This window comes from Sutcliffiella horikoshii (assembly GCF_019931755.1).
Lineage (GTDB): Bacteria > Bacillota > Bacilli > Bacillales > Bacillaceae_I > Sutcliffiella_A > Sutcliffiella_A horikoshii_E.
Genome location: NZ_CP082918.1, coordinates 1,896,059 through 2,126,744 on the forward strand (window position 1 = coordinate 1,896,059; position 230,686 = coordinate 2,126,744).

232 protein-coding genes, 1 tRNA gene, 1 other RNA gene and 1 pseudogene (2 of these 235 cut by a window edge) are annotated in these 230,686 nt (G+C 39.6%); 163 read left to right on the top strand and 72 right to left on the bottom strand.

The window, feature by feature from the left end; genetic code table 11:
* The 80 genes from K7887_RS09655 to spoVK all read left to right on the top strand — a co-directional run.
* Nucleotides 1-663, top strand: the 3' portion of a protein-coding gene (locus K7887_RS09655) for a flagellar hook-basal body complex protein (protein ID WP_223493328.1). It extends 819 nt beyond the left edge of the window; only the last 663 of its 1,482 coding nucleotides appear in the window; its start codon lies beyond the left edge, outside the window; its stop codon occupies nt 661-663.
* Nucleotides 664-703: 40 nt separating this feature from the next.
* Complete coding sequence (locus K7887_RS09660; protein ID WP_223493329.1) at nt 704-922, top strand: flagellar FlbD family protein; 219 nt, start codon at nt 704-706, stop codon at nt 920-922.
* Nucleotides 909-1,340 carry a flagellar basal body-associated protein FliL gene (gene fliL, locus K7887_RS09665; RefSeq protein WP_223493330.1) on the top strand — a complete coding sequence of 144 codons (432 nt, stop codon included), beginning with the start codon at nt 909-911 and terminating at the stop codon, nt 1,338-1,340. The genes K7887_RS09660 and fliL overlap by 14 nt, the downstream gene beginning before the upstream one ends.
* A gap of 38 nt (nt 1,341-1,378) precedes the next feature.
* Complete coding sequence (fliM, locus tag K7887_RS09670) at nt 1,379-2,377, top strand: flagellar motor switch protein FliM (protein ID WP_010193371.1); 999 nt, start codon at nt 1,379-1,381, stop codon at nt 2,375-2,377.
* Nucleotides 2,367-3,599: a flagellar motor switch phosphatase FliY gene (gene fliY, locus K7887_RS09675; protein WP_223493331.1), complete on the top strand. Its 1,233-nt coding sequence runs from the start codon at nt 2,367-2,369 to the stop codon at nt 3,597-3,599. The genes fliM and fliY overlap by 11 nt, the downstream gene beginning before the upstream one ends.
* An 18-nt stretch (nt 3,600-3,617) precedes the next feature.
* Entirely contained in the window at nt 3,618-3,980 is a 363-nt protein-coding gene (locus K7887_RS09680; RefSeq protein ID WP_010193369.1) for a response regulator, read from the top strand.
* Between the two features lie 11 nt (nt 3,981-3,991).
* Entirely contained in the window at nt 3,992-4,663 is a 672-nt protein-coding gene (locus K7887_RS09685; RefSeq protein WP_223493332.1) for a flagellar biosynthetic protein FliO, read from the top strand.
* Nucleotides 4,660-5,325, top strand: a complete 666-nt coding sequence (gene fliP / locus K7887_RS09690; protein WP_148986495.1) for a flagellar type III secretion system pore protein FliP — start codon at nt 4,660-4,662, stop codon at nt 5,323-5,325. Before K7887_RS09685 ends, fliP begins: the two co-directional genes overlap by 4 nt.
* Before the next feature lie 13 nt (nt 5,326-5,338).
* Complete coding sequence (gene fliQ / locus K7887_RS09695; protein ID WP_010193366.1) at nt 5,339-5,608, top strand: flagellar biosynthesis protein FliQ; 270 nt, start codon at nt 5,339-5,341, stop codon at nt 5,606-5,608.
* A gap of 4 nt (nt 5,609-5,612) precedes the next feature.
* Nucleotides 5,613-6,389 carry a flagellar biosynthetic protein FliR gene (gene fliR, locus K7887_RS09700; RefSeq protein WP_223493333.1) on the top strand — a complete coding sequence of 259 codons (777 nt, stop codon included), beginning with the start codon at nt 5,613-5,615 and terminating at the stop codon, nt 6,387-6,389.
* The gene (gene flhB, locus K7887_RS09705) at nt 6,390-7,478 is read left to right on the top strand and encodes a flagellar biosynthesis protein FlhB (protein WP_223493334.1); all 1,089 of its coding nucleotides are present in this window, start codon (nt 6,390-6,392) and stop codon (nt 7,476-7,478) included.
* Between the two features lie 30 nt (nt 7,479-7,508).
* On the top strand, nt 7,509-9,548 hold the full coding sequence (gene flhA / locus K7887_RS09710; RefSeq protein WP_223493335.1) for a flagellar biosynthesis protein FlhA: 2,040 nt from the start codon (nt 7,509-7,511) through the stop codon (nt 9,546-9,548).
* Nucleotides 9,549-9,550: 2 nt separating this feature from the next.
* Complete coding sequence (flhF, locus tag K7887_RS09715) at nt 9,551-10,690, top strand: flagellar biosynthesis GTPase FlhF (protein ID WP_263290344.1); 1,140 nt, start codon at nt 9,551-9,553, stop codon at nt 10,688-10,690.
* Nucleotides 10,687-11,568 (top strand): MinD/ParA family protein, encoded by an 882-nt coding sequence (locus K7887_RS09720; RefSeq protein ID WP_223493337.1) that lies wholly within the window; start codon nt 10,687-10,689, stop codon nt 11,566-11,568. The genes flhF and K7887_RS09720 overlap by 4 nt, the downstream gene beginning before the upstream one ends.
* Nucleotides 11,569-11,593: 25 nt before the next feature.
* The gene (locus K7887_RS09725; protein WP_223493338.1) at nt 11,594-12,676 is read left to right on the top strand and encodes a protein-glutamate methylesterase/protein-glutamine glutaminase; all 1,083 of its coding nucleotides are present in this window, start codon (nt 11,594-11,596) and stop codon (nt 12,674-12,676) included.
* A gap of 11 nt (nt 12,677-12,687) precedes the next feature.
* Nucleotides 12,688-14,721 (top strand): chemotaxis protein CheA, encoded by a 2,034-nt coding sequence (locus K7887_RS09730; protein WP_223493339.1) that lies wholly within the window; start codon nt 12,688-12,690, stop codon nt 14,719-14,721.
* Between the two features lie 241 nt (nt 14,722-14,962).
* A complete protein-coding gene (locus K7887_RS09735; RefSeq protein WP_223493340.1) occupies nt 14,963-15,412 on the top strand; it encodes a chemotaxis protein CheW in 450 nt (149 codons plus the stop codon).
* Between the two features lie 10 nt (nt 15,413-15,422).
* Entirely contained in the window at nt 15,423-16,049 is a 627-nt protein-coding gene (locus tag K7887_RS09740) for a chemotaxis protein CheC (protein WP_223493341.1), read from the top strand.
* The gene (locus tag K7887_RS09745; protein WP_223493342.1) at nt 16,049-16,549 is read left to right on the top strand and encodes a chemotaxis protein CheD; all 501 of its coding nucleotides are present in this window, start codon (nt 16,049-16,051) and stop codon (nt 16,547-16,549) included. Before K7887_RS09740 ends, K7887_RS09745 begins: the two co-directional genes overlap by 1 nt.
* A 37-nt stretch (nt 16,550-16,586) precedes the next feature.
* On the top strand, nt 16,587-17,351 hold the full coding sequence (locus K7887_RS09750; RefSeq protein ID WP_223493343.1) for a FliA/WhiG family RNA polymerase sigma factor: 765 nt from the start codon (nt 16,587-16,589) through the stop codon (nt 17,349-17,351).
* Nucleotides 17,352-17,417: 66 nt separating this feature from the next.
* Nucleotides 17,418-17,894, top strand: coding sequence for a hypothetical protein (locus K7887_RS09755; RefSeq protein WP_223493344.1), 477 nt, complete (start codon nt 17,418-17,420; stop codon nt 17,892-17,894).
* A gap of 158 nt (nt 17,895-18,052) precedes the next feature.
* Nucleotides 18,053-18,760, top strand: a complete 708-nt coding sequence (gene rpsB, locus K7887_RS09760; protein WP_223493345.1) for a 30S ribosomal protein S2 — start codon at nt 18,053-18,055, stop codon at nt 18,758-18,760.
* Between the two features lie 110 nt (nt 18,761-18,870).
* Complete coding sequence (tsf, locus tag K7887_RS09765; RefSeq protein WP_223493346.1) at nt 18,871-19,752, top strand: translation elongation factor Ts; 882 nt, start codon at nt 18,871-18,873, stop codon at nt 19,750-19,752.
* 284 nt (nt 19,753-20,036) lie between these two features.
* The gene (pyrH, locus tag K7887_RS09770) at nt 20,037-20,759 is read left to right on the top strand and encodes a UMP kinase (RefSeq protein WP_169292319.1); all 723 of its coding nucleotides are present in this window, start codon (nt 20,037-20,039) and stop codon (nt 20,757-20,759) included.
* A gap of 2 nt (nt 20,760-20,761) precedes the next feature.
* Nucleotides 20,762-21,319, top strand: a complete 558-nt coding sequence (gene frr / locus K7887_RS09775; RefSeq protein ID WP_223493347.1) for a ribosome recycling factor — start codon at nt 20,762-20,764, stop codon at nt 21,317-21,319.
* A 130-nt stretch (nt 21,320-21,449) separates the two neighbouring features.
* Nucleotides 21,450-22,223 (top strand): undecaprenyl pyrophosphate synthase, encoded by a 774-nt coding sequence (locus K7887_RS09780; protein ID WP_223493348.1) that lies wholly within the window; start codon nt 21,450-21,452, stop codon nt 22,221-22,223.
* Between the two features lie 18 nt (nt 22,224-22,241).
* Nucleotides 22,242-23,033 (top strand): phosphatidate cytidylyltransferase, encoded by a 792-nt coding sequence (locus K7887_RS09785; protein WP_223493349.1) that lies wholly within the window; start codon nt 22,242-22,244, stop codon nt 23,031-23,033.
* A 40-nt stretch (nt 23,034-23,073) separates the two neighbouring features.
* The gene (gene dxr, locus K7887_RS09790) at nt 23,074-24,225 is read left to right on the top strand and encodes a 1-deoxy-D-xylulose-5-phosphate reductoisomerase (protein ID WP_223493350.1); all 1,152 of its coding nucleotides are present in this window, start codon (nt 23,074-23,076) and stop codon (nt 24,223-24,225) included.
* Nucleotides 24,226-24,238: 13 nt separating this feature from the next.
* Nucleotides 24,239-25,498: an RIP metalloprotease RseP gene (rseP, locus tag K7887_RS09795; RefSeq protein ID WP_223493351.1), complete on the top strand. Its 1,260-nt coding sequence runs from the start codon at nt 24,239-24,241 to the stop codon at nt 25,496-25,498.
* Between the two features lie 261 nt (nt 25,499-25,759).
* Nucleotides 25,760-27,445, top strand: coding sequence for a proline--tRNA ligase (locus K7887_RS09800; protein ID WP_223493352.1), 1,686 nt, complete (start codon nt 25,760-25,762; stop codon nt 27,443-27,445).
* A gap of 132 nt (nt 27,446-27,577) precedes the next feature.
* On the top strand, nt 27,578-31,879 hold the full coding sequence (locus K7887_RS09805; RefSeq protein WP_223493622.1) for a PolC-type DNA polymerase III: 4,302 nt from the start codon (nt 27,578-27,580) through the stop codon (nt 31,877-31,879).
* Between the two features lie 478 nt (nt 31,880-32,357).
* Nucleotides 32,358-32,828, top strand: a complete 471-nt coding sequence (gene rimP, locus K7887_RS09810) for a ribosome maturation factor RimP (protein WP_010193320.1) — start codon at nt 32,358-32,360, stop codon at nt 32,826-32,828.
* 86 nt (nt 32,829-32,914) lie between these two features.
* Nucleotides 32,915-34,039, top strand: a complete 1,125-nt coding sequence (gene nusA, locus K7887_RS09815; RefSeq protein ID WP_223493353.1) for a transcription termination factor NusA — start codon at nt 32,915-32,917, stop codon at nt 34,037-34,039.
* A 22-nt stretch (nt 34,040-34,061) separates the two neighbouring features.
* Nucleotides 34,062-34,349 carry an RNase P modulator RnpM gene (gene rnpM / locus K7887_RS09820; protein ID WP_223493354.1) on the top strand — a complete coding sequence of 96 codons (288 nt, stop codon included), beginning with the start codon at nt 34,062-34,064 and terminating at the stop codon, nt 34,347-34,349.
* Nucleotides 34,342-34,641, top strand: coding sequence for a YlxQ family RNA-binding protein (locus tag K7887_RS09825; protein WP_223493355.1), 300 nt, complete (start codon nt 34,342-34,344; stop codon nt 34,639-34,641). Before rnpM ends, K7887_RS09825 begins: the two co-directional genes overlap by 8 nt.
* Nucleotides 34,642-34,658: 17 nt before the next feature.
* Entirely contained in the window at nt 34,659-36,815 is a 2,157-nt protein-coding gene (gene infB, locus K7887_RS09830) for a translation initiation factor IF-2 (protein WP_223493356.1), read from the top strand.
* Nucleotides 36,812-37,090 carry a DUF503 domain-containing protein gene (locus K7887_RS09835; RefSeq protein ID WP_223493357.1) on the top strand — a complete coding sequence of 93 codons (279 nt, stop codon included), beginning with the start codon at nt 36,812-36,814 and terminating at the stop codon, nt 37,088-37,090. Before infB ends, K7887_RS09835 begins: the two co-directional genes overlap by 4 nt.
* Before the next feature lie 13 nt (nt 37,091-37,103).
* Nucleotides 37,104-37,469: a 30S ribosome-binding factor RbfA gene (gene rbfA, locus K7887_RS09840; RefSeq protein WP_223493358.1), complete on the top strand. Its 366-nt coding sequence runs from the start codon at nt 37,104-37,106 to the stop codon at nt 37,467-37,469.
* A gap of 227 nt (nt 37,470-37,696) precedes the next feature.
* Nucleotides 37,697-38,608 carry a tRNA pseudouridine(55) synthase TruB gene (truB, locus tag K7887_RS09845; protein WP_223493359.1) on the top strand — a complete coding sequence of 304 codons (912 nt, stop codon included), beginning with the start codon at nt 37,697-37,699 and terminating at the stop codon, nt 38,606-38,608.
* A gap of 49 nt (nt 38,609-38,657) precedes the next feature.
* A complete protein-coding gene (ribF, locus tag K7887_RS09850; RefSeq protein WP_223493623.1) occupies nt 38,658-39,629 on the top strand; it encodes a bifunctional riboflavin kinase/FAD synthetase in 972 nt (323 codons plus the stop codon).
* Nucleotides 39,630-39,731: 102 nt separating this feature from the next.
* A complete protein-coding gene (gene rpsO / locus K7887_RS09855) occupies nt 39,732-40,001 on the top strand; it encodes a 30S ribosomal protein S15 (protein ID WP_010193305.1) in 270 nt (89 codons plus the stop codon).
* A 277-nt stretch (nt 40,002-40,278) separates the two neighbouring features.
* A complete protein-coding gene (pnp, locus tag K7887_RS09860; RefSeq protein ID WP_223493624.1) occupies nt 40,279-42,396 on the top strand; it encodes a polyribonucleotide nucleotidyltransferase in 2,118 nt (705 codons plus the stop codon).
* Nucleotides 42,397-42,539: 143 nt separating this feature from the next.
* Nucleotides 42,540-43,505, top strand: coding sequence for a polysaccharide deacetylase family protein (locus K7887_RS09865; protein ID WP_223493360.1), 966 nt, complete (start codon nt 42,540-42,542; stop codon nt 43,503-43,505).
* Between the two features lie 30 nt (nt 43,506-43,535).
* The gene (locus tag K7887_RS09870; RefSeq protein WP_223493361.1) at nt 43,536-44,780 is read left to right on the top strand and encodes a M16 family metallopeptidase; all 1,245 of its coding nucleotides are present in this window, start codon (nt 43,536-43,538) and stop codon (nt 44,778-44,780) included.
* 78 nt (nt 44,781-44,858) lie between these two features.
* Complete coding sequence (locus K7887_RS09875; protein WP_223493362.1) at nt 44,859-45,104, top strand: YlmC/YmxH family sporulation protein; 246 nt, start codon at nt 44,859-44,861, stop codon at nt 45,102-45,104.
* A 571-nt stretch (nt 45,105-45,675) separates the two neighbouring features.
* On the top strand, nt 45,676-46,572 hold the full coding sequence (dpaA, locus tag K7887_RS09880; RefSeq protein WP_223493363.1) for a dipicolinic acid synthetase subunit A: 897 nt from the start codon (nt 45,676-45,678) through the stop codon (nt 46,570-46,572).
* Nucleotides 46,573-46,574: 2 nt separating this feature from the next.
* Complete coding sequence (locus K7887_RS09885) at nt 46,575-47,174, top strand: dipicolinate synthase subunit B (RefSeq protein ID WP_010193296.1); 600 nt, start codon at nt 46,575-46,577, stop codon at nt 47,172-47,174.
* A 151-nt stretch (nt 47,175-47,325) separates the two neighbouring features.
* The gene (gene asd, locus K7887_RS09890) at nt 47,326-48,369 is read left to right on the top strand and encodes an aspartate-semialdehyde dehydrogenase (protein WP_223493364.1); all 1,044 of its coding nucleotides are present in this window, start codon (nt 47,326-47,328) and stop codon (nt 48,367-48,369) included.
* Between the two features lie 165 nt (nt 48,370-48,534).
* Complete coding sequence (dapG, locus tag K7887_RS09895; protein ID WP_223493365.1) at nt 48,535-49,806, top strand: aspartate kinase; 1,272 nt, start codon at nt 48,535-48,537, stop codon at nt 49,804-49,806.
* Complete coding sequence (dapA, locus tag K7887_RS09900; protein WP_223493366.1) at nt 49,799-50,671, top strand: 4-hydroxy-tetrahydrodipicolinate synthase; 873 nt, start codon at nt 49,799-49,801, stop codon at nt 50,669-50,671. Before dapG ends, dapA begins: the two co-directional genes overlap by 8 nt.
* A gap of 575 nt (nt 50,672-51,246) precedes the next feature.
* The gene (locus tag K7887_RS09905) at nt 51,247-52,911 is read left to right on the top strand and encodes a ribonuclease J (protein ID WP_223493367.1); all 1,665 of its coding nucleotides are present in this window, start codon (nt 51,247-51,249) and stop codon (nt 52,909-52,911) included.
* 140 nt (nt 52,912-53,051) lie between these two features.
* Entirely contained in the window at nt 53,052-53,810 is a 759-nt protein-coding gene (locus K7887_RS09910) for a ClpP family protease (protein WP_223493368.1), read from the top strand.
* Nucleotides 53,807-54,019 carry a YlzJ-like family protein gene (locus K7887_RS09915; protein WP_223493369.1) on the top strand — a complete coding sequence of 71 codons (213 nt, stop codon included), beginning with the start codon at nt 53,807-53,809 and terminating at the stop codon, nt 54,017-54,019. The genes K7887_RS09910 and K7887_RS09915 overlap by 4 nt, the downstream gene beginning before the upstream one ends.
* A 112-nt stretch (nt 54,020-54,131) precedes the next feature.
* The gene (locus K7887_RS09920) at nt 54,132-56,477 is read left to right on the top strand and encodes a DNA translocase FtsK (RefSeq protein ID WP_223493370.1); all 2,346 of its coding nucleotides are present in this window, start codon (nt 54,132-54,134) and stop codon (nt 56,475-56,477) included.
* A 190-nt stretch (nt 56,478-56,667) separates the two neighbouring features.
* A complete protein-coding gene (locus K7887_RS09925; protein WP_223493371.1) occupies nt 56,668-57,393 on the top strand; it encodes a GntR family transcriptional regulator in 726 nt (241 codons plus the stop codon).
* Between the two features lie 208 nt (nt 57,394-57,601).
* Entirely contained in the window at nt 57,602-58,882 is a 1,281-nt protein-coding gene (yfmF, locus tag K7887_RS09930) for an EF-P 5-aminopentanol modification-associated protein YfmF (protein ID WP_223493372.1), read from the top strand.
* 3 nt (nt 58,883-58,885) lie between these two features.
* Nucleotides 58,886-60,169, top strand: a complete 1,284-nt coding sequence (gene yfmH / locus K7887_RS09935) for an EF-P 5-aminopentanol modification-associated protein YfmH (protein ID WP_223493373.1) — start codon at nt 58,886-58,888, stop codon at nt 60,167-60,169.
* A 63-nt stretch (nt 60,170-60,232) separates the two neighbouring features.
* On the top strand, nt 60,233-60,949 hold the full coding sequence (gene ymfI / locus K7887_RS09940) for an elongation factor P 5-aminopentanone reductase (RefSeq protein ID WP_223493374.1): 717 nt from the start codon (nt 60,233-60,235) through the stop codon (nt 60,947-60,949).
* Between the two features lie 70 nt (nt 60,950-61,019).
* Nucleotides 61,020-61,277 carry a DUF3243 domain-containing protein gene (locus K7887_RS09945; RefSeq protein ID WP_010193278.1) on the top strand — a complete coding sequence of 86 codons (258 nt, stop codon included), beginning with the start codon at nt 61,020-61,022 and terminating at the stop codon, nt 61,275-61,277.
* 139 nt (nt 61,278-61,416) lie between these two features.
* The gene (locus K7887_RS09950) at nt 61,417-62,208 is read left to right on the top strand and encodes a DUF3388 domain-containing protein (protein ID WP_010193276.1); all 792 of its coding nucleotides are present in this window, start codon (nt 61,417-61,419) and stop codon (nt 62,206-62,208) included.
* 21 nt (nt 62,209-62,229) lie between these two features.
* Nucleotides 62,230-63,132 (top strand): helix-turn-helix domain-containing protein, encoded by a 903-nt coding sequence (locus K7887_RS09955; protein ID WP_223493375.1) that lies wholly within the window; start codon nt 62,230-62,232, stop codon nt 63,130-63,132.
* A gap of 147 nt (nt 63,133-63,279) precedes the next feature.
* A complete protein-coding gene (pgsA, locus tag K7887_RS09960; RefSeq protein ID WP_223493376.1) occupies nt 63,280-63,864 on the top strand; it encodes a CDP-diacylglycerol--glycerol-3-phosphate 3-phosphatidyltransferase in 585 nt (194 codons plus the stop codon).
* A 24-nt stretch (nt 63,865-63,888) separates the two neighbouring features.
* Nucleotides 63,889-65,133 (top strand): competence/damage-inducible protein A, encoded by a 1,245-nt coding sequence (locus K7887_RS09965; protein ID WP_223493377.1) that lies wholly within the window; start codon nt 63,889-63,891, stop codon nt 65,131-65,133.
* Nucleotides 65,134-65,446: 313 nt separating this feature from the next.
* The gene (gene recA, locus K7887_RS09970; RefSeq protein ID WP_223493378.1) at nt 65,447-66,487 is read left to right on the top strand and encodes a recombinase RecA; all 1,041 of its coding nucleotides are present in this window, start codon (nt 65,447-65,449) and stop codon (nt 66,485-66,487) included.
* Between the two features lie 303 nt (nt 66,488-66,790).
* Nucleotides 66,791-68,353, top strand: a complete 1,563-nt coding sequence (gene rny, locus K7887_RS09975) for a ribonuclease Y (RefSeq protein WP_317849253.1) — start codon at nt 66,791-66,793, stop codon at nt 68,351-68,353.
* Nucleotides 68,354-68,455: 102 nt separating this feature from the next.
* Nucleotides 68,456-69,250 (top strand): TIGR00282 family metallophosphoesterase, encoded by a 795-nt coding sequence (locus K7887_RS09980; protein ID WP_223493625.1) that lies wholly within the window; start codon nt 68,456-68,458, stop codon nt 69,248-69,250.
* A gap of 147 nt (nt 69,251-69,397) precedes the next feature.
* A complete protein-coding gene (gene spoVS / locus K7887_RS09985; RefSeq protein ID WP_010193268.1) occupies nt 69,398-69,658 on the top strand; it encodes a stage V sporulation protein SpoVS in 261 nt (86 codons plus the stop codon).
* Between the two features lie 92 nt (nt 69,659-69,750).
* Entirely contained in the window at nt 69,751-70,689 is a 939-nt protein-coding gene (locus tag K7887_RS09990) for a dipeptidase (RefSeq protein WP_223493626.1), read from the top strand.
* A gap of 255 nt (nt 70,690-70,944) precedes the next feature.
* The gene (locus K7887_RS09995; protein WP_317849246.1) at nt 70,945-72,681 is read left to right on the top strand and encodes a 2-oxoacid:acceptor oxidoreductase subunit alpha; all 1,737 of its coding nucleotides are present in this window, start codon (nt 70,945-70,947) and stop codon (nt 72,679-72,681) included.
* Nucleotides 72,682-73,548 (top strand): 2-oxoacid:ferredoxin oxidoreductase subunit beta, encoded by an 867-nt coding sequence (locus tag K7887_RS10000; RefSeq protein ID WP_223493380.1) that lies wholly within the window; start codon nt 72,682-72,684, stop codon nt 73,546-73,548.
* A 212-nt stretch (nt 73,549-73,760) separates the two neighbouring features.
* A complete protein-coding gene (gene tdh, locus K7887_RS10005; protein ID WP_223493381.1) occupies nt 73,761-74,801 on the top strand; it encodes an L-threonine 3-dehydrogenase in 1,041 nt (346 codons plus the stop codon).
* 21 nt (nt 74,802-74,822) lie between these two features.
* Nucleotides 74,823-76,001 (top strand): glycine C-acetyltransferase, encoded by a 1,179-nt coding sequence (locus tag K7887_RS10010; protein ID WP_223493382.1) that lies wholly within the window; start codon nt 74,823-74,825, stop codon nt 75,999-76,001.
* A 191-nt stretch (nt 76,002-76,192) separates the two neighbouring features.
* Nucleotides 76,193-77,737 (top strand): tRNA (N6-isopentenyl adenosine(37)-C2)-methylthiotransferase MiaB, encoded by a 1,545-nt coding sequence (gene miaB / locus K7887_RS10015; protein ID WP_223493383.1) that lies wholly within the window; start codon nt 76,193-76,195, stop codon nt 77,735-77,737.
* A 3-nt stretch (nt 77,738-77,740) separates the two neighbouring features.
* A complete protein-coding gene (locus tag K7887_RS10020) occupies nt 77,741-78,178 on the top strand; it encodes a YlbF/YmcA family competence regulator (protein WP_088018149.1) in 438 nt (145 codons plus the stop codon).
* 229 nt (nt 78,179-78,407) lie between these two features.
* Nucleotides 78,408-78,947 carry an outer spore coat protein CotE gene (gene cotE, locus K7887_RS10025; RefSeq protein ID WP_148978891.1) on the top strand — a complete coding sequence of 180 codons (540 nt, stop codon included), beginning with the start codon at nt 78,408-78,410 and terminating at the stop codon, nt 78,945-78,947.
* 145 nt (nt 78,948-79,092) lie between these two features.
* Entirely contained in the window at nt 79,093-81,702 is a 2,610-nt protein-coding gene (gene mutS / locus K7887_RS10030) for a DNA mismatch repair protein MutS (RefSeq protein ID WP_223493384.1), read from the top strand.
* 18 nt (nt 81,703-81,720) lie between these two features.
* Nucleotides 81,721-83,610: a DNA mismatch repair endonuclease MutL gene (mutL, locus tag K7887_RS10035; RefSeq protein ID WP_223493385.1), complete on the top strand. Its 1,890-nt coding sequence runs from the start codon at nt 81,721-81,723 to the stop codon at nt 83,608-83,610.
* 94 nt (nt 83,611-83,704) lie between these two features.
* Nucleotides 83,705-84,655 (top strand): tRNA (adenosine(37)-N6)-dimethylallyltransferase MiaA, encoded by a 951-nt coding sequence (miaA, locus tag K7887_RS10040; RefSeq protein WP_223493386.1) that lies wholly within the window; start codon nt 83,705-83,707, stop codon nt 84,653-84,655.
* Between the two features lie 30 nt (nt 84,656-84,685).
* On the top strand, nt 84,686-84,913 hold the full coding sequence (gene hfq, locus K7887_RS10045) for an RNA chaperone Hfq (protein WP_010193436.1): 228 nt from the start codon (nt 84,686-84,688) through the stop codon (nt 84,911-84,913).
* 307 nt (nt 84,914-85,220) lie between these two features.
* A complete protein-coding gene (spoVK, locus tag K7887_RS10050) occupies nt 85,221-86,153 on the top strand; it encodes a stage V sporulation protein K (protein ID WP_223493387.1) in 933 nt (310 codons plus the stop codon).
* A gap of 35 nt (nt 86,154-86,188) precedes the next feature.
* On the opposite strand, the gene K7887_RS10055 is transcribed toward spoVK, so the two are convergent.
* Nucleotides 86,189-87,694, bottom strand: coding sequence for a phytoene desaturase family protein (locus K7887_RS10055; protein ID WP_223493388.1), 1,506 nt, complete (start codon nt 87,692-87,694; stop codon nt 86,189-86,191).
* Nucleotides 87,695-87,834: 140 nt separating this feature from the next.
* Between K7887_RS10055 and K7887_RS10060 the strand changes: the two genes are divergently transcribed.
* Nucleotides 87,835-88,908 (top strand): glycosyltransferase family 2 protein, encoded by a 1,074-nt coding sequence (locus K7887_RS10060; RefSeq protein WP_223493389.1) that lies wholly within the window; start codon nt 87,835-87,837, stop codon nt 88,906-88,908.
* A 63-nt stretch (nt 88,909-88,971) separates the two neighbouring features.
* On the opposite strand, the gene K7887_RS10065 is transcribed toward K7887_RS10060, so the two are convergent.
* Nucleotides 88,972-89,580, bottom strand: a complete 609-nt coding sequence (locus K7887_RS10065; RefSeq protein WP_148978897.1) for a trimeric intracellular cation channel family protein — start codon at nt 89,578-89,580, stop codon at nt 88,972-88,974.
* A 177-nt stretch (nt 89,581-89,757) separates the two neighbouring features.
* Between K7887_RS10065 and hflX the strand changes: the two genes are divergently transcribed.
* The 8 genes from hflX to K7887_RS10105 all read left to right on the top strand — a co-directional run bounded on the left by hflX (nt 89,758) and on the right by K7887_RS10105 (nt 97,137).
* Nucleotides 89,758-91,026, top strand: a complete 1,269-nt coding sequence (hflX, locus tag K7887_RS10070; protein ID WP_223493390.1) for a GTPase HflX — start codon at nt 89,758-89,760, stop codon at nt 91,024-91,026.
* A gap of 12 nt (nt 91,027-91,038) precedes the next feature.
* Complete coding sequence (locus K7887_RS10075) at nt 91,039-92,307, top strand: methionine gamma-lyase family protein (RefSeq protein ID WP_223493391.1); 1,269 nt, start codon at nt 91,039-91,041, stop codon at nt 92,305-92,307.
* A gap of 501 nt (nt 92,308-92,808) precedes the next feature.
* The gene (locus tag K7887_RS10080; RefSeq protein ID WP_223493392.1) at nt 92,809-93,213 is read left to right on the top strand and encodes a MerR family transcriptional regulator; all 405 of its coding nucleotides are present in this window, start codon (nt 92,809-92,811) and stop codon (nt 93,211-93,213) included.
* A 69-nt stretch (nt 93,214-93,282) separates the two neighbouring features.
* Nucleotides 93,283-94,617 (top strand): type I glutamate--ammonia ligase, encoded by a 1,335-nt coding sequence (gene glnA / locus K7887_RS10085; RefSeq protein ID WP_223493393.1) that lies wholly within the window; start codon nt 93,283-93,285, stop codon nt 94,615-94,617.
* A 125-nt stretch (nt 94,618-94,742) separates the two neighbouring features.
* Nucleotides 94,743-95,144, top strand: a complete 402-nt coding sequence (locus tag K7887_RS10090; RefSeq protein ID WP_223493394.1) for a hypothetical protein — start codon at nt 94,743-94,745, stop codon at nt 95,142-95,144.
* A gap of 19 nt (nt 95,145-95,163) precedes the next feature.
* Nucleotides 95,164-95,397 (top strand): phage holin, encoded by a 234-nt coding sequence (locus K7887_RS10095; RefSeq protein WP_223493395.1) that lies wholly within the window; start codon nt 95,164-95,166, stop codon nt 95,395-95,397.
* A 77-nt stretch (nt 95,398-95,474) separates the two neighbouring features.
* The gene (locus K7887_RS10100; protein ID WP_223493396.1) at nt 95,475-96,413 is read left to right on the top strand and encodes a nucleoside hydrolase; all 939 of its coding nucleotides are present in this window, start codon (nt 95,475-95,477) and stop codon (nt 96,411-96,413) included.
* Between the two features lie 100 nt (nt 96,414-96,513).
* Nucleotides 96,514-97,137 carry a DUF421 domain-containing protein gene (locus K7887_RS10105; RefSeq protein ID WP_223493397.1) on the top strand — a complete coding sequence of 208 codons (624 nt, stop codon included), beginning with the start codon at nt 96,514-96,516 and terminating at the stop codon, nt 97,135-97,137.
* Nucleotides 97,138-97,170: 33 nt separating this feature from the next.
* On the opposite strand, the gene lexA is transcribed toward K7887_RS10105, so the two are convergent.
* Nucleotides 97,171-97,782 (bottom strand): transcriptional repressor LexA, encoded by a 612-nt coding sequence (gene lexA / locus K7887_RS10110; protein WP_060666501.1) that lies wholly within the window; start codon nt 97,780-97,782, stop codon nt 97,171-97,173.
* A gap of 138 nt (nt 97,783-97,920) precedes the next feature.
* Here lexA and K7887_RS10115 point away from each other — a divergent pair, with 138 nt between their 5' ends.
* The 8 genes from K7887_RS10115 to K7887_RS10150 all read left to right on the top strand — a co-directional run bounded on the left by K7887_RS10115 (nt 97,921) and on the right by K7887_RS10150 (nt 106,507).
* Nucleotides 97,921-98,595 (top strand): YneB family resolvase-like protein, encoded by a 675-nt coding sequence (locus K7887_RS10115; protein ID WP_223493398.1) that lies wholly within the window; start codon nt 97,921-97,923, stop codon nt 98,593-98,595.
* A 45-nt stretch (nt 98,596-98,640) separates the two neighbouring features.
* Nucleotides 98,641-98,871 (top strand): DUF896 domain-containing protein, encoded by a 231-nt coding sequence (locus K7887_RS10120; protein WP_223493399.1) that lies wholly within the window; start codon nt 98,641-98,643, stop codon nt 98,869-98,871.
* A gap of 91 nt (nt 98,872-98,962) precedes the next feature.
* Complete coding sequence (gene tkt / locus K7887_RS10125; RefSeq protein ID WP_223493400.1) at nt 98,963-100,969, top strand: transketolase; 2,007 nt, start codon at nt 98,963-98,965, stop codon at nt 100,967-100,969.
* Nucleotides 100,970-101,133: 164 nt separating this feature from the next.
* A complete protein-coding gene (gene sirA, locus K7887_RS10130) occupies nt 101,134-101,565 on the top strand; it encodes a sporulation inhibitor of replication protein SirA (RefSeq protein ID WP_223493401.1) in 432 nt (143 codons plus the stop codon).
* Between the two features lie 92 nt (nt 101,566-101,657).
* Nucleotides 101,658-101,876: a YneF family protein gene (locus K7887_RS10135; protein WP_010193468.1), complete on the top strand. Its 219-nt coding sequence runs from the start codon at nt 101,658-101,660 to the stop codon at nt 101,874-101,876.
* Nucleotides 101,877-102,006: 130 nt separating this feature from the next.
* Complete coding sequence (locus K7887_RS10140; RefSeq protein WP_223493402.1) at nt 102,007-103,755, top strand: ABC transporter transmembrane domain-containing protein; 1,749 nt, start codon at nt 102,007-102,009, stop codon at nt 103,753-103,755.
* A 3-nt stretch (nt 103,756-103,758) separates the two neighbouring features.
* Nucleotides 103,759-105,558, top strand: a complete 1,800-nt coding sequence (locus K7887_RS10145; RefSeq protein ID WP_223493627.1) for an ABC transporter ATP-binding protein — start codon at nt 103,759-103,761, stop codon at nt 105,556-105,558.
* Between the two features lie 70 nt (nt 105,559-105,628).
* Complete coding sequence (locus K7887_RS10150) at nt 105,629-106,507, top strand: alpha/beta hydrolase (RefSeq protein ID WP_223493403.1); 879 nt, start codon at nt 105,629-105,631, stop codon at nt 106,505-106,507.
* An 83-nt stretch (nt 106,508-106,590) separates the two neighbouring features.
* Here K7887_RS10150 and K7887_RS10155 read toward each other — a convergent pair whose 3' ends face one another.
* On the bottom strand, nt 106,591-106,752 hold the full coding sequence (locus K7887_RS10155) for an aspartyl-phosphate phosphatase Spo0E family protein (RefSeq protein ID WP_223493404.1): 162 nt from the start codon (nt 106,750-106,752) through the stop codon (nt 106,591-106,593).
* A gap of 227 nt (nt 106,753-106,979) precedes the next feature.
* Between K7887_RS10155 and K7887_RS10160 the strand changes: the two genes are divergently transcribed.
* From K7887_RS10160 to K7887_RS10170, 3 genes are all read left to right on the top strand, one after another.
* Nucleotides 106,980-107,690 carry a cytochrome c biogenesis protein CcdA gene (locus K7887_RS10160; protein ID WP_223493405.1) on the top strand — a complete coding sequence of 237 codons (711 nt, stop codon included), beginning with the start codon at nt 106,980-106,982 and terminating at the stop codon, nt 107,688-107,690.
* A gap of 105 nt (nt 107,691-107,795) precedes the next feature.
* On the top strand, nt 107,796-108,155 hold the full coding sequence (locus K7887_RS10165) for a response regulator (RefSeq protein ID WP_223493406.1): 360 nt from the start codon (nt 107,796-107,798) through the stop codon (nt 108,153-108,155).
* Nucleotides 108,156-108,306: 151 nt separating this feature from the next.
* Nucleotides 108,307-108,801, top strand: a complete 495-nt coding sequence (locus tag K7887_RS10170) for a CcdC family protein (RefSeq protein WP_223493407.1) — start codon at nt 108,307-108,309, stop codon at nt 108,799-108,801.
* A 17-nt stretch (nt 108,802-108,818) separates the two neighbouring features.
* Here the strand turns inward: K7887_RS10170 and K7887_RS10175 are convergent, their stop codons facing one another.
* Complete coding sequence (locus tag K7887_RS10175) at nt 108,819-109,244, bottom strand: DUF2621 domain-containing protein (protein ID WP_223493408.1); 426 nt, start codon at nt 109,242-109,244, stop codon at nt 108,819-108,821.
* Between the two features lie 133 nt (nt 109,245-109,377).
* Between K7887_RS10175 and K7887_RS10180 the strand changes: the two genes are divergently transcribed.
* From K7887_RS10180 to K7887_RS10220, 9 genes are all read left to right on the top strand, one after another.
* Nucleotides 109,378-110,169 carry an ATP-binding protein gene (locus K7887_RS10180; RefSeq protein WP_223493409.1) on the top strand — a complete coding sequence of 264 codons (792 nt, stop codon included), beginning with the start codon at nt 109,378-109,380 and terminating at the stop codon, nt 110,167-110,169.
* Nucleotides 110,170-110,316: 147 nt separating this feature from the next.
* Nucleotides 110,317-111,252 carry an AAA family ATPase gene (locus K7887_RS10185; protein WP_223493410.1) on the top strand — a complete coding sequence of 312 codons (936 nt, stop codon included), beginning with the start codon at nt 110,317-110,319 and terminating at the stop codon, nt 111,250-111,252.
* Between the two features lie 2 nt (nt 111,253-111,254).
* On the top strand, nt 111,255-112,427 hold the full coding sequence (locus tag K7887_RS10190; RefSeq protein WP_223493411.1) for a DUF58 domain-containing protein: 1,173 nt from the start codon (nt 111,255-111,257) through the stop codon (nt 112,425-112,427).
* Complete coding sequence (locus K7887_RS10195) at nt 112,420-113,631, top strand: hypothetical protein (protein WP_223493412.1); 1,212 nt, start codon at nt 112,420-112,422, stop codon at nt 113,629-113,631. The genes K7887_RS10190 and K7887_RS10195 overlap by 8 nt, the downstream gene beginning before the upstream one ends.
* Before the next feature lie 304 nt (nt 113,632-113,935).
* Nucleotides 113,936-114,778: a pyrroline-5-carboxylate reductase gene (gene proC / locus K7887_RS10200; protein WP_223493413.1), complete on the top strand. Its 843-nt coding sequence runs from the start codon at nt 113,936-113,938 to the stop codon at nt 114,776-114,778.
* Nucleotides 114,779-114,812: 34 nt separating this feature from the next.
* A complete protein-coding gene (gene proB, locus K7887_RS10205; protein WP_223493414.1) occupies nt 114,813-115,931 on the top strand; it encodes a glutamate 5-kinase in 1,119 nt (372 codons plus the stop codon).
* Nucleotides 115,932-115,977: 46 nt separating this feature from the next.
* Nucleotides 115,978-117,237 carry a glutamate-5-semialdehyde dehydrogenase gene (locus K7887_RS10210; RefSeq protein ID WP_223493415.1) on the top strand — a complete coding sequence of 420 codons (1,260 nt, stop codon included), beginning with the start codon at nt 115,978-115,980 and terminating at the stop codon, nt 117,235-117,237.
* Nucleotides 117,238-117,360: 123 nt separating this feature from the next.
* Nucleotides 117,361-117,849 carry a hypothetical protein gene (locus K7887_RS10215; protein ID WP_223493416.1) on the top strand — a complete coding sequence of 163 codons (489 nt, stop codon included), beginning with the start codon at nt 117,361-117,363 and terminating at the stop codon, nt 117,847-117,849.
* A gap of 150 nt (nt 117,850-117,999) precedes the next feature.
* On the top strand, nt 118,000-118,359 hold the full coding sequence (locus K7887_RS10220) for a hypothetical protein (RefSeq protein WP_223493417.1): 360 nt from the start codon (nt 118,000-118,002) through the stop codon (nt 118,357-118,359).
* Between the two features lie 51 nt (nt 118,360-118,410).
* On the opposite strand, the gene K7887_RS10225 is transcribed toward K7887_RS10220, so the two are convergent.
* From K7887_RS10225 to K7887_RS10235, 3 genes are all read right to left on the bottom strand, one after another.
* Complete coding sequence (locus K7887_RS10225; RefSeq protein WP_317849254.1) at nt 118,411-119,499, bottom strand: M14 family metallopeptidase; 1,089 nt, start codon at nt 119,497-119,499, stop codon at nt 118,411-118,413.
* Complete coding sequence (locus K7887_RS10230; protein WP_223493418.1) at nt 119,481-119,648, bottom strand: hypothetical protein; 168 nt, start codon at nt 119,646-119,648, stop codon at nt 119,481-119,483. Before K7887_RS10230 ends, K7887_RS10225 begins: the two co-directional genes overlap by 19 nt.
* A gap of 94 nt (nt 119,649-119,742) precedes the next feature.
* A tRNA-Sec gene (locus K7887_RS10235) sits at nt 119,743-119,839 on the bottom strand.
* A 129-nt stretch (nt 119,840-119,968) separates the two neighbouring features.
* Here K7887_RS10235 and K7887_RS10240 point away from each other — a divergent pair.
* From K7887_RS10240 to K7887_RS10275, 8 genes are all read left to right on the top strand, one after another.
* On the top strand, nt 119,969-120,730 hold the full coding sequence (locus K7887_RS10240; protein WP_223493419.1) for an AAA family ATPase: 762 nt from the start codon (nt 119,969-119,971) through the stop codon (nt 120,728-120,730).
* 20 nt (nt 120,731-120,750) lie between these two features.
* Nucleotides 120,751-121,410 (top strand): DUF429 domain-containing protein, encoded by a 660-nt coding sequence (locus K7887_RS10245; RefSeq protein ID WP_223493420.1) that lies wholly within the window; start codon nt 120,751-120,753, stop codon nt 121,408-121,410.
* Nucleotides 121,411-121,490: 80 nt separating this feature from the next.
* The gene (locus tag K7887_RS10250) at nt 121,491-121,967 is read left to right on the top strand and encodes a GyrI-like domain-containing protein (protein ID WP_223493421.1); all 477 of its coding nucleotides are present in this window, start codon (nt 121,491-121,493) and stop codon (nt 121,965-121,967) included.
* Nucleotides 121,968-121,978: 11 nt separating this feature from the next.
* Nucleotides 121,979-122,470, top strand: a complete 492-nt coding sequence (locus K7887_RS10255; RefSeq protein WP_223493422.1) for a GyrI-like domain-containing protein — start codon at nt 121,979-121,981, stop codon at nt 122,468-122,470.
* A gap of 133 nt (nt 122,471-122,603) precedes the next feature.
* A complete protein-coding gene (locus K7887_RS10260) occupies nt 122,604-122,984 on the top strand; it encodes a GntR family transcriptional regulator (RefSeq protein WP_088018188.1) in 381 nt (126 codons plus the stop codon).
* Nucleotides 122,985-122,987: 3 nt separating this feature from the next.
* Nucleotides 122,988-123,884 carry an ATP-binding cassette domain-containing protein gene (locus K7887_RS10265; RefSeq protein ID WP_223493423.1) on the top strand — a complete coding sequence of 299 codons (897 nt, stop codon included), beginning with the start codon at nt 122,988-122,990 and terminating at the stop codon, nt 123,882-123,884.
* Nucleotides 123,868-124,623, top strand: coding sequence for a hypothetical protein (locus tag K7887_RS10270; RefSeq protein WP_223493424.1), 756 nt, complete (start codon nt 123,868-123,870; stop codon nt 124,621-124,623). The genes K7887_RS10265 and K7887_RS10270 overlap by 17 nt, the downstream gene beginning before the upstream one ends.
* Nucleotides 124,620-125,312: a hypothetical protein gene (locus tag K7887_RS10275; protein ID WP_223493425.1), complete on the top strand. Its 693-nt coding sequence runs from the start codon at nt 124,620-124,622 to the stop codon at nt 125,310-125,312. Before K7887_RS10270 ends, K7887_RS10275 begins: the two co-directional genes overlap by 4 nt.
* A gap of 48 nt (nt 125,313-125,360) precedes the next feature.
* Here the strand turns inward: K7887_RS10275 and K7887_RS10280 are convergent, their stop codons facing one another.
* On the bottom strand, nt 125,361-125,531 hold the full coding sequence (locus K7887_RS10280) for a hypothetical protein (protein WP_010193515.1): 171 nt from the start codon (nt 125,529-125,531) through the stop codon (nt 125,361-125,363).
* Nucleotides 125,532-125,744: 213 nt separating this feature from the next.
* Here K7887_RS10280 and K7887_RS10285 point away from each other — a divergent pair, with 213 nt between their 5' ends.
* The 6 genes from K7887_RS10285 to selB all read left to right on the top strand — a co-directional run bounded on the left by K7887_RS10285 (nt 125,745) and on the right by selB (nt 130,558).
* The gene (locus tag K7887_RS10285) at nt 125,745-126,578 is read left to right on the top strand and encodes a hypothetical protein (protein ID WP_223493426.1); all 834 of its coding nucleotides are present in this window, start codon (nt 125,745-125,747) and stop codon (nt 126,576-126,578) included.
* A gap of 44 nt (nt 126,579-126,622) precedes the next feature.
* Entirely contained in the window at nt 126,623-127,423 is an 801-nt protein-coding gene (locus K7887_RS10290) for a hypothetical protein (RefSeq protein ID WP_223493427.1), read from the top strand.
* Between the two features lie 168 nt (nt 127,424-127,591).
* A complete protein-coding gene (locus K7887_RS10295) occupies nt 127,592-127,741 on the top strand; it encodes a hypothetical protein (RefSeq protein ID WP_223493428.1) in 150 nt (49 codons plus the stop codon).
* A gap of 164 nt (nt 127,742-127,905) precedes the next feature.
* Entirely contained in the window at nt 127,906-128,397 is a 492-nt protein-coding gene (locus K7887_RS10300; RefSeq protein WP_223493429.1) for a hypothetical protein, read from the top strand.
* Nucleotides 128,398-128,457: 60 nt separating this feature from the next.
* Nucleotides 128,458-128,685 (top strand): spore germination protein, encoded by a 228-nt coding sequence (locus tag K7887_RS10305; RefSeq protein ID WP_223493430.1) that lies wholly within the window; start codon nt 128,458-128,460, stop codon nt 128,683-128,685.
* Nucleotides 128,669-130,558, top strand: a complete 1,890-nt coding sequence (gene selB / locus K7887_RS10310) for a selenocysteine-specific translation elongation factor (protein ID WP_223493431.1) — start codon at nt 128,669-128,671, stop codon at nt 130,556-130,558. Before K7887_RS10305 ends, selB begins: the two co-directional genes overlap by 17 nt.
* A 24-nt stretch (nt 130,559-130,582) precedes the next feature.
* On the opposite strand, the gene selD is transcribed toward selB, so the two are convergent.
* Nucleotides 130,583-131,647, bottom strand: a complete 1,065-nt coding sequence (gene selD / locus K7887_RS10315; protein ID WP_223493432.1) for a selenide, water dikinase SelD — start codon at nt 131,645-131,647, stop codon at nt 130,583-130,585.
* A 219-nt stretch (nt 131,648-131,866) separates the two neighbouring features.
* Between selD and K7887_RS10320 the strand changes: the two are divergent.
* Nucleotides 131,867-132,052: pseudogene (locus tag K7887_RS10320) on the top strand (Rdx family protein); the annotation flags it as partial.
* Nucleotides 132,053-132,130: 78 nt separating this feature from the next.
* Nucleotides 132,131-133,528: an L-seryl-tRNA(Sec) selenium transferase gene (gene selA, locus K7887_RS10325; protein ID WP_223493433.1), complete on the top strand. Its 1,398-nt coding sequence runs from the start codon at nt 132,131-132,133 to the stop codon at nt 133,526-133,528.
* On the opposite strand, the gene K7887_RS10330 is transcribed toward selA, so the two are convergent.
* Nucleotides 133,512-133,655, bottom strand: coding sequence for a small acid-soluble spore protein P (locus tag K7887_RS10330; RefSeq protein ID WP_010193529.1), 144 nt, complete (start codon nt 133,653-133,655; stop codon nt 133,512-133,514). The two genes, selA and K7887_RS10330, sit on opposite strands and share 17 nt — an antisense overlap.
* Before the next feature lie 135 nt (nt 133,656-133,790).
* On the opposite strand from K7887_RS10330, the gene K7887_RS10335 reads away from it, so the two are divergent.
* On the top strand, nt 133,791-134,057 hold the full coding sequence (locus K7887_RS10335) for a hypothetical protein (RefSeq protein WP_223493434.1): 267 nt from the start codon (nt 133,791-133,793) through the stop codon (nt 134,055-134,057).
* Nucleotides 134,058-134,195: 138 nt separating this feature from the next.
* Here the strand turns inward: K7887_RS10335 and sspO are convergent, their stop codons facing one another.
* Nucleotides 134,196-134,345, bottom strand: coding sequence for a small acid-soluble spore protein SspO (gene sspO, locus K7887_RS10340; RefSeq protein ID WP_223493435.1), 150 nt, complete (start codon nt 134,343-134,345; stop codon nt 134,196-134,198).
* 296 nt (nt 134,346-134,641) lie between these two features.
* Here sspO and acnA point away from each other — a divergent pair, with 296 nt between their 5' ends.
* The 3 genes from acnA (at nt 134,642) to K7887_RS10355 (ending at nt 138,415) form a co-directional block, all read left to right on the top strand.
* Nucleotides 134,642-137,347: an aconitate hydratase AcnA gene (gene acnA / locus K7887_RS10345; RefSeq protein WP_223493436.1), complete on the top strand. Its 2,706-nt coding sequence runs from the start codon at nt 134,642-134,644 to the stop codon at nt 137,345-137,347.
* Nucleotides 137,348-137,486: 139 nt separating this feature from the next.
* Nucleotides 137,487-137,891: a hypothetical protein gene (locus tag K7887_RS10350; RefSeq protein WP_223493437.1), complete on the top strand. Its 405-nt coding sequence runs from the start codon at nt 137,487-137,489 to the stop codon at nt 137,889-137,891.
* A 14-nt stretch (nt 137,892-137,905) separates the two neighbouring features.
* Nucleotides 137,906-138,415: a TlpA family protein disulfide reductase gene (locus K7887_RS10355; protein ID WP_223493438.1), complete on the top strand. Its 510-nt coding sequence runs from the start codon at nt 137,906-137,908 to the stop codon at nt 138,413-138,415.
* 50 nt (nt 138,416-138,465) lie between these two features.
* Here the strand turns inward: K7887_RS10355 and K7887_RS10360 are convergent, their stop codons facing one another.
* Nucleotides 138,466-139,161 (bottom strand): DUF1287 domain-containing protein, encoded by a 696-nt coding sequence (locus K7887_RS10360; RefSeq protein WP_223493439.1) that lies wholly within the window; start codon nt 139,159-139,161, stop codon nt 138,466-138,468.
* A gap of 16 nt (nt 139,162-139,177) precedes the next feature.
* Complete coding sequence (locus tag K7887_RS10365; RefSeq protein ID WP_223493440.1) at nt 139,178-139,636, bottom strand: DinB family protein; 459 nt, start codon at nt 139,634-139,636, stop codon at nt 139,178-139,180.
* Nucleotides 139,637-139,911: 275 nt separating this feature from the next.
* Between K7887_RS10365 and K7887_RS10370 the strand changes: the two genes are divergently transcribed.
* From K7887_RS10370 to K7887_RS10390, 5 genes are all read left to right on the top strand, one after another.
* Nucleotides 139,912-140,046 carry an FbpB family small basic protein gene (locus tag K7887_RS10370; protein WP_082153446.1) on the top strand — a complete coding sequence of 45 codons (135 nt, stop codon included), beginning with the start codon at nt 139,912-139,914 and terminating at the stop codon, nt 140,044-140,046.
* 67 nt (nt 140,047-140,113) lie between these two features.
* Nucleotides 140,114-140,257 (top strand): acid-soluble spore protein N, encoded by a 144-nt coding sequence (locus K7887_RS10375; RefSeq protein WP_010193544.1) that lies wholly within the window; start codon nt 140,114-140,116, stop codon nt 140,255-140,257.
* A 92-nt stretch (nt 140,258-140,349) separates the two neighbouring features.
* Entirely contained in the window at nt 140,350-140,592 is a 243-nt protein-coding gene (gene tlp / locus K7887_RS10380; protein WP_223493441.1) for a small acid-soluble spore protein Tlp, read from the top strand.
* A 113-nt stretch (nt 140,593-140,705) separates the two neighbouring features.
* Nucleotides 140,706-141,131 (top strand): acyl-CoA thioesterase, encoded by a 426-nt coding sequence (locus K7887_RS10385; RefSeq protein ID WP_223493442.1) that lies wholly within the window; start codon nt 140,706-140,708, stop codon nt 141,129-141,131.
* Nucleotides 141,132-141,135: 4 nt separating this feature from the next.
* The gene (locus tag K7887_RS10390) at nt 141,136-141,441 is read left to right on the top strand and encodes a hypothetical protein (protein WP_223493443.1); all 306 of its coding nucleotides are present in this window, start codon (nt 141,136-141,138) and stop codon (nt 141,439-141,441) included.
* A gap of 37 nt (nt 141,442-141,478) precedes the next feature.
* Here the strand turns inward: K7887_RS10390 and K7887_RS10395 are convergent, their stop codons facing one another.
* Complete coding sequence (locus tag K7887_RS10395) at nt 141,479-141,766, bottom strand: HesB/YadR/YfhF family protein (protein ID WP_223493444.1); 288 nt, start codon at nt 141,764-141,766, stop codon at nt 141,479-141,481.
* Nucleotides 141,767-141,952: 186 nt separating this feature from the next.
* Nucleotides 141,953-143,143: a CapA family protein gene (locus K7887_RS10400; protein WP_223493445.1), complete on the bottom strand. Its 1,191-nt coding sequence runs from the start codon at nt 143,141-143,143 to the stop codon at nt 141,953-141,955.
* Between the two features lie 153 nt (nt 143,144-143,296).
* On the opposite strand from K7887_RS10400, the gene K7887_RS10405 reads away from it, so the two are divergent.
* The 6 genes from K7887_RS10405 (at nt 143,297) to K7887_RS10430 (ending at nt 151,098) form a co-directional block, all read left to right on the top strand.
* On the top strand, nt 143,297-145,075 hold the full coding sequence (locus K7887_RS10405; RefSeq protein ID WP_223493446.1) for a S9 family peptidase: 1,779 nt from the start codon (nt 143,297-143,299) through the stop codon (nt 145,073-145,075).
* 209 nt (nt 145,076-145,284) lie between these two features.
* Entirely contained in the window at nt 145,285-148,338 is a 3,054-nt protein-coding gene (locus K7887_RS10410) for an efflux RND transporter permease subunit (RefSeq protein ID WP_223493447.1), read from the top strand.
* 101 nt (nt 148,339-148,439) lie between these two features.
* Entirely contained in the window at nt 148,440-149,027 is a 588-nt protein-coding gene (locus K7887_RS10415; RefSeq protein WP_223493448.1) for a GDSL-type esterase/lipase family protein, read from the top strand.
* Nucleotides 149,020-149,697, top strand: a complete 678-nt coding sequence (locus tag K7887_RS10420; protein ID WP_223493630.1) for an HAD family hydrolase — start codon at nt 149,020-149,022, stop codon at nt 149,695-149,697. Before K7887_RS10415 ends, K7887_RS10420 begins: the two co-directional genes overlap by 8 nt.
* A 1-nt stretch (nt 149,698) precedes the next feature.
* Nucleotides 149,699-150,550, top strand: a complete 852-nt coding sequence (locus tag K7887_RS10425) for a DUF2785 domain-containing protein (RefSeq protein WP_223493449.1) — start codon at nt 149,699-149,701, stop codon at nt 150,548-150,550.
* 11 nt (nt 150,551-150,561) lie between these two features.
* Entirely contained in the window at nt 150,562-151,098 is a 537-nt protein-coding gene (locus K7887_RS10430) for a GNAT family N-acetyltransferase (protein WP_223493450.1), read from the top strand.
* A gap of 50 nt (nt 151,099-151,148) precedes the next feature.
* Here K7887_RS10430 and K7887_RS10435 read toward each other — a convergent pair whose 3' ends face one another.
* Entirely contained in the window at nt 151,149-151,406 is a 258-nt protein-coding gene (locus K7887_RS10435; RefSeq protein WP_223493451.1) for a hypothetical protein, read from the bottom strand.
* A 168-nt stretch (nt 151,407-151,574) separates the two neighbouring features.
* Between K7887_RS10435 and K7887_RS10440 the strand changes: the two genes are divergently transcribed.
* From K7887_RS10440 to K7887_RS10465, 7 genes are all read left to right on the top strand, one after another.
* Nucleotides 151,575-152,345: a sporulation protein gene (locus K7887_RS10440; RefSeq protein WP_223493452.1), complete on the top strand. Its 771-nt coding sequence runs from the start codon at nt 151,575-151,577 to the stop codon at nt 152,343-152,345.
* A 125-nt stretch (nt 152,346-152,470) separates the two neighbouring features.
* A complete protein-coding gene (locus tag K7887_RS10445) occupies nt 152,471-153,052 on the top strand; it encodes a histidine phosphatase family protein (RefSeq protein ID WP_223493453.1) in 582 nt (193 codons plus the stop codon).
* A gap of 3 nt (nt 153,053-153,055) precedes the next feature.
* Nucleotides 153,056-153,655, top strand: a complete 600-nt coding sequence (locus K7887_RS10450) for a zinc dependent phospholipase C family protein (protein ID WP_223493454.1) — start codon at nt 153,056-153,058, stop codon at nt 153,653-153,655.
* A 131-nt stretch (nt 153,656-153,786) separates the two neighbouring features.
* Nucleotides 153,787-154,317: a nucleotidyltransferase family protein gene (locus tag K7887_RS10455; RefSeq protein WP_223493631.1), complete on the top strand. Its 531-nt coding sequence runs from the start codon at nt 153,787-153,789 to the stop codon at nt 154,315-154,317.
* Nucleotides 154,311-154,706, top strand: a complete 396-nt coding sequence (locus K7887_RS10460; RefSeq protein WP_223493632.1) for a VOC family protein — start codon at nt 154,311-154,313, stop codon at nt 154,704-154,706. The genes K7887_RS10455 and K7887_RS10460 overlap by 7 nt, the downstream gene beginning before the upstream one ends.
* Before the next feature lie 28 nt (nt 154,707-154,734).
* Nucleotides 154,735-154,866 (top strand): hypothetical protein, encoded by a 132-nt coding sequence (locus tag K7887_RS22960; RefSeq protein WP_263290346.1) that lies wholly within the window; start codon nt 154,735-154,737, stop codon nt 154,864-154,866.
* Between the two features lies 1 nt (nt 154,867).
* The gene (locus tag K7887_RS10465; protein ID WP_223493455.1) at nt 154,868-155,335 is read left to right on the top strand and encodes an NUDIX domain-containing protein; all 468 of its coding nucleotides are present in this window, start codon (nt 154,868-154,870) and stop codon (nt 155,333-155,335) included.
* 37 nt (nt 155,336-155,372) lie between these two features.
* Here K7887_RS10465 and plsY read toward each other — a convergent pair whose 3' ends face one another.
* Nucleotides 155,373-155,978, bottom strand: coding sequence for a glycerol-3-phosphate 1-O-acyltransferase PlsY (gene plsY, locus K7887_RS10470; RefSeq protein ID WP_223493456.1), 606 nt, complete (start codon nt 155,976-155,978; stop codon nt 155,373-155,375).
* Nucleotides 155,979-156,176: 198 nt separating this feature from the next.
* Here plsY and K7887_RS10475 point away from each other — a divergent pair, with 198 nt between their 5' ends.
* The 4 genes from K7887_RS10475 to K7887_RS10490 all read left to right on the top strand — a co-directional run bounded on the left by K7887_RS10475 (nt 156,177) and on the right by K7887_RS10490 (nt 162,260).
* Entirely contained in the window at nt 156,177-156,590 is a 414-nt protein-coding gene (locus K7887_RS10475) for a CoA-binding protein (RefSeq protein ID WP_223493457.1), read from the top strand.
* A gap of 234 nt (nt 156,591-156,824) precedes the next feature.
* Complete coding sequence (gene parE, locus K7887_RS10480) at nt 156,825-158,801, top strand: DNA topoisomerase IV subunit B (RefSeq protein WP_223493458.1); 1,977 nt, start codon at nt 156,825-156,827, stop codon at nt 158,799-158,801.
* Between the two features lie 3 nt (nt 158,802-158,804).
* Nucleotides 158,805-161,249, top strand: a complete 2,445-nt coding sequence (gene parC, locus K7887_RS10485; protein WP_223493459.1) for a DNA topoisomerase IV subunit A — start codon at nt 158,805-158,807, stop codon at nt 161,247-161,249.
* 444 nt (nt 161,250-161,693) lie between these two features.
* Nucleotides 161,694-162,260 carry a cysteine hydrolase family protein gene (locus tag K7887_RS10490; RefSeq protein ID WP_223493460.1) on the top strand — a complete coding sequence of 189 codons (567 nt, stop codon included), beginning with the start codon at nt 161,694-161,696 and terminating at the stop codon, nt 162,258-162,260.
* Between the two features lie 35 nt (nt 162,261-162,295).
* On the opposite strand, the gene K7887_RS10495 is transcribed toward K7887_RS10490, so the two are convergent.
* The 3 genes from K7887_RS10495 to K7887_RS10505 all read right to left on the bottom strand — a co-directional run bounded on the left by K7887_RS10495 (nt 162,296) and on the right by K7887_RS10505 (nt 165,481).
* A complete protein-coding gene (locus K7887_RS10495; RefSeq protein ID WP_223493461.1) occupies nt 162,296-162,805 on the bottom strand; it encodes a nucleoside deaminase in 510 nt (169 codons plus the stop codon).
* A 460-nt stretch (nt 162,806-163,265) separates the two neighbouring features.
* On the bottom strand, nt 163,266-164,216 hold the full coding sequence (locus K7887_RS10500) for a helix-turn-helix domain-containing protein (RefSeq protein WP_223493462.1): 951 nt from the start codon (nt 164,214-164,216) through the stop codon (nt 163,266-163,268).
* A 113-nt stretch (nt 164,217-164,329) separates the two neighbouring features.
* Nucleotides 164,330-165,481 (bottom strand): MFS transporter, encoded by a 1,152-nt coding sequence (locus K7887_RS10505; RefSeq protein ID WP_223493463.1) that lies wholly within the window; start codon nt 165,479-165,481, stop codon nt 164,330-164,332.
* A gap of 261 nt (nt 165,482-165,742) precedes the next feature.
* Between K7887_RS10505 and K7887_RS10510 the strand changes: the two genes are divergently transcribed.
* Nucleotides 165,743-166,078, top strand: coding sequence for a winged helix-turn-helix transcriptional regulator (locus tag K7887_RS10510; RefSeq protein WP_168865801.1), 336 nt, complete (start codon nt 165,743-165,745; stop codon nt 166,076-166,078).
* 78 nt (nt 166,079-166,156) lie between these two features.
* On the opposite strand, the gene K7887_RS10515 is transcribed toward K7887_RS10510, so the two are convergent.
* The 3 genes from K7887_RS10515 to K7887_RS10525 form a co-directional block, all read right to left on the bottom strand.
* Nucleotides 166,157-166,606: a DUF2512 family protein gene (locus tag K7887_RS10515; protein WP_223493464.1), complete on the bottom strand. Its 450-nt coding sequence runs from the start codon at nt 166,604-166,606 to the stop codon at nt 166,157-166,159.
* Nucleotides 166,607-166,700: 94 nt separating this feature from the next.
* Complete coding sequence (locus tag K7887_RS10520) at nt 166,701-168,305, bottom strand: ABC transporter permease (protein WP_223493465.1); 1,605 nt, start codon at nt 168,303-168,305, stop codon at nt 166,701-166,703.
* On the bottom strand, nt 168,305-169,219 hold the full coding sequence (locus K7887_RS10525) for an ABC transporter ATP-binding protein (RefSeq protein WP_223493466.1): 915 nt from the start codon (nt 169,217-169,219) through the stop codon (nt 168,305-168,307). The genes K7887_RS10520 and K7887_RS10525 overlap by 1 nt, the downstream gene beginning before the upstream one ends.
* 172 nt (nt 169,220-169,391) lie before the next feature.
* Here K7887_RS10525 and K7887_RS10530 point away from each other — a divergent pair, with 172 nt between their 5' ends.
* Entirely contained in the window at nt 169,392-169,976 is a 585-nt protein-coding gene (locus tag K7887_RS10530; protein ID WP_223493633.1) for a TetR/AcrR family transcriptional regulator, read from the top strand.
* Between the two features lie 39 nt (nt 169,977-170,015).
* Here the strand turns inward: K7887_RS10530 and clpP are convergent, their stop codons facing one another.
* Together clpP and K7887_RS10540 are read right to left on the bottom strand one after the other, a co-directional pair.
* Entirely contained in the window at nt 170,016-170,597 is a 582-nt protein-coding gene (clpP, locus tag K7887_RS10535) for an ATP-dependent Clp endopeptidase proteolytic subunit ClpP (protein ID WP_223493467.1), read from the bottom strand.
* 17 nt (nt 170,598-170,614) lie between these two features.
* The gene (locus K7887_RS10540; protein ID WP_223493468.1) at nt 170,615-171,295 is read right to left on the bottom strand and encodes a sigma factor-like helix-turn-helix DNA-binding protein; all 681 of its coding nucleotides are present in this window, start codon (nt 171,293-171,295) and stop codon (nt 170,615-170,617) included.
* A 199-nt stretch (nt 171,296-171,494) separates the two neighbouring features.
* Here K7887_RS10540 and K7887_RS10545 point away from each other — a divergent pair, with 199 nt between their 5' ends.
* Nucleotides 171,495-171,818 carry a hypothetical protein gene (locus tag K7887_RS10545; RefSeq protein ID WP_223493469.1) on the top strand — a complete coding sequence of 108 codons (324 nt, stop codon included), beginning with the start codon at nt 171,495-171,497 and terminating at the stop codon, nt 171,816-171,818.
* Between the two features lie 58 nt (nt 171,819-171,876).
* Here K7887_RS10545 and fumC read toward each other — a convergent pair whose 3' ends face one another.
* Nucleotides 171,877-173,262, bottom strand: coding sequence for a class II fumarate hydratase (gene fumC / locus K7887_RS10550; protein WP_223493470.1), 1,386 nt, complete (start codon nt 173,260-173,262; stop codon nt 171,877-171,879).
* A gap of 141 nt (nt 173,263-173,403) precedes the next feature.
* Nucleotides 173,404-174,363: an oxygen-dependent tRNA uridine(34) hydroxylase TrhO gene (gene trhO, locus K7887_RS10555; RefSeq protein ID WP_223493634.1), complete on the bottom strand. Its 960-nt coding sequence runs from the start codon at nt 174,361-174,363 to the stop codon at nt 173,404-173,406.
* Nucleotides 174,364-174,640: 277 nt separating this feature from the next.
* Between trhO and K7887_RS10560 the strand changes: the two genes are divergently transcribed.
* Complete coding sequence (locus tag K7887_RS10560) at nt 174,641-175,996, top strand: glucoamylase family protein (protein WP_223493471.1); 1,356 nt, start codon at nt 174,641-174,643, stop codon at nt 175,994-175,996.
* A gap of 48 nt (nt 175,997-176,044) precedes the next feature.
* On the opposite strand, the gene K7887_RS10565 is transcribed toward K7887_RS10560, so the two are convergent.
* The 10 genes from K7887_RS10565 to K7887_RS10610 all read right to left on the bottom strand — a co-directional run bounded on the left by K7887_RS10565 (nt 176,045) and on the right by K7887_RS10610 (nt 185,086).
* On the bottom strand, nt 176,045-177,091 hold the full coding sequence (locus K7887_RS10565) for an ATP synthase beta subunit C-terminal domain-containing protein (protein WP_223493472.1): 1,047 nt from the start codon (nt 177,089-177,091) through the stop codon (nt 176,045-176,047).
* A 278-nt stretch (nt 177,092-177,369) separates the two neighbouring features.
* The gene (locus K7887_RS10570) at nt 177,370-178,764 is read right to left on the bottom strand and encodes an L-cystine transporter (RefSeq protein WP_223493473.1); all 1,395 of its coding nucleotides are present in this window, start codon (nt 178,762-178,764) and stop codon (nt 177,370-177,372) included.
* A gap of 191 nt (nt 178,765-178,955) precedes the next feature.
* A complete protein-coding gene (locus K7887_RS10575) occupies nt 178,956-179,225 on the bottom strand; it encodes a DUF1292 domain-containing protein (protein WP_223493474.1) in 270 nt (89 codons plus the stop codon).
* Nucleotides 179,226-179,410: 185 nt separating this feature from the next.
* Nucleotides 179,411-179,599, bottom strand: a non-coding RNA gene (gene ssrS / locus K7887_RS10580) — 6S RNA.
* 44 nt (nt 179,600-179,643) lie between these two features.
* Nucleotides 179,644-179,937, bottom strand: a complete 294-nt coding sequence (locus tag K7887_RS10585; protein WP_317849249.1) for a DUF6509 family protein — start codon at nt 179,935-179,937, stop codon at nt 179,644-179,646.
* 12 nt (nt 179,938-179,949) lie between these two features.
* Entirely contained in the window at nt 179,950-181,176 is a 1,227-nt protein-coding gene (locus K7887_RS10590) for a DEAD/DEAH box helicase (protein WP_223493475.1), read from the bottom strand.
* Between the two features lie 127 nt (nt 181,177-181,303).
* Nucleotides 181,304-181,903, bottom strand: a complete 600-nt coding sequence (locus tag K7887_RS10595; RefSeq protein WP_223493476.1) for a response regulator transcription factor — start codon at nt 181,901-181,903, stop codon at nt 181,304-181,306.
* On the bottom strand, nt 181,900-183,036 hold the full coding sequence (locus K7887_RS10600) for a sensor histidine kinase (RefSeq protein ID WP_223493477.1): 1,137 nt from the start codon (nt 183,034-183,036) through the stop codon (nt 181,900-181,902). The genes K7887_RS10595 and K7887_RS10600 overlap by 4 nt, the downstream gene beginning before the upstream one ends.
* Nucleotides 183,037-183,209: 173 nt before the next feature.
* Entirely contained in the window at nt 183,210-183,704 is a 495-nt protein-coding gene (locus K7887_RS10605; protein WP_399209616.1) for a site-2 protease family protein, read from the bottom strand.
* Between the two features lie 161 nt (nt 183,705-183,865).
* Nucleotides 183,866-185,086, bottom strand: a complete 1,221-nt coding sequence (locus K7887_RS10610) for a tetratricopeptide repeat protein (RefSeq protein ID WP_223493479.1) — start codon at nt 185,084-185,086, stop codon at nt 183,866-183,868.
* A gap of 364 nt (nt 185,087-185,450) precedes the next feature.
* Here K7887_RS10610 and K7887_RS10615 point away from each other — a divergent pair, with 364 nt between their 5' ends.
* The 3 genes from K7887_RS10615 to cydS are packed head-to-tail and all read left to right on the top strand — an operon-like array spanning nt 185,451 to nt 187,923.
* Complete coding sequence (locus tag K7887_RS10615; protein ID WP_223493636.1) at nt 185,451-186,782, top strand: cytochrome ubiquinol oxidase subunit I; 1,332 nt, start codon at nt 185,451-185,453, stop codon at nt 186,780-186,782.
* Between the two features lie 12 nt (nt 186,783-186,794).
* Entirely contained in the window at nt 186,795-187,808 is a 1,014-nt protein-coding gene (locus K7887_RS10620; protein ID WP_223493480.1) for a cytochrome d ubiquinol oxidase subunit II, read from the top strand.
* A 13-nt stretch (nt 187,809-187,821) separates the two neighbouring features.
* Entirely contained in the window at nt 187,822-187,923 is a 102-nt protein-coding gene (gene cydS, locus K7887_RS23070) for a cytochrome bd oxidase small subunit CydS family protein (protein ID WP_399209621.1), read from the top strand.
* Between the two features lie 43 nt (nt 187,924-187,966).
* Here the strand turns inward: cydS and K7887_RS10625 are convergent, their stop codons facing one another.
* From K7887_RS10625 to K7887_RS10655, 7 genes are all read right to left on the bottom strand, one after another.
* Entirely contained in the window at nt 187,967-189,475 is a 1,509-nt protein-coding gene (locus tag K7887_RS10625) for a tripartite tricarboxylate transporter permease (RefSeq protein WP_223493481.1), read from the bottom strand.
* A 12-nt stretch (nt 189,476-189,487) separates the two neighbouring features.
* The gene (locus tag K7887_RS10630; RefSeq protein WP_223493482.1) at nt 189,488-189,949 is read right to left on the bottom strand and encodes a tripartite tricarboxylate transporter TctB family protein; all 462 of its coding nucleotides are present in this window, start codon (nt 189,947-189,949) and stop codon (nt 189,488-189,490) included.
* 68 nt (nt 189,950-190,017) lie between these two features.
* Nucleotides 190,018-191,031: a tripartite tricarboxylate transporter substrate binding protein gene (locus K7887_RS10635; protein ID WP_223493483.1), complete on the bottom strand. Its 1,014-nt coding sequence runs from the start codon at nt 191,029-191,031 to the stop codon at nt 190,018-190,020.
* A gap of 201 nt (nt 191,032-191,232) precedes the next feature.
* Complete coding sequence (locus K7887_RS10640; protein ID WP_223493484.1) at nt 191,233-191,850, bottom strand: NUDIX hydrolase; 618 nt, start codon at nt 191,848-191,850, stop codon at nt 191,233-191,235.
* Nucleotides 191,851-191,854: 4 nt separating this feature from the next.
* A complete protein-coding gene (locus tag K7887_RS10645) occupies nt 191,855-192,544 on the bottom strand; it encodes a response regulator (RefSeq protein ID WP_223493485.1) in 690 nt (229 codons plus the stop codon).
* A complete protein-coding gene (locus K7887_RS10650; protein WP_223493486.1) occupies nt 192,516-194,156 on the bottom strand; it encodes an ATP-binding protein in 1,641 nt (546 codons plus the stop codon). Before K7887_RS10650 ends, K7887_RS10645 begins: the two co-directional genes overlap by 29 nt.
* A 260-nt stretch (nt 194,157-194,416) precedes the next feature.
* Entirely contained in the window at nt 194,417-195,673 is a 1,257-nt protein-coding gene (locus K7887_RS10655; RefSeq protein ID WP_223493487.1) for a YeeE/YedE family protein, read from the bottom strand.
* 232 nt (nt 195,674-195,905) lie between these two features.
* Between K7887_RS10655 and K7887_RS10660 the strand changes: the two genes are divergently transcribed.
* The 3 genes from K7887_RS10660 to K7887_RS10670 all read left to right on the top strand — a co-directional run bounded on the left by K7887_RS10660 (nt 195,906) and on the right by K7887_RS10670 (nt 197,789).
* Nucleotides 195,906-196,652, top strand: a complete 747-nt coding sequence (locus tag K7887_RS10660) for a helix-turn-helix domain-containing protein (RefSeq protein ID WP_223493488.1) — start codon at nt 195,906-195,908, stop codon at nt 196,650-196,652.
* Between the two features lie 25 nt (nt 196,653-196,677).
* Nucleotides 196,678-197,550, top strand: coding sequence for a DUF3307 domain-containing protein (locus K7887_RS10665; protein ID WP_223493489.1), 873 nt, complete (start codon nt 196,678-196,680; stop codon nt 197,548-197,550).
* Between the two features lie 98 nt (nt 197,551-197,648).
* Nucleotides 197,649-197,789: a hypothetical protein gene (locus K7887_RS10670; protein ID WP_223493490.1), complete on the top strand. Its 141-nt coding sequence runs from the start codon at nt 197,649-197,651 to the stop codon at nt 197,787-197,789.
* Between the two features lie 73 nt (nt 197,790-197,862).
* Here the strand turns inward: K7887_RS10670 and K7887_RS10675 are convergent, their stop codons facing one another.
* The 4 genes from K7887_RS10675 to K7887_RS10690 form a co-directional block, all read right to left on the bottom strand.
* On the bottom strand, nt 197,863-198,651 hold the full coding sequence (locus tag K7887_RS10675) for a cupin domain-containing protein (protein WP_223493491.1): 789 nt from the start codon (nt 198,649-198,651) through the stop codon (nt 197,863-197,865).
* Between the two features lie 133 nt (nt 198,652-198,784).
* Nucleotides 198,785-199,762: a ring-cleaving dioxygenase gene (locus K7887_RS10680; protein WP_399209692.1), complete on the bottom strand. Its 978-nt coding sequence runs from the start codon at nt 199,760-199,762 to the stop codon at nt 198,785-198,787.
* 41 nt (nt 199,763-199,803) lie between these two features.
* The gene (locus tag K7887_RS10685; protein WP_223493493.1) at nt 199,804-200,820 is read right to left on the bottom strand and encodes a nuclease-related domain-containing protein; all 1,017 of its coding nucleotides are present in this window, start codon (nt 200,818-200,820) and stop codon (nt 199,804-199,806) included.
* Between the two features lie 364 nt (nt 200,821-201,184).
* Nucleotides 201,185-201,988 (bottom strand): RDD family protein, encoded by an 804-nt coding sequence (locus tag K7887_RS10690; RefSeq protein ID WP_223493494.1) that lies wholly within the window; start codon nt 201,986-201,988, stop codon nt 201,185-201,187.
* A 108-nt stretch (nt 201,989-202,096) separates the two neighbouring features.
* Here K7887_RS10690 and K7887_RS10695 point away from each other — a divergent pair, with 108 nt between their 5' ends.
* Nucleotides 202,097-203,059 (top strand): stage II sporulation protein M, encoded by a 963-nt coding sequence (locus K7887_RS10695; RefSeq protein ID WP_223493495.1) that lies wholly within the window; start codon nt 202,097-202,099, stop codon nt 203,057-203,059.
* On the opposite strand, the gene K7887_RS10700 is transcribed toward K7887_RS10695, so the two are convergent.
* The 21 genes from K7887_RS10700 to K7887_RS10800 form a co-directional block, all read right to left on the bottom strand.
* Nucleotides 203,051-204,412, bottom strand: a complete 1,362-nt coding sequence (locus K7887_RS10700; protein ID WP_223493496.1) for a DUF58 domain-containing protein — start codon at nt 204,410-204,412, stop codon at nt 203,051-203,053. The genes K7887_RS10695 and K7887_RS10700 overlap by 9 nt on opposite strands.
* Nucleotides 204,363-205,292: an AAA family ATPase gene (locus tag K7887_RS10705; protein ID WP_223493497.1), complete on the bottom strand. Its 930-nt coding sequence runs from the start codon at nt 205,290-205,292 to the stop codon at nt 204,363-204,365. The genes K7887_RS10700 and K7887_RS10705 overlap by 50 nt, the downstream gene beginning before the upstream one ends.
* Nucleotides 205,289-206,428 (bottom strand): DUF4350 domain-containing protein, encoded by a 1,140-nt coding sequence (locus K7887_RS10710; RefSeq protein ID WP_223493498.1) that lies wholly within the window; start codon nt 206,426-206,428, stop codon nt 205,289-205,291. Before K7887_RS10710 ends, K7887_RS10705 begins: the two co-directional genes overlap by 4 nt.
* Nucleotides 206,429-206,446: 18 nt before the next feature.
* Nucleotides 206,447-207,082: a DUF4129 domain-containing protein gene (locus K7887_RS10715; RefSeq protein ID WP_223493499.1), complete on the bottom strand. Its 636-nt coding sequence runs from the start codon at nt 207,080-207,082 to the stop codon at nt 206,447-206,449.
* 36 nt (nt 207,083-207,118) lie between these two features.
* Nucleotides 207,119-208,033 (bottom strand): VIT1/CCC1 transporter family protein, encoded by a 915-nt coding sequence (locus K7887_RS10720; RefSeq protein ID WP_223493500.1) that lies wholly within the window; start codon nt 208,031-208,033, stop codon nt 207,119-207,121.
* Nucleotides 208,034-208,190: 157 nt separating this feature from the next.
* Nucleotides 208,191-208,565 (bottom strand): nucleotide excision repair endonuclease, encoded by a 375-nt coding sequence (locus tag K7887_RS10725; protein WP_223493501.1) that lies wholly within the window; start codon nt 208,563-208,565, stop codon nt 208,191-208,193.
* A 71-nt stretch (nt 208,566-208,636) separates the two neighbouring features.
* Nucleotides 208,637-209,761, bottom strand: coding sequence for an NAD(P)/FAD-dependent oxidoreductase (locus K7887_RS10730; RefSeq protein ID WP_223493502.1), 1,125 nt, complete (start codon nt 209,759-209,761; stop codon nt 208,637-208,639).
* A 119-nt stretch (nt 209,762-209,880) separates the two neighbouring features.
* Complete coding sequence (locus K7887_RS10735; RefSeq protein ID WP_223493503.1) at nt 209,881-211,218, bottom strand: alkaline phosphatase; 1,338 nt, start codon at nt 211,216-211,218, stop codon at nt 209,881-209,883.
* 224 nt (nt 211,219-211,442) lie between these two features.
* Nucleotides 211,443-212,279 carry a sugar phosphate isomerase/epimerase family protein gene (locus K7887_RS10740; RefSeq protein ID WP_223493504.1) on the bottom strand — a complete coding sequence of 279 codons (837 nt, stop codon included), beginning with the start codon at nt 212,277-212,279 and terminating at the stop codon, nt 211,443-211,445.
* Nucleotides 212,280-212,294: 15 nt separating this feature from the next.
* Nucleotides 212,295-213,266 (bottom strand): DUF6005 family protein, encoded by a 972-nt coding sequence (locus K7887_RS10745; RefSeq protein WP_223493505.1) that lies wholly within the window; start codon nt 213,264-213,266, stop codon nt 212,295-212,297.
* Nucleotides 213,263-213,520, bottom strand: coding sequence for a petrobactin biosynthesis protein AsbD (gene asbD, locus K7887_RS10750; RefSeq protein WP_223493506.1), 258 nt, complete (start codon nt 213,518-213,520; stop codon nt 213,263-213,265). The genes K7887_RS10745 and asbD overlap by 4 nt, the downstream gene beginning before the upstream one ends.
* Complete coding sequence (locus K7887_RS10755; RefSeq protein ID WP_223493507.1) at nt 213,517-214,755, bottom strand: AMP-binding protein; 1,239 nt, start codon at nt 214,753-214,755, stop codon at nt 213,517-213,519. The genes asbD and K7887_RS10755 overlap by 4 nt, the downstream gene beginning before the upstream one ends.
* A 3-nt stretch (nt 214,756-214,758) precedes the next feature.
* Nucleotides 214,759-216,471 (bottom strand): IucA/IucC family protein, encoded by a 1,713-nt coding sequence (locus K7887_RS10760; protein WP_223493508.1) that lies wholly within the window; start codon nt 216,469-216,471, stop codon nt 214,759-214,761.
* Nucleotides 216,449-218,263 carry an IucA/IucC family protein gene (locus K7887_RS10765; RefSeq protein ID WP_223493509.1) on the bottom strand — a complete coding sequence of 605 codons (1,815 nt, stop codon included), beginning with the start codon at nt 218,261-218,263 and terminating at the stop codon, nt 216,449-216,451. Before K7887_RS10765 ends, K7887_RS10760 begins: the two co-directional genes overlap by 23 nt.
* A 162-nt stretch (nt 218,264-218,425) precedes the next feature.
* Nucleotides 218,426-219,928, bottom strand: coding sequence for an AraC family transcriptional regulator (locus K7887_RS10770; protein WP_223493510.1), 1,503 nt, complete (start codon nt 219,926-219,928; stop codon nt 218,426-218,428).
* A 109-nt stretch (nt 219,929-220,037) separates the two neighbouring features.
* On the bottom strand, nt 220,038-220,472 hold the full coding sequence (locus K7887_RS10775) for a YrvL family regulatory protein (RefSeq protein ID WP_223493511.1): 435 nt from the start codon (nt 220,470-220,472) through the stop codon (nt 220,038-220,040).
* A gap of 119 nt (nt 220,473-220,591) precedes the next feature.
* Nucleotides 220,592-221,389, bottom strand: a complete 798-nt coding sequence (gene speD, locus K7887_RS10780; protein ID WP_223493637.1) for an adenosylmethionine decarboxylase — start codon at nt 221,387-221,389, stop codon at nt 220,592-220,594.
* An 87-nt stretch (nt 221,390-221,476) separates the two neighbouring features.
* Nucleotides 221,477-222,388 carry a CBASS cGAMP-activated phospholipase gene (locus K7887_RS10785; protein WP_223493512.1) on the bottom strand — a complete coding sequence of 304 codons (912 nt, stop codon included), beginning with the start codon at nt 222,386-222,388 and terminating at the stop codon, nt 221,477-221,479.
* An 86-nt stretch (nt 222,389-222,474) separates the two neighbouring features.
* A complete protein-coding gene (locus K7887_RS10790) occupies nt 222,475-223,428 on the bottom strand; it encodes an ArsA family ATPase (RefSeq protein WP_223493513.1) in 954 nt (317 codons plus the stop codon).
* 11 nt (nt 223,429-223,439) lie between these two features.
* Nucleotides 223,440-223,703, bottom strand: coding sequence for a cory-CC-star protein (locus K7887_RS10795; protein WP_223493514.1), 264 nt, complete (start codon nt 223,701-223,703; stop codon nt 223,440-223,442).
* A gap of 78 nt (nt 223,704-223,781) precedes the next feature.
* Complete coding sequence (locus K7887_RS10800; RefSeq protein ID WP_223493515.1) at nt 223,782-225,524, bottom strand: carbon starvation CstA family protein; 1,743 nt, start codon at nt 225,522-225,524, stop codon at nt 223,782-223,784.
* A 266-nt stretch (nt 225,525-225,790) separates the two neighbouring features.
* On the opposite strand from K7887_RS10800, the gene K7887_RS10805 reads away from it, so the two are divergent.
* The gene (locus K7887_RS10805) at nt 225,791-227,386 is read left to right on the top strand and encodes a GDSL-type esterase/lipase family protein (protein ID WP_223493516.1); all 1,596 of its coding nucleotides are present in this window, start codon (nt 225,791-225,793) and stop codon (nt 227,384-227,386) included.
* Between the two features lie 335 nt (nt 227,387-227,721).
* Here the strand turns inward: K7887_RS10805 and K7887_RS10810 are convergent, their stop codons facing one another.
* Entirely contained in the window at nt 227,722-229,194 is a 1,473-nt protein-coding gene (locus K7887_RS10810) for a hypothetical protein (protein WP_223493517.1), read from the bottom strand.
* Between the two features lie 116 nt (nt 229,195-229,310).
* On the bottom strand, nt 229,311-230,686 hold the 3' portion of the coding sequence (locus K7887_RS10815) for a DEAD/DEAH box helicase (RefSeq protein ID WP_223493518.1). 1,213 nt of this gene lie beyond the right edge of the window; the window shows 1,376 of its 2,589 coding nt (coding positions 1,214-2,589); its start codon lies off the right edge, out of view — the gene reads right to left on this strand; the stop codon is at nt 229,311-229,313.

Genomic DNA, 230,686 nt, shown 5'->3' on the forward strand with positions numbered 1-230,686 from the left:
ATGAACAACGGCATTGATAGTTTTATAGGTGAAACTGGTGAAATAGCTTACAGAATGATTGACCCTGTTGTCCAGGCCCCTACTATCCCGATACCTAACGGAGCAACAGCCAATGTCAACGACCTTTCAAATCTCGTAAGCTATGCTCAATCTGTAAAGACAAGCCTAGACACAGCATTTAAAACTTTCGAAAACTTCATCGCCAAAGCTGAAATGGTCCAACAACCTACATGGACAGATTCGTTAAGCGGCAGTCCTGGTCTAATTCAGATTCCGCCTAACGCAAGAAGCTTCAGTATCTCAGGTGATGGTAAAGTGAACTTTATCGATCAATTTGGGGAGTTAAAAGTTGCTGGGCAGTTAATGTTAGCAAAGTTCCCGAATGATGCTGGTCTAGAAAGAATTGGAGAAAATTTATTCCAGCAATCCAACAACTCAGGGACAATGGATAAAAACGGAGATGGTATTCAACTCGAGGAGATGTTCAGACCTGGTGACGACGGCGCTGCATCTATTATTTCCGGCACACTCGAAATGTCCAATGTGGACTTATCTGAGGAATTTACGGAGATGATCACGGCTCAAAGAGGGTTCCAAGCGAACACGAGAATCATCACGACATCAGATGAAATTCTTCAAGAGCTTGTCAATCTGAAGCGATAAAGGGGGAAGGGCTGAGTTGAAATAACTTAGCCCGACTGAAATGATAAAGCTAACAAAGCTCAATGGAAGGCCTTTTGCGCTCAATGTTTGGTTGATTGAGCAGGTAGAGGAAACACCTGATACGATGATTACCTTAAATAATGGTAAAAAGGTGTTAGTCAAAGAAAGAATGGAAGAAGTGGTCCTGCATTGCAAAGAGTTCTTCGCTCATATGCATCATGGAACACATTTGGAGGGTAAAAAAGATGTTTGGCAATAAGTTACTTAATATCATGATCATTATCCTTCTTGGAATATCACTTATAGGAGTAATCGCATTGGTTACTGTGGATAAATTCTATGCGGATGAATCAACTGATGAGCCCACCATTGATGAAATCATAAAATACTCCGTTGATTTTGATGAAATGACAACGAACCTGCAAAGCGGGGGCTATGTACGTTTAAAGATGAAAGTCCAAACAGATAGTAAAAAAGCGACGGAAGAACTATTGAAAAGAGATTTCCAGGTTCAAAACATCGTGATACACCAAATTGCCAGCAAGACTGCTTCTGATTTTGAAGGTGGAAAAGGTCTGACGCAACTTGAAGAGGAAATTCAACAAAAAATCAATGAAGTGATGCAGGACGGAGAAATCGTGAAAGTCTATACAACCTCCTTTCTTCTTCAAAATTAATCACCCAAGAGATCCATGTAAATTAGGAGGTGGTGGATATGTCGACAGAAGTGATGTCACAAAGTGAAATCGATGCGCTTCTTTCTGCCCTATCGACAGGGGAAATGAACGCCGAGGAGCTAAAGAAGGAAAATCAGGAGAAAAAAGTTAAAGTTTATGACTTTAAAAGGGCGCTTCGGTTTTCCAAAGATCAAATCAGAAATTTAACAAGAATACATGAAAACTTTGCTAGATTGTTAACGACCTATTTTTCTGCTCAACTGCGTACCTACATACAAATCAGTGTTGCATCTGTAGATCAACTGCCATATGAAGAATTCATTCGTTCGATACCTAAAATGACCATTCTGAATGTATTTGAAGTGGCACCGCTTGAAGGAAGGGTAGTTCTTGAAATAAACCCAACGATTGCGTATGCAATGCTTGACAGGCAACTTGGAGGCAAGGGAACGGGCGTTAATAAAGTGGACAGCTTAACAGAAATAGAAACAAAGCTTATGACAACGCTTTTTGAGGGAGCCATTGAGAATTTCGGCGAAGCATGGGATACGATAGCGGACATTCAACCGTTTCTTTCAGATTTAGAAGTGAACCCGCAGTTTCTTCAATTAGTTTCTCCGAATGAAACAGTAATAGTCATTTCCATGAATATTACCATTGGGGAAGTAACAGGGATGATCAATATATGTATTCCGCATGTGGTTTTAGAACCGGTCATTCCAAAATTATCTGCTCACTATTGGATGGAAGAGAAAAACAAAGTGAGGCAGGATCATGAGATAGCAACTCTTGAAAAAGCAATCCGGGCAACTGCATTAACGGTTACGACTGAATTGGGGCACTCAGAAATATCTTTTTCAGATCTGTTGAATATAACGATTGGCGATGTCCTTCCATTACAACAGAAAATAGATGAGCCCATAATTGTCAAAGTGGATAATAAACCTAGTTTTTATGGACAGGTCGGTCAGGTAAAGAAAAATATGGCCGTACAGATTTTAGAAAAAATCAAGGAGGGATACGAGGATGATGAGTGATGGAATGTTATCTCAAGACGAGATAGATGCGTTGCTTCGAGGTACAGATAACAACAATGAAGAACCCCTCTTTGTTGATCTTAATATTGAAGAATATCTATCTACAATGGAGCAGGATGCGCTTGGCGAAATTGGCAATATATCGTTTGGCAGTTCCGCAACCGCTTTATCCACTTTATTGAATCAAAAAGTTCAAATTACAACACCAAAGGTCACTTTGGTAGAGAAAAGCAGGCTGGAAAGTGAATTTCCAGATCCTTATGTAGCAATAAGAGTGAGTTACACAGAAGGTTTTTCTGGTTCTAACATACTAGTAGTCGAACAAAAGGATGCTGCCATCATTGCAAATCTGATGCTTGGAGGAACAGGGGAAAGCCCTCAAAGTGAATTTGATGAAATTCACCTGAGTGCCGTCCATGAAGCAATGAATCAGATGATGGGTTCTGCCGCTACCTCGATGTCGACTGTGTTCGCAAAAAAGATTGATATTTCACCACCTTCTGTTATGTTAATCGATTTTAAAGCAGGAGATGGAACGGTGGAAATGCCGGAAGATGAACTACTGATCAAGGTGGCATTTTCCATTAAAATCGGAAAATTGATTGACTCATCCATCATGCAAATACTTCCCTATCCCTTTGCAAAGAAATTAGTGGAGGAGCTTCTGCACCGCGATGATGAAACCAGTCAAGCTTCAGAAGTTATCCAAGAAACAGAAACACCAACAAGTCAAGTAAGTGAACCTTCCTATGAACAACGGAATCAAGCACAAACGGCTTCCACTGCAGATTATTATCATAGGGAAGAAGAGCGTTCGATGACAGAAACTCCAATAAGAGAACATGCTTATGCAGGCGGGCATGAAAGGCCTAGCAATCCTGCACCAAGACCGCAGCAAGCAGTTAATGTGCAACCTGCAGTGTTCTCAAGTTTTGAGACAACAACGGTGGAAGAATCTGAACCTAATAACTTAAATATGCTCTTGGATATACCTCTTCAGGTTACGGTGGAACTAGGAAGAACGAAGCGTTCTGTCAAAGACATCCTTGAATTGTCAACGGGCTCCATTATTGAACTGGATAAGCTTGCAGGGGAACCGGTGGATATTCTTGTCAATAATAAACTTATCGCTCAAGGTGAAGTGGTAGTGATAGATGAGAGTTTTGGAGTAAGAGTAACAGATATTGTAAGTCAAACAGATAGAATCAGAAAACTTCGATAGATCCTAGGAGGAAATAACATGAGTAAAAGAATTTTAATTGTTGATGACGCGGCATTTATGAGAATGATGATAAAGGATATCCTGACGAAAAACGGCTATGACGTTGTTGGTGAAGCAGCGGATGGCGTGCAAGCGGTGGAAAAATACAAAGAACACCACCCAGATCTAGTTACAATGGATATCACCATGCCTGAAATGGACGGAATCACTGCCCTTAAAGAAATCAAAGCGATCAATCCGAATGCAAAAGTCATCATGTGTTCTGCAATGGGGCAGCAAGCAATGGTTATTGATGCAATCCAGGCGGGTGCGAAAGACTTCATCGTAAAACCTTTCCAGGCGGATCGAGTGATTGAAGCTATCCACAAAACTCTTTCATAGAGGTGTCTGTTTTGTATGCCAACAAGATTTTACGTAGTTTACTAGTTGTGGCTTTTCTTTTTTTGCTGCCGATAACAGGCTTTGCAAATGAGAAAGAAGGTCTGAAAAACAGTGTATATAACCAAATACAAGACCAAAAGCCACAAACTGATCAATCAGAAGGAGACTTGAACGCTCCTTCTTTAGATGAACAGGAAATGCTGGAGCAAAAGCCGCCATCTGTTTCTATATTTGATTTTATTAAGATGATATTCGCCCTGCTCTTTGTATTGGCTTTGCTTTATGGAGCCTTAAAACTAATCAATAGCAGAAACAAGTTTGATAGCGGACGTTCGGTTGAAAATATTGGTGGGACGAACCTCGGAAACAACAAATCTCTTCAACTTGTGAAAGTTGGAAACAGTGTGTTGGTTGTTGGGGTGGGAGACTCCATCAATCTGCTGAAAGAAATAACAGATGAACAAGAACGTGAACAACTGATTCAGTCCTACAGGGACCGTTCAGAGAATATGACAATCAATTCCGATAAGCTGTCAAGTATGGTGGAAAAGGTCAAAGGAATGAAGAAAACAAAAAGCAAATCAAGCTTTTCATCTCTTTTACAAGATCAATTAGGTCAATTATCTAAAGATCGGAAAAAGAAGTTGACTGAAATGGATGATAAAAAGGAGTATGGGCAATGACGGAATTCATGGAACTGTTTAGTGGAAATGAAGCGTCGACTGTCTCCACATCCGTACAGCTATTATTATTACTTACTGTTTTCTCTTTAGCACCGGCGATACTTATTTTGATGACAAGTTTTACGAGGATAATTATTGTATTATCGTTTGTCCGGACATCACTTGCCACCCAATCGATGCCGCCAAACCAAGTACTTATCGGCCTTGCATTGTTTTTAACTTTTTTTATTATGGCACCAACATTTTCACAAGTGAACGATCAGGCATTACAGCCTCTTTTCAATGAAGAAATTACCCTTGATGAGGCATATGAAAAAGCGAGCATCCCTTTAAAGGAATTCATGAGCAAACATACGAGGCAAAAGGACCTGGCTTTATTTATCGATTATGCAGGAATGGAAAGACCTGAAAGTATTGAAGATATACCTCTTACCGTTCTTGTCCCGGCGTTTGCCATCAGTGAATTGAAAACCGCCTTTCAGATTGGTTTTATGATCTTTATTCCCTTCCTTGTCATTGACATGGTTGTTGCAAGTGTTTTGATGAGTATGGGGATGATGATGTTGCCGCCTGTTATGATTTCCTTGCCGTTCAAGATTTTATTGTTCGTCCTTGTGGATGGTTGGTATTTAATTGTGAAATCTTTATTGCAAACATTTTGAATGAGGTGTAAAAATGAGCCCGGAATTTGTAATATCTATGGCAGAACGAGGAGTATATACTATTCTATTAATTAGCGCACCTCTTCTGATATTGGCTTTGGTCGTGGGCTTAATTGTAAGTATCTTTCAAGCAACCACCCAGATCCAAGAGCAAACCCTGGCATTTATACCGAAAATTGTAGCGGTATTGGTGGGATTGGTTGTTTTTGGTCCGTGGATGCTGTCCAACATGCTTTCCTATGCTTTGGAAATCTTCAATAATATTCACCGGTATGTGAGTTAGTCCCATGCTAGAATGGGTGAACTATTTTCCAGCATTTTTATTGGTTTTGACAAGAGTGACTGCATTTTTTGTTACCCTGCCACTCTTTTCTTATCGGAATGTACCTTCCACTTTTAAAGTGGGTCTTGGTTTTTTCTTTGCACTTGTTATGTCCTTTTCGTTGGACCTCCCGATCATAGGGATTGATGGCACATATATTTTGTTGGTCATAAAAGAGTTAATGGTAGGGTTGCTGATAGGTCTAGTCGCATATATGGTTTTAACTGCCATTCAAATAGCAGGCGGATTCATTGACTTTCAAATGGGCTTTGCGATTGCCAATGTCATTGATCCGCAAACAGGCATACAGAGTCCCATCATGGGCCAATTCTTCTATACATTCGCCTTACTGCTTCTTTTAGCTGTTAACGGGCACCACTTAATGATGGATGGTATTTTTTACAGCTACGAACTGATAGCGGTCACTCAAGCTTGGATACCACTTGGGGAAGCACAAGTATTTGAGTTTGTGCTAAGGACAATCAACACCATGTTTGTCATAGCACTGCAACTTGCCATCCCGATAGTCGGGGTACTATTTTTAGTTGATGTGGCATTGGGGATCGTCGCTAGGACGGTTCCGCAGCTTAATGTTTTTGTGGTTGGTCTTCCATTGAAGATAGGGGTTAGTTTTATTACGATCATATTTTCTCTCACCATCCTTTTCACACTGTTTTATAAACTCTTTGAACTCATGCTTTATACCATGAGAGGCTTAATGGAATTGCTTGGAGGTATCTAGATGACAAATTGGGTTAGGTTAGACCTGCAGTATTTCAGTGGTGAAAAGACGGAGAAAGCTACACCGAAAAAGAAGCAGGATACAAGGAAAAAAGGACAGGTTGCCAAAAGCGCAGATGTGAACACTTCCTTTGTATTAATTGCAGTTTTCTTATGTCTGTTTGCTATCGGCCCTTGGATGAAGGTAGAGATCTTAAAGCTGTTTGAGCATTCCTTCCGCGTTTATCTGCTCGAGGAAGTGACTGTCCAAAAAGTTCATATGATATTTCTGGAGTTGATCATGCAATTGATCTGGATCGTCGGACCAATTATGCTTGCTGCTGTCCTTGGAGCAGTCATAGCAAATTATCTCCAAGTAGGTCCATTATTCTCGACAGAAGCGATACATATGAAACTCAATAAGCTAGATCCAATACAAGGATTCAAACGGATTTATTCCGTTCGAGCCATAGTCGAATTTGTTAAGTCCATGCTTAAAATTGTTTTTGTAGGGGTTATCACTTTTTCTATTTTGTGGATGAGTTTAGAGGAAGTGCTGATTCTATCGCAAAAGAATTTACATGAAGCGTTTGCCTTCTTAGGGACCTTGACAGTGAGAATGGGGCTATTTGCAGGAGGAGCATTACTGTTTTTATCCATTTTCGATTATTTATATCAAAAGTATGATTATGAAAAAAACATCCGAATGTCCAAGCATGATGTAAAGGATGAGTACAAGAAAGCGGAAGGTGATCCGCTGATTAAATCAAAAATCAAGCAAAAACAAAGGGAAATGGCGATGCAGAGGATGATGCAGGACGTTCCTCAGGCAGATGTCATCATTACAAATCCAACCCATTATGCGATTGCATTGAAATACGATGAATCAAAAGGTGATGCGCCGATCGTGCTTGCTAAAGGCGTGGATTATGTCGCTAAGAAGATTAAAGAGAAAGCAAAAGAGCATAACATTGTTACAGTGGAAAATAAACCGCTGGCAAGGTCTCTTTATAGCCAGGCCGAAATAGGAGATGCCATTCCCGAAGAGTTCTTTCAAGCGGTTGCGGAGATTCTGGCATATGTTTACCGGTTACAAAATCAAGTGAAATGATGGTCGAAAGAAAAGGAGAGATAGAAGTCTATGTCAGCTAGAGATTTATCCGTATTACTTAGTGTCATTCTGATTATTGCCATGTTAATTATTCCTTTTTACCCATGGATGCTAAGTATTTTTATCATTATTAATATCTCCCTTGCTCTGATCGTTCTATTAACAACCATGAATATACAAGAGCCTTTGCAATTCTCCATATTTCCGTCCTTGCTTTTATTACTAACACTGTACAGGTTAGGTCTAAACGTTTCTACGACAAGATCCATTCTGAGTGAAGGTACTGCGGGTACTGTTGTAGAAACGTTTGGAACATTTGTGGTAGGTGGCAATGTGGTCGTTGGACTTGTTGTATTTATCATTTTGGTGGTTATACAGTTTGTTGTTATTACGAAAGGTGCAGAACGTGTCTCAGAGGTGGCTGCACGTTTTACATTGGATGCAATGCCAGGGAAACAAATGAGTATTGATGCAGACTTAAACGCAGGAATGATTTCTGAACAGGTTGCAAAAGAGAGACGTGAAAAAATAGCAAAAGAAGCGGACTTTTACGGAGCGATGGACGGAGCCAGTAAGTTTGTGAAAGGTGACGCCATAGCAGGGATTATCATCGTGTTCATCAATGTTATCTTCGGTATTGTTATCGGGATGGCACAAATGGGATTGAGTTTTGCTGAATCTGCTCAGAAGTTTACGCTTCTAACGGTTGGGGATGGAATTGTATCGCAGATTCCTGCTCTGCTGATAGCAACTGCTACAGGTATCGTTGTTACAAGGGCGGCATCAGAGGGGAATCTTGGTGGAGATATTACGAGACAGTTGTTTGCCTATCCGCAGATGCTTTATGTGGCTGGAATTACCATTCTACTTCTTGGAATTGCCACTCCGATTGGTCCATTGTTAACGGCACCAATTGCATCTCTTATCATTGTAGGTGGATATATGATAAGCAAAAAGCAAAAAGCAGACATTGTCGTGGAAGAGGAAACGGAAGAGGAAGTAGTGACAGATGAATTAAGGAGTCCAGACAGTGTGGTCAACCTTTTATCTGTCGACCCGGTTGAATTTGAATTCGGCTATGGACTGATTCCATTGGCAGACTCCAAGCAAGGGGGAGACTTGCTGGATAGGATAGTCATGATAAGACGCCAACTAGCACTTGAACTTGGATTAGTCATACCAGTTGTTCGCATCAGGGATAATATTCAGCTGCAACCCAACGAATACCGTTTGAAAATAAAAGGAAATGAAGTCGCAAAAGGCGAGCTGTTGCTTGATCATTATCTTGCAATGAGCCCGGGAATGGATGAGGACAGCATTGAAGGTATTGATACGATAGAACCTTCCTTTGGTCTTCCTGCAAAATGGATAAGCGAGGATATGAAGGATGAAGCAGAAATGTATGGCTATACCGTTGTAGATCCTCCTTCTGTTGTGTCAACACATATTACAGAAAAAATGAAACAACATGCCTACGAGCTTCTTGGTAGGCAAGAAACAAAACAGCTTGTCGATCATTTGAAAGAAAGCACGCCGATATTAGTGGAAGAGGTAACACCATCGCCACTTTCCATTGGGGATGTTCAAAAAGTCCTTGCCAAACTTCTAAAAGAAAACGTGTCGATTAGGAATCTGCCTATTATTTTTGAAACATTGGCAGACTACGGGAAGATGTCAGCAGACACCGACCTTCTGACAGAGTATGTAAGACAAGCACTAAGTAAACAGATAACCAATCAATATGCAGTTGGAAATGAGACGTTTAAGGTCGTTACATTGGCAGGCAGGGTGGAAAAACTGATTGCTGATCACATTCAACAAACAGAACATGGAAACTTTTTATCCCTTGATCCAAATGTATCGATGGAAATTGTCCAAAAAGTGGGCGAGCAGATGGAACAGTTTTCTGTTTACGAGCAATCACCGATCCTTTTATGCTCCCCGGCTGTCAGGATGTATGTGAAACAAATGTTAGATCGATATTTACCGCAAGTACCTGTTCTTTCTTATAACGAATTGGAAGCAAGCATTGAAGTACAAAGTATCGGGGTGGTGAATGTGGAAGGATGAAAGTGAAAAAATATAAGGCCGAGAATATGCAACAGGCTATGCAACTGGTCCGACTTGAATTGGGAGATGATGCGGTCATCCTTAATTCCAAAGCAGTTAAAACATCAAGATTTTTCGGACTCCTTTCCAAAAAGGGAGTGGAAGTGATAGCAGCAGTGGATGAAGACCCGTCTAACCAAACGCTGAAAACAAAAAATCCCCCTATTCAACCTGAGGGGATTGAAGATTTCAAGCAAACACTCTCTACTCCAGCAGTATCAAGGGTAGAGAAAGATAAACTTTTTGACAGTATACAAGAAATGAAGAAAATGATGAAAAGCCTAACGCAAGAAAAGCAGAGGGACCCATTGCTGCCGGATTTCTTCTTCCATTTGGAAGAAAGGCTCTTACAAAGTGAAATTAGCTCCCTCCATGTGGAAGAATTGATGGAAACCATTTATGAAAAATGGTTGGAAAACAAAACAATGACCGATAAATCTTTGTTGAAGCTTTTGGAAACGGAAGTGCTTCAGTCTTTGGAAGAGGTATCTTTTGATCAAGATCCTTACAAAAAAAAGTTTATCTGTCTAGTAGGCCCAACAGGAGTCGGTAAAACAACAACATTGGCCAAGCTTGCTGCCAATGCCTCCCTTAAAAAAGGCAAATCTATCGGTTTCATTACTACAGATACTTATCGTATCGCAGCAATTGAACAATTAAAAACATACGCTAGCATTCTAGAAGCGCCCATTGAGGTGTGTTATTCTGCCGAGGACTTTTTAGCAGCTAAAACCAAGCTATCCCATTTGGATGTCGTCTTCATCGATACAGCTGGAAGAAATTTTTTAAACGAGCGTTTTGTCGAAGAATTGAAAGAAGTACTGGATTTTAAAGAAGAAATGACGACATTCTTGGTTTTATCCCTTACTTCCAAAATGTCTGATATGAAGAAAATAGCGGATCAGTTTTGGAATGTGGGGATCCATCAATTTATTTTTACTAAAAAAGATGAAACAACCTCGATTAGTTCGATGTATGAGATATCCAGAACATATCAAAAAGGTGCTGCGTTTGTAACAGATGGCCAAAATGTTCCTGAGGACCTTATCCCGTTCACGAAAGAACTGATGGTTCGCACGATCATGGAGGAAATTGGGGAATGAATGATCAGGCAAGAGCTTTAAGGGAACAAGTGAAAAAATCAAAGGAAAGTTCGCAAGAAGACGCCACTTTAAGACAAGAAGCAAGGGCCGTTGCGGTGATGAGCGGAAAAGGTGGGGTCGGCAAGTCGAATTTCTCATTGAACTTCTCCTTATCCCTGCAAAAAAAAGGCTATAATGTTTTACTTTTTGATATGGATATAGGGATGGCCAATATTGACATTCTACTGGGAGTTACTCAAAGATACAGCATTCTGCACCTTTTTGAACGGAACTTATCTTTAGAAGAGATTGTTCAAAAAGGTCCAGAAGGATTATCTTATATTGCCGGCGGTTCCGGCTTAAAAGATATTTTTCATTTTGATGAACAAAAAAGAAATCATTTTCTCTCTCAGCTTCAACGGTTGTCCATTCAATATGATTACATTATTTTTGATATGGGAGCAGGCATTACAAGTGAAAGTTTACAATTGATTTTATCCTGTAACGAAATAATCCTGATTTCAACATGCGAACCTACCGCCATGACAGATGCTTACTCTGCCATGAAATTTATCCACAACCACGATCAAAAAATACCTTTTCAATTGGTTGTCAATCGTGCAATAAGTGCAAAACATGCCATGAATACTGCTGTAAGGCTACAATCTGTTTCTCAAAAATTCTTGAACAGAAGCCTTTCTCACTTGGGGTCGTTGCCTGACGATAAGAATGTGACGTTAGCTGTAATGGAACAAACTCCATTTGTTTTAAGGTTTCCCAACAGTCATGTAAGTCGTGCTGTCCAAGACATTGCTTCAAACTATTTACTTGGACATGACACTACCGCCACCAAGAAAACGAACTCATTTATACATAAGCTTCGACGACTGTTCGGTTAGCATTATGGGAAGGAAGGCTTGTGCCATGAACAAAGTGAAAGTACTTATTACGGATGACTCCATTTTTATGCGAAAGCTGTTATCCGACCTATTGGAAAAACATCCTGAGATAGAGGTAATTGCCACTGCTAAAAACGGAAAAGAAGCTATTGAGAAAATAAAAGAATACTCTCCTGATGTTGTCACTTTGGATGTAGAGATGCCACAAATGAATGGCTTGCAGGCACTAGAGGTCATTATGAGGGAACATCCGGTTCCTACTATTATGCTATCAAGTACAACAACAGAGGGTTCCTTAAATACTATCATTGCAATGGAACAAGGCGCAGTAGATTTTGTTGCCAAACCCTCAGGTGCCATTTCACTTGACATACATAAGGTGAAAGAGGAACTAATCACCAAAATTCTGCTTGCATCCAGATCAAACATCAATCTTTTCAAGCAACCTATTAAAAAAGAGAAGGAAATACTTTCCTCTCAGACTTTTTATAGTAAAATAGACCTATTGGAAAAGCAGGGTAAGCATGTGGATGCATTGGTTTGTATCGGAACATCCACTGGAGGACCGCGTGCGTTGCAAACACTCCTTTCGGCGCTTCCTAAATCTTTTCCTGCACCACTATTTATTGTTCAGCATATGCCAAAACATTTTACCAAATCACTTGCAGATAGACTTAACTCCATTTGCGATATAACAGTACTAGAGGCTGTCCATAATCAAAAAGTGGAAAAGGGGACCGCATATATCGCACCGGGGGATTTTCATATGGAAGTGATTAAGCGTGCAGGAAGCCTCTTTATCCATCTTCATGAAGCTCCTCCAATAAGAGGCCACCGTCCTTCTGTAGACACATTATTCCGTTCTATTGGGAATCTTGAAACCTATCAAAAAATCGCTGTGATCCTAACAGGAATGGGGAATGATGGAACAGACGGATTAAAGCATTTAAAGGGAAAAGGAAAAACGAAAACAGTGGCACTTGCTGAGTCAGAAGAATCATGCATCGTGTATGGCATGCCAAGGGCCGCCATACACTCAGGTTTGGTAGATGAAGTACATCATCTAAAAGATATGTCAAAGAGAATTAACCAATACATTTTGTCTTAGGGGTGCAATGAATGGACTTAAACCAATATTTAGATATTTTTCTTGAAGAGAGCAAAGAACATTTGCAAACGATCAATAATCAGCTATTAGAGTTGGAGAAACACCCTGCCAACATTGAGATTGTTAACGAGATTTTCCGGTCTGCGCACACCCTCAAAGGTATGTCTGCCACAATGGGGTATGAAGATCTGGCCAGCCTTACTCATCAGATGGAAAACGTTCTTGATCTTATTCGCAACGAAAAATTAAATGTTACCACCAACCTGTTAGATATTGTATTTCGTTCTGTGGAATACCTGGAAGAAATGGTGCTTTCTATTTCAGAAGGTGGAGATGGAAAGAAAGACGTCAAAGAAGTGGTTTCCCTGCTTATTAAAATTGAGAAGGGGGAGGAATATTCCTTGCCCACAAACTCTGAGGAACAAAAATCTCCGGAGCATACATATGATTCCTATGAGATTACGATATTGCAACAATCAGAGGAACAGGGATATACACCGTATGAAGTAAATATCACACTTAGACAAGACTGTCTTTTAAAAGCAGCAAGAGTGTTTATGGTATTTGAAGTGGTAGAGGGGATGGGAGAAGTAATTAAATCAAACCCGTCTGTTGATCTACTAGAAGAAGAGAAGTTTGATAATAGTTTCCAAATTACGATGGTTTCAAAAGAAGATGTAAGTAGTATCAAAGAAAAGATAATGAAGGTATCTGAGCTTGAAAAGGTAAGTGTTAATAAGCTGGATACACAACTTCTTGCAGATTTTCAGGGTGAAAGTTCCGTAGAGGTAGCTGTAGAAGAAATAACTGCAGCACAAGTAGAAGCAGCTCCAACAACGGCAGTATTGGAAAAAAACGAAGAGAAAACAACTCCGGTCAAAGGGACGCCGGGATCCAATAAAACGATCCGGGTCAGCATTGATCGATTAGACGGATTAATGAACTTGTTTGAAGAGCTAGTAATAGACAGAGGCAGATTAGAACAAATCTCTAAGGATTTGAATGAGCCGGAATTAATTGAAACGGTGGAAAGAATGTCCCGAATCTCTAATGATTTACAAAATATAATCTTAAACATGCGTATGGTCCCAATTGAAACAGTCTTTAACCGCTTCCCTAGAATGGTAAGGCAATTGGCCAGAGACCTTGGGAAAAAGGTGGACATTGAAATTATCGGGGCGGAAACAGAGCTTGATAGAACCGTGATGGATGAAATAGGAGATCCACTTGTTCATTTATTGCGCAACGCCATAGACCATGGCATTGAAATCCCAGAGATTAGAAGTCGTAATGGAAAGCCGGAAGAAGGCAAAATAACGCTAAAAGCTTATCATAGCGGAAATCATGTTTTTATTGAGATCATGGATAATGGTGCCGGTATCTCGAAAGAAAAGGTTCTTAACAAAGCCATCAGTAAGGGTGTCATTTCTCAACAAGAAGGGGAAAGATTAAGTGAACAAGAAGTGTATCAACTTATCCTTTCTTCCGGTTTTTCCACTGCAGAAGTAATTTCTGATATATCCGGCCGCGGCGTTGGACTTGATGTGGTGAAAAACACTATAGAGTCACTGGGCGGAAAAATCACGATTGATTCTCTAGAAGGAGCAGGTACAACATTTTCCATCCAGCTACCGTTGACACTTTCCATCATCTCCGTTTTATTAACGGAAATAGAGAACGAAAAATACGCGATACCTTTATCTTCTATTATAGAGACTGCCATTATTAAAAAAGAGGAAATCCTGACAGCACATAACCAGGAAGTCATTGATTTCAGGGGGAAAATCGTACCTGTAGTCTACTTGGAAAAAGTATTCGATGTGCAAAAGCAACAAGTAGAACCGCCAGACTTTTATTCCCTTGTCTTGGTGAAAAAAGGTGAAAAAATTGCCGCACTAGTGGTAGATTCCTTCATAGGACAACAAGAAGTAGTACTGAAGGGGCTTGGACAATACCTGAACTCTACCTTTGCAATCAGCGGAGCAACCATCCTCGGAGACGGCCAAGTAGCCCTAATCGTAGACTGTAACGCTTTAATTAAATAAAGACCCTAGCTGTTGATTGGAGCAAAAGGCGAAGACTCCTCGAAAATGCTACGCATTTTCTTCGTGCGATGTTTCGCTGCCGAAGCCTTCCTTGTCCTGAGGGAGATAGCGCTAGGTGGAGACCCCGCAGGCGTAGCCGAGGAGGCTCCAGCAGCGCCCCTAGGAAAGCGAAGCTATTTGCGGAAATCAACAGCGGTATCAAACGATACCATTTATTAAATATGAACAGGAGGTAACATTTATGGAGGCAACAGAAAAGAAATTAAAGCTAATAGTATTCGAACTTCAAAAAGAAGAATACGCGATACCAGTCCAACAAGTACGTTCCATAGAAAAACTACTGCCGATCACACGTGTTCCCAATGTCCCTCCCCATATAAAAGGAGTCATCAACCTAAGAGGAGTCATCACTCCAATCGTGGACTTGCGAACAAGATTCAACCTTGAAGAAAAAGTAAAAACAGACGCTTCCCGTATCATCATCACCGTAGTGGACGAACAGGAAGTAGGTTTTATTGTAGATGCTGCCAATGACGTCGTCGATATCACAGAGGACCAAATAGAACCTGCTCCGGAAGTTGTAGGCTCTGTAGAGAATAAATATGTCCAAGGTGTAGTGAAAATCGACAAAAGGCTTTTCGTATGTCTAGACCTAAATGAAATCCTGCAGCTAGATCAATCCAAAGATTGAGGCCGTACAGATGAATAATGAAGATAAATTAAACGAGTTAGATCTATTAAAAGAGTTGGGAAACATAGGGGCTGGCAATGCAGCAACCGCATTATCCCAGCTTCTTAATAAAGAGATACACATGAATGTTCCGTTAGCCAAGATTGTGTCTTTTAACGAGATGATGGACTTGATGGGAGGCTCAGACAGACCTGTCGCAGCTGTTTTTCTTAGAATGGAGGGCGAATTATCCGGAAGCTTATTCTTTGTCCTATCACTGGATGATGCAACGAAGCTGATTAACCAACTCATTCCTGATAAGAAAATAAGTGTAGAGGAACTTCCTTCACATGAACTAGGACTTTCCGCTTTACAAGAGCTGGGAAATATAATTTCTGCACACTATTTAACAGCACTATCTGAATGTATAGGACTTGCGGTGACACCTTCTGTACCGCAAGTCACCATTGATATGGTTGGTGCGATAGTCGTAACAGGACTTTTGGAAATCTGCCAAGTAAGCGATCACTCCATTTTCATCGACACAGAATTGACAGAAACAACTGATAACCAGATAGAGAAGACGAAAGGCCATTTTTTCCTGATCCCCTATCCAGATTCATTTGAAAAAATATTGGCAGCGTTGGGTGAAAAATAATGACGAGTGTAGAATCAGTCGTTAAAGTCGGTATTGCGGAAATGGGTATAGTGAAATCTCCTCAACTGATTCGAACTGCCGGGCTTGGTTCATGTGTAGGGGTTGTTATTTATGACACTTCTACCAAGATTGCCGGAATGGTCCATATTATGCTTCCAGATTCGAATCTGACGAGACAGGCTCCTGTCAATGCAGATAAATATGCAGATACAGGAATTCTGCATCTAGTTGACAATCTTCTTTTAAAAGGAATCAAGTCATACAGCATGAAAGCCAAAATTGCCGGCGGAGCGCAGATGTTTCAGTTCAGCAGTTCTGGAACTGACATGATGAGGATCGGACCAAGAAATGTAGAAGCGGTAAAGGAGAAGCTTGCCGCCTTACATATTCCATTGATCAGTGAGGACTGTGGAGGAAACAATGGAAGAACCATTGAATTTAATCCTGAAAACGGGAAATTAATGATAAAAACCGTTAATAAAGGAGTATGTTACATTTAACCGCTTTCGGTCTTAGGAGTATATAAGGAGGAAAGCCATGACTACTTCAACTTCAAACAAAGATTCCGCCTATTGGGATCTCTGGAAAACAAAAAAAGATCCTGACGCTGGGGACTTTCTAGTAAAAAAATATATGCCTCTAGTACATTACCATGTCCAGCGAATTGCAACCGGCCTGCCTAAAAGTGTGAAAAGGGAAGAATTGAAAAGCCTGGCATTTGTGGGACTGTTTGATGCAATTGAAAAATTTGACCCGTCACGGGATTTGAAGTTTGATACATATGCTTCTTTCAGAATAAGAGGGTCAATTATAGATGGGTTGCGAAAAGAGGACTGGCTCCCAAGAAGTGTAAGAGAAAAGGCAAAGAGAATCGAGTCCACTTTAGAAAAATTAGAACAGAAACTGATGAGGAATGCTACCCTGGAGGAAGTTGCAGCACACCTTGATATGCCGGAGGATGAAGTCTCCACCGTCATGCATGAAGTCTTTTATTCAAACATACTGTCCATGGATGAGATGCCAAAAGAAAATGATGAACAATCGCATGGTGCATATGTTCTTAAAGATGAAAAGGTTATTTCTCCAGAAGAAGAATTAGTAAAGTCAGAACTCATTCAACTTCTAGGTGAACAGATTGAGAATCTGACGGAAAACGAACAAATTGTTATCAGCTTGTTTTATAAAGAGGAGCTTACTTTGACAGAGATTGGGCAAGTATTGGGACTTACAACATCCCGCATTTCCCAAATACATTCCAAAGCTATTTTCAAACTAAGAAAACAATTAAATCCTATGCTGTAACACGCTTGTATGGCCGCCTGCTTTCCAACCTGGACAGCAGGCAAATGATAAAAGGGTTGTGAAGACATGTTAATAATTTTTACTATTATAAATTTCGCACTCATTCTTCTTGCGATTTTTTTTATTATTTTACTTTTCATCAAACTTTCCAAAGTTCAACAACTGGAACAAGAATATCGTACTTTGATTCAAGAAGCAGAGGATACCATCACAAGCTATGTATTGGAACTAAAAGAAGAAAACAGTTCCTTTTTGCAAAAACTGTCCAATGCAAATCCTGGCATCGCTCATTTAGACAAACAAGAAAGCTTTGATACAAGGGAAGAGGAGCTTACAGAGGCAGATCTAAAGGACTTATTAATGCAAGAAAACGTCAGGGAAGATCACATAGAAACGGTGATTGCAGAGAAACCATTTGAGGAATGGAATATCAAAGATCAGGTAATGCATCTAAGTGAAAAGGGGCTTACTTCTTCTGAAATTGCCAAAAAACTTAACAAAGGTAAAACAGAAATAGAATTGCTGTTGAAATTTCGACAATGAAACCTATTTAAAACTTGATTGTCAAAAGTGATTATGATATATTTATTTTCGGTGTTATAAATTCACACGTTTGCCGATCTGAGCATTGGTGCTGATTCGTCAGTTTTGCTTGGAAATGACGTTGACGGAGGAAAAAAAACCATTAGGAGGAATATAACATGTCAGTAATTTCTATGAAACAATTATTAGAAGCTGGTGTACACTTCGGTCACCAAACTCGTCGCTGGAACCCAAAAATGAAGAGATACATCTTCACTGAGCGTAACGGCATCTACATCATCGACCTTCAAAAAACTGTTAAAAAGGTTGAAGAAGCTTACAACTTCGTTAAAGAACTTGCAGGTAACGGCGGAACAGTATTATTCGTTGGTACTAAAAAGCAAGCTCAAGATTCTGTGAAGGAAGAAGCAGAACGTTCTGGAATGTACTATGTTAACCAACGTTGGTTAGGGGGAACTTTAACTAACTTTGAAACAATCCAAAAGCGTATTACTCGTCTTAAAGCTATTGAAAAAATGCAAGAAGACGGTACTTTCGAAGTACTTCCTAAGAAAGAAGTTGTAATGTTGAAGAAAGAGCTTGATCGTCTTGAGAAATTCTTAGGCGGAATCAAGGACATGAAAGGTCTTCCTGATGCATTGTTCATCATCGACCCACGCAAAGAGCGTATCGCTGTCGCAGAAGCAAGAAAATTAAACATCCCTATCGTTGGTATCGTTGACACTAACTGTGATCCAGACGAAATCGATGTTGTAATCCCTGCAAACGATGATGCTATTCGCGCGGTTAAACTATTAACTGGTAAAATGGCAGACGCTATCTTAGAAGCTAAACAAGGCGAAGAGACAGCTACAACTACTGCATAATTTGATTTAAGAAAAAGGTGATAAGAGGGGAAAGCCTTTTATCACTTTTTTTTGGAAAATATGACATTCTTAATAAAAAATACTTACATATCCTAAGGAGGAAATGAACAATGGCTGTAACTGCTCAAATGGTAAAAGAATTACGTGAAAAAACTGGCGCTGGCATGATGGATTGCAAAAAAGCGTTAACGGAAACAAACGGAGACATGGAAAAAGCAATCGATTTCTTGCGTGAAAAAGGGATCGCTAAAGCTGCAAAGAAAACAGATCGTATCGCTGCTGAAGGTCTAACTGCTATCGTAACTAAAGGAAACGAAGCGGTTATCCTTGAAGTGAACTCCGAGACTGACTTCGTTGCTAAAAACGAAGGCTTCAAAACGCTTGTAAACGAATTAGGTGAATTCCTTATCTCCAACAAGCCTGAGTCTGTAGAAGCTGCTCTTGAAGCAAAAATGGACAACGGTGTTGCAGTTTCTGAGCACATCAACTCTGCAATTGCTAAAATCGGTGAGAAATTGACTCTTCGTCGCTACACAATCGTTACTAAAACTGACGCAGACGCATTCGGTGCATACTTGCACATGGGCGGACGCATTGGAGTACTAACTCTTCTTGAAGGTACTACAGATGAAGCTACTGCAAAAGACGTTGCTATGCACATCGCTGCAATCAACCCTAAATACATCTCTCGTGACGAAGTTTCTCAAGAAGAAGCAGACCGCGAGCGTAAAGTACTTACTGAACAAGCTCTAAACGAAGGCAAGCCAGAAAACATCGTAGCTAAAATGGTAGAAGGCCGTCTTGGAAAATACTTTGAAGATATCTGCCTACTAGACCAAACTTTCGTTAAGAACCCTGACATGAAAGTACGTCAATTCGTAGAAAGCAAAGGCGCTACTGTAAAATCCTTCATCCGTTACGAAGTTGGAGAAGGAATCGAAAAACGCCAAGACAACTTTGCTGAAGAAGTAATGAGCCAAGTTAAAAAATAAGAGGAACAACATATATAAGAGGGGAACACAATTTGTGTTCCTCTTTTTAGGAAAAATATTTTATAATGATTCTGTTAAAGTTTATGTATTATCTTTTTAAATATCCTAGCTGTTGATTGGAGCAAAAGGCGAAGACTCCTGAGGGAGATAGCGTTAGGTGGAGACCCCGCAGGCATAGCCGAGGAGGCTCCAGCAACGCCCCTAGGAAAGCGAAGCCGTTTGCGGAAATCAACAGCGGAGTTTAACAGATTCGCAATCAAACCCTTTTATTAATGGAGGTTACTATGGCTCAAGCTAAATATCAACGTATCGTACTAAAACTAAGCGGAGAAGCACTTGCAGGTGAACAAGGCTTCGGAATCAACCCAACTGTCATCAAATCCGTATCTCAACAAGTAAAAGAACTAACCGAACTAGGCGTAGAAGTAGCAGTTGTCGTAGGCGGCGGAAACATCTGGAGAGGTAAAGTCGGCAGTGAAATGGGTATGGACCGTGCATCAGCAGATTACATGGGCATGCTTGCAACTGTCATGAACTCCTTAGCACTTCAAGACAGCTTGGAAAATTCCGGTGTTCAAACACGAGTTCAAACATCTATTGAAATGCGTCAGGTTGCTGAACCTTACATTAGAAGAAAAGCGATTCGCCACTTAGAGAAAAAACGTGTAGTCATCTTCGCAGCAGGAACAGGAAACCCATACTTCTCCACAGATACTACTGCAGCATTGCGTGCAGCGGAAATCGAAGCAGACGTCATCTTGATGGCAAAGAACAATGTGGATGGAGTTTACAGTGCAGATCCAACTATCGATGCTACTGCAACTAAGTATGATACATTATCTTATCTAGATGTATTGCGTGAAGGACTAGCTGTTATGGACTCTACTGCGTCTTCATTATGTATGGACAATGATATTCCTATCATCGTCTTCTCCATCATGGAAGAAGGGAACATTAAGCGAGTAGTATTAGGTGAAAATATCGGAACGATTGTGAGGGGGAAATAATTATGGCAAATCAAGTTATTACTCAAACAAAAGACAGAATGGAAAAAGCTGTACAAGCTTACTCCCGTGAATTGGCAACAATTCGTGCTGGACGTGCAAGTGCGGCATTACTAGATAAAGTAACAGTTGACTACTACGGGGCACCGACTCCAGTCAATCAATTGGCTTCTTTAAATGTACCTGAAGCAAGACTTCTTGTGGTACAACCTTATGATAAAACATCATTAGGTGATATTGAAAAAGCGATCATCAAAGCAGACCTCGGATTAAACCCATCCAATGATGGTACAGTAATCCGTATTTCTATCCCTGCATTGACAGAAGAGCGCCGTAAAGATCTAGTAAAACAAATCAAGAAAATTTCTGAAGAAGCGAAAGTGGGTATCCGCAATATTCGCCGTGATGGAAATGATGATTTGAAGAAACTAGAAAAGAACGGAGAAATCACGGAAGACGAGTTGCGCGGCTATACTGATGACATTCAGAAGCAGACTGATTCGTTCATCGCGAAGGTTGATTCCGTTACAAAAGAAAAAGAAAAAGAAATCATGGAAGTATAAGCGATTTACATGTAAAATAGAAAGATGGAAAGACCCTCTAATGTTTACAGGGGGTTTTTTTGTTAATACTGTTACTATAAATGGATAGACCCCTATAGGTACGTCTGTTTATTTTTAATGGAGGATTTTTATGCTGAAGAAAATACAAGAGTGGAGAGGCAAAGAAACCTCTAAATCGCTTAGCTTAAAAGAAGAAATAATGAATCATCCCATCCCAGAGCATATCGCCATCATCATGGATGGTAATGGAAGATGGGCCAAAAAGCGTGCAATGCCGAGAATAGCCGGACATCATGAAGGAATGAAAACGGTAAGAAAAATCACCAAGGCTGCCAATAGCCTGGGAGTAAAAGTTCTGACGATGTATGCTTTCTCAACAGAAAATTGGAAAAGACCGAAACTGGAAGTCGATTTCCTGATGAAATTGCCAGAAGAGTTCCTCGGTACATTTCTCCCTGAATTAATGGAAGAGAATGTACAAGTTCGCCTTATGGGGAATAAGTCTGATCTACCAGAACATACACTTAGAGCTGTTAACAATGCAATGGAGAAGACGAAGGATAACACTGGACTTATTCTTAACTTTGCATTAAATTATGGGGGGCGCGATGAAATCCTCCGTGCTGTAAAGAATGTAGCTGCCGATATCAAGGAAAACGCACTTACAACCGATCAATTAACAGAAGAGATGTTCTCAGAATATCTTTTCAGCAATTTATTACCAGATCCAGATCTTTTAATACGTACAAGCGGTGAAATACGATTAAGCAATTTTATGCTGTGGCAATTGGCGTATGCAGAATTTTATTTTACAGATGTACTATGGCCTGACTTTGAAGAAAACGATTTATATGAGGCTATCAATAGTTTTCAAATGCGCGGGAGAAGATTTGGTGGTATATAAGAAGGTGTTGGACATACAATGAAACAAAGAATTATAACAGCTGTTATTGCAGCCGCAGTTTTTTTACCAATCGTTATTTACGGAAAGCTCCCATTTGTTGCCTTTATCTATTTTCTGGCAACAGTCGGACTATTTGAAGCTATGAGAATGAAGCGAATGTCTATGGCAAGTGTACCTGGGGTGTTGTCATTGTTACTTCTATGGTTTTTGATGATACCTTCAAACATGTTTGAGGCAGATTCGCTGATACTCTCAAAAATGGATTTCATCCTGCTTATCGCCCTTTTGCTATTATCGTACACGGTTCTTTCTAAGAATAGGTTCACATTCGATGATGTCGGATTTTTATTAATTTCAACCATCTATGTTGGATTAGGCTTTTATTATTTCATTGAAATTAGAGAACTGGCACTGGCGTTCGTGTTTTTTGCATTATTCGTAATTTGGACGACAGATTCCGGAGCATATTTTATTGGAAAATCAATGGGCAAAACCAAATTGTGGCCAGAGATCAGTCCTAATAAAACAGTGGAAGGATCACTTGGTGGGGTTATTTGTGCAATTGTTGTGGCATTAATTTTCCACTTTGTTGTTGATTTCGACCACTCGCTTTTCATCACCATTATTATTGCCAGCCTTTTATCCGTTTTTGGACAAATTGGCGATTTGGTGGAATCTGCTCTGAAAAGACATTACAAAATTAAAGATTCAGGTTCAATTTTACCTGGACATGGTGGGATATTAGATCGCTTTGACAGCCTTCTTTTTGTATTACCGCTATTGCATTTTATACATATCTTTCTTTTCTGACACATTGTAGTAGGAGAAGGTTTTGGAGAGGTGAGTGTTGGTGAGGAAAATAAGTTTATTGGGAGCATCAGGCTCAATAGGAATACAGACGATAGAAGTAATAAGACAGCATAGTGATCAATTTCAGTTACTGGCTTTTAGTGTAGGCGGTAATGTCAAAGTCGCACAAGAATTGATTCAAGAATTCTCACCGCTTGTCGTTTCCGTACAAACAAAAGAAGATTGTGAAACGCTGAAGAGTCAATTCGCTTCGACAGATATCCGCTTTGTTTATGGAGAAGAAGGCTTGATTGAAGTGGCAACCCTCCACGAAGCAGATGTGTTGGTTAATGCAGTGATGGGAAGCGTTGGGCTTGTTCCCACCTTGCATGCCATCGAACATAAAAAGGTGATTGCACTCGCTAACAAGGAAACCCTTGTGACAGCTGGTCATATCGTGATGGAGGCAGCCAGAAAACATCAAGTGCCTATCCTTCCTGTCGACAGTGAGCATTCTGCGATCTACCAGTGTCTTCAAGGAGAAAAGGAAAAAAACATCGAAACCATCATTCTCACAGCATCAGGAGGAAGCTTTCGCGACCGTACGAGACAACAGCTAGAAGGTGTAACAAGGGAAGATGCACTCAATCATCCAAACTGGTCCATGGGTGCAAAAATAACCATTGATTCTGCTACCATGATGAACAAAGGATTGGAAGTAATTGAAGCTCATTGGCTGTTTGATATACCTTATGAAGATATACAAGTGGTTTTGCACAGGGAAAGTGTCATCCATTCGATGGTGGAGTTTCATGATACCAGTATCATTGCTCAGCTTGGAACACCAGATATGAGGGTTCCCATCCAGTATGCACTAACCTATCCGGATAGATTGCCACATCCAACAGGTAAAAGATTGAACTTTATGGAAATGGGTAAGCTGCATTTTGAAAAAATGGATTTTGACCGTTTCCGCTGTTTACAGTATGCCTTTGATGCAGGAAAAGCAGGAGGTACCATGCCAACTGTGTTAAACGCAGCAAATGAGATTGCTGTCGATGCTTTTCTTAACGGCAAAATAGAATTCCTTGCAATTGAAACATTTATTGAAAAGGCTATGTCCAAGCATTCCATACAGTTAAATCCTGATCTAGAGACGATCAGGGAAGTGGATTTGGAAACTAGAAACTATGTTCGTTCACTAATAGATTAGAGGTGGAAATCTAGTGAATACTGTTATCGCGTTTATTATCATTTTTGGAGTACTTGTTTTTGTCCATGAACTTGGGCATCTAGTATTCGCCAAAAGAGCCGGTATACTTTGTAGAGAATTTGCAATTGGGTTTGGTCCGAAAGTGTTTTCTTTCAAGAAAAATGAAACAGTCTATACGATAAGGCTTCTTCCTATTGGCGGTTTTGTACGTATGGCCGGGGAAGATCCTGAAACCATTGAAATCAAACCAGGCTATCATATTGGCCTCCTGTTCAACGCTAAAGGAGAAGTCAACAAAGTAGTAGTCAATAATAAAGACAAACACCCTGATGCAAAAGTTATCGAGGTTGAATATGCAGACCTTGAGAAGGAACTTGTCATCAGAGGATATGAATTGAATGAAGAGGAAGTCTTAAAGGAATATAAGGTAAGCGAGGAATCCTATTTTGTCATGGATGGGCAGGAAGTTCAAAACGCCCCTTATAACAGACAATTTGGATCAAAGACATTAGGTCAACGTACGATGGCAATATTTGCTGGACCTATGATGAACTTTGTCCTGGCCTTTTTCATCTTCACATTCCTTGGGATGGTACAAGGTTATCCTATCAACGAATCTGTTATCGGTGAATTGACTCCAGATGGAGCTGCACAGGCTGCCGGTCTGCAACAAGGTGACAAAGTGGTAGCAATTAATGATACAGATGTTTCGACCTGGGAAGAGGTAGTGAAAATCATTCAGGTAAACCCTGGCGAGGAACTTGATTTCTTGATTGAAAGAAACGGGCAATCCGAAACGATCGCAATTACGCCTAAAGCAGAAACCATTGAAGGTGAAACTCGCGGAATTATCGGAGTGTACATGCCGATGGAACAGTCCTTCTGGGGTTCTTTCCCTAAGGCTGCCTCTGAAACCTATAACTGGTCAAAAGAGATAGTGGTAGGGTTAGGTAAATTGATCACAGGTCAATTCTCTCTAGACATGCTATCTGGTCCTGTCGGGATTTATAAATCAACGGAAGTCGTCGCTGAATCCGGCGTATTCCTATTGATGAGATGGGCTGCGGTCCTTAGTATCAACTTAGGTATTATCAACCTTCTGCCAATTCCGGCACTGGACGGTGGAAGACTGATGTTCTTCGCAGCAGAAGCAGTCAGAGGAAAACCTGTTGACCGTCATAAAGAAGGGCTTGTCCACTTTATCGGCTTTGCGTTGTTAATGCTGTTGATGCTTGTTGTAACATGGAATGACATTCAGAAATTCTTCCTGTAAAATAGAAACATAAGCACATGGACTTGCATCATGAAATGTGGTGCAAGTTTTCTTTCTTTTTAAGTGACTCAATAATGTAATTAGAGTTTACCCTGTTGACTGGAGTGCAAGGTGAGAGACTCCTGCGGGTGATAACGGTTGGTTGAGACCCCGCAACGAAGTGAGGAGGCTCAAGCATCGTCCCGCGGAAAGCGAACACCTGGAACGGAAGGAAACGGGGAGTTTAATGTAAATACATAGAAATGGTTATGGGGTGTAGAAATGAAACAAAGTAACATGCTAATTCCAACACTAAGAGAAGTACCGGCAGACGCTGAAGTCAAAAGCCACCAACTACTGCTAAGAGCAGGATATATCCGCCAAAACACAAGCGGCATCTACAGCTTTCTGCCACTAGGTAAAAAAGTGTTAAAGAAAGTAGAAGACGTTGTAAGAGAAGAAATGGAAAACGCAGGTGCAGTGGAACTGCTTATGCCAGCAATGCAGGCTGCCGAACTATGGCAAGAATCCGGAAGATGGTACTCCTACGGTCCAGAACTAATGAGACTGAAAGACCGTCATAACCGCGAATTCGCACTAGGTGCAACACATGAGGAAGTAATCACCACGCTTGTAAGAGACGAAGTAAAGTCTTATAAAAAACTTCCATTATCTCTTTATCAAATTCAAACTAAATTCCGTGACGAAAAACGCCCGCGCTTTGGTCTATTAAGAGGTCGCGAGTTCCTTATGAAGGACGCATATTCGTTCCATGCAAATGCAGAATCATTAGATGAGACCTACGAAAAGATGTTCACAGCCTATTCCAACATTTTTACAAGGCTTGGACTGAACTTCCGTGCGGTAATTGCAGATTCAGGAGCAATGGGCGGTAAGGATACACATGAGTTCATGGTTCTATCTGAAATCGGTGAAGACACCATTGCTTATTCTACTGAATCTTCCTTTGCAGCGAATATAGAAATGGCACCGGTAGTTGCTAATTATGAAAAGAAAGCGGAAGCGGCACGTGACAAGGAAAAGGTTAATACACCTGACCAGAAGACAATGGATGAAGTGGCAAGCTTCTTGCAAATGGAGAAATCCGACTTGATCAAATCCATCGTCTTTAAAGTAGATGATAAATACGTACTTGTTTTGGCAAGAGGGGATCACGAAATAAATGATGTAAAAGTCAAGAACTTTTACCAGGCTTCTGTCGTTGAGACTGCAACAGCTGAAGAAGTTCAAAAGGTGATGGGCTGTTCAGTTGGCTCTCTAGGTCCAATAGGAGTACCAGATTCTGTTGAAATCATTGCAGATACAGCTGTTGAGTATTTAGTCAATGCTGTTACAGGTGCTAATGAGGAAGGCGTTCATAACATCAATGTCAATCCATCCCGAGACTTTAACGCGCAATACACTGACTTGCGATTCATAGAGGAAGGGGATCTTTCTCCTGATGGACAAGGTGTCATTAAGTTTGCAAAAGGTATTGAGGTAGGTCATATCTTCAAACTTGGTACACGTTATAGTGAAGCAATGGGAGCAAACTTCCTTGATGAGAATGGAAGAAACCAGCCGATGATCATGGGTTGTTATGGAATTGGTGTTTCCCGTGTACTTGCTGCAATCGTGGAACAATATCATGATGAAAACGGAATTGTCTGGCCAAAAGCGGTAACCCCTTTTGATGTTCACGTAATTCCTGTAAATATGAAAAATGAAGCACAAGCCTCCTTGGCAGAAGAAATCTACGCTGAGCTGAAAAATTCCGGAATGGCTGTTCTGATGGATGATCGTCATGAACGTCCAGGTGTAAAATTTGCTGACGCTGATTTAATTGGACTTCCTGTACGAGTAACAGTTGGTAAAAAAGCCGAGGAAAGAATCGTTGAAGTTAAGTGGAGAGAAACAGGTGACATGGAAGAAATATCTGTGGAAGAATTAATACAAAAACTCCGTTAAAATATAGTACAATAGAAATGCATATTAAAAGAAGGTACCCCATCATGGCGGTACCTTCCATTATGTCGAAAATAGATTAAACATCGATGATCAACTATGCAAGGGAAAGGGGACAGAACTTTGCTTGACCAGATGTCTCAAGAAAAAAAAGATAGATTGCGGTTATTGCTTCAACAGCTTGAATTGACAAGTGATGATATTTTTCCTTACTTTGCAGAAGCTGGAATTGAAAAACTCACAGTTGAAAAAACAACAAAACGATGGCACTTTCATTTTGTTTTGGAAAAAATCCTCCCAGCAAAAGTGTATATGCTCTTTTATGAAAAACTGACTAAAAGCTTTGCACACATCGCAAATGTATCCTTCACTGTAGCGGTTCAGAACCGTTCATTTGAAGATTCCTATATTGCCGACTATTGGCCGATCTGCTTAAAGGAGTTACAAGGTGGTTCTCCACCGCTCATGATGCTGCTAAACGGGCAAACACCTTCCCTGCAGGGTAATAAGCTTATGCTTAAAGCAAGAAATGAAGCGGAAGCCATTGCTGTTAAGAAAAAGTTGAGTACAACCATTTGCTCTATTTATGAAGGTTTTGGCTTTCCTACCTTCATCTTAGACACAACCCTTTCTCATTCTGAGGAAGAATATCAGCAGTTTGTGGAACAAAAACAACAAGAGGATAAACAAAAAGCATTGGCTGCTGTAACAGAAATGCAGAAAAAAGAATCCTCTAAAGATGAAGGTTCCGTAAGTGGGCCGGTGATGATCGGTTATACCATTAAAGACGATGCAGAAATTAAAACCTTGGCGGAAATCGTGGAAGAGGAAAGACGTGTTGCCGTTCAAGGCTATGTATTCGATGCGGAGACAAAAGAGCTGCGCAGTGGAAGAACATTATTGACTTTTAAAATTACTGACTACACTAATTCCATCATGGTGAAGATGTTCTCCCGTGATAAAGAAGATGTACCTCTATTACAAGCAGTCAAAAAAGGTATGTGGCTGAAAGTAAGAGGAAGCATCCAGAATGATACATTTGTACGTGACCTTGTCATGATGGCTAATGATATCAATGAATTTCATGGAAAAGAAGTGCTGGATACCGCACCAGAAGGGGAAAAAAGGGTGGAATTACACCTGCATACCCCGATGAGTACGATGGATGCCGTAAGTTCCATTTCCTCTTTAGTGGCGCAAGCGAAAAAATGGGGGCATGAAGCCATCGCAGTTACAGACCACGCTGTTGCCCAAGCATATCCGGAAGCATATGCAGCAGGTAAAAAGAACGGTGTGAAAATTTTGTACGGGCTTGAAGTCAACCTTGTGGACGATGGTGTGCCAATTGCCTATAACCCTACACATCGAAACCTTGCAGAAGAAACCTACGTGGTGTTTGACGTGGAAACTACAGGGTTGTCTGCTATGTATGATACGATAATCGAGCTTGCGGCAGTGAAGGTGAGGGGCGGCGAGATTATTGATAGATTTGAATCTTTTGCCAATCCGCACCACGCACTCTCTGCTACTACTATCAATTTGACAGGCATTACCGATGATATGGTACAGGACGCACCTGAAGTTGGAGATGTGTTGAAACGATTTTCCGATTGGATGCAGGATGATATTTTAGTAGCACATAATGCAAGCTTTGATATGGGCTTTTTGAATATCGGTTTCCAGCGCATAGGGTTAGGAAAGGCAAAGAATCCTGTCATTGATACATTGGAATTGGGTCGTCTCCTATTTCCAACGTTAAAAAATCACCGTTTAAATACATTATGTAAGAAGTTTGATATTGAATTAACACAGCATCACCGTGCAATATATGATGCAGAGGCAACAGGTTATTTACTGGTAAAGATGCTAAAAGATGCATTGGAAAAAGGGATAACATTTCATGACGAATTAAATGAGCATTCCGGTACAACGGATGCTTATAAACGGGCGAGACCTTCTCATGTCACACTGCTAGCCGTTAATGAAATAGGTTTGAAAAACATCTTTAAAATAGTTTCCATTTCACATATGAATTACTTCTTCCGTGTTCCCCGTATCCCAAGATCACAGTTGCAAAAGCTGCGTGAAGGCATAATTGTCGGGACAGCTTGTGACAAGGGCGAAGTTTTTGAGGGTATGATGCAAAAATCCCCAGATGAAGTGGAAGGGATTGCCGAATTCTATGACTATATCGAGGTTCAGCCACCAAGCAACTATGCACATTTGTTGGAGCTGGAATTAGTCCGAGATGAAAAAGCGCTAAAAGAGATTATCACCAACATTGTCAAACTTGGTGAAAAACTTGAAAAACCTGTGGTGGCAACAGGTAATGTACATTATTTAAAAGAAACTGATAAAATTCACCGAGAGATTTTGGTTCGTTCTCAATCAGGTGCCAATCCGTTGAACAGGCATCAATTGCCGGATGTTCACTTTAAAACAACAGATGAAATGCTTGCGGCCTTCTCTTTCCTTGGAGAAGAAAAAGCAAAAGAAATCGTTGTATCCAACACCCAAAAGGTTGCAGGAATGATTGAAGAAATCAAACCAATCAAAGATGACCTTTATACTCCGAAAATCGAAGGTGCAGATGAAGAAATCCGGGAGATGAGTTATTCCAGGGCAAGAAGCATCTACGGCGACGACCTACCAGAGATTGTTGAGAAGCGGATTGAAAAGGAATTAAAAAGTATTATCGGTCACGGCTTTGCAGTTATCTACTTGATTTCCCAAAAGCTTGTGAAAAAGTCATTGGATGATGGATACCTCGTAGGTTCACGTGGTTCTGTTGGATCGTCCTTTGTGGCAACCATGACAGAAATCACTGAGGTAAACCCATTGCCTCCTCACTATGTGTGCCCAAGTTGTAAAAAATCAGAGTTCTTTGATGACGGATCAGTAGGCTCTGGATTTGACCTGCCAGACAAAGATTGCCCGGATTGCGGCGAGGCATTCACGAAGGACGGCCATGATATCCCATTCGAAACTTTCCTTGGTTTTAAAGGGGATAAGGTACCAGATATCGATTTGAACTTCTCAGGTGAATATCAGCCGAGAGCCCACAACTATACAAAGGTGCTGTTTGGAGAAGATTATGTATTCAGGGCGGGAACCATTGGTACAGTTGCTGACAAAACCGCTTATGGTTATGTAAAAGGATATGCAAATGACCGCAATTTAATATTGCGTGGAGCTGAAGTGGACAGACTTTCAGCAGGATGTACAGGGGTAAGAAGATCGACTGGACAGCATCCAGGCGGAATTATCGTTGTTCCGGATTATATGGATATTTTTGATTTCTCCCCGATCCAGTATCCAGCAGATGATCAGTCATCAGAATGGAAAACGACACATTTTGACTTCCATTCTATTCACGATAACTTGCTTAAGCTTGATATCCTTGGACACGATGACCCGACCGTAATCAGGATGCTTCAGGACCTTAGTGGGATTGACCCAAAGACCATTCCTACAGATGATCCGTATGTGATGAAGATCTTCAGCGGAACGGAATCGCTTGGCGTTACAGAAGAACAAATCATGTGTAAAACAGGAACTCTCGGGATTCCTGAGTTTGGTACTAGGTTTGTTAGACAGATGCTTGAAGATACAAAACCGTCGACATTCTCTGAATTAGTGCAAATATCCGGATTATCTCATGGTACCGATGTTTGGCTTGGCAATGCACAAGAGCTTATCCACAATAAGACTTGTACATTAAGTGAAGTTATCGGTTGCCGTGATGACATCATGGTATATCTAATCTATAAAGGACTTGACCCTTCCATGGCCTTTAAGATCATGGAATCGGTTCGTAAAGGAAAAGGTCTATCCGATGAGTTTAAAGAGGAAATGATCAAAAACGATGTGCCGGCATGGTATATCGACTCCTGTTTGAAAATAAAATACATGTTCCCGAAAGCCCATGCAGCAGCATATGTGCTTATGGCAGTTCGTATTGCATATTTCAAAGTGCACTTCCCATTAATGTACTATGCAGCGTATTTTACCGTTCGCGCCGATGACTTTGATATCGATACAATGGTTAAAGGTTCTGCAGCCATCCGTAAAGTTGTAGAAGAAATCAATGCAAAAGGCTTGGAAGCCTCACCAAAAGAAAAATCCTTACTTACAGTAATGGAACTTGCATTAGAAATGAGTGAACGAGGGTTCTCTTTCAAAAAGGTGGACTTATACAAATCCAGCGCAACTGATTTCTTAATCGAAGGCGATTCCCTGATTCCGCCATTCAATTCCATTCCGGGACTTGGAACAAACGCAGCGATCAACATCGTGAACTCAAGAGCCGATGGAGAGTTCTTGTCCAAAGAAGACTTACAACAAAGAGGCAGAATCTCCAAAACAATCTTGGAATACCTCGACAACCACGGCTGCCTAACAGGCCTGCCAGACCAAAACCAACTATCACTATTCTAATGTTTATGGGACACGACTGGTTTATTCAATCCACCCTGTTGACTGAAGTGGAAGATGTGAGACTCCTGAGGGAGATAGCGGTAGCTTGAGACCCCGCAGCGCAGCGAGGAGGCTCAAGCACCGCCCCTAGGAAAGCGAACATCTGCAACGAAAGGAAACAGGGAGTATTTCTGGATCTAAAAAGCCGTGAACCCCTGAAAACACTAGAAAGATTTGCATATTTCATACGGATATGATATATTTACATTGGAAATGCTATATACAGGTAATTAGCAGAGAGTGGGGAAACCCACTCTTTCGTATTGTATTCCCATTTTTTCTGGCAACCTTGTTTTTTCATGACAATGAGAAAAAAGGGAACGTTAGATTTTCGTATCAGCTTTACATAAGCTTGCTTGTTTATGATTCCCTGCTTATTGGCAGGGTCTTTTGTTCAGATTTTAAACACATCGTCTCGCGCTTGCGAAGGAGGAAAATGATGAGCAAAAATGTTACAGAAACGGTGGAAGAACTAGCTCTTCCAATCGTAAAAGAAATGAATGTAGAATTAGTGGATATTGAATATGTAAAAGAAGGGTCCTCTTGGTTTTTACGTGTATTCGTCGATAAAGAAGGCGGTATCGACATCGAGGATTGCGGGACAGTAAGTGAAAAGTTAAGTGAAAAGCTTGATGAACTAGATCCGATTCCTCATAACTATTTCCTGGAAGTTTCCTCTCCTGGTGCTGAGCGCCCTCTAAAGAAGAAGGAAGACATCGAGAAATCGGTCGGTAAATATGTCAACATTAAAACGTATGAACCTATCGACGGCTTGAAGTCCTTTGAAGGTGATCTTCTGGATTTCGATGGAGAAACAATCAAACTCTCCATGACTATAAAAACACGTAAAAAGGAAGTTTCCATTCCATATCCAAAAGTAGCGAAAGCACGTTTGGCTGTCAGGTTCTAAAACGAACCAGACAAATCAATTACACTTTGTTTAAGTAATTGGTAAAAAATTATGAATCATAGGTATTTTAAGGGGGACATGGTTGTATGAGCAGCGAGTTATTTGATGCTTTAACCCTGATGGAAAAGGAAAAGGGCATTAGCAAAGATGTAATTATTGAAGCGATAGAGGCTGCACTTATATCTGCTTACAAAAGAAACTTTAATCAAGCACAAAATGTACGAGTGGATATGAACCTGGAAACAGGTACAATGCGTGTATTTGCAAGAAAAGACGTAGTAGACGAGGTATTTGATTCCCGTCTGGAAATCTCCATTCAGGAAGCACGTCAAATCGATCCGAACTATCAAGAAAATGATGTGGTTGAGATTGAAGTCACACCAAAGGACTTCGGTCGTATTGCAGCGCAAACAGCAAAACAAGTAGTAACTCAGAGAGTAAGAGAAGCAGAACGAGGAGTCATCTACTCTGAATATATCGAACGTGAAGAAGATATTATGACAGGGATCGTTCAACGTTTAGACTCTAAATTCATTTATGTGAGCCTTGGTAAAATTGAGGCATTGTTGCCAGTTAATGAGCAAATGCCTAATGAACATTACAAGCCTCATGATAGAATTAAAGTGTTCCTTACAAAAGTGGAAAAAACCACAAAAGGCCCACAAATTTTTGTTTCGCGTTCTCATCCAGGACTTTTAAAGCGCCTTTTTGAACTTGAAGTTCCAGAAATTTATGATGGCACCGTTGAAATTAAGTCCGTTGCGCGTGAAGCTGGAGACCGTTCAAAGATTTCCGTTCACTGTGACAATCCTGAAGTAGATCCGGTAGGAGCTTGTGTTGGACCAAAAGGCCAAAGGGTGCAAGCAATTGTTAATGAATTAAAAGGAGAGAAAATTGACATCGTTCGATGGTCAAAAGATCCTGTTGAGTTCGTTGCAAATGCATTAAGTCCTTCTAAAGTACTGGAAGTTCAAGTTAATGAAGAAGAAAAGGCAACAACAGTCATCGTACCTGATTATCAACTTTCTTTAGCAATTGGTAAACGTGGACAAAATGCGAGACTAGCTGCTAAGTTAACAGGTTGGAAAATTGACATCAAGAGTGAATCTGAAGCAGAAGAACTAGGGATTTACCCAAGTCTTTCTCTATCCAAAAACGATACAGAAGATTTGGATGATGAATTCTACGATGACGACAATTTTGAAGACTGATTTTTAAAAGAAGGTGAATCAGGTGAACAATCGCAAAAAGGTCCCAATGCGCAAATGTGTGGCAAGTCAAGAACTGAAGCCGAAAAAGGAATTGATTCGTATCGTCCGTTCTAAAGAAGGCGAAGTTTCGATTGACCCTACAGGGAAAAAGTCAGGACGAGGGGCATATCTTGCAAGTAACAAGGAGAGCATCCTCCTTGCAAAAAAGAAAAACATCTTAGCCCGTCACCTGGAAGTAGCGATTGATGATTCATTGTATGATGAATTACTTCAGCTGGTAGAAACGGAGAATAACTCAACACATGAATAATCAATGGCTATCCATTGTCGGTCTTGCTACAAGAGCAAGAAAGACCATAACAGGGGAAGAACTTGTCATTAAAGAAGTGAGAGCAGGAAAGGCGAAGTTGGTGCTATTGGCAAGCGACGCTTCTGCTAACACGATGAAAAAATTACAAGATAAATGTACGTACTATAACGTGCCGATCAGAACGGTTGACGATCGGTATGAGTTAGGTCGAGCGATAGGAAAAGATGCGAGAGTTTCGGTCGCCATTCTTGATGAAGGGTTCGCCAAAAAACTACTCACCATGCTCGATTAATCTTTGGGGGTGAATGTATGACGAAATTACGCGTGTACGAATACGCAAAGCAAAAGAACGTATCAAGTAAAGATGTCATTACAAAACTAAAAGAAATGAATATTGAGGTATCAAACCATATGGCAACATTAGACGACGACACGATCCAAAAATTGAACGGCACAAATAAAACAGAAGCACCAAAGAAAGCAGCGCCACAAAACACTGCTTCTGCACCTAAGAAACAAAATAATAATCAATCTCAAGGTGGCGGCCAAGGCGGAAAAGGTAAAAACACTTCTTCACCTAAAAAGCCATTTAATAATAACAACAGCAATAACAATCATTCCTCTAAAGGGAAAAAGAAACAAAACAATAAACAAAACCAAAACCGCGGACAACAACAAGCTCCGCCACAACCTGTGAAGAAAAAAGAAACTCCTTCTAAAATCACATTCACTGGTTCCCTGACAGTTGGTGAATTGGCAAACAAGCTAAACAAAGAGCCTTCTGAAATCATCAAAAAGCTCTTGATGCTTGGTGTCATGGCGACTATCAACCAGGATCTTGATAAAGATTCCATCGAGTTGATCGCTGGCGAGTACAACGTGGAAGTGGAAGAGGAAATTATCTTCGAAGTAACCGATTTTGAAGGATACGATTCCGAAGATACAGAAGAAGTAATGGAAGAGCGTCCACCAGTTGTTACAATCATGGGTCACGTTGACCACGGTAAAACAACACTTCTTGACTCTATCCGTAACACAAAGGTTACTGCAGGTGAAGCTGGTGGTATCACACAGCATATCGGTGCGTACCAAGTAGAAGTGGATCAAGGCAAGAAAATCACTTTTCTTGATACTCCTGGACATGCTGCGTTTACAACGATGCGTTCCCGCGGAGCACAAGTTACAGACATTACCATTCTTGTTGTTGCAGCAGATGACGGTGTTATGCCTCAAACAGTGGAAGCAATCAACCATGCCAAAGCTGCAGAAGTACCAATCATTGTTGCGGTAAACAAAATGGATAAAGAAGGTGCCAATCCTGACCGTGTTATGCAAGAATTAACAGAACACGGATTAGTGTCAGAAGCTTGGGGTGGAGATACTATCTTTGTACCAATTTCTGCAATCAATGGAGAAGGCATCGATACACTTCTTGAAATGATCCTACTTGTATCTGAAGTGGAAGAATACAAAGCGAACTCTAAACGTGCGGCATCAGGTACGGTTATTGAGGCCCAGCTTGATAAAGGCAGAGGTTCCGTTGCGACCCTTCTGGTACAAAAAGGGACGCTTCGTGTTGGAGACCCAATCGTAGTTGGTAACACATTCGGTCGTGTTCGTGCAATGGTCAACGATCTTGGACGCCGCGTGAAAGAAGCTGGTCCATCCACACCAGTTGAAATAACTGGTCTAAATGAAGTGCCACAAGCTGGAGACAACTTCATGGTATTCTCTGATGAGAAAACGGCTCGTAACGTCGGAGAAGCCCGTGCTCAAAAGCAACTTCAAGAACAACGCAGTGAAAAAACACGTGTAACGCTTGATGACTTGTTCGAACAAATCAAGCAGGGTGAAATGAAAGAAATCAACCTTATTGTGAAAGCAGACGTTCAAGGTTCTGTAGAAGCGATGGCTGCTTCCCTTCAGAAAATTGATGTTGAAGGCGCGAAAGTGAAAATCATTCACACTGGCGTTGGGGCTATCACAGAATCTGATATTATCCTTGCTTCTGCATCCAATGCGATTGTTATTGGTTTCAACGTTCGCCCAGATGCTGGTGCGAAACGTACAGCAGATGTTGAAAATGTTGATATTCGCCTTCACCGTATCATCTATAAAGCGATTGAAGAAATTGAAGCGGCAATGAAAGGTATGCTTGACCCTGAATTTGAAGAAAAAGTAATCGGTCAAGTAGAAGTTCGCCAGACATTCAAAGTTTCTAAAGTTGGTACCATTGCAGGTGCATACGTAACAGAAGGGAAAATCACTCGTGATTCCAGCATTCGTCTAATTCGTGACGGAATCGTTATTTTTGAAGGAGAACTTGATACACTCAAGCGTTTCAAAGATGATGTAAAAGAAGTGGCGACAAACTACGAATGTGGTGTAACAATCAAGAACTTTAACGATATTAAAGAAGGCGACATCATCGAAGCTTACGTAATGCAAGAAATCGAAAGAAAATGATCGGATATTTAGAGTGTGACTGTATGATCTATGATGCTCAATCTTTGAAGGAAAAAAGGGCAGTTCTTCAGCGCGTTATTACAAGGCTGAAACAGAGGTTCAATATTTCCATCTCAGAGATTGATCATCAAGACGTATGGCAACGGACGAAGATTGGAATTGTATCCATCTCTTCATCCAAATCCATCACCGAGAAAGAATTGCAAAAAGTGCTCGACTATCTGGATTCCTTTCCAGAGATAGAGCGGGCAGAAACTTCGCTTGATTGGCTTTAAAGGGGTGAAAGGTATGACACTCAGATCAAACAGAGTTGGAGAGCAAATGAAAAAAGAGCTTTCCGATATCATTGGTCGTAAAATCAAAGACCCTCGTGTAGGCTTTGTAACAGTAACGGATGTACAGGTTACTGGAGATCTTCAACAAGCCAAGGTTTTCATCTCTGTGCTTGGAGACGATGAGAAAAGACAAGACACTTTGATTGGTTTGGCAAAAGCTAAAGGCTTCATCCGCAGTGAAATTGGACGAAGAATTCGCTTAAGAAAAACTCCAGAGCTTTTCTTTGAATTTGACGAATCCATCGCTTACGGTAATCACATCGAGAGCCTGATTCATGAATTGAATAAAAAAGACTCTGATTCTGATGATGAAGAGTAAAAGAAAAGGATAGGCAGCACTTGTCTATCCTTTTTGTTGACTCTAATGATTGCTCGCATTAACTCCCTGTTGATTTGCGTTCCAGGCGTTCGCTTTCCGCGGGACGATGCTTGAGCCTCCTCACTTCGTTGCGGGGTCTCAACCAACCGTTACCCCCCGCAGGAGTCTCACACCTTGCACTCCAATCTACAGGGGAATACTTATTAATAATGAAAGGGGTGGCCTAAATGGATGGCATTCTTATTTTAAACAAACCAAAAGGCTTCACTTCACATGACTGCGTATTTAAAGTGAGAAAAATACTAAAAACAAAAAAAGTCGGCCACACCGGGACACTAGATCCAGAAGTAACCGGAGTCCTTCCTATCTGCATCGGCAGAGCTACAAAAGTCGTAGAATTCCTCACAGCAGAACAAAAAACATACGTGGCTGAAGTCACCATCGGCACCGCAACCACGACAGAAGATCAAACAGGGGAAGTAGTAGAAGAAAAACGGGTGGACAACCCCATAGCAAAAGAAAAAATACTTTCCGTCCTTCAAGAGCTTACAGGAGAAATTGACCAAACGCCGCCAATGTACTCCGCTGTTAAAATTAAAGGGAAAAAGCTTTATGAATACGCAAGAGAAGGGAAGGTAATCGACAGACCTTCAAGAAAAGTGACCATCCATGATATTTTCCTAACAAGTGATATTACATATGAAGAACAAAAAGGCCAAGTCAAATTTTCCTTTCAAGTAAACTGCAGTAAAGGTACATATGTAAGAACCCTTGCTGTACAAATAGGCGAATTGCTTGGTTATCCTGCCCACATGTCCTATTTGACCAGAATTTCCTCTGGAGACTTTACCATCGATCAAGCAATCACTTTAGAACAATTAAGTGAGCTTGCAGAACAAGGCGGGGTCGAAGAGAAACTATTGCCGATGGAAAAAGCACTAAGTTCATTGCCTAAGTTGGAGATTAGTGATAAAGTAGCAGAGAAAGTGTATAATGGTGCGGTTTTGCCGTACCCGGAAAATATTGAAGAATCTATTGAATACTTTAGTGTATTCCATAATGATAAATGCTTGGCCATCTATATGAAACATCCATCAAAGCCAGGCCTCATGAAACCAAAGAAAGTTTTTCATGAATAATTGGTGTGTGAAGGACCTGCATGATTAATTAAGATTTAGGTGATAAATGATGAAAGTTGTGTATTTGGAGCATCCGCATTCCCTTACAAAAGAAGAATGTATCCCTGCTGCAGTGGCTCTCGGTTTTTTCGATGGCATCCATTTGGGGCATCAAAAAGTGATTAAAAGTGCACTGTCTAAGGCGAAAGACCTTGGGGTGGCAAGTGCCGTAATGACATTGGATCCGCATCCTTCCGTCGTATTGAGAAAGACTGTTCAACATGTCCGCTACATAACTCCACTTTCCGAAAAGATAAGGCTGCTTTCATCTTTAGGGGTGGACATTCTTTATGTGGTCAAGTTTGACATGTCTTTTGCGTCGCTTGTACCCCAGGACTTTGTGGATCAATATATCATTGGACTGAATATCCAACATGTAGTAGCTGGATTCGATTATTCCTATGGCAGTCTCGGCAAAGGGACAATGGAGACACTGCCATTTCATTCTAGACAGCAATTTGATCAGACTGTTGTGGAGAAATACACGACAAATGATCTTAAAGTAAGTTCGACTTTCATTAGAGAGCAGCTGAAAGATGGTAAAGTTTCCGAACTGCCGAATACTTTGGGCCGTTATTATCAAATACGGGGAAAAGTCGGGCATGGAGAAAAGAGGGGCCGTACAATCGGATTTCCCACCGCCAATGTGGTGCTTGGCGATGACTATGTGATTCCTAAAACTGGTGTCTACACGGTACGTATGCACGTGAATGACAGATGGATCAATGGAGTATGCAATGTCGGCTATAAACCGACTTTCCACAAGCAGGATAAAGAAAACTTACCGTCCATAGAAGTACACCTTTTGGATTTTGATCAGCAAATCTATGGAGCTGAGGTAATAATAGAATGGCATAATTGTATAAGGGAAGAAAAGAAGTTTTCGGGTATTGATGCGCTTGTTGCTCAGATTAGAAAAGACAAGGGAATTGCGGAAGACTATTTTCAAAAAAACCTGCACGATACTTGCTTTTTGACGTAAAAAGAGGTATGCTATTAAACGTACTAAAACCATTGCTTGGCAAGTCGAATCACCAACGCTTGCTCGGTAATAGGGGTTTTTACTATTAAGGAGGTGAATAGGATGGCTATTACACAAGAGCGTAAACAAGAACTTATCAACGAGTTCAGAACTCACGAATCTGACACTGGATCTCCAGAAGTTCAGATCGCTGTCCTAACAGAACAGATCAACAACCTGAACGAGCATTTACGTACTCACAAGAAAGATCACCACTCACGTCGTGGTCTATTGAAAATGGTTGGTAAGCGTCGTAACTTACTTACTTACCTACGTAACAAAGATGTAACTCGTTACCGTGAACTAATCAATAAATTAGGTTTACGTCGATAAGTTTGTCAGAAAAAGCGGGAGAATTCCCGCTTTTTTATTAGTATTTTAGAAGTTATTTTTCAAAAATTGCTTATAGAACACCAAAAAAGCGATTTTTTTCCTATACATGCTGGAATTCTATTGATATGTAGTAGTTATTTCGTTCATACTATACATAATACTAAAACTTATTTTCACATAGACTGTTCTACTAATTAAGCTGCAGTCCGTTGATCGGATGCAGGCATTGAGAAGAAGGTCAATACATATGAAAGCTAGAGAGGGGTTAAACGAACTCATGGGACAAGATAAACAAGTCTTTTCTATCGACTGGGCTGGAAGAAACCTGACGGTAGAAGTAGGACAATTAGCGAAGCAAGCAAACGGAGCTGTTATGGTCCGCTACGGAGATACGGCTGTGCTCAGCACTGCAACCGCTTCAAAAGAACCGAAGAAATTAGATTTCTTCCCATTAACAGTTAACTATGAAGAAAGATTATACGCAGTAGGTAAAATTCCAGGTGGATTCATTAAGAGAGAAGGACGTCCAAGTGAGAAGGCTGTATTGGCTAGCCGCTTGATTGACCGTCCAATCCGTCCACTATTTGCTGATGGTTTCCGTAACGAAGTACAAGTTATCAGCATCGTGATGAGTGTGGATCAAAACTGTTCATCTGAGATGGCAGCGATGTTCGGTTCTTCATTGGCGCTTTCTGTTTCCGATATTCCTTTCCAAGGACCAATCGCAGGTGTAACAGTAGGAAGAATTAACGACGAGTTCGTTATTAATCCTAATGTTGAACAGCTTGAAAAGAGTGATATCAACTTGGTTGTAGCTGGAACAAAGGATGCAATCAACATGGTTGAAGCTGGTGCTGATGAAGTTCCGGAAGAAATAATGTTAGAAGCAATCATGTTTGGTCATAACGAAATCAAACGTTTAATTGCTTTCCAAGAAGAAATTGTCCAAGCAGTAGGTAAAGAGAAAACAGAAGTTACTCTTTATGAAGTAGACAAAAACCTTGAACATGAAATCCGTGCACTTGCTGAAGAGAAAATGACAAAAGCTGTTCAAGTCTTTGAAAAGCACGCTCGTGAAGCTGCTATCAAAGAAGTGAAGACAGAGGTTCTTGCGCGCTATGAAGAGCAAGAAGTAGAAGCTGATGTGTTGAAGCAAGTCAACGAAATTTTAAGCATGCTAGTGAAAGAAGAAGTAAGACGCCTCATTACAGAAGATAAAGTACGCCCTGATGGACGTAAGAGTGACGAGATTCGTCCGCTGGCTTCTGAAGTCGGCCTATTGCCTCGTACTCACGGTTCCGGTCTGTTTACACGTGGACAAACTCAAGCATTAAGCATCTGTACTTTAGGTGCACTGGGTGACGTACAGATCCTTGACGGATTAGGTATTGAAGAAGAAAAACGTTTCATGCATCACTATAACTTCCCATTATTCAGTGTTGGGGAAACTGGTCCGATGAGAGGTCCTGGACGTCGCGAAATCGGACATGGTGCTCTTGGAGAGCGTGCCCTTGATCCGGTTATTCCTTCCGAGAAAGACTTCCCATACACAGTTCGTCTAGTATCAGAAGTTCTAGAGTCCAACGGTTCCACTTCCCAAGCAAGTATCTGTGCAAGCACACTTGCCATGATGGATGCGGGTGTACCTATTAAAGCTCCTGTAGCAGGTATTGCAATGGGATTAATTAAAAAGGGCGAGCATTATACAGTTCTTTCCGATATCCAAGGAATGGAAGATCACCTTGGAGATATGGACTTTAAAGTTGCTGGTACAGCCAAAGGTGTTACAGCACTTCAAATGGATATAAAAATTGAAGGTCTTTCCCGTGCTATCTTAGAAGAAGCACTTCAACAGGCTAAAATTGGACGTATGCATATTCTTGATTCTATGCTTGCTACAATTGATGAGTCTCGTAAAGAGCTATCTCCTTATGCACCGAAGATCTTGATGATGAGCATCAACCCTGATAAGATCCGTGATGTAATTGGACCTAGCGGTAAACAAATCAATAAGATTATTGAAGAAACCGGAGTTAAAATTGACATCGAACAAGATGGAACGGTATTTATTTCTTCCATTAATATGGAGATGAATGACAAAGCGAAGAAAATCATCGAAGATATCGTACGTGAAGTCCAAGTGGGCGAAATTTACATGGGTAAAGTAAAACGTATTGAAAAGTTCGGTGCATTTGTTGAGCTATTCAGTGGTAAAGACGGACTTGTCCATATTTCTGAACTTGCAGAAGAACGCGTGAAACAAGTGGAAGATGTTGTGAAACTTGGAGAAGAAGTTCTTGTAAAAGTAATGGAAATCGACAAGCAAGGAAGAGTGAATCTTTCTAGAAAAGTACTACTTAAAGAGAAAAAAGAAAAAAACGAACAAATGTCCTAATATAGGAGCCTGGTTTGACCGCCGGGCTTTTTGCGGTACCTCCCCATAGAAAATGGCCTTGTGGGGTGGTGTCTTTCCGCTTTATTCTTTGTTCTACCTTGTCCACTTCCTACATAAATTTTAAGTAGGAAGGAGTGGGTGGAATGAAAAGAAGTACGTTTCAGTTGTTGGCATTTGTTATTATTGCATTTTTTACATATAACACGGTGAGTCATCCATTTCAGGGAGATATAGCAGCTATACTTTCTAAAGATATAGCAGAAGTGGCCCAGAAAAAGGATGCACTTTATGTGGAGATTGAACAAAAGGCGACTGCTTATGAAGTGGCACCTCAAGACGCGAAGATAGATAAAGTCTGGAAGGCTCAGCCGGGTCTTAATGGTTTGAAAGTGGATCTTGAAGCTTCTTATAAAAATATGAAGAAGAGCGGTGAATTTGACGAGAAAAAGCTTGTAATGGAGCAAATATCGCCTAAGATTCATCTTTCTGACTTGCCACCTTCACCAATTTACCGCGGGCACCCTGAAAAGCCAATGGTATCGTTTTTGATAAATGTGGCATGGGGAAATGAGCATATTCCAGGGATGTTAGAAACATTGAAAAATCATGGAGTGCAAGCAACCTTTTTTCTTGAAGGAAGATGGGTTAAAGAAAACCCTTCGATGGCTAAAATGATAATAGATGCAGGACATGAAGTGGGGAATCATTCTTACACACACCCTAATATGAAAACATTGGGAAGTACTGCGGTCAGGGAACAGCTTTTAAAGACAAATGAAGTCATTGAGGCAATCTCCGGCAGTAAAGTCACCTGGTTTGCCCCTCCAAGCGGTAGCTACCGTGACGAGGTCGTAAACATCGCCCACGAAATGAAATTAGGGACGATTATGTGGAGTGTTGATACCATTGATTGGCAGAAGCCGTCACCTGATGTTCTTGTTAATAGAGTAATGGGGAAGATTCATCCTGGTGCAATGGTTCTTATGCATCCTACGCCATCAACAGCTAACAGTTTGGAAACTCTTATTACATCCATTAAAGATAAAGGGCTCGAACTAGGAACGGTTTCTTCTCTTTTAAGTGAAGAAAGGATCGTTCATCACAACTAGATTTGGCAAACTTGAATAGGAGGATTATCGTTGCTTACTAAACATACATGTTCAAACGGAGTAAGAATCGTATTAGAAAATATTCCACATGTCCGCTCGGTTGCGATTGGCGTATGGATTGGAACAGGTTCACGAAATGAAGATAATCTCAATAATGGAGTATCTCATTTCCTTGAGCATATGTTCTTCAAAGGAACAGAAACAAAAAATGCACGTGAAATTGCCGAGGCTTTCGATTCTATCGGAGGGCAGGTAAATGCATTCACTTCTAAGGAATACACTTGTTATTATGCAAAAGTTATGGATGAACACTCTTCCTATGCACTTGGAGTATTAGCAGATATGTTTTTCCACTCAATCTTCGATGAAGAAGAATTGAAAAAGGAAAAAAATGTTGTATACGAGGAAATCAAAATGTATGAAGATGCTCCAGACGATATCGTCCATGACGTTTTGGCAAGAGCATCCTATGGTAACCATCCTTTAGGTTATCCGATACTGGGAACAGAAGAAACTTTATCTGCTTTTAACGGTAATACATTGCGTGAATATATGAAGGAAACTTATACTCCTGACAATGTGGTTATCTCCGTAGCTGGTAATATTGATGAGTCATTTGTGAAAGAGATTGAAAACCTATTTGGAAGTTATGAAACTGGTCACTCAAAGCGTGAGTATGTAAAACCTTCCTTTGAAACTGGACGAATTGCAAAAAAGAAAACGACCGAACAGGCTCATCTCTGCATAGGTTACGACGGGCTTCAAATCGGCGACAAAGATATTTACAACCTGATTGTATTGAATAATGTGCTTGGCGGCAGCATGAGCAGTCGTCTATTCCAGGATGTCAGAGAGGAACGCGGACTGGCGTATTCAGTCTATTCCTATCACTCCACCTTCCAAGATAACGGTATGCTTACCATTTATGGTGGAACTGGCAGCAACCAATTAGATCTTCTGTTTGAAACCATTCAACAGACGCTTAACACACTGAAGCGCGACGGAATAACTAAAAAAGAGCTTGTCAACAGTAAGGAGCAAATAAAGGGTAGCCTTATGTTGAGTCTTGAGAGCACAAACAGTCGTATGAGCAGAAACGGAAAGAACGAGCTTCTTCTCGGAAGACATCGCTCCCTTGATGATATTTTAGAAAGAATCAATAGTATCACAGAGGAATCTGTAAATAACCTGGCAACCAAGATTTTTACAGATGAATATTCGGTTGCTTTAATCAGTCCAAGCGGTGAGATGCCTAAATCAATTCAAGAAAAATAATAACATGCCTGCCATTTTCTAATGGCAGGTTTTTTTTTGGACGCCTTCTAATATAGATAATATAGGAGGTGATTTCTTATGAGATTAAGTGAAATGAGCGGAAAGGAAATTGTTGATGTGAAACGGGCAGAACGGCTCGGCATACTTGGTCATACAGATCTTGAAATCAACGAAAGTACAGGTGAGATACGTTCACTTATCATTCCTTCCTTGAAATGGTTTGGGTTGAAGAAGGAAGGCAGCGACATTCGTGTACCGTGGAATCATATTAAAAAGATTGGAACAGATATGATTATTATTGACATACCGGAAGAGGAAGAATGACTCAGCGCTAGCTGGGTCTTTTTTTGTCTATAAGGCTCTATATGCCCGAACGGAAGGGATTACATGGCTTTCGGTAGTATAGAAGTGCTCTATATGCCCGAACGGCAGGGATCACACGGCCTTCGGTAGTATAGAAGCGCTCTATATGCCCGAACGGAAGGGATCACTCAGGTTTCGGTAGTATAGAAGCGCTCTATATGCCCGAACGGAAGGGATCACTCAGGTTTCGGTAGTATAGAAGCGTTCTATATGCCCGAACTGTAGAGATCACAGAACCTTCGGTAGTATAGAACCGCTCTATACGCCCGAACGGCAGAGATCACAAGACCTTCGGTAGTATAGAAGCCTTCTATATGCCCGGAAGATAGAAATCATCCAGTCTTCGGGCTAAAAGTTCAAAAACCTTTCATTCAAACTATCTAAATACTTTTAAATATCATCCACTTGCAAACTCTTCCCTTTCTCCTTTGATTCAAGCACAGATTTTCCATAGGTTACATAAGATGTGGAAGTAAGAAAAACTTGAGCCAGATTTACAAACTTTCACGAAGTAGAAGAAGGTGAACGATATATGCTGACCGGTTTGCACATAGCTGTCATTGGCGGTGATGCAAGGCAGCTGGAAGTGATACGTAAGCTTATTGAGCTAGACGCGAAGCTTTCGCTTGTAGGATTTGACCAATTAGATCACGGCTTTACAGGTGCTTCAAAGGAGCAGATGAATGAAGTAGATTTTACGACTGTCAATGCCATTATCCTTCCTGTTCCCGGCACTAATTTAGAGGGGCAGGTTGATACTATTTTCTCAAATGAAAAAATTGTCTTAACAGAGGAAATAGTCAAGAACACACCAGACCACTGTACCATTTATTCAGGTATCACTAACCCCTATTTGAATCAATTGGTGGCAAGTACAAACAGGAAGTTAGTTCAATTGTTTGATCGTGATGATGTTGCCATCTATAATGCAATTCCGACGGTGGAAGGTACCATTATGATGGTTATTCAACATACAGATATTACGATCCATAACTCCAAAGTAGCGGTTCTAGGTTTAGGAAGAGTCGGTATGAGTGTAGCACGTACTTTTGCCGCACTCGGTGCAAATGTGCGTGTAGGCGCCAGAAAATCAGAACATATTGCCCGTATCTTTGAGATGGGCGTAACTCCATTTCATCTAAACGAATTGGCTGAGAATGTTGCAGACGTAGATGTCTGTATCAATACTATTCCACACCTTATCGTAACATCGGATGTAATCTCCAAAATGCCTGCTCATACTCTCATTATTGATCTGGCATCAAAACCAGGGGGAACTGATTTCCGATATGCCGAAAAAAGAGGAATTAAAGCATTATTAGCTCCAGGACTTCCAGGAATTGTTGCTCCAAAAACTGCGGGGCAGATAGTGGCAAATGTCTTGGCACAATTACTTAAAGAAGAAATGGAAGGGAGAAAGGGGAATTAACCATGCAATTAAAAGGTAAACGGCTAGGTTTTGGTTTAACGGGATCTCATTGTACGTATGATGCAGTTATTCCTGAAATACAAAAGCTACTTGATGCTGGTGCAGAAGTGAGGCCAGTAGTTACTTCGACCGTTCAACATACAAATACCAGATTCGGTCAAGGGGAAGATTGGATTAAACTGATTGAAGATATGACAGGGTTTAAAGTGATAGATTCCATTGTAAAAGCAGAGCCGCTTGGGCCGAAAATTCCATTGGATTGTATGATCATTGCCCCTTTAACTGGGAACTCCATGAGTAAATTGGCCAATGCGCTTACAGATTCACCTGTATTAATGGCTGCAAAGGCAACACTCCGGAATCATAACCCGGTGGTTTTAGGGATATCTACAAATGATGCCCTTGGATTAAACGGATTGAACTTAATGAGATTAATGGCTACCAAAAATATATACTTTATTCCTTACGGGCAAGATGCACCAGACAAAAAACCAAATTCCATGGTTGCGAGAATGAGTATGCTCATGCCTACTGTGGAGCATGCATTGGAGCATAAGCAAATACAACCAGTCATCGTGGAAAGATATAAAGACGATTTATAATAAAATTTGCTTAGAAGAGAAGAAAAGTAAGAATTTCTTCTCTTCTTTATTTCAGTAATATGATAAAATAAAAAACTATATATGAATATTTATTCTGAAAGCTCAGATAAACATTAATGAGCTATTTTTAAAATGGAGAGGTGCTTAATAGATGAGTGGTTTACATGTAGCAGTAGTAGGCGCAACAGGAGCAGTAGGACAGCAGATGCTTCATACATTAGAAGAAAGAAATTTTCCTATCAAGAAGCTTACGCTATTATCTTCGGAGCGCTCTGCAGGTAAAAAAGTATTATTTAAAGGGGAAGAAGTTACAATTGAAGTTGCAACACCTGATAAATTTGAAGGTGTTCATATAGCATTATTCAGTGCAGGAGGAAGTGTTTCCAAGGAGCTAGCGCCTGAAGCGGCAAAGCGAGGAGCAATAGTAGTGGATAACACTAGCTTCTTCCGTATGGATCCTAATGTGCCACTTGTAGTACCAGAAGTTAATGAGGAAGACATCAAATCCCATAATGGAATCATTGCAAACCCGAATTGCTCGACTATTCAAATGGTAGTAGCATTAGAGCCGATTCGTAAATCATATGGTCTTACTAAGGTCATAGTCAGCACCTATCAAGCTGTTTCAGGAGCAGGTGCGGCGGCAATTGATGAGCTTGAGTCCCAATCACAGGCCATTTTAAACAAAGAAGCCTTCACACCAAGTATTCTACCTGTTAAAGGTGACAAGAAACATTATCAAATTGCATTCAATGCCATTCCACAGATTGATAAGTTTGAAGAGAACGGTTTTACTTTTGAAGAATTAAAAATGATCAACGAAACAAAAAAGATCATGCATGACCAAACCCTACAGGTTGCTGCGACATGTGTACGCCTTCCGGTTGTAACAGGACATTCCGAGTCTGTATATATTGAAGTAGAAGACGAAAATGTGACTGTTCAAGATATGAAAGCGTTGCTTGAAAAAGCTCCTGGCGTTGTGTTGCAAGACAATCCGGCAGAACAGGTCTACCCGATGCCAGCTGATTGTGTGGGCTCTAACGACGTGTTTGTCGGTAGAATCAGAAAGGACCTGGATAACAAGAAAGGTTTCCATTTATGGATTGTATCTGACAACTTGCTAAAAGGTGCGGCCTGGAATTCCGTGCAAATTGCTGAGAGCTTAGTGAAACTTGGTGTCATCAACCGATAAAAAGATAGAGAAAAGGTCTTTGTAAGACCTTTTCTTTTCGGAAGAAAGACCGGTTTCATACCAATGCCATTCTTGAACAGGGAGTCCCTTTTACAAGGGTACTATTTTCATCACATCTTTCGTATGTATTAAGGATGTTTCTAAACCGCGATGAGGTGTCAATATATGAAAATAATTGTTCAAAAGTTTGGCGGAACGTCAGTAAGGGATGAAACCAGTAGACATGCTGCAGTCAAACATATAAAAAAGGCCGTTAATGATGGATACAAAGTGGTCGTTGTGGTATCCGCCATGGGGAGAAAAGGGGAGCCATACGCAACAGACACCCTATTGAACCTTGTGGAATCAGGTAAGTACAACGTATCTAAGCGTGAAATAGATATGCTGTTATCTTGTGGAGAAATTATCTCTTCCATTGTTTTCAGTAGCCTGTTGCAAAAAGAAGGAATTTCCTCAACAGCATTAAATGGCCCACAGGCTGGATTTCGAACCAATAATGACCACACAAATGCCCGTATCATTGAAATGAAATGTGAAAGACTTCTTGAAATGCTAGAATTGCATCAAGTAGTGGTTGTAGCAGGATTTCAAGGGGAAACGAAGAACGGGGATATTTCCACCATTGGGCGTGGAGGAAGTGATACTTCAGCTGCCGCTTTAGGTGCAGCCCTTCATGCAGAATGGATTGATATTTTTACAGATGTGGAAGGGGTCATGACTGCTGATCCACGGATTGTCAAAGATGCCTCTCCATTACCTGTTGTCACCTATAACGAAATATGTAACATGGCATATCAGGGTGCAAAAGTAATTCATCCACGGGCCGTGGAAGTTGCGATGCAGGCAAAGATACCAATCCGTATCAGGTCGACTTACTCCAACTCAACGGGGACATTAGTCACCTCCCTTGATAGAATGGGAAAGGGTGCTGATGTAAAGGACCGCTTGATTACGGGGATAGCCCATGTACCGAATGTCACACAAATAAAGGTTTTTGCAAAAGAAGGAAATTATGGCATCCAAACCGAAGTCTTTCGAGCGATGGCCAATGAACAGATAAGTGTAGACTTTTTCAATATCTCTCCTACAAGTGTGGTTTATACCGTCACAGATGAGATGAGTGAAAAAGCGATAAATGTATTGCGGAAATTGGGATATGAGCCGAAAGTCAACCGCCACTGTGCAAAAGTTGCAACAGTTGGAGCAGGAATGACAGGCGTACCCGGGGTAACTTCGAAAATAGTGACGGCACTGTCGGAACTAGGCATACAAATTCTTCAATCCGCAGATAGTCATACTACAATCTGGGTACTTGTAAAACAAGAGGATATGATTAAAGCGGTGAATGCTTTACACAAGGCTTTCAATCTTGCAAGAAAACAAATAACAATCATACACCCAACCGCAGAAGAAGGAGAGAAAACAGTTCATGATTAACTTTGGTAAAGTATCAACAGCTATGGTGACACCTTTTGATAATAAAGGAAACATAGACTTCGAAAAAACAACACAATTGATCAACTATCTTATTAATAACGGTACGGATTCCGTTGTTGTAGCCGGAACAACGGGAGAATCTCCAACCCTATCAACAGAAGAAAAGCTTGCCCTGTTCTCTCATGTAGTTAAGGTTGTTGATGGTAGAATTCCTGTGATTGCAGGAACGGGTAGCAATAATACCCGAGCATCTATTGATCTGACCAAAAAAGCGGAGGCGGCAGGTGTGGATGCTATCATGTTAGTGGCACCGTACTACAATAAGCCTAGTCAAGAAGGACTTTATCAGCACTTTAGTACAATCGCATCTGAAACATCCCTGCCTGTTATGCTGTACAATATTCCTGGCAGATCTGTTGTTAATATGTCAGTTGAAACAATTGTACGCCTTTCTGCTATTGATAATATCGTTGCAGTCAAAGAAGCAAGCGGGAACCTGGATGCCATGACGGAAATCATCGCAAATACACCGAATGAATTTGTCCTATACAGTGGGGATGACGGGTTAACCTTGCCTGTACTTTCTATAGGAGGAAATGGTGTGGTTTCCGTAGCCTCACACGTTCTAGGAAATCAAATGCAAGAAATGATTCGTTCTTTTGAGACAGGAGAGTATGCAAGTGCTGCTAAACAGCACCAATCGTTACTGCCTGTCATGAAGGGACTATTCAGTGCACCAAGCCCTTCACCAGTCAAGACAGCCCTGCAATTAAAAGGTATGGATGTCGGCGGTGTCAGATTACCATTGGTGCCGTTAACAGAAGACGAAAGAAATACGTTAACGCAACTTATAGAAACAGTTTAATATTCGAAAAGAGCCAAAGCTTGTTAGGAAGCTTTGGTTTTTTAATTGATTAAGGAACTATAAAATAATGGAATGCTGGATTCGTTGGGATGAAGACCTCAGTGACGAGGAAAAAGGAGGAGAGAGGTCCTCATCACCGTTATGAAGACCTCAGTGACGAGGAATCAGGAGGAGAAAGGTCCTCATCACCGTTATGAAGACCTCAGTGACGAGGAATCAGGAGGAGAGAGGTCCTCATCACCGTTATGAAGACCTCAGTGACAAGAAATCTGGATGAGAGAAGTCCTCATCGCCAATATGAAGCCATTGGAGACAAGGGATTTTTAAGTAAGAATAAAAACTGTTGACTTCATTCACCTTAGGGTCCAAGAAGAGGTTTTTCTTTTATATACCCATTAAATTCCAGTTATTATAATATTTCTTGTATTCCAATTCTTTCATACGTTATAATAATTTCAAATGACATGGAGCGGATATTGATTTGGCACTAGGTAGCTGAAAATTTAATAGATCTCTTGATGCAAAGCGTGCATTATCGTCATAATTCGTTGTACAGATATATAGGAGGTAAAAAAGTGAATACACCACAGATAGAGAAACTTAAAGTGTTTGCCCTCGGGGGGATCGGGGAAATCGGCAAAAATATGTACGTATTAGAGATGGAAGATTCCATTTATATCATGGATACAGGTGTCATGATCCCAGAAGACGGGATGCTTGGTATAGATATGGTAATACCAGATACCACCTACCTTGAGGATAATAAAGACAAGATTAAGGGGATTTTCCTCACACATGGTCATGAAGAGCATATGGGCGGACTTGCATACATCCTTAGGAAATTAAAAGCACCTGTATATGGTACGAAGTTTACTTTGGCACTTGCAAAAGAACTTGTGAACGGGCTTGGATCTAAAGGACAGGTCGAGTTTATGGAGGTAGATGATAGCACTGTCCTAGAATTGCCTCAAACGACGGTTACCTTTTTTAGAACAAACCATAGCATTCCCGATTCAGTCGGCATTTGCTTTCACACTCCACAAGGCGCAATCGTTCATACAGGTGACTTCAAATTTGATCAATCCCAGTTATCTAAGAATGCCGATATAGGGAAAATTGCAGAAATCGGAAACAAGGGTGTACTATGTGTCCTTTCAGATAGCACCAATGCAGAAAAACCGGGATATACTATTTCCGAATCTGTTGTCAGACAAGAGATTGCAGATGTAACGTATAATGCAAAGGGCCGCGTTTTTGCTGCGTGCCTATCTACAAATGTCGGACGAATTCAACAAATCGTTCAAGCTGCCGTAGATAGCAACAGAAAGCTTGTAGTCGTTTCTCATCCAACTGATCGAAACTTCACAATTGCTACAGAATTGGAATATTTACAAATCCCGGATGACCTGCTTGTACCTGTAAATGAACTTGGCAACCTAAAAGATGATAATGTAGTTGTCCTTACAATTGGGACGCACTCTCAACTTATGTCATCCCTATTGAAAATGGCCAAAGGTACTCATAAACATGCTCAAATCAAAAAACAAGACATCGTTATGATTGCAGCCTCTCCTTCACCTGGAACAGAATTAACCGTAGCTAAAGTGATAGACAAGCTATACAGGGCCGGAGCTGTTGTCATTTATGGTCAAAAGAAAATTCATTCTTCAGGGCACGGTTGTCAGGAAGAACTTAAGTTAATGTTGAACTTACTTAAGCCAAAGTATGTTATCCCTATACAAGGGGAATTCAAAATGCAAAGAGCGCTTTCCAAAGTGGCAGAGAGCGTCGGAATTGATAAGGATAATATTTTCTTATTAAATAAAGGTGAAGTAGTTGAGTTTAACAAAGGAACTGGAAAATATGCCGGCAAGGTTTATGCCGGAAATGTGCTAATCGATGGTCTCGGAGTTGGGGATATCGGAAATATTGTGTTACGAGACCGCAGGCTATTGTCCCAAGACGGCATTATGGTGGTGGTTGTTTCCATCAGTAAGAGCCAGAAAAGAATTATTGCAGGTCCAGAGATCCTTTCAAGAGGTTTTGTTTATGTGCGGGAGTCCGAAGAGCTTTTAGACAGAGCAAATGCCATCGTGACAGAAATTCTAGATAATGCCGTTAAAGAACAGATTCTCGAGTGGTCAAGCTTAAAGCTTAAAATACGAGAATCCCTAAACCAGCACTTATATGAAAAGACTAGACGTCGACCAATGATTCTTCCTATCATCATGGAAGTGTAATATCGTATCTTACCCGCAATGTGGCAGTTAATGTCATGTTGCGGGTTTTGTTTTTCTTATGATTGCGAATGAAAAATTGCATCGCGTCAATACTATATTAGAGAAAACTAATTTAGTAAGGGACGGAAGGAGATTGTCGCATGTCTGATTTTACATACCAGTCATCGGATCAACCACAAGGAGAGCCTAACAAGCAGGATGCAGGGAAGGATTCCTTAGTAAATAAAATTCAGCAGCTTGGTCAAACAAATGTCGCACAAATGCCACCTGACTCCAAAATACATTGTCTTACCATAGTGGGTCAAATTGAGGGGCACGTCCAATTACCTCCTCAAAATAAAACAACCAAATATGAACATGTCATTCCTCAAATTGTTGCCATTGAGCAAAATCCGAATATCGAAGGCCTGTTAGTGATTTTAAATACGGTAGGTGGAGATGTTGAAGCGGGATTGGCTATTTCTGAAATGCTAGCTTCCTTGTCAAAGCCAACTGTCTCCCTTGTCCTTGGTGGCGGACATTCAATTGGTGTACCTATTGCGGTTTCTTGTGATTATTCCTTTATTGCGGAAACGGCCACAATGACTATTCACCCTGTTCGTTTGACAGGTTTGGTGATTGGAGTACCCCAAACCTTTGAGTACCTCGATAAAATGCAAGATAGAGTCATTAATTTTGTAACCAAGAACTCAGGCATTCCTGAAGAGAAGTTCAAGGAATTGATGCTCTCCAAAGGTAATCTCACCCGAGATATTGGTACCAATGTAGTTGGGGCAGATGCAGTGGAGTACGGATTGATTGATCAAGTAGGTGGAGTAGGAGAAGCAATCCGCAAGCTGAACGAGATGGTAGAGGCGAATAATCAAGATAAACCGCAAGAAGGGAAGATGCTGCAATGATTCTCTATACGACCATGCCTCAGGAATTAATTTTTCCAGTGGAAAATGGAGAATATGAAAAGCAACGTGTAATAGATTTCAACGGCGTTTCCTTGGTTGTTCAGCAAACAGACATGAACGCCTATCAAATTGTCCGGAACTTAAGTACAGATCCCGCACATTATCTTAATAGCGAGTATTCTCCTGGACAAACGATTAATTTTCTTTAACACCGTTTCAAGAGTAAGGCCTTATGATATAATACAAGCATCAGAGGAAAAAGCAGCCAGTATATGTTGGCTGCTTTCGTCTTCTCATTATGGTCAGATAGGTGAGAATTATATGTCAAAACGAAAAAAGAGACAAAGAAAAACCAAAAACCGGGATGAATGGAAACGCACAGTCACCTTCGAAGTAATGGGGCTGCTGTTGTTGGCCATTACATGTATAGCGATTGCCAAACTTGGTATGGTAGGACAAACCTTTGTTCTATTATTTCGTTTTTTTAGTGGAGAATGGTATATGCTCATGCTTCTTGGGCTATTGCTCTTATCAGGATATATCATCTGGAAAAGAGAGTTGCCTACCTTCTTCTCAAGGCAATTGGTTGGTGTGTACGTTATTATGATGTCTGTTTTATTACTTAGCCATGTTACTCTGTTTAGAATGTTGTCACGCGGAGGCTCATTTGCTGATCCTTCTGTTATCGGCAATACATGGGAGCTTTTCTGGCTGGAAGTCAACGGAGAAACAAGCACAACAGACCTTGGCGGCGGAATGATGGGAGCAATACTATTTGCCCTGTTCCATCTGCTATTTGATGCAAGAGGTGCACAGTGGATTGCCATGATATTCATCGTAATTGGTATCATATTAGTCACTGGAAAATCCCTCAATGACACGGTAATCAAAGTTGCTGCAGGCTTATTCGGATTCGCGAAAAACCAATGGCTTGCATTTATGGAAGATATGAAAGGTTGGAAAGAGGATAGCAATAAACGTAAAAAAGAGAAACAAGTAGAAGAGAAAAAGCAAAAAGCAGAGAAAAAAGAAAAAACAGAAGAAGTCCATGTTGTGGAAGATACTTCAGAAGAAATCATCTCTCCGCCAATCATTTCTTCTTTTAACGACCGAGAGTCAGAAGTAAAACAGGTGGAGACGGAACCCGCAGCATCTACAAGTGGTGACAAAGACGCTGGCCAGGAAGAAGCCGGAGAACTCATAGCAGGTCCAATGGCCTTTACGGAAGTAGAAAATAAGGAATATGTTCTTCCATCGCTTGATCTTTTAAACAAGCCAATAGCGAATCATCAGACAACAGAGCATGAAAATATTTATCAGAACGCTAGAAAATTAGAAAAGACGTTTGCTAGCTTTGGTGTAAAAGCAAAAGTAACGAAGGTTCATCTCGGCCCGGCAGTTACAAAATATGAAGTATATCCTGATGTCGGTGTTAAGGTCAGCAAAATTGTAAACTTGAGTGATGATTTGGCCCTTGCACTGGCTGCCAAAGATATCCGAATTGAAGCTCCGATACCGGGTAAGTCGGCTATAGGAATTGAAGTGCCTAATAATGAAGTCGCAATGGTATCCTTAAGAGAAGTTTTAGATACCAAACAGGCCGAAAAGCCGGATGCGAAGTTATTAATAGGCTTAGGTCGTGATATTTCTGGAGATTCCGTCGTGGCAGAGCTTAATAAAATGCCCCATCTTCTTGTGGCCGGAGCAACAGGAAGTGGTAAAAGTGTCTGTATTAACGGAATCATCACTAGTATTTTAGTGCGTGCAAAGCCACATGAAGTGAAAATGATGATGATTGACCCGAAAATGGTAGAGTTGAACATGTATAACGGGGTACCTCATCTTTTGGCACCAGTTGTAACAGATCCTAAAAAGGCTTCTCAAGCACTGAAGAAAGTTGTAAATGAAATGGAACGTCGTTATGAGCTGTTTTCCCACACGGGTACAAGGAATATCGAGGGTTATAATGACTACATAAAAAGACACAACCAGGACGAAGAAGCCAAACAGCCATCCTTACCATACATTGTCGTAATCGTGGATGAGCTTGCCGACTTAATGATGGTCGCTTCCTCCGATGTGGAAGACTGTATTACAAGGCTTGCCCAGATGGCTCGTGCAGCAGGAATACATCTGATTATTGCCACACAACGACCGTCTGTTGATGTTATCACAGGGGTAATCAAGGCGAATATCCCTTCTAGAATAGCCTTTAGCGTTTCATCTCAAACAGACTCTAGAACAATTCTGGATATGGGAGGAGCGGAAAAACTTCTTGGTAGAGGGGACATGCTGTTTCTGCCGGTTGGAGCTTCCAAACCTATAAGGGTACAGGGGGCATTCTTATCCGATGAAGAGGTCGAGCGGATAGTAGACTTTGTCATCGATCAGCAGAAGGCACAATATCAAGAGGAAATGATTCCTCAAGATATCAATGAAGAAGTGGAAGAAGTGGATGATGACCTTTATGATGATGCAGTGCAGCTTGTATTAGAGATGCAAACTGCCTCTGTATCTATGCTTCAACGTCGCTTCCGCATCGGTTACACAAGAGCTGCAAGACTTATCGACGCCATGGAAGTAAGAGGAGTAGTAGGTCCCTATGAGGGCAGTAAACCACGAACAGTTTTAGTATCTGGAAACCAAAGTGAAGATGTTGGTTCATAATAAGCGATCGAAAAAGGCGGCTATCAAAAGCCGTCTTTTATTTTTATTAATGGAAAAATCTATAAAACGCTTACTTTTTCGACAAAAAACATTAATTTCTATTTATTTTACCCCCAAAAAGTGTTATATTATTTTGGATTAATAGGAAAACATGAAAAGTGTTTTGTAAACGGTTAATGGGGGATCAGTTATGACGATTCGGTCAGACAGCAGACATTTGTATTTACTAGTTGTAGACAAATTAAAGCAAGATATTGAGAACAAGGTGTATAAAGAAAAAGAAAAACTACCTTCCGAATTCGAATTGTCTCGACGTCTAGGGGTTAGCAGAGCAACATTGAGAGAAGCTTTACGTGTATTGGAAGAAGAAAATATTGTCGTCAGAAGACACGGTGTCGGAACATTTGTTAATTCCAAACCGGTATTCTCATCAGGAATCGAACAGCTAAATTCTGTAACGGAAATGATCTCACAAGCTGGAATGAAACCGGGGACGGTCTTTTTAACTTCCACCATCGAAGCACCAAGCGAGGAAGAGTTAATTAAATTCAATAATAAAGAAATCAGTGAAGTCCTTCACTTTGAGCGTGTACGAACAGCCAATGATCTTCCGGTTGTTTACTGTATTGATAAAATTCCTACCACGATTGTAGAAGACTATCAATCCTATAAGAACGAGTCTCTCTTGAAACTTCTTGAAAAAGAAGCGGGAAGATATATTTCTTATGCTGTGACACATATCGAACCAATCGGTTATCATGATAAAATTTCACCGATTCTTGAATGCGAACCTGAGACGGCATTGCTCGTTTTAAAACAGATGCATTATGATCAAAATGACGAACCAATTCTCTACTCACTCAACTACTTTAGAGCAGACAAATTCAGCTTCCATGTTTTAAGAAAGCGTCCATAGTGATTTCGGAACACCACAATTTGTGGTGTTTTTATTTTGAGCTTTCTCTGGGCTATCTGACTTGTAAATCTTTCTAATTTAACGTTATATTGGGTTTAGGACTATTTTTTGAACGTTATAGAAAGAATAGTACTGTCTATATTTTTATACGATTAACTAACAGGATGAAAATTTGTTATGTCCGCATCAAAGTAAAGGAGGAGATTTCTTGAAACTAGTTGATGAAAGAACGTACACACTTAATGGAATCAACGTTCACACTATTCCGACCAATAAATTCAAAACGAATACTATTGTATTGAAAGTAAAGGCTCCGTTATCAGAAGAGGATGTAACGGTTCGTGCTATATTGCCGTATGTCCTTCAGAACGCGACAGAGTCCCATCCGCAACCTTCCCAATTCAGGGCATATCTTGATGAATTATATGGTGCCAGCCTTGCTGTGGACCTTAGCAAAAAAGGCGAAGATCACATCATATCCATAAGATTAGAGATTGCCAATGAAAAGTTTCTAAAAGATTCAACACCACTCCTTGAAAAAGGGATTGAACTGTTAAGTGAAGTGCTATTAAAACCAGTAACGGAAGGAAATGGTTTTAAATCTGCCACAGTGGATAAAGAAAAAAGGGCATTAAAGCAAAGAATTCAATCTGTATACGATGATAAAATGCGTTATGCAAGCCAGCGTCTTATCGAGGAAATGTGTGCAGCGGAACCTTACCGCCTGAGTGCTAATGGTGAAAAGGAAAAAGTAGATGCCATAACTTCAGAATCCCTTTACAGTTATTATCAAAACATGTTAAAAACAAATGATATACATCTTTATTTCGTTGGAGATATAAAAGAGGAAGAAGTAGACGAATATGTCAAAAAGTACTTTGTATTGCCTGATCAGGACAACAAAGTAACCTCTTCCATCACTCAGCCTAATAAAGAAATGAAAGAACCGAACGAAGTCATAGAGCGCCAGGATATTAAACAAGGTAAACTAAATATCGGATACAGAACAAATGTTACATTCAAAGACGACCTATACTATGCTTTGCAAGTTTTTAATGGCATCTTTGGCGGCTTTTCTCATTCTAAACTCTTTATTAATGTGAGGGAAAAGGAAAGCTTAGCCTATTATGCTGCGTCACGAGTGGAAAGTCATAAAGGTTTGTTACTTGTCATGTCCGGCATCGACTTTTCCAATTACGAAAAAGCGGTAACCATCATTAATCAGCAGATTGAAGCGATGAAGCAAGGGGAATATACAGAAGGGGAAATTTCCCAGACGAAAGCCGTCATTAAAAATCAAATTCTTGAAACAATTGATACAGCAAGAGGATTGATTGAAGTCCTGTACAATAATGAAGTGTCAGAAGCTGATAAACCAATTGAAGCATTTCTTGAAGGTGTAGAGAATGTTACAAAAGAGGAAATCCAGGAAGTTGCGCAGATGATTGAACTTGATACCACCTACTTTTTGACTGGGAAGGAGGCGTGAAAGATGGAAAAAATCGAATTTAAACAACTGGAAGAAAACTTATATCACGAAACGCTAGACAACGGATTAGAAGTATACCTTTTACCGAAATCTGGTTTTCATAAAACATATGCTACTTTTACGACCAAGTACGGCTCGATAGATAATAAATTCGTACCACTTGGTGAGGACAATTATGTATCAGTACCTGATGGAATCGCTCATTTTTTAGAGCATAAGCTTTTTGAAAAAGAGCATGGGGACGTTTTCCAAGATTTCAGTAAACAGGGTGCTTCTGCCAATGCCTTTACATCTTTTACTAGAACGGCCTATCTATTCTCAAGTACATCAAATGTAGAAAAAAATCTTGAAACCTTGATGGACTTTGTTCAAGCTCCGTATTTTACGGAAAAAACAGTGGAGAAAGAAAAAGGAATTATCGGGCAGGAGATAACGATGTATGAGGATAATGCCGATTGGCGTGCCTACTTCGGATTGATTGAAAGCATGTTCCATACTCATCCTGTTAAAATAGATATTGCAGGCACCATTGATTCCATCTCAAAGATTACAAAAGATCTTTTATACACTTGCTATGAGACCTTTTACCATCCGAGCAACATGCTCTTATTCGTGGTTGGACCAATGGATACCTCAGAGATGATGCAATTTATCAAAGATAATCAAGCAAAGAAAACATTTAAAGAGAAAGAAGAAATAAAACGTCAATTTGATGAAGAACCAACATCTGTGAACGAAAAGAAGAAAGTATTAAAAATGAATGTCCATACATCTAAGTGTATGGTTGGGATAAAAGAGTCTAATCCAACGAAACAAGGACCGGAACTTCTCAAGCATGAACTGACAGTGAACATACTCCTCGACCTTCTGTTCGGGAAAAGTTCCGATCACTACCAAAAGCTTTATGATGACGGTCTGATTGATGAAACTTTTGCTTATGATTATACTGGAGAAAATGGATTTGGCTTTGCGATGCTTGGCGGAGATACTGCAGAACCAGACAAATTAGCTGAAAGAGTACAAAAAATACTGCTTCAATTTGATCCGAATTCCATTGAAGAACAAGAACTGGAACGAATTAAAAAGAAAAAAATCGGTTCTTTCCTGAGAGCACTTAACTCACCTGAGTTTATTGCTAACCAATTTACCAGGTATGCTTTTAATAACATGGACCTTTTTGAGGTCACACCTCAACTTGAGAAAATAACACTTGAAGACCTAAAAGCCGTTGCTAAGGACTTTATCAAAGAAGAAGCATTTACAACGTGCCAAGTTGTGCCAAAATAAAGATACAACGAAGTCCGGTTCGAGGCTATTCGAACCGGCTTCTTTTTATAAAGGGTGATATAAATGAACAGAACAGCACTATTAATAGGAGCGAGTGGAGATATCGGAAGAGAAATAGCAAGAACTCTACTGAAGGAAGGTTACACAACCTACCTCCACTATTACCGGGATAAACAATCTATACATAAGCTGCAGAATGAATTTGGCGATGAAAAGGTTATTCCCATACAATCAGACTTGACCACCGATGATGGAGTGCAAAAGCTCAAAAACAGCACTTATACATTTGTTGATACCATTATCTATAATGCAGGTACTACCTTTTATGGATTGATGACAGACATCGATGAACAAACAAAGCAACAAATGATACAACTTAACATAACATCATTATATTCAACCATCCAAGCTTTTCTTCCGGAAATGGTGAAAAAGAGAAATGGCAATATTGTCGTGGTATCTTCGATCTGGGGGGAGATAGGGGCTTCATGTGAAGTGCTTTATTCGATGGCAAAAGGTGCACAAATTTCTTTTGTAAAGGCGTTGGCCAAAGAAGTAGCCTTGAATGGCATTAGAGTAAATGCAATAGCACCAGGAGCGGTATCAACAAAAATGCTCAATAATCTATCCGAAGAAGAAAAACAGGAGATTAGTGAGGATATTCCAATGGGTAGATTAGCTCAACCGTATGAAATTGCCGATTCTGTAAGCTTTTTGCTTTCAGATAGGTCCTCTTATATTACCGGGCAAGTACTGGGTGTAAATGGCGGATGGAATTAACAAACCATGAATAAATCAGGCAGGAGCATCGCATACTAACTCTTGAACAAATGTGGAAGGAGGAGTTAATATGTCAGTACTTGATAACTGGGATCAATGGAAAGGTTTTTTAGGTGACCGTCTTAATCATGCAGAGCATGAAGGAATGGACAATGGTGCTATTTCTCAACTTGCTTATGAAATCGGTGACTATCTTGCAAAAGAAGTAGAAGCGAAAAACCCTCAAGAGAGAGTTTTAGCTGACCTTTGGAAAGTTGCAAGTCCAGAAGAACAACATGCAATTGCCAATATGATGGTAAAATTGGTTCAAAACGACTCAACGCATTAAGAGAGGCCTCTACCTCTCTTTTTTTGTTTGCCAAAATTCGAGATTATTCACAAGTAATTACTTTCTTATTAAAGAAATATTGGATATGATAGAAGTAACATACAGCAGAACGAATAGTTAGAGAGGGTGAAGGGGTTTGATGGAGAAAAAAGAGTGGTATTTAGAATATGAAATACATATCAATAGGCCAGGGCTACTTGGGGACATCGCATCCCTTTTAGGTATGCTGTCCATCAATATCGTAACAATCAACGGTGTGGATGATGCAAGAAGGGGAATGTTATTGCTCAGTGATTCAAATGAGCAAATAGTCCGTCTTGAATCTATCTTGAATACAATGGATAATATAACTGTTACAAAGCTGCGTGAGCCTAAATTGCGCGATCGCTTGGCTGTGCGACATGGAAGATACATACAGAGGGATGCAGACGATAAAAAAACGTTCCGCTTTGTACGTGATGAATTAGGTTTATTGGTTGATTTCCTTGCCGAACTTTTCAAACAGGACGGTCACAAGCTAATTGGAATCAGGGGGATGCCGCGTGTAGGCAAAACGGAATCAATCGTTGCTTCTAGTGTATGTGCTAACAAAAGATGGTTATTTGTATCAAGTACGTTGCTAAAACAAACCATCCGAAGTCAATTGATTGAAGATGAATATAATGTGGACAACCTATTTATTATTGATGGTATTGTATCAACCAAAAGGGCAAATGAAAAACATTGGCAGCTTATTCGTGAAATAATGCGAATATCTGCTGTAAAAGTGGTTGAACATCCTGATATTTTCGTGCAAAATACAGAATATAAACTAGATGATTTCGATTATATTATTGAACTTAGAAATAATGAAGATGAAGAAATCACCTACGATGTGGTGCAACCAAATAATATGTTTGATGAGAATCCTTTCGGGGGTTTTGATTTCTAAAAATGTTGGAAGGTGTAATTGTTGACAGAACTAGGTAATAGATTGAAACAGGCAAGAGAAGAAAAAGGCTTGTCACTTGAAGATTTACAAACCATTACAAAAATTCAAAAAAGATACTTAATTGGAATAGAAGAAGGGAATTATTCCATCATGCCGGGTCAATTTTATGCCCGTGCGTTTATCAGACAATACTCTGAAGCAGTTGGGCTTGATCCGGAACTTATCTTTGAGGAATACCAAAACGATATACCTGCTAATGACAAAGATGAAATCCCTCAGTTGTCGAGAGTGAAAACCCGAAAACAGGTACCAACGTCGTCCAAAAACACAAAGGTATTTAATTTTATCCCTAAAGTATTAATGTTTTTAGCATTTGTTGCAGTGGTTGCCATCATCTATGTGCTTTTTCAGAACTGGGGTGTAGGGAGCTCTTCTGACACTCAGCAGGATAACAAGAATGTAGTCTTTGAACCTGCAGAAACAGAAAATGAAGGCTCATCCGGAAACGAAACAGAAGAAGCTGATGAAGAAGAGCCAGAACAGACTGAGGAACCAGCGGAAGAAGAGCCTGTCGAAGAAAAACCGACAACAGGCACTTTGACAGAAGTAAGTTCAAACAGTCCGAATGCGATCTTGGAACTAAAAGATACGGATAAGTTTGAAGTGGAAATCGCTGCAGACGGTGGAAACACTTGGGTGGGAGTCGACAATGCATCGGGAGAGTACTTCCTTAACAAAGAGCTAAAAGACGGAGAGTCGGAAACAATCGACTTATCATCAGAAAAAGAGATACTATTTAATGTAGGTTGGGTACCGGCTACCAAAATTAAGATTAACGGGGAAGCATTTGAATTCCCTTTCCCGGTTAAAGACGTAACAACACAGAAAGTCACTATTAAATTTGTATCAAATGGTCAACAATAAAGTCATCAGGATGATGGCTTTTTTTGTACAGACCTTTAGGATGATGCTTTTAACAGAGCAAATAATCGACCTAAAACCCTTAAGCAAACATTAGACAAACCTGTATATTTTATGTATAGTGGAAAAGCAATATTGAATGCTGGAGGAATGAACGTGAATTTACCTAACAAAATTACTGTTTCAAGAATTTTTATGATTCCTATCTTTATGATTCTAATGCTTGCACCATTGAATTGGGGAGAACTTGCCATTGGAGATGAGTCCATCCCATACACACATCTTCTTGCTGCACTTATTTTTATCATAGCATCCATCACCGACTGGGTAGATGGTTATTATGCAAGAAAACTGAACCTTGTTACCAACCTTGGAAAGTTCCTAGACCCACTTGCAGATAAGCTTTTGGTGTCGGCAGCATTGATTGCACTTGTCGAGTTGCAATTGGCTCCAGCATGGATTGTCATTGTCATCATCAGCAGAGAATTCGCTGTCACCGGTCTGCGTCTAGTGTTAGCTGGTGAAGGGGAAGTTGTTGCGGCGAACATGTTAGGCAAGATCAAAACATGGGCCCAAATTATTGCGGTATCCGCACTTCTATTACATAACTTGCCATTTGAATTAATTGGCTTCCCATTTGCTACTATTGCATTATGGATAGCAATGATTTTCACCATTTACTCAGGTTGGGATTATTTCTACAAAAACAGACAAGCATTTGTTAATTCTAAATAACTTGCATTAAAAGGGGAGAGTACCATGATCAGAAATGCAGAGATTATTGCCGTTGGCTCTGAATTACTGTTGGGACAAATCTGTAATACAAATGCCCAGTTTCTTTCAAAGCAGCTTGCCGAGTTGGGAATCAACGTCTTTTATCATACGGTAGTCGGAGATAACCCTTCTAGACTTGAAGAAGTAATAACAACAGCAAAACAACGGTCAAATCTTCTAATATTCACCGGAGGACTTGGCCCGACTAAAGATGACCTGACAAAGGAAACAATTGCCAAGGTACTTGATAAACAATTGGTCATGGATGAAGAAGCTCTGACCAACATTCAGGATTATTATAAAAAATCACAACGTGTGATGAGTGAAAACAATAAAAAGCAAGCCCTTGTTTTAGAAGGCTCCTCTATTTTGGTAAACGAATTTGGAATGGCCCCGGGGATGGCGTTGACTGAAGGTTCACATACATACATGCTTTTACCTGGTCCACCTAAAGAACTTCAACCAATGTTTTCAGTCCATGGCAGAGAATACCTGCTAGATAAGCTTGGAGCAAAAGAGCAGATCGTCTCCAAAGTCCTTCGCTTTTTTGGTATTGGCGAATCACAATTGGAAACAGATATTGAAGATATCATTGACAAACAGACAAATCCGACCATTGCTCCGCTAGCAGGGGACAATGAGGTTACACTAAGATTAACCGCTAAGCACCAATCAATGGTCGAAGCAAATCGTTTAATAGATCAATACGAAAAAGAAATCTTGGATAGAGTGGGAGAATTCTTTTTTGGATATGACGAAGACACCATTTACTCCGTACTATTTGAAAAAATCCAAAAGTCCCACTACACTCTGAGCAGTGCCGAGAGTCTTACCGGCGGTTTGTTCTCTGAGAAGATGACAAGCTTCACCGGTGCTTCCGAAGTGATTGAAGGTGCCATAGTCAGTTATACTAATAGCGTGAAGGAAAATGTTCTTGGAGTTAAAAAACAAACACTTGAAACAGATGGAGCAGTAAGTGAGCAGACTGCAAAAGAAATGGCAATCGGCGTGAAAAAATTGCTGCAAACAGATATCGGTATCAGTTTTACAGGAGTTGCAGGTCCTGGAACGATGGATAATCAACCTGTTGGTACAGTGTTTATCGGAATTGCACTTCCGAACGGAGAAACTACCGTTCATAAAATTCATCTAGCAGGAACGAGAGACGGCATAAGACATAGATCAGCAAAATATGGCTGCCACTATCTACTGAAAGAATTGTTTAAGTAGTTGAAGGAGACTTCAGCTGCTTTTCTTTTTGGGTGTGGTCTACCTCCACCAGCTAGCAAACACCACCCATTCTTACCCCAAGCCCCAAACAAAAATTTAAACCAAAAAACTAATTTTGTATTTTCGCCAAAATTCCACCCAGAAAATCCTCTTTTCCACTTAGAACAAATTCATTATTTTGCGCCAAAATCTAACTGTAAAAAAACCGAATGGATGTTCGTTTTTTGGTTGCCAAACGAATTGAAAAAGGGTATAGTAAGAGTAGTTAAAAGATACTAATCATTTAGTTTAATAGATAAGAGGAGGAAATTGTGTGAGTGATCGTAAAGCGGCTTTAGATATGGCGTTAAAACAGATAGAAAAGCAATTCGGAAAAGGTTCCATTATGAAATTAGGGGAACAAACAGAACGTAAGATTTCCACTATTCCAAGTGGATCGTTGGCATTGGACGTTGCATTGGGTGCCGGCGGATATCCTCGAGGCAGAGTGGTAGAAATATATGGTCCGGAATCTTCCGGTAAAACAACTGTTGCCCTTCATGCTATCGCTGAAGTACAACAACAAGGCGGACAAGCTGCGTTTATCGATGCGGAGCATGCGTTGGATCCAGTATACGCGCAAAAACTTGGCGTAAACATTGATGAGCTTCTTCTTTCTCAACCAGATACTGGTGAGCAAGCATTAGAAATCGCAGAGGCTCTTGTAAGAAGTGGTGCGGTTGACATTATCGTTGTCGATTCTGTAGCTGCCCTAGTACCTAAAGCGGAAATCGAAGGGGAAATGGGAGACTCCCACGTTGGTCTTCAAGCTCGTTTAATGTCCCAAGCTCTTCGTAAACTTTCAGGTGCCATCAATAAATCAAAAACCATTGCTATTTTCATCAACCAGATTCGTGAAAAAGTCGGGGTAATGTTTGGTAACCCGGAAACGACTCCTGGTGGCCGTGCCTTGAAATTCTACTCTTCCGTACGTTTAGAAGTGCGTCGTGCAGAGCAGTTGAAACAAGGTCATGACATTGTCGGGAATAAAACAAAGATTAAAGTTGTGAAAAATAAAATAGCTCCTCCTTTCAAAGTAGCTGAAGTGGATATCATGTACGGTGAAGGTATCTCAAGAGAAGGGGAAGTAATTGATATGGGCTCCGATTTGGATATTGTCCAAAAAAGTGGTTCATGGTATTCCTACAATGAAGAAAGACTAGGACAAGGACGCGAAAATGCGAAGCAATTCCTAAAAGAAAACAAGGATGTCCTAAAAGAAATTCACCAGCAAATTCGTGATCACCACGGATTGGATAAAGATTTAACTGCACCAGCGGATGAAGAAATGGATCAAGAAGAACTAGATTTTTAATACCTAAACTAGGCCCTGTACATTAATACAGGGCCTAAAATTTTATAAAATTTCACTAAATTCCTAAAAAAATCATCAAAAACAGGATTAGTTTACCAAAAAGGTCATATCCTTAGCGGGACAGGCTTGACAATAATTTTTCACAGATTTACAATTAGTATGTATAATTTACATTTTGTTAGAATTTTAGAGCTATAAAAAAGCAAAAGCCCTTGAGCTGTATATTGACACACATTGTTACAATGTACATGCCGACAATGAAATCTAGCAAGAAAAAAGTTCATAGCAAGAGGAGGTGTAATGATGGATTATATGCCAATTATTATCTCCGCTTTGCTTGCCCTAATCGTCGGTGTAGTTGTTGGCTTTTATGTTCGTAAATCCATTGCAGAACAGAAGATTGCTGGCGCAAGAAGTGTCGCTGATCAAATTGTGGAAGATTCAAGACGCGAAGCTGAATCGCTTAAAAAAGAAGCACTTTTGGAAGCAAAGGACGAAATTCACAAACTTCGAACTGAAGCTGAACGTGATATTCGAGACCGTAGAAGCGAACTGCAAAAACAAGAAAATCGTTTAATGCAAAAAGAAGAGAATCTGGATCGAAAAGATGAATCGCTTGATAAACGAGAAGTAGCATTAGAAAGGCGTGAAGATTCTTTAAACGATAGACAACAGCATATTGAAGAATTAGAAAGCAAAGTGGATGATATAGTGCGTAAACAGCAAGAAGAGCTTGAACGCATTTCAGCATTAACACGAGAAGAAGCCAAACATATCATTTTGGATCGTGTTGAGAACGAATTATCCCACGACATTGCTCTTATGGTCAAAGAAAGCGAAAACAGAGCAAAAGAAGACGCGGATAAAAAGGCAAAGGAGATTCTTTCTTTAGCCGTTCAACGTTGTGCCGCAGACCATGTGGCTGAGACAACAGTATCCGTCGTTAACTTACCTAATGATGAAATGAAAGGCCGAATCATTGGTCGTGAAGGACGTAATATTCGTACTCTTGAAACACTTACTGGTATTGATTTAATTATTGATGATACGCCAGAGGCAGTTATTTTATCAGGTTTTGATCCAATCAGACGTGAAACTGCACGGATTGCTTTAGATAAGCTTGTCCAAGATGGACGTATTCACCCTGCACGTATTGAGGAAATGGTTGAAAAATCAAGACGTGAAGTAGATGAGTATATTCGTGAAATGGGCGAACAGACAACATTTGAAGTTGGTGTACATGGTCTACATCCTGATTTAATCAAGATTCTGGGACGACTGAAATTCCGTACAAGCTACGGTCAAAATGTTCTGAAGCATTCCATGGAAGTAGCATTCCTAGCAGGTCTAATGGCTGCTGAGCTTGGTGAGGATGAGACACTTGCCCGCCGTGCTGGTTTACTACATGATATTGGAAAAGCTGTCGATCATGAAGTGGAAGGAAGCCATGTGGAAATCGGAGTGGAATTGGCAACGAAGTATAAAGAACATCCAGTTGTCATTAACAGTATTGCTTCCCACCATGGTGATACAGAGCCAACTTCCATCATTGCAGTCTTGGTTGCTGCAGCAGATGCACTATCTGCGGCTAGACCAGGAGCGCGTAGTGAGACGTTGGAAAACTATATCCGCAGACTTGAAAAGTTGGAAGAGATTTCCGAAAGCTATGAAGGTGTAGAAAAGTCCTTTGCGATTCAAGCAGGACGTGAGGTTCGTATCATGGTGAAACCTGATTCCATTGACGACCTTGAGGCTCATCGATTGGCACGGGATATCCGAAAACGCATTGAAGAAGAACTGGATTATCCAGGACATATTAAAGTGACGGTCATTCGTGAAACAAGAGCCGTTGAGTATGCAAAATAAAGTGGTGCTTGCACCGCTTTATTTTTTTTCGTTCATTTGCATACGGCGCCTACATATGTAAAACTAAAAAGAGAAATTGATTGTAAGAAGGGATTAGTGATTGTGAGAATTTTATTTATCGGAGATGTAGTAGGATCACCAGGACGAAAGATGGTAAGCGAATATCTACCAAAATTAAAAAGTAAATATAGACCGGCTGTAACCATAGTAAATGGAGAAAACGCAGCGGGTGGAAAAGGAATCACCGAAAAAATCTACCAAGGGTTTTTAAAAGCTGGTGCAAACCTCGTGACCCTTGGAAATCATACATGGGACAACAGGGAGATTTTTGAATTTATTGAAGGTGCAAAGCATATGATCAGGCCGGCAAACTTTCCAAGTTCAAATCCTGGAAAAGGAATTGCCTATCTCCCATTTGAAGGAAAGGAGCTTGCGGTCATCAATCTTCAAGGCCGTACTTTTTTACCGCCAATAGATTGCCCTTTTAATAAAGTAGATGAGCTTGTAGAAGAAGCAAAGAAGAGAACACCGTTTATCTTTGTGGATTTTCATGCTGAGGCAACGAGTGAAAAGCAAGCAATAGGTTGGTATTTGGATGGAAGGGTTACGAGTGTCGTAGGAACACATACACATGTGCAAACAAATGATTATCGTATTCTTCCAGATGGCACGGCATATATTACTGATGTAGGCATGACAGGGCCTTATGACGGCATTTTAGGTGTGGATAGAGAGGCAGTGCTTAAACGATTCACGACTGCTCTGCCTGTAAGGTTTGAAGTGACAGAAGGAAGGGCCCAATTAAACGGGGTTCTAATAGACGTAGATATGAAGACAGGTAAGGCCAAGAAAATCCAGCCGCTGATGATTAATGAGGATCACCCTTTCTTTGACTAAACTAGAAGATAGAATATTTTGACGATTAAACAGCAAGTTAAGGCATATACAGAGCTCTTCCCGAATATAGTAGGAATGAAATTATTAACAATTCATTCATCTATGGATCTTTCACCATATACTGTAAATGTTAAGGAGGAGCTAGAAATGGAAATATTAAAGGTTTCAGCTAAGTCAAACCCAAATTCGGTAGCAGGGGCTTTAGCAGGGGTTTTAAGAGAGCGTGGAGGTGCCGAAATCCAAGCGATTGGGGCAGGTGCGCTTAATCAAGCAGTGAAGGCAGTTGCCATTGCTCGGGGGTTTGTTGCACCAAGTGGAGTGGATTTAATCTGTATCCCGGCATTTACAGACATTCTGATTGACGGAGAAGAAAGAACGGCGATCAAGCTGATAGTGGAGCCGAGATAAAAAATAATCGTTTACTAAACCTGTTTGCTTGTACTTGCAAACAGGTTTGTTTTATTCTAATTCAATAGTGCAGATACTTGCTGATTCAGATAATGGAGGGGCTGTTCTTGAGAATTTTTGATGCACATTGTGATGTGCTTTGGAGAATGTGGGAAAATAGGGAGATTTCATTTAAAGATAGTGAAATTTTGCATGTGACATGGGACGGATTAAAGAAGTCAGCTGCCAAGGTGCAATGTTTCGCTGTATATGTTCCTGAAAAAGTAAGGAAAGAATCTGCTTTTGATGTTGCTTTGGAAATGATCGATATCTTTTATGAAGAGATTTTGCAGAGGTTTCCTAACATGAAACTTGTTACAACTAAGAAGGATATAGCGGAACTTAAGGAAGGTCAGATAGGAGCCATTTTGACTTTAGAAGGCTGTGACGCAATAGGAACAGATTTGCAAAAATTGAGAACCTTATATCGATTAGGGATTTCATCAGTCGGGTTAACTTGGAATCACGCAAATGCTGTTGCAGATGGGATCTTAGAAGAAAGAGGTGCTGGGTTAAGTTCTTTTGGGAAAAGTGTGGTGAAACTGAACAACGACCATTTTATTTGGACAGATGTTTCCCACTTGTCTGTTAAAGGTTTTTGGGATGTGATGGAATTAGGTGAATATGTGATTGCTTCTCATTCAAATTGCAAGGATCTTTGTCATAACCCAAGAAATTTATCCGACGAACAAGTACAAGCACTTATTCAAAAGAATGGTGCAATCGGGGTCACCTTTGTCCCTCAATTCTTGTCAAAAAACACACAAGCGAGCATTACGGATATACTTCGTCATGTAGAACACTTTTGTACATTAGGTGCAGTAGATCATATAGGTTTTGGTTCAGACTTTGATGGAATTGATCAAACGGTTAAGGGTTTAGGGAGAATTGAAGATTATACTAATTTAGTGAATAGCTTATTAAAATACTATTCTGAAACAGAAGTCAGAGGGTTTTTGTTTGATAATTTTTATAAAAGGTTCCCTAAATGACCGGGGATAATGAGGGTTTTCAGCTATGCGTACTATACTGTTAAAATATCCAAATTTTTCGAAAGAAATTAATTCAAAGACTTGTATTTTTAAAAAAATAGGTCTACAATGAAAGCGTTTAGTACATATTCAGCGTTTTTTTAAGTCTGTTTTTTTATTTAAATAGGTAACTTCTAGTTATATAATGGGAATAATGCTACAATAAATATTGTACAAAATTCTGAAAACGAACGTAGTTAAAGGGGTGTAAGGCACATGATCAATCAACTTTCATGGAAAGTTGGAGGGCAACAAGGGGAAGGTATCGAAAGTACCGGTGAGATATTCTCCATTGCATTAAATCGTTTAGGCTATTACTTATATGGTTATCGCCATTTTTCTTCTCGTATTAAAGGTGGACATACGAACAACAAAATTCGTGTGAGTACGACTCAGGTCCGTTCTATTTCTGACGACCTTGATATATTAGTAGCGTTTGACCAAGAAACAATCGACGTAAACTATCATGAACTCCGCGAAGGTGGAGTGGTAATTGCAGACGCAAAGTTTAAACCAAGCATCCCTGAAGATGGGAAAGCTACATTGTACGCTGTACCATTCACTGAGATTGCAACAGAACTTGGAACATCATTGATGAAGAACATGGTTGCTGTCGGAGCGTCAAGTGCCATCCTTGATTTAGATGCGGAAGCATTCCGTGAAGTGGTGCAAGAAATTTTCGGACGCAAAGGCGAATCCATTGTTGAGAAAAACATGGAAGCAATCCGAGCAGGTGTTCAGTTCATAAAAGATCAAGCTGAAAATGTAGAAACGATGCAACTTGCAAAAGCAGACGGCAACAAACGACTATTCATGATCGGAAATGATGCAATTGCATTGGGTGCTGTAGCGGCAGGGTCTCGCTTTATGCCGGCATACCCAATTACTCCAGCTTCTGAGATCATGGAATACTTGATCAAAAAGCTTCCAAAATTCGGCGGTACTGTTATTCAAACGGAAGATGAGATTGCTGCTTGTACAATGGCGATTGGTGCCAACTATGCAGGTGTGCGTACATTGACTGCTTCTGCTGGTCCTGGACTATCCTTAATGATGGAAGCAATTGGACTTTCCGGCATGACAGAAACACCGCTTGTAGTTGTGGACACGCAACGTGGAGGACCAAGTACAGGATTACCGACAAAGATTGAGCAGTCTGATCTTATGGCGATGATCTATGGTACTCACGGAGAGATCCCGAAAGTGGTTATGGCTCCAAGTACAGTACAAGAGGCTTTCTACGATACAATCGAAGCATTTAACATTGCAGAAGAATATCAAGTACCGGTAATTCTTCTAACTGATCTTCAACTGTCTCTAGGGAAGCAATCTGTAGAAGCATTGGATTACAAAAACATTGAAATTAGACGCGGAAAGCTGGATATCAACCAGGAGCTTCCTGGAGCTGACGATAAAGCATATTTCAAACGATATGAAGTAACAGAAGATGGCGTTTCTCCTCGTGTCCTTCCTGGCATGAAGAACGGAATCCATCACGTTACTGGTGTAGAGCACGAAGAAACTGGTAAGCCTTCAGAGGTTGCAGCGAACCGTCAGGCTCAAATGGACAAGCGTCTTCGTAAATTGAATAACCTTAAGTTCAATACGCCTGTACATGTTAATGCAAAGCATGAAGAAGCAGATGTACTACTTGTTGGATTTAACTCGACACGCGGAACGATCGAAGAGGCGATGGAAAGATTGGAATTGGATGGAGTTAAAGCTAACCATGCACAAGTCCGCCTGATCCACCCGTTCCCGACAGAAGAAATCGCTCCACTGGTAAAAGCGGCTAAAAAAGTTATTGTTGTGGAATACAACGCTACTGGACAACTTGCAAACATCTTGAAAATGAATGTTGGCGAGCATGAAAAGATCCGTAGTCTCTTGAAGTATGATGGGGATCCATTCTTACCGAAAGAAATCCACACAAAATGCAAGGAGTTGTTATAAATGGCAACGTTTAAAGATTTTCGAAATAATGTAAAACCTAACTGGTGCCCTGGGTGTGGAGACTTCTCGGTACAAGCTGCCATTCAACGTGCTGCCGCAAATGTTGGTTTGGAACCAGAAAACCTTGCAGTAGTATCTGGTATAGGGTGTTCTGGACGTATTTCCGGTTACATCAATTCCTACGGTTTCCATGGTATCCATGGTCGCTCCCTACCAATCGCACAAGGTGTGAAAATGGCGAATAAAGATCTTACGGTCATCGCTTCAGGTGGAGATGGAGATGGATTTGCCATCGGTTTAGGGCATACTATCCATGCTATTCGTCGAAATATTGATGTTACATACATCGTGATGGATAACCAGATTTATGGACTAACTAAAGGACAAACTTCACCACGTAGTGAAGTAGGGTTCAAAACAAAATCAACACCACAAGGTTCCATCGAATCCTCACTGTCTGTCATGGAAATGGCATTAACGGCAGGAGCGACATTCGTAGCACAAAGTTTCTCTACTGATTTGAAAGACCTTACTTCCTTGATTGAACAAGGAATCAAACATAAAGGTTTCTCTCTAATTAACGTGTTTAGCCCGTGTGTTACATATAATAAAGTGAACACATATGACTGGTTTAAAGAAAACTTGACAAAATTGGCTGACATTGAAGGTTATGACGCTCACAACAAAGTTTCTGCGATGCAGACTTTAATGGAGCATAATGGTCTTGTAACAGGCCTGATCTATCAGAATAAGGACCAACAGTCTTATCAAGATTTGGTTCCAAATTATAGTGAAAAGCCTCTTGCAAAAGCAGATCTTCAATTAGATGAAGAACAATTTAACGCTTTAGTGAAAGAATTCATGTAATACAAAATGGAAGTCCTGGCTTAAATGCCGGGACTTTTCTTTGGTATAAGTTGTAAACGCTTTCTTTACAACAAAAAAGTTCTGGTTTTTTATCTGAGATAACCAATTGTCCTTCTGCAGTGGACACTCCGGTTTACACAAACCCTTATAGATGATACACTCTTACTAGTATTTAAGATTATAAGTTTTATTTTTATAAGGGAGTGTTCTCTGTGAATGGAAAAATGAAGGCGATCGTGAAGCATCATCGAGGATATGGTGCGGAACTTCAAATGATAGATATACCAATGATTAAAGAAGATGAAGTTTTAATAAAAGTGAAAGCAACATCCATATGTGGTACGGATGTTCATATTTATACATGGGATGAGTGGTCACAAAGCAGGGTAAACCCTCCATATGCATTCGGTCATGAATTTGCTGGTGAGATTGTTGAAGTAGGCAGCAAGGTGAACAACGTGCAATTGGGCGACCAGGTTTCCGCTGAAACGCATATCGTTTGCTACAAATGTCCACAATGCCTAAAAGGTGACTACCACATTTGTAAAGATACGAAAATTATTGGGGTAGACACTCAAGGTTGTTTTGCTGAGTATGTAGCTCTTCCTGCAGTAAATGTATGGAAAAACCCTAAAGAGATGCCATATGATGTTGCTTCTGTTCAAGAACCGATGGGAAATGCGGTCCATACGGTACTTGCAGGTGATGTAACAGGGAAAACTGTAGCAGTTATCGGTTGCGGCCCAATTGGGATTATGGCAGTAGGTGTTGCCAAAGCGGCAGGTGCTTCTCAAGTAATTGCCATCGATTTAAATGAGTATCGCTTAGATCTTGCAACGAAAATGGGTGCTACAACAGTCATCAATGCTAAAGAAGCTAATCCTGTAGAAGAAGTCATGAAATTGACAGATGGCCATGGTGTAGAAGTGGTATGTGAGATGTCAGGTCATCCAATTGCCATGAACCAAGGCTTTAAAATGATCACGAACGGCGGAAGAGTTTCCATCTTGAGCTTACCTGTCCGTCCGGTTGAACTTGACATCACTAACGATATCGTATTCAAAGGTGTTACAGTTCAAGGTATTACAGGAAGAAAAATGTATTCTACATGGCAGCAAGTATCAAGCCTACTTAAATCAGGTCAGGTTGATGTGAAACCGATGATTACCCATCACTTCCCTCTTGAGGAATTTGAAAAAGGCTTTGATTTAATGATTTCCGGTCAATGTGGTAAAGTTGTATTACATCCATAACAGTAAACAGGAGGGGTTAAGATGAAAGGTTTTGAATACCTGCAAGAAGAGTTAGATCAAATGAAAGAACAAGGTACATTTCGTAAGTTGGTACCTTTAGAGTCCGATCAGGGTTCCAAAGTTGTTATTAACGGCAAAGAAGTGATTCAGCTTTCTTCCAATAACTATTTAGGATTGACAACCCATCCTCGCTTAGTGAAAGCTGCATTAGAAGCTGTTGAAAAATACGGTGCCGGGACAGGTTCTGTGCGTACCATTGCCGGGACTTTCACCATGCATGAACAACTAGAAGAAAAGTTAGCAAAGTTTAAACATACAGAAGCAAGTCTAGTGTTCCAATCTGGATTCACTACAAACCAAGGGGTACTTTCCGCAATTCTTTCCCCAGAAGATGTAGTAATTTCTGATGCATTAAACCATGCTTCCATTATTGATGGTATCCGATTGACGAAGGCTGCGCGTAAAGTGTACAAGCATGTTGACATGGAAGATTTAGAGCGTGCTTTAAAAGAATCAAGCGAATACCGCAAACGCCTAATTGTAACGGATGGCGTATTCTCTATGGACGGAAATATTGCACCGCTTGATAAAATTGTGGAGCTTGCTGAAAAGTATGACGCTCTTGTAATGGTGGACGATGCACATGCATCTGGTGTACTAGGTGAAAACGGCCGTGGTACCGTAAATCACTTTGGATTGGATGGACGTGTGCATATTCAAGTTGGTACATTAAGTAAAGCTGTCGGCGTTCTAGGCGGATATGTAGCGAGCTCCCGTTCATTAATCGATTATCTGATTCATAAAGGGCGTCCATTCCTTTTCAGTACTTCCCATCCACCAGCGGTAACAGCTGCATGTGATGAAGCAATTCAAGTTTTACTTGAAGAGCCTGAACTTATTGAAAAGTTATGGGACAATGCCAAGTTCTTTAAAGATGGACTTATGAAGCTAGGCTTCAATACCGGCGAAAGTCAAACACCAGTTACACCTGTTATCGTGGGTGATGAAGCACTGTCTCATAAATTCTCTGATAAATTATTGGAATATGGTGTTTTTGCGCAAGGTATCGCATTCCCAACTGTTGCAAAAGGACTTGCACGTGTTAGAACGATCGTTACTGCACAACATTCTAAAGAAGAGCTGCAACAAGCACTAGATATCTTCGAAAAAGCAGGCAAAGAGCTAGGAATCATATCGTAATGATGCAAAGAGAGACACCTCATAAGTGTCTCTCTTGTTGTGTATTCGATATAAATGAGCTTGACTTTCAATTAAATATGTAGATTTATGTAAACTTCTCCATATTTATTGTTTAAGAAGCCATAAAATTATATACTATGTTAATGTGTAGAGTTTTATGCGCTCTACTTTTCTGGAAAGGAGTTAACACAATGAATGAGAAACAAAGAGTGGAAGCAGGACAAGTAGTCACTGGAAATTCTTCGGACAAAAAATCCGAAAAGGATTTCAGTAAATACTTTGAGTCTGTTTATGTACCACCTTCCCTGAAAGATGCGAAAAAACGCGGAAAAGAAGAAGTTGCCTATCAAGATTTTTCTATATCTGATGAATTTAAAAACCTTGGGGACGGCAAGAAATTTTATATTCGTACGTATGGTTGTCAGATGAATGAACATGACACGGAAGTAATGGCAGGGATCTTCCTTGCACTAGGTTACGAACCGACCTACACAGTTAATGATGCGGATGTTATCCTTTTAAATACCTGTGCGATCCGGGAAAATGCAGAGAACAAAGTTTTCGGTGAACTAGGACACTTAAAGACTTTGAAAAAATCAAGACCTGGTTTATTAATCGGTGTTTGTGGCTGTATGTCCCAGGAAGAATCAGTAGTGAATAAAATCTTGAAAACTTATCAGCAAGTTGACATGATCTTTGGTACTCATAATATTCACCGTCTTCCTAACATTTTAAAAGACGCATATATGTCTAAAGAAATGGTGATCGAAGTTTGGTCTAAAGAAGGCGACGTTATCGAGAATCTTCCAAAGAACCGCAAAGGTGAAATAAAAGCCTGGGTAAACATCATGTATGGCTGTGACAAGTTCTGTACGTACTGTATTGTGCCATATACACGAGGTAAAGAGCGTAGCAGACGTCCAGAAGATATTATTCAGGAAGTGCGTCACTTGGCAGCACAAGGTTATAAAGAGATTACATTGCTTGGACAGAATGTAAATGCGTATGGAAAAGATTTTGAGGATATAAAGTATGGACTTGGCGATTTAATGGACGAAATCCGTAAAATTGACATTCCTCGAATCCGTTTCACAACAAGTCATCCAAGAGACTTTGATGATCGCTTGGTGGAAGTGCTTGCTAAAGGCGGCAATCTTCTCGACCATATTCATTTACCAGTTCAGTCAGGTAGTTCTGAAGTATTGAAATTAATGGCGCGTAAATATGATAGAGAACGATACCTTGAGTTAGTTGGTAAAATAAAAGCGGCAATGCCAAATGCTTCATTGACGACGGATATCATTGTTGGATTCCCTAATGAAACAGAAGAACAGTTTGAAGAAACGATGTCTCTGTATCGTGAAGTGGAATTTGATACAGCGTATACTTTCATCTATTCTCCACGTGAAGGTACTCCTGCTGCAAAAATGGTGGATAACGTTCCACTTGAAGTGAAGAAAGACCGCCTGCAACGACTTAATGCACTTGTAAATGAGATCTCTGCCAAGAAATTAAAAGAGTATGAAGGGCAGATTGTGGAAGTGTTAGTTGAAGGGGAGAGTAAGAAAAATCCGGAAGTCCTTGCCGGATATACAGATAAAAGTAAACTAGTTAACTTTAGAGCACCAAAATCTGTCATAGGTAAAATTGTCAAAGTGAAAGTGGTAAAAGCTAAAACTTGGACATTGGATGGAGAATTGGTGGAAGAAGTAGCAGAAGAAGCACTGGAGGTATAAAAAATGGCAAAATATACGAGAGCAGATATAGTAGAAAGAGCAAAAGAATTGGCACAAATGATAGCTGACACAGAAGAAGTGGAATACTTCAAACGTGCAGAAGAACAAATCAATGAAAACCAAAAGATCAAAGAAATGGTTGCAAGTGTGAAGAGCTTGCAAAAGCAGGCTGTTAACTTCCAACATTACGGAAAAACTGAAGCCCTAAAGAAAACAGAAGCGAAGTTAGATGCACTTTTAGCAGAAATGGATGAGATTCCTATTGTGCAAGAATTCAAAACTTCCCAAACAAATGTAAACGACCTTTTACAATTAGTTTCTTCTTATATCTCCAAAACAGTAACAGACGAGATCATCGTTGCAACTGGAGGAGATGTCCTTCGCGGAGAAACCGGCTCCTACGTTAAAAACACCACATACGGTGGAGGAAGCTGTTCATAATTTTGACTACAAAAGCATGGAAGCTAAATTCCATGCTTTTTTTGTCGTCTGCTGCACCTTGTGATTTTTTCAAAAAATAGGCACATATCCAGATAAGCTTGCATACAATGAACTATACGTTAATGTGTTAGAAATCATGTAGTTATGCAGCAAATTCAATCTAATCACAATTGTCATTTAACCCGCATAGGATGAAATGAAGATTGTAATGAGGAGGGTGTATGCTCGAATGTCTGAATACAGAGAAATTATCACAAGAGCAGTAACCGGCAAAGGTAGAAAGTTTACGCAGTCCAAACATACGATTAGTCCCTCGCATCGTCCTACAAGCATTTTAGGATGCTGGGTCATTAACCATACGTATGATGCGAAAAAAGTGGACGATACCGTAGAAGTAAAAGGGAAATATGATATTAACGTCTGGTATTCACACAGTGATAATACGAAGACGGAAGTTGTGACGGAAACTGTTTCCTACAAAGATGTCGTGAAGCTAAGGTATAAAGATGAAAACAGCCTTGGTGATGATCATGAAGTAATTGCGCGTGTCCTACAACAGCCTAATTGCTTAGAAGCGAGCATCGCGGACAAGGAAGCAAAAGTAGAAGTGCAAGTGGAAAGAGAATTCTTAACTGAAATTATTGGGGAAACCAAGATTACAGTGGAAGTACATCCAGACACATTAGCGGATGATAATGACTGGGATGTTGATGAGGATGAGTTTGAAGACTTGAATCCAGACTTTATCGTCGACGGATACGAAGAGTAAAGGAAACCGGGGAGCATGATGCTTCCTGGTTTTTTTGTTGGACCATGATTCTACCAATGATGAATTGAAGGTATACTGCAACCACCCCTGACACACCAAAATATGATATAATAAAGCAGCAAAAAACAATAGTTGGGGGATTACGATGGCTTCTTATACGCCGATGATACAGCAATACCTGAGAGTAAAGGCAGACTATCAAGATGCCTTTTTATTTTTTCGCCTGGGCGATTTTTATGAAATGTTTTTTGAAGATGCGACTAAAGCATCTCAAGTACTTGAAATTACATTAACCAGCCGCGACGGTGGGGGAAAAGAACGAATCCCAATGTGTGGGGTACCCTACCATTCGGCTCCTAATTATATAGATCAATTAATTGAAAAAGGTTATAAAGTAGCTATTTGCGAACAGGTGGAAGACCCGAAACAAACAAAAGGGGTCGTTAAAAGGGAAGTGGTTCAACTGATCACTCCTGGTACCGTCATGGAAACGAAAGGTTTATCTGACAAACAAAACAACTTTTTGACGTCCATTACCCATTTTGAAGACGAGACATTCGGACTTGCTTATGCGGACCTTTCTACAGGGGAACTGCATACGACTGTTATAACCGGACCTGTCCAGCAACTTGTAAATGAGGTATATTCCATTGGTGCGAAGGAAATAGTGGTTTCTGAGAATTTCCCACTAGACCTTGTTCAAATGATTAAAGAAAGAATGGTCACCACATGCTCTTATGAGGAAGCAACAGACATCCCAATGGAATTTAGCCAAATCGTTCAAAATTTGGAACAAGAGAAGTTGCAGTTATCTGTTGGGCGATTACTTCATTATTTAAAGAGAACGCAAAAGCGCAGTTTAGATCACCTTCAACCAGCAAGGTTTTTTGAATTAGATCAATCGATGAAAATTGACCTCTTTTCAAAGCGCAATCTTGAGTTGACGGAAACCATTCGTTCAAAAGGGAAAAAAGGTTCCTTGCTTTGGTTGTTAGATCAAACTGTTACAGCAATGGGTGGCCGCTTGTTAAAGCAATGGGTGGACAGGCCATTAATCAATCCTGCATTGATTGAACAACGTCATGATATGGTAGAAACCCTTATCAATGAGTATTTTACAAGACAAGAAATACGAGAGCTTTTAAAAGAAGTCTATGATCTTGAAAGACTTGCGGGAAGAGTAGCGTTTGGAAATGTAAATGCAAGAGATCTTGTGCAATTACGGAAATCTCTTTCGCAGATTCCACACCTGAAGTCGATGGTGGAAAAGCTTCCAATAGATAATACTTCCATACTGGATAACATGGATGAGTGTGAAGAGTTGACAGCTCTACTTCATGATAGTTTAATTGAGCAGCCTTCCTTGTCGGTTAAAGAAGGCAACATGATGAAAGATGGTTTCCATGAGGAGCTGGACAAGTACCGGGATGCTAGAAGAAACGGCAAGACTTGGATAGCTGAATTAGAGAAAAGAGAACGAGATTTAACGGGAATACGGTCTCTTAAAATAGGATATAATCGTATTTTTGGTTACTATATTGAAATAACAAAAGCGAATATCTCCTCTCTACCAGAGGGCAGATATGAGAGAAAACAGACACTTGCCAACGCAGAACGATACATTACAGAAGAACTAAAAGAAAAAGAGACACTTATTTTAGAAGCGGAAGAAAAGATTGTCGCACTAGAATATGAACTTTTCCTGAAACTACGAGAAGAAGTGAAGGCGTTTATTCCCAGACTGCAGAAACTTGCGAAAGCAGTAAGTGAAATCGATGTCCTTCAATGCTTTGCAACCATCAGTGAAGATAGATACTATACAAGACCTTCTTTTAATGACGAAAGAAAAGTATATATCACAGAAGGTCGTCATCCAGTAGTGGAAAAAGTGATGGATGCGAACGAATATGTACCCAATGACACTTGGATGGATAAGGAGAATGAGATGCTTCTTATCACAGGTCCGAACATGTCCGGTAAAAGTACGTACATGCGCCAAGTGGCCCTGACAGCGATCCTTGCTCAGATTGGGTGTTTCGTACCGGCAAAAGAGGCGTCCCTTCCCATTTTCGATCAGATTTTTACGAGAATAGGTGCTGCTGATGACTTAATATCGGGTCAAAGTACGTTTATGGTCGAAATGTTAGAAGCGCGTAACGCCATTGTCTATGCGACACAGAACAGCTTGATTCTATTTGATGAGATTGGCCGGGGAACGTCCACCTATGATGGTATGGCCCTTGCCCAGGCATTAATTGAATATATCCATGATAAAATTGGAGCAAAAACCTTGTTCTCCACTCACTATCATGAATTGACATCTTTGGATAAAGAGCTTAAAAAGCTAAAAAATATTCACGTTAGCGTCGTTGAACAAAATGGGAAAGTGGTATTTCTTCATAAAATGAAAGAAGGACCTGCAGATAAAAGCTATGGTATTCATGTGGCAGAATTAGCGGAACTTCCAAAAGAATTAATAACACGAGCCCAAACCATCCTTGAAAAATTAGAAAGTCAACCGAAGAGTGAACCTGTCGAAGTTGCTGCTGCAAAAGAGGTAGATATAGTACAAGATCCTTTAACACAACTATCCTTCTTTGAAGAGACAAAAGAGAACAAGCAATCTGAGAAGCAGAGCCGAAGTGAAAAAGCAGCACTTGAAAAACTGAGAAAAATAGAGTTGCTTGAAACCACACCGCTAGAAGCGTTAAATAAACTGCACGAAATTCTGAAGTTATTAAAAGTAAAATCTTAAAAGGGAGGAGGGAATAGAATGGGAAAGATTGTCCAGTTAGATGAGAGTTTAGCAAACAAAATAGCTGCCGGGGAAGTGGTAGAGCGTCCTGCTTCGGTGGTAAAAGAGCTCGTGGAGAATGCCATTGACGCAAACTCCACCATCATCGAAATCGAGCTTGAGGAAGCCGGTCTATCTAAAATTCGTGTGCTCGACAATGGAGATGGCATAGAGCAGGAAGATTGTCTGACAGCATTCCAACGGCACGCAACAAGTAAGATTAAAAATGAAAATGATTTGTTCCGCATCCGTACGCTTGGTTTTAGGGGTGAGGCACTGCCTAGTATTGCTTCCGTCTCCCTTTTTGACATTACCACAAGTACCGGGGAAGGTCCGGGTACACATCTGAGCTTTAAAGGTGGAGTGTTGGAAACCCAGGAGCTATCGAGCAGTCGAAAAGGAACCGATATCGTCGTGCAACACTTATTTTTCAATACGCCAGCAAGATTAAAGTATATGAAAACAATCCACACAGAATTAGGCAATATATCTGATATGTTGAATCGACTTGCATTAGCCCATCCTTCTATTTCCTTCCGTCTTAGCCATAATGGAAAAAGGATGCTCGCAACAAATGGGAATGGTGACAGCCTGCATGTTTTAGCAGCCATTTATGGGATGAATATCGCCAAGAAAATGGTTCCCATCCACTTTACTTCGTTAGACTTTGAAGTGAAAGGTTATATTGCCATGCCTGAAGTGACACGGGCATCCAAAAATTATATCTCTACCATTATTAATGGTCGCTATGTGAAGAACTATACAGTGGTAAGAGCAATTCAAGAGGGATATCACACACTCCTGCCAATCGGAAGATATCCAATTGTTTATATAGAAGTCATGATGGACCCTCTTTTAGTGGACGTTAATGTACACCCGGCAAAGTTAGAAGTAAGGCTGAGTAAAGAAGATGAGCTTTATAGGCTTGTAGCCGAAGGGATAAAAGACGTATTTGGTCAAAAGCAACTTATTCCTTCCAATAGCCCAAGAAAGCAGACAAGCTATATGGAAGAACCGAAACCTACCCAGCAAACCTTTACACTTGATGAGAGACTTACGGTTGAACGTCCCGTACAAAGACAAGAACAAACTTCTAACAACCAGAAGGAAGAAGAAAATAGATCGTTTCAGATTAATGAATCATCTAAACCCTGGGGAGATACCGACAATAACGGTGCTGATCAAAATAATCAGCATGAGGAGTATGTAGAAAGTTCTTTTGACGAGGTAGAGGAAATTCCTCAAGAAAAGCAACCTGAACCTTCTCGTGAAGAAAAGAGGGAATCACGTATTCCTGCTCTATATCCTATAGGTCAGATGCATGGTACCTACATCGTAGCGCAAAATGAAAATGGATTATACCTAATTGACCAGCATGCTGCACAAGAGCGGATAAACTATGAATATTTTTATAAAAAACTCGGCCGGGAAGAAAGAAATTTACAAGAACTTCTTGTTCCTTTGACCATTGAATGTTCTTTAGACGAGTATTTGTTTCTTGAAGAGCATGCGGACGTTTTCGAAGAGGTAGGAATCATGCTTGAACCTTTCGGCCACCAAACATTCATCGTGAAGGCTCATCCGGTTTGGTTTCCTAAAGGAGAAGAAAGAGAAACGATTGATGAAATGATCAATTTATGTTTGGAAAAGAAAAAAATAAACATCTCTGACTTAAGAGAAGAAGCAGCAATTATGATGAGCTGTAAAGCGGCTATTAAAGCCAATCATCATCTTAGACAAGATGAGATAACTGCCCTTCTAAACACGTTAAGAGAAGCTGAAAACCCATTTACATGTCCTCATGGAAGACCGATTCTCATTCATTTTTCGTCCTATGAATTGGAAAAGATGTTTAAGCGGGTCATGTGAAAATAAGAAATTTTTTATCAATTAGATTGAGCTCGATGGAAAATGGGTATAATGATATCTTGTGATAAAGAATAATTGAGAGAGTGAGTGAGCGTTGGGAGAGAAGCAAAAAGTTATTGTGATAATTGGTCCAACAGCAGTAGGAAAAACAAAAACTAGCGTGGAATTGGCAAAAAGGCTGAATGGTGAAATCATCAGCGGAGATTCCATGCAAATCTACAAGACAATGGATATTGGGACTGCCAAAGTTAAAAAGGAAGAAATGCAGGGTATTCCGCACTTCCTCATTGATATTAAAGAGCCTAAAGAAGCTTATTCGGTCGCAGAATTCCAACAGGATGTCCGGAATAAGATCGACGAAATAACTTCAAGAGGTCGTATTCCTATCATTGTTGGCGGAACGGGTCTTTATATTCAATCTGTCCTATATGACTATCAATTTTCAGAAAGTGGGAAAGATGAGGAAATTCGTCTCCGCCTTGAAAAAAGAAGTCAAGAAATAGGAGTAGAAAAGTTGCATCAAGAACTTAATGAAATTGATCCGAAAAGTGCTGCCAATATTCATCCCAATAATGTGAGAAGAGTAATCCGTGCGTTGGAAATATTCTATACTACCGGAAAAACCATGTCAGAGTACCAGGATACCCAGCAACCTGAACCATTGTACGACATTGCCTTAATCGGTCTCACCATGGAAAGAGAAAGGTTATATGAAAGAATCAATCTCAGAGTGGACCTGATGATGGAGGAAGGTTTGCTAAAAGAAGTGCAAACTCTCTATAATAATGAGATCCGAGATTGCCAGTCCATTCAAGCAATCGGCTATAAGGAGTTGTATGCTTACTTTGATGGTAAGGTAACGTTAGAGCAGGCTGTGAATGACTTAAAGCAAAATTCAAGAAGGTATGCAAAAAGACAGCACACTTGGTTCCGTAATAAAATGGATGTCACTTGGTTTGACATGACAGATGCAGATTTTGAGCAAAAGTTATCACAAATTTTCACGGTTATAGCAGGAAAGCTTCGACTTGGAGCGAATAAGTAAGGAAGATAGAGATAAGAGGAGGAAGAAAAGATGAAGCAATCAATCAATATCCAAGACCAAGTTCTTAACCAATTAAGAAAAGATGGAACAAGCGTAACGGTTTTCTTGCTGAATGGGTTTCAACTTCGTGGATTAATAAAAGGGTTTGATAATTTCACTGTGCTTTTAGAAACAGAAGGGAAGCAACAGTTGATTTATAAACATGCCATCTCTACTTTTTCTCCATCAAAGAACGTACAAATCGAAACAGAAGCTTAAAACCAGCTATATGCTGGTTTTTTATTTTGCCTAAAATAAACATATAGCTCTTTAATTATCATATATTTAGTTAATAAATGGAGAATTTCTCTCCATTTGTTTTATTGCGGAAATAATGGGCTCGAAAAGCGGTAATTATTTCTCGGGAAAGCGCATAATATGACAAGTTTGTCAATAGTTTGATGAAAATATATGAAAGTTGTAGAAGAGAATCGAAAAAGTGCAGATTTAAGGGAACTATTGTGTAGGTAATTGTGTACTGCATCAGGATATGTCGGATTTTGGCGTGGAAATGAGGTGGACATTCTTGGATCAACCCATGAAAAACCAGAATGGGAAAATAAATATCGTCTTAAATGGGCAAAAAAAGCCGTTGAGAGTCACCCATGTTCATACATTAGAGGAGCCGCTTACGCCTACCAACCATGCAATCTTGCAGGAAATAGAGCGGGAAATGGGGGAATTGATAGGATTACAGGAAATGAAAAAAGTGGTTAAGGAAATATATGCATGGATTTATGTGAATAAAAAGCGGGAAGAAGTCGGGTTGAAAACAGAGAGGCAAGTGCTTCATATGATGTTCAAAGGCAACCCTGGTACAGGAAAGACGACTGTTGCCAGGTTGATTGGAAAGTTGTTTTGTGACATGAATGTCCTATCAAAAGGACACCTGATTGAGGCGGAAAGAGCAGATCTTGTCGGGGAATATATTGGGCATACTGCTCAGAAGACAAGGGATTTGGTAAAAAAAGCGTTAGGAGGCATTTTGTTTGTGGATGAAGCCTATTCGCTTGCAAGGGGAGGAGAAAAGGATTTCGGGAAAGAAGCAATTGATACCCTGGTGAAACACATGGAAGATAAGCAGCATGATTTTATTTTGATACTTGCTGGTTATCAGCGGGAGATGGAAGAGTTTTTGAGGACGAATCCCGGTCTTATTTCCCGTTTTCCGATTATCGTTGATTTTCCCGATTATTCTGTTGAAGAGTTGATGGAGATCTGTCAGCGGATGCTGAAAGAACGGGAATATATTATGAGTAAAGAGGCGGAATGGAAAATGCGTGAGCACCTCAATCAAATGAAAAGTGTCTTATTGCCATCAGCTTTCAGCAACGGCCGCTATATTAGAAATGTTTTGGAAAAATCAATAAGGACTCAAGCGATGCGCCTTTTAATGTATGACAGTTTTCATAAAAATGAATTGATGACGATTGAAGCAAGAGATCTTCTCTTGAAATAACAAAAATAGCAGCCTGCCTGGCTGCTATTTTTGTGTTACCCGATACTTTTATTAACTTGTTCCCAATCTTCGTTAATGGCATCTGCAGTCAGTTGGCCGGATAATGTCACCATCGGTACTCCACCGCCTGGGTGAGTAGAACCTCCTGTGAAGTATAGATTATCAAGCAGTTTACTTCTGCAAGGGATTTTAAATCCGCCATTCTTTTTGCGGTCTGTCACGACTCCATAGATGGAGCCTCCGTTTGCTCCGTATAAATTCATTAAATCGTTAGGAGTAAAACAATATTCAAACTCAATGGATGAGGATAACCCGTCTAGACCCATTCTTTCTAATTTTGAAAGAACTTTTTCGCGGTAAATATCTTTATATTCATCCCATGATTCCCCTTCTTTTAATGGTGGTACGTGGGTGAGGACAAATAGGTTATCTTTGCCTTGTGGAGCTTGAGTTGTATCAGTTTTGGATGATACCCCAATATAGATTGTGGGATCCAGTGCCGGCTTACCTTCGTTGAAGATGGTGTGAAACTCCAATTCAGGGTCTTCTGAGAAGAAAAAGTTATGATGTGCCAGTTCGTCATATTTTTTGTTCACGCCAAGTAGTAATACAAGGCCGGAAACAGTTGGAGAAAACTTTTCTAAATCTTCAGCGGCTCTATTTGCCATTGGAATATCTTTTAACAATGTTTTATAGGTAGGAATCGCTTCAAGGTTTGATACAACCAGATCTGCACGGATTTCTTCCCCATTCTCTAAGATAATCCCTGTTGCTTTCTTTCCTTCCGTTGTAATTTTACGAACGGAGGTATTCAAGCTGTACGTAACACCCATTTCATCCAACAGGGCCTGCATGGCTTCGGCGATTTTGTACATCCCGCCCTTTACATAGTAAATGCCAAGGCCAAGTTGAACATGAGTTAATTGGGACAGGACAGCTGGCGCATGATAAGGAGAAGAACCGATATACATAATCATGAAATTAAAAAGTTGTTGGAGATGTTTGTCTTCAAAATACTTTTTTGTAATTTGATCCATCGATTTCATCGGATCCATCCCGATAAGTTCCTTCAGATTGTGCAGTGCTCGAAGTTCGCCTAATCCAGAGAGGCTCTTCTTGTAAAAACTCTTCATGCTATACTCGTACATTTTGCTGCAATAATTCAAATACTCGAAAAAGCCGTTCGCATCTTTGGATGAGTGTTCTCTAATTTGCTCTAACATTTTTGGGAGATCGCTGGTTACGTCAATTTTCGTTCCATCCTCAAAAAAGGTTCGCCATTGAGGCTCTACTCTTTCAATGGTAATATAATCATGTAAATTTCTTTTTGCGCTTGCAAACAATTGTTCCAACACCCATGGCATCGTCAGGATAGATGGACCGGTATCAAAAGTAAATCCCTTGCCTGAACGAATGTTTAACTTACCTCCAAGACGCTCTCCTTTTTCAATTACATGTACATTGTAACCATCAGCGGACAGTCGGATAGCAGCCGATAAACCACCAAGGCCACCACCAATCACTACTACTTTCTTTTTCATTCTTATTCCTCCTTATGAAAACTAATGAGTTTGACTAGACTGTCTAGTAGGTAGAAGTAAAAATTAAGTGTATACAACTTTTTATTTTACCCTTTTTTTCTATTTTCAAACTAAAATAGAAGTATATGGAGGAGTTCATATTGACGGCATTAATATTAATTATGACATTATTACTAGGGAGAGTACTGTTTTTTCATATTCCGAGCTTGTCTTTTGCGCGAGAGAAGACTACTTTACTGAAAAAGGTTTCCGTAATCATCCCCGCAAGAAACGAAGAAGGAAATCTTCCTGTTTTATTAAAATCGTTGCAGGGTTATCACGGTAAGGTAAAAGAGATTATTGTGGTAGACGATCATTCAACCGACGAAACGGTAAAGGTTGCAAGAACTTTTGGCGCCCGTGTTGTCAAATTAGAGGATCTTCCTGCAGGATGGTTTGGAAAATCCTTTGGGTGTTGGAACGGGGCAAAACATGCCACCGGAGATATATTTTTATTTTTAGATGCGGACACAATTATCTCGGAAAATGGCTTAGAAAATATGCTTACGGCATACAAGGGAGAGGGTGACGTGCTTTCTGTTCAACCTTATCACAAGATAAAAGAAAAATATGAAAGCTTATCGTCCTTCTTTCATCTAGTGGTGATGGGATCCCTTGGCGCCTTTCATATTTTGCAAAAATGGCTGCCGGTTAAGGGGGCGTTCGGGGCGTGTCTTCTGATCGGCCGGCAAGATTATTTTAAGTATGGTGGCCATCAAGCAATTCAGGGAGAATTAATGGAGAACATGGCGTTTGGCTTTCAGGTTCAAAAGCACGGCGGAAAAGTTAGGTGCTATAGCGGAATGGGAGCAATAGAAATGAGGATGTACCCAGAAGGTTTTGGTTCGCTATGGAATGGATGGAGCAAAAGCTTTGCAACAGGAGCATCAAGAACAAATATTTGGTATTTGATGTTGGTTTGTGTATGGCTTGGAGGTTTGATGACATTTCTAACAAGCTATCAAACCCTTCCTTTAGAACTTTATGTTACTGGATATGTGTTAATCGCTTTGCATATTAAGAGGACGCTAGCAATTATCGGAAACTTCGGGTGGGGAACCGCATTATTATTTCCTTTTCATCTAATATTCTTCTTTATCTTGTTTGGCTACTCTTGTGTACAAACCTTTTTCAAAAAGAATGTAACTTGGAAAGGGCGGAAAATTGACCTGTGAAATTTGTAAAAAAACAGGAGGCAGATTCACCTCCTGAAAAAATGTTCTAAATACACCAGGAATCTATGCAGCACTTTGTAAACTTCGGTTAGGTAACCTCCATTTGTACGTGTAAGAAAGGACACGCAAAGAGACAATTCCTACAAAGAGGATATAAAGTTGAACCGGGGAGCTGGCAATTCCAAAGCCGATGATTAAGCCGGCGAGGATTGCCCAAGCTGCATATATTTCCGCTCTTAATACAAGCGGCCTTCTGCCTGCAAGTAGGTCGCGGATGATACCGCCCCCGCTACCTGTCAATACTGCAGCGACTACTACTGCACTAATTGGGTGATTCATGCCTGTAGCAAACAAAGCCCCTTGGATGGCAAAGGCGGCAAGGCCGATTGCATCAAAGAAATTGCCCCACTTCCTCCAGTGCTTTAACAAATTATTTGGAAACAGGAAGACTGTTGTCATTGCGACCAGAGCAACTTGAAACAGCATTCCTTGCTCCCAAAGAGCGGAGATTGGAACTCCGATGAGGAGGTTTCGAACGGCTCCGCCCCCAAAAGCTGTGACTATTCCTAATATATAAACGCCGAGTATATCATACTCTTCTTCCATCGCTACAATCGCTCCGCTTATAGCGAATGCAATGGTTCCGATGATGCTGAAAACTTCCCAAGTCATGCGATCTCACTCCATCAAAATAATACAAGATACATAAAGCCTTCCTGATTTTATATAGAAAACCAGCTGAATGCAATAGTTTTAGAGGATTTAATAGAGAAAAAACGGATATTTTGATATGATTAAGGGACTTATTCAACAATAACTAATTATATTTTAGAAAAAGGGGTTACGCATTTGAACGAAACGCAAAAGAAAGAAAAAGAAAGGGTCATCCTGGTTGGTTGTCAATTGCCAAAAGTTGATGATCAAGCATTCTTCTATTCCATGGATGAATTAGCATCCTTGACCAAAACAGCCAATGGTGAAGTTCTCGTTACCTTAACACAGAAGAGGGAGCGAGTTCACCCTGCTACATACATAGGTAAAGGGAAATTAGAGGAGTTGGTCCAACTTGAAGAAGAATTGGAACCGGAAATTATAATCTTTAATGGAGAACTGGCACCAAGTCAAAACAGGAACCTTTCCAAAATCCTAAATGCCAGAATTATTGATCGTACACAGTTAATCCTGGATATATTTGCTCAACGTGCAAAATCAAAAGAAGGTAAGCTCCAAGTGGAGTTGGCTCAGCTTCAGTACCTTTTACCCCGTCTAGGCGGAAAAGGTGTGGAACTGTCCCGTCTTGGAGGCGGTATCGGAACAAGAGGGCCTGGTGAAACAAAGCTAGAGTCAGATCGCAGACATATTAATAGAAGAATTGTGGATATCAAAACACAGTTAACTTCTATTGTCAGTCATCGAGAAAGATATCGTGAGCGCAGAAAAAGAAATCAAGCATTTCAACTTTCATTGGTCGGTTACACGAATGCGGGGAAATCAACTATTTTTAATCGTTTAACGGAAGCTGGTACGTTTGAGGAGAACCTATTATTCGCAACGCTTGACCCGACAACAAGAAAGGTCATGATGCCATCTGGGTTCAATGCCCTTCTGACTGACACGGTAGGGTTTATCCAAGACCTGCCGACCTCACTTGTAGCGGCATTCCGTTCTACACTTGAAGAAGTGACAGAAGCTGATCTGATTTTACATGTGGTCGATAGCTCAAGTCCCGATCACGTCAACCATGAACAAACGGTAGACAAATTGTTAAAGGAACTTGGAGTGGAAGGTGTTCCGGTATTAACGGTTTATAATAAGAAGGATCAAACTACAGAAGGTTTTACACCTGCGTATAATGAAGAAATGTTGCATATCAGTGCACTGGACATGGATGACATTTCGAAATTGATGAATAAAATAGAATCGCTCATCAAGGTGCAAATGCAGCCATATCATATTGTTGTGCCGTCTTCTGAAGGGAAAATTATTTCTCAATTAAAACAAGAAACCATCCTTTCAAAAACGGATTTCACAGAAGAGACAGAAAGCTATGAATTAGAAGGCTATTATTTTGATAACTCAAAATTGGCATCTGTTATTCAGCAAAGAATGAAGAAATAGAGGAGAATACAAATGTTCCATTTATTACAGCATGGGGAAGTCATTGAACCGATTGTACGTAAAATAGAAGAAAAGCTTCAAGAAGGTTTTCAACAGGTTGATGCTAATGTGGAAACCAATCAATTCCGTGTATTAAAAAGCTTCCAGGAGAATCGTGTAAGTGATTCTCATTTCAACCCGTCTACTGGATATGGATATGATGATATTGGCAGGGATACGCTTGAGAAAATTTATGCAGAAGTATTGGGCGGGGAAGCGGGGCTTGTGCGTCCGCAAATCATCTCAGGCACACATGCCATCTCGATTGCGCTGTTTGGTGTGTTAAGACCAGGAGATGAACTACTTTATATCACTGGAAAGCCCTATGATACTTTAGAAGAGATCGTGGGAATTCGCGGAACTGGCGTGGGCTCTTTAAAAGAGTACAACATCGGTTACAAAACAATTGACCTTAAAAATAACCGCGGAATTGACTGGGAGGCTGTCAGCAATGCAATTACGCCTTCTACCAAAATGATTGGGATCCAACGTTCCAAAGGTTATGCAACCAGACCATCTTTTACTATAGAAGAAATAAAAGAAATGATTCGCTTCGTAAAAGAAATTAAACCGGACGTAGTCGTGTTTGTCGACAACTGTTACGGGGAATTTGTGGAGCTTGAAGAACCATGCCATGTTGGGGCAGATTTAATGGCCGGTTCTTTAATTAAGAATCCTGGTGGTGGTATCGCTAAAACAGGCGGATACATTGTTGGGAAAAAAGAATTGGTGGAAGCTTGTTCCTACCGGATGACCTCCCCTGGAATCGGGGCAGAGGCCGGTGCAAGTCTATACAGCCTGCAAGAAATGTATCAAGGTTTCTTTCTTGCTCCCCATGTGGTTGGACAGGCATTAAAAGGAGCCATGTTCACTGCTGCGTTTTTAGAAGAGCTCGGGATGAATACCTCCCCAAGCTGGGATTCGCACCGGACGGATTTGATCCAATCCGTGCAATTTGACGATAAAGAAAAAATGATTGCCTTTTGTCAGGCGATCCAATATGCATCACCTGTCAATTCCCATGTGACCCCGTATGCAAACTATATGCCTGGTTATGAAGATGACGTCATCATGGCAGCGGGAACGTTTATTCAGGGTGCGAGTATTGAACTTACGGCTGACGGTCCGATCAGAGCGCCGTATGTCGCGTATGTTCAAGGCGGCTTAACGTATTCGCATGTCAAGATTGCGGTATGCAGTGCAGTGGATCATTTGATTAGTAAAGGGTTATTGGATAGTTGAATTTTTTGTGAGCCTGGGGGTGAGCCCTGGGCTTTATTTGTTGTTATGAAATTTTTGGAAGATGAAGACCTGAGTGAAGCGAAATACGGTCGGGAGAGGTCTTCATAGAGCGAATGAAGACCTGAGTTAAGCGAGAACTGGTCTGGAGAGGTCCTCATGGGGTGGATGAAGACCTGAGTTAAGTGAAAAATGGTCTGGAGAGGTCTTCAAGGTGCGGATGAAGACCTGAGCTAGGCGAGAAACGATCAAGAGAAGTCTTCATGAAGCCGATGGAGATCTAAGTGAGATGAAATTAGTCATTATGTTTTCAATTGTATGTAAGTGGTTATATATAAAGGGGACCCAAATCCCTATTACATATAGCTGCAATCCTCATTTCGAATGATTATTCATAGAAAATGCAAAAATCATGTCAGAAAACCTAACATGTTCTTGACAGATTATCTAACATCGCATAAACTAAGAGTAACTTCATAGGAAATGATGAAAGGAGGATTTGTAGTGAGTGACAATATTAGACGTTCGATGCCATTGTTTCCAATAGGAATTGTCATGCAACTAACGGAATTGTCAGCTCGACAAATCCGATATTATGAAGAAAATGAGCTTGTATTTCCGGCTCGTTCAGAAGGCAACCGCCGACTTTTTTCCTTTAATGATGTAGATACTCTATTAGAGATCAAAAACCTCATTGAACAAAAAGTGAACATAGCTGGCATCAAACAGTTGATGGCAGTCAAGCAACAGCGCGATGAAGTTCCTTCAGAAGAAGTGACCAAAGAGGCTGCTAAGCCAGAACTGTCAGATGATCAACTGCGCAAACTATTGCGTGCCGAAATGATGCAAGCGGGAAGATATAATCGAACAAGTCTCCGTCAAGGAGATATGTCCCGATTTTTCCATTAATTTTTTTGAGTTTTTTGGTAAGTTTTTATTAAAACTATAATAGTAAAAATTTTGAGGAGGAACTTTATTATGGCTAAGTACACACACGAGGACATCAAACGTATCGTCCAGGAGGAAAATGTAAAATACATCCGTCTACAATTCACGGATATTCTTGGAACTATCAAAAACGTAGAAATCCCTGTAAGTCAATTAGAAAAAGCGTTGGATAACAAAATGATGTTTGACGGATCTTCTATCGAAGGTTTCGTACGTATTGAAGAATCTGATATGAACTTATACCCTGATCTTGACACATTTGTAGTTTTCCCTTGGACTTCTGAAAAAGGTAAAGTTGCCCGCTTTATTTGTGACATTTACAACCCAGATGGAACTCCATTTGAGGGAGACCCTCGTGCAAACTTAAAGCGTATGTTGAAGGAAATGGAAGACTTAGGATTTTCTGATTTCAACGTTGGTCCTGAGCCAGAATTCTTCCTATTCAAATTAGATGAAAAAGGTGAACCTACTTTAGAATTGAATGATAAAGGTGGATATTTCGACTTGGCTCCAACGGACCTTGGTGAAAACTGCCGCCGTGATATCGTTCTTGAGCTAGAAGAAATGGGCTTTGAAATTGAAGCTTCCCACCATGAGGTAGCTCCAGGACAACATGAAATTGATTTCAAATATGCAAACGCAATTCAAGCTTGTGATGACATCCAAACATTTAAACTGGTTGTTAAAACGATTGCTCGTAAACACGGATTGCACGCAACATTCATGCCAAAACCATTGTTCGGTGTGAACGGTTCCGGTATGCACTGTAACCTTTCCTTATTCCAAAATGGCGAAAATGCGTTCTATGATGCAAACGGCGACCTTGAATTGAGTGATAATGCAAGACACTTCATCGCAGGTATCATCAAGCACGCTACGGCGTTCACAGCGGTGACGAACCCTACTGTAAACTCTTATAAGCGTCTTGTACCTGGATACGAAGCACCTTGTTATGTTGCTTGGTCCGCTCGTAACCGTAGCCCATTAATCCGTATCCCTGCTTCCCGTGGAATCTCTACTCGTGTAGAAGTTCGTAGTGTTGACCCTGCAGCTAACCCGTACCTTGCAATGGCTGTATTACTGCAAGCTGGCCTTGACGGAATCAAGAATAAATTGGAAGCTCCAAAACCAATCGACCGCAACATCTATGTGATGAACAAAGAAGAGCGTGTGGCTGCTGGTATCGCTGACCTTCCTGCAACACTTTATGCTGCACTTGAAGAATTAAAATCAAATGAAGTAATTCAAGCTGCTCTAGGTGAGCATTTACTTGAGCACTTCATCGAAGCAAAAGAAATCGAGTGGGATATGTTCCGTACACAGGTTCACCCATGGGAGAGAGATCAATATTTAACTCAATACTAAGATATTCAAAAACCTTCGCACATAACGTGCGGAGGTTTTTTTTGCGGAATTGAGATTTTTGTCCTGTCATAATATCCACTTCAAACAAATAAGCTTTACTAGTAAGTGTACAAGGGAGTGGCTATATGGCAAAAGTGAACCATCCTACTGTAACAGCGGAAATGATTGAAAAGTATTATGAGTGTAATAAGCAAAAAAGAGAAATAGAGAAACAGATGGAAGAATTAAAGGAGCGATTTCATCTTTATTTTGACAAAAGCTTTGGAGAAGATGAAAAAGCAGAGGTTGTGATGGGAGGATACAAGCTGCAAAGACAGGTTAGAAAATCGGAAAAATACTCCGATGAAACCATTTCAAAGCTTGAGGCTTTAAAAATGACTGACCTGATAAAAACAGTCAAGAAGCCTGATGATGCAAAAATAAAAGCCGCCATTCAACTTAATCTGATTAATGAAAAGGACCTGGAAGGTTGTTTAGTAACCAGTTCATCGTTAGCGATTTCAGTAAAGCCACTTACACCAAAATAATTTAAGAGGGGGTTGTGTTATGTCAGAGCAGAAACAGATTAGACCGGTTTCCAAAGGCGCGTGGTTCCGAATCGTGTTTCTTGCATTTGCTCTTGTAAATCAGCTACTCGTAGTTTATGGGAAATCGCCTTTACCTTTTACAGAAGCACAGCTGGAGCAATTATTCAGTTTAATTTGGACTGCCGTTGCAGCACTCGTTGCTTGGTGGAAGGATAATGATTGGTCAGAGAAAGCTAGAAGTAGAGTTAAGTGATCAATAAAAAGACCGAGGTCCCATGCCTTGGTTTTTTTCCATTTTAGAAATCTAATGCTTAGTGGAGAGTGGAGAATATGAAAATATTGCTTTTCGCAGATCCCGGAATTGACGACTCTTTAGCAATTATCTATGCATTGCTTCATCCTGAAATTGAGCTGATGGGAATAGTTACAGGATATGGGAATGTTTCTGTATATGATGCAACACGAAATGCCTCCTTCCTTTTGGCGCTTGCAGGAAGATCAGATATTCCGGTTATGAGGGGAACTTCACAGCCTTTAAGTGGCATCCACACGGTTTTTTATCCCGAGATACATGGACCACAAGGATTAGGCCCGATAATACCCCCTGAAGACTTCAAAGCAGAGGTAAGTCCCTTTGAGTTAATGTTTGAGATTATCGAAAAAAATATAGATGACATCATAATTGTTGATGTGGGTAGACAGACATCTCTTGTTTTCGCCTACAATCTCCGGCCTGAACTTATGGACCAGGTTAAAGAGGTATATCTTATGGGAGGAGCATTCATGGTTCCTGGTAACGTAACAGATGTTGCGGAAGCCAACTTTTGGGGAGACCCAATTGCTACTTCTGTAATCTTGAATAAAGCGCAAAAAGTATATATAACCCCACTAAATGTAACAAACAGGGCTATAATTACTAGGGATATTGCGACATTCATTTTCAATCAAACTAGTAGTCCGTACAAATATCTAATTCCAACTGTCACCAATTATTATGCTACATTTTACGACCAGGTGATGCCTGGTATAGATGGTTCACCAGTGCATGATGTATTCACCCTATATTATCTATTGAATAAGGATAAAACATATACAATTCAAAGAGATGTAAGGGTTGCAGTTGTTGACGGAAACAGAGGGCAAAGCATAGCGGACTTAAGGATGGTTTACAAAGAGCCTGAACGGAAACATTTTATAGTGATGGATTTTGATTATAACGATTTTATTGCTGACTTTACAAGGGTGAATTTGAGAGACGCAAGCCGATAAATATTTAAAATTACTGCTAGCCCCAATTTTCTAATTGCTGAATAAAAAACAGTGATGTGATTATTATAAAAACATAGTAGTTAGATGGGGTGATGAGTTAATGGATCTGAATTGGATTTGGAAAGCGGTTTTAATAACTATAATAGGAACGTTTTTACTAAGAATTGCAGGAAGAAAGTCCATTTCACAGATGACTTTAGCTCAAGTGGTAATAATGATTGGTATCGGTTCTCTGTTAATTCAACCTTTAGCAGGTAAAAGTATTTGGGTAACGTTTGGTGTAGGTATCACTCTTGTAGTAACACTGGTTTTAATGGAGTTCTTACAACTAAAATCCGACATCTTTGAAAAGTTGATTACGGGAAAATCCAAGATACTAATAGAAAATGGAAAATTAAATGAAAAAACATTAAAGAAATTAAGATTTACCATTGACCAATTGGAGATGAAACTTAGACAGAATAGTATATCTAGTATAAGTGATGTTAAGTGGGCCACTCTAGAGCCGAACGGGCAATTAGGATTTGAGTTAAACGAACAAGCTAAGCCGATAACCAGGAAAGAATGGAATCTCCTCTATCAAGAAATTCAACTTTTAAAAATAATGATTAATCCTTCAAGCAAACCAAGCCGTCTTGATAATGAGAAAGAAGGAAATCTATTTACCGAAGTTAAGAATGGAAAACATAAATTAAAAGAAAGTCCAGATGAGAAACTGGATTAATGACCAACAAAAAAAGCCGGTATACGGCTTTTTTTAATGGATATTACGATATACACCGATAACTTTACCAAGAATGCTCACATTTCGGACAATGATAGGTTCTAATGTAGAGTTTTCCGGCTGCAGTCGGATATAATCCTTTTCTTTAAAGAAACGTTTGACTGTAGCTTCATCTTCTTCAGTCATGGCAACAACGATGTCTCCGTTATTAGCGGATTGTTGCTGACGAACGATAACATAGTCCCCATCAAGGATTCCGGCTTCGATCATACTGTCCCCCATAACCTCAAGCATGAAAACTTGCTCGTCTGGTGCAACATAGCGATCAGGAAGTGGAAAGTAGTCCTCTACGTTTTCAATGGCTGTAATTGGTTGACCCGCGGTTACTTTACCGATGATCGGAACATTGACGGCAGAAATCTTAGGGATAAGTTCATCTTCCATAATTTCGATGGCTCTCGGTTTAGTGGGATCTCGGCGAATAAGACCTTTGCTTTCAAGTCGAGCAAGATGCCCGTGTACAGTGGAGCTAGAAGCTAGTCCAACCGCTTCCCCGATTTCACGGACGGAAGGTGGATATCCTTTAGCTTGGACTTCTTTTTTTATGTAATCTAATATGTCCTGTTGCCTTTTTGATAGTTTCATATTCCGCACCTCTATCATTTATATTAGTGATAGTATAGCATGTTTTGGTATAAAATACAAACATAAGTTCGAATTATTGACAAGAATATATGTTCGCTTGATAATAATAGTTTAAAAGAATGGTGGAGGAAAACATACATGAAGGGAATCATTTATTGCCGTGTGAGTACAAAAAAAGATACACAAGAAACGTCGCTGTCCCGGCAAAGGGAAGAGTTAGTTTCCTTAGCGGCACATCGAGATATAGAAATCGTCGAGATTGTGGAGGAACAGGCGAGCGGATATGATTTGGATCGTGAAGGTGTTTTTCAAATAATCGAACTTATTTCAAGTCAGCATATTGATGTTCTTCTAATCCAGGATGAAACAAGGCTTGGCAGAGGGAATGCAAAAATCGCTTTTTTACATTGGTTGAGAAAACATGAAATAAAGATATTTTCTATAACGGATAATGGGGAATTGAGATTATCAGATTCTGATTCGATGGTTATGGATATTGTGGCAATAGTTGAGGAATACCAAAGAAAGCTACATAATTTGAAAATAAAAAGAGGCATGCAACGTGCGGTGAAAAGAGGATATGACCCCACAAAAAACCTGACAAACATCCATATGAGCCCTGGACGCGAGAAAATTGAGGTGCCGATTGAAGAGATAGTCAAACTTCGTAACAACAAACTTACTTTTCATGAAATCGCTGCCACATTAAGAGGGCTTGGATATGACGTTTCTAAAGCTACTGTAAACAGACGCTATCGGGAGTATATAGAAGAGAACGACACCGGTTTGCTTGTAAAAAAAGAACCGCTCTAGTAAGATAAAAGCATATCTTCACAAGGAAGAAAGAAGGAGTTTTCTATGTTATCAAAAGAAAAAATAGCAAGAATTAATGCACTGTCAAAAAAGGCCAAAAGCGAAGGCCTTACAAAGGAAGAAACAGTTGAACAACAAAAGCTTCGTCAAGAGTATATCAAGACTTTCCGAGCTTCCATGGAAAATACTTTGCAAGGTGTCACAATCGTGGATCCGGAAGGAAATGATGTCACTCCGGAAAAATTAAAGGATACTAAAAAGAATTTAAAGCATTAATTGCTTTTTTTCAGAACATTGGAACATACTATCTATGATAAAATAGAATCTTTCCAATAAAAATAAGTTAAAGAGAGAAAGGGTGGAAAAGATGACACAACATATTGATCAACTTTCCATTAACACAATTCGTACACTATCTATCGATGCAATTGAAAAAGCTAACTCAGGGCATCCAGGAATGCCAATGGGTGCTGCACCTATGGGCTATTCTTTATGGACAAGATTTATGAATCACAACCCTAAGAATCCGAACTGGTTCAATAGAGACCGCTTTGTACTGTCTGCAGGTCACGGTTCTATGTTACTTTATAGCCTTTTACATTTAGGTGGATATGACGTTTCTATGAATGATTTAAAAGAATTCCGTCAATGGGGAAGTAAAACTCCTGGACATCCTGAATTCGGTCATACTCCTGGTGTAGATGCAACAACTGGTCCACTTGGACAAGGAATTGCAATGGGTGTCGGAATGGCAATGGCAGAACGCCACTTGGCAGCTACATACAATAAAGAAGATATGGAATTAGTAAATCACTTTACATACAGTATTTGTGGAGATGGAGACTTGATGGAAGGTGTATCTGGAGAAGCTGCTTCTCTTGCATCTCACTTGAAATTGGGCCGTTTTATCGTTCTTTACGATTCTAATGATATCTCACTTGATGGGGACCTTGATCGTTCTTTCTCTGAAAGCATTGAAACGCGTTTCAAAGGATACGGCTGGCAATATATCCGAGTGGAAGATGGAAACAATTTAGAAGAAATTGCTGCTGCAGTGGAAGAAGCACAGAGTGATTTGTCCCGTCCAACAATGATTGAGGTGAAGACCACTATCGGTTATGGTTCACCAAACCGTGCAGGTAAATCGGACGTTCATGGTGCTCCTCTAGGTTCAGATGAGTTGAAATTAACTAAAGAAGCATATAAATGGACATTTGAGAACGACTTCCATGTTCCGGAAGAAGTGTACACGCATTTCCGTGAAACGGTTGCAGATAAAGGTGCAAAAGTGGAAGCGGAATGGAATGAGCTATTTGATGCTTATAAAACAAAATACCCAGAGCTTGGAAAACAGCTTGAAGCAGCAATGAAAGGTGAACTTCCTGAAGGATGGGATTCCGAGATTCCTGTTTATGAAGAAGGAAAAAGCTTAGCTTCCCGTGCTTCTTCTGGTGAGGTTCTGAACGCTATTGCCAAACAAGTACCTTACTTCTTTGGTGGATCTGCTGACTTGGCTGGATCAAACAAAACGAATATTAAAAACGAAGCTGACTTCACAGCTGAAGATTACAGCGGACGTAATATTTGGTTTGGTGTTCGTGAATTCGGAATGGGTGCAGCTATGAACGGTATGGCGTTACATGGTGGTCTGAAAGTATACGGCGGAACTTTCTTTGTATTCTCTGATTACTTGCGTCCTGCAATCCGATTAGCAGCGCTTCAAGGGCTGCCTGTGACATATGTGTTTACACATGACTCCATCGCAGTTGGAGAAGATGGACCTACACATGAGCCGATTGAACAGCTACCATCATTGCGTGCAATGCCAAACCTATGTGTTATTCGTCCAGCAGACGGTAACGAGACGGCTGCAGCATGGAAAGTGGCGTTAGAATCCGAAAAAACACCAACGGCACTTGTGTTAACACGTCAAAATCTACCTACTATTAAAGGAACAGATGAGACTGCACTTGAAGGTGTGCGTAAAGGTGCTTATGTTATTTCCAAAGCTGGAAAAGAAACTGCGGATGCACTTATCCTTGCAACAGGATCTGAAGTTGGTCTTGCTGTAGATGCTCAAAAGGCGTTACAACAAGATGGCATTCATGTTTCTGTCGTGAGTATGCCTTCATGGGATCGTTTTGAACAACAATCTCAAGAATACAAAAACTCTGTATTACCGAAAGATGTGAAGAAACGCCTTGGAATTGAGATGGCTACTCCACTAGGCTGGGAGCGCTATACTGGAGATGAAGGGGATATCCTTGCAATCAACGGATTCGGCGCATCAGCACCAGGAGAGCGAATCATGAAAGAATACGGATTTACTACGGAAAATGTAGTTGCACGTGTTAAAGCGTTATTAGATAAATAAGCAATTAACTGGAGTGAGCATTGCCTAATTTAGGGGTAATGCTCATTTTTTTATAGATTCGACAATATATGCTAAAAATAGCCCCTTGCCAACTACACTATAAGACAAAACTCTTCTCTATCATTCTCTATAATAAAAGAAAAGAAGTGATAGGAGGGTTTCGTTTGCGCGAATATATGATTTATCTGATAGAGGAAGAAGTAGCTAAACATTACTCAGGTAATGAGTTAAAACTTTTCCAGCTTTTTCAGCAATACGAACAAGAGGAACCACTTCGTTCAATTATTAAACGGCAAGTGGATTATGTTACGTTACCAGTCCCGACCTTCCCACTTCAACAATCATTAGAGCAGGCCTTAAAGAATAAGGAAGGTTACAAACGAGTAGCCTATCAGCATAAAATAGAGAAAGAAGATTCCACAGCGAAGCTATCCATTTTCGAAAAGTACTTAAAGCTTTCTTCGACGGGATCATTTGAAGCAGAGGCAATCTTCTTCGAAATTATACGTAAACAAGCACCATACTTCCTTGCGATAGACGCTACCTCGAATCGCTATGGCTGGCTCCAACCAATCAAACAGAGAAAATTTGTTTAATTGGTGGAGAAATCTATCGGAAAATGTTGTATAATAGGTTTTAGTTTAGTACACTACATTGGTAGACCTAGTTTTGAGGAGGAAATTTTTTAATGGAAACATGGATTTGGATTCTTATTGTAGTTCTAGCATTGATTGCTGGGGTTGCACTAGGATTTTTCATCGCTCGTAAGTACATGATGACTTACTTAAAGAAAAATCCACCAATTAATGAGCAAATGCTTCGCGTGATGATGATGCAAATGGGAATGAAACCATCCCAAAAGAAAATTAATCAGATGATGTCTGCGATGAATAAGCAAATGAAATAAATGAAAAAGCACTCACTATGGGTGCTTTTTCTTTTTGAGAAAAAACACTACAAAAAGTATCTTCCTAAAAATTTGAATATTTGCTAAACTGTTATAGTTGAACATAGATAGAAAAATCGGGGGAAAGACGATGAGTATTTTTAAGGACCTTTGGTGGTTTTTTAAACAAGAAAGAAGGTCATACATTCCTGGGGTGCTGCTGCTTGCATTTGTAGCGTTCCTTGAAATGATTCCACCAAGAATAGTAGGAATGACGGTCGATCATATTGTAGAAGGTACCCTTACGAGGGAAACCATCCTTACACTAATGCTTGTACTCCTTGGTACAGCTATCATCGTCTACATATTACGGTATCTTTGGAGAATCATGATTTTTGGCCCGGCGGTGAGGCTGGCCAGATTACTCCGTAACAATTTATATGAGCATTTTACAAAAATGTCCGCCGGTTTTTATCAACGGAGACGTGTTGGGGATTTAATGGCACATTCTACGAATGATCTCCAAGCAATCCAACAGACTGCGGGAGCGGGGGTTTTAACTCTTGTTGATTCCCTAATGACTGGAGGGTTTGTTCTAATCGCCATGGCAGCAACAATCAGTTGGAAATTGACATTGATTTGTCTTATTCCATTGCCAATCATGGCTATTGCAACAAACTACTACGGTACACTGCTTCACAAAACATTTCATAAAGCACAAGCAGCCTTTTCATCCTTAAATGATAAAGTACAAGAAAGTGTTAATGGAATAAAAGTGGTCAAAACCTTCGGGCAGGAAAAAGAGGAAATAGTTGAGTTTGAAAAACAGGCAGAAGATGTGGTGAAAAAGAATGTGACAGTGGCAAAAATAGACTCCCTTTTTGACCCTACTATTGGCTTGGTTATTGGTGTCTCCTTTTTCCTTGCAATCGCTTTTGGCTCTAGATATGTCATGACAGGAGAACTGACGATTGGGGAATTGATTGCATTCACTACCTATCTCGGTCTATTGATCTGGCCAATGCTTGCATTTGGTTGGCTCTTCAACATTGTAGAACGCGGTAGGGCTTCTTACGACCGTGTAACAGCACTGATGAAAGAGGAAGTAGATATAAAAGATACAGAAGGAGCAATCGAAACAGTTCCGACAGGTGATATTGTATACAATGTCCAAACCTTTACCTATCCAACAGAGGAAGAAGCTTTGCTAAAAGATATTCATGTACATTTAAAACAAGGGCAGACACTAGGTGTGGTCGGAAAGACAGGTAGTGGAAAGACCACATTACTGAAAATGCTGATAAGGGAATTTGATGGCATTCATGGAGATATCCTGATTGGTGAAACATCAATAAAAAATTACACGTTAGAAGCTTTGCGAAAAGCAATCGGATATGTACCTCAGGATCATTTCCTTTTCTCTGCCACCATTGCTGATAATATTGCTTTCGCAGTACCAGATGCGAAATTTGAAGAAATCATTCAAGCGGCCAAACTCGCAAACATCCATGAGGATATTATTCAATTTACGGACGGTTATCAGACAATGGTTGGAGAGCGTGGGGTTTCCTTGTCGGGCGGGCAAAAGCAACGTTTATCCATTGCTAGAGCTTTGTTAATGGATCCGGAAATTTTAATATTGGACGATTCACTTTCCGCGGTGGATGCAAAGACAGAGGAAAGCATCCTGCATGCTCTAAAGGAAAATCGTCAAGGGAAAACAACGATTATTACCTCTCATCGATTAAGTGCCATCCAGCATGCACAAACAATTATCGTTTTGGAAAATGGGCACATCGTGCAGAAGGGTACACATGGGAAGCTGATGGATGAGGATGGTTGGTATAAGGAAATGTACCACCGGCAGGCTTTAGAATCCCTTGTGGAGCATGGGGGTTAAATGATGAACAATCAGACCATTACAGCAAAAGAGCAAAGACAGGTATTAAAGAGATTATTGGGGTATGCCAAACCGCATACGCGACAATTCATATTTGCATTCAGCTTACTCGTCCTTGCGACTATCGGGGAAATAGTGGGACCTTTAATCATCAAAGTGTTCATTGATGATTATTTAACACCACAAGTGATGGAAACGGGTCCTATTGTTACCCTTGCCTCTCTTTATATCGGAATATTGATTGCAAAAGTGATCATTACTTATTTTCAACTGTTAAAATTTCAGGAGATATCATTAAAGATTATACAAGAACTGCGGATTGACATTTTTGCGAAGGTACAAAAACTAGGATTGAAGTTTTTTGATAAAACCCCTGGAGGCAGCATCGTTTCAAGAGTCACTAATGATACTGAAGCGATCAAAGACATGTTTGTAAGTGTTATCTCAACATTCGTTCAAAATGGAGTTTTCTTGATTGGTATCTTCATTGCGATGTTTCTTTTGAATGTTCAACTGGCTATCTTCTGCTTGCTTATCATTCCGATCATTTTGGCGATAATGGCGACGTACCGACATTTCAGCTCCAGATTTTATGCAGATATGAGGGAAAGACTCAGTCAGTTGAATGCCAAACTGAATGAATCCTTACAAGGGATGTCTATCATTCAAGTATTCAGACAAGAGAAGCGCCTTCGCAAGGAATTTGCAGAAATTAATGAAGCGCACTACCAGGCTGGAGTGAAAAATATTAAGCTTGACGGGCTCTTGCTTCGCCCAGCTATTGATTTTGTCTATGTACTTTCGTTAATTTTGGTATTGAGTTATTTTGGAATATCATCGATTGGTAACGTAATAGAAATAGGTGTCCTTTATGCATTTGTCAATTACTTGGGGAGATTCTTTGAACCAGTGAATCAAATGATGATGAGGCTGTCTATGTACCAACAGGCTATTGTCTCCGCCTCAAGGGTCTTCCAACTACTTGATGAAAAGGAATTAGCACCAACAGCGGAGCAGTCACTCAGCTCACCTTCCATTACATCAGGGGAAATTGAATTTAAGAACGTAACTTTTTCTTATGATGGAAAACGTGATGTATTAAAGAATATATCTTTTACAGCAAAACCGGGTGAAACAGTAGCGTTGGTTGGTCACACTGGAAGCGGAAAAAGTTCCATTATCAATCTTTTAATGAGGTTCTATCAAATTGAAAAAGGGGAAATACTTATTGATGGGTTCCCGCTGAAGTATTTTGAAGATCAGGAACTTCGTGAAAATATGGGCCTAGTACTCCAAGACCCATTCCTTTTCTATGGTACAATCAATCATAATATCCGCTTGCATGATCCGTCCATATCAGATCAAGAGATAAAAGCAGCGGCCGAATTTGTTCAGGCGGACACTTTTATTAAGAAATTACCTAACCAATATGAGCAGTTAGTAGTCGAAAGAGGAGCGACCTTCTCTAGTGGTCAAAGGCAGCTGGTGGCATTTGCGAGGACGATCGCAACAAAACCTAAGATTCTGGTTCTTGATGAGGCAACGGCAAACATTGATACCGAAACAGAGGAAGCAATCCAGACAGCTCTTGAAAAAATGAGAAAAGGACGAACGACCATCGCGATTGCCCATCGACTTTCTACAATCCAAGACGCCGATCAAATTCTAGTTTTGCATCAAGGGGAAATTGTCGAGAGGGGAACACATCAAGAATTATTGAATGTAGAAGGTTTGTATTACAAAATGTATCTTCTTCAAAACGGTAATCCTGAAAAGGTGGAAGATGCGGTGATTCACCCTTAATTTAAAATAAACACAATTGACCTAAAGTACCATCCGGGAAGAAAAATAAACTATAGGTGAGGTTACAATTATGTTCACTTTTGCTATTGCGAAATTACTACGCCTCCTCCCTAATAAAGCTATAAAAACGCCGATGATTCCTTTGCAAGATGTGAAAATGAAAAAAGATATGATAATTGAAACATCTGTTTGCCGCACTAAAATATCTTTCTATTATCCATTGAAAGAGAATCAGAAGAAATACCCTGTCTACATTAACTTCCATGGTGGAGCATTTATTATGAATGAAAAGGAAATGGATGATCCTTATTGTCGTTTCCTTTCTAATCAGGCAGGGTGCGTTATTCTTAATGTTGATTATGCAAAGGCACCGGAGTACCCGTTTCCGAAACCGATTCAACAGGGTTATGACATTATTCAATGGCTGAAAAGAGAAGCAGATGAGTTGAATATTGATGCAGAAAAAATCATCCTTGGTGGACAAAGTTCAGGTGCAAATATCGCAGCTGCGCTCTGTCTTTACCTTGAAGAGAAAGGGGACAATCAGCCACTACTTCAAGTCCTATCTTGTCCGATGCTGGATTTTGTCACCTCGCACGCAGATAAACCAGAACCTGATAGGTGGCGTGCTCGATATCCTCAAGTAGCAAATTTTATAAATATGTGTTATTTACCTGATAATGAACAAGCCCGCAATCCTCTTGCATCCCCTATTCATGCAGAGGTTAACGACCGCTTAGCTTCTGCGCTTATGATCGTTGCCGAGTACGACGCATTTAGACCAGAAGCTGAATGTTATGCGGAGAAATTAAAAGCATCAGGGGTAAACGTTCAATATAGGTTATACAAAGACTGTTACCATGCGTTTACCCATCTAGGCCCAAAGGAAAAGGCGGAAGAGGCCTGGTCGTTGATAGCAAGGGAAATCAAAGTAGTAGCCGAATCCTAAGATAGTTGAGAGTTTTTTTGTTTAAAAAAAGAACCCCTTCTCAAATTTGAGAAGGGGTTTCATGCTGCTAGAAGCTCTATGTATTATTTAGGTACAATGATATGGTTATACTTGTTTAGTAGAGTATCCAGTTCCTGGCTGAGCTTTAGTGTTTTAGAAGAGGACATTCCATACTTTGCGACAATATCAATTAGTTCGGTTCGCTTTTTTTCAATTAGTTCTATTAGTTCGTGTTTAGTAGCCAATGTTGAGTATCCTTCCTTCTTCCAATTCGTAACATCATTATACTAGAATTTAGGAGGCAATACAAAGAAAAACTTCAAGTTAATGGGACTTTAATAATTGTTAAACTAGTGAAAAATAACTAGGCAATACTGTCACGGTTTCGTCATAGATTATTAAAAAGCGGCTGTATGTTTCTCTGCTTTTTCTGTTACTATATTAATTATAATTGAATAGGAGTAGTGATATTATGTCTGCAGATGTTACGCTGTTTTTAGCGTTTGGAGCGGGGTTTTTATCGTTCATCTCCCCTTGTACGCTTCCAATTTATCCTGCGTTTCTTTCCTATATAACCGGTGTTTCGGTAGGGGAATTGAAAGATGATAAAGGGATGTTTCGTAGTAGAAGTATTTTACATACAGTATTTTTCTTGCTAGGGTTTTCTATTATTTTTATTTGGTTGGGCTTCAGCGCATCGTTTCTTGGCCAAATTTTTGTACAGTATAATGATTTAATACGCCAGATCGGTGCGATATTGATCATCTTTTTTGGACTAGTCATTCTTGGAGTTTTCCAACCGAAATTCTTAATGACCGATAAAAAAATGACTTTTAAGAATAGACCCACCGGTTATATTGGAACTGTATTAATCGGAATGGCTTTTGCCGCTGGATGGACACCGTGTACGGGACCAATCCTTGTTTCTGTCATGGCATTGGCCGCAGCAAACCCTGGTTCTGGAGTCATGTACATGACTGCGTATGTTCTTGGATTCGCCATCCCATTTTTCATCCTTTCTTTTTTCATTGGAAAATTATCATGGATCAGACGCAACCATGTGCCAATCATGAAGGTTGGAGGATATATTATGATTTTCATGGGGATCCTTCTTTTCTTTGATTGGTTAACAAAAATAATTGTTTGGCTGACTGCTATTACTGGAGGATTCAAAGGATTTTAAATTGTGCGATATTTTAGTTGATTCTTCTGTCCGAAAAGAGTAAAGTTAAAATTGGGAATAAAGGAAAATTACAACTTTTTTATAGGACATAAGGAGGACTCTGCGGTGGCTAACGTTTTAGTAGTGGATGATGCAAAGTTTATGAGACTAACAATTGGGAACATTTTAACTAAATCCAACCACACTGTTATCGGTGAAGCAGAGAATGGAAAAGATGCGGTTTCACTCTATCGAGATCATCAGCCTGATCTAGTAACGATGGATATTACCATGCCTGAAATGAACGGTATTGAAGCAGTTCGTGAAATAGTGAAAGAGTATCCAAAAGCTAAAATTATCATGTGCTCAGCCATGGGGCAGCAGCGCCTGATTGTGGAAGCGATTGAAGCAGGGGCCAAAGATTTCATTGTCAAGCCATTTGATGAAGGCAGGGTTTTGGAAGCTGTTAAGAGAGTTTTAGGGTAATTGTAAAAACTATCGTCTACATGTACGATAGTTTTTTTCGTGAGATAAGTGATTTTCAACCATGTTTTAAACACTTAAATCTTAGATATCACTTTTAAAATTTTTCTTTTTCGGTATAATAGTAAGAGGTTAAAAGTTGTGAATACAGAGGATGATTAATGTGTATACAGTACTATCTACGATTTTCGCAGTATGTATGGCACTTCTGGTATTATTTATCAGAATGAAGGCTGCGAAAAAACCTTCATCAGTGAAGAAAATTGTATTACCTCCCATTTTCATGAGTACCGGGGCATTGATGTTCTTATTCCCCGAATTTCGGGTCTCCTCGTTTCAAATACTGGAAGCTCTGACAGTTGGAGCGATATTTTCCATATTCCTGATTAAAACATCCAAATTTGAGATGAAGGATAATGATATATACTTAAAACGTTCGAAGGCGTTTGTCTTCATATTGCTTGGATTATTGGCGATTAGAGTTGTCATGAAGCTGGTACTAAGTACACAGATTGATATTGGTGAACTGACAGGGATGTTTTGGCTGCTCGCTTTCGGCATGATTGTACCATGGAGAATTGCGATGTATATCAAATATAAGAAGATAGAGAGTGGTTCCATTCCACCAACGATAAAAACCTCGGTATAACAACCGAGGTTTTTCCTTTAAAATAGGTGTTGATACGGGGTGTGATCAATCTTAAGGTGTTCCAATTTCTTTATCAGGAACTTGTGATCCCGTTTAGGTGTAGCGAGAATATATCCACGTATGACATGTTCTCTTGTTATTTCCTTCGCTCTTTCTTTATAGGCAATTTCGCCAATTTTTCCTGCGATTTTTTGTCTCGCAATATCACGGAAAAGTTCCGGTACAGGTGAAACTAGCTCTTCTAATAGCTGTTTCAAATCATCGGGCCAGAGGTGACGGGTTTTTTCTAAATAGAAGTCCTGCCAATCCAATTCCGATTTGCCATCTTCTTTAGGCATCCTTTTAAGAAATTTACGAAACATAAAGAATCCGCCAATGGCCAATAATCCAACCATTGCCACGACCCAAAATAAAATTAACCATAAAAACCATCCGGTTAACATGTTCTTTTTCCCTCCGAACTCGTTAACATTCTTGTATTATTATAACCGAAACTATTATAATTGCACTAGTAAATGAAAAATCCAACATAATTCATATAGAAAAAATGACAAAGTTTTGACGGAGGTGGCGACGATGAAAAAGATTGGTGCCGTAATAGGCAGCATGGGGAAAACCGAAATACTTTCCCAAAGAGTCTGCCCTAAATGTAATAGAGAAGTAAAACGCGTTCGAATGCAAATCATCGGTGGAGAAAATAAAGGTCAATGGCAAGAATATGAAAATGAATGTGATTGTCGATTGGCTGCAGAGACAATGCAAGCAGAAAAACGTAGAAAACATAAGTACTTTGAACAGTTTTGTATCATTCCGCGGGAGCTTGAGGATGCTACTCTCGAGAACTTTAAAGTGGAATATTCCAGCCAAGGTGAGGCACTGGCAAGCACAATAGACTTTTTTGACCAGTTCACCGGAAAAGAAAATTTATACTATTTTGGCCGAACAGGCAGAGGTAAAACACATTTAGCAGTAGGATTGTATAAATACTTCAAGGATAATAATATTACCGCGATGTTTTTTGATGTGCCGAAACTGATGGATACCATCGTTGCTTCTTGGGATAATGATTCAGGTTATTCGGAGAGTAAGTTTATGAAGGCCATCGCGGAAGTGGATGTTCTTATTCTTGATGACCTTGGAGTAGAGAGGGTAAGTGAGTGGGTGGATCAGACCATTTATTCCATCTTGAACCAAAGGCAAGGAAAGAGTATCGTGTTTACATCTAATATCCATCCAGGGGATTTGACGAAACGGTATGGAGAACGGATTGCGGATCGTATAAAAAATAAAATGAGTCAAAATCAGTTGATTTCTATTGTGACTCCGGAGAGTCATAGAACTAAAGATTTAACGATGTATAAAGATTAATATAGCCCCCTAATTTAGCCCATAGCAAATCATTGCTGCGGGTTTTTCGTATTGCGAAATAATTGCTGAAATTTGTCTATTTTTTCAAGTGAAATAATGGTAAAATAATTCTAAATAGAATGAAAAATATAAAAGGGGTGCCTTATATTGAAACAAATACAACATTTAAAGCAAGAAATGTCTAAAGTAATTATCGGAAAAGACGATGTAGTAGAACTGTTATTTATCTCGTTACTTAATAAAGGGCATGTGTTGTTAGAAAGTGTTCCAGGAACGGGTAAAACTATGTTGGCAAAAAGTTTTGCCAAGACAATGGATGCAAGCTTCAAGAGAATTCAATTTACTCCTGATGTGCTGCCAAGTGATGTAACAGGGATTCAGTTTTTTAATCCGAAGGAACAAAATTTTGAATTAAGACCCGGACCAATCATGACAAATATTCTGTTGGCGGATGAGATTAACCGTGCCACTCCAAGAACACAATCAAGTTTACTTGAGGTAATGGAGGAACGACAAGTAACCATTGATGGGGAAACATTATCTATTCCAGGACCATTCATGGTGCTTGCAACACAGAATCCAATTGAATCTCAGCAAGGGACGTTTCCTTTGCCGGAAGCACAGATGGACCGGTTCTTTATTCAAATAGATTTAGGGTATCCAACGAAGGAAGAAGAGAAGGAAATCATGAATAAATATCGGTTAGGCGAGCCGATTAAACAAATGACATCCTTCTTTAGCAAAGAAGAAGTCATGGAATTGCAGGAACAGGTCAAACAGGTGAAAGTATCTTCTGTAGTAGAGGATTACATACTTGAAATTGTCCAGATGACAAGAAATCATGAGGAAATAGAGCTAGGGGTAAGTCCTCGTGGGACATTGGCGTTGATGCGTGCGGCACAAGGGGCAGCATTTGTGAATGGACGAGAATACGTTACACCCGAAGATGTAAAGAAAATGGCTCCATATGTGTTAAGTCACCGATTAGTACTTACGATGGAAGGGTCGCTGAAGAAGACAAATAAACAAGTTGTAACAGAAGTGTTGGCAAGAGTTGTGGTGCCTGTGGAGGCGACATTATAGGAATGACTAGGTGGAATCAACAAGTAGATAACCTGACTCACCATATTTATTTCCGGGCATGCGCATTTGTCATTATTGCCATCGGCTTCTTTACAGGACATCCCATTTTATTTTTTATGGGTAGCTTGTATTTTGTATATTTCGTTGTTTCTTACTATTATTTAGCCAATGTAGGAAAGAAACTTAAGCTTACAATTGTAGACGGGCAAGTGAAAGTTTTTCCCGGAGAAACAGGGATCATCAAACTAAAGATCGAACAACCATCCAGGTTGCCTGTTTTCTCAGGACGGATCCAACTTGTTGCAGATAATAACATTGAGTTTCAAAACGGAGACAGGAGAACGCGGATCAGCCAAATAAGTCTGCCGTTTTCTTTAATGGGTAAAAGTGAATTAGTCATTGACATTCCTTTTACTGCAGTAGAACGAGGAGTGGCTAAATTACATCATATTGAGTTGCAAATCTCACATTTTATTGATTTTGGGAAAGTGTATTTGCAAAAGAACGATCTAACGAAATTTGAAGCGCTGGTTTACTCAGAGCAGGTTCCAGTAACCGGTCTTGAAAGAATCATGCCAAGGAATCAGGGCACCTATCCAACTCGGTCGTCTCTTTTTGAAGATGTTAGCACGATTATAGGGACCCGTGATTATGCAGCCGGGGATTCATTTAATAGAATTCATTGGAAAGCTTCTGCAAAAGTCACAGCCCTCCAAACAAAAATGTATGAAAAGACTTCTCAATTTTCCTGGTTAATTGTTTTTGATATAAGATCCGGTAATTTAGAAGAGAGAATCAAGGGGATTACCCATTTGTTACATCATGCGACCAAATTCAACATCCCGTATTCCTTACTTGTCAACATTAAAAGGGTGGGCACACCAAGTTATTTTGAACTGCCTTACGGGGAAGGGAAACGCCATCTGCAAACTGCGTTGACTATGTTGGCTAGATTGCAAGGAAACAGTGTGTCGATTGGCATGACTACTTTTGAAAGAATAACCTTTCAACATGCTGCACATGTCCCATATGTGATTCTTTGCGGCGAGGAAGAGCGTTTGCGGGGGTGGAGGATGCCTACTGGGACTAATGTGAACCTCCTTGATGTGAAAGATGATAGTTGTACGTTAATACCATGGCGTTCAGAAGCAAGGAAGGAGGCTGTAAATGGGTAATCTTTGGAGGAACAGCATTCACTTATTGCTCGAGCTCAATATACTCTATTTTTTCATCTTGCTCTTGTACTTAGATTCCGGAAATCTGCCTTCTTTTGCAGGGATCTTGTTGCCATATGGTTTTGCCATCGCAATTTTTGGCTTTTTAAACAACAAACTCCCAAGTAGTTATGTATCCATCATGTTAGTGGCACCTATATTAGCGCTTTTTGCTTATCTTTCATCCTATAGCATCGGGCTTTCTCTTATTATAGGATCTATTATTAGTTTCCGTGCATTCTTGTATTTTGTGGAGGAAAGGTTCATTTCCACCTTTGCGTTATTGATCATGTCATTCATTTGGATGCCATTTGTATACGGCGCAGGAACGTTGGTAGACTATCCTCATGGCCTTACATTAATGATATTATTTGGTGCACAGTTGGCCCTTGTCATTTTATTGTATAGTGGAAATGCTGTCATTCAATTAAATGGGAACAGCTACATGCAAAAAAAGGTGGTTAGTGCGACAGCGGCTGTTTTTATTAGCATCGTCGCTGTTTCTGCAGTCTTTGCAACAATGGGTAAATATTTGATAACAGCGGGGCTTTCGGTATTCGGGTTAGGAGTTAGCTATGTTTTCGATTTTTTCGCAAGACCTGTAATTGCTTTGTTGGGAATGCTCGATTGGACACCCAAAAGCAGTGGGCCTCAGGATGCTGGGGGAATTGGAATGGAGGAGGAAGAAGAAGCGGAAACTGCCGAGCTCTTACCACCATCAGAAAGCCTTCTCGATAATCCTGTAGTAGTGGCAGTTGGTGTCATTCTTTTTCTTTCCATTCTGTATCTCCTATTAAATAAGAAAAAAGTGAACAACCAAAAACGAGAGATTCAGACTGAACAGCAATTTACTTCTACGATGACTAAAAAGAGTGGCGATGGATTCTTTGCAGGTAGAAGAAAACAAAAGCCACCCGAAGATGAAGTAAGGAAGCTTATGTTTGATTTGGAGCAATTGGCTATGAAAAAGAACCGTGGACGTCTTCCAAACGAAACATTGGAGGATTGGTTGAAGCGGGAAACCACATTTAAGGAAAGCTTTATGGAGCTGTATGCCAAAGTGCGATATGGCGAAATGAAACTATCCCCTTCGGAAGTAGAAACCTGCAGGACGATGGCAGAGGAAATTCGAAAAGTAATGAAGCAGTGGAAAAAAGCGAGTTGAATAATGATTTTTGCAGTGTATCCAACTATGGGTACACTTTTTTTTGTTTGTGAAAACCCATTGGAATGAATGGTTTAATCGGTGTTTCCATAATTATCCTCCATCATATTTCGCCGTATTTCTCCATTTTCAGCGATTATTCCGCTTCTGATGGAATTACACGAAGGTCGATATTATTGGTAACGCTTACACTCACTATCTGGCTTTCATACGGACTAATTGCCCAAACACCCTTGATATACATCCTCTACATGTTACGATTATAAACGTTGTTAAAAACGAACGGACAGACGGGAGCGATTAGATGCTGAAAGAAAAAGTGATTGGATTTATTGGAGCAGGATCAATGGCAGAAGCGATGATTTCAGGAATTGTAGCAAGTGAAATTATCCCTGCTAATAATGTAGTAGTAAGTAACAGATCAAACATCAACAGATTAATGGAACTTGAGAATAAATACGGTGTTCGTGGCGTTATGAAGCAGGACTTAAATATGAATGAACTAGACATTATCGTACTTGCCATGAAGCCGAAAGATATAGAAATTGCATTAGCTTCATTAAAAGATCAATTAAACTCTTCACAATTATTGCTTTCCGTATTAGCAGGCGTATCCACTAGCTATATGGAAGAGGGGTTAAACCCAGGGCAACCCGTTATTCGCGTGATGCCTAACACATCAAGCATGATTGGCGAATCGGCAACAGCAATTTCAGCCGGGAAGCATGTTGCGATGGATCATATAGTAGACACAAAAGTCATTTTGGAAACAATCGGAAAAGTATACACCATTGAAGAAGAACAAATGGACGTTTTCACAGGAGTAGCCGGTAGTGGTCCAGCATATTTCTATTATTTAATGGAACATATGGAGAAAACAGCGAAAGATGCCGGGTTAGATGAAGAGGTAACACGCGATGTGGTTGCACAGACAATTCTTGGAGCAGCAAAAATGATGCAAACCAATAATGAAGAACCTGCTTCGCTTCGTAAAAAAGTTACTTCTCCTAATGGGACCACGGCAGCAGGATTAGAGGCGTTAAGTGAAAATGGTGGCGGTAAAGCGATCTCAGCAGCCATAAAAGGTGCAGCTGAACGTTCCAAAGAGATCAGTGCAGAAAAAGAAAAAGAATTGGTATTGCAGTAAGCTTTACAACTATGTTTATAACAGGAGTGATTGAATGACCCCCGATAATAAGACAAAACGGGTAGTAATAAAAATTGGAAGCAGCTCATTGACAAGTTCACACGGTGAAATAAGCAGAAGAAAACTAGAAAGGCTTGTTGATGAAGTTGCTCAACTGAAGGATCAGGGCTATGAAGTCTTATTGGTATCTTCAGGTGCAGTAGCAGCCGGATACAGAAAGCTAGGCTGTCTAAATAGACCAACAAGTTTACCGGAAAAGCAAGCAGCAGCGTCCATTGGGCAAGGCTTGTTGATGGAGGCATACAGCGAACTGCTTTTATCTAACGGTTACGTTGCCTCTCAAATCCTTATTACAAGAGAAGATTTTTCGGATGAAAATCGCTACAATAACGCGCGTAACACCGCGAATGTTCTCTTAGAGCGTGGTATTGTACCGATCGTCAATGAAAATGACACCGTCACGGTAAACCGTCTAAAATTTGGGGATAACGACACACTTTCCGCTAAAGTGGCAGGACTTGTAGATGCAGATATGCTGTTAATTTTATCTGATATCGATGGTTTGTATAATGCGGATCCGCGCAAAGATCCGGATGCCACTCTTTTACGAAAAGTGGAAGAAATCACACCTGAAATTGAAGCGGCAGCTGGAGATCCAGGAAGCTCTGTCGGTACTGGCGGAATGAAGTCGAAAATTGATGCTGTGAAGATTGCTATGGCATCTGGAATCCCTGCGTTTTTAGGAAAAGCAGGAGTACCAAACATTTTACTTCAAGCAGTGGAAAAAGAAGCAACTGGCACGTATTTTGAATCGAAGGATTCTGCAGTAAACTTAAACCACAAAAAGCAATGGATTGCGTTCAACTCAGGTCCAGAGGGCGAAGTAGTACTTGCAGAAGGTGCCGACATTTCCATGCTGGGCAAAAAGAGATTATTGCCGTCAAGCATCTGTAAAGTGAAAGGATACTTCCAAGAAGGTTCCGTCGTAAGAATTCTGGACTTTGAAGGAAACAGAATTGGTCTTGGAGTCGTAAACTACTCCTCTGAACAACTAAGAGAGTATGATCAAACTCAAGACAAATACGCAGAAGAAGTCGTAAAAAATGACGACTTAGTATGTCACTTAGAAGCATCCATTCCGGTTGGAATCTAATAAACATTATTAAAAAATATATAAAATAAATTCTAGGAGGAATTTGATGTCTTTATTAGTAGAGACAAATGTTGAAACCCAAGTAAAAGAAGCAAAGAAAGCGGCAAAGGTTGTCGGCCTATTAACAACAGAAGAAAAGAACAGTATTCTTAAGCATATCGCTAACACCCTTGAAAGCAATGTGTCCCATATCCTTGAAGCCAACAATAAAGATTTGGACCAAGGACGCGAAAAAGGCTATACAGAAGCATATATGGACCGATTGGCACTATCTGAAGACCGCATTGCAGATTTTGCAAATGGCCTAAGAGAAGTTGCTGAATTAGAAGATCCTGTTGGGGACATCCTTTCAGATTGGACATTGGAAAACGGCCTTCAAGTAGAAAAAGTCCGCGTTCCACTTGGAGTTATCGGTATGATCTACGAAGCACGTCCAAACGTGACAGTTGATGCGACTGGACTAGCGTTGAAATCTGGCAATGCGATTGTATTAAAAGGCGGTTCTTCTGCCATCAACTCCAACCAGGCGATTGTAGATGTTATTCATAAAGCGTTAAAGACAACATCTATTCCAGAACAAGCTGTGCAATTTATTGCAAGTACGGACCGCAAGGCAACACAAGAGCTTTTCACGATGAAGGAGCATATCGATGTCTTGATTCCACGTGGAGGAGCATCTTTAATTAATGCAGTCGTAGAAAATGCGACAGTACCTGTCCTTGAGACTGGTGTTGGGAATTGCCACCTTTATATTGACAAAGATGCAGATATCGAGAAAGCATTATCCATTGTCGTCAATGCCAAAACGGACCGTCCAGCGGTTTGTAACGCAGCAGAAACATTGATTGTTCATGAGGCTTGGTTCCACGCTAATAAAGAAGCTTTAATTAACATGTTCAAGGAAAACGGTATTACAGTGCATGGAGATGACACAGTTGTTGAAACGATTCCAGGAGCTGTAAAAGCAGGCCATGAAGATTGGACGAATGAGTATTTAAGCTTGGATATCGCGGTGAAAGTGGTTGCTGACATGGATGAGGCAATCGACCATATAGACGAGTTTGGCACAAAACATTCCGAAGCAATCATTACGGAAAACAAAGAAACTGCCAGCAAGTTCGTGAAACTTGTAGATGCGGCAGCCGTATATCATAATGCATCGACACGTTTCACTGATGGTGGCGCTTTAGGATTCGGTGCAGAAATCGGAATCTCCACTCAAAAACTTCATGCTCGTGGTCCTATGGGATTACCTGCATTAACAACAGTTAAATTCCAGATGACTGGTAATGGTCAAATTAGATAATGATTTTTTGATGAGTCTTGCCTATTTATGGGGCAGGGCTCTTTTTAATAAACATATTTAGTAAAAAGAGGATTTTTTTGTCGAAAGTGGAATACATATTGTAGAGAGAAAAGGGGAGATATGATGCAAAACCAAATTGGCGCAGTACTTAAGGTAGTAGGTGGAATAGTAATAGCCCTAGGATTCTTTTTAGGCATTATCGGTGGGGCCCAAACACAAAGCTTTTTATTTTTTGTTACCACTCTTTTAGGGGCACTAGTGACAGGGATGGTTTTGATTGGTTTATCAGAAATTATTCGAATCTTAGAAATGATAAACGAGAACATACCTAAAAGACGTAAAAAAATTGCTGTAAGTTCAAACGACACACTTATTAATGAAACCCCTCAGCCTTTGAACACTAAAGAACAGGAGGATATAAAATCTTTCCTCCAAAAACATAATGTTGAGATAGAAAAAATTATCCCGACTCCTATGGAAGATTTCTTTTTTATAAAGACTTCTGCAAGGTATATGTTGATTGAGATGGGTGGATATACACCTAAGATCGTCGATGCGGAAAAATGGCCAGAAGAATTGGTAGGATGGTTGGAACACTATAAACAGAATTAAATAAAGAAACACCGTGGTATTCTCAAGTTAGAATGCAACGGTGTTCTTTTTATTTTTCTGAATTTGATAGATTTGACTATTATACTTACCCTATCAATTTGGAATTACTAGAATACTATAAAGTAACTCCATGAAAAAGGGGGTGAAAGTATGGCAGAAAAAACGTTTAACAATCGTAGTGCCGCTAGCTTGCAAATGGTTCTCCTTGTTCGCCAGGGAAGCAACCCAGCAAACTACGCCGGAGAAGTGGTATTCACCTTGCGTCCAGGACAGACAAGAACTATTTTCTACGGAAGTGAAGAAAATCCGTTCTTGAATGGGATTGTGATGTCGACCAATTTCAATGGAGATATTTACAGTAAAACTCAAATCGTTACAGTAAGAGGAACTCAGTTTGATAATCTATTGAACTTTAATAGCATTATCGATATTTTACCGATTTCCACAGACTATGTAATGTTTGGGCGTAATCCTGAAATGGATATGCAGGGTGGGAACATGACCCCGTAGAAAAAATGAATGGTAGGACCTGTTTCTACCATTCACTTTATTAATTCTTTGCTAATCGATGATTTTATTAAATTTCATGACGCCCTCCATCGCCTGTATGAAATCTTCTTTTGCCTTATCTCGCCATTTCCGCTCAGAGGGGTAAAACATCTCTCGATAACGGGAATCTAAAATTTTCTTTGTCGTGTCATTATCACTGCCATACTGTATCAGTTGGTTCTCCATTACCGTTCTTTTGACCGAATCAATGGAAGCCCACAATCCATCACCCATTGTTCCGAATTCAAAAGTAGTGGAATATAGACTTTTGGAAGGAGCTATTTCGTCTTTAAGCATTGCAAAATACTCCGGTACGTCGCCATTGGTTACATAGAATTCATCTGAGTCAGGAGTAAAAACAAGCGGATAATCAAATGCCCTTTGTGCTTCTTCTTGGGTCATTGTTTCTTTAGCTGAACTGAATATACTCATCTGATACCGCGGACCATAACCTGTATGCAGATCGACGTGAAGTATATTTGCGTATTCAGTTAACAAGATTTCCTCAAACAAGCCCTTTGTGAATTTAGTAGAGGGCTCATCTTCTTGGCCACCGTAGTATACACCTTTTGGCTGCATATATTGACCGCTTAATAAAGCTTTCTCTATTTTAGTACTTCCATCCGTTAGAACCGTCTTTACAATTTCCCCGTAGAACCCAAGATCCCTCCAGGTTATGTTGCCGATTTCCTTTTCAGGTTGGAGAAATCCTTTTAAGTCCTCATAGTCTGGGTTCATATCCTTATCAAAAGAGTCCCAATCATAGATGAAATTGCGGTTTAGATCGACATTGTTTTCATTGTACCTTCGCATTTCCTTCATTCCCACAGGGTTTACTGAGTGTACGATGATAAGACCAGTGTTTTCTATATTTAATTTAGGTGAAAACTGTTCCAGGAAAATATCGAGCATTGCCGACCCAACGTATCCCTCGACTCCATGTACCCCAGAGGTAATGACAATTAAGTTGGTCTTTTCTTGATTTGCATCTGCCCACCAAAGATCGATGGTTGCATCATCATCTACTTTAAATGAATCACTTCTTACTGTATTCCAGTTTTCTATTAAGTCATCCTCGTACCTTAAAAACGTGTTTTTGATTCTTCATATGTGTTGATAAAATGACCGGAAGTTGCAGGTGGTTTTTCTAAGTTTGCTAGAATGAGGAGGGGAACAATAAATTGAAGAAATAGAAAAATAACTAAAAAAGCAAAACCGAACTTAATCCATTTACTTTTCAACATAGACAAGGCATCAGCCTCCAATATTCAGATTGGATGATTAGTTGTGTAGTTTCTTTGAGGTAGGTAAAAAGTGTAGTTGAGGATATGTGAAGGATATGTATGGCGGGACTGCGTGGGAATCGAACCCACCTGAGACGGCACGCGCCTCACAAGCGGTTTTGAAGACCGAGACAAGCACCAGCATTGCAATCAGCCCCATACATTGGATAGTACCATTTTACTTATAGCAATGGAAGAATGCAATAGAATTATCGCTTAAAAATGTAGAAACGTTTGTTCGGTTGTGGTACATTACTTACCATAAGAGTAAAAGGAGGGAGAAAAAGTTGAAATTAGAGAAAGAAACCCAATACATAAGAGGAATCACATTAAAAAGAGAAACCATTCCCACATTCGATCAATTTCCTTTCAACCTACCCGTAATAAAAAACTTAAATACACTCCACCTGCATCCTAATGTCACCTACATCATTGGGGAAAATGGGATGGGTAAATCCACGTTACTTGAGGGGATAGCTATTGCGTTAGGCTTTAATCCTGAGGGTGGAACGCTGAATTTCAACTTTACAAGCTACGACTCCCACTCTGAATTAGACAACCATTTACGCGTTATAAAAGGTGCAGAGAGACCAGAGGATAGCTTTTTCTTTAGAGCAGAGACCTTCTATAATGTTGCAACCAATATTGAGGAAATGGATAGGGAACAAGGCGGCGGAAGAAGGATCATTGATTCTTTTGGAGGGAAATCTCTACATCAACAATCCCATGGAGAGTCCTTTTTCGCAGCTTTTGTGGAAAGGTTTCAAGGGAAAGGGTTATATATTTTGGATGAGCCGGAAGCTGCTTTATCTCCGCTTAGGCAAATGTCCATGCTTGCCAGAATTAATGAGCTGGTGCAAGATGGATCGCAGTTCATCATTTCTACCCACTCACCCATCGTCATGGCTTACCCTGACGCAAAAATTCTGGAGCTTACGGAAGAAGGAATGTTTGAAACATCCCTCGAAGAGACACCACACCATAGTATTATGAAGCAGTTTTTTGATGATAGGGAAAGAATGCTGTATCACCTGTTTCAGCCTGAATGAATGATTAAGGAGGTAGTAACATGATTGTAATCGGGCTGGATTTGGCAGGTCCAAGTAATCATAAGGATACCGTGCTTACCGTCTTTAAACAGAATGAGAATTATTTAACGTTCAAAAAAATGATTTCAAACATCAGCGATGAAGAAATAATAAACGAAATTATTGACTTAAGTAAATTAGATGAGCTCGTCATAGGAATAGATGCTCCATTATCCTATCAGGATGGTGGTGGAGACAGAATAAGTGATAAACAGTTAAGAAAATTTATCGTTTCCTTTGGGATGAAGCCAGGTTCCATTATGCCGCCGACATTTACTAGAATGGTATATCTAACGTTAAGAGGGATAAAACTCACGAGAGAGATAGAGAAACTCCAAACGAATTTTCCAGTTTCTATAGTTGAAGTGCATCCTGGAGCGGCGATGGGGGCGAGAGTAACGGAAAAAGAATTAGAATATGTTCTTACATACAAGCAAAATCTTTCAACACGAAAATATCTTAAGAAATGGTTTGAACAACAAAATGTTATCGGGTTGCCAAATGCTGTAGAAAATGAGAGCCACTCTATTGATTCTTGTGCAGCAGCATTGGCAGCGTGGCACTGGGCTGATGAAAAGTTAGAACCGAAATGGATATTTACAGCACAGCCTCCCCTTCATCCATTTGATTATTGTTGTTAAATGCAAAAACTAAAAAAGGATATTTATCATTAATCTCGAAATCAATTATTGGTGAATATATCCAAAAGGAGGGTGTTTGTATGATTCAGAATTCCATTGCAACATTCAAATGTGAAGTCGTTCAAAAAAAACTTCAGTTAGTTGGTCAATGTGCCACAGGTAATTTTCCAAAGTCCTTTCCTGAAGTTGCCATGAATGTACAACAAGAATTTGAGAATAGAAGAGACGAAGTGAGGCATGCGGTAAATCGTGATGTGATTTATAGTCCGTACCTTGCAAACAGTCTGGTTGCTACTTATTTTGCCTGTGTGGAAGTGCAGGAATATGAAGATATTCCTAAAGGGATGATGGCATTAAATATCCCCCTCACAACTTATGCAAAAATAAGCTGCTCAAACAAAACAGTTGATATAGGTTATGACAGAATCTTCTCTTGGATGAAGGAAAATGGACACAGGCAAGAAAGTCTAGAGAAAGCTTTTCCTATCGAAGTTTTTTATTTTGAAGACAATGTAGAGGAAGAAATCGTAGAATTATATATTCCTATAGTCGAATAGGGGGTTATGATATGAAAACATTAGTTGGTGAAATAGTAACTATTCCTTCTTATCGGGCAATGGGGGTAAAGTGGGAAGGTGCCTATGCAGAGGTGCCACAATTAAAAGAAGTGATTTTACAGATGAGTAAAAGGGTTGGTGAGTTTGCTTTTGCAAAAGAACCTGAAACGCAATTAGGGTTATCTTATCATCTAAGATTTGATGGGTTTGTTCATTATTCTGTTTTTGAAGTAGGTGAACAACAGGAGATACTGCCTGGAATGATAGAAATCATTGTTCCTGAGATGACCTATTTAATAGTAAAGCACCCTAAAGGAAAAGATATTGGCGTGACCTATACGGGAATTTATCAATGGTTTAAAGAGTGTGACTATCAACCGTTAAAAGAAAAAGGTATAGAATATTTCGATGATCTTCCAATAAAGCATGAGAGATATCCTGTTGATAGAGATTTAGAAGATCCCCATTTTGATATCCTTATTCCAATTGAATTAAAATCATGAACATAAAACGATGCCACTAGCTGGTGTCGTTTTTTTGTGTAAAAAATTTCCTCAATAGCCGTTGCATTATTTTGGTAATTATAATATACTACATTACAACACTAATGCACTATGGTTGGATGGAGGTGGAACATTGATCTTAAACACGGATGGTACAAAACCGATTTATGTGCAAATTGCCGAATGGCTTGAGACAGAGATCCTGAACGGGAATTTTCTACAGGATCAAAAAGTGTATTCTCAATATCAATTAGCTGAAATCTTTAATATAAACCCTGCAACTGCTGCAAAGGGCCTTACATTATTGGTAGAAGATGATGTCTTATATAAAAAGAGGGGGCTCGGCATGTTTGTAACAGAAGCAGCACAAGCTATCATCCTGACGAAAAGGCGGGAACATACGTTGAAAAGACTGGTTACTGAACTCGTCTCAGAGGCTGAACAATTAAATGTAGGGATGGATGAACTGCTTGAGATGGTAAGAAAGGAAAGTAAACAGAGCAAGGGGGAGTAATGGATGAAAGTAGTGAATTGTGAGGGCTTGGTTAAGAAATACGGTCGATCAAAGGCACTTAATGACCTGAGTTTCCAAATTAGTGAAAATAAGATAACAGGGTTGATTGGGAGAAACGGTGCAGGAAAAACGACTCTTTTGAAAATAATGGCTGGTTTTCAGAGACAGACATCCGGGGAGATGAAAGTCTTTAATGAAGAGCCATATAACAGTTTACTTGTTTCTGCCAACAGTATACTTGTGGATGATCAGATGGCATTTCCAGTCTCATTAAGCCTTGGAGAGATTCTGCATGCATCTGCTTCATTTTATTCAAATTGGGATGCAGAGCTTGCTAGAAAACTATTTGATTACTTTTCTTTTCGTGATGAATATCGTCATAGTGAATTATCTAAGGGGATGAAGAGCACTTTCAATATGATTGTCGGCTTAGCATCACGTTGTGTGCTGACTATGTTTGATGAACCAACAACTGGAATGGACGCATCCGTTCGCAAAGATTTCTATCGTGCCCTCCAAAAAGATTACATCGCATACCCACGTACCATCCTCATCTCCAGTCATCATTTGGAAGAGATAGAGGACCTTTTAGAGGACATTATTCTTTTGAAAAATGGAGAAAAGCTATTACACCTCCCTGTTTCCGATATCAAGGATTATGCAATAGGCATCCAGGGAAAGAAGAGTGTTCTCAACGAATGGCTGGAGGATAAAGAGGTGCTATATAGGAGATCGATTGGTACAGAAGGAACCTATGTCGTTATTGAAAATCACTTTAAAGCTAAAATCATTCAAGATGCAAGAATACATGGATTTGAACTTTCCTCTGTTTCTTCCAGTGATGTCTGCATCTATTTGACTAGTAAAGGAAGAGGTGGAATTGATGCTGTCTTTGAATAAAGTGACACTTGATCAAGTTGTAAAGAGACAATTTTTATACAAAATAACTGCCTATTCTGGTGTTTATATATCGTTAATCATTCTACAAGTAATCGCAGTCTTGTTCTCCTTAAATGGAGTAGGCAACTCAACTGGTGGATCCGAACGAATCAGCTTGAATATTCATTATTATTCTGGAAATCTGATTTTCGTATTTACTATGTTATGGGTGTTTATCGTATCCATCATCATCACTTCAAAAGCTTACAGAGACGAGGATTTTTCTTTTGTAACAAACAGGTTGAGCAGTGATCTGTCCAATGTTTTCTTTGTGTTAGTTGTAAGTGTTATCGGCACTATAACAGCCCTTATGGCCAAATACCTACTGCAAGTAATCGTGCTATTCTTACCTAAATTTGATTCCTTTTATCATTCGCCGATTTCTATGAACATAGGCAGCTTCCTAATCTTGGGTACGTTGACTGCCTTTTTATATATTTTGTTATGTGGTGCTGCAGGATACTTTGTAGGGACTTTGGTTAGGATTTCAAGCCTGTTCAAAATCCTTGTTCCTGTCCTTTTTGTTGGGTATCTATTTTTTGGAGGCTTCATCAACCAGGTCAGTGGCCTTGCTTCCATTGTGGAATTCTTCTACTTGGAAACATCATTTATTACATTCGTTCTAAAAGTGCTCGTAACGGTGTTCGTTCTCTTCGCAGGATCCGTAGCAATATTCAATAGAATGGGGGTTAGACAATGAGCCCAATGGCAGGAGTCATCAATTTAATCATTTTTCTCGGGATTATCATTTTTGTCTTTCTCCTACTTACAAGAGGTGTTAAGTTCACTACTTCCATTAAGAAAAACAGCTTGATTTTAAGTGGATATATAATCATATTACTTTGTTCCATGGTGATATATTTCCTGATGCCTGAAGCTGAGCATATGGAATGGAAGGGTGAGGGCGCAGAGGAAAGTTCCTCTCTCCTTTATGAAAGACTGATGAATAAAGAAGATATCGAGGAAGACTATTTATCTAGTAAGAAATTGTATGAACTCTCTGGACAGGAGCTTGAGATTAAGGTTCAAGATAATTATACACCAGAATATATGGTAATGTTTGAAAGAACGCCAGATTTAGAGGGTGAAATAGAAGTCATATTGTACAAAGGTCTATTATTTATTGAAGAGTTTGACCTCTCAAATGAATTGCCACCCCCAACTATGGAGTTTTCAAACGATTTGTTAGAGATTGTGCACCCTACATTCTTTGAAAAGAATATGGCGTATACAGCACCGGAGTTTCCCTTTACACAGTTCAGTGGAGAACGCTCCAGTATGCAAGGATACGGTCGTTCATCGAGAGATGCTATTATTTATGTGAAAGTCCCTGAAGATGTAGAAGTTATATGGAACGAGGAATACCACAATATATTAGAAGTTAAATAGATTTGATGCAGAAGAAAAACCAAGCATGAAAAGAGTATTCATGCTTGGTTATCTGTTTTTCTCATCTGTTTTCTTTTTCGCGATATAAAAAGCCAGTATAACCAAAGGAATGGCGATAAAGAACGGAATATTGATGTGGCTTTGTGTCACGATGGCTAATAAAAATAATACCCCGATGCCAATAATGACATATAAACAACCTCTACCGAAAGTCTCCAAATAATATTCCCCCTTAGATTACGATGTTAGTCTAACATATGCAGTTTGGTCGTAGGTACAACCTAGAAAAAAATTCCTAGGAATTTTCAAACCGGAAAAGCCTCGAAAATTCTTCATTTTCTAACAATTTTCCTAGATAACCGACAAAAAATAATACCTTTTGAGGAATATTATAGTAGTTATGTGCGTTACATAAGGAAAGGAGGTGAAGCGATGAATGTGCGTAACAGTTTGATTTTTTCACTTGCCTTTCTGTTTTTACTGCTTTTACCTACAATCGGATTTGCTGAAAAAGGGGCAAATCAAGCTGACGGGAATGGAAAACCTGCTGTAAATAAGACTTCCAAGATAGCTGAGTCTAAAGGGAATGGTAAATCTGTGTCTTCTCGCAACGAGAACGCTAAAGTGACTACCAGCAAGGCTGAAAGTCCGAAGGCTGATCATTCAAAGAAGCCGGAGTTAGTTTTACCACACAAAGAAAAGCAACCTGAACCGTCAAAAAAGCTACCTGATCAGGCAAACGAGAAAGCAAAAGAAGCTCGGATGATGAAAACGGAAAAAGGGAAGAAATCGAATCCAAATCGGCCTATACATAAAGTGTCTAAACCTAAGGAATCATCCGAAACTGTAATGATAAGTGGAGGTTTTGAGCCGGTTGAACAGGTTCAAATAGAGCAACTACACGAAAAATCGGCAAATAGATCAGATAATAGTTCTGCAGAAGAACCGTCAAAAAATCAGGAGATAAACTCTATAACCATAGAGGACAATGACGATATACCGATAGAGAATCTCCCAGAGCAATTTCCTAAAAAAGAGTCTCAGGAATTTTTTATATCTCAGACTAAACCTTCAGGAAGTAACTCGAAAGGGCATTCTTCTGATCAGAAAGTATCATCAAAATCTATCGTTGATCTTATAGCAAATTCCTTAGAGGAAATACGAGTGAATTTCCTGCAACCTTATGTGATGAGGCAACATATTTATCGGGACCAATGGGTTAATGCGCCACCAGCACCACCACCGGAAAATGCTCTTTTTTTCTAATAATATATAAAACTATATGAAATGGAAAAGGGAGCGAATTAATAATGAAAATCAACTTTTTAAACGGTAAAACAGTCGTAAAATCTTTAGTTTTAGCAGGTGTACTTTCTTTAGGATTCGGAGTTGGAATGAGTGAGGCTGCTGGAAAAGAAAACAAGCCAAATGCAGCACAAAAGGTTGAAGTCCAAGCGAAATCTGTAAAAGAGGAGAAAGTGAATCCTTCCGCTGAAAATAAAGCAAAGTCAAAAGCAAGCGAAAATGCTAGCGATCAGGCGAAAGCTAATGCTTCTGCTAACTCTCCGGTACATCATTCCAAGGAAGAAAAAATGGAAGAGCCTAAAGAAGCACAACCGGTTATGGATGAAGTTCAGGAAGAACCTGTAACGGAAGAATCGGTAGAAGTAGAAAAGAAGCAAAAAGTAAACAAAGGCCGTTCCATGGCAAGTGAAAAAGCCAATGAACAAGCGAAACTGAATGCTGCGCCAAATGCTGCTGTACACGGTAAAGCTGATGAAGTTGTGGAAGAAGAAGCAACAGAAGAAGTGACCGAGGAAACTACAGAAGAAGCAACAGAAGAAGTGACTGAGGAAACTACAGAAGAAGCAACGGAAGAAGCAACAGAAGAAGTGACTGAAGAAACGACGGAAGAAGCAGCAGAAGAAGTAACGGAGGAAACGACGGAAGAAACTACTGAAAAGGTAAGTCCTTCTGTTGAGAACAAACAAAACGCCAACGGTAGCAAAAATGCTAACGAAAAAGCGAAAGAACATGCTGCACTTCAATCTGCCGTTCGTATTACGGTAGAGGAAGAAACAGCTGAAGAAGATGAAACTGAAGTAGAATAATTAAGTAGTAGACTCCAGGGTTTTTATGAGCCCTGGAGTTTTTTTGAATTTCGGTTGTTACCAGCATGTTAATAGACCAACCCATTTTTACACTTCCTTGTCACATTTTTTCACAAAGCGCATATACTTTCCATTGTGTGATAAAAATTTCGAAAGGAAGTATGATCTATGAAAGAACTAATTTTAAGAGACGGAAAAGAATTTGCAGAATACAAATTGGAGACTTTTGCAACTGACTTTAAAGTAGTCGAAGTAAATGTATCTGATGCAACTGAAACACTACCAGCTTTAGTAAATCCAATAAAACTAAACTACTAACGTTCAAATTAATGATCTTGCAATCCTACATAATGGAAAAGCAAGAAGGGGGAAGCGTACCGACTATTGGTGACGCTTCTTTTGCATTCTACCGTAGAATATTTTAAGTTTACCCAATTGATTGGTATAATCATGGATAAAGACAGTTTTAATGGAGGAACGATTTGGACTTATATTGTACAAAGCATAAAAAGGTACTTGTGGAGCGATATAACAGGGCCACCCAAGAGATTGAACCATATTGTGTGGACTGTGAAATCGAAAATAAATACGAAACCCAAGTGCAAAACAGCAGTCAGGTTAGTAGGAAAATAATGAAGAACTTGAGCGGCAAAATCTGGACAGTTTTGGTGTTTTTCGCTCTAATTGTGTTTTTCTTACCGATACATACTTTCGTAAAGGTTATCCTCTGTTTCTTGTTAATACTTATGGTATTGAAGTTAATATTTGATCCTTTTCTTTCACTGCCGCCGGGAGATCGAAAACCTGATTGGGACGATATCCGGGCTAAAGCGCTTAATCAGAGCAGTATCCAGGCAAATGAGGTTGCAAATGTCAAAAGGCAATGGAAAAAGGGTTTTTTACAGGAAAAAAGGCACACATCTTGGACAGAAGAAGAGTGGCAACAATACTTGAAACAACATTATAAAAAATAGGACGTCCACCTATACAAGCACAAACATGCTATCATACGCTATCAAAAAGGGGTGGCGGAGATGGGTTGTTTTATTAACAAAGTTGTAATAAAGAATGTAAATGGTGGGGTCGTAAACTTCGGAAATATATTTAAAGCTTGTCCGATAGCCGAGGAAACTGGTGTTACAGGCTCTGGTTCCGGAAATCTTGGACAATGTATCAAAACATTTACAAAGATTAGTGTGGTGAATGTTTGCGGTAAGAAAAAAGTAGAAATAAATGACGAAATAGGTGAGGGGTTTGAGTAGTAAACACTATACAATCGGAATGGCAGGGCATATCGATCACGGCAAAACCACGTTGACAAAAGCGTTGACTGGTGTGGATACGGATCGACTCAAAGAAGAGAAGGAGAGAAAAATATCCATTGAACTCGGGTATGCGCCGTTAAAAATGGATGACGGTTCTCTTTTATCCATTATAGATGTGCCTGGCCATGAACGGTTCATTCGTCAGATGATTGCAGGGGTTTCAGGAATCGACCTGGTCATTTTGGTCGTCGCTGCAGATGAAGGGGTAATGCCACAGACGAAAGAACATCTGGAAATAGTAAAGTTTCTCCAAATCCAGAAAGGAATCATTGCCATTACGAAAAAAGATAAGGTGGAAGATGATTTATTGGATTTGGTGAAAGAGGAAATAATGGACGAGTTAGAGGATTCCGTATTTCATCATGCACCAGTTGTCTTCTTGGACAGCACTAAAAATATTGGCATAGATGATTTAAAGGAAACGCTACTTGGACAATTAGAGGACATACAACATAAGCAAGAATCCGGAGATTTCCGTTTGCCGATTGATCAGGTATTTACCATTAAAGGACAAGGGACGGTTGTCCGGGGAACGATTATGGAGGGGATGGTTCATACTGATGATGAGCTTCAAATTCTTCCTGCTGGAATAACGGTAAAAGCAAGGCAGCTGCAAGTACATAATAAAATGGTTAATAATGCAAAGGCTGGTCAGCGGGTTGCCGTTAATCTTCCCAATATTAGTGCGGAGGATATCAACAGAGGGGATGTACTCGTTCTTTCCGAGACATATGAAACAACAGATACCATTGATGTCAGTTTAAAATTCATTAAGAAGCTGCAATATCCGATTAAGCAAAGAAGTGTATTGAAAGTACATATCGGTACAGCCGAAGTGATGGGGAAAATCATCTTTTTTGATCGAAATGAATATCAAGATTCAAATGAAGAAGTCTTGTGTCAGCTGCGTTTAGAGGAACAAATAACAGCAAAAAGAGGAGACAAGTTCATCGTCAGAAGACCTACTCCAGTCGAAACAGTGGGCGGTGGCTGGGTGATTCAAGCAAAAGGCTCCAAATATAAGTTTGGAGAAAACACAATTCGAACACTACAAAAAGTGAAGGAAGGGAGTCCAGAAGAAAGGGTCACTCAAGCTTTCAGTAAAAATAAGCTGTTAGAATCTAAAGATTTACAGGAAGAAACAGGATTGACCAAAATGGAGCTGGATTCTTTACTGGAAGTCGGGAAACTGATTAAGATCATGGATAAATTCTATACAGGTTCAGAAAATGTAAAAGCCACTTTGCATCAAGTAACCAGCTACATCCATGCTTTCCATGAGGCCAATCCATTAAAAGCAGGAGTGGCAAAGGCTGAAATACTTTCAAACTTTTCAAATTCGGTACCTAAGAATTTAGTAGAACATGTCATTCAATCACTACAAGACGACGGAAAAATAATGCGAGATGAAAGTTTATTATATGATGCCAGCTTTGAACCGCATTATCCTGTTTCTTGGAAAAAAAGAATGGAACAGGTTGTGTCTGGTATTGAGGGGGACGGTCTTACTCCTAAACCTTTTGAGCAGTATGGACGAGAGACGGGACTTCCTGAAAAAGAACTGCGTGATCTTCAGCATTATTTAATCAGGCAGGAAAAAGTATACGTGTTGGATGATAAGCATTTAGTCAGTGTAAAAATCATAGAAAGTTCTGTCTCTAAACTAAAGAGGAAGTATTCACAGGAATTAGAGCTGAGCGGAGTAAAAGAGGAACTCGGATTATCCAGAAAGTATTTGATCCCTTATATGGAATTGCTAGATGCCTTACAGATTACGAAAAGAGAAGATTCTGTTCGGTATTGGAGATAATGAAAACGGTGCTACTGAAAGTAATCAGTTGGCACCGTTTTTGCTTACATAAATGCATTTTTCTCTTTTTTCTGTGACAGATCCAATGACAGCAGCATGCACATTTCTTTCTTTTAGCTTGCTTACATACTGATACGCTTCCGTTTTAGGCATGCTGACTAGCATGCCTCCAGATGTGATAGCGTCACACAACACCAGCTGCTCATGAAAAGAGATGGAATCAGGGTAATAAACCTCATTCTCTAACCATTGATGGTTGGACTTAGATCCACCAGGCACTACGCCTGCTTCTGCCAACTCATATGTTCCCGATAAAACAGGAACTTTCTTCAGGTCGATATGTAAGCTTACGCCGCTTCCACGTGCGATTTCACTTGCATGTCCGAGCAGTCCAAAACCAGTAACGTCTGTAACGGCATTCGGATTGTATTCTTTCAATGTTTCAGCTGCATGTTTGTTTAAGGAAGCCATTGTCTGCGTTACGAGAGTAATTTGTTCATCTGTAGCTTTTCCTCGTTTTATGGCGGTAGTGATGATCCCTACCCCAATAGGCTTTGTTAATACAAGTGCATCCCCAGTGCGAGCACCAATATTTTTCCATATATGATTTGGATGGGCAAACCCTGTAACAGATAAGCCGAATTTAGGTTCCTGGTCATCAATGGAATGTCCACCGACAATGACTGCTCCTGCTTCCTTCACTTTATCCAACGCCCCTGAAAGGATAGAGTGGAGAATTTCGGGTCCCAATTTCTTTATTGGATATCCGACAATATTTAGTGCTGTTTTTGGGGTGCCACCCATTGCATAAACGTCACTCAATGCATTCGCAGCAGCTATTTGTCCAAACATGTAAGGGTCATCCACAACTGGTGTAAAATAATCGAGCGTCTGGATCATCGCAATGTCATCAGTGATTTTATATACTCCGGCATCATCAGAAGTGCTAAAGCCTACTAACAAATTAGGATCGTGGTTATTCGCAGGTAAATCACGCAAAACTTGCGCGAGGTCGCTAGGACCAAGTTTGCAGCCTCAACCAGCTTTCGTAGATAGTGATGTTAAACGAATTTTTTCGTGTTCACTCATTAGGGCACCTCCTGTCATGTACTAAGTATATTCGTCCAATGAGTGGTTTACCAGTGATAAAGATTTGAATTTTGCGAAAAGGTAATAGATGTACTATGATAATATTAATGACTGGGAAGGAATATCTTGGTCATCGTAGTAAAAACTTGCATAGGAGGAAAACTCATGAGCAATTTCAAAGTATCTATCGAATTTTGCATGCAGTGAAACTACGCGCCAAAAGCCGCGAGTTTCGCGGAATTACTATTCAGCCACTTCCGAACGGATATCTCCTCTATGGAGCTGATCCCAAGCTCCGGTGGAAAATTTGAAGTGACGGTAAATGGAGAAACAATCTTTTCTAAAAAAGAAACCGGTGTGTTTCCGAAAGCGGAAGACATCATTGCTCAATTGGAAGGCAAGTAAGAGAGGAGGGGGAACCCTTCTCTTTTACCTTTTTATTAGGATATAATAGGAGAATGACCGAACGGAAAAGGTGAAAATATGAAAGAATTACTTCGAAGCATTCCCCCTATACATGAACTGCAAAATCAACCTACATTTATGCAATTAAGCAAAAAGTATGATGTTGATAAAACAGTTATGACCTCCATTTTGAGAATGGCAATAGAGGGGCTTAGAAATCAAATTATTGCGGGTGATCTAGAGGGTTCGGATATCACTTCTAGAATATGGAATCAAATGGAACTGATGTTGAATAGAAAAAATAAGTCACGACTGCTGCCAGTTATCAATGCAACGGGGACGATCTTACATACAAATCTTGGACGCACAAGGTTAAGTAGAGACGCAATTAACCGAGTTGTTGAAGTGGCTTCTAACTATTCCAATTTAGAATTTGATATTGATTCAGGTAAGCGGGGCTCAAGGCATGATATTGTCGAGGATTTAATTAAAGAGGTAACTGGTGCGGAAGCTGCCATGGTAGTAAATAATAACGCGGCAGCAGTGTTTTTCATCTTGAATGCGTTTGGCAAAGGGAAAGAAGTAATTGTTTCAAGAGGCCAGCTTGTGGAGATTGGAGGTTCTTTTCGAATCAGCTCCATTATGGAAGAGAGCGGTGCGAAGCTCGTGGAGGTTGGGACCACAAACAAAACGCATCTGAAAGATTATAAGGAAGCTCTTTCAGATGATACCTCCATGGTGTTAAAAGTACATACAAGCAATTTTAAAATAGTTGGTTTTACTGAGGCCGTATCTACACAACAACTGGTTGATTTAAAGCAGTTTCAAGAAGATTTGATTGTCTACGAAGATCTGGGCAGCGGAGTCCTTTTTGATTTCACGGAAGCAGGCATAGGAGAGGAACCAGTTGTACAAAAAGTGTTAGAAACTGGTGTAGACATCGTATCGTTTAGCGGTGATAAACTGTTGGGTGGACCACAAGCAGGTATCATAGCCGGAAAAAAGCAATATATCGATAAGTTAAAAAAGCATCAGCTTGCCAGGGTGCTTCGAGTGGATAAAATGAGTTTTGCTGCGCTAGAAGGTACATTACAAGCTTATGCAAACAAAAAAGCAAAAGACATTCCAGCGGTTAGAGATATGTTACTATCCATGGAAGAGGTTAGAGAAAGAGCCATGGTATTCCTTGATACCGTGACCTCTTTGAATTTGTTTCATTGGGAGCTTGTAGAAGTCGAGTCAATGGTTGGCGGTGGAACGATGCCAGAAGTGAAAATACCTTCCATTGCAGTTAGGGTGCACACCGATACTCTTTCATCACAGACGTTGGCAGATGAACTAAGAAAAGGAACCCCAAGTGTGGTGGTCCGTCTCCAAGATCAGCACGTGATGTTGGATTTCCGGACTATCACACAAGGGGAGATACCTAAAATTGTGGAAGCTTTTCGTAAAATCGAGCTTACATATCGTGACTAGAATTATGCTTTTGGCGAGTATGCTGACGGTTTTTCACTTTATGAGATCCGCTTAAAGGTGCGGGTTGGCCTGATTGATTATCTTTAGGCTGGTTTCTTACCATATCTTTGTGGCTGTTTTTGTTCATTGTATATCTCCTCCTTTGCTTATAGTTTTTGAAAAATGGACAGGTTTATGCTCGACTGTCTTAGGTATATTTTTCTTTTAGACGGGCAGTATAGGTAGAGCTATTATTTACTTTGACCTAAAGGAGCGAAAAGATATGCCATATCATAAAGATAAACAGCAAGCTTTCCAAGCAGCACAACAAGGAACAGAACAAGCAAGAGATGTTTACGAAGCGATTGTCAGAAATGATCCAAACTATGGGCACGATTTCAAGAGATTAGAAAATGAAGTGAACGAAGCAATCGAACAGATCAACAACGCACTAGAAGTAGCTTCTGAAACACAACGACCGCAATTGATGCAATTTCAGGCAGATCTACAACGCCTGATGCAGCAAGGTGAAGGGAATACGTTGGAGTAGAGAGTTGATTCGTTAGGTTAGGCCAATCTTGAACCGGTAATTTAGGTTTTAGGTTGGCTTTTGGCTTTTTTTCAAATTGATTGTGTTGGCAAAAAAAAATCAACCCCAACAAATTGGAGTTGATTTCATTAAGAACTATTACTGATTCTTCTTACGTTTTTTATTATTCTGCTTCTGCGCTTCTGTCAAAGGTTCATTGGAAAGTTCCTCATTGTACCCGGCACCTTTTCCTTGTCCGCTCGCATTGTTCATACCTTCGATGACATGGTTCGATTTTCTTTTTGCCACTTCACTTCACCTCCATTTATAGTTTCTCCTGAGGTTTCAACAGCATGTATTTGTGGAATATTATGAAAGATAAGTGTAACTTATGTGATTTGATAACTTTATTGATATTTACTTATGAGAAATGTTGTATTAAGATAATATTGTAAGGACTATTCGGTGGGAGAAACAACTCGAAAATTGTCTCAAAGAAAAACATTCGCAAACGCTTTCCTCAAAAAAGAAAGCTTGTTTTTCAATGCCTATTAATTGTTCATAGCGAGGTCCTATTAAACTATGAGTAGCAGGGGGTAATACATATGACGAAGCAAGATGTTTTTAATGCCCGCACGTCTTTTGATGTGAACGGCAAAACGTATCATTACTATTCTTTGCAAGCGCTTGAAAAAGCAAACATTGGTAACGTGTCACGTTTACCATACTCCATTAAAGTATTATTAGAATCCGTTCTTCGCCAAGTAGACGGCCGTGTTATCACAAAAGAGCACGTTGAAAACTTAGCAAAATGGGGAACAGACGAGCAGAAGGACGTGGATGTACCATTCAAGCCTTCCCGTGTCATTCTTCAAGACTTCACAGGAGTTCCAGCGGTAGTTGACCTTGCATCTTTACGTAAAGCAATGGCTGACGTGGGTGGAGATCCTCAGAAAATCAATCCTGAAATCCCGGTTGATCTTGTAATTGACCACTCTGTACAAGTAGACAAAGCTGGTACGGCTGACTCTTTAGACTTCAACATGAAGCTTGAGTTCGAACGTAATGCAGAGCGTTACAAGTTCCTAAGCTGGGCTAAAAAATCCTTTGACAACTACCGTGCAGTTCCACCTGCAACTGGTATCGTTCACCAAGTTAACTTAGAGTACTTGGCAAACGTTGTTCACGCTGTGGAAGAAAATGGCGAATACTTAGCATTCCCTGACACGCTTGTTGGGACAGACTCCCATACAACCATGATCAATGGTATCGGTGTTCTTGGATGGGGTGTAGGTGGTATCGAGGCGGAAGCAGGAATGCTTGGCCAACCTTCATATTTCCCAGTTCCTGAGGTTGTAGGGGTTAAACTTACAGGTTCAATGCCAAATGGAACAACTGCAACTGACTTAGCATTAAAAGTTACGCAAGTATTGCGTAAACATGGTGTGGTTGGTAAGTTTGTTGAATTCTTCGGTCCTGGAGTATCTGAATTACCACTAGCAGACCGTGCAACAATCGCCAACATGGCACCTGAATACGGAGCAACTTGTGGATTCTTCCCGGTTGATGAAGAGTCTCTTGATTACATGCGCTTAACAGGACGCAGTGAAGAGCAAATTAAATTAGTAGAAGAGTATTCCAAAGCAAACGGATTGTTCTTCAGCCCTGATGCTGACCCTATCTACACAGATGTAGTAGAAATCGACCTTGGAGCTATTGAACCGAACCTTTCTGGACCTAAACGTCCACAAGACCTTGTGCCACTATCCATGATGCAGGAAACATTCCGCAATGCGTTAGTTGCTCCACAAGGTAACCAAGGCTATGGTTTAACTCCTACTGACATCAGTAAAGAAGTAGAAGTGACTTTGGCTTCCGGTGAGAAAACAACAATGAAAACAGGATCTATTGCGATTGCATCCATTACTTCCTGTACAAATACATCCAACCCATACGTATTGATCGCTGCTGGTTTAGTTGCGAAAAAAGCGGTGGAATTAGGATTGGAAGTACCAAGCTTCGTGAAAACGTCCTTAGCGCCTGGTTCAAAGGTTGTTACAGGTTACCTTCATGATTCCGGACTTCAACCATATTTAGATCAATTAGGTTTCAACATCGTAGGTTACGGTTGTGCGACATGTATCGGTAACTCCGGTCCATTAGCGGATGAAATCGAAGAAGCAGTGGCAGAGAATGACTTGCTTGTTACTTCTGTACTTTCTGGTAACCGTAACTTTGAAGGACGTATCCACCCGCTTGTAAAAGGTAACTACCTGGCATCTCCACCACTAGTTGTGGCATATGCAATTGCTGGTAATGTGGACGTTGACCTTCAAAACGATGTAATCGGAAAAGACAAAGACGGCAACGATGTATTCTTCAAGGATATCTGGCCTTCCATGACAGAAGTGAAAGAAGTTGTTAAATCAACAGTAACTCCAGAGCTATTCCGCAGAGAATACGAGCATGTATTTGATGACAATAAGCGCTGGAATGAAATTCAAACTTCTGATGAGGCATTGTACTCATGGGATAATGATTCCACATACATTCAAAACCCGCCGTTCTTTGAAGGGTTGACTGCTGAAGCAGGAACTGTAGAGCCGCTTTCTGGTCTTCGTGTAGTTGGGAAGTTTGCTGATTCTGTTACTACAGATCACATCTCTCCAGCTGGTTCTATCGGAAAAGATACGCCTGCAGGTAAATACCTACAAGCAAACGGTGTAACTCCTCGTGAGTTCAACTCTTATGGATCTCGTCGTGGTAACCATGAAGTGATGATGCGTGGTACGTTTGCAAACATCCGTATCCGTAACCAAATCGCTCCAGGTACAGAAGGCGGCTGGACGACTTACTGGCCTACTGGCGATGTAATGTCCATCTATGATGCTTGCATGAAGTACAAAGAAGAAGGCACTGGCTTAATGGTCATCGCTGGTAAAGACTATGGTATGGGAAGCTCTCGTGACTGGGCTGCTAAAGGAACAAACCTACTTGGAATCAAAACTGTTATCGCGGAAAGCTTCGAAAGAATCCACCGTAGTAACCTTGTTCTAATGGGGGTATTACCTTTACAGTTCAAAGATGGCGAAAGTGCAGAAGTACTTGGCTTGACTGGTAAAGAAACGTTTGAAGTGGCTGTTGACGAAACAGTTAAACCACGTGACTTTGTAAAAGTTACGGCTACAGACGAAGAAGGCAACAAGAAAGAATTTGAAGCGCTTGTTCGTTTCGATAGCGAAGTAGAAATCGATTACTACCGTCACGGTGGTATCCTGCGTATGGTTTTGCGCGACAAGCTAAAAGCATAATTCAATAGATAGGCTGGTCTCAAAACATGAGGCCAGCTTTTTCTTTTGATTTAAATGTTATAAAATTGACATAGGTTATAAAGAACTACAACCTTTAACTATGATTAAATGAGAGTAATACACTGTAAAGGAGAACGGTATGGATGCCATTCAATTAGGTCCGCTGCTATTAAAGAAGTCGTATCTGGTTCTTCTTTTTTCATGTTTACTAGCATATCTTTATATTGCTATTTACCTTAGAAAGAAACCGGAAATCGTCAAGACGGTGGAAAATCACATAACAACTGGATTGCTAATATGGATCCTTATTTTTAAATTTAGTATTATTATTTTCAGACCGTCCATCATTTGGACAAATCCTTATGGACTGCTCTTTTTCACAGGGGGGACAAGGGGGTTCTATCTTGCAGTATTTGTAACAATATCATACTTATTTTGGAAACTTCATCAATCCAACATACATATTAGAACTTCCGCAATTATTCTGATTCCAAGTATTATAATAATCATCTCTAGCTATTACGGAATAATGGCAATTTTATAAAGGTGGGAATGTTGATGGTAAAAAAAATAATAGCAATCGCCTTTCTTGTTGCATTAAGCGGTTATGCTATCTTTCAGGTATTTGGAGAAAAAGATCCAGCGACTGGTACACAGCCAGGTGAAAAAGCGATTGATTTTGAGCTAAGTACATTAGATGGAAAAACAGCACAACTTTCCGATTATGAAGGAAAAAAAGTCATTGTGAACTTCTGGGCTACCTGGTGTGGACCGTGCAGAGCTGAAATGCCTGAAATGCAGAAGTTTCATACAGAAAATGAGGATGTCGTAATGCTTGCTGTCAACTTGACTGACAGTGAACCAAGTCTAGATACAGTTAAGGAATATGTAGAAGAGGGTGGGTATACTTTTCCGATCCTTCTAGACAAGGAAGATATCTTTAGGCACTATCAAGTCTTGACGATGCCTTCTACGTTTTTTATCGACTCAGAGGGTATCATATCCTACATGCATTTAGGGCCAATGACATATGAATTGATGGAAGAACAGGTTGCGAAAATGAATTAAGAAAGTTAAAGAAGGAGGTTGTACAGGTATGGATACTGTGCAACCTCCTTTTAAAATTCCCAGCGAAAATGACCGGTTATCGGCGATTTAAACGACGTTAGCTTAATCTCAGAAGCAAAAGGGTAAGTGTTATGAATAATATATGGAATGCCATCTTTAGTACGTTTATCAGAAACAATGCCAACATGATCAAAATCTCCTCCTAGAAACACAACAATGTCTCCAGCTTGCCATTGCTCTAGGTTGTCTATATCTCCTTTTTTAACTTCAGTGGTCAATGATTGTGCATGTCTTTCAAAAAATACGGATTGATTTGGAACACGCCTAAAATCTATGTTGGGGTCAGGAGTTCCACCAACCCTTGGATACAAGTCCGTATTCTCGGCAATATCCTGATCCATTAGGTCCTTTAAATTAATTCCTGCTCCCATTAACCCACGCCAGACTACGTCCGTACAAACACCCTCTGTATCAGGTGGATAACCATCGGCATAATATACACTTTTATAAGGTGTACGCTGCTCTACCTCTTTTCTTGCAGTTAAAACGATATCTAGCTGATCTGGTGTGCCGTTTTTATTTTGATCATGGTCGGATAAATTAGTGGGGATATCCAGAGTTTTGGTAAAAGGAAGTGACACATTAATTCCTAAATAGTCCCAAACAATACCCTCCTTAAAATAAAAGGAAAATCCTAATAGAAAAATTAATGCCCCTACAATTAAAATCCTCGCTTTCTTTTTCATGCTTCACCGCTCCCAGTCAAACAGTCAGGCTTATTATTTGTTTCATATGGTGTATATCGTGTTTTACAAACATACGTAAGAATGAATCGGGAGTATATTTGCGCCTTTTCTTCCCGATGGTGAAAGTAACTTCTTGATCTAAACTCTCTATTTTGTCCAATAGCTTTTTTCTTGTGGTGACAAATTCCTCAATTAGTACATTAGTGTCTTCAAAGGTTTTAATTGATTTTATAGCTTTTTCATTGTAGGTATCATGATCCGGGAAGTCTGGTAGAACACCTTTTTCTTTCATTTCAGGCACCATATTTTCCAACAAAAATAAATCCCAGAAGTAAATGTGGCCGATGATTTCTTTTATTGACCACTTACCTGTTGAAAGAGGTTTGATTAACTCACTTTCCTCTTTTGCTCTAAATGAATAGAAAAACTCCAAATTGTATTGATAGGCTTCATATGTTGATGCGGTCATATTCATCAATTACCCTCACTTTTCAAAATATTCTCTCATTAGATTGTACCGTAAATACATAAAAGTAACAAGAACATATATTCGTTTTTGTGGCTATTTATACCAGTTTTTAATTTTCTGAATTCGGTTATATAGTTAATAACTAGCTCCCGCAACCATCTTCTAGTGACAAACCTCTTTAAATTTTCATGAAATTCTAATTTATTTCGCATAAAGTTATCATAATTTTAGAGTATTTTGGACATTAATACTATTACAATAATAAATAAGTAGGTGAGATGATGAGAAGAATCCGTAAACGTTCGTTTGAAGAACTTGTTTTAGAAAACAAGCAGCTGTTGTTAAAAGACGAAGAAGCGCTACGTAAAATTGAAGATCGCTTAGAAGAAAAAATGTTAAATAAAGCAGCAGAATAACTCTCAAATTTTTCTTGTAATGAATATCCCTCCACCTTGAGATAGTAAAGGTAGGAGGGATGTTTTTATGAGTAATCCAAAAGGAAGCAGAAAACATTTTATGCCAAACCACATCGGCACTCAACCACAAGAGGCTGGCGGTAATAAAGGCAAACAAATGCAAGATACATCTGGTAAACACGCTCAAGTAATTCAAACAAAGGGTGAATAATACATCCATCTATTTCAAGAATTATTCGAGGCAGCGTTGCAAAGAATAATCTTTGTAGTAACTTTTCATTCGATAAAGGGAGGCGTTTTGTTATGGACCAAAATAAACAACATCGTGCAAACCCGGATGATCGCAGTGATAATGTAGAAAAGCTACAAAGCATGGTGCAGAATACAATAGAAAATATTGAAGAAGCACATGATTCCATGCAATTTGCCAATGCAGAGGAAAGAGCTCGCATTGAAGCAAAAAACCACCGTCGTGAAGAGAGCATTGCAGCTTTTAGATCTGAAATTAAAGACGAAGCCAGTGCTCGCGAAAACGGGCTTAAGTAAAAAGGGGAAGACGGGCAGAGTAATGCCCGTCTTTTTTAGAGGCCTTTTTATGTGGAAAAATATTCTTTTATGTTATCATTATCAAATACAGCCAAGTAAATGGGGGAGTAGAGATGCTAATTTCTAAAAAAGAGATTGAAGTACGTTATGCGGAGACAGATCAAATGGGGGTTGTGTATCATGCCAATTACCTGGTTTGGATGGAACTCGGCAGAACACAACTTATAAAAGATTTAGGCTTTTCTTACGCAGAAATGGAGCAGGACGGAGTTATTTCTCCTGTAATCGATATAAATGTTACATATAAGAAACCGCTTCGTTACGGGGAAGTAGCGACTATACATACTTGGATTGAAACATACGATGGATTCCGTGTAGTTTATGGTTATAAAATACTTACTCCAGAAGAGGATATTGCACTATTGGGAAGTTCCTCGCATGTTTGTGTGAAAAAGGATAACTTTAAACCTATAATTATTCGTAAGAAATATCCGGAGTGGCATACTGCCTACGAAAACGCGAAGAAGCAAGGAGAGTAATACTATGGCTTTCGGAATCAATCGTGGGGAACTTCAACAATGGAAAGAGAAAGTGAAATGTGGAGAGATAGCATTCCTTACTCACTATTGGATTCACCCGCGCTTTGATGGAATTACTACCGTAACAAAAGCTGGTTGCTGTGATGTGGAAAAGCTTATTGAATGGGGAAGGCAATATGGGTTGAAGGAAGAATGGATCCATAAAAGGGAACAGTATCCTCATTTCGATTTAATCGGAGATACCCAGCTCGAGATTTTGAAAAAAGAAGGTCAATGCAAACAGATTAATCGTTTCTTCGAGCATAAATAAAGAATTAGGACTAAATAGCCCTAATTCTTTTTAATGTTCATTCATAGTCAAATTTAGGTTCATTCAATTTTTCATCAAACTTAATGTGAAGATCATGATTGTCAAAATACCATGCATCTTTTTCTTCCACAAAGAACGTAATTCCGTCTTTTTCAACGGTTGCAACAGGCTGGTCTGGGTCTTCTTTTACAATCCCTAAAGAAAATCCCTTTTGCACGGTACTGTAGCCTCCATAGCGGACTTGAAATTTTATGTTGTCTCCATTTTCTAGGTGAAGCTCTTTTTTATACCATTCCAAAGCTTGATCTGACATGTGAATATTCATAATAGCAACTCCTTTTGTCTCTGTGATTGTATTACGTTGCCTTGAAAAAAGGAAAGATGCTTTCGCATGAACGCAATATGTATATACAACCTTATTATACCTGAATTCCACATATGCAACCAAATGAAACAGCTTTAGGTAAAATAAAAAGCACCGACCCAAGTTTTTGGATCGATGCTTAATAATTTAGTTTCTTAATTCATCATCTTTTAACCATTGGTACATATGTTTCATCATTTCCTCGTTTTTAGCCTCTGCCTGAGGAAAGCCATACGATGCCGCGTCCTTTAATGGAACAACATGATATTTAGTAGGATTAATCTGTGAAACATAAGTAGGGATGAAATTGTCCACTTTAATATCAATTTTGCTTTCCTGTCCATCCATGTTTTTTTCCACATGGAGTTGAAGGATGCCACCGATATCTTTATAGTCGTCTTTTTGCCCAGAGAGGAAATTACCTAAAGAATAGACAACAAACATCTTTCCGCCATCAGGCCTGTCCATGAACTTCATTGGTTGCAATACATGTGGGTGATGCCCGATCACAATGTCGACACCAGTTTCAGCCAGGAAGTCTGCAAGTTCTTCCTGTTCTGAATTTGGAAAAAGGATATATTCTACCCCCCAGTGCATCGCAACTACAACGACATCTGAATTTTGCTTGGCTTCTTGAACGTCTTTTTTTATCGCTTCACGATCAATCAAGTTTACAAAAAATTCTTTCCCTTCCGGAACGGGAATACCGTTTGTTCCGTATGTGTAAGACAAGAATGAGAACTCAATGCCATTCTTTGATATGGTTCGTAATTTTGCTTTATCTTCATTGCTCTTATACCCACCTACATACTCCATTCCAATGGTTTCATAATGGTTAATGGCATTCATGATCGCCTTTTCTCCACGGTCCAATGTATGGTTATTGGCGATGCTGACAATATCAACGCCGGCTTCCTGAAGGGCATCAGCCACTTCAAATGGACTGTTAAAGCTAGGATAGTTGGATAATCCTATTTCAGTCCCCCCGATGATGGTCTCTTGATTTGCAATGGAAATATCGGTTTCAAGCAGGTAGGATTTCACCTTATTTAGCATTGGATTGAAATCATAGCTGCTTTCCCCTGTTTTCGCTGCATTATAAACCGTGCTATGGATAAGTAAATCCCCAACAGCGGAAATGGTTGCTTCTGTTCGGAAGCCCTTTTCGGTTTTTAATTCTTTTGTTAACTTATGAAGCTTCACTGGATTTGCAACAAGTTCTTCTTGACTATCACTCCCATTAAAACTGCTGAAATGTTTAAAGGACAATACAGAAAAAACGGTTCCCAATAGCATAATAATTAAAATCGGGAGAAGGTATTTAAATTTTTTATTCATTGTAATTAACCCCTTATATCTTTTTCTTCCTCCACCATATAACATAGTTTTTGCAAAATTCATCGTAATATGTCGAATGTTCAAAAAATTAAAGGGTTTTTGTTTTGTATCTCGAAATAGTAAAAGGATACATGTAAAAAGGGGGAAATCAATTTGCTTACGTTCAAAAAACCTGAAGTAGAACAATTCTTTAAAGTTTTTAATATTGAAGATTTTACATTGAGTCCTGATGAAAAACAGTTAGTGTACAGTACGAATCTAACGGGTCATTATAATGTATGGGCAATGGATCTGCCGAATCAGTACCCATACCCACTTACATTCAATGACCAAAGTTGTCATGGGTTAAAGTACGAACCAAATGGAAAATACATATTAGCAAGCTTTGATCAGGATGGAAATGAGCTGGCGCAACTTTATGCACTGCCAAGTCGAGGCGGGGAATTGCAGGATGTGAGAGTGGATAACGATCACCGTCATATGAACCCGAGTTTCTCCAAGGACGGACAACGTATATACTATACGAGCACAAAAGGTAACCAAACCTATTTAAATTGTTATTGTTACGACTTGGAGACAAAAGAGGAAAAGTTATTGGTGGATGGGACAGATGCGTCAACATACTTAATAGCTGTCTCAGAAGATGAAGAAAGTTTCATTACTTTAAGACATTATGCCAACACTCATACACAGGCATTTTTACATCAAGGAGGAACAACAACTAAATTAACTCCGGAAACAGACAGTCAGCATACAGTTGACAGCGCAATATTTACGGAATCCAACTCCATTTATCTTGTTACTGATTATGAGGATGATAACGGATACCTCGCGCATTTTGATCTTGAAACCAAGAAGTTTACAAAAGTATCAGATAGTGAGATGCATTTTAATAACATGTATTTAGACAAGACAGGAAACAAGTTATACCTCGTATCAGCCAAAGGGGTGGAGGATAAACTCTTTACCTATTGTTTGGAGAAAAAAGTTTGGAATGAAGTAGATATACCAGTTTCCATTATCGAAAAAGTGGTAATTAGTAAAAGTGGATCGGTCTATTTACTAGGAAAAACTGCTTCAAAGCCAGCAAACATATTTAAAAAGGAAACTGAAGGTTGGATTCCTTTAACAAATAATCGTGTGCCGGCAGTTGCGGATGAAGATCTTTGTGAACCTGAAATACTTTCTTATCCATCCTTTGATGGATTAGAGATTGAAGCTTTATTCTTTAAGGCAAAAGAAGAGGTTTCAAATGGACATGTAATCTTATGGCCGCATGGTGGTCCCCAGGCATCTGAACGAAAATTCTTCCGCTCCTATTTCCAATTCCTTGTTAATCGCGGATTTAGTATTTTTGCACCGAATTTCCGAGGATCATCCAATTATGGACTAACTTATATGAAAATGGTAGAGGGAGACTGGGGTCATGGACCTCGGCTAGATAACATCCATGGTTTAGAATGGATAATCGAAAAAGGATATGCAGAAAGAGAAAAAATATTCCTTATGGGCGGCAGCTATGGTGGTTACATGGCGTTACTTCTCCATGGGCGTCATCCTGAATATTTCAAAGCAGTCATTGATATATTTGGTGTCAGTAACTTGTTTTCCTTCATTGATTCTGTGCCAGAACATTGGAAACCGATCATGAAACAATGGGTTGGAGATCCGGTAGAGGATAAAGAACGACTGACAATCGATTCTCCAATCACTTACCTTGATACAATGACAAAACCAATGTTAATTATCCAAGGTGCGAACGATCCGCGAGTGGTCAAGAAAGAATCCGATCAGATTGTGGATGCTTTAAAAGAAAAAGGCAGAGAAGTGGAATATCTTGTTCTTGATGATGAAGGGCATGGCTTCTCTAAGAAGGAAAATGAAATAAAAGTATTCAGGTCAATCTTGAATTTTTTAGAAAAACACCTTTAATTTTTTTGACATTTGTTTAGGACTCGGGTTTATACTCAGAGTCCTATTTTTTTTGCTTAACATGTTATGGCGCTCTAGTCGTAGCCTCTTCTACGCCTCAAGAAGTATTTTCCAAAAAAGGCTTTTTATTTGATTAATTAGCGCATATAATCAATTTTGGGAGTTGGAAAATTATTCTTATTTTTCTTAATTGAGGGGAGAATTTTGGGATGTCGATGATGGAATTTATTTTAAAAAGGAAAATTGCTGTTGGGCTATTAGTTGTGTTTGTATTTATGATCGGCTTTTACTCACTGAACAAACTAGATCAAGAATTAATGCCACCGATTTCTTTTGATATGACCATTGTACAGGTAGATGCCGGACAAATGCCGGTACTGGATGTAGAAGATAAAGTGACAAAACCGATTGAACAGATTTTAAGTGGAATGGATGGTGTGGATTCCCATACTTCCGCAACCTATGTTGGAAAGTCTTCTATTACTGTCATGATAGAAGAGGGAAGAGGGGATGAAGTACATAAGAATATTGAGGCTGCAGTAGCCCCTTTATCCACTCAAATCCCCGGAGTTCAGTATATTAATAGCTTTCAAATGACTACAAGCCAGGAATATGAATTTTATATGGATATTTTTAATGGTAATATGGAGGACATTTCAGCCTTTGCTAGAAATGTGGTAGAACCTAGACTAGAAGCATTGCCAGAAGTAAGAGATGTGAAGTTTGATGGATTAGAAGAGAACGAAGTGGTCATTACATTCAAGGGTGATGAACTATCGGACGCTGGTGTGGACTCCCAGCAAATCATTCAAACCATTCAACAGTCTAATCTAATCACTTCATTTGGGGAACTATCGGAGGAAGTAAACGAGCCGACATTAAGATGGAACACCTCCTTAACAAATGTCGAGGATATTAAAGGGATTTTAATACCCACCATGTCTGGGGTGAAAGAACTTAGCCAACTAGCTGATATTGAACTGCAGGTTCGAGAGACTACATCTGGCGTATGGAAGGACGGAAGCCAGGATGTAGTAATGGTTCAAATTGGGCGTGTTTCTGAGGTTACGCAAATTGAAATGGCAGAAGCGGTCCGTGCTGAAGTCGAGAAAATAAGAGAAGAAGGGCTTGTTTCCGGATTTGAGTTTGAAGAAATAGTAGCTCAGGCCGATTATGTCAGCGAAGCGGTGGATGGTGTTTCAAGCAACATTCTAATTGGGGGAATACTTGCCATCGTGGTGTTATTCCTGTTCCTCCGAAATGTCAGAGCAACCATGATCATTGGAATTTCCATCCCCTTATCCATTCTACTCACCTTTGCGAGCATGTGGTTATTGGGATACAGCCTTAATATGCTGAGTTTAATAGCGCTTGGGTTAGGAATTGGAATGATGGTGGATGCTTCCATCGTTATTTTAGAGTCCATTTATCGAAAAAAAGAACAAGGTTTAAAGAATCGGGAAGCTGTAATAGTTGGAGTAAAGGAAGTTGCATCTGCGGTATTTGCTTCCATGCTGACTACCATCGTTGTGTTTTTACCTATCGGTTTGTTAGGTGGAGAAGCAGGCAAGTTCATGATTATATTATCTGTTGTGGTGATTGTGACACTCGTAAGTTCAGTTGTAGTTTCTTTTACACTAATACCATCCCTTTCTGAAAATTTCTTGAAATTGACGAAAAGGCAACAGAATAAAAAAGAAAGTAAAATTATCCTGTCCTATGGTAGGTTCATTAAATGGCTGACTGGTAAAAAACGTAGACGCTACGGTGTTATCTTCCTGTTTTGCCTAATGTTTATTGGGTCTTTGGCTTTAGTTACAAAAGTTCCGATGACCATCATGCCTGACATGTATAATCGCTATTCGGAAATTATGGTTTCATTAGATAAAGGTGTTACACCAGATCAGAAAAATGAAATTGCAGAAGCAATACATTCCAAGCTCGTTGATATTCCAGATGTTAAGGAAGGTTTTGTACTGGATCAAATTGAATTCATGTTTGTGCTGATCAATATGACTCCAGAAGAAGAAGCTACCTTAGAGCAAAAAGAGGTAAACGAACAGATTCTCAAGGGATTGCTTGAACTAAAAGAAGATTATCCTGTCATGGATGTTACCTCCGTAATGAGCGCTGGAGCCAGTTATCCGGTTCAAATTGAGTTAAGTGGAGAAGATCTTGATGGGTTGACTTCGTTATCCTCTGATTTGGTAAAAGAACTGAACGATATAGATGGGATCATGGGCACCACAACTTCACTTGGAACATTGATGGATGAGGAACTAATTGTGCTTAATGAAGCAGCCATGACAAAGGACGGAATTACTCCGCTACAAATTTTTGGTCAATTAAATAATTTTACTTCATCTGTTCCAATTGGTGCATTGCAAGATGAAGGCGCAACACCTATCTTAGTTGCCCCAAATGAAGTAATTACAAACAAAAATGAGTTATTAGATCTTGAGGTGACAACACAAGACGGACCAAAGAGACTTTCTAATTATGTGTCGTTTGAACAAGTAAAAGCACCCGGCCAAATTGATCATAAAGACGGGGAACGGGTTGTCAAAGTTCTTGCGAATATCGAGGATCGCGATTTAGGTTCTGTTAACAGAGATGTGCAAGAAATAGTGGAGAATTTTGATACACCAGATGGCTATAGTATCTCGGTTGGAGGAAGTCTTGAGCAGCAACAAGAAGCAATACAGGATATGTTAGTTATCTTAGCCATAGCCATATTCTTGGTATATGTTGTGATGGCCGTTCAATTCAACCACTTACTCCACCCGATCATTGTGATGACAATTATCCCAATGACTTTTACCGGTGTTATTTTAGGATTACTGCTAACACAGCGTGAATTGAGTATTATGTCAGGGATGGGTGTCATAATGTTAATCGGGATTGTATTAAATAATGCTATCCTATTGATTGACCGAGCTAAACAACTGAGAGCAGATAATTATGGTGCAGGGGAAGCGATGGTAGAAGCAGGTATGAACCGGATACGTCCGATCTTCATGACTACGTTGACAACAGTTGGTGGAATGTTGCCGCTTGCCATTTCTACAGGAGCTGCAAGCAACTACCAGGCACCTTTAGCCACTGTTGTGATTGCAGGACTATTGTTCTCAACTTTAATAACATTGGTACTGATTCCTTCTGTTTATATGCTTTTCCATGATCTTGGAGATGGTATTCGTAAAGTGTTCAAACGAAAAAGAAGAGATGAAACTGACATTTCTACAGCTAAAAAAGCAGGATAACGGGAAGCAAGCATCCATTGTCATAGAGATAATGGATGCTTGTTTCTATTATATGGTAACATATTAACTAATAAATTTTTTTAAAGGTGGTATACATACATATGAAAACACTCGTCTGTTTCGGTGATAGTTTGACAGCAAGGCATGAAGGAAAGGACAACCCTCGACTAACTGAAAAACTTTCAATTCAACTCCCTAAGTTCAGAGTTGTCAACGCAGGGGTATCTGCAAATACCACGAAGGACGCATTAAGAAGAATCGAAGAGAATGTATTAATTCATAGACCCGATTTAGTAACTGTATTATTCGGTTCAAATGATGCTGCAGCACATAAAAAAGTTGCACTTAAGACTTACGTAGAGAACATTTTCAAAATTACCGAACTAATTGGACCGGATAAAACGATACTCATCACACCACCTCCAGTAGATGAAAAGTTACAACCAAACAGGGAAAACAGCGAACTGGCTAAATATGCAGATGCAGTTAAACGGGTGTCAGAGGAAACAGGTTGTTATATGATTGACTTTTTCACAGAATTACACTCTAGACCGAATTATAAAGAGCTCTTGGTTGGCATATTAAATGATGGGTTGCATTTTGGTGATGCAGGCTATGATATTTTGGCAAATCTAATCACGGAAAAGATACATGAGATTGAATCAAACGGAGAACGGAAGTTTGATTAGAGCGGTAATATTTGATCTTGATGGCACACTTTTGGATAGGGATGCTTCATTAAAGAAGTTCATTGAAGACCAATATGAAAGGTACAAGCAAGCTTTCGCACACATACACAAGAATACCTATATTGATAGATTTATCGAATTGGATGCACGCGGATATGTGTGGAAGGATAAAGTCTATCAGCAGCTTGTAGATGAATTTCTAATAAATGCTCTTACTTGGGAAGAACTTTTGGATGATTATAGCTCTAACTTTCAATTCCACTGTACCCCTTTTGATAATGCAGAAAACACACTCCAGCGACTTTCTAAAGAAAACCTTTCATTAGGAATGATAACGAACGGTTTTGAGGTTTTCCAAATGAACAATTTAAAAGCACTTGGTATCGAACCCTTTTTTCAATCTATTCTTGTTTCGGAGCGGGAAGAAATAAAGAAACCTAATCCTGAAATTTTCCGCAGGTCCGCAGAGTTTCTTCAAGTGTCAATGAAGGAATGCCTTTTTGTTGGGGATCATCCCGAGAAGGATGTGACTGCTGCTAAAGCTGTTGGCATGACAACAGTTTGGAAAAGAGATTCTTATTGGGATGAAGCCGATGCAGACTTTATTATAGAAAATCTCGGTTGTTTGCCTGCTATTGTCAAATCCATAAATGAGAAGGAAGGCAGATAACATGGTTTTTGAAGAACTTACTTTAAAGCATGAGCTTTTAACAATCGATGAAAAAAAGATATTAAGAGATGAAATATATTGTGACAAATTGATAGATTCTATGATGAAGCACATCGGCTCAACAGACCCCGTTCTTCGTGATGAATTAATTTACACCAACCTTTCTAAATTTATTAATGGTGGGATCATCCCACAGAGTAAGATTCTTAATATGTTAGAAATATGTTTGGATGAGGAGCACCTGTTTTATAAAATTGGGGAAGAAAAGACAGACTCTGTTTTTACACGATCCTTCTCTTCTTTGGTTGTTGCTCTAATTTTAACGAAAGAGGATGGGACACTTCTTGATGCTAAGAAATTTCTAGAAATACAGACAGCAATCTTTAAGTATTTAGATAAAGAAAGGGATATTCGCGGATTTGTAGAAAATAAGGGTTGGGCACACAGTATCGCACATGGAGCAGATATGCTGACTGCTCTAATAAGTCACGCACATTTTAATATGAATCTACTGTCTGATGTGCTTAAAGCAATAGAAACTTCCCTTCTAAAGGATGTAGTGTACCAAGATGAGGAAGAAGAGCGGCTTATTTTTGCTGTAGAAGTCCTGTTAGAAAAAGGGATGGAGAAACAGATGCTTATGAATTGGATAAAAGCCCTCTCGTCTACTTTGAACAAGGAACATGTAAAAAGTGGACAAACATTGCCCTTTTATCGAAGTAAGATTAACATGACCAATTTCATGAAGTCCCTTTATTTTAGATTGAAGCTTATGAATCCTGATAAGGAACTGTTAGAATGCTTAGAACATGAAATTCATTACTGGTTCAGAAAAACTTATGGGCGAGGGTAGGTGTTGTAATTTTGATTCATCAAAAAGAAGAATTAATTATAAGAGAACTTCAACAAGGCAAGGATGAAAAATATTTATTAAAATGGTTGTCCGATCAAAAAGTGTTGGAGTTCTATGAGGGACGAGACATATCATTTACCAAGGAAGATATCATTAGGAAATTCTTTAATAGAGACGATGAAGTGTCTAGGTGTTTGGGCGTCTATCAAGGAAAAAACATAGGATATATTCAATTTTACCCAATTAATAATTCTACTAGCACACTAGCAGAATACTTTGAGATGGAGGGGGTTTATGGCCTAGATCAGTTTATAGGGGATTCCGACTATTGGAACAATGGGATAGGAACCCTGATCATTTCTTCCTTGGTTAATTACCTAATAACTCAAAAAGGGATCAACCGGCTAGTGATGGATCCAATGACATCCAATGGAAGAGCGATAAAATGTTATGAAAAATGTGGTTTTAATAAGGTACGAGTATTACATGAACATATTTTACATGAAGGACAATATAGAGATTGTTGGTTGATGGAACTTACAAGTTAAATACATAATTAACAATCTCTATAGGGTAAAGGGTTAATTAATACTAAAACCTAAATTGCTAAAGCCCTAAAGGTAATTGCAAGATAAAACATAAAGGGGAATAAAGTTATGATTACCCCCATTGTCTTAAACTTATTTTTAAACTGTAAGCTTAATCCGATAAGCCAAATGCCAAGTATAAGTAAATACCAGAGGTTGTATTGTGAAGTTTCTGTTTCTGATATACCTGGACCTGCCAACCATAGGGTCAGTAATAAAACAAATAAACCAGTCACTACATTCCAAGCTACTAGCATAAATCGTTTCAAATTAGTGGCCTCCTTTTATATAGGTTAGTGTAATTTTACACGATAAAAGTAGTAGATGTACATCTTTAATTCTGAAAATTAAATAATTTCGCTTTTTGAAACCTTATTCTTATTTGAATCGTAATATTTATGTCTTAATAATTTTTCATGTTGAATGGGGGAGTATGGATGTCTTTTTTTAACAAGGCATTGGCTAGTGTAGGTATTGGAGCTGCAAAGGTAGATACTAAATTGGCTGAATCAAGCTTCATAGCTGGTGAGGAAATACGAGGTATTGTAGAAATCACCGGTGGTTCTGTCGAACAGCAAATTGATGAAATTTACTTAACTTTATTAACAAATTATATTAAAGAATCTAATGATACAAAGGTCCATAAACAAGCAGTGCTAGAAAAAAAGAAAATCGTGGATCCGTTTGTGATTGGTATAAATGAAAAGAAGGAAATCCCTTTTACATTAACACTGCCACATGATACACCTGTAAGTATGGGCAGCACAAAAGTGTGGTTACAAACTGGATTGGACATAAAAAATGCAGTAGATCCTTCTGATAAAGATGTTGTACAAGTGAAACCATCTCCACTTATTTCAACCATTTTAAGTGCTGCGGAGCAATTAGGTTTTCGCTTAAGAAAAGTGGAGTGTGAAGCTGCGCCATATAGATGGAAAAATCATTTTCCGTTCATTCAGGAGTTCGAATTTGTTCCAACGTCCGGTCCATTCAGAGGGAAACTGGATGAAATTGAAATGATCTTTTCCAACAATAATGGAAGTTCAGTAGAATTGATTCTGCAAGTAGATCGTAAGGTTAGAGGACTTGGTAGTTTTCTATCAGAAGCACTGGAAATGGATGAAACGTTTATCAAAATGCGTGTTACGAATCAGGATCTTCCTGGCTTTAAGCAACAACTAGAAAGTACCATTCGCCGATATTGCTAAGAATAAGTTTTTAAGGAGGACACCCTTTTCTGGGGTGTTCTTTCTTGTGTGAAAAGAGTTGTTATTTCAAAAAATATAAATTAAACTAAAAATTCATTCAATTTATTTTAAAGGAGCGTGTTGTAATGACAAAATTAGGACTTATCCGACACGGAAGTACTGCCTGGAATAAGGAACGAAGAGCACAAGGCAGTTCTAATATTCCACTTGATCAAGATGGGATTAGGGATGCAGAAAGTTTGGCAGACAGAATAAAAGATGAAGAATGGGATGTTATCTACTCTAGTGATCTATTAAGAGCCATGCAAACCGCTGAAATTGTAGCAAGGAACCTGCAAGTTGACGAGGTGTTCTTAGACTCCAGACTCCAAGAAGTGAACGGTGGTCAAATTGAAGGTACGACAGAACCCGAAAGAATAGAAAAATGGGGAGAAAATTGGCGGGATCTGGACTTGGGGATAGAATCAAGGGAAATGGTAATAAAACGTGCCCTCTCGTTCATTGAAGAAGTAACAGAAAAACATAAAGATCAGAATGTACTAGTTGTAAGTCACGGGTCCTATATTAGACATGTATTAAGAGAATTGGTGAAAGACCTTAAAATGGAAGATCATCTTGAGAATACCTCTGTTTCCACTGTCAAAGTTCGTGAAGGACTGTGGGAATGTGAACTTTATAATTGCACGAAGCATCTTGGAGGCAAGTAGGAAATGGGTTCTCGATTAATGCACACCATTATTGCACATGAAATTGCTTCACGTATAGGTGTAGCGGATACTTCTTCATTCATTTTAGGAGCCATTGCACCGGATGCTGTCGCTCCTAAAGATTTTTCTCATTTTTATATAGGGGATTCAAACGATTACACTCGGTCTATTGATTATCAAGCTTTTTTACATAAATACAATAAGTACAAAAACAACCCCTATATTCTTGGATATTATACTCACCTGATAGCAGATGATATCTGGCTTAATGGCTTCTTTTTACCATGGTTAAAAAACAGGTTGGAAAATGATACTTCTTTATTAGAAAGATATCATAATGACTTTAAACTCTTAAATTCTAAATTGATGAGTCATTATAAGACGAACCGTGATTTATTAAAGGGAATTTTAGGAGCAGCACACCCCATGGAGATAGAGGAAGTGTCCATTACTCAGCTTTCATCTTTTATCCCTTACGTCGAACAAGATATGAAGCTTTTACAAACGGACAAGCCTTTACAAGTTTTTACGATGGAAATGATCATTGGCTATATCGAGACTTCCATTGACATGGGGGTGCAGTCGATAAAAACAAACATCTGATTGGAAAGTCTTGCTAAAATAGTGCTTTCTTTTGTATAATGAGAATATATGTTCGTGTACCGTAAAAGGAGGCATTTTTCTTGTTACAAACTGAAAAATATGTACTGAATCTCATTGAATCAGATGAATGGATGATGGATATTTTGAGAGTGGCAAAATCTCTTAATCTCCCAGATTGGTGGGTATGTGCTGGATTTGTCAGAACAAAAGTCTGGGATACATTACACGGGTATGACTGTAGAACTGCATTGCCTGATATCGATGTTATTTATTTTGATAAAAATGATGTATGTGAGGAAAAGGAAAAACATCATGAAAAAAGACTGCTAGAACTACGCCCAGTTGAACCATGGTCCGTTAAAAACCAGGCAAGGATGCATGTCATTAATAATTTACCTCCATATACTAATTCCACGGAAGCAATGTCTAAATTTCCAGAAACAGCTACGGCATTAGGAGTAAAATTAGATCAAGACAATCAATTACAATTAGCCGCTCCTTGCGGGGTTCAAGATCTGATAAATTTAAAGGTGAAGCCCACTCCTGTCTATAACAAAACAACAGAACATGCCAGGATTTATGAAACTCGCTTGAAACAGAAAAATTGGCAAGCATTATGGCCGATTATCACAATTTCACATGTGGAAGGTGTAAAATCATGACAGGACTTCTTCATCATATAGAATTGTATGTGTCGGACTTGAAGAAAACGAAAGAATTCTGGGGGTGGTTGCTCGAAGAACTGGGATATGAGCGCTATCAAGAATGGGAAAGAGGACAGAGTTGGAAAATAGAAAATACATATATAGTTTTTGTACAAACGGAAGAAAAATTTCTCGATATTCCTTATCATCGATGCAGAGTAGGCCTAAATCATCTTGCTTTTCATGCAGCATCACGTGATCAGGTTGACGAATTAACAGAAAAACTGAAGGCTCGGGGAGTAAATATGCTATATACCGATAGACATCCATATGCTGGCGGGGAAAACTACTATGCGGCATTTTTTGAAGATCCTGACCGGATTAAAGTAGAACTTGTGGCTCCTTGAGAATAATGATTTCAAAGGAGGAAAACAAATGATCAATACAGTATTACTTATAGGTATTGCTATTGGGGTAGGAACCATCATTTCCTATCTAGGACAGTTGGTTAAGCAAAATAAAAGAATCATAGAATTGTTGGAAACTAGAAATAACGGAGAGAAATGAAATGACTAAGATCAGTATGTATACGATGTGTCTTGTAGTGGACGGAGATAAAGTTCTCTTAATTGATAGGCCTGCAGATAAAGGATTTCCGGGATTCATAGGCCCAGGCGGGAAAGTGGATTTTCCTGAAAGTTTAACAGAAGGCGCTATTCGAGAAGTCCGTGAAGAAACTGGCTTGCAAGTAAGTAACTTAATCTATAAGGGTCTAGATGAATATGTAAATGAGTTGGAAGATGAAAGATATATGGTGTTTAACTATCTAACATATACCTTTAGCGGACAGCTTTTACCATCTCCCCCAGAAGGAAAGTTAAAATGGGTAGCAATATCGGAGGCACTAGAGCTCCCCATGCAGGATTGGTTCAAAGAAAGATTCCCGCTTTTCTTTGAAGAGGGGACTTTTGAGAAACATGTAGTATGGGATGAAAAAGTTAAAAAGGCTGTGAAAGAAGTGGTAACAAAGCATTGATAGTAATAAAAAAGCATCCGAGAAATACTCGAATGCTTTAGGATACCTTCTTCTTTTTTAAATTTAACCATGTAATCTTTGGCTCTGTTCTCTTGATAATTCTACCGATATTTGCCCGATGTTTAAAAATGACAAATACTGTTAACAAAGATACAGCAATAATAAGCGGAAGATCTCCAAAAGCAATGCTATAAATGGTGGTTACCACTCCTGTCAGCATAGAAGATAGAGATACATACTTCGTCAAAAACAAGAAAAGAAAAAAGCAGAATAGCATTAAGCCGAACAGAAGCGGACTGGCGAACAATAGAACTCCGCCTGAGGTTGCTACTGCTTTTCCGCCACGGAATTTTGCAAATATCGGATAAACATGTCCGACAACGGCACAGGCACCAGCAAGAAGCGGATGAATATCAGCACCAAGTAAGAATGGCAGGGAGGCGGCAAGTGTCCCTTTCAAGATATCGCAAATAGTTACAATCATTCCGGCCTTAACACCCAATGTTCGGAACGTGTTTGTACCGCCTAAGTTCCCGCTTCCGTGTTCCCGGATGTCGATTCCATAGCCTACTTTTCCCACTACTAGTGCGAAAGGAATGGAACCGATGAGGTATGCAAGTATAATAATTAGTAGTTCAGTCATTCATTAAACCCCTTTATGTAATAATCCCTATCTTTAATATATGTTAAATTTAACAAGAAGCAAAGGGTTTATTGCAAGTTATCACGAATTTTTTATGAGTAAGTACTAATATCAGGTTGTTAGAAGTTGTTAAAACTAAACTAAACGGGTATAACAGTAAGAATTAACTTTTAAAAAAAGGAAGGGGACAAAAATAATATGAATATTGAAATACCTAGCAGAGAAGAGATCGGAAAGATATTGAAAAAGAGCAAGCGGATTGCTGTAGTCGGATTGTCCGATAATCCTGCGCGTACCTCCTATATGGTTTCAAAAGCGATGCAAGATGCAGGATACGAGATTATTCCTGTGAATCCTACTGTAGACGAAGTTCTTGGCGTGAAGGCTGTTCCAACCTTAAAAGAAGTGGAAGGACATATTGATATCGTTAATGTCTTCCGTCGTTCAGAGCATTTATATGGAGTAGCAGAGGAGTTTTTACAAGTAGATGCAGACGTTTATTGGGCACAACTCGGACTTGCTGATGAAAAAACCTATGAACTGTTGAGAGAAAAGGGCTATACTGTCATTATGGATCGTTGCATTAAAGTGGAACACGCTTTAACAAAATAGTTCAGACTCGTCCTTGTTTTTATAAAAGAAAACAAGGATTTTTATTCATTTTATGACAATTTACGCCAGATTATATTGGCTAAAGTGTAAGAACCCTATACAATAGAACATAGACAAGTTTCAAATGTATGATAATATATAAACGAATATTTGTTGTGAACAAACAACAAATCCGTGTAGATAAAAGGAAATTCATACATAATGTGATTTACTGGTAGTAGTAGTGAAAGGGGTATGTTTTTGGTGGCAAAAAATACGTTTGAATATAACGATGATGCGATACAGGTATTAGAAGGTCTCGAAGCTGTACGTAAGCGTCCGGGTATGTATATTGGAAGTACGGACAGCAGAGGTCTTCATCACCTTGTATACGAAATCCTTGATAATTCCGTCGATGAAGCCTTAGGCGGATATGGGGATCATATCATTGTGACGATACACAAAGATAACAGCATAAGCGTGAAGGATAAAGGCCGAGGTATGCCTACCGGAATGCATAAAATGGGAAAACCTACCCCCGAAGTAATTTTAACGGTATTACATGCAGGTGGAAAATTTGGTCAAGGCGGCTACAAAACGAGTGGTGGACTACATGGTGTAGGTGCTTCCGTCGTAAATGCTTTATCTGAATGGTTGACGGTAACGATCAAGCGCGACGGTATTGTGTACGAGCAGCGTTTCGAGAATGGTGGCAAGCCAGTAACAACGCTTGAAAAGATTGGTACGACTAACCAAACAGGTACGACGATTCATTTCAAACCGGATACAACAATCTTTAGCACCACAACTTATAATTTTGAGACACTATGCGAACGTCTACGTGAATCTGCCTTTTTATTAAAAGGTTTAAAAATAGAGCTGAATGATGAAAGAAATTCTGTTAAAGAGGTGTTTCATTATGAAAGCGGCATTGAAGCATTCGTCACTTACCTCAATGAGGAGAAGGATTCGCTTCACAATGTTGTTTCCTTTGAAGGTGCCCAAAACGGAATTGAAATAGATTTTGCTTTTCAATTTAATGACGGATATTCCGAAACCATCTTATCTTTTGTTAATAATGTTAGAACGAAAGATGGCGGTACACATGAAGCTGGTGCAAAAACAGCAATGACCCGTATTTTTAACGAATACGCCAGAAAAGTGAATCTACTAAAGGAAAAAGACAAGAATTTAGACGGTTCTGATATAAGAGAAGGATTATCTGCCATTATTTCCGTTCGTATACCAGAGGAACTCTTACAGTTTGAAGGACAAACAAAAGGGAAGCTTGGGACCAGTGAGGCGCGCTCTGCGGTAGATAGTGTGGTTTCAGAACATCTTGCTTACTTTTTAGAAGAAAATCCTGAAACCAGTTCGATGCTTGTTAAAAAATCCATCAAGGCTTTCCAAGCCAGAGAAGCAGCTCGAAAAGCAAGAGAAGACGCTAGGAGCGGGAAAAAGAGAAAACGTTCTGATGCGATGCTTAGTGGAAAATTAACTCCGGCACAATCACGTAACCCTCAGAAAAATGAAATTTACCTGGTGGAGGGTGACTCTGCAGGCGGTTCTGCTAAACAGGGTCGTGATCGCCGCTTTCAAGCAGTCTTACCACTTCGAGGGAAAGTCATTAACACGGAAAAAGCTAAACTTGCTGATATCTTCAAAAATGAAGAGATTAATACGATCATCCATGCAATAGGCGGTGGAGTCGGACCGGACTTTTCAGTGGAAGACATCAACTACGATAAAGTGGTTATCATGACCGATGCCGATACAGACGGTGCACACATTCAGGTGCTTCTTCTGACGTTCTTTTATCGCTATATGAAGCCGCTTATTGAAGCTGGAAAAGTGTTTATCGCACTTCCACCACTTTACAAAGTAAGCAAAGGGACCGGAAAAAAAGAAGTATTGGAATACGCATGGTCTGATGAGGAACTGAAGGGTGCTATCCAAAAGATTGGCCGTGGATACATTATTCAACGTTATAAAGGTCTTGGCGAAATGAACGCAGATCAATTGTGGGAGACAACGATGAATCCGGATACTCGTACCCTCATTCGCGTTAGAATCGACGATGCAGCCCGTGCAGAACGCCGTGTGACCACACTTATGGGTGACAAAGTGGAACCAAGACGTAAATGGATTGAAAGCCATGTTGCCTTTGGATTGGAAGAAGATCCAAATATTTTAGAAAATGATAACTTGTTGGTCGCAACTGAGGAGGTATAACAGATGACACAGACAGAGAAATTTCACGACCTACCCCTAGAGGAAGTTTTAGGCGACCGATTTGGACGTTATAGTAAATACATTATCCAGGAGCGTGCATTACCAGATGCACGTGATGGACTTAAACCTGTTCAACGACGAATTTTATATGCCATGTACGCAGAGGGAAACGTAAATGATAAACCATTCCGTAAATCTGCTAAAACAGTTGGTAACGTAATCGGTAACTATCATCCACACGGAGATTCCTCTGTGTATGATGCAATGGTCCGGATGAGTCAGGACTGGAAAGTACGTAATATGCTTATCGAGATGCACGGTAACAACGGTAGCATTGATGGCGATCCACCAGCAGCAATGCGTTACACGGAAGCAAGATTATCACCAATCGCTTCCGAACTTTTACGTGATCTTGATAAAAAAACCGTAGAATTTATTCCAAACTTTGATGATACATCTCAGGAACCGGTTGTGCTTCCTGCCATGTATCCAAATCTTTTAGTGAATGGCTCTACAGGAATTTCTGCAGGATATGCAACGGACATTCCACCACATCACCTTGGAGAAGTCATTGATGCAACCATCATGCGCATCGATAACCCTTCTGTTACTGTAGATGAGCTAATGACAGTGGTCAAAGGACCCGACTTCCCAACTGGAGGTATCATTCAAGGAGTAGAAGGCATCAAGAAAGCCTACGAAACTGGAAAAGGCAAGATCATCGTTCGCGGATTAGCAGAAGTGGAAGATATTCGTGGTGGCAAGCAGCAGATTGTTATCTCAGAGGTTCCATATGAAGTGAACAAAGCAAATCTAGTAAAAAAAATAGATGAACTGCGCTATGACAAAAAAGTAGACGGTATCTCAGAGGTACGTGACGAAACCGACCGTACAGGCTTACGTGTTGTAATTGAGCTGAAAAAAGAAGCAGATGCGAACGGCATTTTAAATTACCTTTATAAAAATACCGACCTGCAAATCACTTTCAACTTCAACATGGTTGCAATCTATAAAAAGCGCCCGACATTAATGGGATTACCTCACTTTTTAGATGCGTACATAGATCACCAGAAAGAAGTAATTACGAATCGTTCACGTTTTGAGTTGAACAGAGCAAAAGAACGCCAGCATGTTGTAGAAGGCCTAATGAAAGCACTCTCTATTCTAGACGAAGTAATTGCAACAATCCGTGCTTCCAAAGACAAACGCGACGCTAAAGATAACTTGATTGCCAAGTTCACTTTTACAGAACCGCAAGCGGAAGCCATCGTTTCCTTGCAGTTATACCGTTTGACAAACACTGATATTACAGCATTGCAGGCCGAAGCGGATGAGCTTGCTAAGAAGGTTGCTGAATTAGAAGCAATTTTAGGAAGCGAGAAAAAGTTGTTTTCAGTTATAAAATCTGATCTTAAGCGTGTGAAAAAGCTTTATACTAATGATCGTCGCTCTAAAATCCAGGACCAGATTGAAGAACTCAAAATCAATCTGGAAGTGATGATACCATCAGAAGATGTCATTGTGACGGTAACGAAAGATGGATACGTAAAACGTACAAGCTTACGTTCTTACTCAGCATCCAACGGGCAGGATTTCGGTATGAAAGAAACCGACCGGATCATCTCTAAGTTGGATATCAATACAACACAAACGTTGCTATTGTTCACAAATAAGGGAAATTATCTGTATCTTCCAGTCCATGAACTTCCTGATATCCGTTGGAAAGACATGGGACAACACGTGGCAAACATAGTTCCAATTGACCGAGATGAGTCGATTATAAAAGCAATACCTGTGAGCAATTTCGAGGACCCTAAATTCTTGTTGTTCGTCACACGTAATGGGATGGTCAAGAAAACGGAGCTGAGTGCCTACAAAGCACAACGCTACTCTAAGCCATTAATGGCAGTAAACCTTAAAGGCGATGACCAGGTAGTCGATGTACATCTAACAGACGGCGCTCAGGATATCTTCTTGGCAACGAGAAGCGGATATGGACTTTGGTTTACCGAAGAGGAAATTAATGTCGTAGGCGCCCGTGCAGCAGGGGTGAAGGGCATTAATTTGAAAGATAGTGATTTTGTTGTGAGCGGCTTAGTATTTGAGAAAGAATCAAAGGCCATGTTGTTTATCGCCACCCATCGCGGTGCCGTGAAGAAATTGAAAATTACTGAGTTTGATAAAGCCACACGAGCTAAACGCGGGCTTGTCATGCTGCGTGAAGTAAAAAATAATCCGCATCAGATAGCAGCAGTCGATCTTGTGGAGCCTTCAAGTTTCATTTATGTTCAAACTGAAAAAGGTACGGTGGAGAAGTTAGCAGCCGCATCTTACCGTAACAATGACCGCTATTCAAACGGATCCTTCGTCCTAGATCAACAGGAAGCAGGAGATGTAGTAGAAATGTGGGTTGAGACGGAAGAGGAAGTTCTAGGTAAGGAAAAATAATATAAAGTTAGTTTATTGACCGCTTTTCTGCGTTGGATTTTGCGTAGAGGGGCGGTTTTTTTGTGTGGTTTTGGGTAAGAGTGTACATGAAAAAGGGAATTAGGGTTTACTGGATTAATATTATGTAAACTAATTAAGTGATTAACTATGAAAACTGTAGAACCTTAAAACTAAGAGGTAGAAGTAAGCTTGGGAAATGTATAAGTAGATTCGGGAAATGTAGAAGGTTGGAGTTTTAAGGTAGAAGGTCAGAATAAAAGGGTAGAACAGTTCAAAAATGACCAGACTCTCCAGTTAAAAAATTGTTTCTGTAACAGAAGAGGATGGAATACCTGATATAATGTGGAGTAATAATGCTCCAAGAAACATTAATCCAAGTCTTTATACAAGCATATCTATCGTAAAGGTCTAATAATATAGTGAAGAAAAGAGAGGGGATGGATTATGAAGCCAGTATTACTAGTTGTAGATGTTCAAAAAGGGTTTGACGATCCAGCATGGGGTCAACGCAATAATTTAGATGCTGAAGATAGAATGCTAGAACTTATGAAAGCGTGGAGACAAAGAGAGTTTCCTATTATTCACGTTCAACACGTATCTCAAGACCCAAATTCTAAACTGCATCCCAGCAACCCTGGATTTGCTTTAAAACCGGGATTTGAGCCGATGGAAGACGAATATTTTATCCGTAAAAATGTGAACAGTTGTTTTATCGGAACACAATTGGACAGCTATCTAAAGAAAAATGGCTATCAAACACTGATTGTCATTGGTTTGACCTCCAATCATTGCATATCGACTACAGTAAGAATGGCTGGAAATCTCGGGTATAGAACGTATGTTTGTAGTGATGCAACTGCAGCATATGAGGCTGTTTCTTATGACGGTTTGAAGTTATCAGCTGAAGACGTACATCGCCACGCCTTATCCTCATTACACCAAGAATTTGCAGAGGTTACTACAACTAGAGAAGTGGTGAAATTGATTCAACAGCAAACAATAATGAATTAATAAAAACAACGCCAAAGCAAAGTGGCGTTGTTTTTTCAATAATGAGTCCGATCAACTTTTTTACGCCAATTCATAAAAGGTTGCAAGGAGTTTACTAGTGGTAAATGGATAAAGGGGAGCGTTCGATTTGCAGGATCAAGTTGCACTTCACGGTAGATAAATTCATCATCAAAATGAATGGAGGCTGCGTCTTTTCGATCTGCAGCAAAATATACGGTTGGAATCCTGGACCAATAAATAGCACCAAGACACATCGGGCAAGGTTCACAGCTGCTATAAAGTATACAATCTGTAAGCTCAAAGGTTTGTAAACTTTGACAAGCCTTCCGTATAGCCATAACTTCAGCATGTGCAGTTGGATCGAGATTACTTGTCACTCTGTTGACACCTTCGGCAATAATCTGATTGTTCCTTGTAATAACTGCGCCAAAGGGACCGCCATTTTCTTTAACATTTTGTACAGCCAAGTCAATGGCACGGTGAAGGAAGAATTCATGCAAGTGCTTTTCCAAAGAAACACCTCCACAGAAAGGGATTTCTAACATCTTATTGCGTTATTTTAGAGTTAATACGCAAAAGGAATAAATACTTATAAATATAAAAGGACAGGATTAATGGACAAAGCCAATAAAAGGATGCGGTAATAATGTTATGTAAACTTATAATATAAAGAGATACCAGAAGTTTAAGATTAATGAATAATAGATCCAATAAATTAAGAATAAAGAAATCTAATTTTTCAAGCCAGAAACACTTGGTTTGGATTAAGGTTCTAGATTTGATATAAATGATTAATAGTTTGTAGAAAAATACATTTTAGATTAACAAATAGTTAAACTGCTGAATTTAATCATTTTTACTAATTTCGTCTCACTATCATAAGTTTACTTTGTTTTTGATACAAAACAGCTAAATTTATATGACTTCCTATAATAAGTGTTATGTCGACCGCCGAGAAAATAAAAGATTAGAGGAGTATTAGGTTACTCCTCTGCTTTCAAATATTTATATTTTTGTTGTGATTTCAATACTTGCAAATCGATCATCAGTTTTTACCCAATTCTCTAACTGCTCAACAGAAATATTTGCATGTAAACGTGCTTTTTCTATGGAGTTGTGAAACTCTAACTCTTTAAGGAATACTCTTTGCTTAGTTGGTTTTTTTGCTGCTTTGTTTATTAACTGTTCAGCTAATAATTCTTCTTTATTGTAAATATCAAATTTTCTTTTCAGATATAATCCTTTATCATTGTATTTCCAGTCGCCAAATTGTTTTATGGTCTTTTTGCCGCTTATGTAAATCCTGAAGTGATTATCTTTACTTGTAATTATTGGGTCGAACTCTTTGTCGTCAAGTATATCTCTTAAATCTAAAATAAAGGAATATGAACCTCCAACAAAATTTATCATATTAACTTTTTTGTATATACTTCCATCCCCATCAAAATAACCTCTTACAAAATGATGCATATATTCTTCTGGTACATGAGGAAATTCAACAGTTTTAGACTTGTTTGGTGTTAGGCCGTGAATATTCATCAAGTCATCTTTAATGATTTTGCTGTTTATATTAAGAAAGTGTACACCATTATTATATTCCCCAATGGGATGATTAGATTCCATTTCATGCCGTATTTGATCAAGAATCTCAATTTCCTTTTGAGCAAAACTTACTGTTTGTCCTTCTCCACTAACTACTCCATCCGCCAAGAAAAACCCTAATATATATGCCATGTTCGGTGACCAGTGCTTAAAATAATCCTCATTTATATGATACTTCCTTTTCCAATGTCCCCTTGGCCGCAACTCTACATTATTCTTCTTAAGAATTTGTGTAATTCTTCGGCTAGATACATTCCCTGCAATTGCGATCTCAGTGGTACTCATGCCATCTTCATACATTTTAATAATTTCTAGGAGGTCTAAGGTGATTTTTCTATTTCGCATCTGCTTCATATGTTCCCCTTCCTCTCCTGTAGGTCTAATTACTTATAATATTATTATACGAACATTTGTTCCTAAGTGCAAATAATAGCACTTTCCCCTATAAAAAAAGAAAAAACCGCCCATCACTGAGCAGTTTTTCCCTCCATATCCATCAACTTTATCGTTAACACAACGGCCCCCAACACCATCACTCCCCCAATCCACGGAATATGGATCAGACCTATGGAATCCACGATAATCCCACCTAATAAGGAACCGATGGCAATACCAACATTAAATGCTGCGATATTGAGCGCAGAAGCGACGTTTACTGCAGAAGGTACATATTTTTCCGCCAGGTTCACGACCAATACCTGCAGTCCAGGTACATTCATAAATGCAAACATTCCCATCAAGAAGATCACCATCAACCCTACAACTTTATATGGTGCTGCAAAGGTCAGCGCCACTAAAATGACGGTTTGCAAAATAAACATCCACATAAGTGCCTTCAAAGGGTTCTTATTTGATGCTTTACCGCCAATTACATTCCCTAAAGCAACAGCGATTCCATAAACAAGTAAGATACCACTCACCCATCTAGCACTAAATCCTGTCACGTTTTCTAAAAGTGGTGTCAGGTAAGTGAAGGCCACGAAAGTTCCACCATACCCTAAGGCGGTTATCGCAAAAGCCATCAACAGTTTACTGTTTTTCAATACATCAAGTTGCTCGCGTAACGTTGATGGTGGTGCTTCTTTTAAATTGCGTGGAATTAGAATTGCACTTGCTATTGCTCCAATCACTCCCAACAAAGCAACGCCCCAAAACGTTGCTCTCCAGCCAAACATTTGCCCAATGAATGTCCCGAGTGGTACACCTGTTACCGTCGCCACTGTCAGGCCTGTAAACATCAAGGCAATAGCGCTGGCTCTTTTGTCAGCAGGAACAAGATCTGCAGCAATGGTTGCCCCTATTGAAAAGAAGATTCCGTGTGAGAAAGCTGTGATAAACCTTGCTGCCAATAGTAATTCATAGCTGCTGGATAAAGCTGCTACCGTATTACCAATAATAAATACAACCATAAGTGAGATGAGAAGTGTCTTCCGATTCATTTTATTAGTGAGAGCTGTTAATACTGGTGCTCCTACTGCAACACCCATCGCATAACCCGAGATTAACAATCCGGCCATTGTGATAGAGATGTTAAGATCATTTGATATCGTTGACAATAAGCCAACTGGTACAAATTCTGTAGTGCCAATTCCAAAAGCACTAATTGCTAATGCTAACAAAGCTAACGTACTATACTTCTATTTGTTTTAGCATGATTTATAGAAACTGCTTGTGAATTCATCATAAATGCCTCCTTCATAAAATGCGGATTACCATTGGCGCCATTTGGTAACCTTACGAGTTCTTATTATGAAGGCGGTTGTCTATAAATGTAAGTACGCACTTTAAAGTGAGGTAGGCACCTGGAAGTACCCTATTTACCTTTAAGAACATGGTGGTATAATGAGTGAAATAAATACCTTATAAAGAAGGGGTCCTTTATGAAGAAATACAATATTCCAGTGGAAGCTGCATTGGAAGTGATCGGTGGCAAGTGGAAAGTAGTGATCCTGTGTCACCTTATAAAAAGTAAAAGACGAACAAGCGAACTCAAAAGACTAATGCCTACTATTACGCAAAAGATGCTCACACAACAACTTAGAGAACTTGAGTCTGATGGTGTTGTTAACCGCATTATTTATAATCAGGTTCCTCCTAAAGTCGAGTATGAGTTAACTGAATACGGCTGGTCCCTGAAGCCTGCTTTGGACATGCTTTGCGCATGGGGGGAACATCATATAGAGAAAACCTCGCCAAATAATGAGTTAGTAAATTAACCCCCTTTCTGCATGGAAAGAGGGTTTTTTTCTCTCCCGTCTATCAAAAAATACAAAAACCCAACAATATTATTGGGTTTAGTCTTCTCTCTTCTTCTTTTCATGAACACTTAACTCTTCTGAGAACTCTGTTTGTAGTTCCATCGATTGAGCTTCCCTCTTCGATTGCTTTCTCGGGTGATCCGGGAAAACACTTTTGACAAGGTATAGATGAAAGAACACTTCAAAAACAGTGATCGTTAATGCTGCAATCGCAGATGGCAATAAAAATCCGCCACTTAAATTGGTCAAGATATATACCATAAAGGCTATAGCGGCAAAGTTAAATGCAAAGTCAAAAACAGCAGCAAATGTATAGTTTGTTCTAGGCAATACTATATCATCCACTACAAAGTACGAAAGAGTAACAAGAATAACGGTTGTCAAAAGGATATCTAGGAAAGAGATCTCAGCAAACTGATTCAAGAAAAAGGATAGGATTAAAAAGCTGGCGATGAACTTGATCAAGATCGGCATAAAATGCTTCATTTTTTTCACTCCTTTTCTCTTGTAGATTGCTCGATGAAAAGGTGTTTTATACAAGGAAACCCCCTCGTAATAATAACGAGGGGGCACATCAACATTATCCTGCTATATCACGATTGCGAAATCCTATAAAACCTACCAATGTTAATGCAATGGCAATAAAAATAAGAATCGCAAGGGTTAAATAGCTGACCTCTTCCACCGGTATCTGCGGAATATGTCCGTATGGCGATAAATTTGCCATCCATTCTGGCAGCTTAAGCATGCTACCTAGATAAACCACAAAAAATGAGTAGCCCAGTACAAGCCATGTGAGACCTGTCAAGTTAGGCTTTATTCCAATTGTGGCAACCCCGATTCCGGTCATAATCCACAAAGCAGGCAAATAGACAAGACCCGCCTTTAAAAACGACTGTAATGATATAGGTTCATCCATAACTGAATCTGCTGCCACCCACAAACCTAAAATAGCCAAGGTTAGCATAATAAAGCCAAAGATGAGAGACAACAGCATATAACTTCCCAGTAGCTTAGATCTTGACACACTTTTCGAAAGAATCGGCTCCAGTTGCCCCCTCTTCTCCTCTCCTTTTAGTTTTAGAAGAAACATGATGGGAGGAACAGTACAAAGCATCGAAATAATAGCCATGAGCATAGTCATAAACTGTTCGGTTAACGTATATCCTTCGACAGGTGGTAACATTTCAGCCATCATTTCATTACTTGCAAAGAAAGACTCTAGGTCCCCAAGCACCGAACCATAAGATACACCTAAGATGAACATTCCGATCGCCCAAGCGATGATTCCTGTCCGCTGGAGCCTGAACGCCAACCCGAAAGGACTACTCAAGAAACGTGATGCGTGCCTTTTACCTGGCTTTGTTGGAATGAAACCAGACCCAAGATCACGCATGGCATGTAAGTACAACGCAGTCATCGCAATAAATATGGAACTACCTATTGTTAGAAAAACCGGCCACCAATAATTGTTGACGTAAACCTCGGTCCCCAATATCCACCCTAGAGGGGAGATCCATGACAAAGCTTCATTACTTACATCCCCTACCGCACGAATCAAGTAGGAAAATGCAAGGACGGTGAATGATAAACCAATTGTCCCACGCGAATTTGAAGACAGTTGTGCAAGCAGAAGCGTAATACCTGTGAAAAATATCCCTGTAGCACCTAGTGCGGCACCATATAAAAAGGAACCACTTAAATCGATGCTTTCAATTCCCAATGAAAATAAGCTAACCGCAATCAAAATGGTCAATAAGGCATTTGTAGCTATCATAACAACTAATGTAGCAGTAACAGTACTTAATCGACCTACTGGCAAGGAACGAATCAGCTCAACGCGCCCTTCCTCCTCGTCATTCCGTGTATGACCAGTAACAAGCATGATACTCATGATTGCAACCACAATGGCTGTAAATAGAAGCATCTGGTGCGCCATCATAGGTCCTTCCGTATAGTTCTCCAATCCATATCCTTTACCGACCATGGCAGTCATTGCAGGATTTTTCATCGTTTCAGCCATTGCTTGCCTTTCCTGGTCATTCGCATACAAGCCGGCAAAAGAAGTGGCAGTTAATATAGTCATTAATGTAATGGATATCAGCCAAATCGGAATGCGAATTTTATCCCGTTTCAAAATGAAGAAAATAAGGCTACCCGTATTACTAAAACGCTGTCTCCACATTAGGCTTCCCCTCCCGCTCCCATTTTGGAAGTGCCGCCGCCTTCATAATGACGCATAAACAAATCTTCTAGTGTAGGTGGAGAACTCTCTAATTTAATAAGACCGAACCCGCTAACATGCTTCATGACTTCTGCTAGTTCTTCAGCGTCTACCTGAAAAGATAATGCATCGTCCCTCTGTTCCACCTCATGTACTCCTTTTAAAGAGCCAATATCCAGTACAGGCTCTGTTGTTTCGATAAGAAGGTTTGTTCTTGTTAAATGTCTCAACTCTTGTAACGTTCCTGTTTCAATGATTTTTCCTTGTCGGATGATTCCAACACGGTCACAGAGCTTCTCAACTTCAGAGAGGATATGGCTTGAGAGAAGTACGCTCTTTCCGGCAAGCTTAGCCTCTAAGACACATTCCTGAAAAACCATTTCCATTAACGGATCAAGTCCTGAAGTAGGTTCATCTAATATATAGAGATCTGCATTAGAAGCAAAAGCTGCAACTAACGCTACTTTTTGCCGATTTCCTTTAGAATAGGTTCTGCATTTCTTGGTAGGATCCAGTTTAAATCTTTCAATTAGCTCTTCTCTTCTCCCCCTGTCGCTCCCTCCACGTAGTTTCATGAATAGATCAATGACCTCTCCTCCAGTTAGGTTTGGCCATAATGTCACATCACCGGGTACATAGGCTATGCGTTTATGAATCTCTACAGCATCCTTCCAGGCATCAAGTCCAAATATCTTTGCTTCCCCCTGTGTAGCTTTCAGAATGCCCAATAATATACGAATTGTGGTGGATTTCCCCGCTCCATTTGGTCCAATAAAGCCATAGACCTCTCCGCTGTTAACATTTAGATTAACCCCGTCCAACGCAGTGAATTTCCCGAAAGTTTTACATAAATTTTTAGTCTCTAATATGGTCATGAAAGACCCTCCCTCATTCTACAGGATAAATCATACAGAAAAGAAAAATATGAAATATTTTAACTTACATAGTTCATAATATATATAAAATAATCCTTTGACAAGAGTTTATGAACTTTTTTATTTGTTTTATTACATATTTTTGATTAAAATAAAAGAGAGGTGAAAAATGATGGACGGTTTTCAACGACGGAGGGAACAAAAGAAACAAGATATCCTAGAAGCAGCCTTGGCACTTTTTATGGAGTATGGAGTTCAGAAAGTATCCATATCCGAAATAGCGCAAAAGGCCAATGTTTCCCAAGTAACAATCTATAATTATTTCGAAAGCAAACACAAATTAACAAGTGATGTGTTTGGTTATTACATAAATAAAACTTCTGACGACTTTGAAAAACTCATTCATAGCGACATTCCATTCCCAGAAAAAATCAAACAAATTATCTTCAATAAAAAAGAAATCTCAAAACAGATTCATGAAGAATTTTATCACTTTATGATGAAGGAATATGCAACTGAAGGTAATATCATTGAGAAAATCTATGTAGAAAAAGCACTTCCCTATTTTGCGAAGCTGTTTGAGGAAGGGAAAGAACAAGGGTATGTTGATCCAAACCTATCCCAAGAAGCAATTCTTTTCTATGTACAGATGTTGAAAGATTATATGCAAAGAGAAGAGGTTTATCAAAAAGTGCTTCCGTTAACAGAAGATATTACGAACATCTTTTTTTACGGCATTATCGGCAAAAAAGAGTAAAAACAGGCTCCCTCTAGTGAGGTACCTGTTTTTTTTATATTATCCCTTTTTAATTACCTCATCGATAATTCCGTATTCCTTTGCTTCACCTGCACTCATAAAATTATCTCTGTCTGTATCCCGCTCAATCTTTTCAATTGGCTGTCCGGTATAATCAGCAATCATCTTATGAAGGTCATCCTTTAACTTCAGGATTCTACGAGCTGATATTTCAATATCTGTCGCCTGGCCTCTTGCACCACCGAGCGGCTGATGAATCATAATTTCACTGTTCGGTAATGCCAATCTCTTCCCTTTCGTTCCAGCCATTAGGAGCATTGCGCCAAAAGAAGCGGCCATTCCGATGCAGATAGTTCGAACGTCTGGTTTGATATAGTGCATCGTATCAAGGATAGCAAAACCAGCGGTAGTAGATCCGCCTGGGCTGTTAATATAGATGGATATGTCCTTTTCCGGGTCATCGGCGGCTAAAAATAGTAATTGGGCAACGACGCTATTTGCGATCTGATCATTGATTTCATCCCCAATCATGATAATGCGGTCTTTCAGCAAGCGCGAGTAAATATCATAAGAACGCTCTCCTCTGCTTGATTGTTCAATAACATAAGGTATCGTATTCATGTTCATATCCTCCTTTATTAGGCAACACAGTTAAATGCATTTGTAGGAGTGTGAGTAGGTAGTGAGTACGTCGTGACATTATCATGGAAGATAGCCGGAAGGGCATCAATGAGCACTCCTGGATCTTCTTCCTGCAGACTTTCCTTAAATAAATGTGGCAATAATTCCTTTTCCTCTTCGCTCCAAAGGCTTTCTATAAGGTCAGAATTTGGTGGCTCTTTTTTGTTCATTCTTTTTCTGGTTCGGTGTAAAGCTGCTTTTACCGCTCCTTCAGTTGTTCCCAGTATGTCGGCAATTTCAGCAGATTGAAAGTCAAATGCTTCTGTAAGGAAAAAAATCACTGCCTGTTTTGGCGTAGTATGTGTAAGAAGTGTATCTGTAATGATGAGGGCTTTTTCCATATGATGCTGATACACCTCTTCTTTAAGAACATCCTGCAATATTTCCTTTTGTCGTCTACGGACAATATCAATCCACTTGTTGTAAGCAACTTTTTTAAGCAGACCTTGGCTAATGACAGCAGGATGAGAGTAATGCTGAATGGTCTTGGCCATCGTTTCCTGTGCGAGATCATTTCCATCCCATTCGTTTTTTGTGAGAAAAAGGCAATATCGAAGTAATTTATGGTAATGGCCTTGCAGGTACTCTTCCTCGGAAAAATCAGTCTCAACTAACATTCTATTCTTAGCATTTTTCACTGAGCAACACTCCTTTACTCCACTCTATTATCTAAACGTTTCATTAGCCCCTTAAGATACGGGGTACTGTAAATTATTTTTTGAAGTATGTATATGTAAACATACTGTAAAGAAAAATACCCCCACAAACTCGATCGTTTTCATTAATATTATATATACAATACATAACCAAATATCAGTATGTTCATGGGAGGTAACTATGCAAACATATGTAAAGGATTCTTTATTGGAATGGAAAGAAGAAATGCTAAAGCAGAAGAAAGAGATTGATGATGAATATGAAAAAGTGAAGTCAGATCTTCAATTATATTCTATTAAGTTCAGTATTACGAAACAAGTGATACAATCGACGATAAATGATGAAATCATCGACAACATCAAAGAATCGTATCACAAACCATATGAAGAGAAATTCAATGAACTGAAACAATACATAAAAGAATTAGATGAGAAAAGAAAAGTGTTTCAAATGTTTGTAGATAAAATCGACAAAGTTAGTGAGACTGAGATGATCGAGAAATAGTTTGGATTGGGCTGTTGGGAACTCCTGTGTAATTGGTATTCCCGACAGCCCTCCTTCTTTATTGTGGATGTACCATTTTACTCGGATCAACGAAAGCATCAAATTCTTCTTCTGTTAGTAGTTCCAATTTGAGAGCGGCTTCTTTTAATGTCGTCCCCTCCTTGTGTGCAAGCTTAGCAATGGATGCTGCTTTTTCATACCCTATATAAGGATTTAAGGATGTTACTAGCATCAATGAATTTTGTAGGTTTAAGGCTATTTTTTCAAGATTAGGTTCCATCCCGCATACACATTTGTCGTTAAAGCTGTTCATGCTGTCTGTCAAAAGTGTAACCGATTGAAGAAAATTGTAAATAATGACCGGCTTAAACACATTTAATTCAAAATTCCCTTGACTTGCTGCAACCCCAATCGTTACATCATTCCCCATCACCTGCGTTGCCACCATCGTCAATGCTTCACTTTGAGTTGGGTTGACTTTACCGGGCATGATGGAGCTGCCAGGTTCATTTTCAGGAATGATTATCTCTCCGATCCCGCTTCTAGGACCACTTGATAGCCATCTTACATCATTCGCGATCTTCATCAAATCTGCAGCAAGTGCCTTTAATGCTCCATGTACATATACAACCTGATCATGACTCGTTAAAGCATGAAATTTATTCTTTGCAGATGTGAAATCTTTCCCAGTCAGCCTTGTGATTTCTTCCGCTACCATTTGCCCAAAATCAGGATGTGCATTTATACCTGTACCTACTGCTGTACCCCCAATTGCCAGTTCTTTCATATGAGGTAGGCTTTCTAAAATCATCATCTCCCCTTTTTCGAGCATATGATGCCATCCGCTAATTTCTTGGCCCAGTGTCAGCGGGGTCGCATCTTGTAAGTGGGTTCTTCCTATTTTAATAACATCCCTAAATTCATCTGACTTTTGAAGCAAGGTCTCTTTTAGTCTCGTTAGCGCTGGAAGGAGTCTTTCCTCCACGGCTAACACGCCGGCAATATGCAGGGCAGTCGGGAATGTGTCATTGGAGCTTTGTGACATGTTCACATCGTCATTTGGATGTATCAGGTCCGCTCCTCCGCTCTCCGTTAAAAGTTGGTTTGCCCTATTAGCAATCACTTCGTTTACATTCATATTGGATTGTGTCCCGCTTCCCGTTTGCCACACAACAAGTGGGAAATGCTCATCCCATTTTCCGGTTATTATCTCCTCAGCAACGGCTGTAATTGCTTGTGTTTTATCGGTAGAGAGTTTGTTTAATTTATGATTACTTTTTGCCGTTGCTTTTTTTAATAGAGCAAAAGCGTGAATAATCTCTATTGGCATTTTCTCAGCACCAATAGCGAAATTTTCGATACTTCTTTGAGTTTGGGCACCCCATAGCTTATTCTTTGGAACTTTTATTTCTCCCATTGTATCTTTTTCAATCCGGTAATCCATGTATGTACTCTCCTTTCTGCTCATTACTTACTATTAACCTTTATTGTTTAAAGGAAAACGTATGCTTTTCAGATAAGTATTTCTTTATAGGCAAAAAAATAACCTGTTCCTCATTTGAGAAACAGGCTAACTTACTATTTATTAGTTTGTAACTTCTTCTTTGATGGCATCCATTCTTTTGCTTACTTCTTCTTCTGTTAGACCGTGCTCAATGATATACCGGTTTCTTGGGTCTACACGGCATTCATGGGAGCAACTGCGCAAGTATTTGTGTTCGTTTTCCTCAGAGCTCAGTATTTTCTTATTGCACTCAGGGTTTGCGCAGTTTACATAGCGCTCGCAAGGTTCACCGGAAAAGTGGTCCTTCCCGACTACAACATGTTCTTTTTGATTGATTGGAACACTGATGCGCTCATCAAATACGTAGCATTGTCCATCCCATAGTTCTCCTTGCACTTCAGGGTCTTTCCCGTAAGTGACAATTCCTCCATCCAGCTGGGAAACATCCTCAAAACCTTCTTCAAGCAGCCATCCAGAGAACTTTTCACAACGTACTCCGCCAGTACAATACGTCAGAATCTTTTTGCCTTCAAAATTCTTCTTGTTTTCTTTAATCCATTGAGGAAGCTCTTTGAATGTATTGATGTCAGGTTTGACTGCACCACGGAAATGTCCAAGATCGTACTCATAATCATTACGAGCATCGATTACAACTGTATCTTCGCTTTGTAATGCTTCCAACCATTCTTTTGGTTTTAAATGCTTTCCTGTTGTTTTGCGGGGATCGATATCATTTTCCAGGCGTAATGTTACCAATTCCGGACGATAACGGACCTTCATTTTAGGGAATGCATGTTCAGATACTTCATCTACTTTATAAATGATATCTGAGAATAGGGGATGTGCATTCATATGCTCGATATAAGCGTCTGTTTGCTCGATCGTACCTGAAACTGTACCGTTAATCCCTTCTTGTGCAATCAATACTCGGCCTTTCAATCCTAGCTCTTTACAGAATTCCAGATGTTCTTGAGTGACCTCTTCAGGATTCTCAATATCTACATATTTATAATACAATAATACTCTATAGTCTTGACTCATCATTATCACCAATACCTTTATTAAATTTATCTATTTACATAGTTGACATAAATGTTTCTTTATATAAGAAGTTACAACATATTACTATATCAAAAATAATGGGATTGTGACAAGCTTTTATTACTTTAATATGAAGGTGACCTATTAAGTCATTTGTTTTTGGTGGAAATGTATTGATTAACTTTGGGATAAAGGGTATATTTTACACAAATGTAGGCGTTTTCAGTCTATTTTTCGAAACGTTTCACTAAAATCATTAAGAAGGAGTTGTTCATATTTGAAAAGATTGTTTGGGTTATTTTTAATAGCCATTGTGTTTGTTGATGCGGTTCTTTATTTTACAAGCACTCCGGTAAGGACTACCACTCAACCAAAAAATGGAATGGAAAAAGAACTATTGGAAACTGCTGAAAAAACGTTTCGATTTTTTGGAGATTATACAGATTCTGAAACAGGGCTTACTATGGATCGTGTTGACTTTGAGCAGGATGAAACGAAAGCGGAACATACCTCTCCAACGAATATTGCCATGTATATGTTAGGGATGGTTTCTGGTGTGGAACTTGGATTCATATCCAAAAAGGACGCCGAGCAAAAGCTTGAAAAAACTTTGCGCACACTAAACGAAATGGAAACTTGGAATGGACTTTATTACAACTGGTACTACACTCAGGATGGCACGCAAAAAAAAGATTGGGGACAGTTTATCTCTAGTGTTGATAATGGTTGGTTGACTGCAGGGTTAATGGTAACCGGGCAGTATTTTGAAGGGTTAAAAGACTTAACAGATCCTCTCGTGGAGCAAATGGATTATTCTACCCTTTATGACCCATCAGTTGGTCATCTACATGGAGGATATGATAAGGAACAAGAAAGTCTCACCCCTCACCATTACGGGATGTTATATACCGAGCCGCGAGTGGCAAGTTACCTTGCTATCGGAAAAGGAGATGTACCTGAGGAACATTGGTGGAAGTTGTACCGAACTTTTCCGCCAGAGTTTGATTGGCAATCTCAAACACCGACGGGATCTATGGTGGACTACGACGGCATAAAAGTTTATCAAGGAGTCTACGAATATGACGGAATCAAATATGTACCAAGCTGGGGAGGCAGCATGTTTGAAGCGTTGATGCCAAGCCTTGTCATGAAGGAAAATGAACTTGGTGTGAATGCCTTAGGCTTAAATAATCTGCATCATGTTCAAGGTCAAATCCGCTATGCGGAAGAAAATGAGTTGGATGCTTGGGGCTTTTCCCCTGCAGCAATCCGCAATAATTATGGAGAGTTTGGAGCGACTGTATTAGGAACAGAAGGTTATGAGGATAAAGGTATTGTAACTCCCCATGCCAGCTTTCTTGCTTTAGAGCATGCTCCTGATGAAGTCTATGACAATCTTAAAAAACTGCAAGATATGGGAGTCTATGGAGAAGATTACGGCTATTATGATACAGTCAATCTTCAAACAGGAGAAGTTGCACATACTTACTTATCTTTGGACCAGGGAATGATTTTGACCGCTATCACCAATTATTTAAAGAAAGGTGTCCTCAGGGATTATTTTCATCAAGATCCGATTGGAGAAAGACCTGAACACTTATTAGAAGTCGAGGATTTTGGTATCAGGGATTAAACATAAAAAGAGCCCCATCTTGGCGGCTCTTTTTATGTTTCTATCAAGCTATTTTATTGTACCGATATATGATAAAGAATTCACTTCTGCAGAATCATAGGAACCTTCTAGTATTTTTCTAATATCTTCAAGCATCGTCGGGAGGTCCACATCTTCACCTTTTTTTCCGGAGAATGGTTCTGCAACAAAGAAAGGCTGGGTTAGGTATGCCTCTAATCTTTCCCCTCTCTTATATGTTTGGATTTCAGTTTCAGGGAGTAGATCCATTCCTCTGACTTGAACAAGTGAGCGTAATTCACGGTACCGTCTAAGAAGTTTTTGTGAGCGTTGTTGTATTGTTAAGTGGTGTTGATCTAAGTGAGCACCTTCTAAAACAGATGAGGTGGATTGTAAGGGATTAATAGCAGGATATTTGTGTCTTGCTGCAAGGTCTGCATCAAATTGCCATAACGTTTCTAAAGGTCCATAAGGAAGGTCTTCGTCCACTACCTGACCACTTAAATCAAGAAGGAAGGTTGTAACTGTATTCATTCCTATCTTTTCTAGTTTGTTGTGAAGGTCTTGAATGTTCCCATTCGCTACATGGCCGCGGTCAGCAGTGAAAATAATATCTTTATTTGGTCCAAGTTCCATGATTTTTTGGTAAGCATCTTCTATTGTAATAACAGTGAAATCTACATGTTCAAGAATCTCCTCGACTTCGGGATGCTCCCCCTTAGGTAAAAGCATAATAGAAGTGTATCCATCTCGTTTAAGACGGTAATACAATTCCGCTAGAACCACAAGTTGCCCCATGCCTGGCCTTGCTACGAGACCGTTAGTTCCTCCTTTAGTTAATGGAGCCAATAAATCGATTGCTTTAATTTTCGTTTCAATCATATCGACTTTCTCCCCTCTCAATATCAACTCATCCAAGCTACACTCTGCTAATTCTGCAAGTGCGATAATGGTACGCACCTCTGCTCTTCCAACTGGAATTTTGCCTGTGCAAAGATTTGAAACGGTGGCGGGTCTTAAGCCCACAGATTTAGCTGCACTCGTTAGGTTTGGGACCTTTCTCCGCAATAAAGCAACATTCAATCTTACATTTTCCATTATTTTCACCTCCTGTTACTTTATAGAGTAATCGATATTCTGTTTGAAAGCAACAAAAAATTACGCTTGAAGGTAACAATTATTACTTTTTAGCCGCGATTGTTTGGATTGTAACTTTTCGGACGCTGATTGTAACTATTTCTTTAGTGATTGTAACTTTTTCGAAGGTTATTGTGACTTTTATAGGGTTCATTGTGATATTTCGGATTGTGAATTAAAAAACCACGAAAAAAAGAGCAGCCACCTAAGCTGCTCTCTCTCCCTCATTCAAATCCTTATCAAACATCCAACTCCATATCCGTCGATGCTTTACTGTTATATACAGAGGTATCAAGGTCATTCGTCACCTTACTCGTCAGTACACCTGCGGTCATACTGCCGCTTACATTCACTGCCGTACGCCCCATATCAATAAGTGGTTCTACAGAAATCAACAAACCTGCCAGTGCAATCGGTAAGTCCATTGCTGAGAGCACAAGAATCGCTGCAAATGTTGCACCGCCTCCTACTCCCGCTACCCCAAACGAGCTGATAGCAACGATGACAATCAACATGAACAGGAAGGATGGATCTAATGGATTTATTCCTACAGTCGGCGCGATCATTACTGCAAGCATGGCTGGATAAACACCCGCGCAACCATTTTGACCGATGGATAATCCAAAGGAACCGGCGAAATTGGCAATTCCATCTGACACACCGAATTCTTTAGTCTGAGTCTTAATATTCAATGGTAAAGCTCCAGCACTTGTGCGCGAAGTAAAGGCAAACGACAGAACTGGAATTGCTTTACGCACATATGTCAACGGATTCAAGCCGGCAATCGCTAAAAGAATTAAATGGATACCGAAAACAATTGCCAGAGCCACATAGGAAGCTGCTACAAATTGCCCGAGTTTAGCAATGGCTCCGTAATCACTTGTTGCGGTAACCCTGGTCATTAACGCTAATACCCCATAAGGAGTCAGTCGAAGAATCAATGTCACAACTCTCATGATGATGGTATAGAATGTATCCACTATTTTTGCGAAGGATTCTGCCTGTTCAGGGTTTTTGCGTCTTACCCCTAAGTAAGCTATCCCGATAAATGCGGCAAAGATAACTACTGCTATGGTAGAAGTGGAACGTGCACCTGTGAAATCAAGAAACACATTGGATGGAATGAAGTCCAGCATCTGTTGCGGGAATGTCTTGGATGCAAGGTCCCCCGCTCGCTGTTCCATCTGCTCTCCTCTGACTGTTTCCGCTTCTCCTTGCTCAATTTGTATTGCTTCTAAATCGAAGACAAGTGTGGTACCGATACCAACCGCAGCTGCTACTGCTGTCGTACCAATCAAGATACCTATAATTAACGCGCTGATCTTACCGATGTTACTCTTTAAAGTTAGTCTTGTGAAAGCGGCAATGATACTGATGAACACTAACGGCATTACAATCATCTGCAGAAATTTCACATAACCCGAACCTACAATGTTGAACCAGTCGATGGATCCACTCAATACTTCTGAACCTGATCCATAAACAAACTGAAGTCCAAGACCAAAAACAATCCCAATTCCTAAAGCGGAGAAAACCCGCTTAGAAAAAGAAACGCCTTTCTTTTGCATCGTATAGAGCCCAAAGCAAAGTAAAAGTAATAAAATAATATTAAGTACAATAAACAAAGTATCCATACACTCTCCCCCTTCTTTCTTAATTAAATACTTTAATCCACTAAAACCGCCCTGTCAAGTAGGAATTGGATAAAGAAGAATAACTTTCCATGGAAAAATTATTCTCTGTTATAGTGTATTTAGCTTATTCTCATACATGCCCATCAAACAAAAAAAGAGGCTGTCCTTTTTACTGGACAACCTCATTACTATTATTGTTCTTTGTCTACCATTGCTTCAAATGCTGCGGAAACTTCATTGAACTCTTCGTCGGTTTCAATTTCGGATAACTCGCCATCCTCTTCTACTTTCAAGAAGAAAATGTCGACGTCGCCAGTCGTTTCTTTTGCTATCTCATCCACAAAACCAACTGCCACGTATACAGAATCAGCTACGTCCATTGTGCCAAGTACCTCAAGTTCTTGTTCTTGATCATTCTCATCCGTCACAATAAAAATATCTCCTACTTCTATCTTTTCCATTTTTCTATCTCCCTTCTTTTACTATTCGCTCTTGTAAGTCTTTTCCTTGTACTCTTCATTCTATACACGTACAGGACCTACTTATCTTAACACACTGCGCTCATGTATTATATGGAGAATGGCATCAAATAAAAACGAGCCTTCATCGCAATGATGAAAGCTCGTTTTTTAGTGTGTTTTTAAAGGAACAAGCCACAACTGCCGTAACTTAGTATAAGAAAGTTTTAAACCACCACTCCTGAAAGTGGGTGTTCGCAAAAACATTCCTGTCGTCCTCTATCCATGGAGGCATGACATTCCTGCTTTTATATAAAACTCCCTAGCTAAGTATAAAGGTTAAAACTTTGTTATGGTTACGTACATCGTAGCTTGTTTCACTATAGTACAGGAGAACGAGAAAAAATGCAAATGGTTTTAGTTAAAGTACTGTCTTGTAATGTTCGCCGCAATATGCAAGAACAGCCTGCTCTTCCTCTTCTTCCATTTCAAAATCCAACGCCTTGTTGGTATTCTCTTCAAAAAATTGATACTGTGCAATCCTTTGTCCATTCTCTTCGACAGCGAAAATCACTTTCAAATAGACACCTTGTTCAGTATACAGTTCATCTTCTTCATCGATTTCCAAATCCAGAAAGAATTCGAATCTGTCTCCTTCAATAATTCCTGTAGGGTCTTTCAGCTTTTCTGCTTCATGTCCTTTAATGTTCATCATTACTCTTCCTTTCTATCTTTTAAAACTCTTGTTGGTAAAATCTTTTTTTCTGGACTTTTCTCTTCTAGCTTTCGCAATGTTAACATTGCGTTCTTCCTCATAATCATCACGGTCAGGAATGCTGATGCCTTTGAATACTAGTCTTTCTAATGGAAATTCAATTCCTTTTTCTATCATTTGGAGAAAATCCACATCCCTTGGAGCGTATAGCGTGTAAGCTTCTCCAGTTCCGCTTGCACGTCCTGTACGGCCAGTGCGGTGGATATATGTCTCCAGATCCTGAGGAATGTCATAATTATAGACATGTGTCACCCCTTCTACATCCAACCCGCGAGCAGCTACATCTGTAGCAACAAGATATTGAAGTTTGGCTTCACGGAACCATTTCATCGCTCTGTTACGTTTAGATTGCGGGATGTCGCCGTGCAAAGGTTCACATTCAATTCCCTCTTGTTTAAGAACCTCTGTCAGCTTTTGCACCCTTGCCTTTGTTCGGCAAAAGATTATGGCCAAATAGGGATTGTGTTCTTTAATGAGATGTAGCATGGTCCCTTCTTTACGGCGGTCCGTCGTTTCCACGGCATAATGGTTGATGGACTCGACTGTCACTTGTTTCTCAGCTATTTGAATGTGTTTAGGTTGCTTCATATACTTTTGAGCTAAGGAATGAATCTCATTTGGTATGGTTGCAGAAAACAGCATCGTCTGGCGGGAAGAAAAAGTTTCTGCTGTAATGGTATCAATATCAGGTAGAAAACCCATTAACAGCATCTGATCAGCCTCGTCAATTACTAGCATGGAGATGGTGGAAAGATCGATGGTCCCTCTTCTCACATGATCCAGCAAACGCCCAGGCGTTGCCACGATAATATGCTGTGCCCCTTTGAGTTTTTTAAGCTGTGATTGGACATCCTGGCCTCCGTACACGGCAAGAACCTGTAAATCATCTATATTTTCTTTTAGCTTTTTTATCTCTTTTGTAATTTGATGGGCAAGCTCTCTTGTTGGTGTCAGTATCAATGCTTGAGTTTCAGGGTTATTAACGTCCACCTTCTCCAAGATAGGAAGGACAAAAGCTAATGTTTTTCCTGTTCCTGTTTGTGCCTGTGCAATAACATCATGACCCTCAAGTACTTTGGGGATGGTTTGTTCCTGTATTGGGGTTGGGGCATTGATTCCCATGGATTTTAAGGAATGATTTACTCCTTTACGAATCCCTAATTTTAAAAAATCTGTCACTCTTATCACGTCTCTTTTCTATATATAGCCTTAAAATAGCTCCAATAACTATATCATATAATAAAGTAGAGCATAAACAAAAACCGATCAGAACTCTCAGACCGGCTTTTAAACATTCTATCCAATTTTACTTAAACCAACCTTTTTCCTTGGATTGAGTAATAGCTTCAATTCGGTTTTTTACCTCGAGTTTATCCAGTATGGTTGAAATGTAGTTTCTAACAGTACCTGATTTTAAGCTTAATTCATCAGCTATTTCTTGTGTATTCTTCCCGTCTGCCACAAGCTCCAGAACCGCTTTTTCCCTTTCTGTGAGCGGATTTTCCTCTCCGTAGAAGTCATCCATCAATTCAGGGGCATAAACGCGTCTTCCTGACATGATGCTCCGGATGGAGCTGGCCAGATCTTCACTTGGGCTGTCTTTTAGTAAGTAACCGGTAACTCCCGCTTTCAAGGCTCGTTGGAAATAACCTGTTCTTGCAAATGTGGTCAATATGATGACTTTGCACCCAAGACCCTTTAATTCTTCAGCAGCTTCCAAACCAGTTTTCTCTGGCATTTCAATATCCATAATGCAAACATCCGGCTTATATTTGTGATATAAAGCGACAGCCTCTTCCCCGTTTCCAGCCATTCCAACCACTTCCATATCCTCTTCCAAATCTAGTAATGAACCTAAGGCGCCTAACATCATGCGTTGGTCCTCTGCTATTACTATCCGTATCATGCTTTCTCCTCCCGTTCCCTCTGATTGACCATTTTGGGCACCTTGATTCGGATTGTTGTTCCCTGTTCCCCGCTAATCTCCACCAGGCCATTTACAAATTCTAGTCGTTCTCTAATACCGAGCAGTCCGCTGCCTTTCCCTATATCATCCTGCTCTGTCATTCCAACCCCGTTGTCATGAATGGTCAGCCTGATTTCGTCACCTAGCTGCTCCATCTTGACCGTACATATTGACGCTTTGCTATGTTTAACTACATTTGTAACCGCTTCTTTCAAGCACATACTCAATATGTTCTCTAAGAACAATGAATTGTCCTTTAAAGGTAAATCGTGGTCCAATTTTAATTCTATCTGTGCAGCATCAAGTATTTGTTTTATCCTAACAAATTCCTCTTTTAATCGAATTCCCCTCATTTGAGACACCATTTGTCTCACTTCATTTAAAGCGGTCCGGGCTGTTTGTTGGACATCCTTTAGCTCCAATTTTGCCTGATCAGGATTTTTAGTCATTACTTTCCTAGCAAGATCACTCTTCAAGCCGATCAACGAGAGTTTTTGTCCAAGTGTATCATGCAAATCTCTTGCAATCCGTTGCCGCTCTTCTTGGATAATAAGCTCAGATATTCTTTTGTTTGCTACATCCAACTGTTCTTCTAACTGATCCTGTTTTCTTTTATTGTAAAGATTAAATGGCAACAAGATTACAGCAATCCAAATGATCACTACAAACGGAATCTGTTTCAAGAATAACTCGTCCCTCATGACGACATTTATGTTGATTGCTACAGTAGTTGCAATCAGATGAATGATATATAGCACGATAAATGCAATTTTATTCTTAATTTTTCCATTGTAATAAGCAATATAGAAAGCAAAGTAAATGAAATGAAACAAGATAGTCATTGTAATGGAAATCCCTATCAGTAAACAGGTCCAAAGATATACTGGCCACTTATTAGAAATAAATGCAAATCTATAAGCAATAAAAAATAAAATCGTTAAACTTATACCCACTATTATTTCGGGGGTGGATGATGATTGAAAAATAAAATAAAACGGAAGGATGCTGAATACGCTCCAGATATATGGTGATATTCCAGAACCTTTTTGAAACATTAAATATCTCTTTTTCATAGTTGAAACCTCATTTATCCTTTACATGTCTTGTATCGATATTATACCAAAGTTAATAGGAAAGTTCTGTAAAATAATGATTATAGACTTTTAAATCCATTTTACTCTTTTAATAAAAGGAAGAATAGTCATACGTGTCATAAGCATGTTATGACAAATGTCATATATTTTCTTTAATTAGATGGATTTTTACTGAACTTTCTATTCGTTAATATATTTAAGGCGGCCATCCCATCACTTGGGCAGCCATTCAGGTGATTAATTGGAAATAAAGAAAAGAACAAAAAATAAAATGAGAAATACGTAAACTGATAGAAGAAAATACTTGGCTCCAATACTTCTTTTAATATCAATGTATTTAAGATGAATATGGACAAAATGTTAAATAGTGATCCCCCTAAGTAGACTAAAATCTTATCGAGTTTAGAAGCTTTTTTGCTCAATGATATATACTCGCACCAACCATCATAAAAATATAACTTTCTTACTCGAATAGCACCAAACTTGAAAAGGATATTTCCTGTTCCTATATGGACAATGACCTTTCCTCCAAAGAGCTTAGCGAAGAAATAATGACCCAATTCATGAATGATCGTCACGATAGGTAACACAAGAAAAAAAGAGAAGAAAAATTTCCACAGATCATTGAACCCGAACAATATAAACACTACCTTTCCCATGATGTAAAGAATAGAATTAAATAATGCTTACATACCCTAAATTCAACAATCAAACATGATTAGATGCAAGAAATTAAAATTAAACCAAATTACCCATTTCTAAAAAAAATCCCACACCAATATTATGAGTGTGGGTTTTTGAATTACTCTTAATAAGAGGTTTTTGATTTTATATTTTGCAAACAGCTGTCGAAAAATTCACTTGCTAACTTGTATTGTTGGCTTTCGAAATAGTATTTAGCCAACATCTCCGTATACTTAATGGTGTATCTTTCATTCCCGGCATTCTTAAAATAAGGGATTACTTCTTGTATGATATATGGCTCTAACTCTGAATCTTTATCTAATAAATAGATATGTGCGGTAAAGTGAATAATATATTCTGTTAAATCAATTTGTTTGGCCAATCTTAGCCCTTGTTCCGCCCATTCCCTTGAAAATTCAGTTTGGTCCAAAAAGTAATATTCTTCAACAAGGCCTAGGATGGAAAAAACACTTCTTTCTTCTTCTCTTTTTCGTTTTAATGATTCTAAATAATAAAAGATAGCTTCTTCTGATTGCTTCAAATATGACTTGATACAACCAAGATTGTGAAGTGCCATGGATTCCAAATAGGAATCTCCAATGTTTTCCCCTATATTTTTTGCAGAAAGATAATGCTTTTCAGCAAAGTCTTGTCGTTTGGAATGGTTGTAGTTGATGCCTAAAACGATATGACACTCAGCCGAACGTTTATTGTTGTAGAGACTTTGATAGAGGGAAAGGGCCTTTTCGGCGAAAAAGATGGATTCAAACGTATCACATGTTTTTAGTTTTGTTAATGAGACTTGATAATACAGTTCTGCTTTATCATCTTCAGAAATATAAGGTAGTTTTTCAGCCAAAGATAAGGCATTATCAAGTGCTAAGGTGGATTGTAAAAAATTATTCGTACGATAATAATAGATTCCTAATGTTTTATGGTGTATATACTCAACAGAGGGATTTATGCTAGTTGGTAAACTTCTAATTTGATCATATATCGACTCATATAGTTTTCTATCATTATTAAGGATAAAGTACTTAAGCTTCACCACGAGATAAAGTAAGTTTATGCTGGGATCAGATAAGACATTTTTAATATCAAACTCATCATTTAAGTATAAAAACTTTTCTCTTGCAGCCTTTTTATTCTGTAGTACGGTAAAATCATAAATTTCATATAATAGCTCTTCCACTGGTGTATTAAATTTAAGTCTTTCATGAACTTTTAGATTGTCTTCTTGTCCATTAGATAATTCTAAGGTGCCAACAATCCCATGATCTAGATTGTAATTGAGAGAGAATGTGTCCCTGGAAAGCCTATTAATATGATTTTTTAAATTCCTCATTAAATACACCCTTTGTGTGAATTATAAGAATATTTTACCACCTTCTTCTACATATTTATACAACATTCCGTCAGATTTTACTTTTTTTTCTACAATCTTTCTGTTATTGGCAAGAGTAAGCTATTGTTTGCTAACCTCGCCTTCTCTTCAATGGTTGTCACAAATTAGCCGAATCTTTGCCATAAAGATGTCATATTCAAGCGCTTTCCCCCTGTTTTGCTTCTTCGTTAAAGGGAATATACTAGAAAGAGAGTTTGCTTGGTGTTTATATTGTGAAGTATTGAGCAATCTATTGTATAATAAAAAGTGAACCTAGAAGATTGTAATTTTTGTTTGAAAAAGGAGTGGAGTATGGATGTTTGGGATGTTTGAATATGATCCGGTCTTATTAAGTCGAATTCTAACTGGAATTACATTGGCTGTTCACGTCATTTTCGCCACGGTCGGTGTGGGAGTTCCCCTTATGATAGCTTTGGCAGAGTGGATGGGAATAAAGAGAAATGATGAACATTATCGCCTGCTTGCAAGAAGATGGGCTCGTGGATTTGTCATAACCGTTGCGATCGGGGTAGTGACAGGAACTGCTATCGGTTTACAGTTGAGCTTACTTTGGCCAAACTTTATGCAGATGGCCGGCCATGTTATCAGTCTTCCATTGTTCATGGAAACCTTTGCGTTTTTCTTTGAAGCTATTTTCCTCGGCATCTACCTATATACGTGGGACCGATTTAAAAAGAAAATTTATCACTTTTTCATTTTGATTCCTGTAGCTCTCGGTGCAATGGCTTCAGGCTTCTTTATCACAACAGTAAATGGCTTTATGAATGCACCAAGAGGATTTGACCTTGAAAACGGCGTATTGACCAATATCCGTCCATTAGAAGCAATGTTCAATCCTGCAACTCCTACAAAGGTTGCTCACGTTTTATCATCGGCGTATTTAACAACAGCTTTTGTTCTAGCTGCCATTGCAGCCTTCGCGATACTTAAAGGAAAAGACCATGTTTATCATAAAAAAGCATTGCATCTTACGATGACAGCAGCTGCAATCTTTGCTATATCCACTGCTATCATTGGTGATTTTTCAGGTAAGTATCTAGCAAAATATCAACCTGAAAAACTTGCCGCAGCAGAATGGCATTTTGAGACTTCAACGGAAGCTCCGCTAATATTGGGTGGTGTACTTCAAGAAAATAATGAAGTGAAATATGCACTGGAAATTCCCTATGCCTTAAGTATCCTGGCTCACGGGACACCAGATGCAGAAGTAATCGGGTTAGAAGAGTTCCCAGAAGATGAGCTACCTCCATTAGTTGTCCATTACTTCTTTGATTTGATGGTGGGGATCGGGATGTTCCTAGCGTTTATTTCTATTCTGTATGTCTTGTTTGCAAAAGTTCGTAAATGGAATGAATGGAACAAACCTTTATTATGGGCGATAGTTGCCGGTGGACCGTTGTCCCTACTGGCAATAGAGATGGGCTGGTTCTTTGCAGAACTTGGCAGACAGCCATGGTTGCTTGTAGGTTATATGACGGTTGAACAAGGGGCAACGACTTCGGAACATGTTGATCTGATGATAGTCCTTTTTGTTCTACTTTACATCGTTCTTTGTACAACATGTGCCACAGTATTACGGAAAATGTTTAAAAATAACCCGGTGGAGAAAGAGCTTCACGACAGGGGCATGGAGTAAGGGGGATGACAAATGAGCTATGAAGTAATTGGGATCACTGTCCTGTGGACGTTTTTGTACGGTTATTTAATTGTAGCATCCATTGATTTTGGCGCAGGTTTCTTTAGTTATTACTCAACAATTACAAAGAAAAACCACCTAATCAACAAAGTGATTGTCCGTTACCTCTCCCCTGTTTGGGAGGTAACGAATGTATTTCTAGTATTCTTCTTCATCGGAATAGTAGGGTTCTTCCCTTCTACCGCCTATTATTATGGAACAACCCTTTTAGTACCGGGAAGTATCGCAATTGTGCTGTTGGCAATTCGAGGGTCCTACTACGCTTTTCATCATTATGGGGAAAAAGGAAACAACTTTTATCAAGCCTTATATGGAGCCACAGGTCTTTTAATACCTGCTTCCCTTTCTGTTGTGCTTACCATTTCAGAGGGTGGATTCATCTATAAATATGAAGATTCTGTATGGCTTGATTATGAAGCCCTATTCACCAGTTTCTACTCCTGGGCAGTGGTCATCCTGGCGTTAGTAAGTGTACTTTACATCTCGGCTTATTTCTTGGCATATTACGCTAAGACCGCTCAAGATGAAAAAGCCTTTGATGTATTAAGAAAGTATGCCTTAAATTGGAGTCTACCAACGATACTTGCCAGCGTTCTTGTATTTTTCGCTTTAAGCGATCATAACCCAGAACACTTTGATAAAATGTTGGAACTTTCCTGGATGTTCAGTCTTTCTTTCCTCTTTTTCATCGGAGCGGTTTATCTGATGTGGAAAAAGAAACATCTCGGTGTAGCCTTTATCTTGGTAATGCTCCAATTTGCAACGGCCTTCTTCGGTTACGGGGCATCTCATATGCCGTACCTGCTATATCCGTATCTGACCATCTATGATGGATTTACGAATGAGGCGATGGCGATAGCGTTGATTACAGCGTTCATTGCTGGATTGTTTTTGTTAATCCCTTCTTTGTATCTATTGATGCGACTGTTCTTATTTGACAACAAGTACGTACAAGGGAAAAAATAAGGGGGTAAACTCTGTGGAAAATTTCTTAATCATGTATGCTTCGCCATTGATTGTGGCAACGGGCATCTTCGTACTATTCCTTTGGGGAGCCAAGGGGAAGGAAAAGTATAAATAAAATAACAAAACAGCCCTGCCAATGGTAGGGCTGTTTTACATTTTTAGAGTTTTAAATTCTTATCATCAGCAACAAGTCTCGGTTTCTTCTTAAGTAATGGAATTATTAAAGATAACAATGCTACCCCTATCAATGTAGCAGAGATTGGACTTTTTACAAATACCAACCAGTCCCCATTTGAAATGGTAAGAGATTGACGCATGGCCTGTTCCATCATGCCACCAAGAATGAAAGCGAGAATGAACGGTGCTGCCGGAAAGGAGAAGATTCTCATCAAAAATCCTGCTACTCCGAATAATAGCAATATATATAAATCAAAAGTATTGAAGCTTATCGCATAGACCCCGATAAGACTGAACATGATGACCAAAGAGATTAGCAAGGGCCTTGGAACCTTAAGTACTTTGGCTATATATGGGATAAGCGGGAGATTCAATACCAATAAAAACACATTCCCTATATACATACTTGCAATAATCCCCCAGAACACTTCAGGATTATCCTGCACCAATAGTGGACCTGGCTGTACACCTAGTACAAGGAAGGCACCAAGAAGGACAGCAGTTGTACCCGACCCGGGAATACCTAAACTAAGGAGGGGAACAAAGGCCCCGCCTGTTGCCGCATTGTTCGCAGCTTCAGGTGCAGCAAGTCCTTTTATGGAACCTTTCCCGAACTCTTCTGGCCTTTTGGCAATTCGCTTTTCTGTGACATAAGCAATAAAAGATGCGATCGTCGCCCCTGCTCCAGGTAGAACACCTAGCAAAAATCCTAGAAATGATTGCCGCGTAACAGGTCCCTTCATTTCATTGACATCTTCTCTGGATAGCTTCAGACTGCCAATGTTTCCACTCATTCCCCCTGAGCTGTCCTTGCGGTTGAAAATCAATACACAAACTTCTGCCAGTGCGAATAATCCAAGAGCAATGACAAGAAAGTCAATTCCTTCAAGTAGATTAATATTCCCGAAAGTAAACCGCTGTGTTCCTGTTTGAGCATCTATACCAATCGTTACGGCCATGAAACCCAACACTGCAGAAATCATTGCTTTTATTGTGGATCCATCAGACAAACTTGAAATGGCTGTCAGTCCCATCAGCATTAAAGCAAAATACTCTGCCGGGCCGAAAACGACAGCGACAGAAGCTAATAATGGAGTGAAGAGCATCAACAGAATAACACTAATGGTACCTCCGGTGAAGGAAGCGATGGCAGCAATGGCCAAAGCTTTTCCTGCCTTCCCCTGCTGTGCCATAGGGTATCCATCAAACGCGGTTGCGACTGTACCCGATATTCCTGGTGCATTTAATAGAATGGAGGATGAAGAGCCCCCAAATACTGCCCCGTAATAGACCCCGGCCATCATGACCAATGCCAACGCCGGGTCCATACTGTATGTGACGGGAATCATGATGGCAATCGCACTGATTGGTCCCAGACCCGGCATCATCCCAATAAAGGTCCCGATAAACACCCCTAAAAATACAAATAAAATACCTTCTATACTAAATGCGACCTGAAACCCGGAAAATAGACCTTCCATGGAACCCATCTCTCTCACCTCCTAAAATGGTAACACTCCTGGTGGTAAATGAATAAGGAGCAAGTAATTGAACAAAAAATACAAAAGTAACGAAAAAATGATTGCCACTAGGACACTTACTTTATATTTTTTATATCCAAGAAATGAAGAACATGTAAAGACAAACGTTGCTGTCATTATGACAAAACCTACTATTTCAAGTAAAAAAATATAGATTAAGATAAACCCCGCGACCCCCAGCAGAACATAAAGTTCCTTCTTAGGTATCGTTCTTTTTTCTTTTTCTTGTTCGGTTTCTTCCTTTTTCTGGACGAAAAGTAAAATGGACAATATTAATAGTAAGAAACCCAATCCCTTTGGTACCACGTCTGCATCGACTAACGCATATGTGTAACTGGGGATCTGGTAGCTTAAAAACAGGTATACTCCTGCAAAGAAGAATAGGGCCAATCCAAGTTTACGATTTATCGGTCTTAGTATCATGTAACTCCCCACCAATCTATAGAGGCCGCTCCCTCGATATGGGAGGGCAGCGGTCCGTCTATTAATCTTTAATTCCCGAGCCCCAATTCTTCCAATAAGGCTTGCATTTCTTCATTCTCTTTTTTAAGAAATTCCTGATATTCCTCTCCTGTCATGAAAAGCTCATTCCAGCCGTATTTCTTTCTGATTTCATCCCAGGCTTCTGATTCGTTTAATTTTGAGAACTTATCTACATAATAGGCAACAGCCGCGTCATCCATGTTGGCTGGGCCAAAGAATCCTCTCCAGTTCACGAAGGTTTCATCTATTCCCTGTTCCTTGGCAGTTGGAAAGTCAGAAAGAACCTCCCCCTCTAGACGCTCTTCTGCTGTTATGCCTAATACCTTGATTTTCCCTGCCTTCACATGCTCCACCGTTTCAGCGGTGCCGGCGGAATAGACATCCACACTTCCGTTAAGTAATGCCGTCAATGTTCCTCCCTCTTGTTCGGATACATATTTGACCTTGGTGATATCCACGCCAGCTGCTTTAGCTATTTTGACAAATTGGATATGATCCATGCTTCCGGGAGAAGATACACCGATAACCGTGATGCTTGCTGGATCTTTTTTCATATCTTCAAATAACTCATTTAAATCGTTCCACTTTGCATCAGCCCGTACTGCAAAAGCACCGTAGTCCGCGATAACATTGGCAAGTGGAGTAAAATCCTCATACGTATTCTCGGATTGTCCGTTAAGCGGGACTAGTAATAAAGGTGGAGAAGATACGAACAGATGGTGTGGATCCGCCTCTTTCTTCGCGATGTAAGACCAAGCAACAGCACCGCCGCCACCTGGCTTATTGACAACTGGCATTCTCTTATCGATCAATTCCTCCTGCTCAAATGTCTGAGCTACCATCCGAGCGGTAGTATCCCATCCCCCTCCTGCCCCAGCTGGTGCTACCATTTCTATTGGTTTCTGAGGAGACCATGTACCATCTGCACTTGTTCCTCCTGTTGAGCTGGAGCAAGCTGCTGTTACGGATAATAACAATGTTAACCCCACTGCACTTGCTTTGTTTTTCCATTTCTTTGTCATCCACAAACTCCCCTTTGCTATTGTCTTGTAATTGATTGTAAAGAATATTCTTATAAATGTAACCGTTTACAAAATTAGCGTTATAAAAGATTTATTGGTTATTTTGTTCATTTTGTTCACAGGAAGTTTTATCAAATGACCAAATAAAAGAGGCTGCCCTTAGGAAATTTCCTTTAGGACAACCTCTTTATTTTGCATCTTTTAAGGCTTAACTGATTTTAGTGCCTCCAATGTTTCTTTGTAAAAAGTATCATTGTGTGGAACAAACATTTTTTTATCCACCTTCATAGTAATCTTAACTCTTTCGCCGTGAGCATTTTCCTTTATCCCTTCGATTGATACATCCGTCATATTCCCAAACCATAGTTGGTAAAAGTCTTCTAAAGGAACGATAAAAATCCCACTAACCTCTTCTGTTTGCAGAGTAAATGACTCTAAGGGTATGTACCGCTTTAACAGATAAACATGGGCATGCTCTCTATCGATAAAATCTTCCAATTCTTTTTCATAAGGGATGACACCCAGGTAAGACAGTTCATCCATGCCAACTTTTATCCCTATTTCCTCTTCTACCTCCCTTACCCCATCTTCCACGTTTTCATGTGATAACAGATGTCCGGCTGCTGTGATATCCAATAAGCCTGGATAATCTTTCTTTTCCTTGCTTCTCAGTTGAAAGTAAAGATATTCTTTGCCGTTTATCTCAGCCTTTATCCAGCAGTGAAAAGTCTCGTGCCAATGTCCCTTAATATGTACTTCATCTCTTGATGCAGTGCCCAGGTATGTTCTTTCCTTATTGAAAACTTTTAATTGCTCCATTGTCTCATAATCCTATCCGATAGTATTTTCTTTCAGGTCTGCCTACCAAGCCGTACTCCAACTCAGCTTTTGCTTTATCCAGAGAAATCAAGTACTCAAGGTACCGCCTTGCTGTTGTCCGGGATGCCCCCATCAATTCTCCCATTTGTTCCGCTGTCCATCCATTATGGCTATGATTATCTAATAGGCCTTCCACTTTTTCCAAGGTTAATTGGTCGATTCCCTTGGGTAAAGAATCCTTTTGTTTCTCAGTTTCCATCAACCCGTTTCTATGAAAAAACTGATCTATAACTTTTTGATCATATGATTCATTCTCTTTTATGAAAGCTTTTCTCTCAAGATATGTTTTTATGGCATGTTGAAACCTTTCAAATGTTACCGGTTTGATTAAGTAATCAACCACCCCATATTTCAGAGCCGCTTCCACCACCGCTTTTTCTGTTGCTGCAGTTATCATGATGATGTCCACCTCGGGGAATCTATCGCGGATGAGTGGTAGCAGGGAAGCTCCGCTTTCATCAGGCATGAAATTATCCAAGAGGATAAGATCGATTTCCCCAATTGCAAGTTTGTCCATGGTTTGAGCTGCATTTAGAGCTTTATTGACCACCCTTACTCCTTCAATTTTTTCTAAGAATTGCTCATGAATGCCCGCAACCCGAAAATCATCCTCTGCTATTGCCACGTTTATCATTTCTTTCACCCCCATATGTTTTGTTTTTAGGGAGGTATACGGTAAACACCGTTGTATTGTCCGAGGTTCTTTGAACTTCTACCGTTCCGCCAAGCTGTTCTACCTCTTTCTTGACAATAGCAAGGCCGTATCCCCTTGGCTGATCAGCTTGTTTGGTACTGTATCCCTTCCCGAAAATTAAATCTATTGTTCCTTCTTGAAAACCTGGTCCATTATCACTTATCTCCAAAATTAAGTCGTTTCCATAATCAATAGCGAAAAAGGATACAATTCCATCCTCTCTTGTCTCCACGGCCTCCAACGCATTATCTATTAAATTACCAACAATGGCCACTAAGCTAGAGAGCTCTATATTACGGGTGATTAACTGGACTGAACTTTCTTCATTTAGTTGGAGAAGTTTCTTCTTTTCTGATGCGACAGCAAGCTTCCCTAGCAGGATGGCCTGAAGTTTTTCGTCCTTTATCCTGTCAAATAGAATATCATTGCGTGCCTGATTAACCATATATTCTTTCTTGATCCAGTCTAATGCTTCTTCAAATTTTCCTAACTCCAACATCCCTGATAAAACGTAAAGTTTATTAGTAAATTCGTGGGTCTGAGCTCGCAACTCCTCTGAATATTTCTTTACCTCTACAAGAGTATGTAGCAACTTTTTCATATCTGTTTTATCTCGAAAGCTGGACACTACTCCTACCACGATTTCTTTTTCCATAATAGGAATCCTGTTTACAATTACATCTTTATCAAATAAGTAGATTTCTTTGTTTTCCTGCGCATGTCCTGTTCGGGCAACCTCCATAATATCTGTATCAGGTACGATGTCGGTTATTTGTTTATGTATCAGTTCTTCTTCACGCAGCTCTAATATATCAAGCGCTGAAGGGTTAACCATGGTAACGAACCCATTTGCGTCAACAGCAATAATGCCCTCTTTTACTGATTTTAGGATGGCATTTCTTTCCCTGTACAAGGAAGCGATTTCATGGGGTTCCAGACCGAGGATATCTTTTCGTATGTTTCTAGCAAGCAGATACCCTCCAACCACTCCGACATTTACTGCCAACAGAGCAATCAACGATATTTCCACCAACTTTTCTTCCATCCGGCTTTTTAAATTCTCCATGAGAAAACCGACCGATACAACTCCGATGACCGTTCCATCATTTGAAATAATAGGAGCTTTCCCTCTGATGGATAACCCTAGTGAACCTGTCGCTTCCGATATATAAGCTTTCCCTTCTTCCAAAGCCCTTATATTATCTCCCCCCACCATCTGTTGGCCGATTTTATCGGTATCAGGATGTGTATAACGAAGGCCTTGAGCATCTCCGATCACCACAAATTGCGCGTCTATCTCCTGCTGGATTTTCAATGTAAGCGGTTGGAGCGTATCACTTGCTTTGTCCGAATCCATTGCTTCTTGTACCTCTGGCATAAAGGAGATTGTTTTGGCTATTTGGAGTGCTCGGTTTCCTGTATTGGTTTTAAACTCTTTCATCTCTAAGTAAAAGAAAACGCCGCATATCAAAACGATAATGCCGATAAGTAGCGTCACAATGAGAATGATTAGCTTTGTTTGCAGACGCACCGGTTTTATTTTATGTCTCATCAAGATCTCCCCCTGAGTTCCTATTATTTTATAATAATTGGTTTAATTATTCTATGTATTTCGATATTTAGGGTATGGGAAATAATCTATCGGCAAAAACCTCTAAAGTTTTAGTAGGATAACAACAAAAAAATCTACTTCTTTATGAGTGTTTTTCTGAAATAATAACGTCTCGGATTTAAGAAAACTTTTCTAAAATTATTTCCCACTCCTGTTTTTCTCAAAAAAAAGCGACCCGTATAGCGAGTCGCTTTGAATAGTTAACATACTGAATCTGTTGGCTTAGGGTTCTTTAACCCGAATAATGGTCTGATAAATAACGCCAGTAATGTTCCAAGCATAGCCATGACCATCCATACCCAACCGTGTAAACTGAAGGAAGCAATTCCTCCAAAGTATGCTCCAATATTACAACCAAAGGCAAGTCTTGCACCGTAGCCCATTAATAAACCACCAACAATAGAAGCTCCTGCAATGCCAGGTTTGATTTTCTTAGGTTTAAAAGTACCTTGTGCACTTGCAGCAATAAATGCTCCTAAGATGATTCCAAAGTTCATCACACTTGTTGAATCAGCAAGGACCGTCTGTGTTAAAGCTTCTCCGTTTGCTCCGGTAAAATATCCCCAGCTTGAAACATCTATTCCTACTAACATTAATGCCTTTCCTCCCCAAAGGGCGAATGCTGAAGTAATTCCCCAAGGGTTTCCTCGTACTGCTAAAGTAAGAGCGTTTAGAAGTGCCAAAATGATAGCAGCCGCAAATAAAGGCCAAGAACCGCGTACTACCTTTTTCCAACCAGTTGTTGTTGCCAATGGTTTCATACTTGGCGGGTTTTTTCGCTTAGCAATTTGAACAGTTAACCAGTAAATGCCCGCAAAAAGTGCCATCTGAACCGCCCAGCCCCCAAAGAAGCCAAGGTCGGTCGATTCCGCAATGGAAATCGGCGGAAGTGCCGGGGTACCTTCCATCCAAAACGTAAAGTGGTAAGCTCCAATGACAGATCCAACGATGAACGACATTAGTGTCAAGATCATCGATGAAGACCCTCCCCCCACCGAATAAAGGGTTCCGGATGCGCAACCACTGCCAAGCTGCATCCCGATTCCAAACATGAATGCACCGACTAACACACTAACTCCTACAGGCGATACATAGCCTGCGGGTGTATTTCCAGTAAAACTGAAGCCAGTACTTAATATGATGGCAAACAATGTCGTTGCAACCGCCAGCATCACCATGTGCGCTTGAAGTCCCTGTACATTACCTACTGACATCAAGCGTCTGAATGCAGATGTGAACCCAAAGCGTGCATGCAATAGTGTTACACCCAGGGCCAATCCAATAATATATAAAGTCCCTTGAATCCAATCTGTTGTGGCAACAATTGCTATTAAAAGTATGATGCTAGCCATTACACCAATCGTTAAGAAAGGTTTTTGGATAGGATTCAATTTAGCAACAATAGTTGTTAGTTGCTTTTCATGTTGTTGAACAGTATTAAAAGTTGTTTCCGCCAAATCAATCACACCTTTTCATATTGTTTTTATCGGAATTATTAATTGTTCACATGATAACTTCTTTCCAACTACTTGTAAACCTTTCTGCTTGTATTCTATATTTCTCTAAAAGTTTGACTTTTTTATCTACTTATCTATAATTCGATTAATCTATCGAAATCTCTGTAAGTTGATTATTTAGTCGAATTGAATTAAACTAATGTGGAATTCTTTTTGAAAGGAGTGAGAAAAGATGAAGCACCCAATATCCATTTTTATGATGGATGTGACAAACTCATCAAAAAATTGGGACGAAATAACGTCCTATTTAGGAGAAGTGGAAGGCTTTGTGAAAAGGTGGACGAGAGGTCTCCCCCATGCACAGGTGAGACACCGACTTGGAGACGAAATTGTCGGGCTGTTTGATCATTACTCTACCGCATATACAGTGGCATTCTATATAAGCCAAATATGGAAATACAAAGAACAGCCACCCTACTTCGGAATCACGTTTGGAACGGTTGATACAAGCTTACAGCAGATTGATTTAGATAAATGGAATCATCCATTAATGCGCCAGGCAAGGCTGGCCAACGAAAAAATAAAGCACTCCTCCCAGCGTTCATCTATGTTGTTGCTTCCCGGTGAGGCATCCATTGAAGACACGTCATTAGAAATGGCAAATTTGCTTTTATCCTATCAACATAAATTCATGAGTGACCAAACGTCATTGCAACAATTAATTTCCAGGCTGTACGCCATTCTTGATGAGCAAAAAGCCATAGCAAGGCTAGTAAATAAGTCTCCTTCTACTATCTCCAGTCACTATAAGAAAGGGAATTGTGAGATAATATTGAATACCTTATACACACTCCAAGAAACCTTGGACAAGTTAGAAACAAAAAGCTTTGGGAACCAACCACATAATATTACGAAAGAGTTGACTCAAACCATTAAAAATGAGCTTTATAAAAATATCGATGCGATCATTTCTATATGATTATATATAGCAAGGAGCGTTTGAAATGATATTCCTTTCCCTTATCTTAGCCCATTTAATTGCAGATTTTTATTTTCAGACAGAGCACATGGTGAAGGAAAAACGGAAGTTCTTAAAGCTCCATTTATTTCACCATGCTGTTGTTATGCTTTTTCTCCTCCTTATCATCTATTTCTATCAAGGAAATGATTTAATTAGGGAGGTCTTGTTGCCCACCATCCTATTAGTGGGAATTCACGGGGCCATCGATTACTTAAAGATTATTTTGCAGGAAAAAACGAATAAATTAGTACAGAAAAATGCCTGGAATCTTGGATTATTTATAGTAGATCAAATTTTGCACGTAATTACTATTTTGGCAGTATGCTATTTTACTTTACAAGTAGATTTACAGGCTATGTTTCATACTGTTTTAGTATTGTTCAACTTAAAAGAAGGCATGCGACCAGAGCTTGGTTTGTTGGAAGGTCTCTTATTTCTAGTAATTATGTTGATACTATGTACAACTGTTACAGGCCATCTAATTAGGATCATGCTTGGTTCCCTCACTAAACATATTTCCCTTTTTGAAGGCAAATACACATTAAAGGATCTTGCCATCAGTCCCAATAGTGAAAAGAACATGTCAGAGGAATATACATATATGGTCATGAAACACCAAGATCTTTCTAGAGGAAAAGTGATCGGCTATCTGGAACGTCTATTGGTGGTGGCGTTAATATTGATGGGTTCTTTTTCTGCAGTTGGATTTATTGTCGCAGCCAAATCCCTTACACGATTCAAGCAGATGGATGACCGGGATTGGGCGGAGTATTTTTTACTGGGGACCCTAACTTCCTTTCTTTTTGCAATCATCTATGGAGTGTTGTTGAAAATTGTATTCTTCGGTTCTTACTAGTAAAAAATTAATAGATATGAAAAAAATAATAGAAAGAAGGTATACACCCTGTCCGATTCTATCATCTCTCATATGATAGAAACAAAGGGGGTGACAACATGTTGCGTTATTACCGCTATGTCACAAGATTAGGTGAAAACCTGATCGAAGAGGGAGAAGATTACTTGGAAAGAAGAACACAAATGGCCAAGAGAGTAATCAAAAAAGTAGCCCGCCGCTTGGATGATCTGATTGACTGATATTAGTCAGCCATTTAGATGATTTTTAGATTGGCATGGAAAACAGCACCGTCAAAAACGGTGCTGTTCTACCCTACATATTTTTGCTTTGCTGAAGAAGTTTAGATTCCCCAGTTCGCTCCCACTCTTCTACTGTTTCATAGGCTTTTTTCGGCGAATATCCCTTCCCTACAAGTACACCCATTAAAATAAATTCTTGCAGAATGTGAACCGCATTTATTCCTCTTTTAACATCTTCCAGTCCTTCATTCACCAAAAACTCAGTATACTGCACCCATTCATCCGGTGTTTTCCCATCAATAACTGGTGGCCCTTCTCCATTCTCTTCCGTTGCCTCCGCATCAGCCTTGGTAGCATGAACCGTACCGAACGGATGATTTGGCGGCGCATAAATAGAGTACAGTTTCAGTGGAACATTTCCGGTATTTGTAAGGTTATGCCAAGTGCCGGCAGGAATCACTACTGCATAGTCGTCTGAAACCATTTTTTCAAACGTAAATTCATTTTTATTTTTTCCCATTTGAACGATTCCCTCTCCTTGCTCTAAACGCAGGAATTGATCAACATCGGGATGCATTTCCAACCCTATATCTTCTCCAGGCTTTAAACTCATTAAAGTAATCTGAAACTGTGATCCCGTCCATAAAGCTGTTCGAAAGTTATTGTTTTGCAAGGTTAGTTCGTTAATATCTTCTGCAAATGGATTTGGACCATAATCCTTTAATTCAATTGCTCTGAAATTGTTTTGCAAATGATAAGTATTATACGTGTTTGGGTATGGCCAATAACTGTTTCTCATATAGTTGTAAGCATATGGATTTACAGTATAAGGATATGGATAATTATTTGAAGGATAATACATTCTTTCATCTCCTTTTAAAATTCATTAAATTATCCTATTCATTTTCACAAGGAATGTACGTTGTATGGGTTGGTTTAATTTCGAACAAATAAAAAGACCTATTTCTCGTTAAAAGAAATAGGCTCGAGTTTGGTTATTCTTTTTTAAAGTCCTTTGTACTTCTTACGGTATCAATCGGTCTGACAAGCTTTTCGATTTGTTCGCGTTTCGGTTCAAGAAACGGTGGCAAAGAAAGTTTCTCTCCTAAAGTTTCATATGGCTCATCCCCCATGAAGCCAGGACCGTCCGTTGCAAACTCAAACAGTATCTGTGGAGCAACACGTGCGTACAAGGATTCAAAGAAATAACGGTCCACATGTCCTGATGTGTTAAAGCCAAACCCTTTTAATCTGGCATCCCACTCATCGATAACAGAGCGGTCCTCTACTCGGAATGCAGCATGATGCACGGTCCCGAATCCTTGCTGCGCTTGAGGAAGTCTATCATTATGCTCTACAACCAGCTGGGCCCCGTTACCCCCTTCTCCTACCTCAAACAAATGTGTTTCTCCGTCATGAGCAATTTCTTTAAATAGAAGAACTTTTTCTAGAACTTCCTTAAAGAAATCAAAATTTGCAACACGAATATGGAGAGGCCCCAGCCCCGTGATTGCATATTCTAAAGGAATCGGCCCCTTCTGCCATGGCGTGCCCGGCTCTACCCCTTTGTTATTTTCATCAGAAACTAATTGGTATTGTTGGTCATCAAAATCTACAAAGGAAAGTGTCTTTGTCCCAAACTGATCCTTGATGCCATCATGCTTTACGTTTAAGCGGTCAAAACGATCTACCCAATATGCTAATGCCTTGTCTGATGGTACTCTGAAACCAGTTCTGAAAATTTCATTTGTACCGTGGCTTCCTTTTGGAATGCCTGGAAAATCAAAGAATGTCATGTCTGTTCCCGGGCTTCCCTTGTCGTCAGCAAAAAATAAATGGTACGTTTGAATGTCATCTTGGTTCACTGTCTTTTTTACAAGTCTCATCCCTAACACATAGGTAAAAAATTCGTAGTTCTTTTCTGCGCTGCTGGTTATTGCTGTGACGTGATGAATCCCTTTTAGTCCGTTTATCATAAGGATCTCCCCTTTTAATTTAAATGTTATTAAGTTATTTATCTTGAATTCGAGATAATTATATCGCGGTTGGATGGAGATGTCAAATTGATGAGAGGATAGAGGTTGTATTTTATAGACCTGGTGTTTCCAATCGTTTGAAGTCCAGTGGAAGTCAAGATCCTTTTCATGACATTAGTGGACGGGACAAGTAGAAACTCTCTAGCCTCTTTATTGGATATTGTCTCGTTGAATAATAAACAGTAATCACTTAAAGCCGGGATATGCGCGTCTTTTGATTTATTGTTGCACTTAGGACAACACCAATAAGAATGAGTCCTTTGCATTGGGATAGCCAGGCAGTACGAGCATTGTACACCTAATAAAAGTTCACTTGGAGTAATGTTTAGCTGTTTTAGAGTGAGGGTTAGTTTAGATTTATGATGCTCAATAATGGTGTGGGCCAGGTTTTGTATTTCTATGGTGGAAAGGCTTTGTCTATTGGAGATTGCTTTTTGTTGTTCGATTTTTGTAGGAAGATAATGACCGTGGATGACCTTTTGGTTGGTTGACTTATCTCCAGGGTCGACTTGAATCATGCAAGACGGGTTTGAGATAACTACGAAAGAAGTGATTGGTATTTGTGGGAAGCCAAACTGTTCCATCCATTGCTTGAGTAGTCTTTCTTGATTATTGACCTGTATGATTGGACACTGATAATATTTCACATTACCCATATATGTCTGAGTCAGCTGATTGAATTTCCTGTCAAAATGTATTGTCCCACCCATATTTTTCACCTCCAATAGGGATATGAAGTTATTGGATAGAAGTAAGGTATCAATATGAAAGTTTTGATTCTGGCATTGTAAACTGACGGAATGTAGAATATGGAAGTCTTGATCAGGAAGGATGCTTAAGGGGTAGTCAATGGCACTTTCGCCTTTATACCCTTTTATTTGCTTGGCTATCACTTCCTTTACTCGCGGCATCGAGAGGTGATCATTTTCGAGGCGTCTCTCAATAGCTTGCAAAAATAATAGATTGGAAGGAATCTCTCTCTCTTTTATTATCATTTGTAACCTCCTAAGCTGATTTATTAGTAAAATCATACCACTTTTGCGGTGGAGTGTCGCTTAGAAATTTGGCCGGTTTTGGAAATCGGGCGATAATTTCAATTTACGGGCGATTTTTAGAAAATACGGGCGAAAATGCAGAGGAATCGGGCGATTTTTAAGATTTACGGGCGATATTTCAACTTTACGGGCGAAAATTGCAAGTAATCGGGCGAATCCCAATTATAGGAAAAATCCGCCCAGCTCCTGCTTCTCTTCTCACCCAAGTCAAAGCTGCAAATCGAAAAATCCCCCCTCCTCAAGCTAATCCTCCCCCCGTCGCCCAGACAGAGCCGCAAACCGGAAAAGCGTCAAATTCTTCCCCCTACAACTCATACTCCCACTCGTCCTTCATCTGCAAATAAAGCACCAGTAACATATCTTCCAACTCATCGTAATGTTTACTAGAAGGATCAAGCCCGATCTTAGGAAATAAGATATCTGCCATTTTACGAGTTAGAACGATCCGATCGTCCGTAGATAAAGAATCAAGACGGTCCGCATAAGTCTTTAAAAGCTTCCATTCTTTTGCTCCAAGGGATTTCAGGGCCCATTCTTCTACGAGACCACCCTCAGCGTTAAGTCCTTTTTCATCAATTAGTTTATCCAGCTTGGAAGCTTTCTTTTTCTTCTTCCCTCTTCTTTCATGCACCACGATGGTACCGGCTACGAGGTCCCCTAATCGTTTATGCTTGGAATGGAAGAAGATCATCAGCATTCCAACTAGATAGTTCGCAGGTAACATATCAATGATTCGCAGAAAGTTACGGATTAAGCTGGAAAGCAAGGTGATGCTGTGCCCATTTTCTTGAATGACACGGATCCCAAGCATCTTTTTCCCAAATGTTCTTCCCCCTGTAAAATACTCAAGCAAGAAGTAATAGCTCCAATTCAATAAAAACATCAGTATGATAACTCCTGCAAACATATAAGATGGCATGTCCGTTTCAACATACTCAAATATACTTGCATTCAATCCTAAAATTAGTGCAATGACAATTAATATATTTACAATCACCAACAATATGGTATCAAGTATAAAGGCTGCTGCACGGCTACCTAAGCCAGCAGAGTGAAACTGCAAAGAAACATATTCGGGAGTTTTTATATCTACTTGTTCTGTCTTCAAGTTGATTCCCACTTTCTATGGATAAATTTTACTTTAAGGTGTTTCTATTTCTCTATAATATTACTATAATATAGAAGATAGATGAAAATGAGACACGAGGTGTAAAAGATGAATGTCAAACAATTTATTAAACAGCATCGTGACCAGTGGAAGGAGCTAGAAAAACTAGCATCCGATTTACATAAGCGCAAACATATTACTGGGAAGAACCTCGAGCGATTCCACAGTCTCTACCAAAAGGCAGCACAGCACCTTTCTTATAGCCAAACTTATTTTCCAGAAGAAGAAGTTACTTCGTATCTTAATGGTCTAGTTTCAAAATCTCATAATCTGTTATACAAAGATCAGATTACGAGCTGGAAGCAAGCGAGCGACTTTTTTGGCCATAAGTTTATTGGCCTCCTTTATGAACAATGGAAATTTGTCGTGTTGGCTATGCTCCTCTTTACAATAGGCGGACTTGGGAGTTATTTTGCCGTCCTTTCTGATCCTCTTTATTTGTACTCCGTTCTTCCGGGAGACATGGCACAAAACTTTGATCCTGAAAAATTAGGAGACAGTGACGGAATGGTGGATGCCCCTGTGATGTCTGCGAGTATATTGACCAATAATATTCAGGTTGCCATACTTGCATTCGCCGGCGGGATAACCTTTGGTTTGTTGACTGTCTATGTATTGATCTACAATGGGATTATTGTAGGCGCAATTGCTGCCTTGTTTTGGCATTATGATATGACATATGAGTTCTGGGCTTATATTGTTCCACACGGGATGATTGAACTGACAGCGATTTTCATAGCAGGCGGCGCTGGATTATTAATGGGGTACAAGCTTTTTGTACCTGGTGAATATTCTAGAGGCTATCAGTTGAAGCGGAATGCCAAACGTTCTGTGCAATTGTTAATTGGAACAATACCGTTGTTTATCATAGCAGGGATAATTGAAGGTTTCATCACCCCTGCCGCGATTTCGTTGGAAGCTAAGTACCTGGTTGCGGGACTGACTGTTATCGGCTTAATACTTTATGTTGCACTAGGCAGTCTTAAACTTCGCAAAGCCCAGTTACAATAACCCTCTGTTCATGGTATCGATATAATGGGATACAGCGGTTGTTGCAAGCCGTTCTTCACGGGCCTCCACCATTAGGAGGCCCTGTTTTTCCCATTTGCCTTTTTCTCGTTTTTTCGTTAATAGTTGTTGCTGCGCGACCCCTTTTATCATTGTTTCTTCTAAAGAGGTAACAGGAGCCCCTGCTCTTTTCCCCAATATCTCGTCTTCTACCCCAATCATGAAAAAGAGATGCCTTTGTCTTATTCTCTTAAGGTAGATCAGGGCGCTTTCCTCATGCAGAAATGTTTTAACATCACTGAATAAAAGGATAAGGCTTCGCTTCTTTTGAACAAGCTGTAAGTATTGAAATACTTCAGCATAGTTGGATTCTGCTGCATCAACTTGAACGTTATAAATGGTTTTCAAGATTGTTTGCAAATGAGGCATCCCTTTTGCGGGTGGAATATATGCTTTTACATTTTTAGAAAATGCAAGTACTGCAACATAATCCCCTTTTTGTAATGCAGCTGCAGCAACAGTTAATGCTGCTTCTAAAGATCTCTCCAAACGATTCCCCTTTTTCAGTTCTGCCCCCATCATTCTTCCACAATCGATGAGTATGGTAATGTATTTACCGTGTTCTGGTTCATACTCATTTGTCATGACTTCCTGTAATTTGGCCGTTTGGCGCCAGTTTATCTTCCTTGGATCATCCCCTACCACGTAAGAACGTATTTTAGAAAATTCCCCAACGCCACTTTTTTGCTTTCGAATAGTAACTCCTTCATGAATCAGAAATTTTTGGGCATTCTCCAAGTACTGTTTGGCCTCCGTCATATCAGGAATTACTTTTATCATTTCTTTCTCTTCAAATACCATTTGCTTTTGCCAGAGACCGATTCGACTTTGATATCGTAGATGCAGCTTTGTGACATGATACTCGCCTCTTACAGGCGCAGTAGTATAGTAGGTAAATTGTTTTCTACTGTTTTTTACGACCATTCCGGTAAAAGGAAAAGGTCGAGAAAAGGACTGGGGTATACCATCTTTTATTTCAACTTTCATGTCATGTTCGGTTGGATTTTCCACCATAATGTTGACAGGATAATTAATCCCCCGCTCCATATCGCCGGGAATGCTTCTCGACATTCTGAGTCTTTTTTTACTTGGGGTAAGTACAAGGTCCACCAAGCTGAAAAGAATAAAGAACACATTTATCAGTAAGACAACCGGCCAAGAAATGGTTACAAAAAAACTCAATACAATAAAAGTCAGAGATAGTAAACAAAATAAAAGTACTAGTCTACTAGTAGGTAATATCCCTTTATCTTGGAACAGGAATCGACCCCACAAGTTCTTCAATGATTTGTTCAACAGTCGCTCCCTCCAATTCCGTATGAGGAGATAATTGAATACGGTGACGAAGGGCAGGTTTTGTCACCATTTTAATATCATCAGGGGTTACATAGTTACGGTTGCTCAAGTAAGCCCATGCTTGTGCAGCTCTTCCGATTGAGATCCCCGCACGTGTGCTGGCACCGAATCGAATGGAATCAGATTCTCGCGTTTTACGGACAATTTGCATCATGTAATCCAGGATGCTTTCGCTAAGGGTAACTTGTTGAATTTCTTTTCTGATGCTTAGGAAGGTTTCCATGTCTAATACCGGCTCAACATCAGTATGAGTAAATTTATTTTCCATTACTTGTTTCAGTACTGCGGTTTCTTCTTCAAGACTTGGAAAATCAATATGTAACTTGAAAAGAAAACGGTCTTGTTGTGCCTCCGGAAGCGGGTATGTTCCTTCAAATTCTATAGGGTTCTGAGTGGCAACAACAAAAAATACATCCGCTAAAGGAAACGTTTCCCCTTGAATGGTGACTTGTTTCTCTTCCATCGCCTCAAGAAGTGCAGCTTGTGTTTTTGCAGGGGTTCTATTAATTTCATCTGCAAGTAGGATGTTGGTGAAAATAGGTCCCTTCAAGGTTTCAAATGCGCCTTCTTTCATATTGTAAATCGAACTTCCTGTAATATCACTCGGCAGTAAATCTGGGGTAAACTGAATGCGATTGAATTTACCGCCCAAAAGGCTTGCTAGAGTCCTTACCATTTGGGTTTTTCCGGTGCCGGGCACTCCTTCTAATAAAACGTGCCCGCCTGCTAGAACGGAAGATAGTAAGAGTTTCAGATTTAAATGTTGACCTAATATTCTTTCCTCATATTTTTCAAGAAGAGATGCTAATTCTACTTTCATCCCTCTTCCACCTCTTTCCTTAATATATCAAGCTTTTTAGACCATTCTAGATACTCTTGTTTTGTAATTTTCTCTTTTGCTAACACTTGTGTTAATTGATGGATTAATAAATCTATTTTCCCATCTTCCATCGTTTTCCACCTTTTATGCAAGAAAACGGCACACTCTTTCCACTCTCGGTTATATGGAATCCCCCATCTTTCTTGCAATAAATATTTTACATACTCGGCCTGCGTGGTCAGGGAATCCTGATAGGCATTTCCTTTCAAGTACCATGCAGCTAACGCTCGAAGGCTTTCATCACTAAATCTGACTGTTTCCTCACGAGGCTGTAAAATCGGACCAAACCTTTTTCCCTGTTTCCAAAGTAAAAATATTGCGATTAATATTCCTTGGAAGAGCAACAGCAAAAACCAATCCTGATAAACGTCAAAGGAAGAGGACCCTGTGTCTCCGTGATTGTACTCATCAAAAAGGATAGATACCTCATTGTTTAACCCATCTTGTTGAACCAATCCAAGAACAAGTGGGAGATGATCCTTTTGTAAGATGTCTTGATTTGTTAGCCAATGAGGCGTCAATGCTACGATGAGTGTTCCCTCTCCATACTTCTGCTTAACGGCTACATCCCCGAGTTGATCGGAAAGAAGTATCTCATCTTCCTCTCCCGGTTCTAACCTCACAGGCGAATAAACGTTCCCTACAAGGTTGGTTCCACTGGAATCATTGATGGTTTGCTCCGGAAGCATTGTTTCAACAAAGGTTGTTCGAATATCAAAAAATCCTTTTGGATTATTTTTCAATAAAAAGATCGTGTTGCCTTTTTCCATAAAGTCAATATAAGATGCCATCTCTTTTGAATCGGGAGTAAAATATGGTTCTACCATCAACAATACCTGTTTTCCCTGTGATTCAGGAAGTAAGGCTGGAGGCTGTTCCCATCTTCTCACCATTTCCAATTCGTTGTCCAAGTAGGTGTAGAAAGCTTTCAACCCATTAGGTGAAGGAGACGTTGAATCGTAAGGTGAGAATTCCTGTGGCTTTTGCGATAGAACGAAGAAGGAGCAGATGGTAAAAAGAACGACTAGCACTCCAAACCATATCCATCCTTTTTTCTTAGCAGTATTTACTTTCAAGTCCCACCCTCCTTCCTTCTATATTTCTTGATGTGAATCATTTATCCACTTTAATGCGACATCTCTAAAGAATAGATAATCGTCTTTTTCTATTTTTTGTTTGCCATATGTTGCTCGATCGAACAATAAAGCAAAATTGAAGAAGAACTCAGCCAGGTCTTTTTGTTCTCTTCTTAACTCATCATAATACTCCCAATTCGTTTTCCATATTTTCGCTTCCAGCCATTGCCGTTCATGGAAGTTCAAAAGTAAGCCAAGAAAAAGGTGTCTTGTAGCAAGCGAGTAGTCTTCCATTTCTTCAAACCTTTTCGCCTCATCAACATGTTGCTGAAAAGACCACTCTAACTCCACACCAGATTGAAAAGGCTTGTTTTTTTTATTCCGACCAAAACGGTTACTTTTTACAAGGTACGTAATGACGAAAGCGGTTAATATTACGATTACTAGGATGATGACGAGAACCATTATGTTCCCTGCTGTTCCGCTTGTATTTTCCATGGATGGGAAAAGGCGTGAAAGTAAATCTGCTAGCCATGCCTTAAATTCGTCCCACCAAATTTGCAGGGTGTTTCTAGAATCAAGATAGTATACTTGATATTCCTGTCCGTCTAGGATTTCTTCCAGTTGTTCTCTTGCTTCTGGTTCTTTAAGCACGATAAATATCACCTGCCCTTTCCAAAGGAATCGGGTTTAACTAATATGGTAATCATCAATCAGATCTCTCAAATCATCTGCGTCATGACGAAGTTTTAAATCTAAATAAATAACGGCGTATCCTACTGCCATAATGAGGGTGGTAAACAGAGTTGTAAAACTGACTATTAATCCAAGTAGAACACTGTTTCCAAGAAAAGCAGAGAACGATAACTCTATTGCTACAGCTATGGATGTGGTAATTAAAAAGAAAATGATATAAAGTCCTATCAATTTAAATGTTCTACCTTTGGATAGTCTCCAGCTTCTTGTTAACCCGGGAGAGTTCTTGTCCAATACTACTGAGCCGAAGAAGAAACTCCATCTTGTAAGGAGAAACGCACCGATTAAGAACAAACTGATAGTCAGCACGATAGAAACGATAACTCCTGCTATAACATCTATAGCGAAGAAAATAATGGGAATAAGTACGCCTAGAAGTATAAATCCAAAAATGATACTAAACGCGATGATAACGTATAACAGAGATGAACCAATCAACGGGAAAAAGCGCCCAAACGCCTGTTTGACAACTGTACTAACGGTAAACTCTCGATTATGTTTAATATGATTTACGCCAAATAAAATGGCAGCTTGAGCAACAGGATATGTAAACAATACTAATAAGGAAACAAGTGCTATTCCCATGTCAGCTGCAAGATTAGAAGATAAAGAGGCTTCTTCGGCCAATTCCAAATTTCTTATCATCTCTTCATACCAAGCTCCCCCGCCGCCTTCTTGTCTGAAAAAACTTTTACCGGCAGCCAATTCAATAATTGCTTGCAGAAGGTAGATTGGTCCAACTAAAAGTAATAAGATGATGAAAAAATCTTTAAACTTGTATTTACTGATTTTAAATGTTTGATCCAGGATTTCCCCGAACCCTTTTGGTTTGTTAAAATTACTGTTCATTCCATTTCCTCCCTTAAACTATTCCAAATGTTGTCATATCGACTATTTTACCATTAATCTAGCAAAATTCGAGAAATAAATTGCGGAAATGTGTAGATTTAAAAAATATGAAAAGCCGCTCTCCTGTGGGAAGAACGGCTTTTTGTAATTCGGCTTTTTATTTGTAGAAGACTTTTTCCACATTATACTTTGCGTGAAGTGTGTTAGCGATGTACGTTTCATAAATTTCTCTTTCCATTGGATCCTCAACGATACACACGTCAATGCGATACACTTCATCACGGTGGTTTTTGATTGGGGATACATTGTCCTCAAAATGCTTTTTAATTCGTTGGCGAAGCTTTCTCGCTTTTCCAACAAATAATAAATCTTCATTTATATTAAAGAACATATAAATTCCGCCTTGATCGCGTGGAATTTTATGAAAATCAATAAAGCCATTTATCGGTGTAATAATTGGTTCATCATTTGTACGAATCTGCTGGCGTTCCGTAATGGATACACTAGGATTTGGTATGGTAATTTTTATCATAGTAAGTCACGTCCTCTTTTTCAGTAGAGCTACATGGTAACACAACGGCCTGATAATAGCTATAACAGTTTTTATCCAGGTGTTTGTATGGCTCCTGCTACATCATAGTTGCTGATGTCAAGTACTGTAGGTTGACCCATGGCTAGCCTAGCCAACTCAGCTCCTAAAAAAGGTCCGCTGGTTAATCCTGAAGCGCCGAGTCCATTGGCCATAAAGACATTATCGTGATTTGGAAGCTTGCCGATCACCGGAAGGAAACCTGGTGTAAACGGACGGAATCCGACCCGCGTTTCCAATATGGTGCCGTCTGATAAACCTGGTGCTATTTCCAATGCCTTACTTAAGATCTCATTCAAGCCGCCTGCTGTAATCCTTGTATCAAAACCGGCATCATCCTCATGTGTGGCCCCTACCACAATCCGACCGTTTTCAAAGCTAAGGATATACTGATTATTTGGTGGCATAACCACAGGCCAATCTTTCGTCTGTTTCGTATCGATTTCCAAGTGAACGATTTGTGCCTTTTGGGGGACAACTTCGAATCTCACACCCAACTCTAGAAAAATTTCCTGTGACCAGGCTCCACCCGTCACAATAAACAAGTCTGCTTCCACTCTCTCTTCCCCAAGTATTACACCTGTCACCTGGTTATCTTTGACTTCAAGGCCCGCATCGCCTTCAAGGAACTTGGCCTCATGCTTTTTGGCACCATTTATAAGAGCGTTGCGAAGGGCACGACCATTCACCTTTGCCCCTCCGGAAACGTGGACAGAACCGTACTCTTCAGACAACATGGGAAAAAGTTCTTTCGTTTTTTCTGGACTTAAGATTGTCACCTCGCCAATCTCAGGAGCTTCTTCTCTTCTTTTAATAGCTCTTTCCGCCATCTTCTCGAGTTTCTCTTTATCTTTATGTAAGCTTATAGCCCCTACACGGTTGTACCCGGTTTCCCTTTCTCCATCTGCTTCTAAGTGATCAATTAAAGTTGGGTAATACATTGCACCGTTTTTGACCATGTTATACCAAGCTTTATTCCTGCGCTGTGATATCCAAGGGCAGATAATTCCAGCAGCCGCATCTGTTGCTTGCCCTTTATCAAAACGGTCGATAACCGTTACATTTTCCCCAGCTTTTGCTAAATGATAAGCGGCAGAGGCCCCCAGGATCCCAGCGCCGATAATTATGATGTTTTTCATTAATTTACACCTTTTCATTTTTAAAAGTCTTTTGTCTCTATAAGTGTACAGGATTTTCAGCAAAGGCTCAATTTTCCCGAAGAAAAACCCCTCCTTAATAAAAGAAGGGGAGAAAATATTTATCTATTAAAATTAATTTTCATTGCTTCTGCCATTAATTTTGGAAGATCTGTATTATCCAATAAACCGCTAAATTTATCTGATTGTGGTCCATAGGCATAGACAGGTAAATCTGTTCCTGTATGTGCCGTAGTTGTCCACCCGATTAGAGCGCGGTCACTTACTACTTCATTAATTGCAATGGCAGGCTTTTCCGCCTTTTTGATTCTCTCTACTTCACCTTCTGTTAATTCCAAGGAAGTATATTTTTTTACCACTTCTTTAACATTACTTTTTTCGGAGTTAAGTTCGTCTGCCATTTTGTCACCTGTTGCTGTTACGTTCTCTAGCACATCCATCTTTAAATCATATTCACCGTTTGCACCAACAGACATACCACCTGTTTCGTGGTCACCGGCTACAACGACTAATGTATTTCCATCTTTCTCTGCAAATTCTAAAGCCGCTTCCACAGCTTTGTCAAAAGCTTCGGAATCTGTCATGGCCCATGCTGAGTCATGAGCATGTCCTGCCCAGTCAATTTGAGAACCTTCTACCATTAAAAAGAAACCTTGTTTATTTTTGCTCAATGTATCAATTGCTGTATTGGTCATTTCAGCCAGGCTTGGTTCATTCGTTTCGTCACGGTGCATCTCAGGAGACATGGCATCAGCCGCAAACAAACCTAGTAACTTGTCTCCTTCTGCATTTTTTAACTCTTCCTTATTCGAAGCATATTGATAGCCATTCTTTTTTGCTTGCTCAATCAAATCGCCCTCAGGCTGCTTTCCTCCATTTTCTTTACTTAGAAAATAGTCTCTGCCCCCTCCAAGAATGACATCTACGCCGTTATCAAAATATTGTGGGGCAATGGATGATTCATCGGAACGAGATGCGACACTAGCTCCAAATACTGCGGGAGTTGCATGTGTAATAGTAGATGTTGCAACTAGTCCGGTAGATTTCTTGGATGCTTCTGCTGCATCTAAAATGGAATCTACTTCTTCTCCATCAGGAGTCACGCCAACCATGCCATTATTTGTCTTTACTCCAGTTGCCATTGCGGTACCTGCTGCTGCAGAATCTGTTACTTCCGTGTCTGCTGAATGCGTTTTGATCAGCCCTTTTACATGTTGGTCAAAAGAAGATTCCTCGCCTTTGTACCAACGATAGTTTGTTGCATAACCGGCATTATATCCATCTGGGATCATGTAAATGACATTCTTGACTTTTCCCTGTTTCTGTTCAATGCTCACAGGTTCTTTTTTTGCTTCTGCTTTATCCATACCAACACTTACTTGAACCCCTGAAAATACTAACCCTGCTGCGACAGCAACACTTGCGACTTTTTTATACATGACATTTCCTCCCTCAGCATTTTTACTACATGCTCAGGATAACAAGTAAAAGTAAAGGAGGAATGAAGTTTCTATTAAAGCTATTTTACAAAAATAAGGGTATTTTCTACTAATTTACGAATGGTAGGAATGCTTTTATAGACCTCCATAAGTGCGAAAGGGACATAAGGGCTAAAATTTATTACGTGATGGTATCAAGTGTAAATGTAGAGTTAATCAAATATTTAGCTCACATACAATCTATTAATCTCTTTTGTTAAATACATGATTTTTTTTGCATCTTTCTCTAGCACCTCTTTTACATTGCCACCAAACCACTCTAAGGAAGCTTCAACCTCTGCCAAGGAAACAGCAGTTTTTATAAATTCTTCATAATCAAGGATTCCTTCAAATAGTGGGGTCATCCCATCCCTTGAGCCTGCAGCAGCGTATACATTATGTGGGCTGAATACATCCAGTTTGTTCCTAGAAATGATATTTTTAAAGTGAAAATGCATGATAAATGGTTTTAGTTTTACGAGAGATTCTATTGGGTCCGATCCTGATTCCCATATATGTAATACGTCAAAGTTAATACGCAAAGCTGGATGATCCACCTCCTCCAACAGCTGTAAAGTTGAAGACACTGTGTCGGTCAGTGTATTGGGATGCGTTTCTAATAGTAGAAATTGATTCTCTCTTTCTAGCTCTTGGCAAATCATTTTTAGTTTTGCAACAATAGAATTACGCTCTTCTCTATTTATGGAGGCACTTGCACGCTGTCCGGCAAACGTTCTTAATTTATTCGTTCCCCAACGATGGCCAAGTTCACTCAATTCCCTCGTTGCTTGGAGAAGTTCTTTATCTGACAGGTGTAGAGGCAGATAGTCGCTAATCATACTTGTATACAGGTTGTACGACGCTAACCAGTCACGATTATATTGGGACTCATCTTTCAAATGCTTGGCATGAATGCCCCATAATTCTATCCCTTGAAAATTATTAGATTGTGCCCATTCTGCTAACTCTTTTATCGAATGGAGGTGATGTCGAAATGAGATGGTACATAAGGATAAATTCATATACATTTCCTCCTTTTAAGCTAGTACTTCGGTGTGTTTATTTGACACCCAGGCTTCAAAGCACTCTTGTAGACCGTTTTTGATAAAATATTCAAGTTCCTCTTGTTCATTTATTTTCTCATGAATTTCTTTTAATACGTTACCATCTGCTGTCATTGCGTATTTCATCGCACGATATTGTATGGCAGTAAACCCTTTAACAAGCTTTTCTATCTCATCGCACCATTCTTCAAACCATTCCTCTGAGTAGCCATCAGCCTCCCAAAAGAATGCGAAGGCGTGTTCATAGGCATATTTTCTGATTGCCAAGACCGGTATTTGCTTAAGAGCATCAGAAAGTTCTATCCTTCTGTGCTTTTCAGAGCCTTTTGAAAAGATATCTACTATATTGCGGATAGCTTCTGTCATGGGATTTTCATTCAGTTTCAAACATGTCCGAAAATATGCTTCAATGACTTCCGGACTAGTTGGATTTATATGTTCTGCGTCAAAATAATAACCACCTTTTACAGCTGGAACCATAATAGCATTCATTATCTTTTGCTTTGATAATCTCCCTTCCCATCTGAAATCGGGATCAAACATAAACCATTCATCCGGATTATCTGTTTCCTCTAACATGACATAGTGAGGGAAAGGACTTTGATGAAACTTATTCTCACGCTCAGGAAGCATAGAAAGATCGAGCATCACCATAATGGAACGGTAACTTGGTTTATTTTTCATCAATTCAAGCAAAGTCATCATATTAGTAAGTTTCGGCTCTGTCTCGTCATACCAACGGTGAATCTTTATACCATACAGCATCTCATACCAGGTTTTAAAAAAGTCGTGATCGATATTTTCAGAATGGTAGCTTAATATTCCGTCCGGTGTAACGTCAAAATCCGCGTCCCATACACCAAAATAAAAAGGGCGGTGGTCCACACCTTCTGTTTTTTTTATAACTTCACAAACACAGCTTACAAAGCAATGAACCTTAATCATGTCAGTCCCTCCAAAAAATCAAGAAGCGATTTTACAGTATGAAAGTCTTTGGGAACAAGCATGTAATCCGGGATCTTTAAACCTAAATCCAACTCTAGATGTAAAATAAGTTGTAAAATCATAATGGAATCCATATACAAATCCTCATTCAATCTTGCGCTCTCTTCAAAAGACTTCCATGTTGGTATATTTAATTTATGTTTCAAAATATCGTAAACAGCCTGATAAAGCTCCTCTCGACTTAAAACCTTCATCCCATCATCTCTCCTACTAGCTTTCTACTGATCTTTCCATTTGGCAGAGTTGGAATCTTCTCAACCTGTGTATATTCAACGGGAACTTGATGGGAGGCAAGTTTCTTTACGCACCAGTCCCTTAACTTAGATTCTTCTATAAATGTTGAAGCAACAAACTGAACACATACTCTCTCCCCTGCAAATGCGTCTGGTTTCTTATAGGCAACCACTTCTTGGATGTTGGGGGCCTTCAGTAATACTTCTTCTACCTCTTGAGGATACACATTAAGTCCCGCTACGTTAATCATGTCATCCATTCTACCAAGGAGGCATAAAGAGCCTGAATCATTGATATAACCTATGTCATTAGTATGGATAGCTTTTCGTTTTCCTTGCAGTATTATTTCTTTAGGTTGATTTTTATCTTGTCCTGCTTTAAGAGTAAAATGTCCAAGCGGAAATCCCATTTGACTTGGTTCTTGGACATCAGGGTTAATGGCAATACATCCAGCTTCTGAACACCCATACTGCTGCAAAACTCTATTGGATTTACTTTTTAGATCTTCCAGACATTTTGCAGACATCAACATACCTGATGTCATGACATATTGAAAGAAAAAATCTTGAGGTGAAAGCTTTGTTAACGTATGTAAAAATGCAGGCGAAGCATACAAAAGATGGTTTGGCGTTTCTATTAATTTTTTTATTACATACTTGGGATTGAGATTATTAAGAATGATAGGAGCTATGTCTCTCTCCAAAGCAGTAAGTACCCCGCTTATAAGTCCGTATGAATGGGAGGTGGGGCATGCAATGATTGATACAGTTCCTTTATCAACTGGCAAACTTTTATTATAGCTTTCTATCTCTTCTTGAATGTCATCCCAAGAACGCTCCAAACATTTGGGTTCACCTGTTGTGCCAGAACTCATTTGGACAAGCACCCCTTGCTCTTCTTCCCTGTCATTTATCATTAATATTGGAGAGTCAAAATCTTCATATAATAAAATGTGACTGGAACTCTTATGTGCTACACGTATTGCCGCATCTCTTGGGGTAGCAGCATGTATAGGGACTACAGATCCGCCTTTTTCTTTTATATACAAACAAAGAGCCAAGGCTTCAAACACATTTTTTGTACACACTGCAATTCTTTTCTTCCTGCAATCATTTAGAACATTCATTTGGTCAAAGCGTTCAAATTGTTTTTGCAAATCATCCTTTGAATAATACTGGTCGTTAACAAAAAACATCTATTAAAACTCCCCTTCTTTAAATAAACTGTTGGGAACAGAATGACGAAATTCCCTTTTATCCATTCCAATCTTTCTAGTAAAAAGAGACTCTGTAAAAATATTTTCCTTTTCTGCTCCAAGGAGTTTGTTTCTCTCCCTTAATGGAGGGTGAAGTAGAACATGGGTCTGAATTGCTTCTCGAACCTCTTTCCAGAAATCTTCTTCTGTAAAACTCATGTGCTGTTCAAGCATGAAGGAAAGTTCACTTAAGTGAAAAACAAATAGCGTATCCATAATCAATTCCCTTAAGCCTTCTATCGAGGACATCCAATAATATTCATCATTAGAAGCATCTTTGTAGCACGGATATAGTTCTGTAAAATTTGGCGCTAAGTCAGGCTGTTTCAGGAAATCATCTACATATTCCAAGCTTTCATGGAAGTCCCGTAAGATGACTTTTTTAGGCCAGCCATCCTCATGAACAAGAATCATATTTTGGGCATGTGCCTCGACAGCGACTCCCTCTGATACGAGCAAATGCCATACAGGGACAACCGTAACTTTTACAAACTGCGCCACCCATTTCTTCATTCCGTACCGCTCAAGCCAAGGTTTTATAAATGGTGTTCCATCTTGTTCCATTAACGACATGGCATTCATTGGAACGGCACCTTCCACTCCCTTGACGAAGCTCGTTGGACTTTTCCTCCAAATTGCTGCTATGTGACCGCATAGATTCGGGTTACCCTCCATCGCCACCATTCCTGCATATTCTGGCAAGATGTTAAGATTTTCATTTAAATAGCTATCAGACTCTATCAACTTCCCCAACCAGTTGGAAAGCGTGGGAGCGGTACATACTGAATGAGATTCTATGACTCTTAAAGACGAAGTGTTCACCATATTTAATGGTAATTTTATATGTGCCTTTTCAGGATGTGTTTCATTCCACAATGTTCTAACAGATTGGGTCGCCCTGTAAAAATCACCCGCATATCCAAGCGGGATAATACTGTCCTGACTAAGACACTTTATTTCGCGCTGAAGCTTGTTCTTCCATTGCCAAGGATGCACAGGTAATAGGCAGTAATCCTTGATTGTACCTCCCGCCGTATTTAGCCGGTCAAGGAGTAACGAATAAGCTTCTACACCTAATTCATCTTGTAGGAATGCTTTTTCTGGTTTTGGTAGGGAGACTTTTACATCGTCTCGTTTTACTGCAACCCACCATAACTGGAAGGATTGGCGCGCTTCTGGACCATACATTTCATGGTCAGATGTGGTAAAACCAGTCCTCGCCTTGAAGCAAGGATGGTAGGGGTGTCCTTCCAAAATGGCTGATTCCATTTCTTCATAAGATAGGACTCTCCTACATTGTTTATCAATATTTCCCTCATTCCACTCACCAAGCAAAATCGTTTGGTTTAACTCTTCTAATAAACTTTTTCGGATTTTTTGGTTTGTTGTTAGCTGTAATACGATATCCCTTATTGGTTCAGATATTTGATGACCTTGGTTATCCCTAATGTCAATCGTGCTTTCATTCAGGCGAATTCTACCAAAAGAAGAGCATTTCCCTTCTGATTGAATCCTGATTTTAGTACCGTATATTGTTATAACTGTTTTAGAGCTTACCTGTTTTACCTCAAAAGGAAGCAACTTTTCAAAAACAATTGCCTCTAATATCTGTTTGATCACCCGCGTTTCCGTATTAGACACTACTTGCTGTTGCATAATGTTTCTCCTTTTTATTCATGGACAGCATTAAGTAGAATGGATTTGGCATGGAGGTATATACAGCCTGTTCCAAATCAGTCAGTAATTCATCCACATCATGAAAACGAGTCATAAGGTTTGCTTTGCATGGAAGTACCTCGCTGTTTAAAATAAAATGGACAAATCTTTTTCCTTCCCCAGACAATGCCTTTTCAAGCTTTTGCAACTCTTTGATCATCCAATTTACTAACCTATCCTCAGTAATCAAGCTGTCTTCTCCCATTCTGTAAATGATGGAGAAAATATGGTTAATGAAAAGATAATAAGTAAACCGATGTTGGATTATTTCTTCGTCATAAAATAATTCAGGTGCGTTCTTCAAGTTGACAACCAATTTTTCTAGTTCATCTCTCTTCGAATTCGATAGATAATAGCCCTGATTATCTCTAAAGTAATAATGAGTTGGAAAACTGTTTGATACATCCACCAAACTATTTTGCTGATGTGCTTCTAATGCCAATCCATACTCATCATAAAGTGCAATCATTGGCTCTACCGAACAGTGCCAATATTTTTGAAACCATTGAAAGCTTGCTTCTTCTGGGCTTATCTGATGCATACGAGAAATAGTTTGTATCAATTTTTCCAGTAATGATTCTTCTTCAGGAAGGGGATCTTGAACCAATGCTGCAATGGAATGAACACCTCCCCCTTTACCTTCTTGAAACGGATTCGAACGCATAATGACTTCAAAACCATTTTCCACTTCCCCAGGAAGATTAAGAGACAAGGAAATAGGATCGTTTATTACTCGGAAACATTTGTGCTTTTGTAAAAAGTCCATTTTGTTGAACAGTTCCGCCATCACAACTCCAGCTTCTAATTCATGCACTTTGTTTACTCTCATAGAATTTGTCACTTTTACAGGTATGGAGAACTTGTACATCCATTTATCCTCTTTGTTATAAACCGTTCTAATGGAAGAGGTGGCACTAAAAGCTTTCCCCATAGGCCCTATATATTTGATTAAGTTATCCTCCATTGCTTTCTGTACATATTCCTGTTGCAGAAGCCACTGGGATTGCAATGGATGCATAGGGAACAGGTATCTACCATCCCCGGTAATTTTGAGAATTTCACCCTTTACTAACGAGGAATCCTCTTCAACAAAGAATCTTTCTTTCAGAATCAATTGGTCTACTTCAAAATAATGAAGCTGAAAGAAACCTTTTAGTTCTGGAGCGTAAAGATCATGCTGCCAAGTGGCCATTCCTTGTCTGCTTTTTGGGGTTGGATGCAACCAATGTCCAAATAGGAGAGACTGTTCCGATTCTAGAAAGCTGTATTCTTCTACTTTTTTATGATTGCTTTTCGATGTTGATTTTTCTATATATGTACAAATAGTATGATAGCTATCAATCAACCGTAATATCAGTTCATCATAGTGTGATGTCATCTCATTGCAATTATTGTTTTTTGCTTGAAGGTTCAGCTCTTGAATGCATGAAATCATGCAATTTAATGGCTCTTCTTCTATCCATACTAACTCCTTATCATGATACTTGTAGATTCTCCCCAGTTTATGTTTTCCAACTAATGAGCGATAGTTGACTTCAATAATTAATCTTATATGTTGCAAAGGAAGCACCAGTTCCAAAACTTCCTCGCCGTTTAATATATAGGGTAGTTTAGACAGCTTCATCAATTCATTTTTCTTTACCCAATTCACATCTCCAACCTCTCGAATATAACAATTCATAAAGGCTTGGTAGGAGGCGTTTTCTGCAATGCTTTTAGCTGAGTTATGCATAATGCCACCCTTTCTATTTGTTCTACAAATTTATTGATAATGATTATCATCACGAATTAAAAAAGAATGAATCTCTTGATGAAATTCATTCTCAATGATAACTATTATCAATTAAAGTATCCATGCACAAATTATACTTTCGACATAGACAAAATGCACACGTTAAATATAAAGCAGCGTTTTATCCAAATTAAAATAGCTTACTAAACCTTCTATCATATGTTTTCTTCCCAATGGTCCCCAAGGATCCCATTCCTGACTGCTTGGTATATAGATATCTTTATTTTCAACTGCTTTAAGTTGATTCCATTCAGGATGCTTTGCCACTCTATCCACCGCTGCCTTAGTGCTCCATAAAAATAGAATCTTATCTGGATTAAGATCCAATAACTCATTAACAGTAATAGAGATATACCCACTTTTAGGCAAATCTTGATGTGGTTTAAATTCTAGTGTCTGAAACAAAAGCTCCATGCAAGCATGATTGGAAGCCCCGTAAAGTCTAATTTCCTCATTTCTTACCCAAACAACTGCCCATTCCCCGCTTCTGGCCACCCCTCTTAACATCTTTTTTGCTCGTTTCTCTAATTGCCCCATATCTTTCTTAATGGTAGCTACTGCCTCTTCTCTACCAAATAAACGAGCAATTTGATCTAAATAATCATCCCATGTCTTCTGAAAATCTATGGAATGAACTTCCTTATTCTTCATCCAAGTAAGTGTCTGTTGCTCCCCATGATGGAGAGATGTTTTTATAATAAAATCAGGATCTACTGTCATAATATCTTTGGAGTTAAACGTTTTTTCCGCATTCAAAAGGAATGTACCTTCCAAAGGTTTTTCTAGATAGGAAGGAACTCCGTTTGTCTTTGGAAAAATGCTTGGATAAACAGGAGCTGCTACCGGCTGTATGCCTAATGATAGTAGGTGATCTTGTAAAAATAATTGACTGACCACTGCCACTCTGTCTTGAATTTTTTTTATGTATATTGAGGGTGATAACCCTTCCCTCTTTTTAAATAAACGACTAAAATAAAACTCGTCCTGAATGCCTATCTGAAGCGCAACATCTTTAATATTTATCCCTTTGTTTTGGACAATTAGTTCCTTAGCTTTTTTCAATTTTGTATCAAGCACGTATTCTTTAGGTGGAATGCCTGTTTTCTTTTTAAAGGCTCTTGCAAAGGAAACCGGTGTCATTCTAGCTTTCTCAGCAAGGTCTTGAACGGTTAATTGTTTATGAGAATTATTATTGATATAGTGAATGGTTTGATCAATATCATCTAATGGTTGCACTTCTGTCATGCTACCAATCAAATTCCAAAGCTTTGCTTGACAATGGCAGCGATCAAGAAAGGATGTACTTTTTTGAAGAAGCAAAAGCTCATCTAAAATAGGACATATTTTACAAGGTTCCGTAGGGGTGAAGTATATCTCTTCTTGTTTCATATTAGTTATTTCAATCATATATATATTTAAGTATTTGTTTGCTGGAGACAAGATAGCACCGCTTTTCATCCAATAGGCTTTTCCCTCGGATAGTGTTTTTACAAGAGACAAATCCTTACTTTTCACAGCTACTGAATTTGCCGCCACATAAATAATGGAAGGAGGTGCAGTGAGCTCTTCTCCTTCCTCTAATAAGTGATGAGTAATTCTATTCATTACGTTTTCCCCTTACTTTCATTCTCTAGGATTCTCTCATTATATCTGATAATGATTATCAGTTGCAATAGAGTGATAGCCTTTTAGTTCTTAAGTTCCAAATCCACCGTCAAAAATGCTTTTTTTCAACCAAACTATCCAATACAAGCAGTAAAGTAGCTGCAACCAATTCTGTATATAATGGAACGGTGATGCCCTTTATCCATTCATCTGTCAGATATACAGGAATCCATATAAAAAGAAAAGTAATACCTATTTTTGAAATGGTAATGATCCACTTCCTTCTAAATCTAGGCAAAACTCTAATTAAGAAGGTCATGGTAGCTATTTCGAAAATCAAGGTTAAGGGTATCAATAAAACAATATAGTAAATCAATGAACTTTTTGTCTCATATTGAACACTGAACAGTTGAAAAAGACCGGCAAAACCAAACAAAAAGGCTCCACCCACAAAAAGCAGAGCAAGCGCAAAAAGAAGTGTCATAGAAATCGCTAAAATTAGTTTATCGGAACCGCTCAAATTCGGATCATGGTCATGTCCCATATAGATCTCCCCTTTTTAGCCTATTAATAGGTGTTATTCGTTTAAAGGGGAATTCATGCCAACAAAAAAAGCAATAAGTCATTTGACTCATCGCTTTTTTAGAGTTAAAAATTCCTTATTCAATCTTCCCGGTGTCCAAAGTTGATGTTTTTCCCATAAAATATTTCGTCCATTTCATTTGTTAACTTGTTGGTAATTTCATATCTTTCATCATCTGACAGCTTGTCTTTAGAGTATCCGAACAGATAATTGTTCAAATCAAACTCTTTCAGTCGGCACTTTGTGTGAAAAATGTTTTCCTGATAGATATTTACATCGATCATATCATAAAGGCTTTTCACATCATTTGGTATGTAATTTTGAATAGAATTAATATCATGGTCAATAAACAGCTTGTTTCCATTAATATCTCGTGTGAATCCACGCACACGGTAATCCATGGTCATAATATCTGTTTCAAAAGAGTGTATCAGATAGTTTAATGCTTTCAATGGGGAAATCTCCCCGCAAGTGGATACATCTATATCGGCCCGAAAGGTACTGATTCCTTCTACTGGATGATATTCCGGATAGGTATGAACTGTAATGTGGCTCTTATCAAGCTGGCATACTACAGAATCTGGAAGTGGGCCCGGAGACTCCTCATATGATTCCGTCGGGACTTCTACTACCGGTCCTTCAGAAACAAGTACCGTGACACTAGCCCCTTGGGGTACATAGTCCTGTTTGGCGACATTTAGCACATGTGCACCGATCAGATCAGCAACGTTTTTTAAAATTTTGGTTAACCGATCTGCATTATATTGTTCATCTATATAATCAATATACGATTCCCTCTCCTCTTTTGTCTTTGTATAACAGATGTCATACATATTAAAGCTCAGGGATTTTGTTAAATTATTAAACTCATGCAGCATGATCCTTTTTTCCGAAGTCAAATCAAAATTCCCCCTTCATTTATTTTCTACAATTATAGTACCCCTTCTGGTATAGAAAAAAACAAATTAAGACCTCAAGAATTCGCTTATCACTTTTTTCTGTTCATGATAAACAGATTGACCCAACTGGATCAGCTCGTCCATATAGGTTACATCATCAAATGGGACTTCCTCTCCCAATTCCTTATTGAGTCGGATGTAATTGCTTCCTAATAGATGACTGCATTGATAGGACACAGATTCAGATGACAATTGCAAAGCAAGGTCCAATAATTTTGGCGTGACTTTCATAGAAGGGAATTGAAATGGAAGCCACTGTTTTACTCCCCAATATTTATTCTTTTGGATAGTAAAATCAATTTTTTGAAGTCCAGTCCCGATAGAGAGAATTTCTATGTCTTCCAATTTCAATTTGAAATATTCCAACCCTTCTGTAATACAAACCAGTGATGGATTATTGGCCCACAGGCCTCCGTCAATGGAAAGATAGTCGTTGCCGATATTGTTTGGGGGGAAATATACGGGTGCAGAACAAGAGGAAAGCACCGCATCCCATAAATGAATGGTCATATCTTTTGCTGCCTTGTTGCCATAATTGGAACGGTGCACAAATGGCCTGCCATGTGTAAGGTTAACTGCAGGAATCAGCAGTGGACTAGTAATATCCTTCAGTTTTCGTTTTCCAAACTCTTGCATGATAAAACGTCTAAGCTGACGGTCACTATAGATACTTTTGAAAAGACCCACTTTGGCCTGACGAGTAAATATTTGTTTTCCGTATTTCTGATAACCTGATAATACTTCTTTCATCGGCTTTTTGATGGAAATGGAAGAGGCAATGATAGAACCTGTACTGGTCCCTGCGACAAGGTCTACTAAGTCGGCTATCGGACGGTTGTATTCCTCCTCTATCTCCTGAAGAATAGAAACGGCAAATACTCCCCGAATTCCTCCCCCATCTAGACACAACATTTTCATTTACCATATCTCCCGTACTCATTTCCTATTAGGCTTTCCTTCAAACAAGAAAAAACTCCTAAAAAAAGGAGGAATTTGTCCCTTTCTTAGGAGTTCTTCAATGGGAGGTGATTTGTTAAGGTATCTGCATACTTCCTTAAATGTTCCACATTAGAAATATCATGTTCAAACAGTGGAATTTTAGTTATTTCTTGTTTGCGGAAAATTTCATGTATCTGCTGAATATATGGTCTTTCATTTCCTCGTCGATTTTCCATAAAGACTCCATCTGCATGATCGGGGATAACCTTATTTACATAAACAGTGGAAACGTTCATGTTTTGCTTTTCCAACATATCTATCGCTTTTTTTGTTTCAAGTATCGGAAGTCTTTCCGCATTAAGTACAAAGGCATAACCTGTCTTTTTCTGGTCAAGGAGAATATCCCTAACTTTTACGAACTTTTGCTTTCTAGCCTGTAATTTTTCAAATATCGGGTCTTCCACTGGCTCTCCATCGTTTAACAGCTGGGTATAGTTTTGTTGAACCTTTTTTCTCTTTTCCAATAGCCCGCTGATCCAGACGTTCATCAGTTCAGGCAATGTTAAAAGCCGAATGGTGTGGCCGGTTGGAGCGGTGTCAAATATGATATGGTCGAAAGAATCGTATTCTTCGAGCACTAAGGAAGTGATTTTATCAAATAATGCCGCCTCATCAGCTCCAGGCGATGCACTTGCCAGATCAATTTGCCTATGTACTTCTTCTACCATGGTTGCCTTTACTAACCCTTTTAAGTTAGTTTTAACCTCTTCGATATATCTTTTTGATTCAGATTGAGGATTGATTTCTAAGAGATGCAGATATGCGTTGATAGACAGTACTTTATCTTTCGGCTTTACATGAAAGATGTCTCCTATATTATGGGCCGGATCTGTTGATACCAACAACACCTTTTTGCTTTCTTCGGATAATAGGAGTGCAACAGCAGAGGCTGTGGTTGATTTTCCAACTCCCCCTTTGCCACCAATAAACATTATTTTATGATTGAAAAGCTTACTCATTCTTCTTCCTCCTAGCAGCAGCGTATTCCATTTAGTGGTGATTTCTCCATACCCATTCGAAGGTGCCAATCATGAAACCTCTCAATGACAAATGGATATAGCTCCAACGTATAGTAAAATGCAGGATTAGGGAGACCAAGCAATTCAGAAAAACATAGTAATGTGAACAGGTCTTCTTCCTCCCTTAACTCTCTTGCGATCTCAGTTCTATGAGGTTGCTGAAGTATTTCATCATAAATAGTTATGACTTTCTTGAATCTTTCCAGAATATCCATTTAGAAACCCCTTTCTGCTATTTACGAAAGAAGAGGATGAGCAACATGCTTCATCCTCTCACCAAAAGTTACCAAAACTTACATGGATGGATCTATTGGGGGAGATTTGTCTGTCTTAAAGAATACTCTAAACGCCTCCAAGATGATCCAAAATGCGAACACGAAGATAATTCCACCTAAAATGAAAAGCAACATGTTTGCATCTGTTTCACCTAGTCCTGACCATTGAAAGACGACTTGAACAAACATGGCATAAAGAGTCATCGAGAAAATGAAAACCATCGGTACAAATGTATAAAAGAAGTTTCTTCCCTGCTTCTTTAACCATACAGATATCAGTAGTAGACTGACCCCCGCCAAGAGCTGATTACTTGTACCAAAAAGCGGCCAGAGTAAGTAACCTCCTGAACCAAACCCATTTGGTCCTTTAGGAATCAACACCAATGCAGCACTTGAAACAACTGCTACAGAAGTTGCGACATGCATGTTTGTTAACGGTTTAAAATTATATTCACTTCCAATTTCAGAAATGATGTATCTCATAAGACGTAAGGATGTGTCCAAACTTGTCGCGGCAAAGCTGACAACTATGACGGTTACAATGGTTCTGGCAATATTAGCTGGTATTGCAATTCCTGTAGCAAGTTGGGCCGCACCGTTAATGAAATTGGACATCCCACCCAGACTTGCTGCACCAAAATCTGAGTAAGCAGCTCTGAAATCACCCGCATTTGCAAATAATGTTGCTACCGCAATAATAGAAATTAAGGCGAGAACCCCTTCTCCCACCGAGCCCAAGTAACCAACAAACCGTGCATCTGTTTCTTTATCCAATTGTTTCGAGGTTGTACCAGATGCAACCAGGCCATGAAATCCAGAAATGGCCCCACAGGCAATGGTGATAAATAGCAACGGGAACCAGGAAACATCGCTTACCTCATTTGTCATCGGGGCTGTTAGTTCTGGTCTCAGTACAAGCAAACCTGCATACAGCATTAATAAACCAACGACCAATTGATGTGAGTTGATATAGTCCCTTGGTTGCAAAAGCTTCCAAACAGGTAACGTGGAAGCAAAATAACAATAAACAAGAAGAATTACAATCCAGACAAAGAATGACATGGAGATTCCATCTAATCCGAATATCACCGTGTTATCTGCTCCGCCAAAGTAACGGACCAAATCAATTTGTAAGAATGGAACTTTACTTGTTAACACAGCAGTTCCATACATAACGGCAAGGGCAATTAAGGAAGGAACCAACATTTTTGCTTTTCTTTTATAGACTGCATATCCAATCCATATAGCTATTGGTATTTCAATGAAGATTGGTAAAACTGCCGCCGGGAACTGAATGAACAGGTTAGAGATAACCCATGCAAACACGGCGTTGACCATGAGAACTAAAATCAAAATAATAAATAAAAAGAGCATTTTAGCACGTTTACCAATCAAGCGGTCTGTTAACGTACCGATAGATTGTCCTTTATTTCGGACCGAAAGCACCAATGTACCAAAATCATGGACTCCAGCTGCAAAGACAGTACCTAGTATGACCCAAAGAAATGCGGGTCCCCAGCCCCAATACAGGGCAATTGCAGGACCTAAGATAGGCGAAGCTCCCGCCACTGAGGAAAAATGATGTCCCCATAAAACTACCTTTTTCGTTGGTACAAAATCCACCCCGTCGTTGTACTTATGGGCGGGTGTTACATAATCAGGATCCAGGTGGTAAATCTTTTCTGCGATGAATTTAGAATAATAACGGTACCCCAGTGCAAATACAATAAAACCGACAATTGCCAACCATACAGAATTCACCCTAATTCCTCCCTCTTTCTATGTATACAAGAGTAGATTACTAATGAGTGAAAGCGTTGTCAATATAGATTTCTGAAAATTCATACTAAATACATGTTAGTTTTAATATCAGGTCTTAAAATGGGTGGAAAGTAGCATGATGTCGATTGCTAACTAAATATGTCGCAAGTACTATTTTTCATTGAATATTCCGACATATAGACTTATAATGTGGAAGATTCATGTAAATTTATATGAATACATAACCAATCAAGGGGGATTTTTTGTTGAAATTTAAGCACGTGTCATTGTTGTTTGCTGTGTTGCTCGTTTTTAACCTTTTTGCCTCCAACTTTGTTTTAGCAGAAGAAATTCAAGAAACAAAACCCACATTAGTTGCGTTGGGAGATTCTATTCCGTATGGGACAAGTCTACCAGACCGTAGTCAGGCATTTCCTAATCTAATTTTAGAGGGAGAAACAACAGTTATTAACAAAAGTGTACCAGGACAAACTTCTTCTCAATTGCTGGTACAAATTACTACAGACCCTGAAACAGCTCAAGCACTTCAAAATGCTGATGTAATTACTATAAACACAGGAAACAACGATCTTCTGCAGGCAGCCAAAATCGCTGAGATTGCTGCTGCGATTCAAGCAGGAAAAGAAATCAATTATGAAGAACTAAAATTAGATGTAGCATTAGCTGCTGCAAAGGCTGGAGAAAATTTGGCGGTAATATTGCATAGCATTCGGGAGATGAACACGGACGCCCCAATATTACTATATAACATTTATAATCCTTTCCCAAATCTTGATGCAGAACCTGTGAAAACTTTGCACCAAGTTGGTGAAATGATTTTAGAAGATGTGAATAAAGGGTTTCCTCTAGTTGCATCATCTTATTCGAACACTTTTGTACTTGATGCCTATTCAGCTTTCGACGGTAATCAGGTAGATCATGTCTATGGTTTTCCAGATGTTCACCCAACTATTGTGGGGCATCAAACATTGGCAGCATTGGCTAATAGCTTGCTATTGGAAATGTATCCACCGGTGGAACCTGAGCCTGAGCCGGAATATGAGCTTGAATTGACCTTAACACCGGAAGATGAAACAGAAGGTCCTGTGGAGATTCATGTAGATACTAAAGGTCAGACACCTCTTAAAATGATGTGGATGGCAGGGGAAAAATCCGAATTAGATTTTTTAAAGTTAGAAGATGTGAACTTCTTGGAGGGTAATAGCTTTGAAGTAACGGAGAATGGAAAATATACGGTACTTGCTATTTTTAGTGAGGACGGAATGGAAAGAGCCATTCAGACGATTGAAGTTTCCAATATTGTACCACCAGTGGAGAACCCAACTTATACGCTTGATTTATCTATCTCTCCGAATGAAGAAACAGAAGGACCTGTTACCATTTCAATTGATACAAAAGGTATGAAGCCTTTAAGTTTGATGTGGATGACCGGTGAAAGAACAGACTTAGACTTCTTGGAAGTAGATAAGGTAAATTTCTTGCAAGGTACAAGTTTTGAAGTGACTGAAAATGGAAAATATACTGTTCTTGCGGTTTTCAGTCAAGATGGGATGGCACGGGTTGTGAAAACCATTGAAGTCACAAATATTGTTTCTCCTGCTGAACCACCAGCTGAGGAAGAACCACCTTCAGAAGAGGAAGATAACACGCCTCCTCCACCTGTAAAGAAAGATGAAACAAAACAACCGGTCGAAAAGAAGCCAGTAGCTAAGAGTGGAAACAAGCTTCCGAATACGGCGACAAGTGCTTATAACTACTTGGTTTGGGGCGCAGGTTTGTTGTTTGTCGGACTTGTTAGTATGACAAGTATTTTCGTATACCGCCGAAAGTTTGCTGTATAATTCTTTATAGCCCACCACTGCTTCATAGTGGTGGGCTTTTATATTGGGTAAATATCAGCTGTGGCCACCTTTTTAGTAGGATAAGTTGTTGGCGGTGCACTTTTTAATTGTTCGGTTTAGTTGCAAATAAATGTTCTACATTTCCCAGATCTACTTCTACATTTTCCCAACCCACTTCTACAGTTTAGACTCTTACTTCTACCTTTTACAATAAAGGTTCTACCACTAAACGGCGACCTTCTACCACATAACAATTTTCGACACCAGCTACTCACCCATATATTTCCTAAACATTAATACTAAAAACCTTCGCGGACATCCACCAAGGTTTTTTATCATTCAGATATAAGTTCAAGCAGATATGTCAGGGTATTTTCATATCTTGAAAGGTTTATGAGACGATTTCTATAATATAATCTGCCATTTATTTCCCACTTACCAATTTTCAGCCATTCAACTTTCCGGTAAGACGGGGCATATGGAAATTTGGGAAACAAATACTCCGAAGTAACTTGGCCAAATGCAATAATTTGGTCCTCTTTTCTTCTAATAAATACATAATCTCCCTCTTTCATCTCATGACAAAATTGGAACAAAGCTGAGGTTTTAAGATACGGAACATGTGAAGTTTTATAGAGTTGGCGGTGTCGCTTCCATACTTCCTGTTTAGTTTTATAGTGTCGAATGTCACCCAATTTCCCATGATGCAAAGTAAGAATTTTTCCGTCTAGGAAAGACCCAGGGTTTACTGATTGGGGAATTGTATACATCCAATATTGCGCACCCTCTTCTCCGTCATGACACACATTAAAGGGTTCCTTATTCTTCTCCGTATGATAAAAAAAGCGCAAAAAGCAACTAATCTCATAATAAATGGGGAGATCTGTTTTTCTCCCGACAATGGTTAAATACTTCTCTATAAGATAGCTCTGATTGATCAGTTTCTGGTAATGATAAATTCGGGATCCTATAGAATATTTCTCTTTTATATTCGTTGCTTCATCGTATAAGTGTTCAATTGCGTAAAGTTCCTGATTGGTAAATGTACAATAGTAATTTGGTAAGAGGTAATGAAGCAACTCCCCCATTGATTTCTGCCCGAATCCAGGAAGTCTGTTGTCGGGACTGGAATAGAAATTATCTAGTCTATTTTCTATACTTCTTTCACCGAACAAAAGGTCCACGAAGAATTGACGGTATCGGTCCATGGATGCCTTCTGTCTTCCAAAAGCCTGCTCCTTAAGAAGCGGCATTTGAAAAGCAGGCAACTGTTCACCTATTGCTTCGAAATGTTCCCAGTTCATGGTTGCAAGATTTTCCTCTTTAGCAAAACTTTTAAAAAATTGATACCTGTATTTCTGTTTTTCTTTATCCCCTATCCATTCTTCTGCAACCGGTTTGAATCGAAATAAATGATTATCTAGATGTTCATATTTGGCCATACCTTCGAGAGTTCCTGGTGCTTTCCATAAAGAATCCAATATCTTCTCTTCTTCTTCGTTTAGTAACAGAATTTTGATGTCTTCCATTTTGAAGATATCTAGATTCTTCAGACCCCAGGTTCTTCGCAAGTGCCTAGTTGCAAGTGAGTGATGTTGATCAATAATCTGCATGGTGATCGTTATTTTATCGATAATCGTTATTGACATTATTTTACATACACAACAAATGTGGATGGAGTCACTATAAAAAACTTTGTCCCCCACTTTTAAATCTTGAACTTGGAACTGTTCGAACATATCTAATTGATAGGTGATGGTGTTAGTTTGTGTATGAACGCTTTCACCACGAATTATCCACGTAGACATGTTGAACACTCCTCCCCCATTTATTATCCTTTTTATACTGTATTATTGTTTTTCTAAAACATTCAAAGAAAAGAGGTGCTCTCAATGGCACCTCTTCAAAGACATAGGTTACATCCCTAAAATGGACGCTTTATAGAAAAGTTCTTGTGCTTTTTCCGCAGTTTGGAAAAGTGACAAGCATCACATACTGCATACTTGAAATCAGGGTCCAATTTCTTTCCGCATTTGGAGCACTGCTTCGTCCTCATTTTTACGTCTGTTTGCAATCGTTCATGCACTTCATCACTAAATGATTCTCTTATTCTTTCCCAATAAGTTGCTTCCGTCCTTCTTTCCAATCTATATAAAAACAGCAAGTGAAGACCGATGGATTTATATGATAATTCCACATTCTCCAGGCTATCCTTATTCATGAACGGTTCCGGCAGTTCTTCCCTTGTGACAATCGCTTCCATCGTTTGCTTCCATTGGTTGATGAGTGTCTGCTCTTTTGTAGAAAACGGAAGATGTAAAAAGCCATACAAATCATTAACCGTCAGCCTGGCTTCAATCATGGTGTCCTCGATTGTTTCATACAAAATTTGTTCCTCGCTAAGAGAGGCCTTCTCTGTACCCGCAGGACTTTCGAACTTTTCCCACAGCTCAAAGAAATCACCCAGTTTGTTGGAATACTTTTGGAAGCGTTCCAATATAGAACTGGTTGGGGCAATCGCAAAAGTGTGTACCTGACGATCTTTACCACCTAGTAGCTTTTCCATTGCTTTAATGTCTCCTGTAAAAGCAACTTTTCCAACATCATACATTCCTTTACGTCCTGCTCGACCCGCAATTTGCTTTACTTCTTGCGAGGTCAGGCGTCTTCGTCTCGTGCCATCAAACTTTTCATTTTGCAAGAAGACTACTCTTCGAATGGGTAAATTCAAGCCCATCCCGATAGCATCTGTAGCAACAATAACAGTAGTTTCTCCATCTATAAAACGCTGCATCTGCTTTTTTCTTGTTTCAGGAGGCATGCTTCCATATATCATGCTGACCTGATGACCGTTGTTTTGAAGAATCGATGCCGTTTCTAGAACCCGCTTCCGAGAGAAACAGACAAGTGCATCCCCTCTTTTTGTATCCCTAAGAGTAAATGGCCGATCTTCAACTTGCAGAGGTGTGTCCCTTGTATATTCGTTCATTTCGATCGCCGCATTGCCTAATAGCTGCAGTACCATTTCTTTCATACTGAAGCTTCCGACAATGTGCACTTCATCCGCATTGGCCTTTGTAATGGCTTTGTACCAAGAGAACCCACGGTCCTTATCTGCAATCATTTGTGCCTCATCAATCACGATAACTTCATAATGATCTTTTTCATAAAACATTTCGACCGTACTTGAGAAATGGGTTGCACCCGGTGACAGTTTCTCTTCTTCCCCTGTTTTTAGCGAGCACGGTACTCCAGCAGAATTTAATGTATCGTAGACCTCCAATGCCAAAAGCCGCAGTG

Bases quoted from the DNA above. Each gene is read 5' to 3' on its own strand.
- selA (WP_223493433.1), top strand. From the start codon at position 132,131: ATGAAAGAATTACTTCGAAGCATTCCCCCTATACATGAACTGCAAAAT.
- K7887_RS10705 (WP_223493497.1), bottom strand. From the start codon at position 205,292: ATGAAAGTAGAATTAGCATCTCTTCTTGAAAAATATGAGGAAAGAATA.
- rbfA (WP_223493358.1), top strand. From the start codon at position 37,104: ATGACACTCAGATCAAACAGAGTTGGAGAGCAAATGAAAAAAGAGCTT.
- plsY (WP_223493456.1), bottom strand. From the start codon at position 155,978: ATGACTGAACTACTAATTATTATACTTGCATACCTCATCGGTTCCATT.
- lexA (WP_060666501.1), bottom strand. From the start codon at position 97,782: ATGAAACTATCAAAAAGGCAACAGGACATATTAGATTACATAAAAAAA.
- K7887_RS22960 (WP_263290346.1), top strand. From the start codon at position 154,735: ATGATCAATACAGTATTACTTATAGGTATTGCTATTGGGGTAGGAACC.
- asd (WP_223493364.1), top strand. From the start codon at position 47,326: ATGAGTGGTTTACATGTAGCAGTAGTAGGCGCAACAGGAGCAGTAGGA.
- K7887_RS09780 (WP_223493348.1), top strand. From the start codon at position 21,450: ATGCTGAAGAAAATACAAGAGTGGAGAGGCAAAGAAACCTCTAAATCG.
- K7887_RS10095 (WP_223493395.1), top strand. From the start codon at position 95,164: ATGTCAGAGCAGAAACAGATTAGACCGGTTTCCAAAGGCGCGTGGTTC.
- fliP (WP_148986495.1), top strand. From the start codon at position 4,660: ATGACGGAATTCATGGAACTGTTTAGTGGAAATGAAGCGTCGACTGTC.
- K7887_RS10375 (WP_010193544.1), top strand. From the start codon at position 140,114: ATGAGTAATCCAAAAGGAAGCAGAAAACATTTTATGCCAAACCACATC.
- K7887_RS10670 (WP_223493490.1), top strand. From the start codon at position 197,649: ATGTTGCGTTATTACCGCTATGTCACAAGATTAGGTGAAAACCTGATC.
- pyrH (WP_169292319.1), top strand. From the start codon at position 20,037: ATGGCTCAAGCTAAATATCAACGTATCGTACTAAAACTAAGCGGAGAA.
- clpP (WP_223493467.1), bottom strand. From the start codon at position 170,597: ATGAATACGATACCTTATGTTATTGAACAATCAAGCAGAGGAGAGCGT.
- K7887_RS10170 (WP_223493407.1), top strand. From the start codon at position 108,307: ATGATTAATGTGTATACAGTACTATCTACGATTTTCGCAGTATGTATG.
- K7887_RS10790 (WP_223493513.1), bottom strand. From the start codon at position 223,428: ATGAGTAAGCTTTTCAATCATAAAATAATGTTTATTGGTGGCAAAGGG.
- K7887_RS10270 (WP_223493424.1), top strand. From the start codon at position 123,868: ATGCTGTCTTTGAATAAAGTGACACTTGATCAAGTTGTAAAGAGACAA.
- K7887_RS10515 (WP_223493464.1), bottom strand. From the start codon at position 166,606: ATGAAGCATTTTATGCCGATCTTGATCAAGTTCATCGCCAGCTTTTTA.
- K7887_RS10055 (WP_223493388.1), bottom strand. From the start codon at position 87,694: ATGAAAAAGAAAGTAGTAGTGATTGGTGGTGGCCTTGGTGGTTTATCG.
- glnA (WP_223493393.1), top strand. From the start codon at position 93,283: ATGGCTAAGTACACACACGAGGACATCAAACGTATCGTCCAGGAGGAA.
- K7887_RS10210 (WP_223493415.1), top strand. From the start codon at position 115,978: ATGTCTTTATTAGTAGAGACAAATGTTGAAACCCAAGTAAAAGAAGCA.
- K7887_RS10770 (WP_223493510.1), bottom strand. From the start codon at position 219,928: ATGAATAGAATTACTCATCACTTATTAGAGGAAGGAGAAGAGCTCACT.
- acnA (WP_223493436.1), top strand. From the start codon at position 134,642: ATGACGAAGCAAGATGTTTTTAATGCCCGCACGTCTTTTGATGTGAAC.
- K7887_RS10630 (WP_223493482.1), bottom strand. From the start codon at position 189,949: ATGATACTAAGACCGATAAATCGTAAACTTGGATTGGCCCTATTCTTC.
- K7887_RS10415 (WP_223493448.1), top strand. From the start codon at position 148,440: ATGAAAACACTCGTCTGTTTCGGTGATAGTTTGACAGCAAGGCATGAA.
- dpaA (WP_223493363.1), top strand. From the start codon at position 45,676: ATGCTGACCGGTTTGCACATAGCTGTCATTGGCGGTGATGCAAGGCAG.
- K7887_RS09755 (WP_223493344.1), top strand. From the start codon at position 17,418: ATGTTAATAATTTTTACTATTATAAATTTCGCACTCATTCTTCTTGCG.
- K7887_RS10385 (WP_223493442.1), top strand. From the start codon at position 140,706: ATGCTAATTTCTAAAAAAGAGATTGAAGTACGTTATGCGGAGACAGAT.
- K7887_RS10635 (WP_223493483.1), bottom strand. From the start codon at position 191,031: ATGACAAAGAAATGGAAAAACAAAGCAAGTGCAGTGGGGTTAACATTG.
- K7887_RS10140 (WP_223493402.1), top strand. From the start codon at position 102,007: ATGAGTATTTTTAAGGACCTTTGGTGGTTTTTTAAACAAGAAAGAAGG.
- proB (WP_223493414.1), top strand. From the start codon at position 114,813: ATGACCCCCGATAATAAGACAAAACGGGTAGTAATAAAAATTGGAAGC.
- K7887_RS10650 (WP_223493486.1), bottom strand. From the start codon at position 194,156: ATGAGACATAAAATAAAACCGGTGCGTCTGCAAACAAAGCTAATCATT.
- yfmH (WP_223493373.1), top strand. From the start codon at position 58,886: ATGGAAAAAATCGAATTTAAACAACTGGAAGAAAACTTATATCACGAA.
- rimP (WP_010193320.1), top strand. From the start codon at position 32,358: ATGAGCAAAAATGTTACAGAAACGGTGGAAGAACTAGCTCTTCCAATC.
- fliM (WP_010193371.1), top strand. From the start codon at position 1,379: ATGTCGACAGAAGTGATGTCACAAAGTGAAATCGATGCGCTTCTTTCT.
- K7887_RS10290 (WP_223493427.1), top strand. From the start codon at position 126,623: ATGAAAATCAACTTTTTAAACGGTAAAACAGTCGTAAAATCTTTAGTT.
- K7887_RS10355 (WP_223493438.1), top strand. From the start codon at position 137,906: ATGGTAAAAAAAATAATAGCAATCGCCTTTCTTGTTGCATTAAGCGGT.
- flhB (WP_223493334.1), top strand. From the start codon at position 6,390: ATGACAAATTGGGTTAGGTTAGACCTGCAGTATTTCAGTGGTGAAAAG.
- K7887_RS10175 (WP_223493408.1), bottom strand. From the start codon at position 109,244: ATGTTAACCGGATGGTTTTTATGGTTAATTTTATTTTGGGTCGTGGCA.
- K7887_RS10440 (WP_223493452.1), top strand. From the start codon at position 151,575: ATGTCTTTTTTTAACAAGGCATTGGCTAGTGTAGGTATTGGAGCTGCA.
- K7887_RS10475 (WP_223493457.1), top strand. From the start codon at position 156,177: ATGAATATTGAAATACCTAGCAGAGAAGAGATCGGAAAGATATTGAAA.
- K7887_RS10295 (WP_223493428.1), top strand. From the start codon at position 127,592: ATGAAAGAACTAATTTTAAGAGACGGAAAAGAATTTGCAGAATACAAA.
- K7887_RS10765 (WP_223493509.1), bottom strand. From the start codon at position 218,263: ATGCATAACTCAGCTAAAAGCATTGCAGAAAACGCCTCCTACCAAGCC.
- K7887_RS10100 (WP_223493396.1), top strand. From the start codon at position 95,475: ATGAAAATATTGCTTTTCGCAGATCCCGGAATTGACGACTCTTTAGCA.
- K7887_RS10465 (WP_223493455.1), top strand. From the start codon at position 154,868: ATGACTAAGATCAGTATGTATACGATGTGTCTTGTAGTGGACGGAGAT.
- K7887_RS10610 (WP_223493479.1), bottom strand. From the start codon at position 185,086: ATGAGGAATTTAAAAAATCATATTAATAGGCTTTCCAGGGACACATTC.
- K7887_RS10115 (WP_223493398.1), top strand. From the start codon at position 97,921: ATGAAGGGAATCATTTATTGCCGTGTGAGTACAAAAAAAGATACACAA.
- K7887_RS10365 (WP_223493440.1), bottom strand. From the start codon at position 139,636: ATGAATATGACCGCATCAACATATGAAGCCTATCAATACAATTTGGAG.
- K7887_RS09990 (WP_223493626.1), top strand. From the start codon at position 69,751: ATGGAGGGGCTGTTCTTGAGAATTTTTGATGCACATTGTGATGTGCTT.
- K7887_RS10725 (WP_223493501.1), bottom strand. From the start codon at position 208,565: ATGATAAAAATTACCATACCAAATCCTAGTGTATCCATTACGGAACGC.
- fliY (WP_223493331.1), top strand. From the start codon at position 2,367: ATGATGAGTGATGGAATGTTATCTCAAGACGAGATAGATGCGTTGCTT.
- K7887_RS09875 (WP_223493362.1), top strand. From the start codon at position 44,859: ATGAGATTAAGTGAAATGAGCGGAAAGGAAATTGTTGATGTGAAACGG.
- rpsB (WP_223493345.1), top strand. From the start codon at position 18,053: ATGTCAGTAATTTCTATGAAACAATTATTAGAAGCTGGTGTACACTTC.
- K7887_RS10445 (WP_223493453.1), top strand. From the start codon at position 152,471: ATGACAAAATTAGGACTTATCCGACACGGAAGTACTGCCTGGAATAAG.
- K7887_RS10350 (WP_223493437.1), top strand. From the start codon at position 137,487: ATGGATGCCATTCAATTAGGTCCGCTGCTATTAAAGAAGTCGTATCTG.
- fliQ (WP_010193366.1), top strand. From the start codon at position 5,339: ATGAGCCCGGAATTTGTAATATCTATGGCAGAACGAGGAGTATATACT.
- trhO (WP_223493634.1), bottom strand. From the start codon at position 174,363: ATGAGTCAAGACTATAGAGTATTATTGTATTATAAATATGTAGATATT.
- K7887_RS10455 (WP_223493631.1), top strand. From the start codon at position 153,787: ATGATGGATATTTTGAGAGTGGCAAAATCTCTTAATCTCCCAGATTGG.
- K7887_RS10565 (WP_223493472.1), bottom strand. From the start codon at position 177,091: ATGGAAAATGTAAGATTGAATGTTGCTTTATTGCGGAGAAAGGTCCCA.
- K7887_RS10760 (WP_223493508.1), bottom strand. From the start codon at position 216,471: ATGCAACAGCAAGTAGTGTCTAATACGGAAACGCGGGTGATCAAACAG.
- K7887_RS10065 (WP_148978897.1), bottom strand. From the start codon at position 89,580: ATGACTTGGGAAGTTTTCAGCATCATCGGAACCATTGCATTCGCTATA.
- K7887_RS09720 (WP_223493337.1), top strand. From the start codon at position 10,687: ATGAATGATCAGGCAAGAGCTTTAAGGGAACAAGTGAAAAAATCAAAG.
- K7887_RS10585 (WP_317849249.1), bottom strand. From the start codon at position 179,937: ATGATGAACATTAAAGGACATGAAGCAGAAAAGCTGAAAGACCCTACA.
- truB (WP_223493359.1), top strand. From the start codon at position 37,697: ATGGATGGCATTCTTATTTTAAACAAACCAAAAGGCTTCACTTCACAT.
- rny (WP_317849253.1), top strand. From the start codon at position 66,791: ATGGATTATATGCCAATTATTATCTCCGCTTTGCTTGCCCTAATCGTC.
- K7887_RS10755 (WP_223493507.1), bottom strand. From the start codon at position 214,755: ATGTTTTTTGTTAACGACCAGTATTATTCAAAGGATGATTTGCAAAAA.
- K7887_RS09730 (WP_223493339.1), top strand. From the start codon at position 12,688: ATGGACTTAAACCAATATTTAGATATTTTTCTTGAAGAGAGCAAAGAA.
- ymfI (WP_223493374.1), top strand. From the start codon at position 60,233: ATGAACAGAACAGCACTATTAATAGGAGCGAGTGGAGATATCGGAAGA.
- K7887_RS10285 (WP_223493426.1), top strand. From the start codon at position 125,745: ATGAATGTGCGTAACAGTTTGATTTTTTCACTTGCCTTTCTGTTTTTA.
- tsf (WP_223493346.1), top strand. From the start codon at position 18,871: ATGGCTGTAACTGCTCAAATGGTAAAAGAATTACGTGAAAAAACTGGC.
- K7887_RS10105 (WP_223493397.1), top strand. From the start codon at position 96,514: ATGGATCTGAATTGGATTTGGAAAGCGGTTTTAATAACTATAATAGGA.
- K7887_RS10160 (WP_223493405.1), top strand. From the start codon at position 106,980: ATGTCTGCAGATGTTACGCTGTTTTTAGCGTTTGGAGCGGGGTTTTTA.
- K7887_RS09735 (WP_223493340.1), top strand. From the start codon at position 14,963: ATGGAGGCAACAGAAAAGAAATTAAAGCTAATAGTATTCGAACTTCAA.
- K7887_RS10545 (WP_223493469.1), top strand. From the start codon at position 171,495: ATGCAAACATATGTAAAGGATTCTTTATTGGAATGGAAAGAAGAAATG.
- speD (WP_223493637.1), bottom strand. From the start codon at position 221,389: ATGCTGCATGAGTTTAATAATTTAACAAAATCCCTGAGCTTTAATATG.
- miaB (WP_223493383.1), top strand. From the start codon at position 76,193: ATGAATGAGAAACAAAGAGTGGAAGCAGGACAAGTAGTCACTGGAAAT.
- K7887_RS09835 (WP_223493357.1), top strand. From the start codon at position 36,812: ATGATCGGATATTTAGAGTGTGACTGTATGATCTATGATGCTCAATCT.
- K7887_RS09680 (WP_010193369.1), top strand. From the start codon at position 3,618: ATGAGTAAAAGAATTTTAATTGTTGATGACGCGGCATTTATGAGAATG.
- K7887_RS10785 (WP_223493512.1), bottom strand. From the start codon at position 222,388: ATGAAAATGTTGTGTCTAGATGGGGGAGGAATTCGGGGAGTATTTGCC.
- K7887_RS09660 (WP_223493329.1), top strand. From the start codon at position 704: ATGATAAAGCTAACAAAGCTCAATGGAAGGCCTTTTGCGCTCAATGTT.
- K7887_RS10145 (WP_223493627.1), top strand. From the start codon at position 103,759: ATGAACAATCAGACCATTACAGCAAAAGAGCAAAGACAGGTATTAAAG.
- K7887_RS09925 (WP_223493371.1), top strand. From the start codon at position 56,668: ATGACGATTCGGTCAGACAGCAGACATTTGTATTTACTAGTTGTAGAC.
- K7887_RS10265 (WP_223493423.1), top strand. From the start codon at position 122,988: ATGAAAGTAGTGAATTGTGAGGGCTTGGTTAAGAAATACGGTCGATCA.
- K7887_RS10245 (WP_223493420.1), top strand. From the start codon at position 120,751: ATGATTGTAATCGGGCTGGATTTGGCAGGTCCAAGTAATCATAAGGAT.
- asbD (WP_223493506.1), bottom strand. From the start codon at position 213,520: ATGAAGGTTTTAAGTCGAGAGGAGCTTTATCAGGCTGTTTACGATATT.
- K7887_RS10305 (WP_223493430.1), top strand. From the start codon at position 128,458: ATGGGTTGTTTTATTAACAAAGTTGTAATAAAGAATGTAAATGGTGGG.
- K7887_RS10795 (WP_223493514.1), bottom strand. From the start codon at position 223,703: ATGGATATTCTGGAAAGATTCAAGAAAGTCATAACTATTTATGATGAA.
- K7887_RS10020 (WP_088018149.1), top strand. From the start codon at position 77,741: ATGGCAAAATATACGAGAGCAGATATAGTAGAAAGAGCAAAAGAATTG.
- K7887_RS10370 (WP_082153446.1), top strand. From the start codon at position 139,912: ATGAGAAGAATCCGTAAACGTTCGTTTGAAGAACTTGTTTTAGAAAAC.
- K7887_RS09785 (WP_223493349.1), top strand. From the start codon at position 22,242: ATGAAACAAAGAATTATAACAGCTGTTATTGCAGCCGCAGTTTTTTTA.
- K7887_RS10595 (WP_223493476.1), bottom strand. From the start codon at position 181,903: ATGATACGGATAGTAATAGCAGAGGACCAACGCATGATGTTAGGCGCC.
- K7887_RS10395 (WP_223493444.1), bottom strand. From the start codon at position 141,766: ATGAATATTCACATGTCAGATCAAGCTTTGGAATGGTATAAAAAAGAG.
- K7887_RS10150 (WP_223493403.1), top strand. From the start codon at position 105,629: ATGTTCACTTTTGCTATTGCGAAATTACTACGCCTCCTCCCTAATAAA.
- K7887_RS10735 (WP_223493503.1), bottom strand. From the start codon at position 211,218: ATGTATAAAAAAGTCGCAAGTGTTGCTGTCGCAGCAGGGTTAGTATTT.
- pgsA (WP_223493376.1), top strand. From the start codon at position 63,280: ATGAACGTGAATTTACCTAACAAAATTACTGTTTCAAGAATTTTTATG.
- tlp (WP_223493441.1), top strand. From the start codon at position 140,350: ATGGACCAAAATAAACAACATCGTGCAAACCCGGATGATCGCAGTGAT.
- K7887_RS09825 (WP_223493355.1), top strand. From the start codon at position 34,342: ATGAATAATCAATGGCTATCCATTGTCGGTCTTGCTACAAGAGCAAGA.
- K7887_RS09865 (WP_223493360.1), top strand. From the start codon at position 42,540: ATGAAAAGAAGTACGTTTCAGTTGTTGGCATTTGTTATTATTGCATTT.
- K7887_RS10425 (WP_223493449.1), top strand. From the start codon at position 149,699: ATGGTTTTTGAAGAACTTACTTTAAAGCATGAGCTTTTAACAATCGAT.
- K7887_RS09910 (WP_223493368.1), top strand. From the start codon at position 53,052: ATGTCTGATTTTACATACCAGTCATCGGATCAACCACAAGGAGAGCCT.
- mutS (WP_223493384.1), top strand. From the start codon at position 79,093: ATGGCTTCTTATACGCCGATGATACAGCAATACCTGAGAGTAAAGGCA.
- nusA (WP_223493353.1), top strand. From the start codon at position 32,915: ATGAGCAGCGAGTTATTTGATGCTTTAACCCTGATGGAAAAGGAAAAG.
- K7887_RS10220 (WP_223493417.1), top strand. From the start codon at position 118,000: ATGGCAGAAAAAACGTTTAACAATCGTAGTGCCGCTAGCTTGCAAATG.
- fumC (WP_223493470.1), bottom strand. From the start codon at position 173,262: ATGGATTACCGGATTGAAAAAGATACAATGGGAGAAATAAAAGTTCCA.
- K7887_RS09950 (WP_010193276.1), top strand. From the start codon at position 61,417: ATGGAGAAAAAAGAGTGGTATTTAGAATATGAAATACATATCAATAGG.
- K7887_RS10525 (WP_223493466.1), bottom strand. From the start codon at position 169,219: ATGACCATATTAGAGACTAAAAATTTATGTAAAACTTTCGGGAAATTC.
- K7887_RS09885 (WP_010193296.1), top strand. From the start codon at position 46,575: ATGCAATTAAAAGGTAAACGGCTAGGTTTTGGTTTAACGGGATCTCAT.
- frr (WP_223493347.1), top strand. From the start codon at position 20,762: ATGGCAAATCAAGTTATTACTCAAACAAAAGACAGAATGGAAAAAGCT.
- K7887_RS10530 (WP_223493633.1), top strand. From the start codon at position 169,392: ATGGACGGTTTTCAACGACGGAGGGAACAAAAGAAACAAGATATCCTA.
- fliL (WP_223493330.1), top strand. From the start codon at position 909: ATGTTTGGCAATAAGTTACTTAATATCATGATCATTATCCTTCTTGGA.
- K7887_RS10675 (WP_223493491.1), bottom strand. From the start codon at position 198,651: ATGTATTATCCTTCAAATAATTATCCATATCCTTATACTGTAAATCCA.
- K7887_RS10740 (WP_223493504.1), bottom strand. From the start codon at position 212,279: ATGAATTTATCCTTATGTACCATCTCATTTCGACATCACCTCCATTCG.
- K7887_RS10570 (WP_223493473.1), bottom strand. From the start codon at position 178,764: ATGGATACTTTGTTTATTGTACTTAATATTATTTTATTACTTTTACTT.
- K7887_RS10645 (WP_223493485.1), bottom strand. From the start codon at position 192,544: ATGATAAACGTGGCAATAGCAGAGGATGATTTTCGGGTTGCGGGCATT.
- K7887_RS10640 (WP_223493484.1), bottom strand. From the start codon at position 191,850: ATGGAGCAATTAAAAGTTTTCAATAAGGAAAGAACATACCTGGGCACT.
- K7887_RS10600 (WP_223493477.1), bottom strand. From the start codon at position 183,036: ATGAAAAAGAGATATTTAATGTTTCAAAAAGGTTCTGGAATATCACCA.
- K7887_RS10075 (WP_223493391.1), top strand. From the start codon at position 91,039: ATGTTCCATTTATTACAGCATGGGGAAGTCATTGAACCGATTGTACGT.
- K7887_RS10720 (WP_223493500.1), bottom strand. From the start codon at position 208,033: ATGAACAGTAATTTTAACAAACCAAAAGGGTTCGGGGAAATCCTGGAT.
- K7887_RS10730 (WP_223493502.1), bottom strand. From the start codon at position 209,761: ATGAAAAACATCATAATTATCGGCGCTGGGATCCTGGGGGCCTCTGCC.
- K7887_RS09745 (WP_223493342.1), top strand. From the start codon at position 16,049: ATGACGAGTGTAGAATCAGTCGTTAAAGTCGGTATTGCGGAAATGGGT.
- K7887_RS10410 (WP_223493447.1), top strand. From the start codon at position 145,285: ATGTCGATGATGGAATTTATTTTAAAAAGGAAAATTGCTGTTGGGCTA.
- pnp (WP_223493624.1), top strand. From the start codon at position 40,279: ATGGGACAAGATAAACAAGTCTTTTCTATCGACTGGGCTGGAAGAAAC.
- infB (WP_223493356.1), top strand. From the start codon at position 34,659: ATGACGAAATTACGCGTGTACGAATACGCAAAGCAAAAGAACGTATCA.
- K7887_RS10810 (WP_223493517.1), bottom strand. From the start codon at position 229,194: ATGTCTACGTGGATAATTCGTGGTGAAAGCGTTCATACACAAACTAAC.
- K7887_RS09915 (WP_223493369.1), top strand. From the start codon at position 53,807: ATGATTCTCTATACGACCATGCCTCAGGAATTAATTTTTCCAGTGGAA.
- K7887_RS09945 (WP_010193278.1), top strand. From the start codon at position 61,020: ATGTCAGTACTTGATAACTGGGATCAATGGAAAGGTTTTTTAGGTGAC.
- K7887_RS10120 (WP_223493399.1), top strand. From the start codon at position 98,641: ATGTTATCAAAAGAAAAAATAGCAAGAATTAATGCACTGTCAAAAAAG.
- K7887_RS09750 (WP_223493343.1), top strand. From the start codon at position 16,587: ATGACTACTTCAACTTCAAACAAAGATTCCGCCTATTGGGATCTCTGG.
- K7887_RS10660 (WP_223493488.1), top strand. From the start codon at position 195,906: ATGAAGCACCCAATATCCATTTTTATGATGGATGTGACAAACTCATCA.
- fliR (WP_223493333.1), top strand. From the start codon at position 5,613: ATGCTAGAATGGGTGAACTATTTTCCAGCATTTTTATTGGTTTTGACA.
- K7887_RS10195 (WP_223493412.1), top strand. From the start codon at position 112,420: ATGGGTAATCTTTGGAGGAACAGCATTCACTTATTGCTCGAGCTCAAT.
- ribF (WP_223493623.1), top strand. From the start codon at position 38,658: ATGAAAGTTGTGTATTTGGAGCATCCGCATTCCCTTACAAAAGAAGAA.
- K7887_RS09995 (WP_317849246.1), top strand. From the start codon at position 70,945: ATGATCAATCAACTTTCATGGAAAGTTGGAGGGCAACAAGGGGAAGGT.
- K7887_RS10400 (WP_223493445.1), bottom strand. From the start codon at position 143,143: ATGAATAAAAAATTTAAATACCTTCTCCCGATTTTAATTATTATGCTA.
- K7887_RS10775 (WP_223493511.1), bottom strand. From the start codon at position 220,472: ATGGGACATGACCATGATCCGAATTTGAGCGGTTCCGATAAACTAATT.
- K7887_RS10510 (WP_168865801.1), top strand. From the start codon at position 165,743: ATGAAGAAATACAATATTCCAGTGGAAGCTGCATTGGAAGTGATCGGT.
- dapA (WP_223493366.1), top strand. From the start codon at position 49,799: ATGATTAACTTTGGTAAAGTATCAACAGCTATGGTGACACCTTTTGAT.
- K7887_RS10360 (WP_223493439.1), bottom strand. From the start codon at position 139,161: ATGAAAAAGAAAGCGAGGATTTTAATTGTAGGGGCATTAATTTTTCTA.
- K7887_RS10190 (WP_223493411.1), top strand. From the start codon at position 111,255: ATGACTAGGTGGAATCAACAAGTAGATAACCTGACTCACCATATTTAT.
- rpsO (WP_010193305.1), top strand. From the start codon at position 39,732: ATGGCTATTACACAAGAGCGTAAACAAGAACTTATCAACGAGTTCAGA.
- K7887_RS09725 (WP_223493338.1), top strand. From the start codon at position 11,594: ATGAACAAAGTGAAAGTACTTATTACGGATGACTCCATTTTTATGCGA.
- K7887_RS10620 (WP_223493480.1), top strand. From the start codon at position 186,795: ATGAGCTATGAAGTAATTGGGATCACTGTCCTGTGGACGTTTTTGTAC.
- K7887_RS09920 (WP_223493370.1), top strand. From the start codon at position 54,132: ATGTCAAAACGAAAAAAGAGACAAAGAAAAACCAAAAACCGGGATGAA.
- hfq (WP_010193436.1), top strand. From the start codon at position 84,686: ATGAAGCAATCAATCAATATCCAAGACCAAGTTCTTAACCAATTAAGA.
- K7887_RS09740 (WP_223493341.1), top strand. From the start codon at position 15,423: ATGAATAATGAAGATAAATTAAACGAGTTAGATCTATTAAAAGAGTTG.
- spoVS (WP_010193268.1), top strand. From the start codon at position 69,398: ATGGAAATATTAAAGGTTTCAGCTAAGTCAAACCCAAATTCGGTAGCA.
- K7887_RS10625 (WP_223493481.1), bottom strand. From the start codon at position 189,475: ATGGGTTCCATGGAAGGTCTATTTTCCGGGTTTCAGGTCGCATTTAGT.
- K7887_RS10390 (WP_223493443.1), top strand. From the start codon at position 141,136: ATGGCTTTCGGAATCAATCGTGGGGAACTTCAACAATGGAAAGAGAAA.
- proC (WP_223493413.1), top strand. From the start codon at position 113,936: ATGCTGAAAGAAAAAGTGATTGGATTTATTGGAGCAGGATCAATGGCA.
- K7887_RS09965 (WP_223493377.1), top strand. From the start codon at position 63,889: ATGATCAGAAATGCAGAGATTATTGCCGTTGGCTCTGAATTACTGTTG.
- K7887_RS10450 (WP_223493454.1), top strand. From the start codon at position 153,056: ATGGGTTCTCGATTAATGCACACCATTATTGCACATGAAATTGCTTCA.
- K7887_RS09805 (WP_223493622.1), top strand. From the start codon at position 27,578: ATGTCTCAAGAAAAAAAAGATAGATTGCGGTTATTGCTTCAACAGCTT.
- K7887_RS10215 (WP_223493416.1), top strand. From the start codon at position 117,361: ATGCAAAACCAAATTGGCGCAGTACTTAAGGTAGTAGGTGGAATAGTA.
- K7887_RS10135 (WP_010193468.1), top strand. From the start codon at position 101,658: ATGGAAACATGGATTTGGATTCTTATTGTAGTTCTAGCATTGATTGCT.
- parC (WP_223493459.1), top strand. From the start codon at position 158,805: ATGACACAGACAGAGAAATTTCACGACCTACCCCTAGAGGAAGTTTTA.
- parE (WP_223493458.1), top strand. From the start codon at position 156,825: ATGTTTTTGGTGGCAAAAAATACGTTTGAATATAACGATGATGCGATA.
- K7887_RS10490 (WP_223493460.1), top strand. From the start codon at position 161,694: ATGAAGCCAGTATTACTAGTTGTAGATGTTCAAAAAGGGTTTGACGAT.
- K7887_RS10685 (WP_223493493.1), bottom strand. From the start codon at position 200,820: ATGATAATAAAAGAGAGAGAGATTCCTTCCAATCTATTATTTTTGCAA.
- K7887_RS10500 (WP_223493462.1), bottom strand. From the start codon at position 164,216: ATGAAGCAGATGCGAAATAGAAAAATCACCTTAGACCTCCTAGAAATT.
- K7887_RS10180 (WP_223493409.1), top strand. From the start codon at position 109,378: ATGAAAAAGATTGGTGCCGTAATAGGCAGCATGGGGAAAACCGAAATA.
- K7887_RS10335 (WP_223493434.1), top strand. From the start codon at position 133,791: ATGCCATATCATAAAGATAAACAGCAAGCTTTCCAAGCAGCACAACAA.
- K7887_RS10665 (WP_223493489.1), top strand. From the start codon at position 196,678: ATGATATTCCTTTCCCTTATCTTAGCCCATTTAATTGCAGATTTTTAT.
- K7887_RS10010 (WP_223493382.1), top strand. From the start codon at position 74,823: ATGAAAGGTTTTGAATACCTGCAAGAAGAGTTAGATCAAATGAAAGAA.
- cotE (WP_148978891.1), top strand. From the start codon at position 78,408: ATGTCTGAATACAGAGAAATTATCACAAGAGCAGTAACCGGCAAAGGT.
- K7887_RS10615 (WP_223493636.1), top strand. From the start codon at position 185,451: ATGTTTGAATATGATCCGGTCTTATTAAGTCGAATTCTAACTGGAATT.
- K7887_RS10090 (WP_223493394.1), top strand. From the start codon at position 94,743: ATGGCAAAAGTGAACCATCCTACTGTAACAGCGGAAATGATTGAAAAG.
- K7887_RS10695 (WP_223493495.1), top strand. From the start codon at position 202,097: ATGAATGTCAAACAATTTATTAAACAGCATCGTGACCAGTGGAAGGAG.
- K7887_RS10495 (WP_223493461.1), bottom strand. From the start codon at position 162,805: ATGTTAGAAATCCCTTTCTGTGGAGGTGTTTCTTTGGAAAAGCACTTG.
- K7887_RS10520 (WP_223493465.1), bottom strand. From the start codon at position 168,305: ATGTGGAGACAGCGTTTTAGTAATACGGGTAGCCTTATTTTCTTCATT.
- K7887_RS10250 (WP_223493421.1), top strand. From the start codon at position 121,491: ATGATTCAGAATTCCATTGCAACATTCAAATGTGAAGTCGTTCAAAAA.
- K7887_RS10575 (WP_223493474.1), bottom strand. From the start codon at position 179,225: ATGGAAAAGATAGAAGTAGGAGATATTTTTATTGTGACGGATGAGAAT.
- K7887_RS09800 (WP_223493352.1), top strand. From the start codon at position 25,760: ATGAAACAAAGTAACATGCTAATTCCAACACTAAGAGAAGTACCGGCA.
- tkt (WP_223493400.1), top strand. From the start codon at position 98,963: ATGACACAACATATTGATCAACTTTCCATTAACACAATTCGTACACTA.
- K7887_RS10330 (WP_010193529.1), bottom strand. From the start codon at position 133,655: ATGAACAAAAACAGCCACAAAGATATGGTAAGAAACCAGCCTAAAGAT.
- K7887_RS10000 (WP_223493380.1), top strand. From the start codon at position 72,682: ATGGCAACGTTTAAAGATTTTCGAAATAATGTAAAACCTAACTGGTGC.
- K7887_RS10745 (WP_223493505.1), bottom strand. From the start codon at position 213,266: ATGATTAAGGTTCATTGCTTTGTAAGCTGTGTTTGTGAAGTTATAAAA.
- K7887_RS10275 (WP_223493425.1), top strand. From the start codon at position 124,620: ATGAGCCCAATGGCAGGAGTCATCAATTTAATCATTTTTCTCGGGATT.
- K7887_RS10255 (WP_223493422.1), top strand. From the start codon at position 121,979: ATGAAAACATTAGTTGGTGAAATAGTAACTATTCCTTCTTATCGGGCA.
- flhA (WP_223493335.1), top strand. From the start codon at position 7,509: ATGTCAGCTAGAGATTTATCCGTATTACTTAGTGTCATTCTGATTATT.
- mutL (WP_223493385.1), top strand. From the start codon at position 81,721: ATGGGAAAGATTGTCCAGTTAGATGAGAGTTTAGCAAACAAAATAGCT.
- dapG (WP_223493365.1), top strand. From the start codon at position 48,535: ATGAAAATAATTGTTCAAAAGTTTGGCGGAACGTCAGTAAGGGATGAA.